The 230686-nt window shown below is 45.1% G+C and carries 216 protein-coding genes, 1 tRNA gene and 3 pseudogenes; 96 read left to right on the top strand and 124 right to left on the bottom strand.

Going from position 1 to position 230686, the window contains the following annotated elements; translation table 11 throughout:
- Positions 1-111 precede the first annotated feature (111 nt).
- Complete coding sequence (tsaE, locus tag QH73_RS12805; protein ID WP_039713469.1) at positions 112-579, top strand: tRNA (adenosine(37)-N6)-threonylcarbamoyltransferase complex ATPase subunit type 1 TsaE; 468 nt, start codon at positions 112-114, stop codon at positions 577-579.
- Positions 563-1204, top strand: coding sequence for a LysE family transporter (locus QH73_RS12800; RefSeq protein ID WP_039713470.1), 642 nt, complete (start codon positions 563-565; stop codon positions 1202-1204). Before tsaE ends, QH73_RS12800 begins: the two co-directional genes overlap by 17 nt.
- Before the next feature lies 1 nt (position 1205).
- Here the strand turns inward: QH73_RS12800 and QH73_RS12795 are convergent, their stop codons facing one another.
- Both QH73_RS12795 and QH73_RS12790 read right to left on the bottom strand, forming a co-directional pair.
- Positions 1206-3527: a sensor domain-containing diguanylate cyclase gene (locus QH73_RS12795; protein WP_052289752.1), complete on the bottom strand. Its 2322-nt coding sequence runs from the start codon at positions 3525-3527 to the stop codon at positions 1206-1208.
- Between the two features lie 495 nt (positions 3528-4022).
- Positions 4023-5351 carry a dihydroorotase gene (locus QH73_RS12790; RefSeq protein ID WP_039713471.1) on the bottom strand — a complete coding sequence of 443 codons (1329 nt, stop codon included), beginning with the start codon at positions 5349-5351 and terminating at the stop codon, positions 4023-4025.
- Positions 5352-5623: 272 nt separating this feature from the next.
- On the opposite strand from QH73_RS12790, the gene lepB (QH73_RS12785) reads away from it, so the two are divergent.
- Positions 5624-6202, top strand: a complete 579-nt coding sequence (gene lepB / locus QH73_RS12785) for a signal peptidase I (RefSeq protein ID WP_039713472.1) — start codon at positions 5624-5626, stop codon at positions 6200-6202.
- A gap of 8 nt (positions 6203-6210) precedes the next feature.
- Here the strand turns inward: lepB (QH73_RS12785) and QH73_RS12780 are convergent, their stop codons facing one another.
- Both QH73_RS12780 and QH73_RS12775 read right to left on the bottom strand, forming a co-directional pair.
- A complete protein-coding gene (locus QH73_RS12780; protein ID WP_374189037.1) occupies positions 6211-7551 on the bottom strand; it encodes a dihydroorotase in 1341 nt (446 codons plus the stop codon).
- A gap of 129 nt (positions 7552-7680) precedes the next feature.
- Positions 7681-9048, bottom strand: coding sequence for a histidine phosphatase family protein (locus QH73_RS12775; protein WP_039713474.1), 1368 nt, complete (start codon positions 9046-9048; stop codon positions 7681-7683).
- 146 nt (positions 9049-9194) lie between these two features.
- Here QH73_RS12775 and QH73_RS12770 point away from each other — a divergent pair, with 146 nt between their 5' ends.
- The 3 genes from QH73_RS12770 (at position 9195) to QH73_RS12760 (ending at position 14352) form a co-directional block, all read left to right on the top strand.
- The gene (locus QH73_RS12770; RefSeq protein ID WP_039714507.1) at positions 9195-10844 is read left to right on the top strand and encodes a type II CAAX endopeptidase family protein; all 1650 of its coding nucleotides are present in this window, start codon (positions 9195-9197) and stop codon (positions 10842-10844) included.
- 281 nt (positions 10845-11125) lie between these two features.
- Positions 11126-13813 (top strand): heavy metal translocating P-type ATPase, encoded by a 2688-nt coding sequence (locus QH73_RS12765; protein WP_039713475.1) that lies wholly within the window; start codon positions 11126-11128, stop codon positions 13811-13813.
- A 116-nt stretch (positions 13814-13929) separates the two neighbouring features.
- Positions 13930-14352, top strand: a complete 423-nt coding sequence (locus QH73_RS12760) for an FHA domain-containing protein (RefSeq protein ID WP_015157263.1) — start codon at positions 13930-13932, stop codon at positions 14350-14352.
- 67 nt (positions 14353-14419) lie between these two features.
- Here QH73_RS12760 and QH73_RS12755 read toward each other — a convergent pair whose 3' ends face one another.
- The 3 genes from QH73_RS12755 to QH73_RS12745 form a co-directional block, all read right to left on the bottom strand.
- Positions 14420-14782, bottom strand: a complete 363-nt coding sequence (locus QH73_RS12755; RefSeq protein ID WP_039713476.1) for a phospholipase D-like domain-containing protein — start codon at positions 14780-14782, stop codon at positions 14420-14422.
- Positions 14783-15094: 312 nt separating this feature from the next.
- Positions 15095-15967, bottom strand: coding sequence for an IS110 family transposase (locus tag QH73_RS12750; RefSeq protein WP_015157265.1), 873 nt, complete (start codon positions 15965-15967; stop codon positions 15095-15097).
- Between the two features lie 339 nt (positions 15968-16306).
- Positions 16307-17107, bottom strand: a complete 801-nt coding sequence (locus tag QH73_RS12745) for a dienelactone hydrolase family protein (RefSeq protein ID WP_039713477.1) — start codon at positions 17105-17107, stop codon at positions 16307-16309.
- 204 nt (positions 17108-17311) lie between these two features.
- Here QH73_RS12745 and QH73_RS12740 point away from each other — a divergent pair, with 204 nt between their 5' ends.
- Positions 17312-18196, top strand: a complete 885-nt coding sequence (locus QH73_RS12740; protein ID WP_015157267.1) for an alpha/beta fold hydrolase — start codon at positions 17312-17314, stop codon at positions 18194-18196.
- 315 nt (positions 18197-18511) lie between these two features.
- Here the strand turns inward: QH73_RS12740 and purF are convergent, their stop codons facing one another.
- The 6 genes from purF to QH73_RS12710 all read right to left on the bottom strand — a co-directional run bounded on the left by purF (position 18512) and on the right by QH73_RS12710 (position 29048).
- Positions 18512-19987 (bottom strand): amidophosphoribosyltransferase, encoded by a 1476-nt coding sequence (purF, locus tag QH73_RS12735; protein ID WP_039714509.1) that lies wholly within the window; start codon positions 19985-19987, stop codon positions 18512-18514.
- A 214-nt stretch (positions 19988-20201) separates the two neighbouring features.
- Complete coding sequence (gene purL / locus QH73_RS12730; protein ID WP_309476487.1) at positions 20202-22616, bottom strand: phosphoribosylformylglycinamidine synthase subunit PurL; 2415 nt, start codon at positions 22614-22616, stop codon at positions 20202-20204.
- Positions 22505-22891 (bottom strand): hypothetical protein, encoded by a 387-nt coding sequence (locus QH73_RS29165; RefSeq protein ID WP_309476477.1) that lies wholly within the window; start codon positions 22889-22891, stop codon positions 22505-22507. The genes purL and QH73_RS29165 overlap by 112 nt, the downstream gene beginning before the upstream one ends.
- A gap of 64 nt (positions 22892-22955) precedes the next feature.
- Positions 22956-25229, bottom strand: a complete 2274-nt coding sequence (locus QH73_RS28790; RefSeq protein ID WP_039713479.1) for a hybrid sensor histidine kinase/response regulator — start codon at positions 25227-25229, stop codon at positions 22956-22958.
- Positions 25226-25705 carry a response regulator gene (locus tag QH73_RS12715; RefSeq protein WP_039713480.1) on the bottom strand — a complete coding sequence of 160 codons (480 nt, stop codon included), beginning with the start codon at positions 25703-25705 and terminating at the stop codon, positions 25226-25228. Before QH73_RS12715 ends, QH73_RS28790 begins: the two co-directional genes overlap by 4 nt.
- 10 nt (positions 25706-25715) lie before the next feature.
- The gene (locus QH73_RS12710) at positions 25716-29048 is read right to left on the bottom strand and encodes a PAS domain-containing sensor histidine kinase (protein WP_052289753.1); all 3333 of its coding nucleotides are present in this window, start codon (positions 29046-29048) and stop codon (positions 25716-25718) included.
- A gap of 198 nt (positions 29049-29246) precedes the next feature.
- Between QH73_RS12710 and QH73_RS28785 the strand changes: the two genes are divergently transcribed.
- A complete protein-coding gene (locus QH73_RS28785; protein WP_286194103.1) occupies positions 29247-29378 on the top strand; it encodes a hypothetical protein in 132 nt (43 codons plus the stop codon).
- Positions 29379-29713: 335 nt separating this feature from the next.
- The gene (cdf31, locus tag QH73_RS12700) at positions 29714-30637 is read left to right on the top strand and encodes a CDF family zinc efflux transporter Cdf31 (RefSeq protein ID WP_039714273.1); all 924 of its coding nucleotides are present in this window, start codon (positions 29714-29716) and stop codon (positions 30635-30637) included.
- Positions 30638-30738: 101 nt separating this feature from the next.
- On the opposite strand, the gene QH73_RS12695 is transcribed toward cdf31, so the two are convergent.
- Positions 30739-31035, bottom strand: a complete 297-nt coding sequence (locus QH73_RS12695; protein ID WP_039714272.1) for a hypothetical protein — start codon at positions 31033-31035, stop codon at positions 30739-30741.
- Between the two features lie 286 nt (positions 31036-31321).
- Here QH73_RS12695 and QH73_RS12690 point away from each other — a divergent pair, with 286 nt between their 5' ends.
- Complete coding sequence (locus tag QH73_RS12690; protein WP_039714271.1) at positions 31322-32212, top strand: helix-turn-helix transcriptional regulator; 891 nt, start codon at positions 31322-31324, stop codon at positions 32210-32212.
- 7 nt (positions 32213-32219) lie between these two features.
- On the opposite strand, the gene QH73_RS12685 is transcribed toward QH73_RS12690, so the two are convergent.
- Complete coding sequence (locus QH73_RS12685; RefSeq protein ID WP_039714270.1) at positions 32220-32798, bottom strand: Uma2 family endonuclease; 579 nt, start codon at positions 32796-32798, stop codon at positions 32220-32222.
- Positions 32799-33040: 242 nt separating this feature from the next.
- Here QH73_RS12685 and QH73_RS12680 point away from each other — a divergent pair, with 242 nt between their 5' ends.
- Positions 33041-34360, top strand: coding sequence for a TonB-dependent receptor plug domain-containing protein (locus QH73_RS12680; protein ID WP_165587688.1), 1320 nt, complete (start codon positions 33041-33043; stop codon positions 34358-34360).
- Positions 34361-34452: 92 nt separating this feature from the next.
- Here QH73_RS12680 and QH73_RS12675 read toward each other — a convergent pair whose 3' ends face one another.
- The gene (locus QH73_RS12675; RefSeq protein ID WP_052289871.1) at positions 34453-35739 is read right to left on the bottom strand and encodes a hypothetical protein; all 1287 of its coding nucleotides are present in this window, start codon (positions 35737-35739) and stop codon (positions 34453-34455) included.
- Between the two features lie 37 nt (positions 35740-35776).
- On the bottom strand, positions 35777-36226 hold the full coding sequence (locus QH73_RS12670) for a hypothetical protein (RefSeq protein WP_039714269.1): 450 nt from the start codon (positions 36224-36226) through the stop codon (positions 35777-35779).
- Positions 36227-36758: 532 nt separating this feature from the next.
- Here QH73_RS12670 and QH73_RS12665 point away from each other — a divergent pair.
- Complete coding sequence (locus QH73_RS12665) at positions 36759-41129, top strand: nSTAND1 domain-containing NTPase (protein ID WP_132866999.1); 4371 nt, start codon at positions 36759-36761, stop codon at positions 41127-41129.
- A gap of 52 nt (positions 41130-41181) precedes the next feature.
- On the opposite strand, the gene mltA is transcribed toward QH73_RS12665, so the two are convergent.
- Together mltA and QH73_RS12655 are read right to left on the bottom strand one after the other, a co-directional pair.
- Entirely contained in the window at positions 41182-42363 is a 1182-nt protein-coding gene (gene mltA, locus QH73_RS12660) for a murein transglycosylase A (protein ID WP_039714267.1), read from the bottom strand.
- 8 nt (positions 42364-42371) lie between these two features.
- The gene (locus QH73_RS12655; protein ID WP_039714266.1) at positions 42372-42623 is read right to left on the bottom strand and encodes a hypothetical protein; all 252 of its coding nucleotides are present in this window, start codon (positions 42621-42623) and stop codon (positions 42372-42374) included.
- 386 nt (positions 42624-43009) lie between these two features.
- Here QH73_RS12655 and QH73_RS12650 point away from each other — a divergent pair, with 386 nt between their 5' ends.
- The gene (locus QH73_RS12650) at positions 43010-43204 is read left to right on the top strand and encodes a hypothetical protein (RefSeq protein WP_132866998.1); all 195 of its coding nucleotides are present in this window, start codon (positions 43010-43012) and stop codon (positions 43202-43204) included.
- A 28-nt stretch (positions 43205-43232) separates the two neighbouring features.
- Here QH73_RS12650 and petA read toward each other — a convergent pair whose 3' ends face one another.
- The 3 genes from petA to QH73_RS12635 form a co-directional block, all read right to left on the bottom strand.
- A complete protein-coding gene (gene petA, locus QH73_RS12645) occupies positions 43233-44234 on the bottom strand; it encodes a cytochrome f (protein WP_015154091.1) in 1002 nt (333 codons plus the stop codon).
- 145 nt (positions 44235-44379) lie between these two features.
- A complete protein-coding gene (gene petC / locus QH73_RS12640; RefSeq protein WP_039714265.1) occupies positions 44380-44919 on the bottom strand; it encodes a cytochrome b6-f complex iron-sulfur subunit in 540 nt (179 codons plus the stop codon).
- 88 nt (positions 44920-45007) lie between these two features.
- Positions 45008-45196 (bottom strand): hypothetical protein, encoded by a 189-nt coding sequence (locus QH73_RS12635; RefSeq protein WP_132866997.1) that lies wholly within the window; start codon positions 45194-45196, stop codon positions 45008-45010.
- 98 nt (positions 45197-45294) lie between these two features.
- Here QH73_RS12635 and QH73_RS12630 point away from each other — a divergent pair, with 98 nt between their 5' ends.
- Positions 45295-45603 (top strand): DUF3067 family protein, encoded by a 309-nt coding sequence (locus tag QH73_RS12630; protein ID WP_015154093.1) that lies wholly within the window; start codon positions 45295-45297, stop codon positions 45601-45603.
- A 250-nt stretch (positions 45604-45853) separates the two neighbouring features.
- Positions 45854-46366: a PPC domain-containing protein gene (locus QH73_RS12625; protein ID WP_039714264.1), complete on the top strand. Its 513-nt coding sequence runs from the start codon at positions 45854-45856 to the stop codon at positions 46364-46366.
- Between the two features lie 80 nt (positions 46367-46446).
- Here QH73_RS12625 and QH73_RS12620 read toward each other — a convergent pair whose 3' ends face one another.
- Positions 46447-47355 carry a YihY/virulence factor BrkB family protein gene (locus tag QH73_RS12620; RefSeq protein ID WP_039714263.1) on the bottom strand — a complete coding sequence of 303 codons (909 nt, stop codon included), beginning with the start codon at positions 47353-47355 and terminating at the stop codon, positions 46447-46449.
- Between the two features lie 192 nt (positions 47356-47547).
- On the bottom strand, positions 47548-48642 hold the full coding sequence (gene thrC / locus QH73_RS12615; protein ID WP_039714262.1) for a threonine synthase: 1095 nt from the start codon (positions 48640-48642) through the stop codon (positions 47548-47550).
- A 241-nt stretch (positions 48643-48883) separates the two neighbouring features.
- Between thrC and QH73_RS12610 the strand changes: the two genes are divergently transcribed.
- Positions 48884-49138: a hypothetical protein gene (locus tag QH73_RS12610; RefSeq protein WP_039714261.1), complete on the top strand. Its 255-nt coding sequence runs from the start codon at positions 48884-48886 to the stop codon at positions 49136-49138.
- Positions 49139-49325: 187 nt separating this feature from the next.
- Positions 49326-50525 (top strand): homocysteine biosynthesis protein, encoded by a 1200-nt coding sequence (locus tag QH73_RS12605; RefSeq protein ID WP_039714260.1) that lies wholly within the window; start codon positions 49326-49328, stop codon positions 50523-50525.
- Positions 50526-50560: 35 nt separating this feature from the next.
- On the opposite strand, the gene QH73_RS12600 is transcribed toward QH73_RS12605, so the two are convergent.
- Positions 50561-51073: a hypothetical protein gene (locus QH73_RS12600; RefSeq protein ID WP_201278129.1), complete on the bottom strand. Its 513-nt coding sequence runs from the start codon at positions 51071-51073 to the stop codon at positions 50561-50563.
- Between the two features lie 264 nt (positions 51074-51337).
- The gene (pdxA, locus tag QH73_RS12595; RefSeq protein WP_236147000.1) at positions 51338-52528 is read right to left on the bottom strand and encodes a 4-hydroxythreonine-4-phosphate dehydrogenase PdxA; all 1191 of its coding nucleotides are present in this window, start codon (positions 52526-52528) and stop codon (positions 51338-51340) included.
- Positions 52529-52711: 183 nt separating this feature from the next.
- Between pdxA and petM the strand changes: the two genes are divergently transcribed.
- The 5 genes from petM (at position 52712) to QH73_RS12570 (ending at position 56437) form a co-directional block, all read left to right on the top strand.
- Positions 52712-52822: a cytochrome b6-f complex subunit PetM gene (gene petM, locus QH73_RS12590; RefSeq protein WP_039714257.1), complete on the top strand. Its 111-nt coding sequence runs from the start codon at positions 52712-52714 to the stop codon at positions 52820-52822.
- 214 nt (positions 52823-53036) lie between these two features.
- Complete coding sequence (locus tag QH73_RS12585) at positions 53037-54017, top strand: SDR family oxidoreductase (RefSeq protein ID WP_015154102.1); 981 nt, start codon at positions 53037-53039, stop codon at positions 54015-54017.
- A 125-nt stretch (positions 54018-54142) separates the two neighbouring features.
- Positions 54143-55060 carry an NAD(+) kinase gene (locus QH73_RS12580; RefSeq protein WP_039714256.1) on the top strand — a complete coding sequence of 306 codons (918 nt, stop codon included), beginning with the start codon at positions 54143-54145 and terminating at the stop codon, positions 55058-55060.
- 73 nt (positions 55061-55133) lie between these two features.
- The gene (gene nblR, locus QH73_RS12575) at positions 55134-55817 is read left to right on the top strand and encodes a response regulator transcription factor NblR (RefSeq protein ID WP_201278127.1); all 684 of its coding nucleotides are present in this window, start codon (positions 55134-55136) and stop codon (positions 55815-55817) included.
- 128 nt (positions 55818-55945) lie between these two features.
- Complete coding sequence (locus QH73_RS12570) at positions 55946-56437, top strand: DUF192 domain-containing protein (RefSeq protein ID WP_039714254.1); 492 nt, start codon at positions 55946-55948, stop codon at positions 56435-56437.
- Between the two features lie 12 nt (positions 56438-56449).
- On the opposite strand, the gene QH73_RS12565 is transcribed toward QH73_RS12570, so the two are convergent.
- On the bottom strand, positions 56450-56593 hold the full coding sequence (locus QH73_RS12565) for a hypothetical protein (RefSeq protein WP_165587677.1): 144 nt from the start codon (positions 56591-56593) through the stop codon (positions 56450-56452).
- 37 nt (positions 56594-56630) lie between these two features.
- The gene (locus QH73_RS12560; protein WP_132866995.1) at positions 56631-57209 is read right to left on the bottom strand and encodes a hypothetical protein; all 579 of its coding nucleotides are present in this window, start codon (positions 57207-57209) and stop codon (positions 56631-56633) included.
- Between the two features lie 366 nt (positions 57210-57575).
- On the opposite strand from QH73_RS12560, the gene QH73_RS12555 reads away from it, so the two are divergent.
- Complete coding sequence (locus QH73_RS12555; RefSeq protein WP_165587687.1) at positions 57576-57770, top strand: hypothetical protein; 195 nt, start codon at positions 57576-57578, stop codon at positions 57768-57770.
- On the opposite strand, the gene QH73_RS12550 is transcribed toward QH73_RS12555, so the two are convergent.
- From QH73_RS12550 to QH73_RS12535, 4 genes are all read right to left on the bottom strand, one after another.
- Positions 57717-58709 (bottom strand): RNA polymerase sigma factor, RpoD/SigA family, encoded by a 993-nt coding sequence (locus QH73_RS12550; RefSeq protein WP_039714253.1) that lies wholly within the window; start codon positions 58707-58709, stop codon positions 57717-57719. The two genes, QH73_RS12555 and QH73_RS12550, sit on opposite strands and share 54 nt — an antisense overlap.
- A gap of 532 nt (positions 58710-59241) precedes the next feature.
- Complete coding sequence (locus QH73_RS12545) at positions 59242-60978, bottom strand: helicase HerA domain-containing protein (RefSeq protein ID WP_039714252.1); 1737 nt, start codon at positions 60976-60978, stop codon at positions 59242-59244.
- Between the two features lie 118 nt (positions 60979-61096).
- The gene (locus QH73_RS12540; protein ID WP_039714251.1) at positions 61097-61888 is read right to left on the bottom strand and encodes a glutathione S-transferase; all 792 of its coding nucleotides are present in this window, start codon (positions 61886-61888) and stop codon (positions 61097-61099) included.
- Between the two features lie 199 nt (positions 61889-62087).
- A complete protein-coding gene (locus tag QH73_RS12535; RefSeq protein ID WP_015154110.1) occupies positions 62088-62369 on the bottom strand; it encodes a GlsB/YeaQ/YmgE family stress response membrane protein in 282 nt (93 codons plus the stop codon).
- A gap of 711 nt (positions 62370-63080) precedes the next feature.
- Between QH73_RS12535 and QH73_RS12530 the strand changes: the two genes are divergently transcribed.
- Together QH73_RS12530 and QH73_RS12525 are read left to right on the top strand one after the other, a co-directional pair.
- Positions 63081-63755 (top strand): fasciclin domain-containing protein, encoded by a 675-nt coding sequence (locus QH73_RS12530; protein WP_039714250.1) that lies wholly within the window; start codon positions 63081-63083, stop codon positions 63753-63755.
- A 250-nt stretch (positions 63756-64005) separates the two neighbouring features.
- Positions 64006-65190, top strand: a complete 1185-nt coding sequence (locus tag QH73_RS12525; RefSeq protein ID WP_201278126.1) for a tetratricopeptide repeat protein — start codon at positions 64006-64008, stop codon at positions 65188-65190.
- Here the strand turns inward: QH73_RS12525 and QH73_RS28780 are convergent.
- Positions 65187-65312, bottom strand: coding sequence for a hypothetical protein (locus tag QH73_RS28780; protein ID WP_286194101.1), 126 nt, complete (start codon positions 65310-65312; stop codon positions 65187-65189). The genes QH73_RS12525 and QH73_RS28780 overlap by 4 nt on opposite strands.
- A gap of 168 nt (positions 65313-65480) precedes the next feature.
- Between QH73_RS28780 and QH73_RS12520 the strand changes: the two genes are divergently transcribed.
- The 3 genes from QH73_RS12520 to QH73_RS12510 are packed head-to-tail and all read left to right on the top strand — an operon-like array spanning position 65481 to position 67017.
- On the top strand, positions 65481-66050 hold the full coding sequence (locus tag QH73_RS12520; RefSeq protein WP_039714249.1) for an HdeD family acid-resistance protein: 570 nt from the start codon (positions 65481-65483) through the stop codon (positions 66048-66050).
- A 48-nt stretch (positions 66051-66098) separates the two neighbouring features.
- Positions 66099-66440, top strand: coding sequence for a sunset domain-containing protein (locus QH73_RS12515; protein ID WP_132866994.1), 342 nt, complete (start codon positions 66099-66101; stop codon positions 66438-66440).
- A gap of 7 nt (positions 66441-66447) precedes the next feature.
- A complete protein-coding gene (locus tag QH73_RS12510) occupies positions 66448-67017 on the top strand; it encodes a hypothetical protein (protein ID WP_039714248.1) in 570 nt (189 codons plus the stop codon).
- 89 nt (positions 67018-67106) lie between these two features.
- On the opposite strand, the gene QH73_RS12505 is transcribed toward QH73_RS12510, so the two are convergent.
- From QH73_RS12505 to pheS, 4 genes are all read right to left on the bottom strand, one after another.
- On the bottom strand, positions 67107-67988 hold the full coding sequence (locus QH73_RS12505; protein ID WP_039714247.1) for a thermonuclease family protein: 882 nt from the start codon (positions 67986-67988) through the stop codon (positions 67107-67109).
- A 137-nt stretch (positions 67989-68125) separates the two neighbouring features.
- Positions 68126-68446, bottom strand: a complete 321-nt coding sequence (locus QH73_RS12500; protein WP_132866993.1) for a hypothetical protein — start codon at positions 68444-68446, stop codon at positions 68126-68128.
- A 63-nt stretch (positions 68447-68509) separates the two neighbouring features.
- Complete coding sequence (locus QH73_RS12495; protein ID WP_132866991.1) at positions 68510-68689, bottom strand: hypothetical protein; 180 nt, start codon at positions 68687-68689, stop codon at positions 68510-68512.
- 208 nt (positions 68690-68897) lie between these two features.
- Entirely contained in the window at positions 68898-69899 is a 1002-nt protein-coding gene (gene pheS, locus QH73_RS12490) for a phenylalanine--tRNA ligase subunit alpha (RefSeq protein ID WP_039714246.1), read from the bottom strand.
- A 150-nt stretch (positions 69900-70049) separates the two neighbouring features.
- Here pheS and surE point away from each other — a divergent pair, with 150 nt between their 5' ends.
- On the top strand, positions 70050-70853 hold the full coding sequence (gene surE / locus QH73_RS12485) for a 5'/3'-nucleotidase SurE (protein ID WP_039714245.1): 804 nt from the start codon (positions 70050-70052) through the stop codon (positions 70851-70853).
- 90 nt (positions 70854-70943) lie between these two features.
- Positions 70944-72047, top strand: coding sequence for a bifunctional riboflavin kinase/FAD synthetase (locus QH73_RS12480; RefSeq protein ID WP_039714244.1), 1104 nt, complete (start codon positions 70944-70946; stop codon positions 72045-72047).
- Positions 72048-72098: 51 nt separating this feature from the next.
- On the opposite strand, the gene QH73_RS12475 is transcribed toward QH73_RS12480, so the two are convergent.
- On the bottom strand, positions 72099-73511 hold the full coding sequence (locus QH73_RS12475; protein WP_039713397.1) for an RNA-guided endonuclease InsQ/TnpB family protein: 1413 nt from the start codon (positions 73509-73511) through the stop codon (positions 72099-72101).
- Between the two features lie 62 nt (positions 73512-73573).
- Here QH73_RS12475 and tnpA point away from each other — a divergent pair, with 62 nt between their 5' ends.
- The 4 genes from tnpA to aroF all read left to right on the top strand — a co-directional run bounded on the left by tnpA (position 73574) and on the right by aroF (position 76223).
- Positions 73574-73972: an IS200/IS605 family transposase gene (gene tnpA, locus QH73_RS12470; protein WP_039713398.1), complete on the top strand. Its 399-nt coding sequence runs from the start codon at positions 73574-73576 to the stop codon at positions 73970-73972.
- A 205-nt stretch (positions 73973-74177) separates the two neighbouring features.
- On the top strand, positions 74178-74447 hold the full coding sequence (gene rpsO / locus QH73_RS12465) for a 30S ribosomal protein S15 (RefSeq protein ID WP_015154123.1): 270 nt from the start codon (positions 74178-74180) through the stop codon (positions 74445-74447).
- Between the two features lie 15 nt (positions 74448-74462).
- Positions 74463-74933: a PAM68 family protein gene (locus tag QH73_RS12460; RefSeq protein WP_039714243.1), complete on the top strand. Its 471-nt coding sequence runs from the start codon at positions 74463-74465 to the stop codon at positions 74931-74933.
- A 231-nt stretch (positions 74934-75164) separates the two neighbouring features.
- Positions 75165-76223 (top strand): 3-deoxy-7-phosphoheptulonate synthase, encoded by a 1059-nt coding sequence (gene aroF / locus QH73_RS12455; RefSeq protein WP_039714242.1) that lies wholly within the window; start codon positions 75165-75167, stop codon positions 76221-76223.
- 41 nt (positions 76224-76264) lie between these two features.
- Here aroF and QH73_RS12450 read toward each other — a convergent pair whose 3' ends face one another.
- Positions 76265-77767 carry an amidase gene (locus tag QH73_RS12450; RefSeq protein WP_039714241.1) on the bottom strand — a complete coding sequence of 501 codons (1503 nt, stop codon included), beginning with the start codon at positions 77765-77767 and terminating at the stop codon, positions 76265-76267.
- 161 nt (positions 77768-77928) lie between these two features.
- On the opposite strand from QH73_RS12450, the gene QH73_RS12445 reads away from it, so the two are divergent.
- On the top strand, positions 77929-78516 hold the full coding sequence (locus QH73_RS12445) for a TetR/AcrR family transcriptional regulator (RefSeq protein ID WP_039714240.1): 588 nt from the start codon (positions 77929-77931) through the stop codon (positions 78514-78516).
- Here the strand turns inward: QH73_RS12445 and QH73_RS12440 are convergent, their stop codons facing one another.
- On the bottom strand, positions 78517-79437 hold the full coding sequence (locus QH73_RS12440) for a metallophosphoesterase family protein (protein WP_039714239.1): 921 nt from the start codon (positions 79435-79437) through the stop codon (positions 78517-78519).
- 184 nt (positions 79438-79621) lie between these two features.
- On the opposite strand from QH73_RS12440, the gene QH73_RS12435 reads away from it, so the two are divergent.
- Both QH73_RS12435 and QH73_RS12430 read left to right on the top strand, forming a co-directional pair.
- Positions 79622-80590 (top strand): hypothetical protein, encoded by a 969-nt coding sequence (locus tag QH73_RS12435; RefSeq protein WP_039714238.1) that lies wholly within the window; start codon positions 79622-79624, stop codon positions 80588-80590.
- Positions 80591-81088: 498 nt separating this feature from the next.
- Positions 81089-81721: a LabA-like NYN domain-containing protein gene (locus QH73_RS12430; protein WP_039714237.1), complete on the top strand. Its 633-nt coding sequence runs from the start codon at positions 81089-81091 to the stop codon at positions 81719-81721.
- Positions 81722-81745: 24 nt separating this feature from the next.
- Here the strand turns inward: QH73_RS12430 and QH73_RS12425 are convergent, their stop codons facing one another.
- From QH73_RS12425 to QH73_RS12410, 4 genes are all read right to left on the bottom strand, one after another.
- Positions 81746-81907, bottom strand: a complete 162-nt coding sequence (locus tag QH73_RS12425; RefSeq protein WP_165587686.1) for a hypothetical protein — start codon at positions 81905-81907, stop codon at positions 81746-81748.
- 128 nt (positions 81908-82035) lie between these two features.
- Positions 82036-82383: a hypothetical protein gene (locus tag QH73_RS12420; protein ID WP_039714236.1), complete on the bottom strand. Its 348-nt coding sequence runs from the start codon at positions 82381-82383 to the stop codon at positions 82036-82038.
- Positions 82384-82933: 550 nt separating this feature from the next.
- A complete protein-coding gene (locus QH73_RS12415; protein WP_039714684.1) occupies positions 82934-83122 on the bottom strand; it encodes a hypothetical protein in 189 nt (62 codons plus the stop codon).
- A gap of 38 nt (positions 83123-83160) precedes the next feature.
- Positions 83161-83415, bottom strand: a complete 255-nt coding sequence (locus QH73_RS12410) for a hypothetical protein (RefSeq protein ID WP_039714235.1) — start codon at positions 83413-83415, stop codon at positions 83161-83163.
- A 212-nt stretch (positions 83416-83627) separates the two neighbouring features.
- On the opposite strand from QH73_RS12410, the gene QH73_RS12405 reads away from it, so the two are divergent.
- Positions 83628-83825, top strand: a complete 198-nt coding sequence (locus QH73_RS12405; protein WP_132866990.1) for a hypothetical protein — start codon at positions 83628-83630, stop codon at positions 83823-83825.
- A gap of 4 nt (positions 83826-83829) precedes the next feature.
- On the opposite strand, the gene QH73_RS12400 is transcribed toward QH73_RS12405, so the two are convergent.
- Positions 83830-84207, bottom strand: coding sequence for a response regulator (locus tag QH73_RS12400; RefSeq protein WP_039714234.1), 378 nt, complete (start codon positions 84205-84207; stop codon positions 83830-83832).
- 71 nt (positions 84208-84278) lie between these two features.
- A complete protein-coding gene (locus QH73_RS12395) occupies positions 84279-86633 on the bottom strand; it encodes a response regulator (protein WP_039714233.1) in 2355 nt (784 codons plus the stop codon).
- Between QH73_RS12395 and QH73_RS12390 the strand changes: the two genes are divergently transcribed.
- Positions 86633-86803, top strand: a complete 171-nt coding sequence (locus tag QH73_RS12390) for a hypothetical protein (protein ID WP_165587685.1) — start codon at positions 86633-86635, stop codon at positions 86801-86803. The two genes, QH73_RS12395 and QH73_RS12390, sit on opposite strands and share 1 nt — an antisense overlap.
- Before the next feature lie 230 nt (positions 86804-87033).
- Here the strand turns inward: QH73_RS12390 and QH73_RS12385 are convergent, their stop codons facing one another.
- From QH73_RS12385 to lepB (QH73_RS12365), 5 genes are all read right to left on the bottom strand, one after another.
- Positions 87034-88344: a D-alanyl-D-alanine carboxypeptidase gene (locus QH73_RS12385; RefSeq protein ID WP_039714232.1), complete on the bottom strand. Its 1311-nt coding sequence runs from the start codon at positions 88342-88344 to the stop codon at positions 87034-87036.
- 452 nt (positions 88345-88796) lie between these two features.
- Entirely contained in the window at positions 88797-90125 is a 1329-nt protein-coding gene (locus QH73_RS12380) for a dihydrolipoamide acetyltransferase family protein (RefSeq protein WP_039714231.1), read from the bottom strand.
- A 153-nt stretch (positions 90126-90278) separates the two neighbouring features.
- Positions 90279-90731, bottom strand: a complete 453-nt coding sequence (locus QH73_RS12375; protein WP_039714230.1) for a YlqD family protein — start codon at positions 90729-90731, stop codon at positions 90279-90281.
- Between the two features lie 45 nt (positions 90732-90776).
- The gene (locus QH73_RS12370; RefSeq protein WP_039714229.1) at positions 90777-92843 is read right to left on the bottom strand and encodes an AMP-dependent synthetase/ligase; all 2067 of its coding nucleotides are present in this window, start codon (positions 92841-92843) and stop codon (positions 90777-90779) included.
- Between the two features lie 311 nt (positions 92844-93154).
- Positions 93155-93733, bottom strand: coding sequence for a signal peptidase I (gene lepB, locus QH73_RS12365; protein ID WP_039714228.1), 579 nt, complete (start codon positions 93731-93733; stop codon positions 93155-93157).
- A gap of 215 nt (positions 93734-93948) precedes the next feature.
- Here lepB (QH73_RS12365) and QH73_RS12360 point away from each other — a divergent pair, with 215 nt between their 5' ends.
- From QH73_RS12360 to dnaB, 5 genes and pseudogenes are all read left to right on the top strand, one after another.
- Complete coding sequence (locus QH73_RS12360; RefSeq protein ID WP_039714227.1) at positions 93949-95340, top strand: malic enzyme-like NAD(P)-binding protein; 1392 nt, start codon at positions 93949-93951, stop codon at positions 95338-95340.
- A gap of 33 nt (positions 95341-95373) precedes the next feature.
- Positions 95374-95520: pseudogene (locus QH73_RS29395) on the top strand (IS982 family transposase); the annotation flags it as partial.
- A gap of 179 nt (positions 95521-95699) precedes the next feature.
- Positions 95700-96761 carry a photosystem II q(b) protein gene (gene psbA, locus QH73_RS12350; RefSeq protein ID WP_015153219.1) on the top strand — a complete coding sequence of 354 codons (1062 nt, stop codon included), beginning with the start codon at positions 95700-95702 and terminating at the stop codon, positions 96759-96761.
- 401 nt (positions 96762-97162) lie between these two features.
- Complete coding sequence (rplI, locus tag QH73_RS12345; protein WP_039714225.1) at positions 97163-97621, top strand: 50S ribosomal protein L9; 459 nt, start codon at positions 97163-97165, stop codon at positions 97619-97621.
- A 186-nt stretch (positions 97622-97807) separates the two neighbouring features.
- Positions 97808-99163 (top strand): replicative DNA helicase, encoded by a 1356-nt coding sequence (dnaB, locus tag QH73_RS12340; protein WP_039714224.1) that lies wholly within the window; start codon positions 97808-97810, stop codon positions 99161-99163.
- Between the two features lie 51 nt (positions 99164-99214).
- On the opposite strand, the gene QH73_RS12335 is transcribed toward dnaB, so the two are convergent.
- Both QH73_RS12335 and QH73_RS12330 read right to left on the bottom strand, forming a co-directional pair.
- Positions 99215-99745 (bottom strand): FKBP-type peptidyl-prolyl cis-trans isomerase, encoded by a 531-nt coding sequence (locus QH73_RS12335; RefSeq protein ID WP_039714223.1) that lies wholly within the window; start codon positions 99743-99745, stop codon positions 99215-99217.
- 159 nt (positions 99746-99904) lie between these two features.
- On the bottom strand, positions 99905-100228 hold the full coding sequence (locus QH73_RS12330) for a phasin family protein (protein ID WP_015155970.1): 324 nt from the start codon (positions 100226-100228) through the stop codon (positions 99905-99907).
- A 214-nt stretch (positions 100229-100442) separates the two neighbouring features.
- Here QH73_RS12330 and QH73_RS12325 point away from each other — a divergent pair, with 214 nt between their 5' ends.
- The 3 genes from QH73_RS12325 to QH73_RS12315 are packed head-to-tail and all read left to right on the top strand — an operon-like array spanning position 100443 to position 102114.
- A complete protein-coding gene (locus tag QH73_RS12325) occupies positions 100443-100751 on the top strand; it encodes a TIGR03792 family protein (RefSeq protein ID WP_039714222.1) in 309 nt (102 codons plus the stop codon).
- A gap of 12 nt (positions 100752-100763) precedes the next feature.
- The gene (locus QH73_RS12320) at positions 100764-101129 is read left to right on the top strand and encodes a hypothetical protein (protein ID WP_039714221.1); all 366 of its coding nucleotides are present in this window, start codon (positions 100764-100766) and stop codon (positions 101127-101129) included.
- Positions 101122-102114 (top strand): threo-3-hydroxy-L-aspartate ammonia-lyase, encoded by a 993-nt coding sequence (locus QH73_RS12315; RefSeq protein ID WP_039714220.1) that lies wholly within the window; start codon positions 101122-101124, stop codon positions 102112-102114. Before QH73_RS12320 ends, QH73_RS12315 begins: the two co-directional genes overlap by 8 nt.
- Before the next feature lie 18 nt (positions 102115-102132).
- Here QH73_RS12315 and QH73_RS12310 read toward each other — a convergent pair whose 3' ends face one another.
- The 9 genes from QH73_RS12310 to QH73_RS12270 form a co-directional block, all read right to left on the bottom strand.
- The gene (locus tag QH73_RS12310; protein WP_039714219.1) at positions 102133-102528 is read right to left on the bottom strand and encodes a type II toxin-antitoxin system VapC family toxin; all 396 of its coding nucleotides are present in this window, start codon (positions 102526-102528) and stop codon (positions 102133-102135) included.
- Entirely contained in the window at positions 102515-102778 is a 264-nt protein-coding gene (locus QH73_RS12305) for an AbrB/MazE/SpoVT family DNA-binding domain-containing protein (RefSeq protein ID WP_039714218.1), read from the bottom strand. The genes QH73_RS12310 and QH73_RS12305 overlap by 14 nt, the downstream gene beginning before the upstream one ends.
- A gap of 136 nt (positions 102779-102914) precedes the next feature.
- On the bottom strand, positions 102915-104888 hold the full coding sequence (gene nblS, locus QH73_RS12300) for a two-component system sensor histidine kinase NblS (protein ID WP_039714217.1): 1974 nt from the start codon (positions 104886-104888) through the stop codon (positions 102915-102917).
- A gap of 167 nt (positions 104889-105055) precedes the next feature.
- Positions 105056-106459, bottom strand: coding sequence for a phosphoribosylamine--glycine ligase (gene purD / locus QH73_RS12295; protein ID WP_039714216.1), 1404 nt, complete (start codon positions 106457-106459; stop codon positions 105056-105058).
- Positions 106460-106673: 214 nt separating this feature from the next.
- Positions 106674-108119 (bottom strand): cryptochrome/photolyase family protein, encoded by a 1446-nt coding sequence (locus QH73_RS12290; protein WP_039714215.1) that lies wholly within the window; start codon positions 108117-108119, stop codon positions 106674-106676.
- 117 nt (positions 108120-108236) lie between these two features.
- Positions 108237-108875 (bottom strand): Uma2 family endonuclease, encoded by a 639-nt coding sequence (locus QH73_RS12285; protein WP_052289867.1) that lies wholly within the window; start codon positions 108873-108875, stop codon positions 108237-108239.
- A gap of 144 nt (positions 108876-109019) precedes the next feature.
- On the bottom strand, positions 109020-110168 hold the full coding sequence (locus QH73_RS12280) for a lipase family protein (protein WP_052289866.1): 1149 nt from the start codon (positions 110166-110168) through the stop codon (positions 109020-109022).
- Positions 110169-110198: 30 nt separating this feature from the next.
- Positions 110199-111257, bottom strand: coding sequence for a lipoprotein N-acyltransferase Lnb domain-containing protein (locus tag QH73_RS12275; RefSeq protein ID WP_236146999.1), 1059 nt, complete (start codon positions 111255-111257; stop codon positions 110199-110201).
- A gap of 362 nt (positions 111258-111619) precedes the next feature.
- Positions 111620-114637 (bottom strand): ABC transporter ATP-binding protein/permease, encoded by a 3018-nt coding sequence (locus tag QH73_RS12270; protein ID WP_039714214.1) that lies wholly within the window; start codon positions 114635-114637, stop codon positions 111620-111622.
- Between the two features lie 735 nt (positions 114638-115372).
- Between QH73_RS12270 and QH73_RS12265 the strand changes: the two genes are divergently transcribed.
- From QH73_RS12265 to QH73_RS12235, 7 genes are all read left to right on the top strand, one after another.
- Positions 115373-116959: a serine/threonine protein kinase gene (locus QH73_RS12265; protein ID WP_052289864.1), complete on the top strand. Its 1587-nt coding sequence runs from the start codon at positions 115373-115375 to the stop codon at positions 116957-116959.
- Entirely contained in the window at positions 116956-117903 is a 948-nt protein-coding gene (locus tag QH73_RS12260; RefSeq protein WP_052289863.1) for a phosphate/phosphite/phosphonate ABC transporter substrate-binding protein, read from the top strand. The genes QH73_RS12265 and QH73_RS12260 overlap by 4 nt, the downstream gene beginning before the upstream one ends.
- 173 nt (positions 117904-118076) lie before the next feature.
- Positions 118077-119666 carry a serine/threonine-protein kinase gene (locus QH73_RS12255; protein WP_052289862.1) on the top strand — a complete coding sequence of 530 codons (1590 nt, stop codon included), beginning with the start codon at positions 118077-118079 and terminating at the stop codon, positions 119664-119666.
- A gap of 333 nt (positions 119667-119999) precedes the next feature.
- Positions 120000-120587 (top strand): COP23 domain-containing protein, encoded by a 588-nt coding sequence (locus QH73_RS12250; protein WP_052289861.1) that lies wholly within the window; start codon positions 120000-120002, stop codon positions 120585-120587.
- A gap of 102 nt (positions 120588-120689) precedes the next feature.
- Complete coding sequence (locus QH73_RS12245; RefSeq protein ID WP_039714213.1) at positions 120690-121550, top strand: S1 family peptidase; 861 nt, start codon at positions 120690-120692, stop codon at positions 121548-121550.
- A gap of 135 nt (positions 121551-121685) precedes the next feature.
- Positions 121686-122822 (top strand): S1 family peptidase, encoded by a 1137-nt coding sequence (locus tag QH73_RS12240; RefSeq protein ID WP_132866987.1) that lies wholly within the window; start codon positions 121686-121688, stop codon positions 122820-122822.
- Between the two features lie 676 nt (positions 122823-123498).
- Entirely contained in the window at positions 123499-125376 is a 1878-nt protein-coding gene (locus QH73_RS12235) for an iron uptake porin (protein ID WP_309476486.1), read from the top strand.
- Between the two features lie 120 nt (positions 125377-125496).
- On the opposite strand, the gene QH73_RS12230 is transcribed toward QH73_RS12235, so the two are convergent.
- Positions 125497-126102 (bottom strand): glutathione S-transferase family protein, encoded by a 606-nt coding sequence (locus QH73_RS12230; RefSeq protein WP_039714211.1) that lies wholly within the window; start codon positions 126100-126102, stop codon positions 125497-125499.
- Between the two features lie 161 nt (positions 126103-126263).
- On the opposite strand from QH73_RS12230, the gene QH73_RS12225 reads away from it, so the two are divergent.
- The gene (locus QH73_RS12225) at positions 126264-126941 is read left to right on the top strand and encodes an SOS response-associated peptidase (protein WP_039714210.1); all 678 of its coding nucleotides are present in this window, start codon (positions 126264-126266) and stop codon (positions 126939-126941) included.
- A gap of 163 nt (positions 126942-127104) precedes the next feature.
- On the opposite strand, the gene QH73_RS12220 is transcribed toward QH73_RS12225, so the two are convergent.
- Both QH73_RS12220 and QH73_RS12215 read right to left on the bottom strand, forming a co-directional pair.
- Positions 127105-127821, bottom strand: a complete 717-nt coding sequence (locus QH73_RS12220; RefSeq protein WP_039714209.1) for a biliverdin-producing heme oxygenase — start codon at positions 127819-127821, stop codon at positions 127105-127107.
- Between the two features lie 75 nt (positions 127822-127896).
- Positions 127897-128076 (bottom strand): hypothetical protein, encoded by a 180-nt coding sequence (locus QH73_RS12215; RefSeq protein ID WP_039714208.1) that lies wholly within the window; start codon positions 128074-128076, stop codon positions 127897-127899.
- On the opposite strand from QH73_RS12215, the gene QH73_RS12210 reads away from it, so the two are divergent.
- Complete coding sequence (locus tag QH73_RS12210; RefSeq protein WP_039714207.1) at positions 128068-128874, top strand: sulfurtransferase; 807 nt, start codon at positions 128068-128070, stop codon at positions 128872-128874. The two genes, QH73_RS12215 and QH73_RS12210, sit on opposite strands and share 9 nt — an antisense overlap.
- 75 nt (positions 128875-128949) lie before the next feature.
- On the opposite strand, the gene QH73_RS12205 is transcribed toward QH73_RS12210, so the two are convergent.
- The gene (locus tag QH73_RS12205; RefSeq protein ID WP_052289859.1) at positions 128950-129822 is read right to left on the bottom strand and encodes a hypothetical protein; all 873 of its coding nucleotides are present in this window, start codon (positions 129820-129822) and stop codon (positions 128950-128952) included.
- Between the two features lie 523 nt (positions 129823-130345).
- Between QH73_RS12205 and QH73_RS12200 the strand changes: the two genes are divergently transcribed.
- The gene (locus QH73_RS12200) at positions 130346-131434 is read left to right on the top strand and encodes a FecR family protein (protein WP_052289858.1); all 1089 of its coding nucleotides are present in this window, start codon (positions 130346-130348) and stop codon (positions 131432-131434) included.
- Positions 131435-131541: 107 nt separating this feature from the next.
- Here the strand turns inward: QH73_RS12200 and QH73_RS12195 are convergent, their stop codons facing one another.
- Entirely contained in the window at positions 131542-133941 is a 2400-nt protein-coding gene (locus QH73_RS12195; RefSeq protein WP_039714206.1) for a serine/threonine-protein kinase, read from the bottom strand.
- A 561-nt stretch (positions 133942-134502) separates the two neighbouring features.
- Between QH73_RS12195 and QH73_RS12190 the strand changes: the two genes are divergently transcribed.
- The 4 genes from QH73_RS12190 to QH73_RS12175 all read left to right on the top strand — a co-directional run bounded on the left by QH73_RS12190 (position 134503) and on the right by QH73_RS12175 (position 139884).
- Positions 134503-135027 carry a LabA-like NYN domain-containing protein gene (locus tag QH73_RS12190; RefSeq protein WP_039714205.1) on the top strand — a complete coding sequence of 175 codons (525 nt, stop codon included), beginning with the start codon at positions 134503-134505 and terminating at the stop codon, positions 135025-135027.
- A gap of 82 nt (positions 135028-135109) precedes the next feature.
- On the top strand, positions 135110-136711 hold the full coding sequence (locus QH73_RS12185) for a 2-isopropylmalate synthase (protein ID WP_039714204.1): 1602 nt from the start codon (positions 135110-135112) through the stop codon (positions 136709-136711).
- A gap of 135 nt (positions 136712-136846) precedes the next feature.
- Positions 136847-139081 carry a glycosyltransferase family protein gene (locus QH73_RS12180; protein WP_132866986.1) on the top strand — a complete coding sequence of 745 codons (2235 nt, stop codon included), beginning with the start codon at positions 136847-136849 and terminating at the stop codon, positions 139079-139081.
- A 2-nt stretch (positions 139082-139083) separates the two neighbouring features.
- Complete coding sequence (locus QH73_RS12175) at positions 139084-139884, top strand: class I SAM-dependent methyltransferase (RefSeq protein WP_039714203.1); 801 nt, start codon at positions 139084-139086, stop codon at positions 139882-139884.
- A gap of 92 nt (positions 139885-139976) precedes the next feature.
- On the opposite strand, the gene QH73_RS12170 is transcribed toward QH73_RS12175, so the two are convergent.
- The 8 genes from QH73_RS12170 to rbp all read right to left on the bottom strand — a co-directional run bounded on the left by QH73_RS12170 (position 139977) and on the right by rbp (position 145709).
- Positions 139977-140558: a DUF924 family protein gene (locus QH73_RS12170; protein ID WP_039714202.1), complete on the bottom strand. Its 582-nt coding sequence runs from the start codon at positions 140556-140558 to the stop codon at positions 139977-139979.
- A gap of 15 nt (positions 140559-140573) precedes the next feature.
- Positions 140574-141107: an SRPBCC family protein gene (locus tag QH73_RS12165; RefSeq protein WP_039714201.1), complete on the bottom strand. Its 534-nt coding sequence runs from the start codon at positions 141105-141107 to the stop codon at positions 140574-140576.
- A gap of 170 nt (positions 141108-141277) precedes the next feature.
- Positions 141278-141634, bottom strand: coding sequence for a four helix bundle protein (locus tag QH73_RS12160; protein WP_039714200.1), 357 nt, complete (start codon positions 141632-141634; stop codon positions 141278-141280).
- A 76-nt stretch (positions 141635-141710) separates the two neighbouring features.
- The gene (locus QH73_RS12155; RefSeq protein ID WP_039714199.1) at positions 141711-142661 is read right to left on the bottom strand and encodes an AAA family ATPase; all 951 of its coding nucleotides are present in this window, start codon (positions 142659-142661) and stop codon (positions 141711-141713) included.
- A gap of 69 nt (positions 142662-142730) precedes the next feature.
- A complete protein-coding gene (locus tag QH73_RS12150; protein WP_132866984.1) occupies positions 142731-143822 on the bottom strand; it encodes a DUF4350 domain-containing protein in 1092 nt (363 codons plus the stop codon).
- Positions 143823-143933: 111 nt separating this feature from the next.
- On the bottom strand, positions 143934-144542 hold the full coding sequence (locus tag QH73_RS12145) for a DUF4129 domain-containing protein (protein ID WP_039714197.1): 609 nt from the start codon (positions 144540-144542) through the stop codon (positions 143934-143936).
- Positions 144543-144609: 67 nt separating this feature from the next.
- The gene (locus tag QH73_RS12140; protein WP_039714196.1) at positions 144610-145098 is read right to left on the bottom strand and encodes a DUF2243 domain-containing protein; all 489 of its coding nucleotides are present in this window, start codon (positions 145096-145098) and stop codon (positions 144610-144612) included.
- Positions 145099-145397: 299 nt separating this feature from the next.
- Complete coding sequence (rbp, locus tag QH73_RS12135) at positions 145398-145709, bottom strand: RNA-binding regulator (protein ID WP_039714672.1); 312 nt, start codon at positions 145707-145709, stop codon at positions 145398-145400.
- A gap of 257 nt (positions 145710-145966) precedes the next feature.
- Here rbp and QH73_RS12130 point away from each other — a divergent pair, with 257 nt between their 5' ends.
- On the top strand, positions 145967-146761 hold the full coding sequence (locus tag QH73_RS12130; protein WP_039714195.1) for an LmeA family phospholipid-binding protein: 795 nt from the start codon (positions 145967-145969) through the stop codon (positions 146759-146761).
- 162 nt (positions 146762-146923) lie between these two features.
- On the opposite strand, the gene QH73_RS12125 is transcribed toward QH73_RS12130, so the two are convergent.
- The 4 genes from QH73_RS12125 to QH73_RS12110 form a co-directional block, all read right to left on the bottom strand.
- Positions 146924-148309, bottom strand: coding sequence for a UDP-glucose dehydrogenase family protein (locus QH73_RS12125; protein WP_039714194.1), 1386 nt, complete (start codon positions 148307-148309; stop codon positions 146924-146926).
- A 117-nt stretch (positions 148310-148426) separates the two neighbouring features.
- Entirely contained in the window at positions 148427-149401 is a 975-nt protein-coding gene (locus QH73_RS12120) for a UDP-glucuronic acid decarboxylase family protein (RefSeq protein ID WP_039714193.1), read from the bottom strand.
- Between the two features lie 426 nt (positions 149402-149827).
- Positions 149828-151948 (bottom strand): cation:proton antiporter domain-containing protein, encoded by a 2121-nt coding sequence (locus QH73_RS12115; protein WP_039714192.1) that lies wholly within the window; start codon positions 151946-151948, stop codon positions 149828-149830.
- 196 nt (positions 151949-152144) lie between these two features.
- Positions 152145-152300, bottom strand: coding sequence for a hypothetical protein (locus QH73_RS12110; protein ID WP_165587682.1), 156 nt, complete (start codon positions 152298-152300; stop codon positions 152145-152147).
- Positions 152301-152762: 462 nt separating this feature from the next.
- Between QH73_RS12110 and QH73_RS12105 the strand changes: the two genes are divergently transcribed.
- Both QH73_RS12105 and QH73_RS12100 read left to right on the top strand, forming a co-directional pair.
- Positions 152763-154211: a general stress protein gene (locus tag QH73_RS12105; RefSeq protein WP_039714191.1), complete on the top strand. Its 1449-nt coding sequence runs from the start codon at positions 152763-152765 to the stop codon at positions 154209-154211.
- 98 nt (positions 154212-154309) lie between these two features.
- Positions 154310-154783, top strand: coding sequence for a BON domain-containing protein (locus tag QH73_RS12100; protein WP_015155925.1), 474 nt, complete (start codon positions 154310-154312; stop codon positions 154781-154783).
- A gap of 78 nt (positions 154784-154861) precedes the next feature.
- Here the strand turns inward: QH73_RS12100 and petL are convergent, their stop codons facing one another.
- Both petL and QH73_RS12090 read right to left on the bottom strand, forming a co-directional pair.
- Positions 154862-154957 carry a cytochrome b6-f complex subunit PetL gene (petL, locus tag QH73_RS12095; RefSeq protein WP_039714190.1) on the bottom strand — a complete coding sequence of 32 codons (96 nt, stop codon included), beginning with the start codon at positions 154955-154957 and terminating at the stop codon, positions 154862-154864.
- An 82-nt stretch (positions 154958-155039) separates the two neighbouring features.
- Positions 155040-155177 (bottom strand): hypothetical protein, encoded by a 138-nt coding sequence (locus tag QH73_RS12090; protein ID WP_165587681.1) that lies wholly within the window; start codon positions 155175-155177, stop codon positions 155040-155042.
- Here QH73_RS12090 and aroB point away from each other — a divergent pair.
- The gene (gene aroB / locus QH73_RS12085) at positions 155172-156287 is read left to right on the top strand and encodes a 3-dehydroquinate synthase (RefSeq protein ID WP_039714189.1); all 1116 of its coding nucleotides are present in this window, start codon (positions 155172-155174) and stop codon (positions 156285-156287) included. The genes QH73_RS12090 and aroB overlap by 6 nt on opposite strands.
- On the opposite strand, the gene QH73_RS12080 is transcribed toward aroB, so the two are convergent.
- Together QH73_RS12080 and QH73_RS12075 are read right to left on the bottom strand one after the other, a co-directional pair.
- Positions 156277-156456, bottom strand: a complete 180-nt coding sequence (locus QH73_RS12080; RefSeq protein ID WP_132866980.1) for a hypothetical protein — start codon at positions 156454-156456, stop codon at positions 156277-156279. The two genes, aroB and QH73_RS12080, sit on opposite strands and share 11 nt — an antisense overlap.
- Positions 156457-156550: 94 nt before the next feature.
- Entirely contained in the window at positions 156551-157372 is an 822-nt protein-coding gene (locus tag QH73_RS12075; protein WP_236146998.1) for a peptidoglycan DD-metalloendopeptidase family protein, read from the bottom strand.
- A 140-nt stretch (positions 157373-157512) separates the two neighbouring features.
- On the opposite strand from QH73_RS12075, the gene QH73_RS12070 reads away from it, so the two are divergent.
- Positions 157513-158715: an HhoA/HhoB/HtrA family serine endopeptidase gene (locus tag QH73_RS12070; protein WP_039714188.1), complete on the top strand. Its 1203-nt coding sequence runs from the start codon at positions 157513-157515 to the stop codon at positions 158713-158715.
- A gap of 11 nt (positions 158716-158726) precedes the next feature.
- On the opposite strand, the gene QH73_RS12065 is transcribed toward QH73_RS12070, so the two are convergent.
- From QH73_RS12065 to QH73_RS12055, 3 genes are all read right to left on the bottom strand, one after another.
- The gene (locus QH73_RS12065) at positions 158727-159068 is read right to left on the bottom strand and encodes a DUF760 domain-containing protein (RefSeq protein WP_015155920.1); all 342 of its coding nucleotides are present in this window, start codon (positions 159066-159068) and stop codon (positions 158727-158729) included.
- A gap of 531 nt (positions 159069-159599) precedes the next feature.
- On the bottom strand, positions 159600-160115 hold the full coding sequence (gene scpB, locus QH73_RS12060) for an SMC-Scp complex subunit ScpB (protein ID WP_039714670.1): 516 nt from the start codon (positions 160113-160115) through the stop codon (positions 159600-159602).
- A 215-nt stretch (positions 160116-160330) separates the two neighbouring features.
- A complete protein-coding gene (locus QH73_RS12055; RefSeq protein WP_039714187.1) occupies positions 160331-161437 on the bottom strand; it encodes a peptidylprolyl isomerase in 1107 nt (368 codons plus the stop codon).
- 425 nt (positions 161438-161862) lie between these two features.
- Between QH73_RS12055 and efp the strand changes: the two genes are divergently transcribed.
- The 3 genes from efp (at position 161863) to QH73_RS12040 (ending at position 163497) form a co-directional block, all read left to right on the top strand.
- Positions 161863-162423 carry an elongation factor P gene (efp, locus tag QH73_RS12050; RefSeq protein ID WP_039714186.1) on the top strand — a complete coding sequence of 187 codons (561 nt, stop codon included), beginning with the start codon at positions 161863-161865 and terminating at the stop codon, positions 162421-162423.
- A gap of 69 nt (positions 162424-162492) precedes the next feature.
- Positions 162493-163062: an acetyl-CoA carboxylase biotin carboxyl carrier protein gene (gene accB, locus QH73_RS12045; protein WP_201278125.1), complete on the top strand. Its 570-nt coding sequence runs from the start codon at positions 162493-162495 to the stop codon at positions 163060-163062.
- 81 nt (positions 163063-163143) lie between these two features.
- Positions 163144-163497, top strand: a complete 354-nt coding sequence (locus QH73_RS12040) for an ArsR/SmtB family transcription factor (protein ID WP_015155914.1) — start codon at positions 163144-163146, stop codon at positions 163495-163497.
- A gap of 87 nt (positions 163498-163584) precedes the next feature.
- Here the strand turns inward: QH73_RS12040 and QH73_RS12035 are convergent, their stop codons facing one another.
- Together QH73_RS12035 and QH73_RS12030 are read right to left on the bottom strand one after the other, a co-directional pair.
- A complete protein-coding gene (locus QH73_RS12035; RefSeq protein ID WP_039714185.1) occupies positions 163585-164211 on the bottom strand; it encodes a GerMN domain-containing protein in 627 nt (208 codons plus the stop codon).
- Positions 164212-164287: 76 nt separating this feature from the next.
- Positions 164288-165106 carry an LmeA family phospholipid-binding protein gene (locus tag QH73_RS12030; RefSeq protein ID WP_039714184.1) on the bottom strand — a complete coding sequence of 273 codons (819 nt, stop codon included), beginning with the start codon at positions 165104-165106 and terminating at the stop codon, positions 164288-164290.
- 570 nt (positions 165107-165676) lie between these two features.
- Between QH73_RS12030 and chlP the strand changes: the two genes are divergently transcribed.
- Entirely contained in the window at positions 165677-166897 is a 1221-nt protein-coding gene (chlP, locus tag QH73_RS12025; protein WP_039714183.1) for a geranylgeranyl reductase, read from the top strand.
- 399 nt (positions 166898-167296) lie between these two features.
- Here chlP and rpaA read toward each other — a convergent pair whose 3' ends face one another.
- Positions 167297-168046, bottom strand: a complete 750-nt coding sequence (rpaA, locus tag QH73_RS12020) for a two component system response regulator RpaA (RefSeq protein ID WP_039714182.1) — start codon at positions 168044-168046, stop codon at positions 167297-167299.
- Positions 168047-168262: 216 nt separating this feature from the next.
- Between rpaA and QH73_RS12015 the strand changes: the two genes are divergently transcribed.
- Complete coding sequence (locus tag QH73_RS12015) at positions 168263-169402, top strand: YheT family hydrolase (protein WP_039714181.1); 1140 nt, start codon at positions 168263-168265, stop codon at positions 169400-169402.
- Positions 169403-169524: 122 nt separating this feature from the next.
- Here the strand turns inward: QH73_RS12015 and QH73_RS12010 are convergent, their stop codons facing one another.
- Entirely contained in the window at positions 169525-171006 is a 1482-nt protein-coding gene (locus QH73_RS12010) for a DNA phosphorothioation system restriction enzyme (RefSeq protein WP_039714180.1), read from the bottom strand.
- A gap of 567 nt (positions 171007-171573) precedes the next feature.
- Here QH73_RS12010 and QH73_RS12005 point away from each other — a divergent pair.
- Positions 171574-172620, top strand: coding sequence for a glycosyltransferase (locus QH73_RS12005; protein WP_039714179.1), 1047 nt, complete (start codon positions 171574-171576; stop codon positions 172618-172620).
- Positions 172621-172786: 166 nt separating this feature from the next.
- On the opposite strand, the gene lexA is transcribed toward QH73_RS12005, so the two are convergent.
- Positions 172787-173398, bottom strand: a complete 612-nt coding sequence (lexA, locus tag QH73_RS12000) for a transcriptional repressor LexA (protein WP_039714178.1) — start codon at positions 173396-173398, stop codon at positions 172787-172789.
- Between the two features lie 202 nt (positions 173399-173600).
- Complete coding sequence (argF, locus tag QH73_RS11995) at positions 173601-174524, bottom strand: ornithine carbamoyltransferase (RefSeq protein WP_039714177.1); 924 nt, start codon at positions 174522-174524, stop codon at positions 173601-173603.
- A gap of 243 nt (positions 174525-174767) precedes the next feature.
- Between argF and QH73_RS11990 the strand changes: the two genes are divergently transcribed.
- A tRNA-Thr gene (locus QH73_RS11990) sits at positions 174768-174839 on the top strand.
- 36 nt (positions 174840-174875) lie between these two features.
- Here QH73_RS11990 and QH73_RS11985 read toward each other — a convergent pair.
- The 4 genes from QH73_RS11985 to QH73_RS27780 all read right to left on the bottom strand — a co-directional run bounded on the left by QH73_RS11985 (position 174876) and on the right by QH73_RS27780 (position 176339).
- A complete protein-coding gene (locus QH73_RS11985) occupies positions 174876-175055 on the bottom strand; it encodes a hypothetical protein (protein WP_132866977.1) in 180 nt (59 codons plus the stop codon).
- 20 nt (positions 175056-175075) lie between these two features.
- Positions 175076-175522 (bottom strand): tetratricopeptide repeat protein, encoded by a 447-nt coding sequence (locus QH73_RS27790; RefSeq protein WP_201278124.1) that lies wholly within the window; start codon positions 175520-175522, stop codon positions 175076-175078.
- A 99-nt stretch (positions 175523-175621) separates the two neighbouring features.
- A complete protein-coding gene (locus tag QH73_RS27785) occupies positions 175622-175903 on the bottom strand; it encodes a tetratricopeptide repeat protein (protein WP_052289854.1) in 282 nt (93 codons plus the stop codon).
- A gap of 67 nt (positions 175904-175970) precedes the next feature.
- Entirely contained in the window at positions 175971-176339 is a 369-nt protein-coding gene (locus QH73_RS27780; RefSeq protein WP_052289853.1) for a protein kinase domain-containing protein, read from the bottom strand.
- Positions 176340-176547: 208 nt separating this feature from the next.
- On the opposite strand from QH73_RS27780, the gene QH73_RS27775 reads away from it, so the two are divergent.
- Together QH73_RS27775 and QH73_RS27770 are read left to right on the top strand one after the other, a co-directional pair.
- Positions 176548-177030 carry a helix-turn-helix domain-containing protein gene (locus QH73_RS27775; RefSeq protein ID WP_201278123.1) on the top strand — a complete coding sequence of 161 codons (483 nt, stop codon included), beginning with the start codon at positions 176548-176550 and terminating at the stop codon, positions 177028-177030.
- Between the two features lie 38 nt (positions 177031-177068).
- On the top strand, positions 177069-177539 hold the full coding sequence (locus QH73_RS27770; RefSeq protein ID WP_201278122.1) for a transposase: 471 nt from the start codon (positions 177069-177071) through the stop codon (positions 177537-177539).
- A 99-nt stretch (positions 177540-177638) separates the two neighbouring features.
- Here the strand turns inward: QH73_RS27770 and QH73_RS27765 are convergent, their stop codons facing one another.
- Positions 177639-178046, bottom strand: coding sequence for a hypothetical protein (locus QH73_RS27765; protein ID WP_039714176.1), 408 nt, complete (start codon positions 178044-178046; stop codon positions 177639-177641).
- Between the two features lie 92 nt (positions 178047-178138).
- Here QH73_RS27765 and QH73_RS11965 point away from each other — a divergent pair, with 92 nt between their 5' ends.
- On the top strand, positions 178139-178402 hold the full coding sequence (locus tag QH73_RS11965) for a hypothetical protein (RefSeq protein WP_165587676.1): 264 nt from the start codon (positions 178139-178141) through the stop codon (positions 178400-178402).
- Here QH73_RS11965 and QH73_RS11960 read toward each other — a convergent pair.
- Positions 178338-178499, bottom strand: a complete 162-nt coding sequence (locus tag QH73_RS11960) for a helix-turn-helix transcriptional regulator (RefSeq protein WP_132867076.1) — start codon at positions 178497-178499, stop codon at positions 178338-178340. The genes QH73_RS11965 and QH73_RS11960 overlap by 65 nt on opposite strands.
- Positions 178465-178593, bottom strand: a complete 129-nt coding sequence (locus QH73_RS28775) for a hypothetical protein (protein ID WP_286194097.1) — start codon at positions 178591-178593, stop codon at positions 178465-178467. The genes QH73_RS11960 and QH73_RS28775 overlap by 35 nt, the downstream gene beginning before the upstream one ends.
- Before the next feature lie 128 nt (positions 178594-178721).
- On the opposite strand from QH73_RS28775, the gene QH73_RS11955 reads away from it, so the two are divergent.
- From QH73_RS11955 to QH73_RS11950, 3 genes are all read left to right on the top strand, one after another.
- The gene (locus QH73_RS11955; RefSeq protein ID WP_052289852.1) at positions 178722-179138 is read left to right on the top strand and encodes a pentapeptide repeat-containing protein; all 417 of its coding nucleotides are present in this window, start codon (positions 178722-178724) and stop codon (positions 179136-179138) included.
- A gap of 333 nt (positions 179139-179471) precedes the next feature.
- The gene (locus QH73_RS28770; RefSeq protein WP_286194096.1) at positions 179472-179600 is read left to right on the top strand and encodes a hypothetical protein; all 129 of its coding nucleotides are present in this window, start codon (positions 179472-179474) and stop codon (positions 179598-179600) included.
- Positions 179601-179849: 249 nt separating this feature from the next.
- Complete coding sequence (locus QH73_RS11950; RefSeq protein ID WP_039714175.1) at positions 179850-180113, top strand: hypothetical protein; 264 nt, start codon at positions 179850-179852, stop codon at positions 180111-180113.
- 134 nt (positions 180114-180247) lie between these two features.
- Here QH73_RS11950 and QH73_RS11945 read toward each other — a convergent pair whose 3' ends face one another.
- Complete coding sequence (locus QH73_RS11945; protein WP_052289851.1) at positions 180248-181540, bottom strand: formylglycine-generating enzyme family protein; 1293 nt, start codon at positions 181538-181540, stop codon at positions 180248-180250.
- A gap of 179 nt (positions 181541-181719) precedes the next feature.
- Positions 181720-183975 carry a heavy metal translocating P-type ATPase gene (locus tag QH73_RS11940; RefSeq protein ID WP_039714174.1) on the bottom strand — a complete coding sequence of 752 codons (2256 nt, stop codon included), beginning with the start codon at positions 183973-183975 and terminating at the stop codon, positions 181720-181722.
- A gap of 657 nt (positions 183976-184632) precedes the next feature.
- Here QH73_RS11940 and QH73_RS11935 point away from each other — a divergent pair.
- The 3 genes from QH73_RS11935 (at position 184633) to QH73_RS11925 (ending at position 187369) form a co-directional block, all read left to right on the top strand.
- Positions 184633-184815: a DUF454 family protein gene (locus QH73_RS11935; protein WP_039714173.1), complete on the top strand. Its 183-nt coding sequence runs from the start codon at positions 184633-184635 to the stop codon at positions 184813-184815.
- A 655-nt stretch (positions 184816-185470) separates the two neighbouring features.
- A complete protein-coding gene (locus QH73_RS11930; RefSeq protein ID WP_015155669.1) occupies positions 185471-185785 on the top strand; it encodes a DUF5132 domain-containing protein in 315 nt (104 codons plus the stop codon).
- Positions 185786-186307: 522 nt separating this feature from the next.
- Positions 186308-187369, top strand: coding sequence for an IS4 family transposase (locus tag QH73_RS11925; RefSeq protein ID WP_039711121.1), 1062 nt, complete (start codon positions 186308-186310; stop codon positions 187367-187369).
- On the opposite strand, the gene QH73_RS11920 is transcribed toward QH73_RS11925, so the two are convergent.
- The 4 genes from QH73_RS11920 to QH73_RS11905 form a co-directional block, all read right to left on the bottom strand.
- Positions 187366-189510, bottom strand: a complete 2145-nt coding sequence (locus tag QH73_RS11920) for a heavy metal translocating P-type ATPase (RefSeq protein WP_052289850.1) — start codon at positions 189508-189510, stop codon at positions 187366-187368. The genes QH73_RS11925 and QH73_RS11920 overlap by 4 nt on opposite strands.
- A gap of 60 nt (positions 189511-189570) precedes the next feature.
- Positions 189571-189984, bottom strand: a complete 414-nt coding sequence (locus tag QH73_RS11915) for a hypothetical protein (protein ID WP_039714172.1) — start codon at positions 189982-189984, stop codon at positions 189571-189573.
- Positions 189984-192734: a heavy metal translocating P-type ATPase gene (locus tag QH73_RS11910; RefSeq protein ID WP_039714171.1), complete on the bottom strand. Its 2751-nt coding sequence runs from the start codon at positions 192732-192734 to the stop codon at positions 189984-189986. Before QH73_RS11910 ends, QH73_RS11915 begins: the two co-directional genes overlap by 1 nt.
- Positions 192735-193512: 778 nt before the next feature.
- Positions 193513-194565, bottom strand: coding sequence for a DUF3102 domain-containing protein (locus QH73_RS11905; protein ID WP_052289849.1), 1053 nt, complete (start codon positions 194563-194565; stop codon positions 193513-193515).
- An 879-nt stretch (positions 194566-195444) separates the two neighbouring features.
- On the opposite strand from QH73_RS11905, the gene QH73_RS11900 reads away from it, so the two are divergent.
- The 6 genes from QH73_RS11900 (at position 195445) to QH73_RS11875 (ending at position 199383) form a co-directional block, all read left to right on the top strand.
- Positions 195445-195621: a hypothetical protein gene (locus QH73_RS11900; RefSeq protein WP_165587680.1), complete on the top strand. Its 177-nt coding sequence runs from the start codon at positions 195445-195447 to the stop codon at positions 195619-195621.
- A gap of 552 nt (positions 195622-196173) precedes the next feature.
- Entirely contained in the window at positions 196174-196509 is a 336-nt protein-coding gene (locus QH73_RS11895; protein WP_039714170.1) for a hypothetical protein, read from the top strand.
- Between the two features lie 150 nt (positions 196510-196659).
- A complete protein-coding gene (locus QH73_RS11890; protein ID WP_132866976.1) occupies positions 196660-196881 on the top strand; it encodes a hypothetical protein in 222 nt (73 codons plus the stop codon).
- Entirely contained in the window at positions 196878-197081 is a 204-nt protein-coding gene (locus tag QH73_RS11885; RefSeq protein ID WP_015155676.1) for a Nif11-like leader peptide family natural product precursor, read from the top strand. The genes QH73_RS11890 and QH73_RS11885 overlap by 4 nt, the downstream gene beginning before the upstream one ends.
- 866 nt (positions 197082-197947) lie before the next feature.
- Positions 197948-199048, top strand: a complete 1101-nt coding sequence (gene cax, locus QH73_RS11880; protein WP_039714169.1) for a calcium/proton exchanger — start codon at positions 197948-197950, stop codon at positions 199046-199048.
- Between the two features lie 101 nt (positions 199049-199149).
- Complete coding sequence (locus tag QH73_RS11875; protein WP_039714168.1) at positions 199150-199383, top strand: hypothetical protein; 234 nt, start codon at positions 199150-199152, stop codon at positions 199381-199383.
- Positions 199384-199586: 203 nt separating this feature from the next.
- Here the strand turns inward: QH73_RS11875 and QH73_RS11870 are convergent, their stop codons facing one another.
- Together QH73_RS11870 and QH73_RS11865 are read right to left on the bottom strand one after the other, a co-directional pair.
- Complete coding sequence (locus QH73_RS11870; protein WP_165587679.1) at positions 199587-199754, bottom strand: hypothetical protein; 168 nt, start codon at positions 199752-199754, stop codon at positions 199587-199589.
- 94 nt (positions 199755-199848) lie between these two features.
- A complete protein-coding gene (locus QH73_RS11865) occupies positions 199849-202710 on the bottom strand; it encodes a cation-translocating P-type ATPase (RefSeq protein WP_039714166.1) in 2862 nt (953 codons plus the stop codon).
- Between the two features lie 553 nt (positions 202711-203263).
- On the opposite strand from QH73_RS11865, the gene QH73_RS11860 reads away from it, so the two are divergent.
- From QH73_RS11860 to QH73_RS11850, 3 genes are all read left to right on the top strand, one after another.
- A complete protein-coding gene (locus QH73_RS11860) occupies positions 203264-203485 on the top strand; it encodes a hypothetical protein (RefSeq protein ID WP_039714165.1) in 222 nt (73 codons plus the stop codon).
- Between the two features lie 478 nt (positions 203486-203963).
- Complete coding sequence (locus QH73_RS11855; RefSeq protein WP_132866975.1) at positions 203964-204110, top strand: DUF454 family protein; 147 nt, start codon at positions 203964-203966, stop codon at positions 204108-204110.
- 213 nt (positions 204111-204323) lie between these two features.
- A complete protein-coding gene (locus QH73_RS11850) occupies positions 204324-205421 on the top strand; it encodes a Get3/ArsA fold putative tail anchor-mediating ATPase NosAFP (RefSeq protein WP_039714164.1) in 1098 nt (365 codons plus the stop codon).
- Between the two features lie 15 nt (positions 205422-205436).
- On the opposite strand, the gene QH73_RS11845 is transcribed toward QH73_RS11850, so the two are convergent.
- The 4 genes from QH73_RS11845 to QH73_RS11830 form a co-directional block, all read right to left on the bottom strand.
- Positions 205437-206885 carry an FAD-binding protein gene (locus tag QH73_RS11845; protein ID WP_039714664.1) on the bottom strand — a complete coding sequence of 483 codons (1449 nt, stop codon included), beginning with the start codon at positions 206883-206885 and terminating at the stop codon, positions 205437-205439.
- A gap of 157 nt (positions 206886-207042) precedes the next feature.
- Positions 207043-207627: a cupredoxin domain-containing protein gene (locus QH73_RS11840; protein ID WP_039714163.1), complete on the bottom strand. Its 585-nt coding sequence runs from the start codon at positions 207625-207627 to the stop codon at positions 207043-207045.
- A gap of 134 nt (positions 207628-207761) precedes the next feature.
- Positions 207762-210065: a heavy metal translocating P-type ATPase gene (locus tag QH73_RS11835; RefSeq protein WP_039714162.1), complete on the bottom strand. Its 2304-nt coding sequence runs from the start codon at positions 210063-210065 to the stop codon at positions 207762-207764.
- A gap of 35 nt (positions 210066-210100) precedes the next feature.
- Positions 210101-210295 carry a heavy-metal-associated domain-containing protein gene (locus QH73_RS11830; RefSeq protein WP_039714161.1) on the bottom strand — a complete coding sequence of 65 codons (195 nt, stop codon included), beginning with the start codon at positions 210293-210295 and terminating at the stop codon, positions 210101-210103.
- Positions 210296-210532: 237 nt separating this feature from the next.
- Between QH73_RS11830 and QH73_RS11825 the strand changes: the two are divergent.
- Positions 210533-210721, top strand: a pseudogene (locus QH73_RS11825) (IS1 family transposase); the annotation flags it as partial.
- Between the two features lie 330 nt (positions 210722-211051).
- On the opposite strand, the gene QH73_RS11820 reads toward QH73_RS11825, so the two are convergent.
- The 5 genes from QH73_RS11820 to QH73_RS11800 form a co-directional block, all read right to left on the bottom strand.
- Complete coding sequence (locus tag QH73_RS11820) at positions 211052-211429, bottom strand: nuclear transport factor 2 family protein (RefSeq protein WP_039714160.1); 378 nt, start codon at positions 211427-211429, stop codon at positions 211052-211054.
- Complete coding sequence (gene clpP / locus QH73_RS11815; protein WP_039714159.1) at positions 211429-212040, bottom strand: ATP-dependent Clp endopeptidase proteolytic subunit ClpP; 612 nt, start codon at positions 212038-212040, stop codon at positions 211429-211431. Before clpP ends, QH73_RS11820 begins: the two co-directional genes overlap by 1 nt.
- 87 nt (positions 212041-212127) lie before the next feature.
- On the bottom strand, positions 212128-212556 hold the full coding sequence (locus tag QH73_RS11810) for an SRPBCC domain-containing protein (protein WP_039714158.1): 429 nt from the start codon (positions 212554-212556) through the stop codon (positions 212128-212130).
- Positions 212549-212878 (bottom strand): ArsR/SmtB family transcription factor, encoded by a 330-nt coding sequence (locus tag QH73_RS11805; protein ID WP_039714157.1) that lies wholly within the window; start codon positions 212876-212878, stop codon positions 212549-212551. Before QH73_RS11805 ends, QH73_RS11810 begins: the two co-directional genes overlap by 8 nt.
- A 32-nt stretch (positions 212879-212910) precedes the next feature.
- Positions 212911-213495, bottom strand: coding sequence for a Crp/Fnr family transcriptional regulator (locus QH73_RS11800; protein WP_039714156.1), 585 nt, complete (start codon positions 213493-213495; stop codon positions 212911-212913).
- Positions 213496-214167: 672 nt separating this feature from the next.
- On the opposite strand from QH73_RS11800, the gene QH73_RS11795 reads away from it, so the two are divergent.
- Together QH73_RS11795 and QH73_RS28160 are read left to right on the top strand one after the other, a co-directional pair.
- The gene (locus QH73_RS11795) at positions 214168-215073 is read left to right on the top strand and encodes a hypothetical protein (protein ID WP_039714155.1); all 906 of its coding nucleotides are present in this window, start codon (positions 214168-214170) and stop codon (positions 215071-215073) included.
- Positions 215074-215311: 238 nt separating this feature from the next.
- A pseudogene (locus tag QH73_RS28160) lies at positions 215312-215618 on the top strand (IS1 family transposase); the annotation flags it as partial.
- 15 nt (positions 215619-215633) lie between these two features.
- On the opposite strand, the gene QH73_RS11790 reads toward QH73_RS28160, so the two are convergent.
- The 4 genes from QH73_RS11790 to QH73_RS11775 form a co-directional block, all read right to left on the bottom strand.
- On the bottom strand, positions 215634-216713 hold the full coding sequence (locus tag QH73_RS11790; protein WP_052289848.1) for a CobW family GTP-binding protein: 1080 nt from the start codon (positions 216711-216713) through the stop codon (positions 215634-215636).
- Between the two features lie 147 nt (positions 216714-216860).
- Entirely contained in the window at positions 216861-217457 is a 597-nt protein-coding gene (locus QH73_RS11785) for a hypothetical protein (RefSeq protein ID WP_039714154.1), read from the bottom strand.
- A gap of 158 nt (positions 217458-217615) precedes the next feature.
- Positions 217616-217894 carry a GIY-YIG nuclease family protein gene (locus QH73_RS11780; RefSeq protein ID WP_132866973.1) on the bottom strand — a complete coding sequence of 93 codons (279 nt, stop codon included), beginning with the start codon at positions 217892-217894 and terminating at the stop codon, positions 217616-217618.
- A gap of 43 nt (positions 217895-217937) precedes the next feature.
- Complete coding sequence (locus QH73_RS11775) at positions 217938-218171, bottom strand: hypothetical protein (protein WP_052289847.1); 234 nt, start codon at positions 218169-218171, stop codon at positions 217938-217940.
- Between the two features lie 262 nt (positions 218172-218433).
- Here QH73_RS11775 and QH73_RS11770 point away from each other — a divergent pair, with 262 nt between their 5' ends.
- Positions 218434-218691 carry a hypothetical protein gene (locus tag QH73_RS11770; RefSeq protein WP_052289133.1) on the top strand — a complete coding sequence of 86 codons (258 nt, stop codon included), beginning with the start codon at positions 218434-218436 and terminating at the stop codon, positions 218689-218691.
- 434 nt (positions 218692-219125) lie between these two features.
- On the opposite strand, the gene QH73_RS11765 is transcribed toward QH73_RS11770, so the two are convergent.
- Positions 219126-219320, bottom strand: coding sequence for a hypothetical protein (locus QH73_RS11765; RefSeq protein ID WP_132866971.1), 195 nt, complete (start codon positions 219318-219320; stop codon positions 219126-219128).
- 470 nt (positions 219321-219790) lie between these two features.
- On the opposite strand from QH73_RS11765, the gene ltrA reads away from it, so the two are divergent.
- The gene (gene ltrA / locus QH73_RS11760; RefSeq protein WP_039710068.1) at positions 219791-221521 is read left to right on the top strand and encodes a group II intron reverse transcriptase/maturase; all 1731 of its coding nucleotides are present in this window, start codon (positions 219791-219793) and stop codon (positions 221519-221521) included.
- A gap of 170 nt (positions 221522-221691) precedes the next feature.
- Here ltrA and QH73_RS11755 read toward each other — a convergent pair whose 3' ends face one another.
- From QH73_RS11755 to QH73_RS11745, 3 genes are read right to left on the bottom strand one after another with little or no spacing between them, the layout of a single operon-like run.
- Positions 221692-225597, bottom strand: coding sequence for an ATP-binding protein (locus QH73_RS11755; RefSeq protein WP_063777306.1), 3906 nt, complete (start codon positions 225595-225597; stop codon positions 221692-221694).
- A 28-nt stretch (positions 225598-225625) separates the two neighbouring features.
- A complete protein-coding gene (locus QH73_RS11750) occupies positions 225626-229648 on the bottom strand; it encodes an ATP-binding protein (protein ID WP_039714152.1) in 4023 nt (1340 codons plus the stop codon).
- Entirely contained in the window at positions 229645-230547 is a 903-nt protein-coding gene (locus QH73_RS11745) for an ATP-binding response regulator (RefSeq protein WP_039714151.1), read from the bottom strand. Before QH73_RS11745 ends, QH73_RS11750 begins: the two co-directional genes overlap by 4 nt.
- Positions 230548-230686 lie beyond the last annotated feature (139 nt).

Here is a 230686-nt window from a genome sequence, read left to right as displayed (position 1 = left end):
CAAAAGTCAGGAGTCAGGAGAAAGAAGTTATGACTAACCAGTAGTAACTGATAACTGATAACTGATAACTGATAACTGATAACTGATAACTGATAACCACTCACTCTAATAATGAGAGAGCCAATTGTACTTCCGTTAACAAATGCAGCAGCAACGCGATCGCTTGGTGTGAATTTAGGGCGCTGTTTGCCTGCTGGTAGTACGATTTTGTTAGAAGGCGATCTCGGTAGTGGGAAAACAACTTTGGTGCAGGGGATTGGTGCGGGTTTGGGTATTACCGAGCCGATCCAGAGTCCTACTTTTACGTTAATTAGTGAGTATTTAGAAGGGCGTATCCCTCTATATCATTTCGATTTGTATCGTTTAGAACCAACAGAAATTACCGGATTACAACCAGAAATTTATTGGGAAGGAATAGAGTTTGCCCCTGGAATTGTTGCAATTGAATGGGCAGAAAAGTTAGATTACAAGCCTTTAGATTATCTCTTGATTCGACTGATGCATCAAGGCGATCGCGATCGCATAGCTGAACTTACATGCATTGGAAATTTTCAATTAGATTATGCCTTTATTACCTGAACTAATTGCCGTAGCTATCTTACAATTTCTAGTGATTATTGTACCTGGAGCAGATTTTGTGGTGATTTGTCGTAACAGTTTAGTTTATTCGCGGCGAACGGGAATTTATTCTGCTCTGGGTTTAACTTTGGGAATTTTGGTTCATGCTAGTTATTCTTTAATTGGGATTGGTTTTATTATCTCGCGATCGATTGTTTTATTTGCTTTAATTAAGTATTTAGGTGCGGCTTATTTAATTTACCTTGGTTATAAGTCACTCATAGCGAAACCAAGACGGCAACTAGAAGAGCAAGCTAGACGCTCGCAGGCTAGTCAAGATCTTAGTAAACTAGCAGCCGTCAGAATGGGTTTTATTAACAATATTCTCAATCCCAAAGTGACTTTATTCTTTTTAAGCTTATTTACTCAAGTCATTAATCCGCTTACACCCATACCGATTCAAATTTGGTACGGTTTGCAGATGGGAATGATGACTTTTGCTTGGTATACATTAGTGGCAGTCGTTATGTCTCACCCCATACTTAAAGGAAAATTGTTTTCCGTGACTCATTATTTAGAAAAGGCAATGGGAGCAGTTTTAATTCTTCTGGGAATAAGAGTTGCTTTATCGGGAGTAGAAAAATAAATTATCGCCGCGACGACTGCTCGACCGGATTGCGATCGCAAATTTCATAACGTCCTTTACCAGTAGTTTTTGCCCGATACATAGTGAGGTCAGCCTTGTGTAACAAATCTTCTGGTCGTTCGTAACCTGTAAGATTAAAGGCAATACCAATACTAGCGCTAGTGTCGATCGTATGTCCGCCGAAGTGAAAAGGTAAATTTAATTCTCGTTGAATGCGCTCGGCAACATGTACGGCATCATTCGTATTTTTAATATTTTCTAGTAAGATAGTAAATTCGTCTCCTCCTAACCTGGCTACTAAGTCGTCTGGGCGCAGACAAGCTTGTAGACGATGTGAAATTGCGATTAATAAGCGATCGCCAATTGCATGTCCGAGAGTATCGTTAACTGATTTAAACCGATCCAAATCAACAAATAAAACAGCTAATAAAGAGTGTTCTTGTTGAGTGCGATCGAGCGCGCTATCTAAACGTTGCATGAATAAAGTACGGTTAGCCAACCCAGTTAAAGGATCGTGCGAAGCTTGATGAATCAACTTTTTCTCGGTGATGTGACATGCGAGAATTTCGGCGCGAAGTTGCTGATTGACTTCTGCTAATTCTCCAGTCCGTTCGCGAATTTTATTTTCTACTTCGTCGTAGGCTGACTGTAAGGCAACTTGCGATCGCTGTCGTTCCCAAGCTGATAATGCTAAAGCAACTAAATTCGCGATCGAAGCTGTAAAGTTTTGTTCTTCAATTAACCAATGGCGTGATGTTTTCTTGTGTCCGTGGCAGACAATACCCACAATCCTACCATTGAGGTAAATTGGTGCGTTGACCATTGCGCCAATTCCAAGTTTTGCCAAAAATCGCTCTGCCATTTTTTTGGTTTTGGGTTCAGTGCGTACATCTGCTGTTGCTAATGCCCGTTCTTGACGCAAGGCTTTAAAGTATGCAGGATAATCTGACGCTTGCCACTCCATCCCTGTTGTATACCCAGCAGTACTGCACTGATATAGAGCCGCACACTGCAATTTTCTGCCCCCAGGACTGTACACCCACACGCTGGCATATTCCACCTCTAGAGTATCGGCTGCTGCTGCCGTAATTTCACGTAAACGAGCGTTGAGGTCGCTATTTTCTGCCGTTTGTCGCTTGGCTAACTCGGTTAAAATTTTGCTGTATTTGTAATAGCGTTCTTCCCTCGCTCGCTGCTGGCATTGAGAATCTGCTAAGGCTTGCAGCATATGGTTGATTGCATCTGCTAGGCTCGATAACTCATCTTTATTTGCCGATCCGTTTTGGGAAACGGTATCTCCCGTGCTGAGGCTGCGAACATCGCTGCTGAGGCTAGAAAGCCTTGAAAAAACTAATCGATCGAGTAGCAGCAGTACGCTCGCGCTTACAACTAAACTAACGACCAGTAGGCATAAAAATAAGTAGCGAATGCTAGCTTGTCCTTGATGGTAGATATTTCTGGGCATTTTAACGCTCACAATGAGAGCAGGTTGCCCGTAAATATCTTCAATCAGAGTGTATCCGGCAATAGTTTGTTCGTTGAGAGGACGCACCAAAACTTGCTGCTGCAATAAAGCAGTTCTTGCTGCTTGGAGATCGGCAGGTAGGCGATCGTCATTAACTGCGTGTAGAGCAAAATCGAGATGAGTGCGTTCGGCTATGCGGGCGATCGCATCGCGGTTGAGATAGCGACCGAGAATTAAGGCTGCTTGACTCGATTTGCGCCGATCTGTTTTACGAATCGGTCTGACAGCAATTAATATTGGGGTACGTTGGAGCAGAATTAATCCGGCGATCGCACGATCTCCCCGCCGCAACAGTCCCTTGCTAGCCAAATGTTGCTGAAGATCGCCATCAACGGGTAAGCATTTTTGACAAGTTGGATCGGAAAATTTTCCGTAAACAACTTCCCCCGATGAATTGACAAAAGCTGCTAAGTTTAGCTGGATGTTAGCGAGACTCCGATCGTCTATAGTATTGTCAATATAGCTTTGATTCGAGTTGTCAAAGAACACGTAAGTTTCGTCCCATTCAGCCCAATCTGTAGCCATCAGATTGACTTGAAAAATTTCTTCATCCAAAGCTTTTTGGACTCGCTCAACCCGAGCGCGAGTCTCCTGTTGCTCTAACTGGATAAAGCTACCAAGTAAAACGGTAGACGAGGTGGTGTAAAGAACTGTAACCAGGCTAACTAGAGTAGTTCCGACAATTGGCAGTATTTTTTGGCGTAGTCTCATGGGTTTGACTTTGCTAACCCTTAAACGCTTTAATAAGGAAGTTTCCAAACCCCATAATTGCAGCACGGCTAAAAGTAAATTCAACACAGCTCTCGCCTTCAATAATTTAAACTTAAAAAAGTAAATCAAAAAAGCGATCGTCTGCTACTAATGAGGATTGTTAACCCGTCGAGGTGAATAACATTCTTAGGAAATCATAAAGCTCTATAGAGCTACCACCGTAAATTTACTGATGTCGGAAACTCTTAACATTCCCTATTTTTAAGTCCTCAGTAGGTTCGCGGTATTATATTATTTGATATGAGTTTTAGAATTTATTAATATTTAGCTATTTAAAGAAATATAGCGATTCTATTTGAGTCATGAACCGATCGTTGTGGTGGTTGACGGTTAACAGTTAACCGTTAACCGTCAACCGTCAACCAGCAATATCCCAGATTCACAAATCATTTAGGCTCGCTATATATCCGTAAATTTGCTGAAGCGGTTATCAGGGAGAGTCGCGGAGAGTCGCGGAGAAAGAAATTTAAAATCTCCACACCCCACACCCTACACCCTTTCTTCACTGATAACTGTCAACAACTACTCGCCAAAACTCAAAGCTTGCCCTCTAACCTGAGTATTTAACTTGCCGCGATCGTAGACGATTTGACCACCGACAATGGTGTAGGCAGACCAACCAGTTAAATTCCAACCTTCAAAGGGACTCCAGCCACATTTCGTCTGTAATTCTTCTCGTCTGACGGGACGGTAGTTATTCAAATCGACGAGGACGAGATCGGCATCATAACCAGGGGCGATCGCCCCTTTATTAGGAATCTTGTAAGCTTTGGCTACAGATGTAGACATCCAATGAGATACCTGGGCAACGGTACAGCGCCCTTGCATTGCCTGTGTCAGCATTAGAGGCAAAGATGTTTCTACCCCTGGCATCCCAGAAGGTGTATTGGGATATTGCTGGGCTTTCTCTTCTAAGGTGTGTGGTGCGTGGTCGGTAGCGATAAAATCGATGACACCATCGAGTAAAGCTTGCCAGAGAACTTCATTGTCGTGAGGCGATCGCAGTGGTGGATTCATCTGCGCCCAAGTTCCAATTGTTTCGTAAGCACTGGTATTGAGTAACAAGTGCTGCGGTGTAACTTCCGCCGTTACCCAACTCGGTTTGTCTTGCCGCAATAACTCAGCTTCTTCAGCTGTAGACATATGGAGAATATGCAAGCGACGTTGGTACTTTTTCGATAGTTTGAGCGCTAATTGCGTAGCTAGAAGCGCGGCTTGATTGTCTTGAATTTGCGAGTGAATTGCCGGATCGTGAATGCCAGCAAATTCTTGTCGTCGTTGATTAATGCGGGCTTGATCTTCGGCATGAACGGCAATTAAGCGATCGCCCCGCGCAAAAATTGCTTCTAAATACGCTTCTCCATCTACCAATAATGCCCCGTGCATCGAACCCATAAAAATCTTGATCCCTGGTGTAGGTTGAGCCGTCAACAAGTCGGGGAGATTTTCAGCAGTTGCACCGATAAAAAAGCCATAATTAACTAAACACTTTTGGGCAGCTCGTTGTAGCTTGTCATCTAGAGTTTGTTGAGTCGTCGTCAGCGGACGAGTGTTAGGCATTTCCAGAAACGAAGTGACTCCACCCTTAGCACAAGCACAGCTAGCGGTGAATAAATCTTCTTTATGTTCTAGTCCTGGTTCGCGAAAGTGGACTTGCGGATCGATCGCCCCTGGTAGCAAAGTTAAACCCGTTGCGTCAATTTCCGTCACGGCTGCGTCGCTGGGAGTAGGAATATTTGGGGCAATTTCAACGATCTGGCGATCGCGCGTCAGAAGATCTCCCAAGAGAAATTCTCCAGAAGGCAACAGAATACGAGCGCGGCGAATGAGTAAGCTAGAAGTAGATGACATATAGAAGTGGTAAGTCGTAAGTCGTAAGTCGGGAGTTGGGGAGAAGAAAGCTTCAGGTGCAGAGGAGCAGGGGAGCAGGGGAGCAGAGGACGAATTAATGACTCACGCACCACTCACTACACCCCACACCCCACACCCCACACCCTTTCTTCACTGATAACTGATAACTGATAATAGAGAGAATACAATTTCTATAGATCCGATTAACAAGCAACATTTTTCACTTTACGTTTTTCTAATCTACTACCCCCTAAACAAAAGATTTAGCATCTATGTCGCGAGTCCAAAATCAAGTGCCAGAGCAGAATTCTCCTCAAGACAACCAAGGATCGTGGATTGGAGAACTAGGCAGAACGATTATCTTGAGTGTAATTTTGGCTTTGGGTATTCGTACCTTTGTGGCTGAAGCCCGCTGGATTCCTTCAGAGTCAATGGTTCCGACACTCCAAAAGTATGACAAGCTGATTGTCGATAAAGTCAGCTATCATTTTGTCGAGCCAGAACGGGGGGATATTGTCGTATTTTCACCTACAGAGACAATTAAAAAAGATAATCCTAACCTGAAAGATGCTTTTATTAAGCGTATTGTTGGACTACCAGGGGATAAAGTAGAGGTCAAAGGGGAGCGAGTCTATATCAACGATCGCCCCTTACAGGAAAAGTATATTGAAGCTCCGCCACAGTACCAGTACGGACCCGTCACCGTACCACCGAATTCTTACCTAGTTTTAGGCGATAACCGCAATAACAGTTATGACAGTCATTTTTGGGGATTTGTCCCTAGAGATAATATCATTGGTCGGGCAATTGTCCGGTTTTGGCCTCTCAACCGAATTGGAGAGTTGAATTAAATTAGAGTCTACAGCCAGATTTTGACAACACGACCGTTGACTTGTTGACCCAGCCAAGGGGTATTGTGAGAGCGAGATTTTAAAGTCTGCTGCGTCACAGTCCAAGTGTGTTGGGGGTCGAAGAGAATCAATTCAGCTGGCGAGTTGGGAGCGATCGCGCCTACATTCTGTTGCAAGCACCCAGCTGGACGGTGACTTAACGCTTGCCACAATTCTAAGGCGGAGAATTCTCCAGTTGCTACAAGATTTTCCCACAGTAGGGGTAAAGCGAGTTCTAAGCCAATTGCCCCAGCAGGTGCTTCCGCAAAGGCAACCGTTTTTTCTTCGTAGGTATAGGGCGTGTGGTCGATCGCGATCGCGTCTATAACTCCCGTCCGCACGCCTTGGCATAGGGCTAAAACATCTTCGGGATTGCCTAAAGGTGGTTCTAACCGTAAAGCAGGATTGTAACTGCTCAAGGCTTTGGTATCGAGCAATAAATGCATCCAAGTCGTGCTAGCGCTAATTGGTAAACCACGTTCTTTTGCTGTTGCGATTAACTCAACGCTACGGGCAGTAGAAACCCGCATCAGATGCACGGGAGTACCAATCGCGGCAATTAACTCTAACAGAGCAGCCAGAGCAGTTGTTTCTGCGCTCGCCGGATTGCCAGGTAAGCCGGATCGCATGGAGTCAACACCCTCTCGCACCACTCCATTGCCAACCAGACCACGGTGACAAGCGTAGAGCGCTACTGGCTTATCTAAAGGTTTGAGATATTCCAACATCCGCCGCAACAGCCCCCAATTTTCAATTGGCTGACCGTCAGCAAAGCCCACAATTCCCGCCGCCCCCAGTTCTGCTAACTCCGTCATTTGCTGTCCCTGGACTCCGGTTGTGAGCGCACCCCAGAAAGAGAGCTGAGGAGAATTTGGAATTCGGAATTCGGAATTCGGAATTAATTGCGAGTTGTGACTTGTGACTTGTGACTTGAATTGCTCCCTCAACTCTCTTCTCCCCCCTGCTTCCTGCTGAATTAGCCTAGACACCACAGCCGAGTTATCCACAGGCGGAATGGTATCGGGTAACAAATTGACGCGCGTGAAGCCGCCAGCAGCAGCCGCAGCTGCAAGAGTTGCCAGCGTCTCCCGTTCTTCAAATCCTGGTTCTCCCGAATGGCTGTAGAGATCTACCAGCCCCGTGCCTAATACCAAGCCTTGACAGTCTTTAACTTGAGTATCAGCCGGATAATCAGTCAATTGCGATCCTATTGCCGCGATCGCACCATCTACAATTAACACGTCACATGCTTGGCGATCGCTCCCCGTCACCGGATCGATAACCCGTACTTGTCGTAGTAATTCACTCATTGTCATTTGTCATTTGTCATACCCTACGGGAAGGGCTTCGCCCTATGTCATTTGTAATAAATCGTGGTTAGTTGTTCTTGGTTTTGACTTTTGACTTTTGACTTTTGACTTTTTCATGACCAACGATCTTTACAACGCCCCAGCTGCTGTCTTATCGAGTACGCCCCCGCCTAAGTGGGTGGTAATATTCATTGCTTGCAACACGGGTAAACCATTTAAGCCTTGAGGATAATCGATGACTGTCACGGCTCCGTTACCTTGGCGGAAGTTCCAAAACTGAGCGGTGGATAAGCCTAAAACATGGCACAGCAAAACTTTGTTTGTGGCATCGTGTGCCACCACTATACCTGTCTGAGGGCGATCTGCTACCGAAGCTAGCATCTTCTGCCAATCAACAACGCTGCGTTCCCAGACTTGCTGTAAATTTTCTCCTTCTGGCATTTGTACCTCACCTGGTACTGTCCGCCACCGTTCTAATTCCCCTGGAAATGTTTGCTCGATTTCTGCTTCTAATTTTCCTTCCCAAAGTCCGTGACCGATTTCTCTGAGTCCGTCGTATAACTTCAGTTGAGTTTCGGGGTGATGCTGCAAAATAATTTCGGCTGTTTCCTTGGGACGCAGCATCGGACTGCTGAAGGCAAAATCGAGTTTTACAGTTTTGAGAAATTCTGCTGCTTTACGGGCTTGTTCTCTGCCATTGTCATTGAGGGGAACGTCAATTTGCCCTTGAAATTTGGTCTGGCGATTCCACTCAGTTTCGCCATGCCGAATCAGTAAGATTCTTTGTCCTTGGTGGTTTGGTCGGAAAGATGGTAAAACATCTCTTCCCAAATGGGCGAGTTGATTCATCGATTCAAGCTGTACGGAACCGCCTTGACCTTGACTTTCAGCAGGTGGGAAGGGGGGTTTAAAATTTAAGACGCTAATTCCACAATTTGACTGTTGAATGGAATGATAGCGGCTGGGAGAAATGCCAATTGCGGTACTGAGGAGGGCGCGGTTAATGCCGTTGTGTCCGACAATCAGGATAGTTTCCCCAGCATGGCGGGAGAGAAGATCTTGCCAAAATTGCCGTGCCTGTTGGTACAGGGCGAGGACGGGAAAATGCTCTTTTGTGCCTTGAGGCGTTTGTAGCTCCATTTTGAATTCGTGAGGAAACTCGTGCCACAAGCGATAATCTGCGGGAAATTTCTCCTTGACTTCATGGACTGTGAGCTTTTCCCATAGGGGTAGGTCAATTTCTAATAACTGTTCTGTAACTGTTAGAGGTGTTGTTGTGGCGAAACAGTTGCGAACGATTTCTGCTGTTTGTCTGGCACGTTGCAGCGGGCTGGAGTAGATAGCGGCAAAGTTGAGATTGTTAAGGGCTGCGCCGACTTTGAGGGCATCTTCACGCCCTCGTTCTGTTAAGACTGAAACATCGCTACGTCCTTGGATGCGACGTTCGGCGTTATAGCTGCTTTGTCCGTGGCGCACGATTACAACACGAGTGGTCATTTAGATAAGAGCTAAGGTTTAGAATTCAAATTTATTGCCAGGGTCATTTTAACTTGCAGCGATCGCCATCGCTAGGGAAAAATTTTTCCCTCTGGCTGTTTCTTGCCATAATGCTCAAGAAGGGCGATCGCATTCTAGAGTGTGGCATGACAATTAAGCGGGTAGTTTTAAGTGCGTTGACGGTTTTAACAGTTTTACTGGCTGGAGCATCTTTATGGCAAAGTTGGCAGCAGCCCCAATTTCAAAGTCGCTTGGAACTCTACGAAACCAATCTGCTCTTGCGTGCTGCCGAGTGGCAACCCCAAGATAGTAGGGGTAAAGATCTGACTAATGCTCGTAAAGCTTTGTTGGGAGATAAGCCTATAGAAACGGCAATCGAGCAATATCAGGAAGCTAAGACTTCAACCCAGAAAAACATTCAGAAAGCTTTAGCACAACTCAAACAAACGCGATCGCTACCTGAATCCGCACCAGCTACTCCTCAGCCTGAATCTGCCACTCCACCAGTGACAGAAACATCTCGTTCTAACCAAGAGAATATCCTACAGCGATCGCTCGACCGACTAGAAAAACTCAACGCCGAACTCACCTTACGCTTGGGAATCCTGAAAGCACAGCAAGGGAAGACGGCGGAGGCGATAAAGACTTGGGAGAGTTTGAAAGGGGGACAAGGAGGACAAGGGGGACAAGGGGGACAAGGGGAGAGTCTTTCACTTACGACACCCCACACCCTACACCCCACACCCCACACCCCAATTATTGAAACAGCTAACGCCCTCATCGGACTGTGGAGCAATCCGGCGCGGTTGTTGCCTGACGCGCAGCAGTTAATTCAAACTAATTTAGATGGATGGTTTCGCGATCGCGCTTTGTTGCGTCTCTACGAACTCCAGCAACGACAGGATGCATTTGCACAACTACAAGCGGCGCAACAAGAAATCGCCGAACAAGCAATTGTCAAGCTAGCGATTATTGGTAGCCTACCCTGGCTTGCAGGCGTGACTGGCTTAGGGTTACTAATTTTTTTGATAGCTCAGAGAGCGAGAAAGGGCAAAGAGTCTATCCTATCTCGAAACGAAGATCTAGTTTGGGTTACGCCTTGGACTGGGGAAATAGTTTGGCAAGTATTTATTGTCGGCTTTTTCCTGATGGGACAAGTGTTAATTCCCCTAACACTTTCGTTCCTTGGTGTCAAGCCCGTAGGCGGACAAATTAGAATTCAGGCTTTCTACGTTTTAGTGAATTACTTATTACTAGCTGCGGGAGGGTTGGGAGTTTTATATCTATCGATTAAATCGTTTTTTCCCTTACCTGAAGGCTGGTTTCGTTTTAACTGGCGAAGTAACTGGATATTATGGGGGGTTGGTGGGTATTGCGTTGCTTTGCCTTTGGTATTGATCGTGTCAATTATCAATCAACAATTGTGGCAAGGGCAAGGAGGTAGCAATCCACTGTTATCGTTAGCTTTGGAAGCAAGAGATAGTGTAGCTTTGAGTATATTCTTTTTCACTGCCGCGATCGCTGCTCCTTTATTTGAAGAATTTTTGTTTCGCGGTTTTCTGTTACCTTCTCTTACCAGATATATCTCTGTTTGGTGGGCAATTATTTTGAGTGCTTTCTTGTTTGCCTTAGCTCACCTCAGTCTTTCAGAAATTTTACCGCTAATGACGTTGGGAATAATTTTAGGGATAGTTTACACGCGATCGCGCAATCTTTTAGCACCGATGTTGTTGCACAGTCTTTGGAATAGCGGGACGTTGTTGAGTCTATATATTTTGGGAAGTGGGGCTACTTGAGAAAGTCAAAAGTTAAAAGTCAAAAGTCAAAACTTTGGGGCAGAGAATATAGGCGATCGCTTTAGCTTGGCAAATACTCAAAATCTAATATTTAGTGCAAGCTGTAAGAGTATTCGTCAGGAAAATTCGGTCAAAATATTATTTAGCTTAGCCCGCAAGTCTGGGAAAAAGCTTTAGCTCTGCTTCAAAACCAGCGGCTGTAGCTGACAAATCTTCTTTACTGGTGGCAATAACGCTAGAGTGGTTACTGAGCCTTTTTTGCAAGTCACTCTAGTTGTCCTATGCAACTCGTCCCAAAAACTGAACCACAGCAAGCAGATACTAGCGCGATCGCTACGCCAAGCGAAAAAATCACTCTGGATGTCCAGGGAATGAAGTGTGCTGGTTGTGTCAAAACTGTAGAGAAACAATTATCTCAACATCCTGGTGTCATTTCTGCTTGCGTAAATTTGGTGACGGAAGTTGCAGTTGTAGAGTGCGAATCTGGTGCAGTTGAACCAGCCGCCTTAGCTGAAAGATTAACGGCGGCGGGATTTGAAACGCAAGCAAGGACGGCGGAAACAGCACAAACAAATGTTGGCGAAGATGTTGAAGCAAAGCATCGCCAAAAAATGCGATCGGCACAGAGACAACTGATCGTAGCATCCATACTGCTCGTTCTCTCCAGTATGGGGCATTTGAGCGAGTTAGGCGGACCAGTCTTACCAATTTTAAGTAATATCTGGTTTCACTGCGGCTTAGCTACAGTCACCCTACTCCTACCAGCACGAGAAATTTTAGTAGATGGCTGGCGAGGATTACGTCACAACGCGCCGAATATGAATACTTTAGTGGGCTTAGGCGCACTAACGGCATATACGGCAAGCCTGGTAGCTTTACTCTTCCCTCAACTGGGTTGGGAGTGCTTCTTTGACGAACCAGTGATGTTACTGGGATTTATCTTACTAGGCAGGACGTTAGAACAACAAGCGAGAGGACGCGCCGCTACTGCATTTAGAAATTTACTGGCGCTACAACCCCAAGTCGCACGGTTAATTCCAAACCCAGAAAAAGTTACGCCCAAGGGACAAAATACGAGTATTGAAATTCCTGCCGATCGCGTCCGTGTTGGAGAATGGTTGCAAGTCTTACCATCGGAAAAAATTCCCGTGGATGGGGAAGTGGTAATAGGACAAACAACCGTAGATGAGTCGATGCTGACGGGGGAATCGATTCCCGTGATGAAACAAATCGGGGACACCGTAGCAGCGGGGACGTTAAATCAGTCAGGTGCGATCGCCATTCGCGCGACTCGTACAGGTAAAGACACCACCCTATCTCAAATTGTGGCATTAGTAGAAGCAGCCCAAACCCGTAAGGCTCCAGTGCAGAAATTAGCCGATACGGTAGCTGGTTATTTTACCTACAGCGTGCTAACAGTTGCAGCTTTAACATTTACCTTTTGGTACTTTTTCGGCACTCATATTTGGTCTAATGTCTTAACTGTGACAGATTGGCATCACGCGCATCACTCGCTACACACTCAACATTTAGCTCATTACTACGCCACGCACCACTCCTGTACGGACGCACAGCCGTGCGCCCCTACCCACTATTCTCCCTTATTGCTCAGTTTAAAACTGGCGATCGCAGTGATGGTTGTTGCCTGTCCCTGTGCCTTGGGACTCGCCACTCCTACAGCAATTTTAGTTGGTACGGGCATGGCAGCCGAGCGGGGGTTATTAATTAAAGGTGGCGATGTCCTCGAACGGGTACACCAATTAGATACGGTAGTATTTGACAAAACTGGAACCTTGACAACTGGTCATCCTGTCGTGACTGATTGTATTGAAGTCGGGAATCGTAGGGGCGGGTTGTTACAGGATCTCCCTGAAACAACCCAGAATTGTGCGGATAAACCCGCCCCTACGGGAGTCGGGAGTCGGGAAGACAAGGACAAGGGAGAAAATCTAGCCACTAGCCACCAGCCACTAGCCACTAGCCACTCACTCCTCACTCCTCACTCCTCACTCCTACAATTAGCAGCGGCGGCGGAAAGCGGATCGATTCATCCCCTAGCGACAGCAATTCAACAGGAAGTCAAGCAACAGGGATTATCGATTCCAGCAGCTAGCGAATTTCATACCGCACCAGGATTGGGAGTATCTGCTGTAGTCGAAGGACGACAGGTACTCCTGGGTAATGAAGACTGGTTGACTCAACAGGGAATAGTCATTGATGAAGCCACACAAGCTCAAGCTCAAACACTTGCAGCCGCAGGTAAAACAACGATCTACATTGCTGTAGCGGGGCAGTTAGCGGGTTTAATTGCGGTGATGGATACCCCTAGACCAGAGGCAAAGAAAACCGTTGAGAGCCTGCAAAAAATGGGGCTAAGAGTCATTATTTTAACTGGAGATAGACAAGAAGTTGCTCAGGCGATCGCCCAACAACTGGGAATCGCGCAAGTCTTTGCTGACATTCGCCCCGACGGCAAAGCAGGAGTGATTCAAGAACTTCAGCAAGGAAGGATAAGGGGACAAGGAGACAACGGAACAATTCAAAATTCAAAATTAATTCCGAATTCCGAATTCCGAATTCCGAATTCTTTCTCAGTAGTCGCAATGGTAGGGGACGGAATCAACGACGCGCCAGCCTTAGCTCAAGCTGATGTGGGGATTGCCTTACAAGCTGGGACAGATGTAGCGATGGAGACGGCTGGGATCGTGCTGATGGGAACAAAATTAACCGATGTCGTGGAAGCAATTCATCTCAGTCGAGCGACATTTAACAAAATTCGACAAAATCTATTTTGGGCATTTGCTTACAATGTTTGCGGAATTCCCATTGCAGCAGGTGTATTACTACCAATATTGGGGTTCGTCCTCAGTCCTGCGGCGGCAGGGGCGCTCATGGCATTTAGTTCTGTTAGTGTCGTGACTAACTCCTTGTTATTACGTCGTTTAAAAAATAGACTCGATCTCAACTAATCGAGGTTAAACTAGGTCAAGAATGATTACTCAAGAGTGTGGTTGAGTAATGGATAACTCAAAAGGTTACATATTCTAGAGAGTCAAAACCTACAATAAATCACAACCCGCTTTCAATGCCTTCACAACCCAATCAGAACCATCTACTAATTATAGAAGACGATCAGGGGCGCAAAGAGTTTGTTTTAGACGGTCCTGTTTATTCTATTGGTAGAGACTCCCGCTGCGATATTCGGCTGTTTTCACAGTTTGTATCTCGCCGCCATGCTACTTTAGTTCGATTGCCACAGGAGGATGGCAGTTCCTTCTATCGAATTGTAGACGGTGATGCTAAGGGCAAGCCGAGTGCTAATGGATTATTAATTAACGGTCGCAAGCTTCAAGTCCACGATCTTCAAGACGAGGACGAAGTTGTGTTTGGTCCGAGGGTACGGGCAATCTACTATCTCCTCAAACGCGATACTATTCCCTCAGCGCCACTGGATGAATATGATGTGACGCTGATTGGACCCAATATGATGCCAGATTTTGACGATTAGATCGGTTTGCGAAACTATAAACTGGATGCAAACTAGTCCAGGAAGGCAGAAAGTAGAAGGCTTCGATCTAAATCGACTCAACCGCAGTTTCTACTAACTGCCATTGACAATTATCTACGATCGCCTGCTTGACTAAATTAAACATTTGGTAGCAGTGATTATCTATTTGAACTGGTAGTTCTTCATTTTTTACAATCAAATTTACCCGTGTTGCTGAGTTGGTAGCGTTAGTTTTATCGATGAGTGCTTCCACCTTGACTAGCTTTGAAAACGAGACTTGACCGAGACGTTCTCGCGCCATCATGTAATCGCTTTCATCGTGTTGAATATCTAAATGGCACGAGTGCAAAACTTGATTCAATAATTGGCGCAAAAACTCTACATCATCTGCAACTGTTGCAACTGTAAACGAACAAGTATAGCGAGCCATAGCAATCACCCCTCACCTGGGTAATGGTCGATACTATAATAGCCAAACCTTTATTCAGTGTCTTTGAAAAATTCTGCACTCACCCCCAGTCAAGTCGCTTCGCTCCAATTCAAAATTCAAAGTTAATTTTGAATGCGTGAATTTTGAATTTTGAATTGGTCAAATGGTGACAAGATGTTGGAACTGAAGGTATTGAGAAATTATTTCAGCAGATATTGTGGATTGCCGATCGACAGCAAGCATCCTCAATAGCAAACTTTGAAGTGAACGCCATTGCTCAGACTATAATCCAAAATCTCAAATCCGAAATTTCTAGATTCTACCTCCATTCAAGAAAGCTGCTAAAGCCTCTTCCCAACTGGGTATGAGTTTGGCAGTTTGCACGGAGTTAGCAGTAGCATGTGTGGATGGTTGTACTTGGTTCGTGCCAGAAGTTGTGATGCGAACGATCCGCTTTTGCACGTATTCAGCAATTTTGTCATTAAAAATGCCAATCTGCCGATCGAGAAAATCAATGTGATTTAGGTGATTGGCAATTAGGAACCGATGGTGCGATCGCACGGGTTGAAAATAGGAATCCTGCGGCTGCTGCTGGCGTAGATCGATCGCAATATCGCTGACATTAGAAGTATTCGTTTCTCCTTCGGCGATCGCTACTAGTAAAGCACGGGCAGAGATATGCATGATATCGCTAACCATAGATACGAGTTTAACATTGGCTGATTCCAAAACTTTGTAAAGGCGATCGACCACATGCAGGCGTTCTTTGACTAAGAAATGACGCTGGCGCATCAAGTCTCGTAAGTCTCTTTGCGGTACGGGGTGAATAAAACTGTTGCGGATCAAACCATGACGTAGCAATTCGGCTAGCCATTCAAAATCCGGCGTATCGGTATTACGCCCTGGCACATCTTTGATCCGCTGGGCATTGACAACTAAAACGCTAAAATTAGCTTCCAGAATGTGATAAACCGTTTTCCAGTCTTCACCAGTAATATCCAATGCGATATGAGTCACGCCATTGCTTCCTAGCCAATCAGATAAAGCTAGTAAGTCCGGCACTTTATTGTTGAAGCTGTGCGTCTGACTTACCCTCTCTCCTTTTGAGTTTGAGGTAATACAGCACGCCAGTACAGCTTTTTTCTGGACATCCAAACCCGCACAGTAAGGGTGTATTACTTCCATATAAATCGGACAGCTAGACTAATTTAGTTAGGCTAGCGGAGCAACAGCATAGTGTGCAACTAGTTAAACTACATACTTGTAGAAAAGGGGGAGTCGGGAGTCGGGAGTCGGGAGTCGGGGGAAGGGAGCTGAGGGGGCTGAGAAGAGAGCTGAGGGGCTGAGGGGGCTGAGAAGAGAGCTGAGGGAGCTGAGGGAGCTGAGAAGGGAGCTGAGGGGGCTGAGGGGGCTGAGGGGGCTGAGGGGGCTGAGGGAGCAAAAAACAACTGTCAACCGTCTTCACGCAGCGTAGCGCCAGCGTTTACCGTCAACTACCAAATACCAACTACCAACTACCAAATATCATTTCAAATATCGTTGAAAGAAATTCATAGTCATTTCCCATGCTTCTTTGGCTGGGGCGGCGGCGTAGCTATCGCGGCGATCGCTTAAAAAGCCATGTCCGGCATTGGGAAAAACGGTGAGGATGTAACGTTTTTTCGCTTGGGAAAGGGCTTCGGTAATGCGGGCGTGTTCGTCGGCGGCGATCATCTCATCATCCGCACCGTAAACTAACATAATAGGGGATCGCATGGCTGGGACTCGATCTAGTAGGGGCTTGCGTCCTATTTTTGCTACACCGATGCCGCTACCATAAAAACTGACTGCTGCTTGAAAGCGATCGGCATGTACGGCATTCGCGAGAAACGTGTATCTGCCTCCCATACAAAAACCTGTCACGCCAATGCGATCGGCAGCTACCTCTTTGCGCTTGGCTAAGAAGTCTAATCCCTGTCCGACTTCAGCCATGACAGTATCGTCGTTTAAAGATTTCAGTTTGGCTACTGCTCCTTGTAAATCTTTATAGTCGAAAACATCGCCATGATAGAAGTCTGGGGCAAGGGCAACATAGCCAGCTTGGGCGAAGCGATCGCAGACATTTTTAATATTCGGGTTTAAGCCAAATGCTTCCATAAAAACCATGATGGCGGGAAAAGTGCCGCTGCCTTGGGGACGAACGTAATATCCCTGTAAATCTTTACCTAAAGTAACCGTTTCGCCTTTGGCTGTAGGTTTGGTTTGAGCATTTCCCGTTCCTGTTTGTACCAGTAGAGGTGTAGTAGCGACACCAGCAGATAAAATCAATAAATCGCGTCTGTTCATGAGGTTCGGCAAATAAAAAATGATTATTGGGATTCAGCTATTCAGCTTAATCCGAGCGTGCATCCCCGTAAACGGTTATTATTTTACGGAAACATTTGCTTCCACTTGACGCGACTCCCCACGATCGACTCTCGACTCTGGCACTTCTAGCAAAAATATGTACGATCTATAAAGACAACCATTCATAAATCTTCATATCCCCTCGTGATTACTCCGCAGCTAGCATCGACGGCATCTATCGAGAAACAGATTTGGCACTGGCAAGGCTATAAGATTCAATATACCGTTATGGGCGAGGGTAATCCCTTGATGCTCGTACATGGCTTCGGTGCTTCGATTGGTCACTGGCGCAAGAATATCCCTGCATTAGCGGCAGGGGGTTATCGAGTTTTTGCGATCGACTTACTCGGTTTTGGTGGTTCTGATAAGCCAGCTTTGAATTACACGATGGAAGTATGGCAAGAACTACTAAAAGATTTTTGGACGGAACACATTCAAAAGCCTACAGTATTTGTCGGTAACTCCATTGGGGCGCTGCTAAGCTTGATGACAGTTGCCAACCATCCAGAAATAGCTGCTGGGGGAATTTTAATTAACTGTGCGGGGGGGTTGTCTCACCGTCCCCACGAACTCAATCCACCTTTACGAGTGGTGATGTCGGCGTTTAATCGCTTGGTGCGTTCTCAAATTACAGGAAAAATCATTTTCAATCGGGTTCGCCAAAAACCCCAGATTCGCCGGACTTTACTTCAGGTTTACCGCAACCGAGAAGCCGTAACAGATGAACTCGTAGATATTTTACATGCGCCTTCCTGTGACCCGGGAGCGCAACAAGTATTTGCTTCTATTTTGGCTGCGCCTCCTGGTCCAACCATTGCAGAACTTTTACCGAATGTCCAGCATCCTCTCTTGGTGATTTGGGGTGCGGACGATCCTTGGACACCAATTACTGGTGCTAAGATTTTTCAACAAGTAAAGGAGAAGGGACACAATGTTGAGATTGTTCCCATTCCTAATGCTGGTCATTGTCCTCACGATGAAGTTCCAGAATTGGTCAACAAACAAATCTTAGAATGGCTTAATAGTTAACAGTTGACAGTTGACAGTTGATAGTTATCAGTGGCTGGTGGCTTGTGGCTAGACTGAAACAAGAATTTGGTTTTCCAAGCCAATTACCAACTACCCCTGACAAAAAACGATTTTTTGATTCAGGATTTGGTAGCAATACGGTTCAGATAAGACGATCCCCCCTAGCCCCCCTTTCTCAAGGGGGGCTAGGGGGGATCTTTGAGGATCTAATACTTTTAACTGAACTGTATTGTGTCATATTCGGAAATTTGACAGTGCATAAAATTGCGAAAAGATAGTAGAAATATTTTGTGAAATATCTCTACTGCCTTTGGATCAAACCGACGATTTTTCTAGCATCAACTTAGAACGCTTCAGGGGTTCGGGTACGGCGACGGGATAATCGCCTGTAAAACAAGCCGAACAGAAACTGTTAGGGTCTTCTCCTGTGGCTAACAGCATTCCTTCCCAACTGAGGTAGGCAAGGGAATCGACTTCAATTTGTTTGGCAATGTCTTCGACTGATTTCGTCGCGGCAATCAACTGGTCTTGATTATCCGTGTCAATACCGTAGAAACAGGGATGGGTTACGGGAGGGGAAGAAATTCGCATATGCACTTCTGTTGCACCCGCCTCGCGTAGTGTCTTGACGAGTTTGCGGCTGGTTGTACCGCGCACGATGGAATCATCGACGATGATGACTCGTTTTCCAGCTAGGACATCTTTGAGGGGATTCAGTTTCATTTTGATGCCTGACTCGCGCATCATTTGGGTTGGTTGGATGAAGGTGCGACCAACATAGCGATTTTTAATCAACCCTTCGGCATAGGGAATCCCAGAGGCTTGAGAAAAGCCAATTGCGGCGGGGATACCAGAATCAGGTACGCCCATGACCATATCTGCTTCTACAAAAGACTCTTTTGCCAGTTGTCTGCCCAACCGCAAGCGATAGGTGTACAAGCTTTCGTTGTGCATGACGCTATCTGGACGGGCAAAGTAAATCATCTCAAAGATGCATAGTTTGCGCTGGGGTTGTTGCGCCCAGTGATAGGAGGCTATGCCTGCCTCAGTAATCCATACCAGTTCGCCTGGTTCTACATCTCGCAGGTATTCTGCACCAATAATATCTAACCCGCAGGTTTCAGAAGCGAGAACGTAGCGATGGGGATTGCTACCCAACGTGCCGATGACAAGCGGACGAATGCCGTTCGAGTCGCGCACTCCCATTAGTCCTGCGGTCGTCCCAACCACTAAACTAAAAGCGCCGTGGCAGCGTTTAAAAGCGGTAATTGCGCCATCTAACCAATCTTTGCCATCGTTAACTGCTTCGGCGATCGCAAAGGCGATCGCTTCTGAGTCTGTCGTCGTATTAAAGTTACACTGCCGCTGAAGTAATTCTTCGCGCAGAGCTTTAGTGTTGACTAAATTGCCGTTATGTGCTAAAGCAAGACTACCCAAGCGAGTTTCGACCACCGCAGGCTGGGCGTTCACCACCCGACTAGAACCAGTAGTAGAGTAACGGGTGTGACCGACTGCCATCCTACCAGGCATTTGTTGCAGAATCGACTCGTTGAAGACTTGGGAAACCAGCCCCATTTCTTTGTGTAGGTGTATTGTCGTGCCGTCAAACGTTGCAATTCCGGCTGACTCCTGCCCTCGGTGTTGTAGGGCGTACAGACCGAAGTAAGTTAGTTTGGCAACGTCCTCTGCGGGTGCGTAAATGCCGAAAACGCCGCAAGCTTCTTCTTGCTTGTCAGAGGGTTCTGAGGGATGAAGCGATCGCACGTCCATACTGTGACTTACATCCTGCATACTTCCTGAAGTGGGCTGGTAGAGATCCATGCTACAGTGTTGCTCCTGAGCGGCGAGTTGACTTTGTGGAATTGACTTAGCAAACGAGATAATCCAAACTAATGAGTTTGGAAACATTAACTAATACTTAAAAAAATGTTAATCAAGATACATACAACAGTATCGTCATAAATTTTGTTAAGAGCAAGATTTTGGTCAATTATTTTTTTGTCACTTAGCTAGGCAGGGTAGCTGAGTCAGATAGCCGCCGTTCTATAGCGTTGAAAAAGCGATCGCGCATCATCTCAATCGTAGCGGTTATAATCATCTGTCTGTCGGTTGTGAAAACCTGCAATTCTTGAGTAGGACTGCCGACACGACCGAGTTTTTGCCAGTTATCTCCGAGTTGCTCTGTTAAATAAGATTCCCATGCTGGTTGATGTTGTGGTGAGACGGAAACCAAAATTCGCGCCCCACCTTCACCAAATAAAATTTCATCCCAGCGTTGCGGTAAATCTTCGGTTAACCCCAGGTTAATTTCAGCACCTAATCCAGTACTGATGCAGGCTTCGGCAAGGGCGACTGTCAACCCACCTTCAGCAACGTCGTGCGCTGAGTTGACCCAACTTTGTTGAATGCCTTCTCGACAGGTAGCTTGAACGCGCCGTTCGAGGTCAAAGTCTACTTGGGGTGGCTTTCCGGCGACTATGCCGTGAATTGTAGCGAGATATTCGGATGCACCAAGTCCGATTTGGGATTTGGGATTTGAAATTTGGAATGCGATCGGCAATCCTAGCAGATAGATCAAATCTCCTTCGGTTTGCCAGCCTTGAGTGCGGGTTTTCGATAAGTTTGGAATTAAGCCCACCATCCCGACAACGGGAGTAGGGTAGATTGGTTGTGGCTTGCCTTCGGAGTCGAAGGTTTCGTTGTACAGGGAGACATTACCACCAGTCACGGGGGTTTGAAATTCTTGGCAGGCTTCTGCTAAACCGCGACAAGCTTCTGCAAGTTGCCAATAACCAATTGGTTTTTCAGGGCTACCAAAATTGAGGTTGTCTGTCACCGCAACTGGTTCCGCCCCCACACAGCTTAAATTACGGGCGGCTTCTGCAACAACTGCCTTTGCACCTTCATAAGGGTCGAGGTAGACGTAGCGAGGGTTGCAATCGACTGTGGCGGCTACGCCTTTGGAGAATTCGGAATTCGGAGTTCGGAATTCGGAATTATTTTTGACTTTTAACTTTTGACTTTTGAATTCTTCTAATGGGCGCAATCTGACAACTGCGGCATCTGCACCACCAGGAAATACGACTGTGTTGTTTTGTACTTGGTGGTCGTACTGACGATAGACCCAACGTTTAGAGGCGATCGTTGGGGTATCGAGTAAAGTTAGCAATATCTGGTTCCAAGTTTGGCTGTGACCTTGAATTTCAATTCCAGAAATGGTACAGGTTGGTAGAGATTCAGCCTTCCACTCCCAAGCTTTACGAGCGTATTCTGGTGGTTCGCTCAATAATTCTCGCTGGTAGAGGGGTGTGTTTTCTGCCAATGCGTTAGCAGGAATTTCAGCAGCTACCTTGCCTTTAAATAAGATTCTGATAATTGGCTCCTCAATTACCGTACCAGCTACGACAGCATGAAGTCCCCAACGATGGAAAATTTCGATTAATTCCTGTTCTCTACCCTTATGGGCGACAAATAACATCCGTTCCTGAGATTCCGAGAGCAGATATTCATAGGGAACCATACCCGTCTCGCGCACGGGAATTTTATCGAGATCGAATTCAATTCCTACCCCGCCTTTAGCTGCCATTTCGGATGTCGAACAGGTAATCCCTGCTGCACCCATATCTTGGGCTGCAACGACAATTCCAGTTTTAAATGCTTCTAAACAAGCTTCAATTAAAGATTTTTCTAAAAACGGATCGCCCACTTGCACGGCGGGACGATCTTGTTCTGACTCTTCGCTCAATTCTGCACTAGCGAAACTCGCCCCTTTCATCCCATCGCGTCCTGTGGTGGAACCAACATATAAAACTGGGTTACCAGTACCAGATGCTCCCGATTTGACGATTTCCGGCGTTTCCATCAATCCTAATGCCATCACATTGACCAAGGGATTACCAGAGTATGCCGGGTCGAAATAGACTTCTCCCCCGACTGTGGGGACTCCCACACAGTTACCGTAATGAGAAATTCCTGCTACCACACCATTGAATAGCTGTCTAGTACGAGCATCATCTAAGGAACCAAAACGCAGAGAGTTAAGCAAGGCAATGGGACGCGCCCCCATCGTAAAAATATCTCTTAGAATGCCTCCGACTCCAGTTGCAGCCCCTTGAAATGGTTCCACGGCTGAGGGGTGATTGTGCGATTCAATTTTAAAAGCCAGTTGCAGCCCATCACCCAAATCGACAACACCTGCATTTTCACCTGGTCCTACCAGGATGCGTTTACCAGTGGTAGGAAACTGTTTTAATAGCGGTCGAGAATTTTTGTAACAGCAATGTTCCGACCACATCACACCAAACATGCCTAACTCTGCTTTATTAGGGTGTCGTCCCAGTCTTTTGACAATTTCTTCGTATTCTTCCGGCTTAATGCCTTCAGCAGCGATTTCTTCAATGGAAAAAGGTGCGGCAGGAATGGCAGACATAAGGACGTTGCGCAAAGAGAACAGAAAATTATTCTATCTCTATATTTGTTGTTGGTTGTTGGTTGATGGTTGACGGTTGATGGTTGACGGTTGACAGTTGACGGTTGATGGTTGATGGTTGACGGTTGATGGTTGACGGTTGATGGTTGATGGTTGATGGTTGACGGTTGACGGTTGACAGTTGACGGTTGACAGTTGACGGTTGACGGTTGATGGTTGACGGTTGACGGTTGACGCTGCGCTACACTACCCCTTCGGGGAAGCAAGCTACGTGAAGACGGTTGACTGATAACTGATAACTGATAACTGATGACTGATAACTGTTAACTGTTAACTGATTAATTGCCCGATCGCCTCTACTAATTTATCGGGAACGACTGGTTTGGCAAGATGAATTTGGAAACCTGCTGTTATGGCGCGATCGCGGTCTTGTTCTCTAGCATATGCTGTGAGGGCGATCGCGGGAATTTGTCCGCCTTGTTCTGGAGGTAATGCCCTAACTTTCTGGATCAATGTATAGCCGTCTGTAGCTGGCATTCCAATATCGCTGACTAGGATATCTGGTAGCGATTTTTCCAGCGCTTCTAGTGCTGCTACTGCCGAATCAACTACGATTAACCGCGCCCCATATTCTTCTAGAGTCAGCACTAAAAATTCTCGCATGTCGCGATCGTCTTCTACGACTAGGACTCGGATGTTATTGAGTCGGGAGTCGGGAATCGGTAGGGGCGGGTTTGAAAACCCGCCCGTACGGGAGTTACGAATTTCGCATTCCGAATTCCGAATTCCGAATTCTGAATTCTCCAGCAGGGGTAACATAACTCTAAATGTCGCTCCCTGTCCGACTCCTAGACTTTCGGCGCAGACTGTTCCCCCATGCAGTTCTACCAAGTGACGTACTATTGCTAAACCCAAACCTAAACCGCCATAACTGCGCGTAATCGACGCATCTGCTTGCCGAAAGTAATCGAATATATGGGGCAGAAATTCGGTACTAATGCCAATTCCGGTGTCTGTGACTGAGATTTGGGCGTAGTTGGTTGACGGTTGACAGTTGATGGTAAACGCTGGCGCTACACTACGTGAAGACGGTTGACAGTTGTTTTTTGCTCCCTCAGCTCCCATTCTTCGAGAAGGGCTTCGCCCTACAGCTCCCTCAGCTCTCTTCTCCCCCCTGCTCCCTGCTCCCTGCTCCCTATTTGATAATTGTAATTCTACTGTTACGCGCCCGCCGGATGGAGTGAATTTGATTGCATTGGAAAGGAGATTCCAAACAATCTGCTGCAACCGACTCGGATCTCCTAAGACTATTGGTAGTTGGTAGTTGGTAGTTGGTAGTTGGTAGTGGCTAGTGGCTGGTGGCTGGTGGCTAGAATTGCTTCCTTGTCCCCCTTGTTCTCCCTGTCTCTCTTCTGGACTCCCGACTCCCTGCTCCCTGCTCCCTGCTCCCTCAAAAACTAATTCGATACACTTAGTTTGAGCTGAGAGACCAACGGTTTCTAAAGCATTGGTAATGACTGTTGCTAAATTGACAGGTTGGGGGTTGAGGGTGAGTTTGCCGCGAATGATGCGCGAGATATCTAACAAATCTTCAATCAAGCGAGTTTGCAATTGGGCGTTGCGTTCGATCGTTTCCAGGGCGCGGTTAAAAATCTCAGGGCTGAATTTACGAGTTCGTAATAATTTCGCCCACCCCAAGATTGCATTGAGGGGCGATCGCAATTCGTGGGAAAGTACGGCTAAAAACTCGTCTTTAACTTGATTTGCCCGTTTGAGTTCCTCGGCTTGCTGTCGCAGTTGAGCTTCTCGCGCTCGTAATGCTTGTTCTGCAAGTTTAGACTGGGTGATGTCGCGGGTGATTGCTAGTAAAGTTTGCACCGTACCGTCTAAATCAAATTCTGGTACGACTCGCGTTTGGTAATAACGAATGCCATTGCCCGATGCGGGAAAATCGTATTCAAAAAAGTCTGCTTGTTGAGTGGCAAATACTTGGCGCAAACTCGATTGCCAAAGCGTACAAATTTCTGCTGATACACCCACTTCAGCATGAGTTTTCCCAACATACATTTCGGGTGGCAAGCCTGTAGCTCGTTCGACTACCGGATTTACATACAGATGACGCAAATCTCGGTCGAATCGAGCAATAATATCGGGAGAATTTTCCACCAATGCCCGAAATTCTTCTTCGCGACGGTTGAGTTCTGCTTCGGCAATTACACGGGCGCGGCGTTCTGCTGCTTCGCGTAGCGATCGCTCTACGGCAGGAATTAGGCGCTTTAAGCGTTGTTTGAGTACGTAGTCAGTTGCACCCCCTTTGAGGGTTTCAATTGCGACTTCTTCGCCCATTGTGGCTGTGACGAAAATGAATGGCACGTCTGGGCAAAGCTGTCGAGCCATAACCAGGGCAGAAATGCCATCAAAACCAGGTAAGGAATAGTCAGACAGAATCAAGTCAAACCCACCCCGTTCGAGTGCCGCTTGAAACTCCGAACGGGTCTTCACTTGAATCGATTCGCACTCAATCTCACTTTCTGCGAGTAACGCAGTAATCAGTTCTGCATCCAGTATGCTGTCTTCTAGAATCAGAAACTTGAGTGACATCATTCTATTCCTTGATTTGGTCGATCGCTACGAGCGTTAGATAGCGAGCCAGGTGGTGGCTCGTTAATAATTGCCCAAAACAGCCCTAAACCTTGAATCGCACCCACAAATTCATGAAAATCAATTGGTTTAACTACATAAGCGTTTGTCCCTAATTCATAACAGCGAGTTAAGTCTCGTTCTTCGCGGGAAGAAGTCAAAATCACTACAGGCACGGTTCTCAGATCTCTATCTGCTTTCAATTGCCCTAGAACTTCTATCCCATCAATTTTAGGTAGTTTTAGATCGAGTAGCACCACAACGGGATTGCCTTCGCGACGCAATCGATACACGCCTCGGCGGTACAAATAATCTAAAGCTTCTTCGCCATCGCGGACAACGACGACTTCGTTACCTAAATGGTTTTCTGCTAGGGCAGTCAGGATTAACTCTACGTCGTTAATGCTGTCCTCCACCAGGAGAATGCGCTTTAATTCCATTGTTCGCTCTCTACTCTCCACCCCTCACTCCCAGTCTTGGTAACGAGAAGAAGAACGTTGCTCCTTTATCTATTTCTCCTTCTGCCCACACTCGCCCACCATGACGGTGTATGATGCGCTGGACATTAGCTAATCCTACTCCCGTACCTTGAAAGTTGGGGTCGCTGTGTAGGCGTTGAAACACTCCAAACAATTTATTTACGTACTGCATATCAAAACCGATACCGTTGTCTCTTACGAAAAATACCACCTCCTGAGACTCTGATAAAATTTGACTCCCAATAGTAATTTCTGTCTGCGAGTTTAACTTAGTATATTTAAGCGCATTTTCAATAAGATTTCGCCATACTAACCGTAACATTGACGGATCGCCCTGGACGCTCAGTAAGGCTTTAATCTGCCAGGAAATTTGGCGTTTCTTAGTTTCTATCTCTAGTTCTTGCAATATTTCCTGCACCAGTAAATTCATATCAATATTGGTGAAGCGCATTTCTATGCGTCCCATTCGAGAGAAGGATAATAAGTCATCGATCAACTTCCCAGCTAATTGAGTCGTTTCCACAATGATATTGAGGTAGCGCTGACTCGTTTCATCTAATGTGGTGTTGGATTTAATTCGCTTTTGCAGTAGATCGACAAATCCAGCAATGTGACGCAACGGAGCGCGGAGATCGTGGGAGACTGAGTAGGAGAAAGATTCTAATTCTTGGTTGGCAGCTTCAAGTTGCGCTGTGCGCTGTCCAACTCTTTCTTCTAAAGTTGCGTTCAGTTTATGCAAAATTTCTGCTTGTTTGCGCAGTTTGTGTTCTAAATGTTTGCGTTGGGTGACATCGTGTCCCACTGCATATAACAGTTTTGATTCAACGTCGGGTACAGAACTCCAAATCAGCCATTTGTAAGAACCATCTTTACACAAAAAACGATTTTCAAAGTTGACAGTAATAATTCCAGTCGAGAGTTTTTCAACTTCAGCGAGAGATTTTTCCCGATCTTCTGGATGAATCAAATCGATGTATGGTGTCTGAAGAATTTCCTTTTGAGTAAAGCCGAGAATGGTTTCAAAAGCAGGATTGATCCGCTTAAAATAGCCATCTAACCCAGCGATACACAGCATGTCTAAGGAAAGTGTAAAAAACCGATCGCGTTCGATTTCAGCATGTTTGCGATCGCTAATATCTAAAATAAATGCGACTGACTGTTCCCGATTTTCCCCCAGCAAGGCGTAACCCAGCATCACAAAAACCCGCGCCCCATCTTTGCGAATATACTCTTTTTCATAGGGCGTACAAGTTCCCTTAGCTCGTGCTTCGGCAATTTTCTCGGCATCCAAGGCTGAATATTCTGGAGGAGATAAATCGTCCCAGCGCACCCTACCCGCCTCTAAATCGGCACGGGTGTAGCCAATAATGTGCAAAAAGGCATCATTGGCATAATTTATTCCTCCATGAATGTCTCCGTATAAAATGCCGATGACATCCGATTCGACAAAAAGTCTTAGCCTAGCTTCACTCTGACGCAAGGCGTTTTCAGTCAACTTGCGATCGCTCACATCAGCTGCCATGCTGATAACCATTCGTCTACCATCTGCCAAACGACCCAAGGGAGCAGAACTAAAATCCCAAGTCCTCTTTTCTCCCTGCTTGGTAGTAATTATGAATTCTCCTTCTTTTAACCTTCTATCTAGGCTGTATAAGCGCTCTATAGCTGCTCTAGCTGTATTTTTCGCTTCTCCATAAGCTTTTTCCGTCCAAGCAGCAATTGTGGGAATTTCATCAGCAGTGTAACCGGATAATTCCGTCCAAGCTTGGCTAATTTGCACGACTTCGCCATCTTCGGCATGGATAACGATCGGAAATGGTGCGTTGATAACAGCACGGCGAAAACGTTCTTCACTCTCGCGTAAAGCAATTTCAGCTTGTTTGCATTCTGTCAAGTCGATAACAAAGCAAGCACTATAGCCATTGTCTCCACCCTCAATTTGAGTAATTCCAAGCAGGATCGGCACGCGAGTCCCGTCTTTACGAATATATTCTTTTTCAAACGGAGAACAAGCACCATATGCTTGAATCTCTGCGACTCTCTGTCGATCTAATGCTTCATACTCTGGTGGTGTCATGCGATTCCAATACAGCTTTCCTGCTGCCAACTCAGTACGGGTGTATCCCATCATGGAGAGAAAAGCATCGTTGGCTTCAAAAATTCGCCCGCTAAAGTCACCAAAGTAGATGCCAATGATGTTTGATTCTACGATCTGTCTGAACTTGGCTTCGCTTTCCTGTAAAGTTGTTGCTGCACGTTGGCGATCGCGATCTATTCGGTTCAAAGATCTGGCATTGTGCCAAATTACACTGATATAGACCGCAATTAACAATATTACTAGCAGGGCGATTGCAAAACCTGGATCGTAAAGTTGCCATCGGTATCCCTGCAAAACCAGCCAACCTAAAATTATTGGAATTGCGATCGCGCTAGGAGTCAGACGACGTGCAACTATGCCCCCATTCAATTCGCTTGTGACAACTGCCATAAAACCGCGATCGGGATATACCAACAACGTACCTGCACCAAGCAAGAGAAAAGTTATTGCCGTGAGCAGACTCATTGATGTGGAGTAGACAATAAACTGATAAAACACTTCTACGCCATAGGCATATCCTATAAGAGCGAGTAAGGCAATTAAAATCACAGCAAGACTTAAAGCTTGAGTCAAGAAAACGCGCTCCCCTCCTGCTCCCCTTAAAAAGGGGGGTGAAAGAGGTGGGCTTGTCTCCCCTGATAAGGGAGATGAAACAGACTGACTTGCCCCCCTGTTTAAAGAGGATGAAAGAGATGGGTTTGTCTCCCCTGGGAAGGAGGATTGATTTGCCCCCCTTGTTAAGGGGGGTTGGGGGGATCGCAACAGCCACAGCACGCCGCCCAACAGGATAAAATTCAAGGCAGTATTATCCGCCATGCGCCCAGGATAAGGATTTGCTGGAGACTTAGGTAGATCTCGAAACAGCAACTCATCAATCCCCAAATTCCAATTAAAGACGTATTGGCATAGAGTAAGCAAACCAATTAAAGCGACAGTAGCAGCACAAATTTTGGCAATTGGGGAGTCGGGAGTCGTTATTCTAGTAGGGGCGCACAGCTGTGCGCCCCTACCATTGCCAATAAACAAAGACACGCCAGCTAAAATAAAAGCCACGGCTGCATTCGCTTTCATCGTGGCTGTGCCTGGAATTACGCTTTTGAAAATAGCAATATCAAATATCCAGCCAATCAAAGTCAGACAGCCAACACCAACCGCGATCGCGCTAGCGACCCTCACCAACAATTGACTGTGACGCAAGTTAGCCATATGTTTCTGTTTCAGGTTGAAAGCGATCGCTTGCTATGCCAAAACAGTGTCACCATTTCTTCTCACTCCAACGCTGACAGAAACACGCTCCCTCTAAAACTTAACTTAAGGGAGACAGCCACCCTGAATAAATCTCTCCCACGATAGATATATTCAGTTATCAGTTATCAGTTATCAGTTATCAGTTATCAGTTATCAGTGACTCCTGACCAGTTAACAATCCACTACACCCCACACCCCACACCCCACACCCCACACCCCACACCCTATCTACTACTAGCCACTAGCCACTCACAAATTACTAACAACGATTACAGCCAATTATCGTAATTGGATTTAATTCACGATTTTGAAAAGCTCTACTTATTAAAGCGGTGCGATCGCCGTTAAATTTAGCCTTAGAATCCAAGCTAAACAATAATCTTTTTCAATAAGACGAACTGATTCTTGTAATAGTATGTAAAACTTGACTTTACCCTAAGAGAATTTAAACCATATGATTCAATTTATGGAATAACAACGTATCGTAGGTTAAAAACAGGTGATTTGAGCTAATAAGTAAAACTAGACAATAGCAGTCTTTTATTATCTAGTAATTTTGTATGCCGCTGTGTCAATTAAGACCACAAAAAACAACTACTTAAGAGCAAGTAAGATGGAATGGTATGGGAAATGATAACCGTATAGCAGTGCGGAAGGTATTGCTCATTACCCTACTGCTGAATTTGAGCGTGACAATACTCAAAGCAATCCTGGCTTGGTGGACTGGTTCTCTCAGCTTGTTTTCGGATGCTTTACATAGCGTGACAGATAGTAGCAACAACATTTTGGGGCTAGTTGCCAATAACCTATCTTCTCCAGAACCGGATCGCGATCATCCTTACGGACATCAAAAATTTGAAGCGATAGGAGCTTTGGGAATCGCGGGTTTTATTAGCATTGCAGGTTTTGAAATTTTACAAACAGCTATAGAGCGAATGCTTAAAGGTACAGAGCTAGTTAAGGTTTCTGCACCAGAATTGTGGTTGTTGCTGATCGTATTGGGCGTGAATATTTTTCTTGCCTATTACGAGGATGGCGAAGGGCAACGATTAGGCAGTCCGATTTTGATTGCTGATGCCAAACATACGATGAGCGATGGGTGGATTACGCTCACGGTATTGACGGGATTAATTGGCGTTTGGCAAGGACAGGAATCGGGTATTCCTTTACTACCGTGGCTTGATGTAATTTTGGCTTTTCCCGTCGCTTTTTTAGTATTTAGCAGTAGCTGGGAAGTTTTGAAAGATAATTTACCTTGGCTAGTCGATGAAATCGCGATCGCACCTGAAGAAATTCACGCGATCGCCATGTCCGTACCAGGAGTCATCAACTGTCACGATATCGCCTCCCGTGGCGTAGTCGGTCGGCAAGTTTTTATTGAAATGCATTTAGTCATCTACTCGTCTGACATTGAAACCGCCCACTACATAGCCGAAGAAGTAGAAGCACGGATGCGAGAACGATACGGATCGGTTAGAGTCGCCATCCGCGTCGAACCACACAATTGTCAATCCGACCAAATCAGCTACGAGTCAGCAACAGACTGATTTACAAGTCGTAAGTCGTAAGTCGGAATTAACTGCTCGGGCGCTCCCCGATCGCTGTTAACTGATAACTGTTAACTGTTAACTGACAACTGACTAACCGCTTACTCCCAAGTCGCAACAGGACGTAGGATCTCAGGAATTTTTTCTTGAGTCGGGGGAAATTCGAGGATAGTTTCTCGCAAACCCAGATAACCCGATTCACTGAAGGATAGTAGCATTCGCGCCAGAGCAAACCAAACTTCTGATTCATATTCCCAATCGCGATCGCGCACCGATCTACCAGCAATGGAACGCAGCGCCCAGAAATAGCTGTTCCGAACCACAGAACCACCTTTTTTATAAGTCGGTACGTCTTCGCGGTGGAGAAATAAAATCGTATCTTCAATTTTTGCTCTCATAGAGTAGGGGATAGGCATTGAGGAGTAGGCATAATACTTTAAAGAAGAAAATTCGATGCTTAAAATACTTCATCCAGTTGATATAAATTAGCAATTACTGTATGGTTTTTGAAGATACATATTGATAATGGTAAGGCGATCGCTAGAAATTGCAAAATGTTTTGCCTGTGTGAGTTGTATGGCAAATATCAGTAGCTCGAAAATTCTATGACCATCACCCTCGCCCAATCAGATATTTGGGAACTATATGAAACTACTGATTTTGTAGAAACAGAACTTTCTGACGATGTTTTACGAAGTGACGGGTAAAGCCCCCCAGTTGTTGGGTAACGGTAGTTTCTGGGAAATCGATTTGTGTGAAGGGATCGGGCTAGGAATCGATACTTGGAAAAAACCCAACGCCTGTAGTATTGCCTGTGAAGAACGGCAGCATGAAGTAGAAATGACTCTATGGATTCCAACTCGCCGTCAGAATAGCCATTACACCTTGTTTGGCAGTGGCATTGCACCAAAGGAAGTCTGGGAATCTCCTGCGAATGAAGAGGGAATATTTCTATCTGTTGGTTTTGAACCCGATCTGCTCAAGCTGCTGTATGGTAATAGCTCCGGCGAGCTACCATCAGAACTACAAATACTAATTAAATCGAACGATTGGCAACAATGTTGGCGCGATCGCCTCATCGCTCCTGTGATGCACGCCATCGTGCGGCAAATTCAAACTTGTCCTTATCAAGGACTGACAAAACAGATCTATCTGCAAGGGAAAGTGCTGGAGCTATTGGCACTTGGGATGGAACCGCTACGACGGGAACGAGCTGCAGTCCGAGAGCGTCTGCTCAAGCGCAGCACGGTAGAGCGGATTTATCAAGCCAGAGATATTCTACGACAAAACTGCGCTAACCCTCCATCTGTTCTCGATTTAGCCCGACAGGTAGGACTAGAGCATATGAAGTTGAAGCGAGGTTTTCGGCAAGTTTTTGGCACAACACCCTTTGCTTACTTGCATACATATCGCTTAGAACAAGCACGATTGTTATTGCAAGAAGGTAAATTAAGCGTGGCAGCAGTAGCTAACGAAGTCGGTTACTCTCATCTGGGGCATTTTGCCAAAGCTTTTCAAGACAAGTTTGGCATTACGCCGACAGAGTGTCGTTTGGGTGAGCGTATGTGTAGTTAAAAAGAAATTATGCTTCACCTGCCTGGAGAATTTGCTTGGCAGATAACTCTAGCAAAGAAAAAGTTTGGGAAACGAGACGTTCATCGCCCTGATAAATTGCTTCTTCATATAACCCATCTACCAAGGTTAGCACCACAACGCGATCGCCTTGGGGATCGACAATCCAATATTCAGTAATACCTCGCGCTGCATATTCCGATCGCTTGTAGCGGTAGTCTCGGTCTTCGTTTTCTTTACCTGGTGATACTACTTCCACTACCAAAGCTGGCGGCGGCATGTCGGGCATAATAATACTACGAGCAGTCCCAGCGAGGGCAGCAGCTAAATCCTCCGTTAGCACCATCAAATCTGGCACTCGCGATGTGGCACGGAAACCACTGACTACAATTTCTGTTCCCCGACGCAGCAATCGTCCTGGAATCAGTTGAGCAAATGCCAACAACAAAAAAATGGCGATCGCATTGTTCAAGTCACTCTCTGACGGCATCTCAACTAGTTCCCCATTCACCAACTCATAACGCTTATCTGTGCCGTCACTGTAGGTCAGATATTCCGCTAATGTGAACTGCCGAGCCGTTGTGGTCATTTCATCGATCTCAAGGATTCGCTTTACGCTCAATTCTAGCGTATGGATAGCAGACTCTAAATTACGTCAAATCAAATAGGTAGCGATCGCCCAACTCCTATAAAACTCCTCCTGTAGGGATCGAAATTGCTCCTCTAGGGATAGACGAACCCCTCCAATTCACCTAGACTATCTTCACTGGAGATAGTTGCCAATATTTCTCTATAAGCTTTGTTTAGTGTGAGTCGATGAGGAGTGTGAAGGTGAGGAACTGGAAAGCGATCGCTTTTTGGGTTAGTTTAGCTGCTGTCGTACCGTTATGGAGCGAACCTGTTTTTGCTCAAGTGAGAACGATTGCAGAATTACCACCTGTGTCTTTGAGTGCTAAAGAGCTTTTGGCTCAAGAGGAAGAAAATAGTACGATCGCTCAAGTAACGGGGGTGAAACTCAATCCCACTGACAAAGGGTTACAAGTCATTCTCGTCACTCCAGAAGGGCAAAAATTGCGATCGTCAATTGCGCCAGAAGGAAACAATTTAGTTATTGAGGTACCAAATGCAGTCTTGGCTCTACCAGATAAACAAGAATTTACGGCAACTAATTCAACCGCAGAGATTGCACAGGTAAAAGTCACACCTTTGAGTGCTAACAGTATTCGAGTAACAATTACTGGAGCAAAACAAGCACCGAATGCCGAGGTAATTCCTAGTAGACAAGATTTGGTGTTGAGTGTCAGCCCTCAAGCAACCGCTCAAACCGAAGAATTAGAAATGGAAGTTGTCGTTACCGCTACCCGCACGGAAGAACGAGTTGAAGATTTACCTCGTACAGTAACAGTAATTGACCGAGCAGAGATTGAAGAACAAGCTAAAGGCACTAACAGTTTGCAGGATATTCTCAACTATACCGTTCCAGGGTACGGCGCACCTGATTATACAGATCGATTTAATGCCAATTTAAGAGGTCGAACTCCGCAGATTTTAGTAGATGGAGTGCCGCTAGGTTCTAATATTTCTAACATCACAGGCTTGACAAGCATCGACCCTAGCACTGTCGAACGAATCGAAGTAGTCAACGGTGCGACGGGAATTTATGGTGCTGGTGGTAGTGGCGGTGTCGTTAATATTATTACCCGCCGACCAGTAGAAGGGTTTGAATCAACAGCTAGATTAGGTGTTTCTGCTGCTTTAGGAAATTTGGAAGGGGATAGCTTTGCCTACGAGTTGGGTTACGGCATTGCTGGCACAGAAGGTATTTTTGACTACAACCTTAATTTGGCAACCCAATTCAACAATCAATTTTACGATCCCCAAGGAGATATTATTCGCCAAGAAAATTCTACTTTTGCAGGATCGGAACGTCTCAATGTTCTCGGTAAGTTGGGAATCGCTTTAGGGGAAGAGCAACGTTTACAATTCTCTGTTAATCACGCTCGCGATCGCAGAGAAATTGATTACATTACCGATCCGATTACTAGAGAAATTCCAGGCAGACAAAAAATTCGGGCATTGAGAGTCAATCAAGATTACGTTGATTCTAGAGAACCTGGAAATCAAAATACTATCGCTAGAGCTAACGGCTAATGGCTAATGGCAATTAACAATATGGCTTTCTACTCTTGCGATCGCATCCGTTCTGTCACGGTTATTTCGCGGACAAGATTCTGAGTTTTCTACTATAAGAGTCGTTTTCTCAACAACCAAAATACAAAACCAACGAGGACACCAATTGCAAGACTGAAACTGAAAGGGTATTCGCAGATGTCAGTTTTACTAAAAATATCCTTGCAATCTTTTACAGGCTCTTTTAGTAAAGATACAGTTGCTACACCAGCACCTACAACAGCGACAATCTCTTGAAAGTTGCGATCGCGTGCGGCTTTTTCGACTTCTATATGACTGCGGATAGCGTTAATTGTATCTTTTAAAAGTTGCAAGCCGAGTTGCATATTTTCGATATCTTTATTAATTTGCAGTAAGTATTTTCGATTGGCTAGATTAATAAAATCTTCAAATAAATCTAATTGATTATCTTTACCTACCTTTTCTTTAATAAAAGTCAAGCGAGTTTGATAGTCAGATAAATTAATTTCAATGACTTGTTTTTGAAAAGAAAGTTTTAGTAAGTCAACAGTATACTGTTGAAGAATATCGTTAATATTATTTACAATTTTTCGAGAAGTGGTAAAATTTTGCTTATTGTGCCAATAGTTATCTCTATCAATGATTTTTCGATTCTCTTCAATCTTTTTATAATGATGAATCAAAGATTCTTTGACTAGACGACTTTGCCAATAAGCCCAGATAATTTTATTTCGATAACAAAATAATCCCATCCAATCTGTATAAAAGTTTGCAGCTTTTTCGCCACTCTCTTGATTAGGATAAATAGCAATTACAATATGGCGATCGCTACTTTCATTTTGAGCCAGATTCCGCGGTCGCCAAAATTCAAAAATACTGCCACCTAGAAAAGTACCTTTACCTTTTTGTTGCAAATTCTTATCGTTAAACAAAGCGTGATAACAATCTTGGGCAATATCTTCAGGATTTTGAAATGAATCTTCTGGTAGAAAACCAGAAAGTATCCAGGTTTGTCCAATTATTGCTAGTTCTCGATTTAGTTGGCTTTCAATTTCAGTTTTGAGAAGTTTAAAACATTCAGATGGTTGAGGATCGGTTTGATTTTTAACAGAACAATCAATTTGCAAGCCATAAGTATCGTTCAATCTGACAGGATAGTAGTATCCTTCTAAATCATCGTTTGGCTTGAAGTCAATTTGAGCGGGTTTTGTAAGTTCTTTATACTCAGTTTCACCATCACATTCCTCGATTTGAGTACCATCTGGTAGTTGAGACAAAAAGTTTTCTTGATTCTTGTCTATTTCTTCCTGAGTTGCGTTAAGAGGACTTTTTAAGGCATATAGAAATAGATCGAGAGTGGGATAGATTAGGTTGCTCATAAGCTGGTCAGAATCTAAAATTGTTTAATTGGATAGCTCAAAGTAAAAATTCCTTTACTTTCTCCAAAAAAGTTGCTTTTTTAACTGTTTCCTCTGGGGTTTCAGAACTGCCAACAACGATGACAACATTATTGAGTTGGTTTTCGTAGCCGCTAGCTTCGGATTTGGGTTTATAGCCTTTAGTCATAACAGAATCGCGAACAATTAGCTTGTTAGTTTCAGCTTCGGTAGGAAGTAAGTCTTGCGGAATTTCTTCTAAATTCTCCAAGCGAGTCTTATAAAATTGATATAAACGATTTAATTCACAATTAGCAGCAATCATCTCTAATAGAAGTTTTTTAGTATAGTTTTTCCAAGCTTTCGGTTGAGTGTTTAATTGCTTGGCAACTTCCTTGAGTTGCTGTTTTTCTAGTTCGTTTAGGGAACTTTTTAAGTCTTGGAACGCTAGGAGAAAAGCCATCATAGTGTTGTCAATTTTTATATTCATAAGTTTCGACCTCAAAATTACTACTGCTTAGTATAAACGTAGAAAAGCTACGCGATTACCGAAGCCAGCTTGTTAAGAAATCTTAAGAAAGTTGATCAAAGCATTTTGTAGCTTTGGTATTGTATATTTTTTAACTATGGAAGTTGTTTTTGAGTCAGCAAGATGCCTACTCCACAATTGGGTAAGTGGGATTAAAATTTTTACTTGTTACTAACATTTTTACTAAGCTCAGTATTTACACGTTGTGCTAAAGTTAATAATATACTCGATTTTAAGTTCTTGATTTAACACAACTAGAATGAAGATAAAAAATCAAGAAATGAAAGGGGGTAAAATACCACTTTCTTGCATAAATTAAAGTAAAAAATTATACGATTTACGCTTGTGACAGACTTTAATATTTTTAATCTAAAATTGTAGTATTTATAGATAGCTTTTCCGTAAAAATGAAAGCAGATGCTGAAGAATAACTATAACCTGTGGATTGCCCGCAGTTTAATCTAAAAATCCTAAGCGTTATTACGGTAGGAAAATGGCATTAGAATGGGCAGCTCAAGTCATTGGGATTAAAGACTATCCAAATTACACTACTCTATCGCCTCTAACAGCAACAGCAGAGGATGCAGAAAAAATTGCTCAACAATTAGAACAATACGGTTATAGTACTTTTCGCGTTCAGCGTTTACCAGGAACCTCGAATCAGAAGGGAGAGAGTAAAATCGATCCTCAAGGGATGGTAAACATGAAAGAGTTGCGAGAAGCGATCGTCAATCTTTTCAATCCTCCTCAGCCAAATCCAATTCCAGAAACAGCATTATTCTTCTTTTCAGGACATGGGTGGTATCAAACTATTAATGGAAAGAAAGAAGTTTTTTTAGCTACTAGTGATGCATTACCTGAAAGAAACATCTATGGTATATCCTTAAGTTGGTTGGGAAAGCAATTGCAAAAAAGCCAAGTTAAGCGAGTCATTGTTTGGCTGGATTGCTGCTATAGTGGTGAATTGCTCGGATATATTCCCACAGACAAAGATTACTGTTTAATTACTGCCACTCGTTCCTATGAAACTGGAGTGGAAATTCCTCACGAACAGGGATTGTTGACACAAGCGTTACTTGAAGGATTAAATCCCCAAAACGATCCAGATGGGATTGTAAATAGCCACAAATTAGCAGATTCTATCGAAAAGCGAATGGCGCAAACAAGCCAGCGTCCCTTAATTGCTAATTCTCAACGAGCAATTTTGCTAACGACTAGATTACCTAAAAAAAGCTTTCAGGATAAATGTCCTTATCGTTCTCTGTCGTATTTTAGCGAGAATAAAGAAGATGCAGAGGTGTTTTACGGACGGGAAGCATTGACAAAGCAGTTAATTCAAAAGGTAGGAAATAAACAGCGCTTAATCACTGTATTAGGAGCTTCTGGTAGTGGAAAATCATCTTTACTCCGGGCTGGATTACTCTATGGACTGAAGCTAGGACAGGAAATTCCAGGGAGCGATCGCTGGATATATATTACTCCCTTTACCCCTAAAGAAACTCCTCTTAAAAATTTACTGGCTGCTTTTTCGCGCTCGTTTCCCGACCTTTCTTTGTCTCGAAATGCAACGGTAAATATTTTTCATCAGACGGTGGAGAAGTTAAAAGTACTAAATACACCTACCGTCTTGATTATCGATCAATTTGAAGAATGCTTTACCATGTGCAATGAAAGCAAGCAGAAAGAATTCTTTAAATATTTGAGAGAATTAATTGATAGTGTAGATACAATTTGTATTTTAATGGGGATGCGATCGGATTTTCGGGCAAGACTGCGAGAATATCCCCAAGTAGCTGAAAAGCTCGATAAACATTTCATTGTCGAACATTTGAACTCCCAGGAAATTGAAGCAGCTATTACTAAACCTGCCGATTTGGTAGGAGTAGGCATAGAAGGAGAGTTAAAACGCAAACTGATTGACGATGTTGAGGATTACCCTGGAAGTTTGCCCCTGCTGCAATATACCCTGACAGAATTATGGCGCGAGTCGAGACAGCAAGGAGAAAAGTTTCTTTATCTAAAAACTTATGAGGGTTTAGGTGGAATTGAGGGAACGTTACAAAAACGTGCAGATGAAATCTACAACAGTCTTTTAGCTGAAGAAAAAACTGTGGCGCGGCGAATTTTTCTAGAATTGACTCAGATGGGAGAAACGACGGATACGCGGCGGCGCGTGCGTTTACACGAGATGGCTAATTCCCATCATTCCCTCGAACTGCTGCAACAAGTTAGCGAGAAGTTAGCCGATAAAGATGCACGGTTAATTACAAAAACGGATGATGATGAATCCCATGATGTGATTTTAGATGTTGTCCATGAAGCTTTGCTCCGCCACTGGACGCAGTTAAATGAGTGGAAAAGAGAATATCAAAACGCGATCGCGATCGAACGCAGAATTGAAGCCTCTGCACAGGAATGGCAGGAGAACGATCGCAAACCTGAATATTTGCTTCAAGAAACAAGATTAGGTTTAGCAGAGGAGTATTTAATCAGGTACGGCAGTTTGGGGATGTTGGATGGGATAGCAGAGGAGTATATTGAGGAAAGTCAAAAACTACGCGATCGCCTACATCAACAAGAGAAAGAAAGCAGACGGCGAGAATTAGAAACAGCACGACAACTAGCACAATTCCAAAAAGAGGCACGTCAACAAGCAGAAGAACGTGCAGAAGAACAAGCTAAGACCAATAAAAAGCTTCGGAGTAGGGCAGTTGGTTTGGGAGTTGTATCTGTATTAGCTGTAGTTGCCGCAGGAAGTAGTATGGTTTTTTGGCAGAATGCTAAGAGGCAGGCAACCAATGCCGAATTAGGTGAAAAAGTTACCACAATAGATAATTTACTAGCGACAAAGCCTGTAGAGCGATTAGTTCTCGCCATTCAAGCTACTGGTCAAAGTTTATCAGAGCTGAACAGAGTAACGGCTGCCGTTGAATCTAGTTTATTGCAAGTTGTCCAAACCGACATCAGAGAACGAAATCGGTTAAGTTCGGGTTGGGCTACTGCTATTAGTCCCGATGGCGCGACAATTGTTACAGGTAGCTCAGACGGGAATTTACAATTATGGGATCGTAAAGGACAAGCGATCGGCAAACCTTTTGTCGGACATACAGATTCTGTCCAGTCGGTCGCTTTTAGTCCCGATGGCAAGTCGATTGTCAGTGGTAGTAGGGACAGCAGCGTGCGCTTATGGGATCTGCAAGGACAAGCGATCGGCAAACCGTTTGAAGGACATACGGGTTTTGTCTACTCAGTTGCTTTTAGTCCCGACGGCAAGTCGATTGTCAGTGGTAGTGGTGACAGCAGCGTGCGCTTATGGGATCTGCAAGGACAAGCGATCGGCAAACCGTTTGAAGGGCATAAGGGTTTTGTCTACTCAGTCGGCTTTAGTCCCGATGGTAAATCTATTGTTAGTGGCAGTGGTGACAGCAGCGTGCGCTTATGGGATCTGCAAGGACAACCAATTGGCGAACCGTTTGTCGGACATAGAAATTTTGTCCAGTCAGTCGGCTTTAGTCCCGATGGTAAATCTATTGTTAGTGGCAGTGGTGACAACACCCTGCGCTTGTGGAATTTGCAAGGACAACCAATTGGCGAACCGTTTGTCGGACATACAAATTATGTTTTGTCAGTTGCCTTTAGTCCCGATGGCAAGTCGATTGTCAGTGGTAGTGACGACAACAGCGTACGCTTATGGGATTTACAAGGACAACCAATTGGCGAACCGCTTGTCGGGCATACACAGCGTGTCTACTCAGTTGCCTTTAGCCCCGATGGCAAGTCGATTGTCAGTGGCAGCGACGACAACAGCGTGCGCTTGTGGGATCTGCAAGGACAAGCGATCGGCAAATCTTTTGTCGCACATACCAATTCTGTCTGGTCAGTTGCCTTTAGTCCTGATGGCAGGCACATTGCTAGTGGTAGTGGTGACAATAGCGTGCGCTTGTGGAATTTGCAAGGACAAGCGATCGGCAAACCGTTTGTCGGACACACAAATTCTGTCTGGTCAGTTGCCTTTAGTCCTGATGGCAGGCACATTGCTAGTGGTAGTAATGACAACACCCTACGTTTGTGGAATTTGCAAGGAAAACCCATCGGCAAACCGTTTGTCGGACATACAAATTATGTTAATTCAGTCACTTTCAGTCCCGATGGCAAGTTGATTGTCAGTGGTAGTGGTGACAACACCCTACGTTTGTGGAATTTACAAGGAAAAGCGATTGGCAAACCGTTTGTCGGACATACAAATTATGTTTTGTCAGTCGCCTTTAGTCCTGACGGCAAGTTTATTGTCAGTGGTAGTGATGACAACAGCGTGCGTTTATGGGATCTGCAAGGAAGACCGCTCGGTAAACCGTTTATCGGACATACAAATTCTGTCTGGTCAGTCGCCTTTAGTCCCAATGGCAAGTTGATTGTCAGTGGCAGCGATGACAACAGCGTGCGCTTGTGGAATTTGCAAGGGCAGCCGATTGGTAAACCATTGGTAGGACATACGGATTCTGTTTTCTCAGTTGCCTTTAGTCCCGATGGCAAGTCGATTGTCAGTGGTAGTCGGGACAACACCTTGCGGTTGTGGGATTTGCAAGGGCAACTCATGAGCATTCTTCAAGGACATGAGAATACAATATTCTCAGTCGCCTTCAGTCCCAATGGTAGGTACATTGTCAGTGGTAGTCAGGACAACACTTTGCGGTTGTGGGATCGAGAGCTTAAGGTCGAACAGTTGCTTAAAATAGCATGTAACCAACTGCGCGAACATCCCGTACTCGTTAAAGATAAAGGCGCTGGCGATACTTGTCTGAGATGGGGTGGCTGGAACGATCGCGAGAAAAAAGAATTTCAGGTGCGGCACGATCGGGCTTAGGGAGCGATCGCTCGAAGATCCATAAAACCACGATCGCCCTACCTCTTCTCTCTTACTGTTTCAGCAACAAATAGTAGAGGTTTCCCCGACTACCCGTCACCCCAGCGCGATCGCCTGCATGTTGCCCCGTACCCATGAAATAATCTACCCTACCTGCTCCCTTGATGGCGCTACCAGTGTCCTGATCTAATACGTAGCGGCTAACGTTTCGATACTCTAACTGACCGAAATTACTGGCGAAGGGCAATGCGGTTTGCATCAATGCTAATGCACCAGGAGGCATCAGAGATTTATCCGTCGCGATCGAACGTTCTGCTGTTACTGGTACTCCCAAACTACCAGTTGCAGGTGCGCCATGAGTTTCGCGAAAGAACACGAAACCGCGCACGCGGGGGATATAGTTACTCAGTTCCTCTGGATGCCTGCGGAAATAATCGATCATTACGGGTAAGGTTAAACCGCTTAAAGGCAATTTGCCGTCTTTTGCAAGTTCCTTGCCCAAACTGACATAGGGATGGGCTGTTTTGCCAGCGTAACCGAGAGTTATCATCTTGCCATCTGGAAGCAGCAAACGGGCAGATCCTTGAATTTGGACTAGGAGTGCTTCTAGGCGATCGCGCAACCAGACAATTTCTAGCCCTCGCAACCGATTTTTCGATCCTGACAAGCCATCTTTACCTTCTAATTGCCACCGAGTTAAACGTTGGAATTTATCAAAATTAGGAGGTAAACGATAAAGGGGATAGCGGAATTCTGCGGTGGGAACGCGACTAGCTAAATATATCGGTTCGTAATATGCCGTAAATAAGACTTCTCCCCTGCCATTGCGCCCAGAAGATTGATAGAAATCAAATTCGCGCCTGACTGCGGCTTGTAGTTCGGCGGGAGTACGAGATTTCACGACTAATTGCCGAAAGCGCACTAAACTGCGCCAAACGCGATCGCGGGTAATCCCTTTAATTGGATACTTACGATATGCCCTCGCCGCTGCTGGCGATTGAATATACTTCAAACTATGGTCGATCGATCGTAGTAGCGATCGCCAGTCTCCTGCTTGCCCGTTTTCACCCCAGATTTGCTCGTCTAATCCCAACAGTTCCGGCTGACAGCATTCGACATTTTTTTGCTGTGTCACGCTCAACAAACGCGGTACTGCACGGGCGACGGGTGACACGCTAGTAGTAAGAATTGCAACCCCCACACCAAGGGCAATTGAAGCTATCTTCTTTCTCATGCCTCTGACTAAAATCTTTCTACACTAGAACTAAACATCGGTTCTACTCGAATTGCCAAGATGCGCGATGGGCGCACCACCATGTACTCACCCTGAATGTTTTTAATCGGGACGCTGATAAAGTCATTAGAAGAGGCTTTCGGTGACAGCTCGTTACCAAACCACTTCTGGAAATCTTGCACGTCTGTAAACCGAATTTCTTCTCGGTGTCCGCCTTCCATTAAAATGTGTACCGCATATTCGCTTGGATTTCTAGGCATACTGTTTCAAAATTCTCAAACTCATCCTGTCAATTGTCAACTACTTTTCACCAAAATGAGAATAGTAGCGCATTATAAGTTTTGAGTGGAGTGAAAATATTTATATGACAAATATTTAACTTTTATTAAAGTTCCAAAACTTTAATCGTTCGATGAATTAGTTATAGCAGGGAGCAGGGAGCAGAGGAAAAAAACTTGGCTAATCTTGCTTGTAAACAATTAAAATGTCCTAATCTATCCGCTCTCTGCTATAAATTCAATAGATTTTGTTCTAACGGTATTAAAGTTTAATTTCTGGTGCTACTAAATCTAAGCGTTCTCTTTTTTGTGAGCTATTTTGCAAAAAATTATAGTTTTCGAGCTTGCTTAGTGCAGTTCTCGATTGGATGAAATACAGAATCTGTAGGGGCGCACAGCTGTGCGCCCCTACAAATGTATTGCGATTGTATTGCGATCGACTGAGAACTACTATAGTGCAGCGATCGCAATCTGTATGTCTGTTGCCACAAAAAAAGACAGACATGATGCCTGTCTTATCAGTTATAGAAAACAAGCAAAATGCTTGTCCTACACAAAAGTAATTCCGGTTCTGCCGGATGATACCTTGACTTAGAAATTCATTTCAGCTGCTTGAACTTTTTCTACCTGCTTTTTCTTCAGTACTAGTAGAACTTGACACAACATAATTGCTGCCAAGAATGCCAACAACCACTGTACTCTGGTAGAACTTTGTAGCACGATTTCTCCGTCATCTTGACCGAAGCCACCTACATTGGGGTTATCGGTCAAAGCATCACCAGCTGCAACTGTTTGTCCTTCAGAGACGATAAAAGCAGGTCCAGCCGGAACGGTGTCAACTTTTGTCTCTCCAGATTCAGTCTGGATGCTAACTTCGTATTTAGCATTACCAAATTCATCTTCCACTTTGGCAATTTTGGAAATCGTGCCAGCAGCAGAAGCAGTATAAGCGGCGTTATTGCTCTTTTCGCCAGTGGGGTAGACTTGACCGCGCCCTCTGTTACCACCGACGTGAACGGGGTATTTCCCAAAATGAACGCTCTTGTCTTTAGCTGGGTCGGGCGAAAGGACTGGGAAGACAATTTCTTGATATTGTTCGCCAGGGAGGGGTCCGACGATGACCACATTTTCTTGGTCTTCGCTGTAGGGTTGGAAATAAAGATCGCCAACTTTCTCCTTCATTTCCTCAGAGATGCGTTCGGGGGGAGCAATTTTGAAGCCTTCTGGTAACATCAAAACCGCACCAACCTGAAGTCCACCTTTGGAGCCATCGGCAACAACTTGTTGAACGTTAGTGTCGTAGGGAATTTTTACGACTGCTTCAAACACGCTATCGGGCAATACCGATTGCGGTATTTCTACTTCTGTTGGTTTTGCCGCTAGGTGGCAGTTAGCACAGACAATACGTCCGGTTGCTTCTCTAGGGCTTTCAGGATAAGATTGCTGCGCCCAGAAAGGATAGGCAGCAGCCGCTTGTGGCAGGGCAAAATCGCTAGAGAAGAAAAAGGCTACTGTAGCGATCGCCACCAGCACCATCTTGGCGATCGCTCTAGCACTGCAAGACCATCTTGCTCGGATCGAAACTCTTTTCATCGGCAGACAACTAATTAAAACTAGGAGTAAGGGGTAAAGGGAAAAGTCAAAAGTCAAAAGTCAAAAGTCAAAATTTCCCAACTCCCGACTCCCGACTCCCGACTCCCTAATCATCAAAACTCATACGCTACAAATCGCGGCAGATCTAAGCCCACCAAGGATCTTCCCCAGTGCGAAAATCGGTTTCCGTCCAAGGCGTTAACACGACTTTGTCATCTTGGACTGCGGTGTGAACCAGTGCCAGCGATAGGGGGGCGGGACCGCGCACGACTTTACCCGTATTATCGTATTGGGAGCCGTGACAAGGACACTTAAACTTGTTTTCTGCTGTGTTCCAAGGCACGACACAGCCTAAGTGGGTACACACGGCATTTAAGCCATATTCACCGACCGCGCCTTTGCTTTCTACGATCAAGTAAGTGGGGTCGCCCTTCAGTCCTTGAACCAACGAGCGATCGCCTGGATTACGGTTGGCAGTGAACTGACTCACGCTCACGTCATTACCGAGTTCGTCTTTTGCCGTTACACCTCCACCTGCACCACCAGCAGCAGGCGGAATAAAGTACTTGACTACTGGGTACAATGCTCCTAGCGCCGTACCTGTGATTGTCCCAAAAGTCAATAAGTTCATGAATTGCCGTCGCCCCATTCCTGGGACATCCATTGATTCAGAAATCTGAGCCATAACTTTTCTTTTGCGCTTTTACCTTTGTTTACAACCCTCTTCACAGTGACCAGCGACCAGCGACCAGTTATCAGTTTTTAGGTTTTTCTCAGTGGGAGTCAGATTTTTCCACAATCCTAAGCGTAGTACGTTTGAGGCAAATTCTAAATTCCCCTCTGAAACTTTTGGCGATCGATCGCTGTAAAACTAGTAACTGTTCCGAAGACTGCCCTGTCATCCACAAACATGATAGAATTCCTCTGCCAAGGATGTTGCCAGCCTTGATGAGAGTAAACATTACATTTCTTTATATTGGTATCATACCTGAGTAACGTAGCTTTACCCTGTAACGAAATGTGAAGGCGACAGCAGTATGGGCAATACATTTTAAGACTTATGACTGGAGAAGATTTACGCCAGCTGTTGCTGAACAAGTGGGGGCGCTCTTATGACGTGCAGTTGCGCCGTACTCAGGGCAAGATTTTTCTACAGGTGATGTGGAAATATCTCGAACAAGCCTCGTTTCCCTTGTCGGAAGCAGAGTACAAAGCCCATTTAGACTCGATCGCTAGTTACTTAAACGAGTTTGGCGGGGTGGGACAGGTACGGACATATATCACTCAAACTCGCGATCGTCCTCGATTGGGTAAAGCTGTCAGCATCCCGCTCGATCTAGGCGAACGGGCTTCCGAGTGGCTTTTGTAACTAGGGGTGTGGGGTGTGGGGTGTAGGGTGTAGGGTGTGGGGTGTGGGGTGTAGGGTGTAGGGTGTGGGGTGTGGGGTGTAGTGGATTGTTAACTGCTCACTGATAACTGATAACTGGTCACTGATAACTGATAACTGGTCACTGATAACTGGTCACTGATAACTGGTCACTGATAACTGACTCTTCACAAGATTCTAGAGGGCAACTATAATAGTCGGGTTTAGCTGTTCTGCTGGAATCTGGCGCTGCATGATCCTAAAGGCTGTCGTAGTTAGAGTAAGCCAAGTATTTATCCCTGCTACCTGTGTGGCGATCGCAATGGGAATGAGCGCCGTTGTTGCCCAATGCAGCCAATGCAAGCTTTATAATCCTATTACTTTGCCTGCCAGTAATCAGATCGATGATACTCTATCGGAAAAAGATATTCCCACGGGTCAGGGAGGATTTGCCCGCGATTACGTGATGGAATTTAAAGAGGGTGAAAGTGTGGCGATCGATCTTGCCTCTGAGAGTTTTGACGCAATCTTGACGCTACTTGCCGAAGATGGTTCTACAGTGGCAGAAAATGATGATGGTCCTGATGGCAGTAACAATGCTCTATTGTTTACACGAATTGCTAAAACAGGAAGATATATCGTTCGCGTGCGAGCATTTGGGGAAACTGGGGTTGGTAACTTTCGTCTCAAAGTGACGCGGCTGCAACCAGTATCGTCCGAGCGTAGCAATCCACTTATACCAAAGTTACGTCAATTTCTGAAGTAACAGTTATCAGTTGTCAGTTATCAGTTATCAGTTATCAGTTATTAGAAATTGGTGGTACTGTTAAAATTTAATTCTAAAATTTAATTCTGAACTGAAGCCGATCGTTTAGCAACCTGGGAACGCGATCGCATTTGTTCTCCTACTGTGACGTTCAGCTGATCTCCTACTAATAATACTAAACCGCTCATGTAGAGCCAAAGCATTAAAACAATGACTGCTCCAATTGCGCCGTAAGCTTGGTTGTAATTCCCAAAATTAGCTACGTAAAGTCGGAAACCAGCAGAAACTAATGCCCAAGAAACAGCAGCTAATACGGCTCCTGGCATTAGTGGCATTCCAGGGTTCCAAATGCTCGGTCCATAACGGTAGACAAAACCAAAAGCAGCCGCGACGATCGCTAGGGCAATGGGCCAGCTTAAAAGCTGCCAAATAATTAATAAGAACCACAGCCGATTTTGACTTTTCAATACAAAAAAATCTAACAGCCAGTCGCTAATAAATACTAAAAAAGAAGCTACAACTAATAGTAAAATTGTCCCAATTGTCAATCCTAAAGAAACGAGTTTTGCTTTCCAAAATGGACGCATTTGTTTTGGGGGAATTTCATGAATGCGATCGAGTGCAGTCATTGCTGCACTTAAAGCTCCAGAAGCAGCCCAAATTGCTACGATAAAACTAATCGAAAATAAACCCGTATTTCTCGTTTGAGTAATTTGTTTGGAGAAATCTCGAATTAGTACCATCGCCTCATCTGGTGCGACTTGACTCAATTGACTTGCTAATTCCTTAAAGGTAGATTGGAAGGATTCTTCAAATAAGCCGATCGCGGTAATGACAGCAAGAATTGCCGGAAACAAAGACAGCATCGCATTATAAGCAATTTCTGATGAAAGTCCAAACAGACGACGTTGCCCAACGCGAGCCACTGTTTTTGTCAAAGTCTTCCAGTTGAGATAGCGGAAGAAGCGGAAAAAACGAGTTGATAGCATTTAATGTAGTCGTGGCAGCTACGATTCATTCCACCATCTGCCAAAACTGATAGATCCGTCTAGCGACGGAAGATAGATTTACTATTGGTCAATGGTAGTTGACGGTTGACGGTTGACGGTTGACAGTAAACGCGCTCGCGACACCACGTGAAGACAGTTAGCTGATAACTGATAACTGATAGCTGATAACTGTTAAAATCCCATCACTTTTGCTACCGATTCCAGCGTCGGCTCAATTCCTTGCTTAAAGCTGTTTTGACTGTGGTTGATGGCTGTGTCTGGATCTTTCAAACCGTTTCCGGTTAAAACGCAAACTACGGTTGCACCGCTGGGAACTCGATCTTTTACCTTGAACAGTCCAGCCACAGATGCAGCACTGGCGGGTTCGCAGAAAATGCCTTCTTCGGAGGCAAGAAAACGGTATGCGTCTAAGATTTCGGCATCGCTGACAGCATTAAATTCTCCCGCACTAGCTGTTTGTACCGCGATCGCTTTTTGCCAGCTGGCGGGGTTGCCAATGCGTATTGCTGTCGCAATTGTCTCGGGGTGAGTTACGGCTTGTCCCGTGACTAAAGGAGCAGCGCCAGTTGCTTGAAATCCCATCATTTTAGGCAAGCGATCGCACTTTCCTAAACTGTGATATTGACAAAATCCCATCCAATATGCTGTTATATTTCCTGCGTTGCCTACGGGAATGCACAACCAGTCGGGGGCGTTGCCTAAGTTGTCAACAATCTCAAATGCTGCAGTTTTCTGCCCTTCTAAACGATAGGGATTGACTGAATTCACCAAATTCACTGGATAAGTCTCTGCCATCTCGCGCACAATTTCTAAGGCGCGATCGAAGTTACCTTTGATTGCTAGTATTTCTGCTCCATACAGCAAAGCTTGTGCGAGTTTTCCTAGAGCAACGTAGCCATCAGGAATTAAGACGAAAGCTCGCATTCCGCCACGCCGCGCATAAGCCGCCGCTGCTGCTGAGGTATTGCCCGTACTAGCACAAATAACAGCTTTGGCTCCGGCTTCTTTTGCCTTGGAGATTGCCATCGTCATGCCTCGGTCTTTGAAGCTACCCGTTGGGTTTAAACCATCATACTTAACGAGTACGCGCACCTGTCTGCCAATCTGAGCCGCGATCGCAGGGGCGGGAATTAAGGGGGTGTTCCCCTCTAACAAAGTTACAACTGGAGTCTGGTCAGTAACAGGCAAATATTGCCGATATGTTTCTATCAGTCCAGACCAATTTTGGCAATTTGATGATGTATTAGCAGACAGGCTTAGAGTCACGGGTTCGGAATGCAACAGATTTGGAATGCAAGGATGGTAGTTTTTATAACCAAAAAGCTATCCTGCACGAGGCAGAGGTAAAGCTTCTTATCTCTAGTCTACCCTGACGGTAGCTGCTTCACATCATCAACTTCCAATTGCCAGTTCTAAAACCGCCACAGTTTAATTTTGTGGTCGCCCCCAGATCGGTATAGAATATTGAAATCGGTGTGAGTAGGCAAATATAACTACTGAGTTTCAGATGTCAACCAGTCCATCAAGTGTAACCCGCGCTCAAGCAACAATTGGCTCTTATCAGGCTGCGATCGAAAGCTCGGATGCATCGGCTCACAGCACACAAGCTAGAGAGATAAAAAAACCACCTTACCAGCAAGAGCGGCTGGTCGAGTTTCTCCAGCTCAAGGCAGAAATCGAGTCGCTGTTGGAACATTTACAAAGTATGAAGCAGCAGAACTCGGAATTGTCAGAAGAGTTAGCAGTCACAGAACGCCTATAGTTTCAAACTTGTAGTTTCAAACTTGTAGTTTCAAACCTGTAGTTTCAAGATTGCTTATTTGCCATTTGGCGAACGGACGAGGAATCGCTATTTCTCGTCGCTTTGGTATATGCGTGCTTTTTTCAGCGTGCTGCTAGGGTAATTACTGTTCACTGGTCACTGGTCACTGGTCACTGGTCACTGTCACATGCGATCGCTTGCTGAAATTAACGATAAAATTAGCCGCAAACATGCTGTTGTCTTAACGGTAGAAGAATTAAAAGCACGGGTGGTAGAGGTAGGCATTACCCAAACAGCCAAAGAAGTTGATGTCGTCACCACTGGCACGTTTGAGCCAATGGAGTCTTCGGGAGCAATAATTAACCTGGGGCATACCGATCCACCAATTAAAATTCGGCGCTGCTGGTTGGATGGCGTACCAGCCTACTCTGGTTTCGGTGCGGTGGATTTGTATTTAGGTGCAACGCAGGCAGTTGAAGCCGCCGATGGAGAAGAAAATCGTCTGAGTGTCAGTGAAACTAAAACGCAGATAGTTAAAGGTGGCGGACACGTTATTGCTGACTTAATTGCTGGTAAAACAGTCCAGTTACGCGCTGTAGGACAGGTAACGGACTGCTACCCCAGAGCTAACTTTGAAACAACAATTAGCCGCGAGACAATCAATCAGTTTTATTTATTCAATCCCCGCAATCTCTATCAAAACTTTATCGTTGGAGTCAATGGTGGCGATCGCCCCTTGTTTACCTATCTCGGTCCTTTGCAACCTCGCTTAGGCAATGCGGTTTATTCCAACCCTGGCGCTATTTCCCCTTTATTCAACGACCCAGACTTGCAATTAATTGGCATCGGTACGCGCATATTTTTAGGTGGCGGTATTGGTTACATCGCCTGGGAAGGAACGCAGCATTTTCCCCTACAAAAACGCTTACCGAATCAAACCCCCATCGGTCCCGCCGCCACTTTAGCTCTGATTGGCGATGCCAAGCAAATGAATCCTCAGTGGGTACGTGGTTGTTATTTCAAAAGCTACGGTCCTTCTTTGATGTTGGGTGTGGGCGTACCCTTACCAGTTTTAACTGAGACAGTCGTTGCTAACTGTGCCGTGCAAGATAGAGATCTGGTTGCACCGATTGTAGACTTTTCCATTCCCCGCCGCGTGCGTCCGACGTTTGGGCTAGTTAGCTACGCTCAACTCAAATCTGGACGGATGGCGATCGATGGTAAGTCTGTCAGAGTTGCTCCCTTGGCAAGCATAGCCTTATCGCGGCAAGTTGCCAGGGAGTTGAAACAATGGATTGAGGCTGGAACATTTACCCTCACAGAACCAGTTGCACCGATTCCGAAAGAGCGTTCCTTCCTCCCCCAAGATCGGTGGACGGAGTTTTAGTAAGAATATTTAGCGAATCGCCAAATTTCAAAATGTTATGCCGCTAGTACAAAATCGACATCATTTGTACCACTGGCTTCCGACTGTCCCGATTTAATTTGTTTGCCATTGACTTCAATCGCAAAAGGCGTGTTCGCTAATTCGAGATTGTAGTCTGTTTTCTCAGGCGTATATCCGACGCTGGCAATCATATCGCGACCTTGACCCGTGTAGATAAAAGCCAGCATTTGATTTTTTTGCTGTTTGTTATCGTAAGCCCAAATCACCATGTATTGTTTACCCTGATAATCAAATACTTTTGGCGGACGATTAGGCGTGTAACGACCAGGAGTGCCAAAACTTTTATCGAGGAATGCTTGAACCGAACTAGGTTCTACAGTCGCGTAAGCCACTTCCTCAGCCGAGGTTGCCTCAGCATCGCCTTGACTGTCATCCACGACTTCTTCTTGACCGCGATTCTTGAAATAGTCAACAGCTACTTTAGTGCCAATTGCGCCAACAGCAGCGACTCCAGCGCCGATTAGTAGGTTACGAAGTTGATTGCTCATGATTTCTTTGATAATCTACTGCGATCGCGATAAATACTATCAGACTGTTGGTAGATTACAAAACCGTGGCATCTATCTTGGGATGTATCTTACTTACTGGTAATTGGTTGATGGTTGATGGTTGACAGTTGACTGTTGACTGTTGACGGTAAACGCGCTCGCTACACTCTGTGAAGACGGTAAATTCTTTGCTACATTGCGTTAAAACTTTTGACTGATAGCTTTGTACAGAAATTACATGTAATGTTTGTACACTGATAACTGTTAACTGATAACTGTTAACTGACTTCTATGGTGGACTAATTCCGTAGCGAGTTGAATCGCGGCTTTCATGCTAGTTGAGTCGGCAATACCTTTGCCTGCGATATCAAAAGCCGTGCCATGATCGGGTGAAGTGCGGATGAAGGGAAGACCGATGGAAGTATTAACAGCGCGATCGAACGCCATCAATTTGACTGGAATTAACCCTTGGTCGTGATAAAGTGCCAAGTACGCATCAGCAGGATGGTAGTTGGTAGTTGATAGTTGGTAGTTGGTAGTTGGTAGTTGCTCCTCTGCTCCTCTGCTCCTCTTCCCCCCAGCTCCCTGCTCCCAGCTCGTCCCTGCTCCCTTCCCATACCACGCCATCCCTGGCTTAACCCACATAGTATCGGGTGGTAGCAAGCCTTCTAATTGAAGATTGGGGCGATTTTGACGTTCTGTTTCCAGCCAAGAATTTAGCCAGTCCACTTCTTCTCGTCCTAGTTGTCCCTGTTCGCCACTGTGAGGGTTTAAACCCGCGATCGCAATTCTTGGTTGTTCTACGCCAAAGTCCTGTTGCAGGCATTTCACTAGCAGATCGAGCTTGTGAGTCAACAATTGTGGTGTGAGTGTCTCTGAGACTTGGCGCAAGGGGATGTGGGTGGTTGCCAAAAGAGCGCGTAGCGTCCAGCCAGTATGAGGCGATCGCGCTACGAATAGCATCCCAAATCGTTCGACTCCAGCTTTTTCGGCAAGTAATTCGGTTTGTCCTGGATAATCGTATCCTGCGGCTTTCCATGCTGATTTGGCAATTGGTGCTGTCACGATCCCGTGAAAATCTCCTACCACAGTTCGGGCGATCGCAGTTTCTAAATAAGCAAAACTCATCGCTCCGCTAGCCGCATTACCCGTACCCTGCTTGACTGCGCCTACCATTTCCCTCACAACTTCCACCTCAAGAATTTCTAATTCATCTGGGTGGATATAACTATTTAACGGACAATAGGAACTTTGACGCAATCGCTCGTAAGTATCTAGCAGAACTTGCTTGTTACCAACTACCGTAACTTGACAAGCTGCCCCTAATTGTTGGTCTGCCAAGGCTTTCAAAATTACCTCCGCACCAATTCCCGCCGGATCTCCCATCGATATTGCAATTCGGGGGCGATCGCTCGTTTTGTAAGTTGTCGTTGAGGTATCCATACTAGTGGTCATTGGTCATTGGTCATTGGTCATTGGTTATTGGTTGGCAGTTTTTGCTCCCCTGCTCCCTGATAACTGATAACTGATAACTGATAACTGATGACTGTCAAAGGCGATCGCAAAATTGTTTTAAAATACTTTACACTAGGCTCACTTTCATCTTGAGCAAGCTACACGATTAGGAGAACTGCCACCATGAGCGAAATGTTTACTGCTGCTATCTTATCCTTCAGCTTGATTTTTGTAGGAATCATTCTGGGTTATCTCCTACTCAAGATCCAAGGAGACGAAGAAGAAGCCCTGTAAGAGGGAGCAGAGGAGCAGAGGGGCAGGGGGGCAGAGGAACAACAACTGTCTTCACGGAGTGTAGCGTAGCGTATACCGTCAACTGTCAACTACCAACTACCGATCGCCACTCCCCACTTCTTTTCACGGCTCACTAATTTTCGTAACCTTTCTTAATAAACCGATTTTTGTTACCATTCTTTTAATAAAGCTTAAGAATCGTTACTAATCCCTCATGAATATCTTGATTGTCGGTGCTACTGGCACCTTGGGAAGACAGGTAGCTCGTCGTGCTCTCGATGAGGGGTATAAGGTGCGCTGTCTCGTCCGCAGTCAAAAAAAAGCTACCTTTTTAAAAGAATGGGGTGCTGAACTTGTCTCTGGCAGCCTCAGTCAACCGGACACTCTACCAGCCGCTCTGGAAGGAATGGATGTGGTGATTGACGCTGCTACAGCAAGAGCAACAGATAGCTTGAGTATCAAGCAAGTAGACTGGGATGGTAAGGTAGCGCTGATTCAGGCAGCAAAAGCTGCTGGTGTCGATCGCTACATTTTCTTCTCTATTTTAGAAGCAGAGAAATATCCCCAAGTGCCTTTGATGGAAATCAAGCGCTGTACGGAGCTATTTTTGAGTGAAGCGGGAATGAATTATACTATCCTGCGGCTTTGTGGCTTCATGCAAGGCTTGATCGGTCAGTACGCAATTCCGATTTTAGAGGGACAAGCAATTTGGGTGACGGGTGAATCTTCTCCCGTTGCCTACATGGACACCCAAGACATTGCCAAATTTGCCGTTCGCGCTCTCTCCGTACCAGCAACAGAAAAACAAACTTTTCCTGTAGTTGGTTCTCGCGCCTGGAGTGCAGAGGAAATAACGAGTTTGTGCGAGCGATTGACTGGAAAACCAGCAAAAGTGTCTCGTTTGCCAGTCAACTTTTTGCGCACGATGCGGCACGTCACGCGGTTCTTCCAATGGGGATGGAATGTTGCAGATCGTTTAGCATTTGCTGAAGTACTCGCAACTGGCGTACCTCTGACAGCTCCTATGGATGAAGTCTATCAGACCTTTGGGTTAGACCCCCAGGAGACGACAACTTTAGAAAGCTACTTGCAAGAATACTTCGGACGGATGCTGAAAAAACTCAAGGAATTGGAATACGAAAAAAACAAAACTAAGAAAAAAACAGCCAAAATCCCCGTTAAAAAGAGCAACTAGTACCAACTGGTCATGACTTATCTGTTTTTCGTTCGTTGCTCGTTAGTGCCAAGCAAATGACGAATGACAAATGACAAAAAAATGTGCAACGATCTAGCTAAAGTGCTGCAACCTTGACTACAAACGTGCCGAAAGCAGGCATTATCTATAACGACGTTAAACCCATAGCACAGCGGGTTGCTATTGAGTTGAGTGACAAACTCACCGCTGCTGGATGGGATGTTTGTATGACAACTGGCGTGGGAGGAATGTTAGGGTATTCTAATCCCGAAAGTCCTGTCTGTCACACCCCTATTGAAGGACTGACACCACCTGGTTTTGATTCTGAGATGAAGTTGGCGTTCGTGCTGGGTGGAGATGGTACAGTGCTTGCAGCGGCGCGCTTGGTCGCTCCGAGTGGTATTCCCATACTGTCACTCAACACGGGTCACATGGGCTTTTTAACTGAGGCTTACTTGAACCAATTGCCCCAAGCGTTGGAAAAAGTCTTAGCAGGCGAATACGAGGTTGAAGAACGAGCCATGCTAATGGTAAAAGTCTTGCGTGGCGAAGACGTTTTGTGGGAAGCCCTATGCTTAAACGAAATGGTGTTACACCGAGAACCGTTGACGTGTATGTGCCATTTTGAAATTGCTGTAGGTCGTCATGCACCAGTAGATATCGCAGCTGATGGAGTGATCGTTTCTACGCCAACTGGTTCGACCGCCTATTCCCTGAGTGCTGGAGGTCCAGTTGTCACCCCAGGAGTACCAGTACTGCAACTCGTACCCATTTGCCCCCATTCTCTTGCTTCACGAGCATTAGTGTTTCCCGATAGCGAACCCGTAACAGTCTATCCGGCTGGCGCGACGCGGTTAGTTATGGTGGTAGATGGTAATGGCGGCTGCTATGTCTTTCCAGAGGACAAAGTATACTTGGAACGATCGCCTTACTCGGCTAAGTTCATTCGCCTGCAACCACCGGAGTTTTTCCGCATCTTACGAGAAAAATTAGGTTGGGGTCTGCCTCACATTGCTAAACCAACTTCGGTAGAATTACCTTAAATGCTTGATGGTTAATAGTTGATGGTCAATTGTTGACTACTATTAACTATCAACTATTAACCAATGACAAATTATGATCGATCACCGCCCCTGTGTATTAGCGATCGTCCCAGATGAAAGTTTGGCGGCGCAGTTAAATTTGGATCTGCGGGAATCTGGCTATGAACCAGTTGTAGTTCACGATGCTGCAACGGGAATCGATCGCAGCCGCGATCGCCAACCAGATTTAATCGCGATCGATCGAATGCTGGGGGTAGAATCGGGATTGACAGTCTGTACTAGTTTGAGACGAATGGGTACGCACGTACCAATACTAGTCTTGATGGCGCGAGATACAGTTGACGATCGCGTTGCTTGTTTGGAAGCAGGAGCAGATGATTACTTTCTCAAACCCTACCGCACGGAAGATTTTTTACGGCTCGTTCGGCTCTATTTGCATCCCGATCCGGCTGGTACAGAACAGTTAAGATTTGGAGATTTAGTTTTGGATCTGGCAACTCGTCGCGCCTTGCGCCACGGACGTGCTATTGATTTAACCATGAAAGAGTTTGAACTGCTCAAGTATCTCATCGAACATCCTAGAGAAATCTTAACGCGCGAGCAAATTCTGGAAAATGTTTGGGGTTATGATTTTATGGGCGAATCTAACGTGATTGAAGTTTACATTCGCTACTTGCGTCTCAAGCTCGAAGATGAAGGACAAAAACGCTTAATTCAAACCGTGCGCGGTGTTGGATACGTGTTGCGAGAAGCTTAGTGAGGAGTGAGGGAAGGGACAAGGGAGACAAGGGGGACAAGGGGAACAAGGGGGACAAGGGAGCAGTCTAGTCGCATCACCAGTCACTCGTCACTGATAACTGACAACTGATAACTGATAACTGATATATGAGTCAATGGCTGGGAATAGTAGTAAGTTTTCTGTTGCTAGGATGTACGCCGATAATCGCCACAGAACCAACACACGTAGTTCAAGCGCCAGCAAAAGAGGTGAGAGGGCAAAACCTACCAATTTCAGCTTATGCGACGATCGCGGGGCAGAGGTTTGAGTTAGAAGTTGCGAAAACACCACAGCAGCAGCAAACCGGATTAATGTATCGTACGAGTTTGGCAGATAATCGAGGTATGTTGTTTGTCTTTGAGTCGCCGCAACCAACTCGATTTTGGATGAAGAATACTCTGATTGCCCTCGATATGATTTTTCTGCGGGAAGGGCGAGTCATGGCAATTGAGGCTGACGTTCCTCCATGTAAAACGACGACTTGTCCGACCTACGGCACTGATACGGAGATTGACAAAGTTCTCGAACTCCGCAGTGGAATGACGGCTCAAATTGGCTTGAAAGTCGGCGATCGCGTTGAAATTCAGTATATCAATTGAGCATAACTCAAACTATGCCAACGCTGGTTTTGCTGTTAAGAGCAACCACAGACAAGCTAGAACTAAAATAAGAATTCCAGTAACTAAGCGCAAAAGCAGTTTTGCAGCTATTTTTGTGTTAGGCGATCGCATGGCAAAATCCAGTTGTTCAAACACATTCGGGCTTAAATATAAATTCAATTCAGTAGCGAATTCATTGTTGATAATTGTGCTGGCAAGCAGTAAGAATGCGGCGATCGTTGTCACTAATATTTGCTAATTGATAATAGTTTTGCAACCCTACTGCATAGGGAGATGATATTTGAGTGTAATCATCTTCTATTTGTGAATTACCTACCGCAGCTACTTGTGCCGCATCAGCTTCAGAGTTAGCATCTGCGGCAACTGTTACAGATAGTCGATCTGATTTTAGAGAACCTTCAAAACAGCTAAACTCTGACTGTGGTAAATAAAATGCTCCAGTCACTTTACCCTGTCGCATTTCAAAGATCATATACTCTTGTCCGAGCTGATTTGTTCGGGGTGATTGACCGTATAAATATATTCCGTCTGCTGTTGGTAGCATTCCTTTTGGATTGACGACGCTATCTTTTTTAGCAATTTTAACCGGAGTGAATGTCACTCTTGAAGCGAGAGAATCGAGCTGGCGATCGCTACTGGTAGCTGCTGTAGGATCGAGCGCTATAAATGTTACCAAAGCAGATAGGACAAATTTTAGCTGCCCGAGTTTATGATTGAAGCGATCGCAAATATAACAAATAGAATTCTTCACTGTGCCTCCTTTGAGGGGCTTCTATATATAATATTGGCAGCAGCTATTAAAGAAAATATAGATAATTACTGACCGTCACTGGTTCTTTCAAAGGTCTGAAATTTCTCTCCTGCTAGGTATAACTAGCAACCAAGAAAATTCACTTCAAAACTTTTGCCAGTATGAGTTTGACTTACGTTTCTACTTTCTTCATGCGACAAAAATGCCTCCTGAATCTGGGAGGCGTTCTTGCTATAGAGCGAATATTTGTTTGTAAAGTAAAGATCCTACAAGCACGTACAACCTTTACATTGAATAAATACTGTTGACTAAACTAGCGCCACCTAAATAGATTGTAATCTAAATTACAATCAAAAGCACTAGTATGTGGAGACGGAGATAGGGGCGGGTTTAGTCAATCAATCGACCACAAAACCGTTAATTTTTGCTCAAACCCCGCCCGTACAAAAGTCAAAAGTCAGCAAGCTAAAAATTTCCAGAGGCGCAGTGTATCGCGCCTCCACTAAATTAGCTGGCGATGTATTCTTGCACGTTGGCGCGACGACGACGCAGGTGCGCTAAAGCTTGATGTTCGAGTTGTCTAACTCGTTCGCGGGAGAGATTGAGTCTTTCTCCAACTTTAGCTAAAGAAAGTTCATTGCCATCCTGCAAGCCAAAGCGTAGATTCAAGACTTCTCGCTGTTGTGGAGTTAACTCTGACAGCAGGGTATCCAAGTCTTGACGCAAAGATTCCTGAGCCATGTAGTTTTCCGGCGATATGCCGTCATCTTCCAGTAAGTCTTGCAACTCTGTATCCTGGTTGTCGCCGACGCGGACATCCAATGAAACTGGTTGACGGGCAAGGTTAAGATACTCCCGAATCTGGGCTGGTTCCAACTCCAGTGCTTCGGCAATCTCAACCGCATTTGGGCTGCGTCCTAAGCTTTGCGCTAGTTCGCGCTGCACTTTCTTAATCTTGTTAAGTTTTTCGGTGATGTGGATGGGTAAACGAATCGTCCGTGCTTGCTGGGCAATGGCGCGAGTAATCGCTTGACGAATCCACCAGTAGGCGTAAGTGGAGAACTTGTAACCGCGAATGGGGTCGAATTTTTCGACTCCGCGTTCCAGTCCCATTGTTCCTTCTTGGATCAAATCCAAGAATTCCATGTTACGCTTTTGGTACTTTTTGGCGATCGCAACAACTAACCGCAGGTTAGCTTCAATCATCTTTTGCTTCGCCCGTTGTCCCTTACGGATGAGGTCGTTGAGTTCGGCTTCTGACATGTTGACTTTAGCCGTCCATTCTTCCATATTTGGTTCGCGGCTTAGCTTCTTGACTAAAGCTTCCTTAGCATCCAGCAGCGCCATCATTTGCTGTACCTGTTTGCCGTAGACAATCTCTTGTTCCCTAGTCAATAATGGCACGCGCCCAATCTCTCGCAGATAGGTACGCACCATATCAGCCGTGAATCTGGTATTGTTATTTTCGGTGGTGGTTGTGGTGGTGTTTTCGGTGGGCATTTGTGCGTTGTCTACTCCGTAAACAAAACGAATGCTTAATGGCTGGACGGCTGCAAGAAGTAATCAGTTATCCCTACTTGGAGGTTATCCGAGTAAATTGGGATTAACATCTGACGGAAGATGTAGAGACGTGGATTGATTTTAGAAAGTTTCTCCTACCGCCGAGATCGATCGGTTCAGAATTGATAAGTGGTTAGCAAACCCTTAGTCTCTATCTGGGCTTGGCTCCGTTTGCCTATCTCTGCCAATAACTTAAAGTCAGTATGAGTTTACTCTTACTCTCATCTTAGAATAGATCCCAGCTTACGTAAAGCCTTATTTGGGGCTTACACTAGAACCATTCCGACAATCTCGCGCAGTGTTTTGCTTATCCACTTCGACCAAAAGCATTTTTATTGGGTATGTTATATATCATGACATCACTCCCCCTGCCGCAGGTTCCGGATATCCGAACTGCAACAGATGAAGTTTTGGTGTAGATTCCGAATAGATTTATTTCTTGTGAAGGCATTGCTGGCAACGCCTCTACCAATTAAAAACCTAAATCGGCTTTGGCGAGTTCGGCGGCGGCGAAAACCTCATCATCAGGCTTTTCTTCCCAAGCAACATCGCCAATTTCTGTATAAAATTTCTCGTCATAGGGACGGGTACGAACCACAACTGGCATGGGTACGGCGTGACCGATAATCAGAGCTTGTTGCTTGGAGTCAAGTTTAGCCAAAACAGATCGCAAGCTTTGCCCTCCAGAAACCCCCGTGAAGATGGCATCGATGTCTTTTTCGTCGTTGAGTAAAGCCGTGATCCGCGTACCGATCTGAGACATTACCTCATTATCAATTCCAGAGGGGCGCTGGTCAACCACTAACAGCGTAACGAAGTACTTACGCATCTCTCTGGCGATAATCCCAAAAATAGTTTGGCGGACGGTGGCAGAATCGAGAAAGCGGTGTGCCTCTTCAATTGTAATTACTAATTGCCGGGGGCGATCGCCAGGATTTTTGGTCTGCAAAAATTTCTCGGCTTGATGGACGTAATGCTGGTGAATCCGGCGCGAGATCAAATTTGTTGCCAGCATGTACGACAGCATATTCGATTGCGAACCAAACTCAATCACAACATGCTTGCCAGCCGTTAAGGAATCTAAAATTTGCTTAATATAATTTTGCGGACAAACGGGGCGCATGTATTTCATGTCTTCTAGACGGTTCAGCTTGCGCTGTAACGCCATAATTGACGATTTGTTACCCCGCTTTTCTTCACAAAAAAACTGAATTTCTTCATTGGTCATGCTTAAGAGTTGACTAATCCAAGCATTACCAAACTCATTACGTAAAATAATTGCATTTTCCAAGCTAGCTTCAGACAGATTTAACTCATCCCGCACCAGCATTAAATCTTCAACTTCAATTTGGTCGTAACTGAGGTAAAGTTCCTGCGCATCCCGCACGCCTCGCCGCCTAGTGGATGCGGGGTCGAGGGTATAGATTTGTACCTGTCCTGGGAATAGCTGTCTCAAGCCTTTAACAGTGCTGAATTGCTTGCCTTCGCGCACTGCTTCCCAACCGTATTCCGAGTGCATATCGAAGATTAAGTTGACTGCTGCTTGCTTGCGAATGATGCCACACAACAGCAGACGGGTGAGAAACGATTTCCCAGTTCCAGACTTACCGAATACACCGTTGCTTCGCTCTACAAAGCGGTCTAAATCGATGCAAATCGGGACATCCATATCCAACGGTTGACCGATGGCAAAATTGCGGCGGTGAGGGTCATCTTCCCAACCAAATACAGCGCGGAAATCTCGTTCGCTAGCATCGTACACCTGGCTGAAGTGGCGGGGAATTGTTTTGACTGGCATCAGTTCGATACTGCTGCTACTTTGCGGCTGATAAGATGCCAATCCATTTTGCCCGTTCGAGTCGTTTTTTTTGCTTTGTACAGACATGCCGTTGGTTGTCTCGGCATACTCTTCGGGAGTAAACATCAGCATGGGAGCAAGTTCGATCGTCCCATAGGTCCCGCTACCAGCTAACACTTCCCGCAAAAAATCATCGTCTGGATGGGGGGGATTGGCAACAATTCTGTTGCTAGAAGTACCGAGGGATACATCTGTCAGCATACAGAAAAAACGCGATCGCGCCCCTTCAACAACTAGAAATTTTCCCACCCGCATATCTTCCACCGAGACATCTGGATGGAGTCTGACTTCTAAGCCTTGACTGAGAGAACCTTGGATAACGGAACCCAAGGGTGGTTGCGCCGAATTCATAGTATTAATGACGGCAAAATTTGCAATTTCCCTTGGCTTATCTTATGTCGAATTTTCGATCGTGGCTACAAAATAATTTGTTGATAGTTTTTTGCCTAGCAAAAAACCATCAACAAAGCTAATCAATACTGATAGAAGTCGGTGCTGAGGGTGCAGTATTGTAGCTGAAGGTGGATTTGCGGTATTGAGCGTAGAGGCGATCGCGCCAGGTGAAAAATGGTTCGTATATAATGCTGTCAGCCAATCCTGGAATACCTTTTCCTTTTATGGCTGGCGGAAGGTCGAGGTAAGGTCCATCAGGAAATTTAATCAGCATGGACAAGCCTGCAACGGCTAAATCGGCTAAGCAAGGTTCGTCACCCAGTAAGTAGGGACGTTCTACTAACAACAAACATAGTGCTTCTAGGTCTTGTTTCAAGTCGGTCGTGGCAGATTTAACGCTATCAGGACCAGAACCCACGCCAATTCCTAAAACTTTCAGCACTTCGCTGGGGATGAACTCGACTAAACTTTTGACAATATCGGGAGTCGTCTCTGGTAGGAGAGATTTACGGAAGCTTTGGTCTTGGCTAATCGCACCAAATAGAGCTTGACGACTTTTGATCCCAATGGATGAATCTGCCCATTCTTCCATTATCAGGCATAATGCTCGTTGAACTGGATCGCTAGGGAATAGGGGTCTATCTGGATATTGGCGATCGAGATACTTAGCAATTTCGGTAGAATCTGCTACAAACGTACTGCCATCTTTCAGTACGGGAACTTGCCGTTGTCCCGACATGCGGAATAGTTCTACCTGTCCTATACCCGGTGCGATTTCAATTTTACGGTACTCTAATCCTTTGTAATCTAGAATTAAACGCACCTTTTCTGAGTACTGCGATAGCTCGAATTGATACAGTTCTATCATTTGCCCGCTCCTTGAGACAGTTATCAGTTATCAGTTGTCAGTTATCAGTGACTCGTAACTCGTGGCTAGAGCAAAACTATGAATCTAGTCACCAGCCACTAACCACTCACTACTTAATAACAAAATAATCCTTCCCCAGCAGAGATTTTGGGGAAGGAAAGTATAGGTATTTCAAAACTCACAACTTCTTATCGAGTTTTTACGCTGTTCGACGAGTTACCAAGCCCCAGATGAACAGTAAGATAATCGCACCGAGAACGGCAAAAATAATGCTAGGTATGGTTAGTGCGCCGACTCCAGCCGCCGCAGCGCCCGCGCTACCTGGGAAGATGACAGAACCTAGCCAGCCTCCTACTAATGCACCTAAAATTCCGAGAATAATTGTTGCTAGGATACCACCGCCTTGATGGCCAGGATAGATGGCTTTAGCGATCGCTCCCGCTATTAGTCCTAAAACAATCCAAGCAATGATGTTCCACATATCATTAACTCCTGTTTCTAATCATCCATCATTTATTCAAGTGCAATCTATCACTTTCAAACTTGTAATTCCCTCTACCTCAGGTAATAACCTAAAGAAATATGAACGCAACGATTAATCTATATAAACTTTTGAGTCTGCTAATATCTCTACTTTTAAGAAATTTAAATGCAATCTGTCAAGTGTAGTCAAGAAAAATGAAACGAAACACATTAGATTTTAATATTTTGAAATTCTTCCTTGGGGATAATAGTATGCCTTTTGAGATAGTCCTATGTATTCCAACTATTTTCAACTAGAAACGGGTAGCGATCGCGAGTAGCAAACAGATGAGATCGATGTTTTTTATGTCATAAATCGAGTCAATCTAGCTTTATATAAGTGTCACTCATGAATGAACGCAATTGAACGAACGCAATGCCAGCTCGAATATCTTTTTTCCACTTTTTATTAGGGTTAAACTAGCGAGCTGACTCAAAATGTCGGTTAATAGCGAAGTCTCTAGAACGAGCTATCCTGAGAACTCCCTCCTTACCTATAGCCTTTCGTGAAGAGACTGTTTGTGCAGTTTGTCAAAAAGATCGGAGAATGTTATAAAACTTAAGATTCTCGGAACACGACAAAGAAACGATAGTCTAACAATTCTTGGAGCAATAGAGGAACGCAACAGTGAAAAAAATTCCAAGTCACAATATTAGTCACAATAGCTTAATGTGCAATAGGATGCTCAAGCGACTAGCGAGCCTGATAGGGGTTGTAGGAGCCAGTATCCTCATCGGACTTCCTGTGGAAGCGCAACAGCCAAGTGGAGGAGCAACTAATCCCAGACCTAGTATTTTCAACGAACCCCCTTACAACCGTCGTACTGGTACGCCACCCACAACACCGACTACACCACCATCGGAAACTCAGCCACCAGAAACAGCGCCTAGTCCTGTGACTCCTGCACCAGGAGCAACTGAGCCTTCAACGGAGAACGTAGTGGCTCTAGCCGCCGCTAATGACTCCTTCAAAACCTTGACAGCTGCTCTCAAGGCGGCAGGTTTGACAGAAACTCTTTCTGGACAGGGACCATTCACTGTGTTTGCGCCGACAGATGCAGCTTTTGCTCAATTACCTCAAGATGCCTTGCAAGAGTTGTTGAAACCTGAAAATAAAGATATTCTGGTCAAAATCTTGACCTACCACGTAGTACCAGGTAATGTCACATCTAGCGACTTAAAATCTGGGGAAGTTAAGACAGTAGAAGGCGGTGCTGTGAACGTACAAGCCGATCCTAGCAAGGGTGTGTCTGTGAACGATGCTAGTGTAGTCCAACCCGATATTAAAGCGAGTAATGGTGTCATCCACGCGATTGATAAAGTGATGCTACCTCCTGACTTGTAGGAAGTCAAAAGTTAAAAGTTAAAAGTCAAAATGGGAAAGCATTAAACGGATGGCTTCTAGTTGCTCTTTTCTTTTGAGTCAAACGAGCAACAACTGATAGGATAATCTTGTAATTCCGTTCAATTTCAATTTGAACGGATTTTTATTACCATTTATTACTTATGGCGATCGCACTTAATTTTTAGGCAATCTCTTTTTAAGAAAATTGCGACTGTAGATAAATGCAATAAATAAAAATGACAAATGACAAATGACTACTAGCCTTTGTATTATTGTCAAAAATGAAGAAATAGCGCTACCTCGGTGTCTCAATAGTGTTAAAGATGTTGTAGAGGAAATAGTTGTTTTAGATACTGGATCTAGCGATCGCACGGTGGAAGTAGCTCGGCAATCTGGGGCAAAAATATATCATTTTAACTGGTGTAATGATTTTAGTGCAGCGCGAAATGAGGCACTTAAGTACGTGACTGGTGATTGGGTTTTAGTACTCGATGCAGATGAGATTTTAGTACCTGAAATTATACCGGATTTACAACAGGTAATGAAGGGCGATCGCTTCCTAGTAGTTAATTTACTACGGCAAGAAGTTGGTGCGGTACAATCACCCTATTCTTTAGTCTCGCGTTTGTTTCGTCGCCATCAAGATATCTATTTTGCGCGTCCCTATCACGCCATGATTGATGATAGCGTTACGGAAATTCTTCGTCGCGAACCCCACTGGCAAATTGCTAACTTAGATAAGGTTGCTATCTTGCACTATGGATATCAACAACAGCAAATTGCACAAAAAGATAAGTTTGTCCAAGCTGAGAAGATCATGTCAGGCTTTTTGGCTAGTCATCCTGACGATCCTTATGTTTGTAGTAAGTTGGGTGCTTTGTACGTACAAACAGGCAAAGTTGTGCCAGGAATTGAATTATTAGAACGAGGATTGGAATCTGCGGCAAACAATGAGGAAATTTTGTACGAACTACACTATCATTTAGGACTTGCTTATAGTTACAATCGCCAAATAACGCAAGCAATTACATCGTATCAAACAGCAGCTCAGTTAAATGTATCCTCTTTTTTAAAAATTGGTGCTTATAATAATTTAGGGAATTTATGGCAAAAAATAGGAAATTTACAGCAAGCTAAGTCTAATTATTTGAAAATCTTACAAATCGACCCTAATTTTGCTTTAGGTTACTACAATTTAGGTATTACTTTAAAGGCAATGGGACAATTTGTAGAAGCGATCGCAGCTTACGAACGCGCAATTCAACTCAATCCCGAATATGCCCAAGCTTATCAGAATTTGGGAGTCGTATTGCTGAAACTAGGGCGAGTTAGAGAAAGTTTAGCAGCATTTCAACAGGCGATCGCACTTTACGAATCGAGCAATCCTGCTGTGGCAAGGCAATTGTCCCAAAACTTACAGGAAATGGGATTTTAGTCAATAGTGAGTCGTGGTAAGAGAAGAAGTCGTAAGTCGGGAGTGGCTAGTGGCTGGTGGCTAGTAGTAGATAGGGTGTGGGGTGTGGGGTGTAAGTGGATTGTTAACTGGTCAGGAGTCACTGGTCACTGATAACTGGTCAGGAGTCACTGATAACTGCTCCCTGCTCCCTGACAACTGATAACTGTCAACTGATAACTGATAACTGATAACTCTACCCTAAGATCCTACCCAAGCACTGAAGAAATTATCTAGCGTGATGATATTGTTTCCAGTACGGAAAAATTGAGATGACAACAGATATTTCTTCTAACAGTAGCAAAGGTATCGATCGCTCTCTGCTCGTCGGCATACTACTCACTATTTTCGGAGTTATTGCGATCGCTTTACCTGCTGTCTCAACCATATTTTTTGAGACTTGGGTAGCACTGATTTTAATTAGCTCTGGAGCTGCTAAGCTATTTTATGCGTTTCAAACTCGCAACGATGGGGGTTTTGCTTGGAAGCTCGTATTGAGCATTCTGTACATTGCTACAGGCATCATGCTGTTTGTTTATCCCTTAACAGGTGTATTAACGCTGACTTTGCTGCTGGGTAGTTTTCTGCTTGCGGAAGGTGTTTTTGAAACAATTCTGGCTTTCCGTTTGCGTCCGCAACAGAATTGGACTTGGGTACTCGGTGACGGTATTATCACCTTAATCTTAGGTGGGATGATTTGGTTTCAGTATCCCTTCAATGCACCGTGGATAATTGGTACTTTAGTTGGTGCTAGCATTTTGTTTACAGGAATTTCGCGGGTAATGCTTTCGTTAAGCGGACGTTCGAGTTTAGACAAAACTAACCAACCAACTTCAGCATAAACTGTTGCATTTTCAATAGTGTCGTCTGCACTACAAAAGCTGAGGCTGATGAAACTTTTAATTTCTTTTCGCAGAGCAGCTGCTACCTCGATCCTTATTGCAGCTGCAATTCTTTCTGGCTGTAGTCGCCAATCTGGTGAGTTAACGAATAATACCCAAAGCTCACCAAATAATACGAATACTGCACCTACATCTACTCCATCAGCTCGAAAGGATACAACACAACAAACAAGTTGTGCTGATGGTAATCCAATCAAAGGTATTGATAGCAAAAGATTAGGAAAAATTGCTCTCACTCCCCAATCTCCCGTATACAATAAGGTCGAGCCGTTAAGATGTTTTCCTAACATATCAGCAGCACAAGCAGCAGGTTATACAGTTCCCAAATAGATGACATATGCTAAACAGTTTGGAACTGCGCTGGTTTATTTCAGGAGAGTTACCTTCAGAGGTTTCCTCTTGGTTTGAGCATGATAAATTAGGCGGACAATTGCAAGCACCAGAAGCAAGGGAAGACGTGTATCTCTACGTTCCTGAATGCGAATATATGGGAATAAAATTGCGACAGGGACGTTTGGAAATTAAGTGGCGACAAGCAGAATTAGAGATTTTGCGGTTTGAACGGGTAGAGGGTAAGTTAGAAAAATGGGGCAAATGGTTGTGTGAAGATCCAACCACTGAAAGTTTTCAACCAAAGCATGTATTGAGCCAAAAATCTTGGGTGAGAATCGGTAAAGTGCGATCGCAACGTTTGTATGACGGTTGTGCCTTAGAACTCACTCAGTTAACTATCCAAAATAATGCCTGGTGGAGTCTGGCTTTAGAAACCTTTGGTACAGAGCTACAGAAAATGGATAAACTACAAAGTATATTTGAATTGATAAATACAACTTACATTGGATCGCAGTTAAAAGTCCAAAACTCTTATGCTTATCCTAAGTGGATAGAAATAGCAATGACGCATTAGATAAATAAAGTTAAAAGTCAAAAGTTAAAAGTCAAAATTAAGGAGTTAGAAGAATGCTAGTACGATCTCTTCCACTCACTCCTCACTTCTCACGTTTTTTCTACAAAAGTAATATCTAATAAATCTTCTTGAAACGCGATCTGACTGTTATATTGTTCGATTAGGCTACTAAGAGAAACTTGAGTCCGATCGCGAATAATGACGGCATCATTTTCATTGCGCGATCGCTGGAGAGAAACACCTTCTAGCCAATCGGCAAGATTACCGCTATAACCGTCAGCGACAGCTTTAAGATAATCAGTGCAGCGTCGAAATAGCTTTGGTAAAATCAATTGGCCGTTGGGAGGAGTAATAGAATCGAAGTCTACTAATCTGAAAATACTAGTACTATCTGCTGCCCATACTCCTAAATCTTTTTCCCGCGCTGCTAAAGCTGCTTCCCGCAGAACTTGACGATGCGATCGCGGTGTAGAAGTATAAACAGTATAATAAGCTTTGCCCTCAGCCATCATTAGAAAGTTAAGAGTTTGGCGCAAAAGTTCTGGTTCAACTTGCGTCCAGTTTCCATTCTCTAGCTGTGTGGCATTCTTGCCGATTAGTGCATAAGAGATAGGTCGTCCGTTGACATCAGCAGCCTGAGTTAAAATAACTCCAGAAATCGTATCGGGATCGGCAGATTGGACGCGATCGCCTTGAAATTTGATTTTGGCAAAACCCATCTTTTTTAGGAGAAAATCGCGAGTTTCGTCCCCTAGAGGTTGGGCATATCTGCCATAATGTACTTCTGGAGCATCTATACCTTCAAATCGCAATTGAACGCTGCGATCGCGAGAAGGTTTAATTCGGTAATTGCGCTGGAGTTCTTGATATAAATCTAGATCGTCAGCAATAAAGCGTACAGAATCTCCATCTGGTTCTTTGTCTGCTATGACAAATTTACCTTCGATCGTGAGGTAAAAAGGTGATGCCATGCAAACTTATCCTCCATATGAATACTGCTAGCCGATTAATGTCTCAGACTAGCAGCAATAGATTATGAAGAGATTATCAATAGTTTGTCTTTGATAAGTCTGTTGAGTTGTGCCAGATACAGAATTCTCTTTTCTACTTATTTAGAGGTATCTGGAAACTCGCCCATCCACAGCATTGCCTCAGAATTACTAGCATCTTTAGCAACAGCAGGACGAACTTTTTCGTACAGTTCGGGATGCTTTTCTGCCAATTGGGTTTCATTCAAATTTGCATCTAACACCGTGCCATCTTGGGAAAAAACGGAGTAGTTTAATCCATGGGAACCAGAAATAATTTTGACGGTGCGATCGCGCAATTCTAGCTGGGTAATTATTTGCCGATTCTCTGCCCGTGCTGTAGTAGAAAGCACGCTAATGATGAGGAGAGCTAGAGTTATAAATGAGACTGGGCGCATCATTTCGTCTCCAAAAGAAAACTTTGTAAGGCTCTGCCTACAAAAATAGCATAGTACCGAAACGAGTTAGGAAGCCGAACAGTTGAGGCGATCTCTATCCGAACCTTCAAATAACTTCAAGAAGACGTTGTTAGCTGCTAGTTGTACGTAAAGCCTACCTAAACGAACAGCATATCGCCTCTGCCAAAAACTTGCTCGTTCGCGGTTGAATTGTCCGTCCTTCACTGTATTCTCGATAACTATCATAAGTATTTTGCGTGCGAAATTTTTCGTCCCTTATAAACAGTCAGCAACTGTTTTGTGTTGTTGCTCAACTTAAATTCTAAGTATGACACCTCTGATAAGTCTTCCTACTACGGTTACAGTTTTGGAAACAGAGTGTGTCATTCGTCACTAGCTACTCGTCATTCGCTGAGTCACAAATGACCGAAGACCGATGACCAATGACATTCATTTAAAACTGTCGCAAAAACCGCAGATCGCTACTGTAAAAGCGACGAATATCATCGATTTGGTGGAGTACCATTGCCAACCGTTCCACACCCATACCAGCGGCAAAACCCGTGTAGACTTCTGGGTCGTAGCCTACAGCTTTCAACACGTTCGGATCGATCGCGCCGCAACCCATAACTTCCAACCAGCGCCCTTTCCACTGCACGTCTACTTCAGCTGAAGGTTCGGTGAAAGGGAAATAACTAGCACGGAAGCGGATCGGCACCTCACCAAACATTTCTTGTAAAAATATTTGGATCGTACCTTTGAGGTCGGTGAAAGTAATACCCTCATCTACCGCGAAAAATTCTATCTGATGGAAAACTGCGGCATGGGTAGCATCTACAGTATCTCGCCGATAGCAGCGACCTGGAACTACAATTCGCACGGGCGGCTCGTTGTCTTCCATATAATGAATTTGCCCGTTTGATGTATGAGTCCGCAGCAAATTGCCATCAGGGAGATATAGCGTATCCTGCATATCCCGTGCTGGATGGTCGGGTAAGAAATTGAGTGCCTCGAAGTTGTAATAATCCGTTTCGATTTCCGGTCCCGTTGCTACGGTGTAACCCAGACCGACAAAAATATCAATAATCCTGTCAGTAGTACTGTTGAGGGGATGGGCGTGACCGAGGGGACGAAAAACCCCGGGCATAGTCACATCTATAGTTTCAGATTCTAATTTCGCCTGGAGTCGCTCTGCTTGAAGCTTAGTACGTCGATCGTCTAAACCTGCTTGTACCGCTTCTTTAACGGTGTTGGCGATCGCGCCAAATTGCGGGCGTTCTTCAGCTGAGAGCTGACCCATTTGCCGCATAATTGCAGACAACTGACCTTTTTTGCCCAAGTACGCTACTCTAAGTTCTTCCAATCGCTCCAGGCAATCGGCATCAGCGATCGCAGTTTGTGCTTCCTGTCGTAGCGTTTCTAGTTGCGTTACTAAGTTACTAGGCTGGTCGGTCATGCTCTTTTAGCTGCTAACAATAATAAAATGTCTAACTGCGTCTATCCTATCAGTGTAAAACAGTTATCAGTTATCAGTTATCAGTGGTTAGTGAATATGCAAAAATCCTAGCCACTAGCCACCAGCCACTAGCCACTCCCTACCCTCCCAATGAAACTACTGATCAGCAATGATGATGGTATTTACGCTCTTGGTGTCCGCACCCTTGCCAATACTTTAGCTGAGGCGGGACACGATGTATTTGTCGTCTGCCCCGATCGCGAGCGATCGGCAACTGGACACGGTTTGACCCTGCATCAGCCGATCCGCGCCGAACTGATTGAATCGATTTTTCATCCCAAAATTAAAGCCTGGGCGTGTTCTGGCACTCCTTCTGACTGTGTGAAGTTGGCTTTGTGGGCTTTACTCGACACCCCCCCCGATTTGGTTCTGTCTGGCATCAATCAAGGGGCGAATCTAGGGACTGATATTTTGTATTCCGGTACGGTTTCCGCCGCAATGGAAGGGATCATCGAGCGCATTCCTAGTATTGCTTTTAGCCTGACTAGTTTTATCCATCAAGATTTTCAAGTCGCAGCTAACTTTGCTCGGTCTTTGGTTGCCCAGTTGGAACGGGAGCCGCTATCACAACTGATGTTACTCAACGTTAACGTTCCTCCCGTGCCGCAAGCAGACATTACTGGAGTCACGTTCACTCGTCAGGGCATACGACGATATGTAGATGTCTTTGAAAAACGAGTCGATCCCCGCGGCAAAACTTATTACTGGTTGGCAGGGGAACTATTAGAAGAAGTGGAACCAGAACCGGATCTGCATTTGCCTCAACACATTCCTACCGACGTGGATGCGATTCGCCAAAATTACATCACCGTCACGCCGTTGCAATATAACCTGACTTGTGCGTCAGGTTTACAACAATTAAGTCAGCGGCAAATAAATTTTCCTCCTGGGTAGCGATCGCGCTCGATCGACCAAGAACACAAGAATAATTCACACCAGGCAAATAGTTTGTGCCAAAGTGTAGTTTGTGTCAAAATGTAAAGCGTGTGGATAACTGAATCTACTACTAACGCTCTAACTCCAACTGCTGTTGCCCTGGGAAATTTTGACGGCTTGCATCGCGGGCATCAGCAAGTAATTCAGCCTGTCGTAAGTTTTGGTAGGGAGCAGGGAGCAGGGAGCAGGGAGCAGGGAGAAGTAAACAATTTCACTCACCACTCAACAGTAGTGACGTTTAATCCTCACCCGCAGGAGTTTTTTAGCGGACAGTCTCGCCAACTGCTGACACCACTACCAGAGAAAGTCAAGCAGTTATCCAGTTGGGGGATCGAGCAGTTGGTATTGCTACCTTTTAATCGAGAGTTAGCAGCTTTGAGTCCTGAAGATTTTGTCGAGCAAATATTAGTACAACAACTGCAAGCGAAAACAATTAGCATCGGACAAGATTTTCGCTTTGGCAAGCAGCGGAGCGGTACGGCAACAGATTTACAGGCGATCGCGGCTCGATTTGGTATTCCCGTGGCGATTTTGCCAAACTACAATTGTGAAGGCGAGAGGATTAGCAGTTCTGCGATTCGACAAGCATTAACTGAAGGCAATGTCAAACGCGCCGAGTTGTTATTAGCTCGTCCTTATACTCTTCAAGGTAAGGTCGTCAAAGGACAGCAATTAGGAAGAACCATTGGCTTTCCCACAGCTAATATTCAGTTACCCGAAAATAAGTTTTTACCCCGCCTTGGTGTTTATGCCGTCAGAGTGCTGATAGAAGACGAGAGAGTTGATGGGCAAGGAAGACAGAGACAAGGGGGATATGGGAGTGCTGAGGAAGCTGAGGGAGCAACTCAAAATTCAAAATTGAAAATTAATTCCGAATTCCGAATTCCGAATTCCGAATTCGGAATTGCTGTTGGAGTGATGAATCTTGGCTATCGTCCTACTGTTAACGGAATTGGGCTAACGGTAGAAGTACATTTGTTTGATTGGTCGGGCGATCTTTATGGTAAAGCGATCGCCGTTCAATTAGAAGAATTTATCCGACCGGAAAAAAAGTTTGCTTCCCTGGATGAACTGAAAGCACAAATTGCAGTTGATTCCGCCAAGGCAAGAATTCTGCTAACACCAAAATACACCACTGATAATAGTCATTAGATAATGTTGACGGCTCCCCACGAATAGAATTCGGGGGATTCCGAAGGGTAGTTACCCACTCTTCCTCCACTCAAAAATAGACAATTGCTCGTATTTTTGAGGGTTCCTGGACTCAGCAACCAACGTCGCTGATTTCCCCTGTCTTGCAACAGGCTTCTCAGGCGTAACTTTCTGGGGGACTCCCAGTAGTGGCAGCGATATGCCAAGTTCTTTCAATCCGCGTTGCCGGATTACGACAGCGGCATCAATATCTGCATCGGCTATATGACCGCAAGACTCGCACAAAAACTTCTCTTGGTCGCGGTTTGTGGGGCTTTTGTAGCCGCAGCAACTACATTCCTGACTGGTGTGCCTGGGATGAATCGAATGAATCAAAACACCTGACTTCGCAGCCACGACAATTGTTTTTTGTTTCAACTCACCCCAAGCCGCATCTCCGATAACTCGATTCAAACCTCGCTTCGCAGCCTGACCGTTATGTAGGTAGCGTCCGGTTTCGGGATCTACCTTGGGCTTGCAGCGTGCCATCATTCGCTTGATATTGAGATCCTCGAAGATGATGAGATCGGTGGTACGGGTTAGTTTGTGTGCTACTTTCCACTGATAATCCGTGCGTCGCCGCTCTATTTTTTGTTCAAGACAAGCTAGTTTTTTATATGCTTTACGACGGTTCTTAGACCCTTTTCTCTTGCGAGATGCGCGTCTATGTAATATTCGCCGTCGCCTTGAGCTAGATTTCAGGAAGCCTGGGTTGGGAATAATTTCGCCCGTGTCGATAGAAGCTAGTTTGGCTATACCAACATCCACACCAATTGCACTTTTTACAGCTAGTGGTGTTGGGGTGGTTGGGACAGAATTATCCTGCAATCGAACGCTAATATACCAGCCATCAGCCTTAGAGCGGACTGTTACAGTCTTGACGGTAAAGCCGTCTGGAAACGGGCGGGACTGGAAAAACCGACACCAACCAATCCCAGGCAGACGAACGCGATTACCTTGAAAGCGCACGTCTCCAGGAGGATAGCTAAACGAGCGAAATTTACTTCGTCGCTTGGGTTTGGGGTAGCCCGCCTCTCCTCGAAAGAACCGTTGAAAGGCATCGTCTACCCGCCGCAGCATTTGCTGGAGAACGTGGTGCTGAATCTGCCCGTACCAGGGGCGCTCTCGCTTAAGGTTGGGTAAATCGGCATCTTGTTGTGCCAACGCGCTTCGCTTCTTGCCCGATGCTGTCCAAGGAGAGCCGTATAGTGCATTTTTCGAGACAGAGCAAGTTAGAGGACAGCACTCAGATGAAGTTGCTAGATCGCAGTAATTGCCTAGCACCGGACTTTTGGCTTGCTCATACGCTTGGGCTCTTTCACGAATCCGAAAGTTGTATTGCAGTCTTAACATCTCTACGTGCTTCTCCATCACAGCCGATTGACTGGGAGACGGGTTGAGCTTGTAGATATATCCGACTAACATAGTTACTATACACTTAAGCTAAAGTTAGTATACAGCTATGACTTAAATAACACAAATAAAAATTGAAACATCAATTCAAATCCAACAAAAACGTTGTCTACTCCTGTAAGTACCACATCGTCTGGTGTCCCAAATACAGACGCTCAGTACTCAAGTCGGGTGTGGATATTCGACTCAAAGAAATCTTGCAACAGATAGCCCAAGAAATTCAAGTAGATATTTTAGAGATGGAGATTATGCCCGACCACGTACACTTGCTAGTCGAGGTAGACCCGCAGTTCGGGGTACACAAAGCGATTAAACGTTTTAAGGGCGCATCGTCTCGTTATTTAAGACAAGAGTTTCCACACTTGAAAAGCAGACTTCCTACTCTTTGGAGTAACTCGTACTTTATCTCTACTGTTGGTGGAGCGCCTTTAGAAGTAATTAAGCAGTATATTCAGTTTCAGAAAGAAGTTTGACGGCGATTAAAATCGCCTGCGCCCTTATCCCCATAGCTAGAAGACTAGGGGCTTGCGGGCGCGTCTTTCCGGTCAGAGGCACTCTTGCTTTCTTACAAGAGATAACTGGTCACTGATAACTGGTCACTGATAACTGGTCACTGGTCACTGTAAAAGCCTGTGGTACAATGAAAAATCGCGGCATTTTATGACTAAAGAGTAAATCATGGCACTGACACAACAGCGCAAGCAAGAGCTTATTTCCGAATATCAAGTTCACGATACCGATACGGGATCGACTGAAGTGCAAATAGCAATGCTAACAGAGCGGATTAGCCGTCTCAGCGAGCATCTACGCAGCAATCAGAAAGACCACTCTTCGCGACGGGGTTTGTTAAAATTAATCGGACAGCGCAAGCGGCTGTTAAGCTTCTTGCAAAGTGAAGACAAACAAAAATATCAGAATTTATTAGCTCGTCTCGGTATCCGAGGTTAGAAAGGGTTGGAAACTATGGCAGCTGAAGAACCGCAAAAGCAAAGCGATCGCCTCCCGTTTGAACCTGCTAGGAAGCGCCAAAAACCTCCCAAAGCACAAGCCTCTGCGACTCAAGAAACCAAAGCACAACCGAACCGCAAGTTAACGAAGCGGGAAAAGGAAGAAATCGCTATTCCTAAAGTTGTTAGCAGTCGGATGGCACGGCGGATGGCGGCGTTTGCTGGGATACCAACATTTTTGGGGGTATCTACCTTTTTTGTCAGCTACATAGTTGTGAGCAACGGCTGGTTGAGATTGCCTCCCATAGCCGTGTTGATGGTAAGCATGGGATGTTTTGGCTTAGGCGTGTTAGGAATTACCTACGGTATTCTCTCTGCTTCTTGGGATGAAGATAGAATCGGAGGCATCTGGGGCGGACAAGAGTTCCAGACTAACTGGGGGCGTATGGTAGAAGCTTGGCGGGCAAATCGGCAAAAGAATGTTTAACTAAAACGTCAGCCACCAACTTTTAATACTTAACCTAACTTGAACGAGGCGAGTGGGTGAAAAGGAGACGAACAGGGCTTTTGCATGGCGATCGCACAATCCTTAACTTTTCATCCCTTCGTTATATAAAAATTTCAACTGAGTGTTTATTTAGCAAGCAGCGAGTCGTGAGTAGTTGATAATAACTGGTCACTGATAACTGATAACAGATAACTGAATAAGGAATTTAGCATGATTATTGTGATGAAAGTTGGTTCGCCACAAGAAGAGATCGATCGCATTAGTGAAGAAATGTGCGGTCGAGGGTTAACGCCTGAGAGGATTGTGGGGAAACATAAAGTTGTCATCGGATTAGTCGGCGAAACAGCCGCACTCGATCCGTTGCAACTGCAAGAAATTAGTCCTTGGATCGAACAAGTTTTGCGAGTAGAACAACCATTCAAACGTGCGAGTTTAGAGTTTCGTCACGGACAACCTACAGACGTAGCGATCGAAACGCCCGACGGAGCAGTTCACATCGGTCAAAATCATCCAGTGGTGACAATTGCGGGTCCCTGCTCGGTCGAAAATGAAGAAATGATCGTGGCTACGGCGCAGTACGTCAAAGCGTCAGGAGCTAAACTGTTGCGCGGTGGAGCGTACAAACCTCGGACATCTCCTTATGCTTTCCAAGGACATGGTGAAAGTGCTTTAGGCTTGTTAGCTGCTGCACGGGAAGCTACGGGCTTGGGCATCATTACTGAAGTGATGGACGCGGAAGATTTGGACAAGATTGTAGAAGTCGCCGATGTCATCCAAGTGGGGGCGCGGAATATGCAAAATTTCTCGCTGTTGAAAAAAGTGGGAGCGCAACCCAAACCAGTTTTCTTAAAACGAGGGATGTCAGCCACAATTGAAGAATGGTTGATGGCAGCTGAATATATCATGGCTGCGGGTAATCCCAACGTGATTTTATGCGAACGGGGTATTCGTACCTTCGATCGCCAGTATGCGCGAAATACCCTAGATTTATCGGTGATTCCCGTGTTGCGATCGCTGACTCACCTACCAATTGCGATCGATCCCAGCCACGGCACGGGAAGGGCAGAATACGTACCATCAATGGCAATGGCGGCGATCGCGGCGGGTGCAGATTCGCTGATGATAGAAGTCCATCCAAACCCTGCTAAAGCCCTATCTGATGGACCCCAATCCCTCACACCACAAAGATTCGATCGCTTAATGCAGGAACTCAGCGTTATTGGCAGAGCAGTAGGGCGCTGGCAGCAACCAGTTGTTGCTTTGACATAACTTAGGGCAGGCAACGCCCATCCCCAAAATTCGTAAGCTAATCAAGTAGGGTGGGCTTTATTTACCCAATCGTTGCGCGGATGTTGAAAGTTACCCACAACTCGATCGATTTCCCGAGCGATCGCTAATAATTCTATTTCTCGCCAACGCTGACCCACAATTTGCATTCCAATTGGCAATCCATCCGGTGTAGAGCCAACTGGAATTACCACAACTGGATGACCTGTAAAAGCAAAGGGAATTGTATAAGCACCCGAAGCCATCAGATAAGGTACTTTTCTACCATCAATTTCAATTGCCGTACCTGTTGGACAATGCTTAAATGCAGGTGTCATCGCTACAGGACAAAGCCACGCATCCCACGGTTCGAGTTCTGCATCCATTTGAGCGATAAAGCGATCGCGTTGAGTTAATGCGGCAAAATAGCCTTTCATGTTGGGATTCAATGCGGTTGAAAATCCAATTTTAGGCACGTTACTTATTTTACGTAATGCGCGGTCGCCTTGAGTTGCTTCGCCTAACATCAAAGTCAGCGAGTCACGGACATAATCAAAGTCAAATGGTTGCGAAATGGGTGAAGTGTAAGCAGAAATTGTCAGGTAGACTTGCCAAGCTGAGATAAAATCAAATTTTGGTATCCATTGGTCAATTTGCGTTCCGGCATTTGATAACTTGTGGGCAACTGCTTGCATTGCAGATTTAATCGATTGAGCCACCGGATACGGATTGACTTCGTCTGTCCAAGCAATTTTTACATGTTGTAGGCTCTTGCAGCTGGGACTATCTAGAGGAACGGGTGGAACTTCTGGTTGGCGCGGATCGGCTCCCGCAATGAGCGAAAAGCATAATTGTAAATCTTCAATGGAACGAGCGATCGGACCTGCTACCAACATTTGCCGAATACAACGAGACATGCCTGGAACTTCGGGAATGTGACCCGCTGTAGATACTCGCCGATCTGTAGGCTTAAGTCCATACACGCCGCAGAAATGAGCAGGTTGTCGAATTGAGCCTGCAATGTCGCTACCAATATCTAGCGGTGAAAGTCCCGCCGCGATTGCTGCCGCACTGCCTCCAGAACTGCCACCAGGCGTATAATTTAAGTTCCAAGGATTATTAACCCGTGCAAACAGATCGTTTGTACTCTGGAAATTACCTGCCAGTTTAGCTGGATTTGTTTTAGCCATGACGATCGCCCCAGCTGCACGCAATCGCGCCACTACCGTTGCATCTGTTTTGGGAATGTAATCTTTTAGAGGTTTGTATCCAGCAGTAGTCAGGAGTCCGGCTGTTTCAAACGCATCTTTAATCGTGACGGGGACACCGTGGAGAATGCCCCAATTTTCTCCTCGCGCTAGGGCTTCATCTGCTTCTTCAGCGCGTTCGCGGGCGCGTTCTGCATCCAGCTTGCAAATAGCATTGAGTTGAGGATTGTACTTGACGATTCGAGCTAAATATGCATCTAAGACTTCCACAGCCGAGACAGTGCGATCGCGAATCATCTGAGCTAGCTGGTAGGCAGGAGTAAAGACAAGATCGTTCATATGTTTGTAGGAGATTGAATTTTAGTTACGTGCATGGCATTCATAGGGGCGCACAGCTGTGCGCCCCTACAGTCTGCATATTTCATTCCTTTGACAGTACAAGTAGATAAAATTAATTATATTAACTTTTAGTTAATTGTATTAACTAATTAAATATTTCTATGGGTCGTCCGACAAAAGAAAATTCTCTAACGCAACAAGATGTGATTAATGCTGCGATCGCTTGCCTCGATCGCGAGGGAGAATCAGCTCTAGGTGTAAATCGAGTGGCGAGGGAATTAGGGATTAAACCGCCAGCTATCTACAAGCACTTAGATGGCAATCCAGCCCTCAAACGAGCAGTAGCACTAGCACTTTGGCAAGATTTTTTTGCGTTTTGTCAGCCAAGAAGTACAGGACTGAGTGATTCCAAGGAGTTACTGAAAGCTGGGGGACGAGCAACCCGTGACTATGCGCGATCGCACCCAGCTCGTTATAAAGTGATGATGCAATTTCAGTTGCAACCGTCCGATCCTGATGCGGCTGCAATTATTCAGGAAACTCTAAAATTCTTTCGCAGAATACTAGATCCTTATGAATTCACAAACGATCGGCTCGTAGATGCAATGCGAATGGTTAATGCCGCAGTTAATGGTTTTATTGCCTTAGAACAAGGGAAAATGCTAACTCTAGAGCGATCGACAGATGCTAGTTTTGAAGTTATGCTTGAGGCGCTCGTTGTGGCGATCGAGCATATTCGACAGCTTTAACTAAGCCGATCGCAATTTAATACTACCTTTGTCGAAAACTCGGTTATCTGTACCGATCGCACTTATCTCTATTCTGTCGGCATACACTTCATAAGTGGCAAAACTCAGTTTACTGGCAGAAAGCGCCGTCCACTCGGAACGATTTACAGGACGAGTTCCTCCACCAGCACCAGTAATCATATATGTCGTACCATTAATCGGGCGCGATCGCTCGTAGTTATGATCGTGTCCGTTAATATAGAGTTGCACGCCATACTTCTGAAATAGTGGCGTAAATTGTTTAATAAAAGATTGACTATTGCCGTAATGACCGGAAGAATAAACTGGATGATGTCCAAAGACAATTTTCCAAGGAGCATCGCTGCGACTGAGTTCTTTTTCTAACCAAGCCAGTTGAGTATCCCAATCGGCATTACTATTAGTATCGAGAGCGAAAAACTGTACCGGATCGCGGCGAAAAGTGTAGAATCGCCCTTGCATATTAAAGCCAGGATAGCGCACTTGAGGATCGCCGTTAGCAGTGCGAATGTCGTGATTGCCAAGACAAGCGTAGAATTTTACCCCTTGTTTGAGTAGGGGTTGATAGGGACGCTCGAATACAGCTTGAATTTTTTCGATCTCGCCATTGTTGTAAATATTATCTCCCGCCAAAATTGCTACATTAAACTTGTTTTGACGGTGATAGGCAGTCATTGCCTCAGCTACAGCATATTGTCCGCGATCGCCCGTTCCCGTATCTGCCACCGAGATAAATCGCAACAAAGGTTTTGTAGATGGCTTAGGTTTTAAATCGTCAGCACCAGAAGCAATTGCCGATTTCTCCTGTGTCGGAGATTCACGTCCGTGGATTTTGTTCCACAGCGCCACACCAAAAAAGCTCAATGTACTCAGGAATAGAAATTGACGGCGTTTGAAACTCATAAGTTATGTGGTAATGGGTAATTGGTGAGTGGCTGGTAGCTAGTGGCTAGTGGCTAGAATCTTTATCCAGCCACTAGCCACTAGACACTGATAACTGATAACTGATAACTGATAAGCTAGGTGCAGCACCCGCTAAGAATTTAACTCATCTTCGATTGTTTCGCTGCTTGGGAGGAAGAAATTTATGTCACAGGAACCGTCTAATTCCCAAAAGTTACCTTCCCCTGAACGTAAGCCAAAAGCAAATTCCTTTCAGACAGCGGTAAAAACACAAACAATTAAACTGCTGCGTGGCACGATCGCAATTATAGAAGGAGCGATCGCGCAACTAGAAGCAGAACCCACAACCACGACTGAAGCAAGTTGGTGGGAATCTCTACAAGACGGCTGGGATTCAGTTTTGGGAAAAATTCGCTCTGTGTTACCAGCAAATCTTTCAGGTAAGCTGTCTAACTCTGCTTTGACCGGAATTATGGCAGGAATTGCAGTCATTTTGGTGCTGACAACCTCAAATCTATTTTCAGGTAAACCTACAGAGATTGCAGTAGCTCCTTCTCCTCTGCCAGAACCACCAGCAGTAACAACAACTCCTGCTCCCGCACCAGAAGTCCCAGCAGCAACAACAACTCTTGATTCTGAACGAGAAATACCAATCGCGACAACGCCTTCTTCCACACCGGAATCACCAACAGTTAAAACTCCTTCCCTTACAAATGAACCCTCTTCCACAGTGGAAGTGGAACCAAAAATAGCTATTCCTAGTGAGTTAACTGCACCCCAGCCAGTAAAGGGTGACACACCTCCTGAGTCAGCACCTACCCTAATCGCACAACTGACACCGGAAGAGATTTTAGTCGCCACAATTCAAAAACAAGTTGAAGAAATTAGCGATCGCGTTGCGGATGGACTAGTACAGTCTATTCAACCCAATTTTGGGGGTAGCAATTTGGTAGTCACGCTTGGCGATGATTGGTACGATCTCCCGTCTTCCGAGCAAGACAAATTAGCAGCTCAAATGCTAGAAAGATCCAAAGAACTCGATTTCAGTCGCTTAGAGGCGATCGATCCCAAAGGAAATATAATCGCTCGTAGTCCAGTGGTCGGCAAGGATATGATAATTTTCCGACGACAAGATTTAAGTAGCAATCTTTAAAAGGCGATCTGCTCCCTGCTCCCTTTGAAAACAAACTCAGCCTTGATTCTTAAGAAAAATTAAGTCACTTTAATTTATGAATAAAGAAATAAAGAAATTGTTTTATTTATAGGAATGTTCGGTTTTTTATCCTTAACTGTTAATTTTGTATCACTTGTAGCGATCGATTATGTATCGTATGTAGCAATTCGTTCTGAATTATATGTACCTAATAGCTAAGAGTGTTAAATGATAATGGATTAAGCCTGCTAATTGTTAAAGTTCCAGATTAGATTTAAAATCTGTAAATTTTACCAGACAGTTACGCTCTTACATTTGTGTTTATATATTATGACCGTGCTAACCAAGTCAGATTAACTTGTTACAATTTAATCCAAATTAGCAACGCCTGTACTGGATAGCTGGTTCGGTACGGGTAATTTTAGTATAAGTAAGTTATTACATTTTCACTTTGCTATCGTTCTAGTCAAACTCAATCTCCGAAATTCTGAGGTATCAATGACTTTTTATCAAGAGATCGCACAAAATGAAGTTCTCGATCGCAGCAAAATCTTTACAAGACAGATGAAGAAAGAGAGCAACCCCTACGAGGAGGTTAATACGCACCCTAACGGTGAGCTATTAGATACCTTCAGTCGGGGTCGAGTCGCGATTTTTATCGATGGCTCTAGCCTCTTCTATGCTGCTTTACAACTAGGAATTGAAATAGACTATACTAAACTGCTGTGCCTGTTAACAGCAGAAGCCCCTCTCTTACGTGCTTTCTTCTACACGGGTGTCGATCCGATCAACGATAAACAACAAGGTTTCTTACTTTGGATGCGTCGCAATGGTTATCGCGTCATTAGTAAAGACTTAATTCAGTTTCCTGACGGTTCTAAAAAAGCAAAGTTAGATGTAGAAATAGCCGTTGATATGATGACCCTAGCTGGCTGTTATAATACAGCCGTTTTAGTTAGTGGAAATGGAGATCTTGCCTATGCAGTTGATGCAGTTTCTTATCAAGGTGTACGTGTAGAGGTCGTCAGTCTTCGGTCTATGACTAGTGATAGTCTGATCAATGTTGCCGATCTCTACATCGATTTAGCTGGGATTAAAGAGCAGATTCAAAAAATATTTCCTTCTGAGTAAAGTTAAACTCGGGTGAGATGACGATTAGACTTTGAGTGTCACTAATTCTCGATTTCGTCTTGCGAGAACCTCGGTAACTAAGGTTGGCATTTCTTGATAGCAAGCGGGGCAAAACCAATAAATGCCTTTAGCACTGATATGCCGTAGTAATGTTTGAGAACAACAAGGACAAGTTGGTGTAGACATGGCTGATGCTTGGGTTGGAGGTGTACGAACTGAGGAAAAATAGAAGCAAGATTGAGTCTATTTATGCAGATTTATCGGAGGTATATCATCACAATTCCAAATTCAAAATTTAGAATTCAGAACTCGATCTAACCAAACCAGTGGGAAGGTGCTAATCCAGATTCTGTTTCTGAGGGAATATGATGAACGATCCATTCCCAATATTGCTGTAATATCTCTTGTATTCCTTGCTTTGCTAAGTTTTCGATCTGCAATTTTCGGTAAGAACTACAATCTCCGAAAGTAGTGCAATTTTCTCCTTCTTCTAAAACTGTATAGGAGTTAGCAACTCTGCTTAAAATATAAGCAATCAATTTTTGGCGTAAGTCTGGAATTGCAAAAGCTTTTTGATAGGGGTAGTGGGGATAATCCTCTAACGCAGTTTCAATTTGTTCTACCACCATTGGTAATGTTACATTCACGACTGCTTTAGTCATTTTTTATACCTCAATCTATCAATCTCTAAAATCTGCATAAATCGTCGTAGTTTTAATCTAAGTGATAAATATGAGGAACTTGTGAGAAAATAAAAATTTTTTAAAGCTTATAGTTAAGTTTGTTAACAAAAACATGAACTGATGTAAACTAGTTTTCCTATTGTGGTAGCGCAATTAACTCTAGCTGAGCGATGGCAAATAATCACAACCATTCTGCTTCAACTCGACCATTGGTCAAGAGATTCTCTATCCAAAGATAGATTGACACAATATAATGAAAACCGCACGTATGTCTGTTATTTTGCATACAAAAACCTAGATTCGTTAGGCGATCGCATCAGTTATCGTAGGGGCGGGTTTAGCAAAAAATTGATAGTTGACAGCAATAATCTTCACGCAAAACCCGCCCGTACAGTAGTCAGAAACCGCAGGGGCGGGTTTAGTAAAGTCTCGATGGTTAGTGACAATAATCTTCCTGCAAAACCCGTCTGTACAAGGGTTAGTTTTATAGTCTTAACCCCCTAATTTCTAACCTTTAATATCTCTGCATTTACCATGCTTTGGGACGGTGTTTTTTATCGTTAATATCACCTTCAAAAGGCTGAACTCCTGTATTTGGATACTGGTCGTCGTTCGGAGCAAAAATTCGCTTAACCGCAGCTCCTAAATAAGTTACCAGTTGTGCTAAAGCATTCCAGACAAACTGTACGACTTGCCGTGATGTTCTACTAAGCGACATATTTTTTCCTCCTAATTCAACTAACATTCACTAGCAAGCTATTGCGCTTGAACAGATGGGTCTGTTTGGGTGGGTAGACCTACCTCAGCGGCAGAACGGCTTAACATAGACTCCTGGAGGTGTTCTTCTTGTTGCCTTTGTCCGGTCATGAGTTCTCTGGCTGTTTGTTGAATTTCCGACTCGCCAGACTCGGCTAACTCTGCTTCTGTACGCTGCAACATAGACTGCTGTAAATTTTCCTCATGCTGGCGCTGCTGCGTCATTGCCTCTCTTGCTTCTTCTCGCGTACTCATAGGCACGTCTCCAAAATGAGTTGTTGGTTGTTAGTTTTTGCTTGGTAGTTGTTGGGTCTTGCTGAAATATCTATAAATTGTGAAAAATTGCGAATGAGTTTGTTAAATCTGTTCTTACAGGATGGGTGCTGGCAAGTAGAATTCGGTTTCTCGTGTCTGAGGGTAACCGATCTGCTTCTATTGTTAGAATAAGCTGACAATTTGAGGAACTTGTGAGGAAACAGTTATCAGTTGTCGTAGGGGCGGGTTTAGTCAGCAGATTCACGGCTTTAGCTATCATCTTCGTTCCAAACCCGCCCGTACAGTTATCAGTGGTCAGTTATCAGTTATCAGTTATCAGTTATCAGTTATCAGTGGTCAGTTATCAGTTATCAGTTATTAGCGATCGAGGAGTAGTGGCGAATTGGTAAGAGCTTAATTCCAGCCTAAAGTAGTCGCGACTTGAGAGGCTAGCTGAAGAGGGTCGAAGGGTTTGGCGATCGCATCTTTCATACCTAACTGAGCGTAGCGGCGGCGATCGGCTGGTTGTACCTTGGCAGTTAAGAAAATTACGGGAATATGTTTTGTTGCTTGGTTTGCCTGCAACTCTTTATAAGTTGTTAATCCATCCATCTCAGGCATCATGACATCAAGGAGGATAGCATCGGGTTGTTCGGCTGCGGCTTTGATCAAACACTCGCTACCAGAACTAGCCGTGCTAACTTGCCAACCCGCTACCATCTCCAAACAAATTTGGGCAACCTCTTGGATATATGGTTCGTTGTCAACTACTAATATGCGTTTGGCTGTCATTGGTCATTGGTGAGTGGCTGGTGGCTGGTAGCTGGTGGCTAATGGCTAGGCTCTTTTCTAGTCACTAGCCACTAATCACTAGCCACTGATAACTGGTCGCTGCTCCCTGTCTCCTTAAATGCAACCACACGCCCGCGCCCGTTTTTCTTGGCACGATAAAGGGCTTTATCTGCTGCGCGATACAAACTTTCTAGATCTGCACCGTGTTGTGGGTAATGGACGATTCCAACACTAAAGGTGATGGGTATGTTGCATTGAGGGTGTGTAGACTGCTGTTGCTGCCAACCGATCGAGATGTCTGTCAATCGCTGTACTCCATCTTGGCTAGTCATGCCGTACAAACCGCAGACGAATTCTTCACCACCCCAACGAGCTACTATATCTTCTCGACGCAACGAATGCAGTAACCACTGTCCCAACTGACGTAACACCGTATCGCCCACTGCATGACCGCAGGTATCGTTGACTAGCTTGAAGCGATCGATATCTAAAACTGCCAAACAGAAGGGTTGATGATGGCGCTTTGCTAGATTTAGCAGGCGTTCCAAGTCTTGAGTAGATTTATGGCGATTGGCAACTCCCGTCAGCGAGTCAATTTCTGCTAAGTTACGCAAAAGTTCGATCCGGTCGAGCCGATTCATAATTCGGTTTACGAGTTCCGGTCCTACAATCGGCTTGCTGACAAAATCATCCGCCCCAACTGCAAATACTTGATTTACCGTATTGGCATCGCTGTAGGCAGTCAGAAATAAAATTGGCAATCCGCACCAGTGCGAATCTTGGCGCACGATCTGACACAACTCCAAGCCGCTGAGATGGGGCATATTAATATCTAAAATGAGTAAATCTGGGGCTGAGGCTTCTAAAGTTTCCCAAAAACGGCGGGGATCTTCGATACAAATCGTCCTCAAGCCCCACGGTTCCAGCAGGCTGCGTAGGGTAGCAAGGATCTGGGGGTCGTCATCCACTACCATCACCTTAGCTGCTGTCGCTTCCTTGGGTAGCAATTGGGTGACTGCCTGTAAAACTTTGGCTGGCGGTACGGGCTTGGGTAAAAAGGCGTGTCCGCCACAACGGGCGACTTCTAGTCGCGTCATCAAATTATCTTGATTGCTATGGACGAGAACGGGCAAGGAGGGATAGCGATGTTTGAGTTCGACTAGGAGTGCTAAGCTGTCTGCTGTATTGCCATCAAGATCGAGCAATACGACTTGGGGTGGCGATAAAGCGATCGCTTTCCTAGCTGTTTCTAGTTGAGTGGCTATTTCTGCTTGAATGCCCCACACTCCTGCTTCTGCGATCAATGGCTCTGCTAAATGGCGATCGCTATTGAAGATTAATAATTGCGGCAACTCTTGTTTAACTGTGACAGGTGTTGTCAGTTCGGGAGGAGTTAGTTCTATCGAGCGGCGTAAAGCCGCTACAAGTTCTCGCAAATGCTTTGTTTCTGTTTGACTCATCGACTTTTTGGCTCGCAAACTACGTTCGATTTTCCGTGCCAGTTGCGAACCTGCAGCAAAACCAAAAGTACCTAAAGAACCTGCTAAAGTGTGAGCAGCTTGTTCTGCATGATGACGTTGCTCTACTGTCAGTTGAGCGGGCAAAATTTGAGTGGTAGCTTGTTCTAATAGCGTTACTTGCTCGTTTACCCTCCCCTGAAATCGCTCCCATACTCCTGCTAGAGCTGTAAGAGTTTGTTGTCGCGTCTGCTCGCTTGGCTCTTCAGATGATGGTAGTGTGAGTTTATTGACCGATGGCAACTTGAGACGATAGCCGATCCCGTAGACGGTTTCAATTAAATCTGCGGGTGCGCCAACCGCTTTTAATTTCTGCCGCAGTCCTTTAATTTGCGTCCTTACGGCTTCTTCCCCTGGAGTTTTATCAAACGACCAAACACGATCCAAGATGGCGCTGCAACTGAAAACCCGGCGATTGTTCCGTAAAAACAGTTCTAGCAAGGCGTACTCTTTGGGAGTCAATTGTAGCGATCGCCCGCTATAAGTCACTTCGCAGCTGCTCGGATCGAGTCGTAGCTCTCCCCACTCTAATACTGGGGAAACACTCGTATTTCCACGCCGCAATAAAGCTCGCACGCGGGCAAATAATTCTTCTTGATCGAAGGGTTTGACAAGATAATCATCTGCACCAGCATCTAACCCGATTGCCTTATCATGACTGCTATCTCGTCCGGTCAGCAACAAAATTGGCATTTTGTAACCCTGCGATCGCACGCGACGGCAAAGCTCAATTCCGTCCAACTTTGGCAGCATGACATCTAACAGGATCAGGTCATATTCGTAAGCTTGAACTAGTTCCCACCCTGATTCGCCATCGGCTGCTATTTCTACAGCATAATTTTGCTCGGATAGCACCAGATCTAGGGCATTAGCGATAAACTCGTCATCCTCTACGACTAAAATGCGCATTGTCTAGCGATCGGTTGTCAGTTATCAGTTATCAGTTATCAGTGGTGCGTGGTGTGTGGTGCGTGAATTGTCTTGCTCCCCCAGCTTCCTCAGCTCTCTTACCTCTCACCTGTACTCAAGCCGATCCTAAAGCAGAATTACATAAAATTAAGGTTTGTTTGCAAATTTAAAACAATATCAAGCTGAATTGGTTACAAAAGTTGATTGTTGAATTGGTCATTGGTCATTTGTTGTTGGTTGACAGTTGTTGGTTGACAGTTGACGGTTGACAGTTGACGGTTGACAGTAATTATTCTTCCTTGTCTCCCTTGTCTCCCTTATCTCCTTCAGCTCTCCCAGTTTCCCCAGCTCTCTTCTGTTCCCTGTTAACTGATAACTGACAACTGATAACTGATAACTGTTATCCCTTGTACAGAATCTCATTTCGACTTGCTGCACCCAGGGGAGTAGGGGTAGCGCCGATCGCGTGGGGAGCGATCGCGGTAGGAATGACGGGGGAGGCGTGCCATTTATGGAGGAGATTTTGTAGGAATTTGTCTTGTCCTGCGCGCAGGCTTTCAAGCTGCCATCCTCTATTGATAATGACAAACCAAACTAAACCGCGATCGCGGGTGGGCAAAACTCCTGCTAAGGCGCTGACTTCGTTCAAGGTTCCGGTTTTGACGACAGCACCCGCAGGAATGTGGCGTAGCTCTAGCGTACCTCGGCGATCGCGTCCCGACACGGGGAACAAGTCGGCAACGCTCAGCTTATAGGGAAGTAATTCTCGTTGTACTGCCATAAACATCGCACAAGCTGCCCTGGGAGAAATCTGATTTTCCATCCCTAGTCCAGAAGTATTACCCAGCAAAATTTCTGAGTCTGGCACTCCTGTGGTTGTTGCAGCGATTTGGCGCACGCTTGGCGCTCCACCTAACATTTGTCCTAGCATTTGCGCCATTTCGTTATTACTGTAAACATTCATTTCCTTCAGAATTTCTGCCAAAGATAAAGAATGATGACGTAGTAATAAGATTTGCTTGGGATTGGCGATCGCCGCGACTTGTACGGTTCCGGCGATCGCAACACGCGGTTTTGGCGTACCTGGGGATAAGGTGGAGTATTGCATTTTAGCAGCAGCTTTCCAGGTAGAGGCATCCAGTCCTTGTTTGAGCAGTTCTCCAGCCTTGAGGGGATCGGCTTGATAGTTCATGGCAAAGTTACCAGTCACTACCAAATTGCCCCTAACGCGAGAAATTCCCAATCGATTCAGACTGTTACCCAAGGCGATTGCTTCTTCCCAAACAAAAAGCGGATCTCCTCCGCCTGTAACGATTAAATCTCCCTCTAAAACTCCTTTTTGAATTGGTCCTGTGGCACTAATCAGCGTTTGGAAGCGGTGATTTGGTCGCCAAGTTTTTAAAGCAGCTAGGGATGTAGCTATTTTTGTCAGCGAGGCAGCCGGTAAGGGAACTCGACCGTTATTTTCACTCAGTAGTAATGGTCCCGACTGTATCCAAATTCCCTGCTCGGGGCTGGCTATTCCTTTGGTTTTCAACCCTTGTAAATACTGCTGCAAGGTTGTCGTCGCCAAGCCATCCGGTGCTGAGTTCAGCACTAGTGCCGGAGCAGTTTGTAGCGCTAATAATTCCCATGCTGCTGATGCTTCAGGGTGTATCCCTGCTACACCTAGCCAAAAACCAACCAACCCCGAGCTAATCAGATCTAACATATCAGTTATCGGTTATCAGTTATCAGTGTACAGACGTTACATGTAACGTCTGTACAAAGTTGTTGTAGGGGCGGGTTTAGCCAGCAGATTCAAAGCTTTAGCCATAATCGTCGTTTCATCCCCGCCCGTACAGGAGTCAGTTATCAGTTATCCGTAATGCGTGATGTGTAGGTTTTAGGGTTTAGGATTTTATTGCAAATTGCCAATTGTGACTTGATTTTGTTCCCTACTTCTTGGTTCACCTTCACTATTTTGAATAATGAATGCCAGATTGTCTCTACTTTGGAGTGGCTGGCGATCGGTAAATAATGTTAAGAGTTTGGGCGAATAGAATTCGCTGCTATACAGACAAAACCCGCCTGCGCGGGTTAAATCTGCGTTTTCCGTGAGTCTAGCGCAGGCAGACTTAGTTTGTGTAGTCGCGACTTACAGTCGCAAGAGTGCGAGATCTACTACATGGTCAAAGACTGGGCGTTCGTTTCAATTAACTTCGCCAAATCTTGCAAGAACGCTGCTGCATGAGCGCCGTAAATAATCCGGTGGTCGCTGGTCATATTGACCTGCATTTGCTGGCGCACGCCCAACATTCCATCAGATGTAGCCACAACCTGGGGACGCGACGCACCGATCGCCAAAATTGCTCCTTGTCCTGGGGGTAAAATGGCATCGAAACGGTCTACGCCAAACATCCCTAAATTTGACAGTGTAAACGTGCCGCTGTTGTATTCTTCTGGTTGCAACTGCTTGGCTCTCGCCCGGTCTACTAAAGACTTCCAATTGCGGGATAGGGAATAGATATCTAATTGGTCAGCGTTTTGCAGCACTGGAGTAATTAAACCACCGTCATCCATTGCTACAGCCACAGCAATATTAATGTTGGGGTGATAGACAATTCCCTGTTCTGAGTAACTAGCATTCACCAAGGGGTGCTTTTGTAGTGTCACCGCTACAGCTTTAGCTAACAAAGCTGTCATTGTTACGCCCTTGGACTTAATTTGCTTGTAAAGCTTATCTAGTGCATCGGTAGTAATGGTATAACCCACCCGAAAATCGGGTGCTTGCAGACTAGCAACCATATTCCGTACCACAGCATTTTGTAGTGTAGTGAGGGGCTGCACGGAGCCAGCAACGGTACTGACAGGGGCAGGGGTTGCAGCTGGTTGAGGCGTAGGGGCTGTACTGGGAATCGTCACTTGAGGTTGTGCCGGAACTGATGGGGCTGTACCCTTGCCAGCAAAAGCTTCTACATCCTCAGCTACAATCCGACCGTGAGGACCGCTACCTTTAAGAGTATTCAGATCGATCTTCAAATCTTTCGCTAGCTTGCGGGCGCGGGGTGAAGCGATAACTCGCCCATCAGTACGACTTGCACCATTTTGGGATTCAGCTTGAGACTCAGTTGCAACTGCACTGACAGGAGTTGGCGTAGGGGTTGTATTTCCTACATCAGCCGTTTGTCCTGGGGAGGTTGTAGCAGCGGGTGCTGAAGTTGTTTGATTCCCCGACTGCGCTTGTTGTTGCGCGATCGCAATTTCTGCTTCTGTTTCGGCAATTAAGGCAATTGTGGCTCCTACAGGGGCAGCTTCTCCGGCTGGGACGAGGATGGTAGCAAAATATCCTTCGTAAAAGGATTCCACATCCATGTCTGCCTTATCGGACTCAACCACTAGGACTGTTTCGCCTTTTTCTACCTTGTCACCAGGCGATTTGACCCAAGAGACAATTTTGCCTTCGGTCATTGTAGAACTGAGAGCGGGCATGAAAACTTCGTGTAGAGTCATGGAGTGGTTTCCCAACAAGCGCGATCGACTAGATTTTAAAAATAAACCAGAAGGTTATTTTACCCTTAGTGAGATGGTAATTGGTAATTGCTAATTGCTAATTGCTAATCGTTCATTGTTCAAGAGCCATTAGCCATTAGCCATTAGCTATGCTTAAATTTCACCGCGAATTTCTTCTACAATTCCATCACGCAACAGAATTTCAACTTGGAGTTTGGCGATCAGGTTGTCCCCTGGCTGGACGCTAAAAATGCCTTCCAATTGAAATTGGCTGACTTCTTGATTCATTTCTAGCAGTTGTACTTGCTGGAGATTCTGTAAACTCTGGTTTTTCTGCTCCAACAGTTCGCTTTTCTTCTCGTTGACTTGCAGTTGAATGCTCTCGATCTGCTGGCGAGTTTCGGGACCTGGAGGCTGTATGCTTTGTTTTTGGATCTCGGCGATCGCCCGTTGTCCTTGTCTTTCTAATTGTTGCAATTGCTGGTCAACGGCGTTAATTTGTGCTTGTAGCTGCTGCTGGACTTCATCTTTCCAGCGAGGAGTCACAACTGCTTTGACGTTGATCGGGCGCTTTAACAACATCTGTTGAGGGTTTGCGGCATCCATAGTTGATGATTGGTATTGGTTACATAGTTTGCGGTAATCTTGAGATTACCTAAACATCCCGTCAATCATATCGTGATAGCGCTCCATGACAACGGGTCGGCGAATTTTTAAGGTTTGGGTTAACATTCCATTTTCAATTGAAAATGGCTCTAAAATCAGCCGATATGTACTGATGCGATCGTCGGGACGATACCCAGGACGGTCTTGCACTTCTCGCGTTAACTCTTGGCGGAATAAGTTTTGGATGGCTGGGTGGTTGAGATCGATTGTCGGTAGGGAAGGGTTACCAAACCCGCCTGTACGGGAGTCGGAAGAGTGGTTAGTGGCTGGTGACTGGTGGCTAGAATTGCCTCCTTGTCTCCCTTGTCCTCCTTGTCCCCCTTGTCCTGCTTCTGGTAGAGTCAATTGAAGATTTTGGGAGACTGCCCACTGCTGCAATGCTTCTAGATTGGGGACAATTAAGGCTCCGAGCGATCGCTGGTCTTGTCCGACTAGCATAATTTGGTCGATGTAAGGGCTGCGCAGACAGGCATCTTCGATTGGCTGCGGTTCGATATTTTCACCGTTAGACAAGACAATCGTATCTTTTGCTCTACCTGTTAATACAATGTCATTTGCTGGCGTAACTAGACCTAAATCGCCAGTATCGAACCAACCTTCAGGATCGATCGCTTTGGCTGTCGCCTCTGGGTTTTTGTAATAACCCTGCATCACTTGGGGTCCTCGGATCAAGACCAAGCCGCGCTGCATCGGTGATAGAGTTTGGCGAGTTTCAGGATCGACGATTTTGGCTTCCGTGCCTGCCATTGGCAACCCAGAGGAACCGCGTAGATTGCGCCAAGGACGACGAACGTGGGTCACGGGAGAGGTTTCGGTTAAACCGTATCCTACTAAAATTTCGACACCAACAATTTCAAAAAAGTTTTCGAGGTGCATGGCAAGGGAACCACCACCGCTAATCACCTGCCTAATTCGTCCTCCCGTTGCTTCTCGTACCTGTTTGTAGACTAAACGATCTGCAAGATTGTGAATTGGTGCTAAAACTGCGGTTTGAATCCCAGCTTGCAGGCGTTGCCAGGGAGAAGGATAGAGGTTATCTAATGCTAAACCTCGAACAATTCGCCGTGCTTTGATATAACGTTGGCTGATATTTAATAGGGAATAAATCAGACGTTGTTTTTTAACGGGTTGGTCGCGGAACTGTTTTTGTACCCCTTCATAAATCGATTCCCACAACCGAGGAACGCCGACCATGAGGCGAGGTTTGAATGCTTTTAAGTCTGCTTTGACGTGACGAATATTCGTGTATATCTGCGTACAACCTTGAGAAAGGAGGAAATATTCGACACTCCGCTCGTAACAGTGCCAGACAGGTAAGATACTGAGAATGCGATCGCCAATTTCTGGTTGTACGACTGCGCCAAATGACGTAACTTGATGCAGCAAATTCCCGTGAGACAGCATTACACCCTTGGGTTTACCTGTCGTCCCAGAAGTGTACATCAGGGTGGCAAGGGTATCCCGATTCTGCGCCACTGGTTGGAGTGGTTGGTTTTCTCCCACCGCCATCAGTTGGGAGAAATTCATGATTTTGAGCGAGTCGCTTTCGTCTAAGATTTCGTCTGACAGCAACACCACCAACTGAATTGGAAGTCTGTCTAAGCCATCGCGCACTTTACTTAAAATCTTGCGGTCTTCTATTACCAGTGTTGTAGTACCGCTATGTTCCAAGATGTATAGTAATTCTTGTTTTTCCGCTTGGGAGCTGCGCACGACATCTACTCCCCCAGCCGTTAATATTCCCTGGTCGGCAATCATCCAGCGCGGACTATTATCAGCGACTAGCCCCACCCGATCGCCTGCTGTTACCCCTAGCGCTTGCAACCCTGCGGCAAATATTTGAATGTGTTGGTACAACTGACTGTAGGTGAAAATTGTCTCTGGTTGGACGTGGGGATCGTGCAGCGCCACGGTATCGCCAAATTTTTTGACAGCGATCGCCCAAATTTCTGGTAACGACTGCACGCTGGAATAATCGACCGTGCGTTTTAAATTCGAGCGTTCTCGCTCGGTTAAGTTGAAATAGAAGTTAGAGGGGCGGTTGTGCGACATAACTCATGCGACAAAACTCAATCGCTGGTAAAGTTCGTTGGCAGTCCTGTATACATACAACTTACCTTGCGATAGATGCATTTGAGCTATTAAGTTAGGACACAAATTCAGTTGTCAGTTATCAGGGAGCAGGGAGCAGGGAGCAGGGAGCAGGGAGAAGAGAGAGTCGCGGAGCGATCGGGAGCTGAGGAAGCTGAGGAGGATGGGGGAGATAAAATAACTAACTGGTAACAGGTCACTGGTAACAGGTCACTGGTCACTGTCACCCTACACCCCACACCCCACACCCCACACCCCACACCCTATTCATCTCAAGAGCGATTGCGAGTAAAAATACCAATGCGATCGAAGGGATAGAAACGGACGATCGCCTTCCCGATGATGCGATCGCGTTTGACGAAGCCCCATTCGTGTCCGTCGCAGCTGTTGTTGCGATTGTCTCCCAGTACCAAATAAGAGTTTGGTGGAATAACTCGCACCGGGCGCTCGTAGTCTGGCTTGCTGGCAATATAGCTTTCTGCTAGAGGGCGATCGTTGATATAGACTTGTCCCGCTGTCACTGCCACTCGTTCCCCCGGGAGTCCTACGATTCGCTTAATAAACGAGTCGTGCGAGTTAGACGGCAAGCCACAAGCAGAGATTGCAGCTGGGGGTGGTTGAAATACTACAATGTCGCCTCTTTGGGGTGCTTGAAAGCGGTAGCTGAGTTTATCTACCATCAAGCGATCGTCAACTTCTAGTGTCGGTTCCATCGAACCAGAAGGAATAAAAAAAGACTGGGCGACACCAGCACGAATTCCAAAGGCTAAAAACAAGCTCAGACCTACAGTTTTCAGTCCCTCTATCCACACATTTTCTGGCTTTGGTTGCTGGGGATTCCGCTTAGGCATTGGTAAATGCAGGTGAAATGCAAGTTATAAGTACAATAACTGGTTAGCTATGACTGACGTTGTAGCTTTGAGTTCCCGATTTCAGTTATCAGTGACCAGTTGTCAGTTGTCAGTTGTCAGTGAAGAGTAATGTGTGGTGCAGTGCATATTTTGACTTTTGACTTTTGACTTCTCCCAAGTCTTCCTTGTCTCCCTTGCCTCCTTGTCTCCTCATTATGGTTAACCCGACTCCGAATTCTATTTTTAGTTTGACACTGCGCTTGCAGATTCCCAATCGCGTTGGGATGTTGGCTAGCGTAACTCAAGCGATCGCCTCTTGTGGTGGAACTCTCGGTCAAATCGATTTGGTGGAACGCACGCGATCGCAGGCAATTCGCGATCTGACTGTAGATGCTTCTAGCACGGAACAGGCTGAGGCGATCGTGCAGGCAGTAGGGGCATTACCAGAAATCGAAGTGATTAATGTCTACGATCGCACTTTTAATTTACATCGGGGTGGCAAAATCTCCGTTAACAGCAGAATTTCGCTCAAAAGTCAAGACGATCTGGCAATGGCATATACGCCAGGAGTGGGGCGAGTTTGTTTAGCGATCGCCCGCGATCCAGAACAAGTGTACAGCCTAACGATTAAACAAAACACTGTAGCGATCGTCACTGATGGGAGTGCAGTTTTAGAATTGGGAAATCTGGGGGCGGCGGGGGCATTACCTGTCATGGAAGGCAAAGCCACGATCTTTAAAGAATTTGCTGGAATTAATGCTTTTCCAATTTGTTTGGCGACTCAGGATACAGAAGCAATTATCGCTACTGTGAAAAAAATTGTCCCCGTATTTGGCGGCGTAGACTTGGAAGATATTGCTGCCCCGCACTGCTTTGAGATCGAACAACGGCTGCGGCAAGAATTAGATATTCCCGTGTTTCACGGCGATCGGCAGGGGACAGCGATTGCGACGCTGGCGGCGCTGGCTAATGCTTTAAAGTTGGTTAATAAGTCACTAGCGGAAGTGAGAATCGTTATTAATGGTGCAGGGGCGGCGGGAGTCGCGATCGCGCGTCTTTTGAAAAATGCTGGTGCTGTCCATATTTTGCTGTGCGATTCTAAAGGTATTCTTTCCACCCAGCGTCAAGATTTAACTGCTCAAAAGCAAGAATTTGCCGTCAGTCAAATGGGAACTTTGGCAGGTGCTTTAGTCGGTACTGATGTATTTATCGGTGTTAGCGCCCCAGGTATATTAACGCGAGATATGGTGCGATCGATGGCAAAAAATCCAATTGTGATGGCAATGGCAAATCCCATCCCTGAAATACAGCCAGAACTCGTGGCTGATGATGTTGCAGTCATGGCAACGGGACGCAGCGACTACCCAAATCAGATCGATAGTATTTTGGCATTTCCTGGGATATTTCGTGGCGCTTTAGACTGTCGTGCCACGACAATAACTACCATGATGTGTTTAGAAGCAGCACAGGCGATCGCCTCTTTGGTAACACCCACGGAACTCAACCGCGAACATATTATTCCCTCTATATTTGACGCTAGAGTTGTTCCTACTGTAGCTGCGGCTGTGCAACGCGCTGCCCGTCAGGAGGGAATTGCACGGTGTTAAGGTTTGTATTTCGCTTGGCGAGAACGGGAATTATATATGTCGGCGTTTCCCAATCTAGTTAGTTACACTCGTTTTATGGAGTGAATGCCCTGGTCATTGATGCTTTTGTGCAGCTTTTTGCATACCCGTCGTGGGGAAGTGACTGGCATTAGTTTCATTGATTCGACTCCGATTGAAGTGTAATAAGGTTTCAGCCGTTTTTTCTTTTACCGAAATCAGTAGGTTATAAGAAAAACCTATTACTGTCATAGGATAAGTTAATCTTCATAATCTTTACAAAACTCCATGAAGTTTCTTATAGTGTTAACAACAGGGAAAACAAACCCTGATTTGCATAACCAAACGCAATATATAGAACCATGACAACCACATTACAAAGACGCGAAAGCGCTTCCTTGTGGGAACAGTTTTGTAACTGGGTAGCCAGCACGGAAAACCGCCTGTACATTGGCTGGTTCGGCGTGTTGATGATCCCCACCTTACTAGCTGCGACCACCTGCTTCATCGTCGCTTTCATCGCCGCACCACCGGTAGACATCGACGGGATTCGCGAACCAGTAGCAGGTTCTTTGATCTACGGCAACAACATCATCTCTGGTGCAGTTGTGCCATCTTCCAACGCCATCGGCTTGCACTTCTACCCAATTTGGGAAGCAGCATCATTAGACGAATGGCTGTACAACGGTGGACCTTACCAATTGGTAATTTTCCACTTCTTGATTGGCGTATTCTGCTACATGGGACGTGAATGGGAACTGTCCTACCGTCTAGGAATGCGTCCTTGGATCTGCGTAGCATACTCGGCACCAGTCGCAGCAGCAACCGCAGTCTTCTTGATTTACCCAATCGGACAAGGTTCATTCTCTGATGGGATGCCCTTGGGCATTTCGGGAACATTCAACTTCATGTTAGTGTTCCAAGCCGAGCATAACATCCTGATGCACCCCTTCCACCAACTCGGTGTAGCTGGTGTATTCGGTGGAGCGCTATTCAGCGCCATGCACGGTTCCTTGGTCACTTCCTCCTTGGTACGTGAAACCACCGAAACCGAATCTCAGAACTACGGTTACAAATTCGGACAAGAAGAAGAAACCTACAACATCGTAGCGGCACACGGTTACTTTGGTCGCTTAATCTTCCAATACGCCTCCTTCAACAACAGCCGTGCATTGCACTTCTTCTTAGCAGCATGGCCTGTGATCGGCATCTGGTTCACCTCCTTGGGCATCAGCACGATGGCGTTCAACCTCAACGGCTTCAACTTCAACCAGTCAGTCGTTGACTCTCAAGGACATGCGATTGGTACATGGGCAGACATCCTCAACCGCGCTAACCTGGGTATGGAAGTGATGCACGAGCGCAACGCTCACAACTTCCCCTTAGACTTAGCTGCAGTGGAAGCTCCTTCCCTCAATGGCTAGTTCGTTCTTCTGAATCATCAGCGCCTCCCATAATGGGGGGCGCTTTTTGCTTTCTCTAAGTCTGATAAGGGCGGGTTTACAGAGATTTTTAAGTTGAGCAATAAATATGGTTGGCGAACCCACCCTTACTTGCATTTATCTCTAAAATCCAACTAGAATAGTAAGTCTTGCCCTAGCTCCATTAAAGATGAGTCTGGAGACGGTAGCAAAGGTAAGAGCCTTTTCATACCGTCGGTCGCGGCTCAAGGCTAAAAGCCTGTTGGTACAGGTACTCTACCCCCTCTTATCTTTCTCTGGTGGAAAGATGATAGGGGGTAGTCCGGTGCAAAGGATAGATTTGGTATCCTATCGTCAGTAGTAACCGCGATCGCAGAAAAATATTTAAGTATACAGGACAGCTCATGGCGAAACGAGTGCAATTAGTTTTAACGCAAGACATACTTAAGCTAGGTAAAAATGGCGACCTAGTTGATGTAGCCCCTGGCTACGCTCGCAATTATTTGCTGCCTAAAAAAATGGCAGTACCAGTTACACCTGGAGTTTTAAAGCAAGTCGAACGTCGTCGAGAAGTTGAACGGCAACGGCAATTAGAATTAAAGCAGCAAGCACAAGAATTGAAAGCGGCTTTAGAAAAAGTTGGCAGTTTCACCATTGCCAAGCAAGTAGGCGAGAAAGAAGCAATCTTTGGTACGGTGACAGACCGCGAATTAGCTACCTTAATTCAGCAAGCGATCGGTCAAGAAGTGGATCGTCGTGGTATTACCTTACCTGACATTAGTAAACTCGGTACTTACAAAGCTGAGGTGAAGTTACATCAAGAAGTGACAGCAACGGTAGAAGTGAAGGTTGTAGCAGAATAATGGGTAGTTGGTAGTTGGTAGTTGGTAGTTGGGCATTGTTAATATTTGTGTTTAATTGTTAATTGCTTTTAACCTCGGATCGGCAATGTTTTCTCTTACCCCTTACCCCCTATCCCTTACCCCTTGTTAAAAGATCGGGTAAAAGTAGAGAGAGCCTCTTGAACTTTTGCCTGTTATTTTTTATATATGTATAATAATCAACAAAAATTTGTCAGTGATGGTGTCGATCGCCTGCCACCTCAAAATGTTGAGGCAGAAGAAGCGATCCTGGGTGGTATTCTACTCGATCCTGAAGCAATTGGCAGAGTGAGCGATCGCCTAATTGCAGATGCCTTTTATATTGATGCCCATAAAGAAATTTATCGCGCCGCGCTGCAACTCCACTCGCAGGGTAAACCTACAGATTTACTATGTGTAGTTGGTTGGTTGAGCGATCGCGAACTCCTCAGTAAAATTGGTGGCAAAAGTAAATTAGTCCAGTTGGTAGACCGGACTGTTTCGGCAATTAATATCGATGCTTTAGCTGGCTTGGTGATGGATAAATACTTGCGCCGTCAGCTAATTACATCGGGAAATGAAATCGTACAACTAGGATTTGAGACAGATAAAGAGCTAGCAACTGTCCTCGACCAAGCAGAACAAAAGATTTTTGGCGTGACTCAAGAACGCCCGCAGCAGAAATTAGTTTCAATTTCTGATACTTTAATCTATACCTTTCAAGATATTGAGAGTCATAACCAAGGCATTGCCCAGCCTGGGCTATCGTGTAACTATTACGATCTCGATGCGATGACGGGCGGTTTCCAGCGTTCCGACTTGATTATTATCGCTGGTCGTCCGGCAATGGGAAAGACCAGCTTTGCTCTGGGTTTAGCGCATAATATTGCGAGACTGCACAAGTTTCCTGTCGCAGTATTTAGTTTGGAAATGTCAAAAGAGCAGCTAGTACAGCGCTTGTTGTCCAGCGAAGCGGGAATTGAGAGTCAGAGGTTGCGGACGGGAAGAATTGCTCAGAACGAGTGGGAATTATTATCTCACGCGATCGGCGAACTGTCAGATTTACCGATATATATCGACGATACGCCGAATATTACTGTGATGGAAATGCGCAGTCAAGCTCGTCGCTTGCAAGCAGAAAGAGGTAAAGAATTAGGCTTAATACTAATCGATTATTTGCAATTAATGGAAGGTAGCGGCGATAATCGCGTCCAAGAATTATCAAAAATCACGCGATCGCTCAAAGGTTTAGCGAGAGAACTTAACGTACCAATTATTGCCCTTTCTCAGCTCAGCCGTAGTGTAGAAGCCCGGAATAGCAAACGCCCGATGATGTCTGATTTGAGAGAATCGGGTTCGATCGAACAAGACGCGGATATCGTGATTATGCTTTACCGCGATTCTTATTACAACCCCGACTCTCCCGATCGCAACATTGCCGAAGTCATCATAGCCAAACACCGCAATGGGCCCACCGGAACAGTTAAACTACTATTCGATCCGAACTTGACTAAATTTGTGAATTTAGCCAAACAAAACTATTAACGGTTGACAGTTGACAGTTGACGGTTAACTGTCAACTGTCAGCTAACAAGATTAATTAATCTTCAATAACTCTACGTCAAAAATCAGCGTAGCGTTGGGAGGAATAACACCACCCGCACCGCGAGCGCCGTAACCCAATTCTGGGGGAAGAACAATCTGGCGACGTTCGCCTACTTTCATCGTGCTGAGTGCTTCGTCCCAGCCTTTAATTACCTGTCCCGCACCAACTTTAAACGAAAAAGGCTGACCGCGATCGCGAGAACTATCGAACTTAGAACCATCTTCTAAAGTCCCCGTATAGTGAACTACGACGGTTTGACCTTTTTTCGGCGTTTCTCCGCTTCCCTCTTGGAGGACGGTGTATTTCAATCCAGAATCAGTTGTAATTGCTTTATCGTCAGACATTGGTTTTACTTTGGTTGGCGTAGATGGATTTTGTGCTATCTCAGCAACAAGCGTGCTAGATGCTCGAACAGATTCGGGTTCAGCCAAAGCATTATCCTTCGCTCCTCCGACCTGAGCCAACACCAGAAACACCACGCAGGCTAGCACAACACCTACGCTGATGAGAATTTCTTTCAAAGTTGACCCTCCTTCAGCTATGCAAGTGCGTCACTACTATATCTTGTAATGGGGTAGTTGGTAATTGGTAATTGGTAGTTGGTAGTTGCTAGTTGTTAGGGGTTAGTTCTCATTCCTAACCCCTAACCCCTAATCCCTAATCCCTAACCCCTCGTTCTATTATCGCCACATCTTATTTTCCAAATCGCGGATTTGACGCTCTAGGCGATCGATCCGTCCCCGCAATTCGTCCATTTCGGATTGACGGGGTACGCCAAGATCCTGCATGACATTGCGGATCTGCCGTTGCAACTGCGCCTCAAAAGTTGTGGGATCGATCTTGAGCTGCTGCATCATGTTGTCTACAAACACTTTGGCTTGGTCAGAATTCATTTTGCCATCCTTGACCAATTCATCGCTGACTTCCCGCAACTTCTCAGCTACGAGGGAAGTCGTACCAACACCGAGCATTAATAGTTGTTTAATCCAGTTGTTATTATCCATCCTGCTATCCGGTTAGTTAAAGGAATTTATCAACAAGTTGTAGGGGCGGGTTTACCAAGAGACTTTGTGACTTACAGAGATTTCGGGTGAACCCGCCCGTACAGAAATAGCGCTGCGATCGAGCTATGCTAAAAACATGTCACCCCAACTCCTCCTGTTATATTCTGGCAAATTTGGCGATCGCCATCCTTTCGAGCAATAGAGAAAAAAGCGCGTGGTTATTGAGTTTCTCAAGTTTAAAGTCACTCCTGAATTAAGGGAGAAATTTATCCAAAAAGATGCAGAAATTTGGACGACAGCAATATCTCGCTATCCTGGGTTTCTGAGTAAAGAGGTTTGGATCGACCCTAATGTACCAACGGAGGTTGTGATGATTATTCGTTGGGCAACGCGAGAACAATGGAAATCTATCCCTACTGAGCAACTCGACAAGATTGATGCTAAATTTGCCCAGCAGATGGGGAAAACCTACGAGTTGATTCAGTCATCCGAATATCAAGTCCGCAAGTTTCCTCTGTCGTAATTGCTTTGTACCATGCCTACCTGTCCCCGTTGTCATCAAGCAGTTGACTCTCAGGTAGTCAACTGTCCTTATTGCCGCACGCCGCTCAAAGCATTCGGTCATCCAGGCATTCCGTTACACCGTGCTACGGGTGACGAACCTTTGTGTGAAACCTGCGCTTACCATTTAGATGATAGCTGCACGTATCCCCAGCGTCCATATGCGACAGAGTGTACGCTTTACCAAAACATCGAGCAAAAACGACTGGAGGAGGAGCAAAGACAAAAAAGTAAAAGTCCTGCTATTGTGTTGCAAAATTGGCTGAAGCGCAATCAATCTTTGCTGTTAATTCTAGGGCTGTTGTTAGTCTGTTTCCTCATTGCTTTGAGTCATGTCTAAAACAGAAGCTACGATCGCCAATATTGTCACTTTTGCAGATATTGAGGCAGCACATCAACGTTTAGCAGGTGTTGCTAACAAAACTCCTGTAATGACTTCCAGAACGGTAAATCAACTGACGCAAAGACAGGTATTTTTTAAGTGCGAAAATTTTCAACGGATGGGAGCGTTTAAATTTCGGGGGGCTTACAATGCTTTATCACAGCTCTCAGAACAGCAAAAACAGCAGGGCGTACTGACATTTTCTTCAGGAAATCACGCTCAGGCGATCGCGCTTTCGGGTAAGTTACTCAATATTCCCACTACAATTGTCATGCCCAACGATGCGCCAGCCGTAAAGTTAGCTGCTACGCAGGGTTATGGTGCAGAGGTACTGTTGTACGATCGCGCCGAAATGACTAGGGAAGAGTTAGCAGCCGAACTGTGTCAGGAACGCCAACTCACTTTTATTCACCCTTACGACCGTCCTCAAGTTATCGCCGGACAGGGTACAACTGGTAAAGAATTAATTGAGGAAGTGGGAGAATTAGATTTACTCCTAGTTTGTTGCGGTGGTGGAGGTTTGTTATCGGGATGCGCGATCGCAACTAAAACGCTTTCGCCGCAGTGTAAAGTTGTTGGTGTAGAGCCGGAAAGAGCAGATGATGCCACGCGATCGTTTCATACCAAAACCCTGCATACGGTTCGCAACCCCGATACAATTGCTGACGGCGCTCGTACTCCTTCTTTAGGAAAAATTACTTTCCCCTTGGTATTGAAATATGTAGACGACATGGCGACGGTATCGGAAGATGCAATTAAACGCACCATGTACTTTTTGTGGGAAAGAATGAAAATTGTCGTCGAACCCACAGGAGTATTAGCTGCTGCTGCTTTGTTGGAAGGTGTTGTTACCGCACCAGGGGCGAGAGTTGGAGTAATTATTAGTGGTGGTAATGTGGATTTACAGCAGGCGGGAGCTATCTTTTCTTTTTTAGACAAATAGCTATTGTCAACGTAATACTTAGTCAGGTTGCTTGACCTCACATTGCGTTGAGAAATTTTTTGCTCGTTTCAGAAACTTTTCGTCAAACGGATAGATGGCTGAGCAATTATAACTTTGAGCTAGGTGAAATGCATCAGCAAAGTCTAAGCCGTTTTCGTGCCATTGCAAAACTTGTACGATCGCATTTGCATTTGTGAGATAAACATTCGGTAAACCGAAGAGATCTCTGAATGCTTGACAGATTTCATCAGGTTGAAATTGGTAGGCAAAACGCAATACCCATTCGGTTTCAAGAATAACAGTATCTGGAATAAAAATATTTTGTGTCTGAAATAGCTCAAAACTTTTCCTATATTGCTGTTCGTCATCTTGCGTAAGAAGCCGGAAAATGATATTCGTGTCAACTGAAACCACGCCACTGCTCCGCTACACCTTGACAAATTGCATCTTCCATTTCATGTAGACTTTTAGGCTTACCTTGATATTTCAAACATCCTGCAACATTCTGCAATGTTGTTTCTGGGAAAGGCTTTTTAGGTTTAAGCAAAATGCCGTCACCCGTATCAATTACAATCAGTTCTTGTCCTGCTTCCCAACCATGAATATTGCGCAACACTTTTGGGATGATAACTTGACCTTCACTTGACAAACGGGTTGTTTCCATTGAACGCACAAACTATGATAAGAAATTTGTAAAAATTATAGCATGAGCTAAAATTGAAGTTCTGGCGAGAATGAATGAGTAATGATTATAAGAGAAGCAAACCTAAATGACGTACAAGCGATCGCATTCACCACTATTAAACTACATGAGCGTTAGTATCAACTGTAGTTTCATCTGGAATTTCTACTTCTGGTATGCCAATAGTCTTACTAATATGTTCTTGAAATATTGCTAGATCGAACCAGAAAGTTGTCCCGACACCAACTTCACTAACTAAATTAATGTTGGCATGATGCTTGTCCATAATATTTTTCACAATAGAAAGTCCTAATCCAGTTCCTTCTAAAGTGTGTACGCGGTTTTCCACGCGGAAAAATCGATCGAAAATAGCTGCTTGATCCTCTGGATCGATACCAATTCCCGTATCTGAGATTTCAATTCTCACCTGGGGAGATACAATGCGATCGCCGCTTGCAGGCTCCATTTTATACGCACGAATTGCTACTTTTCCACCTTGCTGAGTAAATTTAAGTGCGTTCCCAACTAAGTTAGTAAATACTTGAAGCAATAAGTCGTAATGTCCGAAAACTTGTGGTAGTTCGGGTTCGATTTCTTGAATTAATTCAATTCCTTTATCTTTTGCATTCAACTGATAATTTCGCAAAGTTTGTTCGATTGCTTGCCCCAATTCTACCCCTTCAAAATGATAGATCCGACAAGAAGATTCTAAACGAGATAAGTCTAAGACATCGTTAACCAAACGAGTAAGGCGATCGGTTTCGTTATTTGCAGTTGCTAAAAATTCCCGCTGTTCTTCGGTGCTGAGGTTTTCACCGTAGTCGTGCAAGGTTTCAATATAAGTCTTGATATTAAACAAAGGCGTGCGTAATTCGTGCGAAACGTTGCTGATAAATTGGCTTTTCGCCTCATTCAGTTCAACTTCGCGAGTAATGTCTTGCACTGTCATAGCAATTCCCTTAATACTTTCTCGATGTTGGTCGAGAACGGTAGTCAGAAGAATCCGAATCGTACGCATAGTTGGCTGAGAAAGCGGAATTCTAAATTCTGCACTTTCGCTTTCTCCCCTTGCTATTTTGTATAGAGGGCGATTTAATTCTGCTTGCACTGAGATTGGTAGATGATTTAAGACGCTATCTCCGATAACCTCTCCATTTTCCCAACCAAAAATTCGTCGAGCGGTGGGGTTGACTAAAATTACTTGCATATTGGTGTCCAGCAGGATAGCACCATCAGCAATAGTAGAAACTAAAGTTTCTAATTTAGCTTTCTCGGCAGTTAGTTCTTCGATATTTTGTTCTTCATAACGCTCTAAACGTTCTGCCATTTCATTAAAACTGAAAATCAATTCCTTGAGTTCTCCTCCCAAAGGCAAATCGATCCGCTGTTGAAAATTGCCAGCAGCAATGTTTTTCACACCCGTCAATAACTCTTTAATTGGTTTGGTAATCATGAGAGTGTTAAAGACAGCACCCAAAATGACCATCACCCAAATTGACACGAAAACAGCAATTGTTACATCGCGGGTGAGATTGGAAGAGGTGACAACTGTAGGATTTGGGTTGATTCCAATTGCTAATACTCCCAAATATTTACCTTCATGGTTGAGCGGGACGAAAACATCGGTGACTTCCCCATCAGGCGTTCGGTGTTGTCGCACCATCGGCAATTCAGAATTAGCGGCGTAATCTTCTGGTAGCTGAATCCGGCGCTCAATTGTCAGTGAAGTTTGTACGGCTGGTTCCCAAAAAGGAATTCCAAAAAAGATTTTTCCTGCTTCGTCGGCATAGAGCATGTAGCGCACGCTAGAAGTGCTGCTGTAGAAGCGTTGAGAAAACTGAGCGACTTCGGTGTAATTATTCTCCGCTACCAGAGGGGCAACGTTAGAAGCAAGTAACAACCCCAAGTCACGTCCGAAGCGGGTTTCATTTACCCTTGCATCTACTTGAATCGTGTTAACTGCCCAAAAAGTGAAACCACTGACAATTAACGAAACCACCAGCGTCGCAGCAGCCATCAACTTAGTTGGCAGAGTTAACTCAAACCACCAACGGGCGATCGCTTCTCGGATTGTTTTTAACGGCGCTAACATTTGAATAAAAATTGGTATCTTATTAAGTCCTTTGTTCTAAGGTAAAGTTTTTCGAGTTAAAAGACAAAGTGGTCACTTGTCATTTGTCATTTGTCATTGGTGAGTGACTGGTGGAACCAGTGATTAGTGGCTGGACTCTTTGCTAGTCACTAGCCACTCTTCACTAGTCACTGAATTCGGTGTCCGATGTCGCGGCGATAGTAGATGCCGTCAAAATGGATTTGGGCGATCGCATCATAAGCAAGGGCGATCGCTCGTTCAAAATTCTCTCCTACCCCAGTTACGCCTAAAACTCTCCCGCCATCTGTCACTATAGTTGTGGGGTGTGGGGTGTAGGGTGTAGGGTGTGGAGATTGTAAATTTCTTTTTCCCTCAGCTCCCTCAGCTCTCTTCTCTCCCTTGTCCCCCTTGTCCCCTTGTCCCCCTGCTCCCTGCTCCCTGCTCCCTGCTCCCTGCTTCAGCTTAGTTCCCGCATGAAATACACAACCCCCCGAAGCCTCGGCTGATTCTATTCCTATGATGACTTGACCTTTTTCATATGCACCTGGGTAGCCTTTGGCGGCGGCGACGACACAGGCGGCGGCTCCCGGCTTCCAGGCGATGAGAGGCAATTCACCTAGCTTTTGCTGACAACAAGCCACGAGTAACTCTTCTAGGGGGGTTTCCAGCAACGGTAAAATAGCTTGGGTTTCAGGATCGCCAAAGCGACAGTTGAATTCTAGAACTTTGAATTCCCCTGTAGGAGCAATCATCAAACCTGCATATAATACGCCCCGATAATCGATGCCTCTAGAGCGTAAAGTGGCGATCGCAGGCTGTAGTACCTCTCGTTCGATCCTTGCCATCAATTCTGGTGTAACCAGGGGGGCAGGGGCATATACTCCCATTCCACCTGTATTCTCGCCTGTATCCCCTTCTCCGATGCGTTTGTGGTCTTGGGCTGGTAGTAGGGGACGAATCGTTATCCCGTCTGTCAATGCCAATACAGAGGCTTCTTGTCCGATTAAGCATTCTTCAATGACAACGAACTTACCCGCATCGCCAAATTGCCCCGCGAAAATTGCTTCTAGTGCTTGATGTGCCTGTGCGACTGTTTCGGCTACGATTACACCTTTGCCTGCGGCTAATCCGTCAGCTTTGACAACTATGGGCGCTCCTTGTGCGGTGACATAATCTTTAGCAGCAGATTCCTGAGTAAATACAGCAGCCTTGGCAGTGGGAATACCTGCTTCCTGCATCAAAGCTTTTGCCCAGGCTTTACTTGCTTCAATTTGCGCCCCAGCTTTGGTAGGACCAAATACCATCACTCCTTGAGCTTGGAGATAATCTGTAATTCCCATAGCCAGAGGAACTTCTGGACCCACTACCACCAAGTCTATTCCCTGTTCTCGGACTGCTTGACCGATCCGTTCAAAATCATCTACAGGGTAGGGCAAATTCTGACAGCGTGACAGCGTTGCCGTTCCCCCATTACCAGGGGTACAAAATACCTGTTCTACTTGAGGCGATCGCAATAACGACCAAGCGATCGCGTGTTCTCTGCCCCCATTACCTACGACTAAAACTTTCATCAGTTGTCAGTTATCAGTTATCAGTTATCAACTATACAGAGATTCTGTATTTATTAACAAAGGTTGTAACTACTGAAAACTATTGTTGCCATAATTATCTCTCAACCATAACAAATTATTACTGCATTCTTAATCTAAAAACATTAACTGCTTGCTTAGCATTTTCTACAGTTACGCTGTTTTGAAGCATCTATAAACCGATAACTGTTAACTGTTAACTGTTAACTGAATCTCCTCTTTGCTGTTGATAAATCAATTTAAACTGTCGCTGTTGAATTTTATGATCCACGATTGGATCGGGATAGTCTACGGCAGCGCGATCGCGTTTAGAAATATTTCCACTTAATAATTCTTCTGTGTCAAAAGAGCGCAATTCTAGCAGCCACTCGCGAATATATTCTCCTTCAGGATCGAATTTTTGAGCTTGACTAGCGGGGTTAAAAATCCTAATTGGTTTGGGGTCCATGCCACTCGAAGCACTCCACTGCCAACCACCGTTATTCGCAGAAAGATCGCCGTCAATTAGTCTTTGATAAAAATATTTTTCTCCCAATCGAGGATCGATGAGTAAGTCTTTGGTGAGGAAATTCGCCACGATCATGCGACAACGATTATGCATCCAACCAATATTATTCATCTGTCGCATTGCTGCATCGACAATTGGATAACCCGTTCTACCTTCACACCAAGCTTGAAAATATTCTTCGTTATTTTCGTAAGGAAAATTCTTAAATTGTTGTCGATATGCGCCTTGTTCGAGTTCGGGGAAGTGATACATGGCGTGTTGATAAAATTCTCGCCATGCAAGTTCCTGCTGCCAAGCGCGAATACTCGTCTGTGCTTCATCGCTACGAGTGTTTTCCATTACCTCAACTGTAGCAGCCCAAACTGTACGAATGCCGATCGCACCAAATTTTAACGCTGCACTTAATTGAGATGTCCCATCGTTAGCAGGAAAATTTCGCTGTTCTTTATACTCTTCGATCGCTCTATGGCAAAATTGTTCTAATCTTTCTTGTGCTGCTGCTTCTCCAGGTTCGATAACTAAACCATTCTCCCACTTAAACCCTAAATCTTTCGCAGTAGGTAACGCGATCGCGCCTGCTTGTTTTGCGGTTTGTAATTCCTGTTCTGACAACCCTTCTACGTCTTTAAGGGTATCTGCGGGTGCAGCTTTGGGTTTGCTACTCCAATTACGCCAAAAGGGGGTAAATACGGTGTAGGGTTGGTTGGAACCTGTAAAAATATCGTCTGGGGAATGTAAAATCTGATCCCAATTTTCTTCTAGAACTTGGATGCCTTTTTCTTTTAAGCTTTCTATGACAGTGCGATCGCGTACCTGAGAATATGGTTCTACATCCCAGTTCCAGAATACAGCTTTTGCGCTCAGGGCAGTAGCCAGCGCTGGAATGGCTTCACGCGGTTCGCCTTGCAAAATTAACAACTGGCTGCCAATTTGGGCATAGCGCTGCTGTAGTTGCTGCAAACAGCCTATCATGTACGTTACCCGCACGGGAGCGACATCATCGCGTTCTAAAATATTGGGGTCAAGGCAGAATACTCCTACGACCTTTTGACTTCGTTGCCTTGCCGCAGCTAGTCCAGTGTTGTCAGAAATCCGCAAATCGCGACGATGCCAGAAGAGGATGAGGTCAGACATTCACACTTATAACTTAGTTCACTCGTACTAGCATAAAGCTTCCAACCTGCGATCGCATCAACCTGCCGAATATTTTTGGCTTTTTTTGACTTTTAACTTTTGACTTTTGACTTTTGATTAAATCCCTTCTCCAAAGGCAATTATTTCAGCTACAGTTAAATTCAAGTCTGGAAAAAATTGAGATTTAAGGCGATCGCTACTTGTAAAACTTTCAAAGCGATATTCTTTTTCTGTCAAAATGCTGTCAGAATTTACCAGTTGTCCCACAGAAATTGTCGGTTGCAAGATTTTTGGATTTATTCTACCTGGATATCTATCGAGATGAAATAGCGGATCGATAATCCATAGTTCCTGCACGCCAAAAGCAGCATACCAAAGGGGTTTATTTCTATAGTCGTCTTCCCAGTTGGTGCTAACAATTTCAATTGCGATGCTAGGCGGTTCTCTCAGTACTGCTTCTACCTGAGTTTGCCGATTCCAATCTTCGCGTTTGATGACGATTAAGTCAGGCTTGCGAGTATCTTTCCTACCTAGTACGAGTACTGGTTGCGGATGAATTAGTAGTCCTAGATTTGCTCTTTTACTCTCCGATTTCAATACAAACCATAATTCACTCCGCAAGTTTTCATGTTTTCCAAAAGCTTCAGCCATTGGTACTATAACGCCATTGATGAGTTCGTATGTTTTTCCTTCTGGTAGTTCGATTTCGAGAAATTCATCGACAGTATAAGTTTTTATTTGAATAGTAGTAACCATAGGGCAAGTTTCCACAAGGTTTACTTTATTGTAATACTAACGAAGCTCTATCATTTCTACTTGAGTAATGAGACAGGTAATTGTAAATTATTTATAATGCGAGCGCATTTAACAAATAACTAATGACTGATGACAAATGACCATCTAGCGATCGCTACTTCTAGTTAAATTAGCACCTTGAGTTCTCCGATAATATTCATAAAAGTATCGATAGCTGTATACATGAATATTTGACTGAGCAGCAATGACTTTTTGCATGACATTGAAATAATTAGCTCTTGATTCTGGAGAAGAAGACGCTTGGTACTGTTTTAACAGTATCTCTCTTTCTTTCATTAATTCTCTGTATTCTACAGGAGCTGTAGCTTTTATAGGTTTTCCTATGGGAATATAACTGAGAGTATCGTAAATTGGTCGCATTAATCCTGGTTTTTCATAGCTGAGAAAATCTCCTTCTGTCTCGACTCTAGTTATTCTTGAAACTAGGGTTGGATATCGTTGCTGAAAGTTTTGCTGCGTAAATGCTGGCGTACCAAAAACTATGACTCTCATATTTGAGGGTAAAACTCCTGCATCTGCTAGCATGGCAGCATAGAGAATTGCAGTCCCACCCAAGCTATGTCCGGTAATTAATACTTCAACATCGGTATTAGGTTGTTTTTGCCTGAGTAAAATTTCAGAGATTAATTCTTTTGATTTTTCATCAGCAAAAACTGAACCAGCATAGTTTTTAAATCCTTCATGAATCAAAATTGCTGCATTTTTATACATATTAACTGGTAGTCCAGCTACGTTTGCAGCCAAATCATTGGGATCTTCTAAGCCTACATAGGTTCCTTTAAATGCAATGATGTAGCCAACTTTTTTTCTTCCTAACTCTTGCTTTTGTAACTGCCGAATTAAAATTGCATATCCGCCAAAAACCCTATCTTTTCTAACAACAAAGAAATCAGAAAGCTTTAATCTTTTATTGACAACATTAATATTTTTAGCGTCATATAACCGAGCGATTTGGTTAACAATCTTAGTACGCTGAGTCGGATCTTGTTTTCTTTCAGTATCAAACAACTGATAAATTAAATCTGTGGTCAGATGAGCGGCTTTACCAATATCTGCACAGACTATAGAGCGTTGAAAACACAACTGTTCAAATTGAACAGATCTAACATTAGAAATAAGACTTGCTATGCGATCGGGAGATTGAGCATTTAGTGGTTGAGAAATACCGAGCAATCCCCAACATAATGCAATTCTTGTTAAGAAAAGATTCGTATTATTTGTTAAAGATTTCATAGCTGCATATTTTTAAATAAAGTTATAAAATTAACGTTTTCGGCTGCTAAATTCAGTTGCAAACTCTGCTTCTAAATTTGGCATTTTACGAGGATCTACAAGTCCGCGCCGAACAATTGCATCTAAAGGAGGTGTTGGCAATTGAACTTTTGGCATCTTTTGAATTTGCTCTGTTAATAACTGATTCAAAGTTTCGGGAGTCAGATTTCGATTCAATAAAGCTTCATTGAGTTCTGGACCTGTGGGTATACCGAGAAAATATTCTTGTTTTTCTTGTGGCGTTCTGGGTTGATAACCAATAGTGCGATCGATCGCTCGCAAAGATTCTGTCGTACAATTCCGTTTGAGAGTATCGTACATGAGGTTAGTGCGATCGCGATCGCCTTGCATAATGACATTCAATAATAATTGTTGCTTCTGCTGCGGAGTTAATGCTAGCCTAATCTGCTCGATGCGATCGGTAAATGGATATTTAACAGCATCTTGAATTCTATCTTCTAAGCCAACTATTTCATGGGCTACAGCATAAAAATCAACTAACCCTGAAACGGGGTCCCATACTCCCGACCGTACCCAGATAGCATTAGCAGAATAGATAAAATCCCGCATCCGAATTGCTTTTTGTCTCTTATTAGTTGCAGACTGCGGAATTAAAATCGCTTCGCTACCAGGTTTGAGACGAAAGCGCATCTGTCCGTGAGCGCTGTAAGCACTGCGTAAAACATTAAAATATTGAATTTGAAAAATGGCATCTTCTACAGCATTTTTGGGAATCTGAGCTATCCAGTACTTACCCTTGTGCTTGAAGTTAGCAACCAGCATCGTTCCTGGCGCGGGTTTATATAGCGCCGCCTCCGCCGGGGAAAGCATTCTTACAGAGCGTTGTTCGCAGCTCAAACATTGACCTTTAAACGGTCCTTTTGGCATTCTCACTCTAGGATCGAAAGGATCTTTAGAGTCGCAGATACAACTCTTAGCTGTATTATTTGAAGATGTTTGGGGAGCAGCTGATTGAGCTTTAACGACTGGCACAGCAGCAAAAAATGATAGTGCTGATAATGCTACTATTGTTAATGTTTGTTTTCTCAAATTTCCGAGCATAGTTTTTAAAGGGAGATTTTTGATTTTAAATAAACTATTTGTAGAAGTGCATAGATATGCGCTCTGAAGATTTATCTCTATACTGATTTTCCGAGATCGAATTCTGATTTTTACGGAATAACAAAAGGAATGAGTTGACTGGAAATCTCTGTTGCCAAATTTAATCTTCGTAAACTGATGCTTTTCGATCAATTTTTTTAATCAGGGTGAGTTTGTAGAAATCTTCAAATAAAAATGAAAATTTTGGGTAAAACTACCCTGACAAACTTTTGAATCTTGACTTTTGTACGAGCGGATTTACCAGAAATCTGGATAGTAATCTAAAAATGCGAGATAAATCCGCCCCTACATTAAACAATGTCTTTACGTTTTTGCACTCCGCATAGAATGCCAAACATGGCAACCATAAGCACCCCCAACATTGACCAGTGCCAAGCCAAATTGACTTTGAACGAACTACCGTAGTCTTTTTTGAAGCGTTCGATCAATCCTTCTCCACTCTTAATCGCACCCTCAAATTTACCTTTCCACTCGCTATAATCCTTTTGCCAGGTATCGACATCTTTTTTGTACTTATCTACTTTCTTTTCATAGTCGTCGAGTTTTCTAGGATCTGAAGGAGCTTTCCCAGGATCTTTAGGTTTGACTGGTTCTGGTTTATCTACTACCGGATCGTATTTTGCCATCAGCCCAGGAAACTCGCAGTTTTTAAACATTTTCGCACCCAAACACTGACTGCGTTTTTTCTGTTCAGGAGACTGTTTTTCGCGATCTTTGTCTGATAGTTTCCAGTAGGCATCGTCAGCAATATCGCGTCCCATACCCGTGATGGTAACTAACGACTCAAACGACCATTTTGTAATCGTGAGACGGTTAATTAATTGTCCTGGAGGTCCAAAAGTTTCTACAGGTAACATCCCCCCACCAAAGGTAATTTGCGGTACGAGGAAAATAATTGTGAGTAGAGGTGCGACGTTTTGGTTGGGCGAAATTGCCGACACTAATAGCCCCATCACCATTCCTGCTAAGGTAGCAAGGAAGAAGGTAATGTACATATTAACTAGCTCGTCTGTACCACCAGGTAGCTCGATCGCCAGCCATTTAAATAACAAGAAGATTGCCGCTTGATAGAGAGCTAAAATCACCCCAATCCAAACTTTAGACATAATGTAGGGCAAAATTTTCAGCCCGATCATGCGTTCGCGGCGATAGATCTCTTGTTCTTTAACAATCTCGCGCATGGTTGCCAAGCTACCCACAATCACCGCAATTAAAGCGGCAGAAAATAGCATGGTGACAACCTGTCCCGCATTACCTTCTTTGAAGTCGAACACGTTGCGCTGCCAGGTGACAAAATCGAGTAAACCGAGAATTGGCGCGATCGCACCCATCAAAAACAAGCCAGCGCGATCGCGCATTAAAATTGCTAAGTTGCGATGCGACAGGATGATAAACTGCTGCCATGCCGAGACTTGCTTAATTGTGCTACCTGGCTTCTGTTTAGCGCGGTGGCTTCTGTGTCCCATTTGCGGCATCTGTAGCTGTTGCTGGCGCTCTAATACGTACTTGTGATAGTGACGCGAGTTTCTAAAGCGTTGCTGCCACTCTTCAGGGGATAATTCGTGTTCTACCTTGCCATAGATCTGATCGAATTCCTCCACCCCAAAATAGTCAATTGCTTCTGCTGGGGGACCAAAATAGGCGACTCGACCCCCTTTTGCCAAAAATACCACGCGATCGCAGAGCGTCACGTTCTTCGTGGCATGGGTAATCAGTAAGATCGTCCGTCCCTGATCTGACAACTTGCGCAGCAACTTCATGATCTGAAGTTCCGTACCGGGGTCAAGACCGGATGTCGCTTCGTCAAGGAAAAATAAGCTGGGTTTGGTAATTAGCTCGACTCCAATCGATACCCGCTTGCGCTGTCCGCCGCTCAATGCTTTTACAGGTACGTCCTGACGTTGCAGCAATTCTAAATCTGTCAAAACTTCTTGTACCCGCTTTTGACGTTCGCCAGGAGTCGTATCTGAAGGCATCCGCAACTGAGCGGCGAAATCGAGCGCTTGCTTGACCGTCAGTTCTTTATGGATGATGTCATCTTGGGGAACGTAACCGAGTTCGGTACGGTAGGCATTGAAGTTTTTGTATAAGTCTTCCCCATTTACTAGCACCATCCCACTTGTAGCAGGACGAAAACCGTTGAGTGCGTCGAGTAAGGTCGATTTACCACCACCGCTGACTCCGGCAATCACGATAAATTCTCGCGGCAAGATTGACAGCGAAATGTCATCGAGTAAGGTCGTGCCTTTACCGACAACCTTCGTTAAGTTGACGGCATCCAGACGCAGATTACCTTCTTCGTTGAAGCTTACTAAAGTTTCATCAACGTTGAAGACGAAGCGAGTCGGACCGATGCGAATCGTATCTTCAGGTCTGAGCGACTGCGAACCGCTGACCCGCTTGCCGTTGACAAAAGTACCGTTACTGGAATTGAGATCGGCGATCGCAAACGTCCCATCTTGACGCGAAATTCTGGCATGATAGCGCGATACAGTTGGATGGTCGATCGCAATATCGTTTTGCTCGTCGCGCCCAATCGTTAAATTATTGCGGTTGCTCAGATTCAGTTGATGCGTAATACTCGGTACTTGGTCGGTGGCAGTTGTCTGGAAAGTTAGAGTAATTCCAGAACCAATCGCGATCGCATCGCCATCCATTAACCGCCGTTCGCTAATGCGTTGCCCTTGATATAACAACCCATTTCTGCTACCTAGATCGACTATTACGTAGCTGCCTTGACGCTCGACCAATTCGGCGTGCCGTGACGAAATTTGGGGAAAATTAATCGGGACATCGCAACTAGGATCGCGACCGATAATCATCTGGTTTTTGACAATCGGAATATCTTGCGTTCCCGCTGGAGTCGTCACCCGCAGTATGGGTGTCACGATCTGAGTCTGAATTGCTTGAGGTGGTGCAGCAAAATTCGTGGCTTCAAAACCAACAGTTGTCCCTATCCCCGTCATCTGGGTTGCAGTTGCACCTGTAGTGGCTTCCTCAACACTACAAAAGCGCAACTCGCACCCCCCGATTCTAATCGTGTCTCCATCTTTGAGTTGCCTTGGTTGACTGGGAGCCAACCTAGCATTATTGACAAAAGTGCCAGTACTACTTCCTAAATCTGTTAGTAAGTATCCACTCATGCCTTGGGGCGCAAGCTGAGCGTGATAGCGCGAAACATTACTTTCGCTCAAAACTAAATTATTATCTCCCGCTCGACCAATTCGCACCACATCACCGTTGAGGGGAAACTCTTGCTTACTACCGTCACGTCTACCAATTTCTAGACGTGCAGAAGACTGAATCATAATATTTTTATTTTTTTAATTATGCTTGTAGTTCGAGCTTGTAGATTGAATATTTTCTCTGAGATTGAAGTATATTACCGAAAATTCGGGTTTTCTCCAATTTCATTAAAATTTTATACTCTCAGCTAACTCGATATATGCACGTTCTGCACATATTGTTACAACATCTGTTACAAGATCTTGTAGCAGTGCTGAGCGGCAACGTATGATAGTATCTACCATTACAATTAAATAGTATTTAAAGAGAAATAAAGATTTTCAGGCTAGGCTAAAAGCTAGTGTTTGGCGATCGCGCTACCAAAAACATCAAAGATTCAGCTTAGTCAAGGGTGCTAGACCAGCAAGGGAAAAAAACTAGATAGGAGAATAATCTCGTCAATCGGCGGGTGGTGGGGTCGTGGGTTGCCACAAAAAATCTACATATATTTAGGAGATTTGCTCGGGGCAGCGTATTTCGGCGATCGCGTCTGGAAATATATCTCGATCTATACTTTATCTTATACAAATATTAGGAGCTTTAACCCCGCATATCTAAAGGGCGAAATGCAACTCTTTTCTTCTGCCCTCTACCCTCTGCCTTCCTCAAAAAATTTTAGCAGTAAAAGTTCATATTAGGCTTTAATGGTGATGAAAGAAATATATTTTTAGCAGGCTTAGTTGCATCTAGCTTGGAAGTCATCGCCTATACTGTTGGCAAACAGTTATTTTCATACCAGTTTTAATGCGCTCTGCTCCATGAACTCGCCATTACAAAAAGACAACTGGCTCGGTCGCTGCGTTGGAGAACGCCAGCGCTACAGACTAGAACAACATCTAGGCGCGGGCGGAATGGGAGATGTCTTCATCGCCAGGGACGTACCGATTGGCAAACTAGTCGCTTTAAAGATCCTCAAAGGATCGCTAGCAGAATCAGCCGATCTGAGAAAGCGGTTCGAGCGAGAAGTGACTCTCTGCGCTGCGCTCAAAAGCGATCACATCGTGAATATTAGCGACTATGGCGTTACCGATGAGGGGTATCCCTTCTACGTCATGGAGTACCTGCAAGGACAGAGCTTAGGACAACTCCTGCGTCAGCAGCAACAGCTAGGCATCGAACGCAGTCTGTCGATCGCGATTCAGGTATGTCAAGGATTGCGGTTGGCGCATCAAGGCGTACACCTATGGCAAAATGGAGCAACCGCCAGCAAGCAGATCAAAGTCGTCCATCGCGATCTCAAGCCAGATAATATTTTTCTCGTTCCTACTGCATTGGGAGAACTCGTCAAAATTCTCGATTTTGGGATTGCTAAAATTTGTAACGATACGAATGAATTTACTAATCTGACAAACGTTTTTATAGGGACTTTCCACTATGCAGCTCCCGAACAGTTTGAGCTAGGGACAGAAGTAGACGAACGTGCCGATATTTACAGCCTTGGCGTAATTCTCTACGAAATGCTGACTGGAACCGACCCATTTGGGTTTAATTTCCGTCGCAATAGCAATACGATTAGCGGGATGTCATGGGTATTCGCTCATGCTTCTAAGCCCCCAATCCAGTTGCGATCGCAGTCTCGGTGCGATCATTTTTCGCTACAACTCGAAGCCGTCGTCATGCGGTGCTTGCAGAAATCGCCCCGCGATCGCTTTAGTTCTGTAGACGAGTTAAGTCGTGCCTTGCAAGCTGCTGTAGCGGTCGATCTGGCGAATAACACAATTGTCCCAGGTTTAGGTGCAGCAACGACAATTGCTACGTCCCCTCCTCCCGCATCCCCATCCGAACTAACGACTACTCAGCTACCCGATCCAACTTTTCCACCTGACTTTACTCAACGTCTGTCTGCGCCCCGAGTCCCGTTAGAAGCTACCGACGTATCCCTGTCAGCCCAACACCGATCGCTGGTTAAGCTGTTTACAGAATTTGCTGGACCGATTGCGACTACTGTGTTTCGACAAGTAGCAGCTCAATCATACAGCGTCGAGCAGTTGGTAGAAAACCTCTCGGTTTACCTGCCTGCCAAGCAACAAGCAGAATTCGAGCGTCAGGCAAAAGCGATCGGAACTGAGTCAACAGCTAAATCTCAAACCTACAACACCAACGGCAATAAATTTTCTCACAATCAATTATCAAATAATTTAGCCCAGTCAGCACTCGATACTAATTTTATTCAACGGTGCGAAAAAACTTTAATCGATCTGATTGGACCGATCGCGCCAATTCTCATTCAAAAAGTTCTAAAATCTGGAACGCAAATCTCCGAGTTGGAATTAGTCAATCGATTAGCTAATGAAATCCCCGATCCTCAAAAAGCCGCCGATTTTTGCCGTCGTCTCTTAAAATGAGCGAAGCTTCTAAAAAGAATATATTAATTCCGAATTCCGAATTCCGAATTCCGAATTCCGAATTCTCCCGCCGTTCGTTACTTTTACAATTATTTCTACTTACAGCATGTGGGGTGCGATCGCTATCGAGCAAGCGCCAAGGTTTAGTTCTCGGTGTAGTCAGTTACAACGCTGGGGAACAAACCATCAATCGTTATGCCAAATTTACTCGATATTTAAGTGAAAAAATTGGAGTTATCGTACAGCTAGAACCTGCTTTTAACGAAAATAAAGCTCTAGAACGAATTCGGAATCATGCTTGGTCTCTAGCTTTTGCCGAGCCTGGATTAGCTGCGATCGCGATCGACAAACACCAATACACCCCGATACTTTCCCTTCAGGGAATTGCTAATTTACGCTCTATTCTAGTCGTGCGCAAAGATAATCCAATCGTTGAGTTAAAAGAATTACAAAATCAACCGCTTGCCCTCGGACAACCAGGTTCGGCTACCGGATATTTCTTCCCGATTTACAATCTCTACGGTCTAACTCTAGCAGAAATTATGCTTGCACCTACACCTAAAACAGTTTTGGAATGGGTTGCTACAGGGAAAGCTACGGCAGGCGCTCTTTCTAAAGAAGAATTCTACCTACACAGTTCGTATTTCAGCCCCACCGAGTTTCGCATTCTCTACACCGATCCGCACGAAGTCCCACCTGGCGTGGTTTTGGTTGCACCTAACGTAGACAAAAGCTTGCGTCAGCAAATTTACCAAATCATGAATGGAGTCCCCTCGATTTTGGCGCAAGAAGCAGGATACATCCCCAACAGTTCAGCGCCAGACTACGGTTACATGATTTCAGTCGTTAAGCGCGTCAGAGCAATTTTTCCCGACGAATACGAACATGGTGCAACGCCTCTACAACTCAAACCCGCTCGGCTGTTGGATAATATTTCGATTTAGAGTGAGTGGCTAGTGGTTAGTGACTGGTGACTAGTGACAAGAATTGAGTCCAGCCACCAGCCACTGATAACTGATAACTGGTCAAGCAATAATAGTAGTATCATAGTCTCGTTCGCGATCGCACGCCAAAAAAGGCAACAAGTCCAGAAACAGCAACACATAGAGAAAGCTCCATGACATTTCCTGCTCAGCCAGAAACCTGGATTGGTCGGAGTATTGGCGATCGCCAACGCTATCGCTTGGAGAGGCGCTTGGGTTCAGGCGGAATGGGCGATGTGTTTCTGGCAATGGATACCTTATTGGGACAACACGTAGCATTGAAGCTACTGAAAGAAAAATTGGCAGCGTCAAAGTCTTTGAGAAAGCGGTTCGAGCGGGAAGTTGCTATTTGTGCGGCGCTAAAAAGCGACCATATCGTGAATGTGAGCGATTATGGCGTTACGGATGAAGGGCATCCTTTTTATGTCATGGAGTATCTGCGCGGGGATAGCTTGAAACAGCTGCTGAAGCAACAGCAACGGCTACCCGTCGAGCGAACGATTAAAATTGTGACTCAGGCGTGTGAAGGATTGCGTCTAGCTCACTCAGGCATCGATCTCTGGTGGAGTGGAGCGACAGCCAGCGAACACGTCAAGGTAGTTCACCGCGATCTCAAACCAGACAATATATTTGTCGTGCCTACAGCACTGGGAGAACTGGTGAAGATTCTGGATTTTGGGATTGCCAAAATCCGCGATGAATCGATCGATCGCACGAATTTAACTTATGGATTTATCGGTACGTTTCGCTATGCTGCTCCAGAACAGTTGCGGGCTGCTAACACTATAGACGCAAGAGCAGATATTTACAGTTTGGGTGTCATCCTCTACGAACTCCTCAGCGGCACAGATCCGTTTGGTTTTGGCGCTCAAGCCTATTCGATAACGGGGATGGGTTGGGCAATGGCACACAAGACAAAACCACCGATCCCCATCAGGTTACAGCCCGGTTGCGAAAATTTATCGCCGCAACTAGAAGCAGCTGTCATGCAGTGCTTGCAAAAATCACCCAGCGATCGCTTTGCCTCAGTAGAGCAATTAAAGCAAGTATTAAAGGCTACTATTACCCATAAGCCTGAAGAGGCGATCGATAATTCTCTTCATTCATCTCCATCTGCACCCACGCACCCACAACCATCTGTTCCAGTCACACCTGAGGCAGCGACGACCAAAGCCTACATACCACCACCGCCAACAAAAACAGAAGCCATTCCGCCGACATCGCTGCCAAATACCTTGTCGCCTCCAAATCGGCAAGAAGTTCGGGCAAGCGCTCAGTTCTCTGCCCCACAGCACAGTAATCCAGCTCACTCTAGCACGGATGATTCAATCCTCATACCTCCACCAGCGCGTCAACGCCGCTTATCCACCTCTACTTTGTTTTTTGTCGGTGCGGCTATTGGGGTTGGCATTGTGGCACTGGGAGCAGTAGTTTATTCATACATTCAGTTTCGTCTGACAGCTCAAGTTATCGATGAAATTCAAACTTTAAAACATCAGGCACGCTACGAAGCGTGTGCGAGTAGAGCCGAAACAGTTACCCGCGATTCAACAGTTTACGCTGAAGCGCAAGCGATATTAAATGAGTGTCATTTAGAACATGCCAAGCAACTCGCAGGAAGTAGTAATTTTGCTGAAGCGATCGCTATTGCCAAACAAATTCCTCAAGACAGTCCTCTCTACTCTCAAGCTCAAATCCTGATTCAAGACTGGTCGGAGATTTGACAGTTATCAGTTATCAGTGAAGAGTGGTAGTTGGTAGTTGGTAGTTATTCCCCCTTGTCCCCAGCTTCCAACTTTTGACTTTTGACTTTTAATTTTTGACTTCCTTAGTACGTACATGAAGTGTTTTCATAAGTATATTACGTATATAAAATAGCTGTTGAAGTATAATTTTATATTTTTTTTTCAAAATTTGACCGAAATCGTAGCATATTTGTTTGTAGATCGCGGTATAGTTCAAATACGCTAGTCTCGTCAAGCAGACTTGTCAAGTTCAGGGTACTTGAGCTGACTGTTAATGTAATAGAAATTTTAACTGCCCTTGAGGTACGAGCGATGATAGGCAATCACACAACTAAAAATTTAAAAAAATTCACTAAATATTTAGCAACAGCGATCGCAGTTGTAAGCGGGATCGGTATAGGTAGCGATTTCGTCCGAGCCGAAGCAGTCGCTAGTGCTGGTGGTGCGACAACTTTTCATTGCATAGCTTCAGGTCAGGGCTATGCAACGATCGCCAAACGCGGCGAACGGATCACAGCACCAGTCATTACCTGGAACAGCAATGAATTTGGGACGCAATACACGCCACACGAGCGTTGTAAAATAGTCAGCGATCGCTTGACTGAAGTTGTAGCAGCCAAAGGCGGAAAGCTGAGAAACTTGCAACTGACATACGGACGAGTTAACAGCAAACCAGTCATTTGCTACGTTGGCAGTCGAAACGAAATCTGCAACCGGAAAAATATTCTGATGACATTGCGCACATCAGATCGAGGCAAAGAGCGCCAAATTCTCGAACAATTGGTGACTTTCAGCTTGAAAGGGACGGGTACGGCAGTCCAACAAAGCGCGCCTCAATATTATGCACCTTTTGGAGAAGAAATCGAGCAGTATTTTCAGCGGAATAAGGTAGCGGAATAAGGTAAATGTATGAGTAGTCGAGATTGAGAGCGATCGCCAACTCGAACCTCGTAATTTACGAATGACAGTCGATCGAGCGATTGGAATTGGGATGCAGCGAAAGTGAAATTATCATTAGCCACTATTGTCTTATTTAACCTTGGACTGCTGGCGATCGCTGCGATCTTATGGTTAACGCCATCAAAACCGAATACAAAATCTGATGCTAGTACTGAAAAAATTGCGACTACAACACCTGTAGATCGAGTAGAAAGTTCGGCAATAGCAGAAGTTGCTCAACAAGTGACAGTCAGAGTATTGACAAAAACAAGTATGGGTTCTGGGGCGATCGTACAACGTCAGGCTCAGACATACACCGTTCTCACCTGCGACCATGTAGTAGCAGGTAGTCAGGACGGTGAATATACCATTCTTACTGCTGATGGCGCGACTCATCCAGCCCGCCGTCAGGTGATGCAGACTTTAACAGGTGTCGATCTCGCTTTACTACAATTTGATAGCCCTAAATCCTATCGTGTTGCTGTCTTAGGAAATTCCTTAGCTTTAACAAAAGGCGATCGCGTCTATGCATCTGGTTTTCCCAATTATCAATTCCTGAATAAAAGTCGTGTTGAAGAAACACGTAACTGGGGAATGAAAGCATTTCGGCTGACAACGGGAACTGTTGCTTTACTCTTAGAGCGAACTTTACCAGAAGGATACAGTTTAGGTTACACCAACGAAGTCGAACAAGGGATGAGTGGTGGACCTGTTTTAAATCAAAAAGGAGAACTGATTGGGATCAACGGTCGCTTGAAATATCCACTTCAAGGGATTGATGTATTTACATTTGCCGATGGTACAAAGCCATCGATAGAACTATTCAACCAAATGGAAGCGCTGAGCTGGGCGATTCCAATCGCCGCTTTTCAGCATCAAGTTGAAAAAAACTTGGCTCAACCTCAATCGCAAAATGAAATTTAGTTGTCAGTTGTCAGTGAAGATCGGTAATAGGTAATAGGTAGTTGTTGGTTGTTGATTGACAGTTAATTGGTCGCTGGTCACTGCTTCTCTGCTCTCTTCTCCGACTTTTAACTTTTAACTTTTGACTTTTGACTTTTGACTTTAATTATGAATGGCTGGAAAAAATTTTTTCAAACTCGAAATTTAAAATCGACGATTTTTATCGCTGGAGTTATTACTGCTGCGACGATCGCTTTTACGGGCAAGATGACAGGACTCACGGTACAAGCAGATGCGATCGCCCAGCAAACTCAGCCTGGTACTGATTCCAAAACGTTGAACCAGACTGAAATTGATGCGATCGCCTCGCAAACAACAGTGGTCATCGGTCAAGACCTGCAAAAAGGTGATGTTGAAGCTCGACGCGAGTTTAACCCTGGGTCTGGAGTGATTATTGCTAAGCGTGGCAACATTTACTACGTAGCAACTAACCTACACGTCGTTCGCGGTCGAGGCGGTTTTTACGGAGTACGTACCTTTGATGGCGCAGTTTATCCCGTAGACGACGAAAGTACGCGATCGAATATCGTGCCAATGGGGAAAGAACAGGGCGAGAGTGGTGAAACTATTCAAGGGCTTGATGTCGCGATCGTCCAATTTAAGAGTGACAAGAACTATCCTTTAGCAAACCTACCAGGTAGCCCCAACCAAGGCGAACGAGCCTTTGTCTCTGGCTGGCCCGATCCGGGAAATGAAACGGCGCGACGGCAAAGGTTATTTGCTCCTGGCGAAGTCATTAGAGTTACCCCTCGCACTGCGGATGGAGGTTACAGCATTCAATACAGTTGTGAAACGCAACGGGGAATGAGTGGTGGTCCTGTTTTTAACGATCGCGGCGAGCTAGTCGGGATTCACGGACGGGCGGGTGAAGCAACTAGCGTTTCTGTACCAGGGACTTTAGTGGCTTCCCTGATGGGAGGAAATCCCATAGCTCAAACTGCGATTCAGAGCAAATTCAATCTGGGAATTCGAGTTTCCGACCTTACCGAAGAAGCGAAAAAAATTCAACCGCTTGCTGGCGTGTTTCCCTACATCAAATTTGAGCCGCCTCCCGTGCAGCCTGCGGTTGTCAGCCGGGGAATGCCAGAAAAAAGACCGCGATCGGCAGACACGATCGATGATATTTACAAGACCTTCAGCCGTGACTTCAAGCACGCCGCTGTTAGGGATTGCCCCTCAGCAGGTAGTCGTACAGTCTTGCTCGGTACGAGTGAAGAACGCTGTCCCGAGTAAGAAAATACTTTTCTACTTTTCTCAAGTAGGAGAGTTCCAGAGGCTCAAAATCTTTATTTCGGGAGCGTAATTTTCGTAGTTAAAGCTATAGTTTTTTAGCGATCGCTATCTATATCTAATAATGAAATAATATGGCGATCGGCTTAAAAAAAAGCTAATCTTTGCCAACTCATTTCAAAACACATCATCTGTAGGGTGGGCATTGCCCACCTTGCCCTAATTTGTTTTTCTCAAAAAATATTACAAATAAAAATTAAGATTTTTTGTTAATTGGATTGTATTTATCGCGATCGTGTCATTCTAGCTTTTAAGAAATAAAATTTTATCTGCTTAGGGTCCGCACCGAGTTTCAACAGAAGTTCAATCGAGCTTCTGTAAGTTTTCTATGCAAAATTAAACGCCTTGAATTGTGGATAAGAGGGAAGTAACTGTGAGGATCAAATCTACTTTTTCCATATTTTCCATCTTGCTATTGACAACACCTATAGCTGTTTCTGCTCTGTTATTTAAAACAGCCGCAGTACAGGCAGGCGAGACGGATATAGCCAGAACTCAGCCAACTCAAACAACACCTCAATCGTTAAAAAAGTCTGAAACAAACCGAACCAGTGCGGCTACTCTAGCACCTCTAGCACCAGCAACACCGGATACAGAGTTCAACTATACAGCTCAACAAATTCAAAACACATCTTCGACGCTGGCACAAGTCACATCCGTATCTCAACTATCAGACGTACAACCTACTGATTGGGCATTTCAGGCTTTGCAATCTCTGGTAGAACGTTATGGAGTCATTGCAGGTTATCCTGACGGTACTTTTCGAGGCAATCGTGCCATGACGCGCTACGAGTTTGCCGCAGGCTTGAATGCAGCTATGGATCGGATTAACGAACTGATTACTGCTGGTTCGGCAGATGTCGTTAGCAAAGAAGATTTGGAAACCCTAAATCGCCTGCAATCGGAATTTAGCAGTGAATTAGCAACTTTGCGGGGGCGAGTTGACGCTTTAGAAGCACAAACAGCCGAGTTAGAAGCCAATCAGTTTTCCACGACTACCGTTCTAGGCGGAGAAGTTATCTTTGGTGTTGCCAGTGCCTTTGGCGGCGATCCCCCTGGAGGATGTAGGGTTTTGCCAGACAACACCGGACCTTTTTTTGACCAATTAGTGCCTCAGTTAAACTTAAGAGATCGCAATTCAGCTCCAGAAGTTGATTGTTTAAACCGAGACGATGCAGATAAAAATACTGTTCTCGCCCACTTGGTTCGATTAGGGTTAGAAACATCATTTACAGGTAAAGATCGCCTGCGGACATACCTAGTTACAGGCAACTTTGATGGTGGTGGCTTCACCAATGCAGAGTCTCTCAATACTTACATGGCGCGGTTATCTTACCAAGCAGGTTTAAACAATAATGTTGTTTTAGACTTATTAGAATATCGATTTCCTGCCTTTAACGATCGCGTTGTCTTTAGCGTCATTCCTTTTGGTTTTAGTTTAAGTAACGTTCTTTCAGCCAATTCAGCTTACTTTGACACTGGTAGGGGTTCAATTTCTCGCTTTGGCGAGGCTAGTCCAATTTTCAAAATTGGTGGCGTATTAGATGCAGGAGCAGGTTTTGACTGGTTATTTGCCAAAAATGCACGGCTACAAGTAGCTTATGGTACTGGAGGAAGTAACAATCCAGACAGTGGAGTTTTTGGAGCAGACCGCAGTGCGCTAGGCGTGCAATTGTTAGCAACACCAACTAACAACTTGATTACTGGCTTAACTTATGTGAATGCCTACACTAGCGATGGAACTTTAGGTACGTATACAGGTAGCGTCAATGCAGAAACCAATGGTTTATGGTCTGGTTCATCCGTTCCTTCACCAATCGACCAAGCAAATGACTCTGGGTTTGATCCATGCTGCCGTTATTTTATTGGAGACTTAGCTGCCAAAACCAATGCTATTGGCGCAACGTTGCAATGGCGTATCTCTCCAAAGCTAACATTCGGGGCATGGGGGGGATATATGTTTACTAATTTCTTAGAACGCCTTCCTGACTTTTCTGAAACTAGTAGAGACGCGAATGGAATTCTCAACGGAATTGGAGCCTCTGCCGGTAAGAAACCCTTTGCCAATTCAGCTACCTATCTCTTTTCTCTTGGTCTATCCGATCCTTTTGGTAGAGAAGGAGATTTATTTGCCTTCCTTTTTGGTATGCCACCAAAATTGGTAGATGCGGGACCCGAAACACGCGGTACACCCGTACCTTTTTTTGAAACTTCTCGTAGAGGCGAGCCGGAAGTTCCTGTAACCGACAATAACACTAACTTAGATACAGCTGGAATTGGACCAGATCAAGCCCGTCAAGAAACTCCAGATACGCTACCAAGGAGAGTAGGAGTGAAAGATGAAGCAACTTCACTGCACTTTGAAGTATTCTACCGTTTCCGAGTCAGTGACAATCTATTCATTACTCCAGGTGTGGTTCTCGTGACTAACCCAGGTCATATTGAAGATAACAACGATATTTGGTTAGCAACTGTCCGCACAACTTTCCGCTTCTAAATCTAGCTAGCGGACTGTATAAACTGTAAGGGCGGGTTTTGCCAAAGTCTCGGTTTGACCGTCGTATTCTTCAATCAAACCCGCCCCTACAATAATATGGAAATTAAAATAAATTTTATATCACGATCGCGTAATTGGAATATAATTCGGTTGAGCTTTGACTCGCTCTATCCATGCTTGAATCGCCGGAAAACCAGATAGATCGAAACCTCCTTCATCGGCGACGTGAGTATAGGCAAATAAGCCAATATCAGCAATAGAATAGCGATCGCCTACAAAAAATTTCCGCTCGGTTAAATGTTTTTCCATCACTGCAAGCGCAGCATAACCAGCTTGACGTTTCTGTTCTATCGCTTCCCGATATTCATCTGCTTTACCAAGTTCAGTAATCCAAAATCTAGGAGTAGCGATATTAGGTTCGTGGCTGTATTGCTCAAAAAATAGCCATTGTAAAACTCGGGCGCGGAGTAATTTATCGGCAGGCAAAAATTCAGTATCTTCGCTAAAATAGAAGAGAATAGCATTCGATTCTGCTAAAAATTCTCCTGATTCCAACTGTAAAACTGGGATGCGTCCATTAGCATTTTTCGTGAGAAATCCAGGAGTACGACTTTCACCTTTAAGAATATTAATTTCGACTCGCTCAAAGGGAATACCAAGCTGAGTCAACAAAAGCCGAACTTTATAACCATTTCCCGAAGGTAAAAAATCATACAACCTGAGCATGACTTTCGTTGGGTAGAAGACGTAATGATTATAAAGAAGTTAAAAGTTAAAAGTCAAAATCAGTTATCAGTTGTCAGGGAGCGAACGAGCAGTTAATTCCGACTTACGACTTACGACTTACGACTTACCAACTACCTATTACCCATTACCAAAGTAATTTTATGTGTGGTAGATTTACCCTCAGCCAACCAGCAGAAGCGATCGCTTCTACCTTTCAGCTTTCCTCAATTCCCGAATTAACTCCACGATATAACATCGCACCGACTCAACCAGTCCCAACAATCTTATCAGAGGGCGATCGCCGTCAATTTCAAATGTTACGTTGGGGTTTAATTCCCTCTTGGGCAAAAGATGCATCAATGGGTGCAAAACTGATTAATGCCAGAGCCGAAACCGTTGCTGAAAAACCCGCTTTCCGTTCTGCATTTCGTCGCCGCCGCTGTCTAGTTGTTGCTGATGGCTTTTACGAATGGCGATCGCAAAAAGGTAAGAAACAACCCTTCTATTTTCGCTTACAAGATGGGCAACCCTTTGCTTTTGCAGGTTTATGGGAAACTTGGCAAGCACCAGACGGCGAGAAAATTGATTCTTGCACTCTTCTGACGACAACAGCTAATTCTCTTTTGCGATCGGTTCACGACCGGATGCCTGTTATTCTCAAACCAGAAGATTATAACCAGTGGCTCGATCCTCAAACTCAAGAACCAGAACAGCTAGAACCACTGCTACAACCATACTCCTCAGAAGCAATGGTTGCTTATCCCGTCAGTACCAAAGTCAATAATCCAACCAACGAATCACCAGAGTGTAGCGAACAGTTATCAGCGACCAGTGACTAGCCACTAGCCACTAGCCACTAGCCACTCACTCTCAAAGCAGACAATCCTGAAGACACGATGATACATCTATCACCTCATCCCCAGGATTGTAACTTGCATTCTGTCATCGATCGCTCGTCATTCATCTAGGTTCAACTAATGACCAATGACCAATGACCAATAACTAATTGCTAGTTGCTAGTTCGGTATTACCGCGATTACGACGGCGAGTTAAGCTATTGAATAACATAACACCGATCGCTTTGATCAAATTACCTTCCAATTCGTTAAACATCTTCATGTTCATGCCAAAAGCAGCATTAGCTTCTTCAACGATGCGATCTGCTTTAGCTTCATCAATTGGTAATTCGTCTAGTCTTTGCCGATAGGTGTTTTTAAATTGCTTTTCATCAGAAATTTCAGCAAATTCATAGAAAGCAGTGCCTTGTCCATCAGCAAGATTCATCGCCCTTTGAGCAATACCTTTGAGAATTTGTCCGCCAGAAAGATCGCCCAAATAGCGAGTATAAAGGTGTGAAATTAGTAGTTCTGGGGCAGTATTAGAGACTTCCCTTATTCGCTGCACGTAAGCTTCTCCAGCCGGAGAGAGACTAATTTGCTCGCGCCATTGGTTGCCGTAATAATACTTCAGGTCTTGCTCCAAGCTACGCTGGCGATTCAATTCCTTGAAGTACATATTTGATAAGATTGAATGCTGTTGATGCCGCTCCATTTCTTCTTCCATCGCCGAGTAGACGAAATAGAGATTGGCAACCAGCTTGCGGTAAGAAGTTGGCTCTACTACTCCTTTTAAAAAACACTTGACAAAACCAACATTTTCTGCCATGGTGTGGGCTTTTTTCGTCCCTTCACGGAGTTTTGTTGCTAAATTACTGCTCATGCTAAATTTCTCAACTTTTATAGTCAACTACTACCAACAAAGTTTGCGAGTGTATTTAGTATTCCACCTAAATCGTTACAGTAGAACGATTTGATGAGAAAATTTATTAAAAATTCTAAAGAAGGGGTGAGGAGCGAGGGAAGGAGTGGCTAGTGGCTGGTGGCTGGTGGCTAGTAGAACCAGAATTGCTTCCTTGTCCTCCTTGTCCCCCAAGTCCTCCTTATCCTCACTACGGGAGAAATCTAGATGAATCACAGCGTCACTGCCGCATGGCTTTACGAACATTTAGCAGATCCGCAAGTGGCGATCGCGGATTGTCGTTTTTCCCTTGCCGATCCGCAACTCGGACGACAACAGTACCAATCGAATCACATTCCTGGTGCTTACTACCTAGATTTAAATCAAGATCTTTCCAGTCCAGTCGGTCAGCATGGAGGGAGGCATCCTTTACCAAACTTAACAGAGTTGGCAGTAAAACTGTCGGCGATGGGCATAACTTCCCAAACGAGAGTTGTTGCTTACGATGATTCCCGATTGGCTTTTGCGGCGCGGCTGTGGTGGCTGCTACGCTATTTGGGACACGAACGAGTTGCCGTGTTAGATGGAGGGTTTCAAGGTTGGCTAGCGGCTGGTTATCCGGTTACAGCCGATCTGCCTATAGCAAAAGCGGGTGAGTTTATCCCCATAATACAATTAGGGCAAGTTGTGGATATAGAAGCGGTAAAAGCACGCAAGGACTTGCCTGGAGTAGCATTAGTTGATGCGCGAGAAGGCGATCGCTATCGTGGCGAACGAGAACCGATAGATCCAGTTGCGGGTCATATCCCAGGTGCAGTTAATTATCCCTGGCAAGAGGTGACAGACGATCGCGGCTACCTCAAACCCATATCAGAACAACAGCAACGCTGGCAAGACTTAGAGTCATCATCAGAAATTATTGTCTACTGTGGTTCTGGCGTGACTGCTTGCGTCGATTTACTCGCACTAGAATTAGCAGGAATTTCTACAGGTAAACTTTATGCAGGCAGTTGGAGCGATTGGATTAGCCATTAATCAGTTATCAGTTATCAGTTGTCAGTTGTCAGTTGCTAACTTACGACTTACGACTTACGACTTACGACTTAATCTCTACCAATTCCCGATATCAAATGTATAATTCACGCTAAAAAATGAATTATCAAAACTAATATTTGGATCGGAGGAATTGCCGAAACTCACGCCACTTTGAAGGCTAATTTGGCTTCCACGCGATACGGCATAAATCACGCTACCGAGAATTAGGTGGTAGGTATCGTCGCGATCGCGTTGCGTGAAATTCGATAAAGCTAGTAAATATTCTAAACTAAGCTGGAGGCGAGGGCTGATATAGTAAGCTAGCTCGGTAGATAAAGAATTGATCGCGCGACTGCGGGTGTCTGGTTCGGCAAATCCTAGACGAAATTCATAGGTTGAATTTAACCACAATTTATTCGTTATTTTATCTTGGCGCTGGAGAGCTAAACGTAGGGCGTGTTCTTTCAAAAAGCGATCGCCTGTCTTGGCATCAAATAAATATTGATTGTTCCAGCCAATTTCACCAAACATCTGTGGTGTCAGTTTTTGGCGTAAAGCTGCCCTTAGTCTTAATTTGTTGTAATCAGCTTGGTCGTGTTCGCTATATCGAACCAAACCGCCATCAATTGCCGTGAATAAACTTGTTTTCGCTCCTAGTTTGGGCGCGATCGCAAAAGTTAAGTTGGTAGAAAATAATCCGTCATCAATTGCATCAACTGCTGAAAAAATATTACTACCTTGGAAATAGCCAACCTGCCCTAGTAAATGTGCGATGGGTTCGTAAGGAGGAGACTGTAATTTTTGCTCTTGTAAACGTAAAACGCCTAGTTCTGGATCGCCTATTTGTTCGTTTTTGACTGAAGCGCGATCGCTTGATGTCGTCGCTGGCGATGCTTTTTCACTCTCTAGAGGGGCAGCAATTATTGGATTTGAAGAAAAAAAAAGCAAATAGCGCTACTTGCCATGCTGAAAATGAAGTTAGCTAGTACTGGGTGCTTAAAATCGCAGCTACGTGGGTAGACCCCGCTGACACTAGTTTTTGAGTTCCCGTAGGCAAATTTCATTTGTGACAGTGTGAATTCACTCCGCCTGGGCTGTTTAGCTGTAAATTTAAGTTTGAACACGGTAGAGACAAAAATTAATAATGCAAATAATTGCGATCGCAAAAATTTATCTAGCTCTCAGTTAATCCTTAAGTACCTAGATCGCAAATCAAGATTAGTTGAAAAAAACATCAATCTATAACCGCAAAATTACGGGATTCATGAAATTAATTTAAACTTTCAACTCAGAAGAAATACTCAACTGAAATTCGTCCGTCAAACTATAGCAGCGATCGCTCGGTGGAAAACTAACAGTTACCCGTATAAATCCTGTTTTTATTTGCCTGCAATTTGGGCATTCTAAATAATTGAAGTCCTTTGACACTTAACTGTTAACCATTAGCTATTAACTACCAACTCCTAATTACATGTCTCACCGATTCATTCTTTTCGTCTCAATTGTGCTGTGGGGTGCGATCGCACTACCAAAAGCAGCCCAAGCGGATACAGTTTTAACACGCGCTGAAATTAAAAGCTTACGTAATCTCGTACAATTAATGCCTCAAAGCCAAACTACTCGTCCAGCAAAGGTGGCTGATGGAATAGTTCCAGGGGATGCATTATCTACGGGTCGAGAGGCACTGGCAGAGCTACGTTTTAATGATGGCTCATTAGCAAGAATTGGCGAGCAAGCACTATTCCGATTTTCTGCTCAAAACCGAAATTTGAAACTATCAAATGGTACTGCATTACTGCTGATTCCTCCTGGTCGAGGTACGACAGAAGTATGGACACCAAACGCAACAGCAGCAATTCGCGGTTCTGCATTGTTTATTCGTCATGTTGCCGATAGCAAGACTACCGTATTTGGTGCATTAACAAATAGCCAGATTGAAGTAGTTAATCAAAAAAAATCTCAGCGACAGGTATTAAAAGCAGGTCAATTAGCAGTTGTTATTAAAGGTAAAATCACAGCGCTTTACAACTTCGATTTAAAAACATTTTATGAATCCAGCGACTTAGTAAGTGGATTGAATCTCAATAAAAAAAACGCGACTGCCACTGATATAGAACTCGCTCAAGTACAGGCTGAAACGATTGCTGCTGTTGCCGCGCAGTCACCGCTAACGGGTGAAGAAATTATTATTAATCCTAGCTTTATCCGTAGTTCAGAATCACCGTCGTCACCTTTACACCAAAATAGTAACAACTCACTGATTAATACTTCTGATTCGACTACAGAATTTATTGACAACGGCGCAGTCATTCTCGATCGCTTTGAAATTTCACCTGACAATTCTGAATCTTCTTCAGATCGTGATTCAATGCCGATAGGCGATCGCGATGACTCTACCAAAGATGAAGATCGTCATCCCGATAAAGATAATAACGGGATCGGGGATGGTAATGGTGGTGGCAGAGATCGTCATCCCGATAAAGATAATAATGGGATCGGGGATGGGAACGGCGGTGGTAGAATTAATAACCCTGACAAGAACGATAAATCCCGAAAATAAATCTCAAATATCAAAGAGATAATTGACGATTGACGGGTAAATCACGCAATCTGTAGGGGCGCACAGCTGTGCGCCCCTACAAATGTCACGCACGTAATTGAAAAGTGCTATGAATCAACTTCTTCTACAGCTCCTACTGTATTAGATGATGCCACTTGCCAAAATGCCGTACTTGCTTCTAAATCTTCTGAGTCAACTTCTGTGGGTATGGCAACAGCTAGTAAGTCATCGCGATCGCCAAAGTTATTATTGTCAGTATTCTCTATACCAGTTAAATTTTGTAGAGCAACTAGAGCTTCTGAGGCAGATTGATAGCGCTGCGTATAATCATACCGCACCATTTTACCGATAAAAGTTGCTAACTCCTGGCTCACCTCAGCTTTGTCTAACCAAAGCACTTCACCCGTTTGCGGGTCGAGTTGAAGTTCGTGAGGTGCAAATCCCGTTAAGGCTTTAATTAACAACATGCCAACTGCATAAATATCGCTGCTGTAGAAAGCACGACCTGTGGTTTGTTCGGCAGGAGCATAACCTAGAGTACCAATACTCACTGTCAGGTTAGTTTGCCCGTTATTTGCTAGCATTTGATTGCTAACTTGCTTGACAGCACCAAAATCAATGATGACGAGTTTGCCATCGGAGTGCCGTCGCATGATGTTGCTGGGCTTGATATCGCGGTGAATTGTCTTGCACCTGTGGACGAATGCCAGGATTGGTAGTAAATCTTGCAGAATTGCGATCGCGGCGATTTCGCTCACAGGCTTGCCAGGTTTGAGTTCCCAACTGAGGGGATGTCCGTTAATCAACTCTTGGACTAAAAAGAATTCTTCACCTTCTTCAAAATAGGCAAGCAACTGGGGAATTCGGTCGTGTTTACCTAAAATTTCTAAGGTTTCTGCTTCAAGTTGAAACAACCTGCTAGCCATTTGTAAATGCTGGGGATGATTGCTAGCAGGTTTCATTCGCTTCACGACACAAAGAGGTCTACCAGGACGTTGTAAATCTTCTGCAATGTAAGTTTCACTAAATCCACCCGAAGCTAAAACTTTAGTAATTTGGTAGCGTCCGCTGAGAATTTTTCCGGCTGTGACTAATTCGTGTGGCAGTAATTTTTGGATCTCGTCTTGTTGGTTGTTTGCCTCTGGAGACTCTAAAACAGTGGTATTTTCTGTGGCGGTAGGTTTAAATTGGATTGTCCTGCGGCGATCGCTCATCGTTCCGATCGTCCAGTAAGAACCACCACACAACATAATTGCTAGCATCGGCACGGCAGTGGGTAAGATCGAGTACTGATATGTGAAGACAGCGTAACTGATACCACCCCAGGCGATCGCAATGCCGATCGTCCATCCCAGTTGGGATCTGAGGCGCTGAGCTTTTGCTAGCAAAATTGTCGTTCCAGCGCCTAATAGCAACACCAACAACCCCTGGAAAAAAGGATTGGGAATTGCCAAGGCGATCGCTCTTTGCTGTAACCGCGTGGCGATCGCATTGGCTTGAATTTCTACCCCTGGCATTGGTTTAGGATAGAACCAACTGTAGGAAAAAGGTGTTTTGTGAAAGTCTTGCAGCGAAGCAGCTGTTGCTCCAACAATCACAATCTTGTTCTGAAAATAACGCCCCTGTTGCAAGTACGTGTTCCAATTATCGGCATCGAGAACATGCCAAAAAGGGATATATTCAAACGTCCCCGCAGGTCCATAGAAATAAATGCGATCGCCCGTAGTGGAAGTAGGGGCGCACAGCTGTGCGCCCCTACAATTACCAATTGAAGATGCCACCGCTTGCTCAAAAGAGGGCATTTCTACCCCCATAGCTGCATAATTATCGAATTGCTGCCGATCTTTTGTTGCCAAACTTAAAGGAAATTCGCTAGAAAATCTGTGAATTTTACCATCTAACTCTAGGGGGAAATTGACAAAACCAACCGACATTGGCTTCGTCCACAAGAAACGAATCGGTTTGGTTAGTTGAATGATACTACCTTGGCGCAACTGCGATTGCTCGTACTCTGCTGCTAAAGTAACTCTGCCAGCGTAACGTTGTAACACTCTCCTAAATTCGCGATCGTCTGCACTTCCATAACTGCTGGGGGATGCAAAGACTATGTCTAAAGCAACAGCACGCGCTCCTGCTATCATTAATCGATCGATCGCTTGAGCGTAAGCAAGTCGTTGCCAGGGCCAAGCTTGCAAGGGCTTGAGAGCGGCATATTGTTCAGGGTTGGTTTGATAGTATTGTTGAGGAATCGATAAAGATTGCTCGTCAATTGTCAGGATAACAATATCCTCTGGTGGTACAACAGCGCCCCGAATTTCAAAAAATAGCGTCTGGGTTTGGTACTCAATCATTTGTACTAATGTCCCATTAGTGGCTGTAGCTACTGCCGCAGCCACTCCCCAAAATCCAGCTAAGAGCTGCTCCCAGCGGAAATATCGTAAAAACTGATTCTTCTGAAGCAGCGATGGTATCTTTTGTACATCGGACAGTGTACGATCTTGTCCCATATAGTTATGTCAGACTGGGAGTTAGAGGATAGAGACAGTTAACAAGAAGCTTCCAACAAGGGAACTTTCAAGTTGTGACTAGTTACCATACACTAGACCACACAACCCAGCTCTACCGATCTCGCCCTGGTTTCTTTTTTGACTGTCTGACCCTATTAGTTAGAGTTCCCGATCTAGGGAGAAAACCCGTCTCATCCAATTGAAATTTATGAGAATTTTACGCGCAATGTGGCAATTTCTGCGATCGCCAGCTGTCTATAGTGACAACTACGTTCGGTCTGAACTGTGGAAACTACCAACCAACTGATAAAATGAACTGCGAATTTAGTTAATTTAAAGGTAGATGTTAAAAATGGGTGTTGCGCTTAAGCTAACCTGGTAAGGGTTTAGCAAGCATGGTTTAACTTCCGAGACGAGATTCTCACTAAAACTTAGGCAGGATAAATGTAAAATCGATTGAGATCCATAACATACAATTCCTAAAATGATGCATAAAAAATTGTTATAATTGAGAATTCGACGTTAAATAGTTTTTGGAAAATTTTTAGGTATTAAGTTTCTATGCCTTGTTCTATGATGAACCGTCTGTCTATATTTGTAGACGGGAACAATATGTTCTACGCACAACAGAAAAATGGTTGGTTTTTCGACCCGAGAAGGGTGCTGGAGTACTTTAGGAAAGAACAACCAGATACAGTACTAATTAACGCCTTTTGGTACACTGGATTGAAAGATCCTCAAGATCAAAGGGGTTTTCGGGATGCACTCATTAGTTTGGGATACACCGTTCGCACTAAAATTTTAAAAGAGTACTACGACGATACCTCGGGTCGCTATTCGCAAAAAGCGAACTTAGATATAGAAATTGTAGTAGATATGTTTAATACAGTAGATCAGTACGATCGCGTAGTTTTATTTAGTGGTGATGGAGATTTTGAGAGAGCTATAGAATTATTAAGGTCAAAAAATACTCATATTACAGTTGTATCTACAGAAGGAATGATTGCCAGAGAGTTACGGAATGCTACCGATCGCTACATCGATCTAAATGATATTAGAGAATCCATTGAAAAAGCTGATTATTAATATAGGTGGTGCGTGCTACGCGAGTGCGTGTTTTTTATACGATTACTAATAGCTAAAACAGGGATAAGTGTCTGGAAAATCTATGGACAATCAATTGGGTACAGAGCGGGTCATCATTTTCGATACTACGTTGCGGGATGGCGAACAGTGTCCTGGGGCAACGCTAAACGTCGATGAAAAATTAGCGATCGCCCGTCAACTAGCTCGCTTGGGAGTAGATGTGATTGAGGCAGGCTTTGCCTTTGCTAGTCCTGGCGATTTTGAAGCAGTGACAAGAGTTGCTAAAGAAGTCGGGACGATTGACGGACCGATTGTTTGTAGTTTGGCAAGGGCAATCAAAGCTGACATTAAAGCCGCAGCCGAAGCCTTAAAGCCAGCGGCTAAAGGCAGAATTCATACATTTATTTCCACATCAGATATTCACTTAGAATATCAGTTAAAAAAATCGAAAGCCGAAGTCTTAGCGATCGCTGAAGAAATGGTGGCTTATGCTAAGTCTTTCATGGACGATGTGGAATTCTCAACTATGGATGCTACCCGCACCGATCCAGAATACTTGTATCAAGTTTTGGAACGGGCGATCGCGGCTGGGGCAACGACTATCAATATCCCCGATACTGTCGGGTACACGACTCCTAGCGAATTTGGAGCATTAATTAGAGGCATCAAAGAAAACGTTCCCAACATCGACCGCGCTATTATTTCCGTTCACGGTCATAATGACATCGGTTTAGCCGTTGCTAACTTTCTCGAAGCCGTGAAGAATGGGGCAAGACAGCTAGAATGCGCAATCAACGGTATTGGCGAACGGGCTGGAAATACAGCACTAGAAGAAGTCGTGATGGCGCTGCACGTCCGCAGGCAATACTTTAACCCCTTTTTAGGTCGTCCGGCAGAATCAGAAGCACCGCTAACTCATATCGATACGCGGGAGATTTATCGCACTTCTCGCCTAGTTTCCAACCTGACAGGAATGCTAGTACAGCCGAATAAGGCAATCGTTGGCGCAAATGCTTTCGCTCACGAATCCGGCATTCACCAAGATGGTATTCTCAAAAATAAGCTCACCTATGAGATCATGGATGCTGAGTCGATTGGTTTGACCAACAACCAAATCGTTTTAGGCAAACATTCTGGTCGCCATGCTTTTAGTTCGCGCTTGCAGGAATTGGGCTTTAACCTTTCAGAAACAGAATTAAACAAAGCTTTCTTGCGATTTAAAGACTTAGCGGATAAGAAAAAAGATATTTCCGACTGGGATTTGGAGGCGATTGTCAACGACGAGATCAAGACGACTCCAGAAGTCTTTCATCTAGAATTAGTCCAAGTGTCGTGTGGCGATTGCACTCGTCCGACGGCAACTGTTACCTTACGGACTCAAGATGGTGAAGAACTAACCGATGCAGCGATCGGGACGGGACCCGTAGATGCTATATATAAGGCGATCAATCGGGTGGTAAACGTCCCCAATCAGTTGATCGAATTTTCCGTCCAGTCCGTAACGGCGGGAATTGATGCAATCGGGGAAGTCACGATCCGACTGCGCTACGAAGATAAAGTCTATTCCGGTCATGCAGCCAATACAGACATTATCGTTGCTTCTGCCCAGGCATACGTCAACGCCCTGAATCGGCTTTATGCAGCATTGCAGCATCAACAGCAGCGCGATCGCTCGTTAGCATAGTTTTAGATCCCCCCAACCCCCCTTCACAAGGGGGCAGCACGATCCCCCCAACCCCCCTTCACAAGGGGGGCTAATCATAAGTAGGGTGGGCAACGCCCACCTTTACTGTATGTTGAAGATTGCGTTCGATAAAATATGCCCACTGCCCGACTTAGACATTCAGTCAATTGGCATTCAGTCAATTTGAGTTTGTTTGCCTTGTTAGTACTGCTAACCGCGATCGCCACGATACTATATACATCTAGCGAACGTAACTTTCACTGGTGGATTGATTGGTACTATAAAACTACTGAGGTTGCTAATGCTTTTAGTCAATCTCCCATTGCCGGAATTAGCAACATTTTGCAATCGTTGGGGACGGAACGGAACAAAATTTATACTCTGCCATTAGTACCGTTTCTCCTCTTATTTGGCGAGTCGCGCTTAGTCTATCAAATTGGCTTAGCACTAGTTTATTTACTCCCTTTTTGTCTAGTAATGGGAGGTGTGGGAACGCAATTGATTTGCGCCAATCCTACAGCCGTTTTTTGGTCAACTGCTTTCTTAAGCTTATTAATTCCCGTCAATTGGATGCCAACTTTTCTTGGTGTTCCAGATACAGGGGGTGCTGTATTAATTGGGTTAGCGACTTGGATTTACTTGCAAGACATGAGGCTCAAACGCTGGCGGCGCGTGCTAGCAATTGGCGTACTATTAGGAGCGGCAATTCTTTTACGCCGTCATTTTGCTTACGGGGCGATCGCTTTTCTAGCAGCTATGTCTCTACAAGCATTAATTTCTTTCTCTACTACTAAACAAGTAAAACCACAACTAGCTTGGCAAAAATTACGGCGAACAGCGGTAAAAATTAGTTTAATTGCGATTATTTGTTTTCTCACGCTGGCGGCGATCGCTTGGCAGTTTACGTATAATGCGATCGCGACAGATTATCGGGGATTGTACGCTTCTTGGAGTTTTCCAGTTAATACAATTGTCTGGCTTTACGCTGCCTATTTTGGTTGGGCAGTGCTAATATTTGCCGCGAGCGGATTTTTAGCTGGAATTTTGACTCGAACTCTATTTCTACCTGCCTTCAGTTTTATCTGGTTGTTTGGTATTGTTTCGGCAGTAGAATGGTTGATTATTTTACGCTATGCCAATGTATTTTATTGCCTCCATCTAACTCCAATTGTGGTATTAGGATTAGCTACTGGTGTGTGGACTGCTTACTTAAAACTTAAAGCTACATTCCGCCATATCGTTTTAGGTATAGTTATTTGTTACCTCATAAGTAACTTAGCAATTGGACTAACTTCCATTGGCAATTTCCAGCATCCTCTGCGTTCTCTGTGGGCATTGAATATTCCTCCTTTAGTCCGTACAGATTACGATGAAGTAATTCGATTAGGAGCTTATTTACGTCAAATTGCTACTAACAAAAAACCTGTTTATATTGTTGGTTTTCAACGGTTGCAGTTAAATAGCGGCATGGTGCGGGCAGTCGAACGTACAGTATATAAACAAAAAGATCGAGATAACTTACTATTGTTGGGTGCGCCTCAAGTTGATTCTCAAGATTTTTATCCAGTAGAAAGACTTTTACAAGCAGAGTATGTCGTTATTCCTCACCCATTACCAAATTTTGAGAGTGACTTTACCAAAGTTCCAGCCGCAGGGGAATGGCTACCTTTAAAAGAACACGATGTTGTCACAGTTGTATCGGATGCTTTTCGGCAAAATTGGGCAATTGCGAAAGATTTTCAGCTTTTACCCGTACAATTTCGCTTAGCCGATGGTGCTATTGTAAATATTCATCGGCGTTTGCGTCCTACTTCTGTAGAAACAGCAATCCAAACCCTTGCCACCATGCAAGAGAGAATTGGGAAACGTCCTGGGGGACAACTGGATTGGATGAGTTTGAGTCATTTATGGCAAGATAATAAAATTGTTAGAAATATTACTCGTACCTATAGATTATTAATGTATTCCGTTGAGGGAGTCGGAAAACAGCCAGTATCGTTCTTGTATGTGGGAACTTTATCTACTCCTACTCAAGTCATGGGTAAAGTAAATTTGTATGGAAATACCTGTAAAGGTGCTACCCTTAACTTAGAAATGCGCGATCGCCAAGGTAAGATCGTTAGCGCGATCGCATTGCCATCCATAACCAGTAAATCTCGTAAATTTCAAGTATCGTTGGCTAGTCAAAGACCAGACCCAGCTTACTTATTATTAAATGTTCAAACTAGCGATCGAAACAATCTAATAAAAAGTTGTATTGTAGAGATTGACTCTTTGAAAGTATCTCCACTTCCAACTCTCAACCCCCTTGTACGGGCGCACAGCAGTACGCCCCTACCGACTCCCGATTCCCGACTCCCGACTTCCTAATTATGCGAAATGAAAGACTAGAACGAGAAAAACAGTTTCACGATGCCTGGGCTGCGGCAATTGATATTGAGGGAATTCGGGTATCAGACTATTTTGAAGCTTGCACGGCTCCAGAAAATCGGTTTATTCTCAGACAAATGGGAGATGTGCGTGGAAAAAAAATCTTAGATTTAGGTTGTGGTGCAGGAGAAAACAGCGTCTATTTTGCCATGAAAGGGGCGCTATGTACGGCAGCTGATTATTCTCCTGGCATGGTAGAAGTTGCCTTAGATTTAGCAGCTAAAAATGGTGTAAAAATCGAGGGACGAACGATGGATGCATCTGCTTTAGATTGTCCCGATAATTCTTTTGATTTTGTTTACGCTGCCAATTTACTACACCACCTTCCCGATCCGCGCGCTGCCATACTAGAAATGCACCGCGTCCTCAAACCAGGTGGGAAAGCTTGTTTTTGGGAACCGTTAAAACACAATCCGATTATCAACGTCTACCGTCAAATTGCGACTAAAGTTCGCACGGAAGATGAAATGCCGCTTGATATCAACACGATTGATTTTGTTAAACAGAATTTTTCTCGGACTAATTACGATACTTTTTGGATCGCTACGCTTTGGATATTCTTACAATTTTATTTAATTGAAAAAGTCGATCCTAATAAAGAGCGTTATTGGAAAAAAATAATTATTGAACATCAGCGATTAGCGCCAACATATTGGCGCCTAGAGAAATGGGATAAGCTGCTGAAAAAAATTCCTGGGATGAAGAGATTTGCTTGGAATTTGGCAGTTGTGGCAACAAAATAATCAGTTAACAGTTAACAGTTATCAGTTGTCAGTTATCAGCTATCAACTAATAACTACTAATTACCAAAGACTAGCCACTAGCCACTAGCCACTTAAAAAGACGAACCTGGCTGTTGCAAAAACTCTTCTTCTTCTGGGGTAGAGACTCGCTCTAAAATTTTGTTGCGGTGGGGAAAGCGTCCAAATCTTAAAATGACTTCGCGGTGACGTAAGGCATAGGTAATTGCATCAGCACTATCAGGATCGTCGCTCAACTGCTGAAATAGGGCTACAGAACGATTTTGATCCTCTAGGTTTTCGCTGTGTTCAAAAGGACAGTAAATAAACCAGCGTTGTACGGGTAATAATTCGCGATCGTAGCCTTGGGCTATGGCATACTCGGCGGTGGATAGGGCTTGCCAGTCAGTGGCGAAAGCTTGAGGCTTACCGCGAAACATATTGCGAGGAAACTGATCGAGAAGTAAGATTAAAGCCAGACAGCTGAGGGGAGAACTTTTCCAGTTGTCTAAATTCCCTGCTGCGGCTTGCTCGTAATCGCTCAGGAAGCGGGCTTCCACTTCTCGATCGAATTCAGGCTTTTTGATGAACCAAATCTGTCTTGGTTTTCCATAACTAGCCTGTTCGGGAGAACCAAACCAAAAATCTAAAATTCTTTTTGCCTGTTCTGATGACATGGCTGACAAACAACTCTATTGATTCTTACAAATCGCTTGCCTCATTTTCCGCATATTTTCTGGTAATTCAAATTGCATCGCTTGTTGAATAAAAATCGATGGAATTGGAACGTTGGGCGTAGCTTGTACGGCGTAAGTAAGTAAAGTGCCGATTCCACAATCTTGCAGGTTTAAATCTGCTGTAAAGTCGGTGAAAGTACCTTTTTCCATGCGAAACTGAATTCGCTGCTGTACTTCCTCAAACACGTTTAAATAAATTTCAACTTGGGCAGTGAAAATGAGAAAGGCTTTGCGGGCAACTTGGTATAAGCGCTTCACCTCACCTCGCTGCAAAACTTCGCTCTGGATCACGTCGGGGAAATATTGTACCCAACGAGGATAATCGGTGAGCTGCTGCCAAACTTGCGATCGCTGCATCGGTAGGTACATACACGCTGTCACAGCCCCGCCCCATGCTGAATGAGGGCGCGTTTGAACTAAAATTTCCCCACGCATCAAGGCTGTTTGCTCTGTCTGACCGATCGTCGTACCTATATACATTGCTGTCATACTAACTTCGTTATTCCTCACACTCATGCAGTTGCGATCGCAAGCAGTATACTGCCTACTCTACCTATAGTTTTGTTAAGAGATGGTGAACATACTATAAAGGTTCCCCAAATTTTGTCAAAAACGATCCTTCTTGGGAGAATTCGGAATTCGAAATTCGGAATTCGGAATTATTTCTGTTTTAGTTTTCGGGTGGATGCGACAAGAATACCGACAATTTCTGATGCTTCTGTTAGTAAAGGTTGAAATTTGTTGAGTTTAACCATGCCAGATTCAATGAGAATTTCTAACCAGTATTCTGTTTCACGGGCTTCTTTGAGCGCGATTTCTAACTTGCTTAAAAAATCTTTGTCTGATTGTGCGGATTGTGCTTCACGGACATTTGCACCAACACTAGTACCACTCCTAAGTAGCTGCCTAGATAAAGTTCTACATACTCCTGGCTTGTCGTCTAAAAAACTACAAGCTTTAATCACTCTAATTGCAAATTTCTTTGTCCTTTCAGTAATAGGAGTATAATTAGCCATGTTCGTACCTAAGTATTTGCATAATTTTATACTATGTACTTAGATATAGCTTGAATTCTGAATTCCGAATTCTAAATTATCTTGGAACAGAAACTTGATTTAATAAATTAGTAATTAGTGTTTCAATTTGAATTCCATCGAGTAAACTTTCGGGTTTGAGGATGAGACGGTGACGCAGCAGAGGTGGGGCTACAGCTTTGACATCATCAGGGGTGACGTAACCTCGTCCGGCAAGCCATGCGGCGGCTTGACTGGTTTGCAGCCAAGCTACGGCACAACGAGGGGAAGCACCCAAAGTTAAATCGGGATGTTGGCGCGATCGCTGTACCAGGGCAAGCAGATAGTCTAGAATTGGCTCTGCTACTTGTACCGATTTGACTTCCTGACGCGCCTGTAAAACCAACTGTACGTTAGCAACGGGTTCGATTTGAGCAATGTCTAGTCGTCGAGATTGAAAACCCTTTTGGCTGTTGAGCAGCATTTGCTTTTCATGCTGGCGATCGGGATAATCTACCGTTAATTTGAATAAAAATCTGTCTAGTTGGGCTTCTGGTAAAGGATAAGTTCCCTCACATTCCAAAGGATTTTGCGTGGCGATCGCCCAAAATAATTCTGGTAGCGGCAAGCTTTCACCATCCAAAGTCACTTGCTGTTCTGCCATAGCTTCTAATAAAGCGGCTTGCGTTTTGGGTGGCGTGCGGTTTATTTCATCTGCTAACAAAACTTCAGTAAATACGGGTCCCTTTTTCAGCGTAAAACTGCGACTGTTAAGGTCGAGAATATTCGTACCTGTGATATCGGCAGGTAAGACATCTGGTGTCAGCTGCACGCGGCGAAATTCTGCTTGGATGAGTTGCGCCATCACTTTCACCAGCAGAGTTTTTCCCGTACCTGGTACGCCCTCTAAAATGACGTGTCCCCCCGCCAGCATTGCCACTAATAATTGTTGTACTAATTGAGCTTGACCGACAACAACTTGGTTGAGGGCTTCACTGAGGCGATTTAATTCAGCGCGGAGTTCGGGCATGAGAAGGGGTAAGTAGGGATTAGAGTAGGGGCGCACAGGTGTGCGCCCCTACTGAAAGAAACGTGATAACTAATCAGGTTTAACATAACTGCGGATGGTGCGCCATTGTTTTAACCAATTTAATAGGTCTTTGTCACTGAGGCGGCGCTTTTGCCCGTGCAGCCGCAGCAGTTGTTCGAGTTCGGTAGGCGATCGCCCCGTTTGCTGTACCCATGCTTGAATCAGTTCTTGCCGTTCTAAGGGAATTTGTCCGAGTCCCAAGGCTTGCTGGAGTTGTTTTTGCTCGGCGTTACCAACTGTATCTATGACAAAATCGCTGGCTTGGGCTTTTTGCAGCACTCCTGCTAAAGCTTCAATATAAGCAGTGCTATTATCTGCGATCGCTGTCGTGAGAGTGACTGGTTGCCCGAAACGACGATTGCTAGCCAGAATCAACACAAATAGCGCGATCGCGGCTTGAAATAGGGCAGCAGCTAAGGGTCTTTGTGCTAAATAAGATAGGAAATCTCTTTCACCCGCTCGTTCTCTTACCTCTTTATCTCGGTAGCCGTGAATGTATTCGTCTACCCAGATCGTTCGATTGGCTTGAGTTACGAGTTGAGCTAAGTATTTATAGTTATTGGGATAATCTTGGTAGGCATTTGCTGCCAAAGAAGGGGTGACACAGAATATAACTTGTCCTTCACCAATCTTTTCTTGCCATACAACTGCCCCATAGCGATCGCCCAATAGCGATCGCTGTTGCTGGTTTATCCTTGCTCTGCGCTGCGTATCAATTTTGATATTAATTAACTCATCGTTTTGTTGCTTGGTGCTAAAGTCAGCTGGTGTTACTGGCTGGCGTACGCCCAAAATTATCAACGTGTTGCCTCGTTCTACCCACTGCTTTTCTGTGCCATTCAAACCGGAATTTGATTGGCTGAGAACGCGCAGCAATGTTATTTGATTTTGTTTGCTTAACTCGCTGGATGGCTTTTGCCAGCGCTGGACAGGCGTGCCTCGGTTTTGCATGTATGCATACCAAGCTCCATATCCATCGGGGCTGCGGCTATAGGAAGAGCCAAGACGTGAAGGATTATTGGGCGCAGTAACTAGGCTGAGAAATACGATCGCCGCGATCGCGATTGCCCCTAGCCACCATCGACGATGTAGATTTTTCACGCTTCACCTACCGTAAAAAGAATTCGCAGCTATACAAACTCAATCAACCCAGGCGGACGTTTGTGTAGTGCCATTCTAGTCTGTGCGCCCAATTGAATTTGTGCAATAGATCTATGCTGAGATCTGTTCTTGTCTAGCAATCTCTCGATATGCCTGCCGACATCGTTCAAATGTTTCTGATAAAACCTCACCGTCACTAAAGCATAATTGCTCGTGGGTGGTAATTAGCGTCCGATAAGACTGAAACTGGGGTAGTTGTTGAACTAATTGCAAGTATTCTCGATCTGTGCGACTGGGTTGATGGCGAGCGATCGCTCGTTCGTGCAACAGTTGTAACGTTGCCATATACAAACAGCGACAAGCTTCGCGATAGTTACCTCGATCGAAATAAGTTTGCGATCGCTTTAGCCAAGCTTCGACTGGCACTTCACTCGTTCTAGAAGTTGTCTTTCTACCAACAGCGCGCCTAGTTTTCAATTCCATCAAATAAGGCTCTAACCGTCGCCACACATACCAAGCCAACCACAGCAGTAAAGCAATTGCGGCTAACCAGGCGATCGCTTTTAATCCCTCCACTAACCATGAAGGAATTCCCTCTGGCAACTGGGGAATATTTTTATTCAGCCTCATAGTCTGAAGTTCGAGCCATTCCCCTACCTGTTGCTGTAGCTGAGATAGCTGCCAACCTATGCTGTTTTTTTCAAATTCACTGTTTGCCATTGGTCATTGGTCATTGGTCATTGGTCGTTTGTGAGTAGTGAGTAACTTTTTACTTACGACTTACGACTTACGACTTACTAATTACTTTTTCTTCAGACTTTATCAGTATCCATCCCGCGATCGCTAAGATAGCCCCTAGAACGAGAAAACCGATATCCCAGATTAACTCATTAGTCCCTGGTTTGACATGGTGAATGCCGAGAATTTGATGGTCGATTAATCCCTCAAAGAAGTCGAATAATCCTACGCCTAGCAACAAAGCACCAAAGAAAGTTTTGCCCGACCAAAACACGTTTTTTTGTTCGCCTGCCCGCCAGAGTAAAAATATTCCTAGTAAAGTTAGTATCCACGTAGCAGCATCGAAAAATCCATCCCACACCATGTTGGCTTTCATTTCTGCAACAGTGACAGTCGGTCGAACGCTGCTGAGCATGTGGTGCCATTGCAAGATTTGATGGAGCAATATACCATCAAATAGTCCGCCAGTTCCCAACCCAAGAATAATTCCAGATGCAATTAAAGGGTTGCGCTGCGTGCGAAGTTGTTTTGCTTCCATTTTCAGTCCTCTGCGACAGTTCATTTCACGATGGCAGTCCACCGCGTGAATTTCTTCTGTCTGACGGTAATGATAGACTGGCGATCGCAAACTAATACAAAAAACCAATACAAAAGGCTGAAGGAAAGATATTTTTTCCTTCAGCCTCTTAAATGCGAACTGATTTGCGTATCTTGTCTTGACTCAAAAGAATACATACTAGAAGTCTAAGCGGCGAGTGGGCGTTGCCTACCCTACTATACTTCTTATGCTTTTGCCCTTAACTTCTGACTTCTGACTTCTGACTTCCGACTTCTTACCTAGTAGCTTCTAGAAGATTCGCGGCGGTTATAGCTACCTCTGCTGTTGCCAGTTCTACTACCACCTTCCTCGCGTGGCTTGGCTTTATTTACTTTCAGCACTCGTCCCATCCATCTAGCGCCATCTAGCTCTGAAATAGCGGCTTCTTCTGCGTCTTCTGTTTCCATTTCAACAAAACCAAAACCACGCGGACGACCGCTTTCTCGGTCTATAGGTAGCTGTACTCGTTTTACAGTGCCGTAATCGGCAAATACCTTAGTCAAATCTTCTTGGGTAACGTCGTATGACAAGTTACCTACGTATATGGACATTGCAGCTCTCTCCTGAGTCCGATCGTTGTCGAGATGACCGTTCGGAGGAGCATCTGAATTAGCAAACACAAACACAACTGCCGAATGTACTCTCAATTTTACGATAGCATAAAATCGCTGTAACTTAGACTAGCAGGGGGAATGATTAGTTTACTAACCACAAATGATTAGTATTACCTATGGTGCAAACCTTGCTAGCTCGTTCACATTTTGTTACAAAAAGAGAGTATGGATAACTTCTACAATCGCGTAAACTTATGTTTGGCGGATTAACTGGTTTTACTAATCCTAGTGGCACTGATTGGGGCGAGCAAATGCTCAATACTGTTGCCAGCAAGACGATTCGTCACTTATTTACACAAAGTGAGTCAGTAGAAGTTGCCGTTCGTTGTTACCCTTCCAGCAAACTCTTACAAGGTAGCATTGATAGCTTCAAGATGAGCGGTCGCGGTCTGTTGATCAGACGAGAATTTTGGGCAGAGGAGATGTCGTTTGAGACGGATGCTGTAGCGATCGATTTCAGCTCTGTTCTGGGTGGTAAACTTGCCCTCAAACAACCGACTCAAGCCGTAGCTCAAGTTACGCTATCAGAAGCAGGAATTAACAAAGCGTTTGAAGCAGAACTGGTGAAAAAACGCCTGCTCAATTTGAATTTACCTAGTTTGACTGAATTGTCTGGTGGTAAGCCAGTCTCGTTTCAGGAAGTTCGGGTAGAGTTATTACCGGAGAATGAAATTAAAATCTGGGCTAAGGCAGACTTATCACGAGAGGAATTAGTACCAGTTAGTCTGACAGCAACTTTGGGTATTGAACGACGGCGACGAGTACAATTCCAAAACCCTAGATTTGAAGTAGAGACGCTACCAGAATCTCAACGAGAGACTTCCCTGGCTTTAGCACAAGCTTTGGCAGAAATTCTGAATAATATGGTCGATCTCGATCGCTTTGATTTAGATGGCGTTACTATGCGACTCAACCGCTTAGAAACTAAAGGCAAGCTGTTAGTTTTTAGCGGTTATGCTCAAATCGAGCGCGTACCTGGAAAAGGATAAGATAAAGTTGTAAATCGTAAGTCGTAAGCAAGATACTACTAGCTTCTCGCCAATTGCTATGAAGCAATAAAAAGTATATAGATCGTGCGATCGACGAACTTGAAGGAAGTTCGATTTTAAAAGTAGAGACGTTGCATGAAACGTCTCTACTTTTATGTTGTCCTATCTGCCTACGCCAACGTAGTAGAATCCAGCTTGTTGTAGGGCTTCGCGATCGAGGTAGTTACGACCGTCAATCATGACGGGGTTAGTCATCAACGATGCCATCTTGTTGTAGTCGAGATTGCGGAACTGCTGCCAATCGGTGACGAGAACGAGAGCATCGCAGCCATCAGCAAGACGTTCGGGATCGGTTTCTACCAAAACGCCTGTTAGCCCGTGACGCATCCCAGATTGGGCAACAATAGGATCGTAGGCTTTTACTTTGGCTCCTAAGCGGTTGAGATGCTCGATTAAGTTGAGAGCAGGAGCATCGCGCATATCATCGGTATCGGGTTTAAACGTCAGTCCCAACAGTCCGACTGTTTTCCCTTTGAGGATCTTGAGTACCTGCTGGAGTTTTTCTACGGCAATTAAACGCTGGCGTTGGTTGACACTGACGGCAGCTTTAAGCAGGTGAGTATCGTAGCCATAGTCATCAGCAGTATGAATCAGCGCCGAGACATCTTTGGGAAAGCAGGAACCACCCCAACCAATGCCTGCTTGCAAGAACTTATTACCAATGCGGGAGTCTAAACCGATACCTTTAGCAACTTGGGTCACATCTGCACCGACGCGATCGCAAATATTGGCAACTTCGTTAATAAAACTAATCTTAGTGGCTAAAAATGCATTTGCCGCATACTTAATCATTTCTGCCGAACTAATATCAGTGGCGAGAACTGGTACGGGGGGCAAAGACTTGTCTTCGGCGTACTGGCGCTCGATAATTGGAGCGTACAGCTCTTGCATCATGGCGATCGCTTTGGAGCTGCTACCACCCAAGACAATGCGATCGGGGTTAAACGTATCGTATACGGCGCAACCTTCACGTAAAAACTCAGGATTGCTAACCACATCAAACGCAGGGACGCTTTCCAAAGTCGTGACTTCGCCACCACCAGCGCCTACTAATACTTTCTGGCGTTCGACAATGCCATCGAGAACGATCATTCGTACCCAGTCACCAGAACCGATTGGCACGGTAGACTTGTTGACGATGACTTTATAGCCACCATCCAAATGAGCGCCAATGCTGCGGGCTACAGCCTCAACATAGCGAGTATCGCTTTCTCCAGTTGGTAGCGGTGGAGTGCCGACGGCAATAAATAAGATTTCTCCATGTGCTACGCCGCCACCGATGTCTGTGGTAAACTCTAACGTCCCTGCCTGCATTGCTCCAGCCATGATCTCGGACAGCCCTGGTTCAAAAATTGGCGACTGTCCGGCTTTCATGAGCTTGACTTTCTCTTCATTGTTGTCCACGCAGATTACGTGGTGTCCGATGTGAGCTAAGCAAGCGCCCGTAACTAAACCGACATAGCCTGTACCAATTACGCAAACACGCATATACTTTTGTCCTCAACGGTGTATAGATGATAGAAGTTTAAGATGTGAGCTTGAGTATGGAGTACGAACGATGCAGATATATGCGATCGCCCATTCTCCTAGCTAGACAAATAGTTACTAGGAATTACTCACAATTCCCGCCTCGCTGTAAGTTGTTGGCTGGGGTTGCTGCAAGCGCTGCCGAAAATCTTCTACTGTCAGTTTTAATCCTTCTGATAGAGGCAAAGTTGGTTCCCAGCCTAGCCAGGTTTTAGCGCGGGTAATATCTGGGCGGCGACGGCGCGGATCGTCTTGCGGAAGGGGCGCAAATTTAATTTCTGCTTGAGGGTTTACCAGATTGCGAACTGCTTCAGCTAGTTCTAGAATGGTATACTCGTCTGGATTACCTAGATTGACAGGACCAATTTGGTCTCCATTCATCAATCGCATTAATCCTTCTACCAAGTCAGACACGTAACAAAAACTGCGAGTTTGAGAACCATCACCATACACCGTCATCGGCAGATTCTTCAAAGCTTGTACGACTAGGTTACTCACAACTCGTCCATCGTTTTCTAACATGCGGGGACCGTAGGTATTAAAGATCCGCGCCACGCGAATATCGACATCGTTTTGTCGATGGTAATCAAAGGCGAGAGTTTCAGCAATGCGCTTGCCTTCGTCATAACAAGAGCGAATGCCAATTGGATTGACGTTACCGCGATACTCTTCGGTTTGCGGGTGGATTTCTGGATCGCCATAAACTTCTGATGTAGAAGCTAGCAGAAATCTTGCTTTGACTCGCTTTGCCAGTCCCAGCATATTCAACGTTCCCATCACATTAGTTTTGACGGTTTTGACTGGGTTGAATTGGTAGTGAACGGGAGACGCAGGACAAGCTAGGTGATAAACTTGGTCTACTTCTAGGCGAATTGGTTCGGTGATGTCGTGACGGATTAATTCAAAATAGGGATGATCCATCCATTTCAAGATGTTACGCTTGTGTCCGGTGTAGAAGTTGTCTAAGCAGATAACTTCGTGTCCCTGTGCCATTAATCGGTCGATCAGGTGAGAACCTATAAATCCAGCGCCGCCAGTGACCAAAATTCTCATAGATTTTCTTGTTAGTTACAGCAGTCTTAACTAGACTCGTTAAGTATTATTACCAGAGCCGTGTTTTTGTGGCAAACGCTCTGTGATGCGATCGCGCATCCAGAGGTTTGATTGGCAGTGCCGAACGAGAAAGTCAAGCATACCAACACACATGCTTAGTTGATTATTCCCTAAGTTAAACGAAAACTAACGATCGCTAGTTACAAAAACCATGATAGTAGGACAAAATTCACGAAATCTAAAAATAATCTTTATAAAATTCGTTGTATTTATGTGCTAAAAGTTACCAGTTGTCAGGTATCAGTTATCAGTTATCAGTTGTCAGTTATCAGCGATCGGCGACCAATGACTTGTCATGCTCCCTCAGCTTTCGCTCGCTGTCTTCTTCCCCTCATTTCTCGCTCCTCGCCCCTCGCTCCTCGCTCCTCACTCCTCACTCCTCACTCCTGCCTGCAAAGCTGGTTGCGGTTCGCCTAGCATGATCAAAGAACAAGCGATCGCTCCGATCAACTGGGTTGTAGTGTCGGCGATTGTTAAACCGCCAGCACTCGTTCGTCGCCTAGTGGAACGTATGACGACGAGATCGCATTCCTTGGCTACTTCTAGAATTGCTTGAGTGACGTTAGGGTGAGGCTTAACGCGAATTTCTGGGTGGTCTGGTAAAGCTAGCTTATCAACCAACAGAGAGAGTTGCGATTGTATCCAAGCGACTCTGCCTGGAGTTGTATTGCGATCGCAGACGTGTAGCAGAACGATATGCGCTGCATTTGCTGCGGCTAACAAACTGACAAATCTCAAGACGCTGACTGCTTGCGGTGTAATATTCTCTACTGGAACTAGGATTTGTACAAATTCTTTGGGCGATTTGAGTAAGCGGCTAACAGCTACCGGACAGTGAGCTGCCCATAAAACGCTATCGATGACATTACCAAATAAGCGGGCGCGTAAACCAGTGCGTTGTCCCCAGCCCATGACAATTAAACTAGCGTGTTGCTCTTTAGCAGCGCGACTAATCCCTTGAGCGATCGCATCGTCAATCCTTAATAAAGGTTCTGCTTCTACTCCTAGTTCGCGGCTTAAGTTGGTGGCATTTTCTAGTAGAGCATCACCGCGTTTAAAGGCTACTTCTAATTGGGGTGCATCCATATGAGCGGTAGCTTTGGCGATCGCTAGAGGAAGGATTCTACCCTGAGCTTGGCGAGCGAGTAAAGCTGCCATTTCAATTAAGTATCGCTCTGTCTTCGGGTTATAAACGGGAACCAAGACACCAAATGGATGTGTTGTCGTTTCGCCTGTACTCCAATAAGGCGATACTGGCTCTGGTTCTAATTCTTGGGTAGCATCGATCAAAGTGGGGGCTACCCGACTCGTTACCAGTGGTCCTAGAGTTGCAGTTACGAGTAACAGTACGATGACGCTGTTTAACACCTCTTTGGTCAACAATCCTGCTTCGTAACCTACTAATGTAGCTGCTAGAGTTGCTCCTACTTGTGGTACTGATAGAGACCACATGGTCAGCATTTCATTCCACTTGTAGCGATAAATCAGTTTGGCAAAATATGCTGCTAAAAACTTACTAACGATCAGACCAGTGACAATAGCTAAAGTTAGCGTGATGGAGTTAATGCTGGCAATGAAAGCGGGAATATCAATCAGCAATCCAAGGCTGACAAAGAAAATTGGAATAAACAAGACACTGCCGACAAACAGCACTTTTTCTTTGACTGGTCCTTCTCCAACAGCATCGTTCACCGCCAAGCCAGCCAGGAAAGCGCCGACAATCTTTTCTACCCCAATTAATTGAGCGCCTACTGCTGCGAGAAATACGGCTAATAAGACAAATAAAAACTGATTGCCCTGATCGTCGCCCGAACGCTTGAAAAATTCTTTACCTGCGCGATCGAATCCAAACAAAACTACGACTGAATAAATGACCAAAGAGCCAATTAAAGTGGCTAGTCGGGTAGCAGAAAAATCACCCTGATGAATAGCTACACAAACGGCTAGTACTAACAACGCGCCAATATCGGTGAAGATAGTCGCCCCAATCGTGACGGTGACAGCTTCATTTTTCACGACTCCCAAGCGGCTGACGATCGGATATGCCAGTAAGGTGTGAGAAGCAAATAGGGAACCAATGAGGATAGAAGCGTTCCATTTACCAGGAAAGAACAATAGCCCTACTGCCGTGCCTACAATCAAGGGAACTAAGAAAGTAAAACTACCAAAAGTTAGGGAGCGATTCCGTGTTTGTCGAAATTGCTCCATGTCAATTTCCAAGCCTGCCACAAACATCAGATAAACTAGCCCGATCTCTGGCAGCAAATCCATTGGTGGCGCTCCTCGCTCCAGTAAGCGTAACCCTTGGGGACCTAGCACTACCCCTGCTGCCAGCAATCCGACTAATCCTGGCACTTTCAAGAAGCGCTCGAATAGCAGCGGCACGAATAAGATAACTAGCAGCAGGATTAAAAACGGAACTATTGGTTCTTTGGTAATGCTTTCAGAGGCTGGTGCAGCAGCAAATAAGTGTAGTAGCCGTTCCATGTGTACCATGTCTGTTCGAGCGGGCAGCGATCGCGCCAGATTAAGAAAATAAATAACAGGGTGGTAGACCCTACCCTGCTCGCGAGTGAAAATTCACTATGAAGATAATAGAATTTTCCTATAAAAAAGACCTATCTGAAGGGGGATTCATCTAAATTGAATTATTAACTCATGACGATCGGTTATTTGTTGTTGGTTAATGCTTGATGGCTGTCGGTCGCAGTTCGAGCGCAGAAGCATTGTATGACGATAGAGCTAACAATTGCAATTGCTCGATCGGTTTGCGGCGCGATCGGTAAGAATTTATTGGCGAAAAAGAAGTTATGTTAACCCGATCGTTTTGCTGGAACAATCTCGATCTTTTATTGTCAACCTGTAAAGTTCCTCTTGAAGCGACAAACTATTTTTGTAGTTCAGATACTAAATATAGTTTTGCAAAAATCCAAACGAGTTAGGGTACTATCCATTTTCTAAACGATTTTTGAGAAAGGTAGGTATGAAAAGTTGTATCAGGAAAATCAAAAGATGAAAAGTTCAACTTGGCTTGGTTCAGTAAAAATCTGTTTTAGCTAAAGAAAGAATTCAGGGCGAATTAATGATAGTAAACAACAAATTTAGGATTAATTAGCCCCATCTTAAGTTATATAGATTGACGAAAATATAACCTCCCTATTGGTAGAGTCATGTTTCCAACTTCGGACTGAGGAAAATCAAAGTTCTGTAAGTAAAAAATATAAACAACAGCACAAACAACCAAACAAAAATTTGTATTTGTGCCAGTGTTGTCGATACCGAACAAAAGGGGGGTAAAAAAATGGCAGTAGGTCAACACAAGCGAGCTGTCGGTGTGTTTGCCAATCGCCACGATGCGGAAACTGCGATCGGGGAGTTGAAAAGTGCGGGATTTCCCATGCACAAGGTCACGATTATTGCCCAAGATGCAGACCGCAAAGCCGATGTTGCTGGCGTAAACGTTCAAGATAAAAACCAAGCTGGCAACAAAGCCGATGAAGGTGCAACCGCCGGAGCGCTCACGGGTGGAACTTTGGGAGGTATAACTGGTTTACTTGTGGGTCTAGGCGCTTTGGCAATCCCTGGAGTTGGTCCAATTATGGTAGCTGGGGAGTTGGCTACAGTTTTGACAACTACAGTAGCAGGTGGTGCGATCGGTGCGGCTGCGGGTGGTCTTGTTGGTGCTTTAATCGGTTTGGGAATTCCAGAAGAACGCGCTCAAGTTTATAGCGATCGCGTCGATCGAGGCGACTATCTCGTAATTGTCAAAGGCTCCGATGAAGAAATTGCCAGAGCTGAAGCAATTCTCAACCATCGTGGCATTGAGGAATACGGCGTGTACGATGCTCGCGATGTCGATACAACGCCCTCCGCTACGCCTATGGGGAGCAGTTATACAGACACAACTGCCGACTATACTCCTGCCGCTACAGGAATGCCAGTGGGTTACACTGCTGGTTATATGCCAGGGATGACTCCAACCGCAGATTATGCACCTGGAACTGTCGCACCCGGAACTGTCACGCCTGCGGCAGATAGATCTCTGTATCGGAGAAAGCGAGCTGTAGGTGCATTTACCAGCCGCCACGATGCGGAAACCGCACTAAATCAATTGCGGGAATCTGGTTTCCCGATGGATAACGTGAATGTGGTATCCAAGAATGCAGACCGTATCGATAATATTGCTGGTGCAGATGTAAAGAAGAACGTTGGCAATAAAGCTGACGAGGGTGCAGCCGCCGGAGCGTTAACTGGTGGTGCTATTGGGGGAATTGGCGGTCTTTTAGTTGGTTTAGGTGCTTTAGCGATCCCTGGAATTGGTCCAGTTATGCTTGCGGGTGCAACAGCAACAACCATAGCTACCGCACTTTCAGGTGGTGCTATTGGTGCAGCAGCAGGAGGTCTTGCGGGTGCGTTGGTTGGTTTAGGCATTCCTGAAGAACGCGCCAAAGTTTACAACGATCGACTCTCCCAAGGAGATTATCTAATTTTCGTAGACGGTACGGAAGACGAAATTCGTCGAGCTGAGTCCGTTCTGCATCATCGTGGAATTCAAGAATGGGGAATCTACGATGCACCCGATGCCGATACTCCTCGCCGGAGTGAATATGCTGCCACAGACACGCGCGACACCGTTCGTGGAGGTGATGTCATTGAATCCGAGGCTCGTCGCACTAATTACGATTCAGGTGTAGTCGATCCTAACGACCCCAAAGTCATTATCGTTGACAAACGCGACTCGACTTTATAAGCGTGGTGGTTAACAGTTGACGGCTGAATGTTAACCGTTAACTGTTAACCGTTACTCAATAAAATTGTTTGAACTACTTTCCATTGAGAGACTGAGAAATGAAAAGATTATTTCCATTATTACTAGGTGGCTTTATTGCCCTTGGTGCATTTGGGTGTGAAGCGGGTGTAGAAAAAACCAGTACCGAAGCTCCTAATTCAGCTAACCAAACTGGTGAGGTGGCTGACACTGAAACTGCTAAGCAGAATCAAGAGGATGCCACGGATGAAATTCGTAGAAAGCAGTTAGACGCTGATATTAGAGCTAGAGAGCAGCGCAATAACGCTACTGGGGGAGATGCTCAACGAGCTGACGCAGATTTAGAAAGCGAAGTTCGCAGCAAGTTGGAAGCAAATTTACCTGCAAGTCAATTAGCGGTTGAAGCTGAAGACGGAGCCGTGAAAGTTTCAGGTACAGTACCGACTCAAGAGCAACTCGATCGCATTGAGCCATTGGCGAGGGAGATTAAAGGGGTACAGCAAGTGAGCGTGAATGCTCAAGTTGCCCCAGCACAGCAAAAACCAGAAAGCTAATAGTTCCAACATACAAAGCGATCGCCTCTTTACTCAAGATAGTAAAGAGGCGATCGCTTTATGGATATGGATTTAGATTTAGATGATCTTGGCAGCCCGCAGACCGAATAATAAACCCACAGCCAAAGCGAAGAATGCACCTAAAAAGCCGATGTAAGCAATAACTCCCAACATTTCTGTAATTTTCCCAAAAATAACTAAAACTATTGAAACATTTATTGAGATAGAATACAGCCTACAGTCGATCGGTCATTGGTCATTGGTCATTGGTAATGGGTGGTTGACGGTTAACGGTTGACAGTTGACTGATAACTGAATAACTGACAACTGACAACTGATAACTGATAACTGATAACTGACAACTGATAACTGATAACTGATAACTGAAATGCATGTAATTGACGTAAATATACCTCAGCAGGCTTATAAAATCGCGATCGCAGCTCTAGGATTAGAGCGTCTAGGTGAGTGGATGGGTGAACTCAACCTGGGGAAAAAGGTGTTGCTGGTTTCTAACCCAGCGATTTTTAAACAATATGGGGAAAGGGCGATCGCTTCTTTGCAAGCGGCTGATTTTGATGCCACTAGCTGTATCCTCCCAGCTGGAGAACAATACAAAACTCTCACCTCAGTTCAAAAAATCTACAATGCAGCTCTAGAAAAGCGCTTAGAACGGTCTTCCACCTTGGTAGCTTTGGGTGGTGGTGTGATTGGCGATATGACGGGTTTTGCCGCTGCTACGTGGCTGAGAGGGGTTAATTTCGTTCAAGTTCCTACTTCTCTGCTAGCAATGGTAGATGCAGCCATTGGCGGGAAAACTGGTGTGAATCATCCCCAAGGCAAAAATTTGATTGGGGCATTTCATCAACCGCGATTGGTTCTCATCGATCCGCAAGTCCTGCAAACTCTCCCTGCGAGAGAATTTCGGGCAGGAATGGCAGAGGTCATCAAATATGGTGTCATTTGGGATGCAGAGTTATTTGCCCAGATGGAACAAAGCAAGCACTTAGATCGAATGCGCTATTTGGGTGCAGATTTACTCCAAAATATTCTTAACCGTTCTTGTCAAGCAAAAGCTGATGTGGTGAGCAAGGACGAAAAAGAAGCAGGACTACGGGCAATTCTTAATTACGGTCATACAATCGGTCATGCTGTAGAAAGTTTGACTGGTTATCGTGTCGTCAATCACGGCGAAGCCGTAGCGATTGGAATGGTAGCCGCCGCTCAAATAGCTGTCGCGCTAGGAATGTTTTCCTCAGAAGATGCTAGCCGTCAAGATGCATTGATTCAGAAGGCTGGTTTGCCTACACAGTTACCAGTAGGGATAGATATTGAAGCAATTATAGATGCATTGCAAACTGACAAAAAAGTAAAAGATGGAAAAGTAAGATTTATTTTACCGACTCAAATTGGTGCGGTTGAGATTACCGATAAAGTATCGGCAGATATTATTCGCCAGGTATTGCAGAAGATGATAATGGAAAAGTCAAAAGTTAAAAGTTAAAAACGATCGCACGGCTACCAAAAACGAGTAGTAAGCGATCGCCTACCACTTGTCGCAGTCTACCAAGATAGCGGTCTGTCCACTTACACATAAAAACGTATTGGTTAGGTTCTAGGAAGTACCAAACTTGCTGGTCGGAATGCTTCTTAAATATTTCTGAGATTACCACAGAATTAAAAATAAAGCGATCGCCTTCACCTGCAAAATTATTGAGTTTGTTGTCGTTTTAACTTTTAACTTTTAACGTTTGACTTTTGACTTACTTAACGTTTTGCTACTTTTAAATACGCTGTCGGATCTTCTGCAACCCATCCCAAATCGGAAGCGTAGCGAATTTCAAAATGCAAGTGGGATTGAGTCGATGTTGGTGAACCTGTATTACCTACCGTTCCTAAAATTTGCCCCAATTTAACAGTTTGACCAGCTTTGACAGCGATCTTTTGCAGTTGGGCGTAGCGGCTTTGTTTACCCTCTTGGTGGTTAATAACGACTAAATTGCCATAAGCTCCTTGTTCGCCAGCAAACGCTACCGTTCCCGCGCCTACTGCCCTCACAGGGGTTCCAATGGCGGCTTCTAAGTCTAAACCACTGTGAAAGAAAACTTTCCCCGTACTAGCATTCAACTGCCAGCCATAAGCCAAAGCTACTGTTGCTGCTTTTGGCAAAGGATACCCTGCGAGAATTCCTTTGGCAGTATTAGTAGGCGGCTGAGGCGACCAATTTACGCCAGGAACGAAAACCTCTCTAGCAACTGGTTGACAGCCGTTGGCTTCAAACAAGACATCAGAACGAACTTGATACCTTTCGGCTAGCTGCTGCCATGTTTCTCCTGGCGTGGCATTGACTTTGATGCCGTTGTAGGGAGGAATGACTATCTTACTGCCAACGGGCAACTTCCCATTTGGCAGATTACGACTTTGCAAAATGGGATTCATTCCGATCAAAGTAGCTGGAATAAGATTGTATTGTCGAGCTATGCTGTCTAAAGTATCGCCTGGTTTGACTGAATGGCGAATTAGGCGAGATAGAGCAGCTGGGGGACAAGTTGTCGTCTGAGTAGTGCCGTTCGGATTGGCTTGAGCCATTATTGGAATAACACATTCTAAAAGTGTTGCTAGTAGGAGTAGCCTCCAGCACGAAATCTTAAGGTGGAAGGCGTGTAAGGCTATTGCTCGATCGCACTTAGTAATTAGCATCTACGTTTCTGGCTATAGGCGCAAAATTTATGGGTTTGTCGTTAAAAACACTGGCTTTCTCTTCTACTTTACTTGTCTTGGGTGGCGGTGCTGGTTTTTGGGGCAGTCGCTATGTCGATTTTCACTTCTCCCCCCAGCCAAAAACTATAGCTGTTGCCGTACCACCAAGTGGTTCAGGAGGACAAACGCCTTCTGTGGGAGGATTAGCAGTAGCAGGCGATCGCAATTTTATTGCTACTGCCGTCCAGCAAGTGGGACCAGCTGTCGTGAGAATTAATGCCACCCGTAAAGTTGCCAATCAATTACCCGAAGCCTTCAACAATCCTCTATTCCGCCGCTTTTTTGGCGGACAAAAACCGATTCCTGATGAAAGAATCGAACGCGGGACTGGTTCTGGATTTATTCTCAGTCCTGATGGTCGGCTGTTGACTAATGCTCATGTCGTCTCTGAGGCAAGAACGGTTCAAGTCACGTTGAAAGACGGTCGCACATTTGAGGGCAAAGTTGTCGGTGTCGATCCGGTGACGGATGTTGCTGTTGTCAAAATTAACGCTCGTAATTTGCCGCGAGTCAAGCTCGGTAACTCAAAAAATTTAATTCCCGGGCAGTGGGCGATCGCGATCGGCAATCCTTTAGGCTTGGATAACACCGTCACAATTGGAATTATCAGCGCTACCGACCGCACGAGCGCTCAAGTTGGCGTACCGGATAAGCGCGTTACATTTATTCAAACTGATGCGGCAATCAATCCTGGTAATTCTGGCGGACCCTTATTAAATACTGAAGGGGAGATCGTGGGTGTCAACACGGCAATTCGTACCGATGCTCAAGGACTCGGTTTTGCCATTCCCATTGAAACTGCTGCCCGCGTTGCCAATCAGTTATTTAGCAAAGGACGCATTAGCCATCCTTTTTTGGGCATTCAAATGATCGATTTAACCCCCGCATCGAAAACTGAAATCGCTCAGGAAACCGATTTAAAGGTCGAAATCGATTTTGGCGTACTCATCGTGCGCGCGATCGCTAAATCTCCGGCGGCGCAAGCTGGACTACGGGCGGGAGACGTGATTCAAAAAATCAACGGCAAGACGGTAGCTAAATCGTTGCAAGTCCAAGAACAGGTGGAATCGACGACCTTGGGAACAACTTTGACACTAGAAGTCAATCGCCAGGGTGTCATTCAGACTTTTCATGTCAAACCAGGTGCTTATCCCGCAGACGAACTCAGTTAGGCTTGTAGCGCTTAATCTCCACCATTAGACTCTTGAGGCGAGGTCGCGGCATCAGCTAAATTTTCTAGTTGCATTCTTTGTTCCATTTGCCGCAGAAAATAGCCTGTCATCATGGCTGATGCTAAAATTCCTGCTAGATTCTCGCGATCGGTCACGATTTTCACGTTGAATTGCTCTGAAGGTAACATTCCTACCAGCCCTTGGACGTTTTGGGAGATGATTTGTTGAATGTCTGGGCTGACAGACTTAGCAACGCGGGCTAGAATTTCCGGCGATTGCTGTTGGAGATATTTCAACAACGAGTTAGCTTGCGTTTCTTCGCGATCGCTCAAAAAGTCAGGATTAAAGGTCATAAGCAGTGTTTTGTCGCTGTAGTATCGAATCTATGGGATTTGGAGATTTTTCTATACTAAAAATTAATAACTAAGTGCTAATATTTAGCTATTGTAGCTTTGACGCTAGGGCAACTCATTTTCTTTACCTGCGTTGGAAATGTGGTTGACTTTACCGCTCGGTCAAATTTCCCTGGTTGGGTGAGAGCTAGAATCATTCTTGGTACGTCAACTAACCCCGATATAATATATCCAACACTCGCTCTTTGGTGTTTTCTCAGCTAGAGCTGAACCTGTTGCAGGCAAACCTTGCGGGCTAAAATATTAATTTTTTTTACTGATTTATTAAATAAATTGTATCAGATGTTTTGAGGATCGAATAGAGAGTGTACGTCCTCAGAGTAGAGCAAGATAGTAAAAAACTGGTGAAAATCGGCAAAATACTATTAGCGATCGCAGAATTGAGCTGTTTTACCTGGAAAGAGCTAGAAAAAAGAGATATTTGCCGTAGTCCTTATGTTTGCTCAACGAGATAACTGGCTTTCAACCCCCTCAGCTATCTTCCAGATCGTCACCCAGCTCTAGCTGCTGATACTTAGATTGCTTGTGTTCCTGCCCTAGAAGTTGCGGTAGTTGCTCGATTTGGAAGTATTGATGAAATTTCTCGGTTAATTGGAGCAGGGAGGAGCGAGAATCTGACTGGCGGCGTTTGCGGACGAATCCTTGTTCTACCAATTCTTGAACGTGTTGGTAAGCACTAGAGCCGCGCAGCTCGACAAGTTGATTTTGAGCAATTGGACTGTGAAGGGCGATCGCTGCTAACGTGCGTAAAGCCCCCACTCCGAGTTCGAGAGGAATTAACCTGTGTACCAAGTCCTGAAAACCAGAGCGCAGTTGCAGACTGTAGCCTGTAGGTGTTTCGACGACCTCTAAGGCGCTGTCGCGACGGGCGTAGTCTTCAATCAGTTCGATCAGTCCTTCTTCAGCGGTAGGGCGATCGCACTGGGCGTATTCGGCAATTTCTGCGACTGATAGCGGCTTGCCTTTTAAGTAAAGAATTGCTTCGATTTGAGTGGATAATGAATGGGGTGTAGGGTGTGGGGTGTGGGGCGAGAGGCGAGAGGCGCGTGGTTTTTCTCCCTCAGCTTCCCCAGCTCCCTCAGCTCCCTCAGCTCCCTCAGCCCTCTTTTCCACTGGTTCATCTAAGGGCGGGTTTAGCTGAATTTTTTGTTTGTCTTTAGGCATATCTGTTAAACCCGCCCCTACAAATTTCTACTCCCTAGTTATGCTACTTGGGGTTGAACTAATTTGTCTGCACCCTGAATGACTTTAGCTGATTCGATTTTGTCACCTGCTTTCAGCTTTTCTAGGACTTCTTTACCCTCGGTAACGTAACCAAATACGGAGTAGCGCCCGTCTAGTAAGTTACGTCCGGCTGGAGTTAGTTCTGGCTCAAACAAAAAGAAGAAAAATTGAGAAGAACCACCATCAGGTTCAAATTCCGGTCTTGCCATTGCAACTGCACCGTAGGCAGAAAAGGGCAATACTGGTTCGTCAGTGTAACGCCCGGCTTGCTCTAATGTTACGCCGTATGTAGGTTCCGCATCGCCTTTGACCAGAATTTCTAAAGGAACGGCGCGGTACTTACCCGTGTTGGGGTCGATAAATCCTTGGTCTTTTCCAGGGGGATCGCCTGTTTGCAAAACGTAGGAATCTTCAGCACGAATGAATTCTAATCCGTTGTAGAAGCCCCGTTGAACGAGATCGACAAAATTACCTGCGGTGACGGGGGCGCTGTAGCCGTCTACAACCACAGTAATGTCACCTTTATTGGTTTTAAATGCGATCGTTGCCCGTCCTTTGAGTTGAGGCAAGTTAGAGTATTGAGCGGGGACTTCATAGGGAAATTCTTTGACCATCAACTCTTCTAACTCGCTAACTAAATTGAGTATGTTAGCGCGTTCGACCCAGATATTTTCTTTATCTTTCTTATCTGTTGCTTCTTGAAGTTTGGGAATGCCATCTTTAATTTGAGCAATTATCTTTTCTGCTTGAGGCTGGCGTTCTGCGGGAACGCTACTCAGAATTTTTTCAGGATTAGAGATTGCCCTAGAAGCGCCTTTGAGGTCGTTAGCGATCGCACCCCAACGGCGGTTGGCTCGCAGTTGATTGGCAATATCTTCTAAACTTGCTTGCAGTTGCCTGACAGGTTGGTTGTCAATTGGCAGGGCATAACGCAACAAAGCTTTACCATCAGTAATGGCATTTCCTGCTGGGAGTGCGGCGTAGGAAGTAGGAGTCCAGGCTGCTACACTCAAACTCCAGCAAAAGGCAATCATGCTGATTGCGATCGAAATATTTTTTAGCCAGCGTTGGCAAAATGTTGTCATGATCTAGCTCTGATAAGGGGTATGCTGCGAGGAATGTTTGCTCTCCATCGCCGCAGTGCGATGGTAGGGCGCGGATACGCGCAACGCGATCTTCGCGCATGACTGAACGCATAACCTAGCGCGCATAACTTAGTGAGACCCGATCGTCATTTTGCCATAGTAAGGGGCGAGGAGCGAGGAGTGAGGAGTGAGGGGAAGAAGAGATTTGGGGGAGTTGGGGAAGATGGGGGAGATGGGGAGAAAATTCTCCCTTGTGCACTCCCACACTTCACACACTTCACACACTTCACGCACTACGCATACTCGCGCACCACGCACCACTCTTTCCCTCGCTCCTCACTCCTCACTCCTCGCTCCTACCCCTTACCGAAAGGAGGTAAAATAGATTGCCGATTGTCCTGCATGATGAGTGAGTCTATTGTTCCATGATTTCTAGTAATGACTTTCGACCAGGCGTAAGTATTGTCCTAGATGGATCTGTTTGGCGGGTGGTGGAATTCCTTCATGTAAAGCCAGGGAAAGGCTCGGCTTTTGTGCGGACAAAGTTAAAAAACGTCCAGTCTGGTAGCGTAGTGGAACGAACCTTCCGTGCTGGTGAAACTGTTCCCCAAGCCACTCTAGAAAAGAGTACGATGCAACATACCTATAAAGACGGCGATGATTTCGTCTTTATGGAGATGGAAACCTACGAGGAAGCGCGATTGACGGCAGCACAAATTGGCGATCGCGTCAAGTATCTCAAAGATGGCATGGAAGTGAATGTCGTCCGCTGGGACGAGCAGGTGCTGGAAGTAGAATTGCCTAATTCCGTCGTGCTAGAAGTCGTTCAAACCGATCCTGGCGTGCGCGGTGACACGGCTACGGGTGGTACTAAGCCTGCTGTTGTCGAGACTGGCGCTACTATTATGGTTCCTTTATTTATTTCTCAAGGGGAACGCATTCGGATCGATACCCGTAACGATACTTATCTCGGTCGGGGAGAATGATTGCTTTTAGGAGTCATTTGTCATTTGTCATTGGTCATGAGTGGAATGACAACAAATGACTGATGACTGATGACTGATGACATTGAAGAGGGATTTGCTGTGTCACTGGATTTAAATGAAATACGTCAACTATTGTTGGCGTTAGATCGAACTGAAATTGAGGAACTCACCCTAAAAACTCAGGAATTTGAACTGACAGTACGTAAGGGTACGGGTATTCAAAGTACCGCACCTGCATCCGCTGTAGCAGGAGAAAGCAGTAACCTAACGGCAACGGAATTACACTTCGACTCTGCTAAAATGCCTGCTGGCACAGATTCAGTTTCTCGCCGAGTTGATTCTACTGCCATCAATTCCGCTACAGTCTCGATGGCTACGTCAGCGCCGATAGAACAAAAGTTTGCGGAAATTCCTTCTCCTATGGTAGGAACTTTTTATCGCGCTCCTGCCCCAGGCGAACCATCATTTGTAGAAGTTGGCGATCGCGTTAGATCCGGTCAAACTGTCTGTATTATCGAGGCTATGAAGCTGATGAACGAGATTGAAGCCGAAATATCTGGACAAGTTATGGAAATTTTGGTGCAAAATGGCGAACCAGTGGAATACGGACAGCCACTGATGCGCATAAACCCCGATTAATGGTTAACTACTTTAATTACCAGTTAACTATTTGGCATCACTGCCAACTATCTTGCGACATCTTTCTACGGGTCAGTTCTAATGAAATTAACCAAGCCTGTACCTCCAGAGGTTATGCAACAAGTAGCAGAGTATTTCAGCTTGTTAAGCGAACCAATGCGCCTACGGCTGCTCAGCCTGTTACGCGATGGTGAAAAGTGCGTTCAAGAATTGGTGGATGCAACTCAAACTAGCCAAGCCAACGTTTCCAAACATTTAAAAATCATGTGGCAGGCAGGCATTCTCAGTCGCCGTAGTGAAGGCACTTCCGCCTACTACCGCGTTGAGGATGACATGATCTTCCAATTATGGAATCTTGTCTGTCATCGACTTGCTACCCGAGTCGAACATCAAGCCCGCCAATTTCGGGTACTCAATGGAAATGGAAAACGTTGAGGGGTTGGCTACGCTACAGTTTAATGCTAGCGATCGAGCAATCGAGCGATCGCTGCTAATTTCTTAATTCCGATCGAATGTAGCAGGTTAAAGTGTAAAGTTTTCTCCTAAACTTTGGCGCGTCAGCGGTTGCTCTAACTCTAAGCCTTCGCCGCCCAAAACCTCAAGTGGTTCTCCTTCCACCTCAATCCAAACTTTGGCATTTGGATCGAGACTTGTGGCTGTGTAAATCACCTGTGCCACTCGCCCTGTCATCGCAGTACTACCACCGCCAGCGGTGAAATCTTCGGATAAATTGACGTGAATTCCATCTTTCTCCACCTTTAGCTCCCGCAGTGTTGTTCCTTGGGGAATGGTAGTACTGACAGATCCATCTTTTGGACCAGAGAGTAAGTTATCAAAAGCAGTTTTCAGAGCAGCCGTAGGCTGTTTTTTAATGTCAGCCGTTGTGGTGGCTGTAGTTGCAATTAGCTGCTGTCTTACTCCACTTCCCTTGAGCCAAAAGACTTCTACCTGTTGTTGTGCGACTGGTGGAGTTTGCGGCTTTGGCGCTTCTTGAATCCCGCTAATGGGTGGCGCAATTGGTCGAGTTGGTTTTTGGTTCGATTGCCAGTGCCACCAAGCTGCGCCGCCTCCTGCTGTCACTGCTACTGCCGCAATTCCTGCAACTAAGCCGCTAACTGGAATTCGGCGATTTTGTTGTTGTTTAACCATAGGGATAGTTCTCCTTGGGTGGACGCGAGATCGGTGAGATGAGGAGGCAAATTAGCAAATTATATATTAGCTGAGTCTATAACTTAGAATTCTGCAATGAAGGATTCTGCAACAAAGTGGAAGACGGATCGACGCGCACAAAAGTTACTAGATCTAATTTTTGGGCAGCTACTTTCAATTGTAAGATTCTCACTTGCAGTCCGTAAACTTCCAGGCGACGGAAATCGAGTTCCTGGCTGAGATTCGTGGCGATTTCGTTGACGATATTCTGAGCGACTGCTTCCCGATCGACTATAACTTTTGGTTGAACGAGTTGAATTTGTCGCCCCCCTTTTACCACCAATCCTGACTCAGCGACAATTGCCAGTGGTTCGTCGTCATCCTCTGTGGCTAGTTGGACTTGAAAGCGCAGGCGATTGTTGGCTAGTAGTTCTAGTCGTGGATTGACAAACTTATAGTTAGAGCTAGATTCAGAGCGATCGCCCCCCAATTCTGGAATCACAAATTCTTGGATTTGCGCAATCAAGACGGGTAAGGCTTGGTTGAGATCTGATTGCTCCAGCAGCAAATGCACTCCTGCATGGAGCGATCGCCGTAATTTGAGCTTTTGCTTTCCGAGACTGCGCGGATCGACATCAACTGGATCGGTTTCTAGTTCTAAAGCAGCAATACGGATATTCTGCTGCTTTAGTCTTAAGCCTCGCCCAGCCAAGCGTACCTTTTCCACCTTTCCGTGTATAAGTTGGTAACTAGGGGCATTGTCTACTCGCACTTCTAGCTGCTCTGCGTGCTGTAATTGAGAGCGAACAGCATTTTCTGCCGTTCGATCTACAACTAACCCGGCTGGAGTCACTAGACCAAGTATGCCAGACAGAAGAATCGTAAAAAATTCCATTATGCGTTCATTTCAAGGCATTTAGGCTATTTTTAGACTTTGATATTCAGTTTCAGACTCAAACTATACTAAGTTTTTGTATCTGTTTAAATTCTTAAGTTTAGCTTAATCAGCTTCTGACTTCTCCCCATTTTCGTTCTGGAGATGATTAGTGCCGTGTAATTTAATTGTCAGCCTCCTGCGTAGAAATGCTTGCAGGAAAAATTAAGCGATCGCTTGCTTGTAATTGAGTTGAAAAATCGTAGTTTTGAACACAAACTGTACTAAATAAAAATTCTTACTCTTGGTAGATTTTCTAAGTTAAATTTATTTTCACAGCGATTTTCATTCGACTGCAATACGTTAGTAGGGGCGCACAGCTGTGCGCCCCTACAGTTCGTGTATCTCATCCAATTGAAAACGGCTGTAATACCCGACATACACAAAGGCAGCTCAAAAGACATTAAATATATTTACAAAAAATTTTAAGCTCTGTTGCAAAATTGCCCGATCTGCTGCCACCGTCGCTAAATCGGGCGAAAGACCGTGATACGATGCATTTTTAGCGATTTGAAGTTTGGGAGAAAAACTTTGACTCTACGGGTTGCTGTCGTTGGTTCGGGTCCAGCAGGTTCATCCGCCGCAGAAGTCCTAGCCAAAGCTGGCATCGAGACTTACCTAATTGAACGCAAGCTGGATAATGCCAAGCCTTGTGGCGGTGCGATTCCTCTATGCATGGTGAGCGAGTTTGACCTCCCACCAGAAATTATTGACCGTCAGGTACGACGGATGAAGATGATTTCCCCCTCTAACCGCGAGGTGGATATCAATTTGGTTAATGAAGACGAATATATTGGTATGTGTCGCCGCGAAGTGCTGGATGGATTCCTGCGCAACCGGGCGGCGCAGTTGGGCGCAACTTTAATTAATGCTACAGTTCATAAACTTGATTTTCCCACAAATAGTAAAGAACCCTATACCATCCACTATGTAGACCACTCAGAAGGTGGGACGCAAGGAGTTGCTAAAACTCTGAAAGTGGATTTGGTGATTGGTGCGGATGGGGCAAATTCTCGGATTGCTAAAGAAATGGACGCAGGAGATTACAACTTCGCGATCGCATTTCAAGAGCGCATCCGTTTGCCTCAAGATAAAATGGCGTATTACCAGGATATGGCAGAAATGTACGTTGGTAACGACGTTTCTACCGATTTCTACGCTTGGGTATTCCCCAAATACGATCACGTAGCCGTAGGTACGGGGACGATGCAGGTCAACAAAGCCAGCATCAAGCAGCTACAAGCTGGTATTCGCGCTCGTGCGGCGAGAAAGTTGGCTGGGGGTCAAATCATTAAAGTTGAGGCGCACCCCATCCCCGAACATCCCCGTCCCCGTCGCGTTGTGGGCAGAATTGCTCTAATTGGCGATGCTGCTGGTTACGTGACGAAATCTTCTGGTGAGGGAATTTACTTCGCGGCTAAATCTGGGCGGATGTGTGCCGAAACGATTGTGGAGTTTTCCCAAGCTGGTAGCCGCATTCCTACAGAAGATGACCTCAAGGTTTATCTCAAGCGTTGGGATCGGAAGTACGGCATGACGTACAAGGTGCTAGACATTTTGCAATCAGTATTCTATCGTTCTGATGCAACCCGCGAGGCATTCGTGGAAATGTGCGCTGATTTGGACGTGCAGAAGCTCACGTTCGATAGCTACCTCTACAAAACAGTGGTTCCAGCGAATCCAATTACTCAGTTGAAGATTACTGCTAAAACGATCGGTAGTCTGATCCGCGGTAATGCTTTAGCTCCATAGTTTCATCGAGCGGTTTTTAATTTGTAGGGGCGTACAGCTGTACGCCCCTACATTTGTTGTGTCTCTTTTGCTATGTTGCCAACTTTTTTGTTATCTGCTCGCTCGTTGTTTCTGGCGCAATTGTTTTTACCGTAGCCTATATGGATTAAAAACACAGCTCTGTTTGCGTGAAGGCAAAAAATATTTTGTGGAGGATTGCTTTTTTTTCTTTGTTTAGCTATTATTATTTTAGTTAATTCTCAAAATCTGTTTGTTCTTAAAATTTTGAATTAGATTTATATGATTAAAAATATAATATCAGAAAAATGGACAAATGCAGATGAAATCAACTGCATTTTCTCCTGACAACTAGAGCAAACAATTAAAGTTAACTCTAGCTATTTTTGTAAAAATATTGACTTATTCGTGACTGCTACCGTGACCTACAGCTACTTCCTCTAGTTGCTCTACGCTCGGTAGTTCCAAACAGTAGCCTGCACCATAAACAGTTTTGATATAACGAGGATGGCGAGGATCTGGTTCTAGCTTGGTTCGTAAGTGACGAATGTGGACGCGAATAGTTTCAATGTCATCGTCAGGATCGTAGCCCCAGACTTCTTTGAGAATGTCGCTAGGCGAAACAGTCTGCCCGTGACGCTGAAGCAAGCAGTGGAGTAACTCAAATTCTAGGTGAGTCAATTTGACAGTTTCAGTAAACCAGATAGCTTCAAAACGCTCTGGAACCAGAGTTAGAGGACCGTAGTTGAGGATCTCGCTATGCTTAGCTGCTTGAGGGATGCGATCGGTGCGCCGGAGTAAGGCACGGACGCGAGCCAGCATTTCTTCAACTTCAAACGGTTTTGTCAAATAGTCGTCTGCACCTGCATTGAAACCTTCAACCTTATCTTGGGTTTGGCTTAGGGCTGTGAGCATGAGTACGGGAATTTCAGCCGTCCGTTCGTCGCGCCGCAAACGCTGGCAAACTGTAAAGCCGTCTACTCTAGGTAGCATCAGATCGAGCATAATTAAGTCTGGCTGCAACTGGAGTGCGAGAGCCTGTCCTTTGATTCCGTCTTCTGCTTGACTGACATCGTAGCCAGCCATCTCTAAGTTCACGGCAACCAATTCGGAGATTGCTGGATCGTCATCAATTACAAGTATTCGTGCCATTATTATTAAATCAGATTAACAAATGTTAATGAACAATAAGAACCTTGGGCAGATACAAAGATTGCTGTACTGATTATACGGATGATTCTAAAGATTAGCTATCGCTCATGTGGTGAATGTTGTAACAAAGTGATGAAAATTGAATGCGATCGCCGAGTTTGAGAGGCAAGAGGCGAGAGTTCGCTGGCAACTGACAACTGACAACTGATAACTGAAATGCATCGAGAACAATTGAATTCCGACTTTACGCCGCCTTGGTGGTTGCGCAACGGCTTAGCCATGACGGTTTACACTGCGCTTTGGGCAAGCAAAGACTGGGAAAAAACGACTAGCCACCCAGAGCCAGATTATGAAGCAGTTATTTTTCACGGTGCTGGAGAAGTACCAATCTTTGGTTGGGTAGCAATTCCCGAAAATCCCAAAGCCACGATCGTTGGGACTTATGGTATTACAGGTACTTTGGAAAATCAGTGGTTTTTAAGACTTTTAGGACGCAAAGCTTTTGCTCAAGGCTATGCTGTAGTTCTATTTGACTGGCGGGGGCACGGGAAAACAGCTCAGTTATCGCCAACTTTAACTTCTGATGGGTTATACGAAGGAGAAGATTTTGTTTGCATCGCCGCTCAAGCAAAAGCAATGGGTTGTCCCGCACCATTTTGGTTTACAGGCTTTTCCCTCGGCGGGCAATTGGCTTTGTGGGGAGTGAAGGCGGCACAAAATGAATTCGGAATTCTGAATTCGGAATTCGGAAGTCGAGAAGACAAGAAGCAATTTCAATCCAAAATCCAAAATCTAAAATCTAAAATTTCCCTGGCTCCTAATGAAATTGGGGGAGCAGCAGTGATTTGTCCGAGTTTGGATTCAAATCGATCGCTATCTTATTTGGTAAAGCACCCATTGGGGAGAAAGTTGGAACAAACGATCGCCAAGCAGTTGAAAAAATTGGCATGGCAGATCTACGAAGCACACCCAGGCGCGATCGATCCTGCTGCGATAGAAAAAGCTAATAGTATTTGGGGTTTTGATAACGAATTGGTAATTGAGAAACTGGGGTTTCCTTCGGTAGAGGCTTATTACGAGGCAAGTAGCGGTTTGCATATACTGCCGCAGTTACAAAAACCGACGCTGATTATTTATGCTGCTAACGATCCGATGTTCGATCCGGCAATCGTGCCAGACTTGCAAGCAGCGTGCGATCGCAATCCTCAGCTCGATCTACTATTAACTCGCTACGGCGGACATGTCAACTACATGAGCGATCGCGCCTGTCAGCAGCGTTTTGCCGATCCCGATCCTTGGTGGGCGTGGAATCGAGTTTTGGAGTGGATTGACAGTCAGTTATCAGTTGACAGTTAACAGTTATCAGTAAAGAAAGGGTGTGGGGTGTGGGGTGTAGGGTGTGGGGACAAGTCGTAAGTCGTAAGTGAGAATTAACTGGTCACTGGTCACTGGTCACTGATAACTGCTCCCTGCTCCCATCAAACATCGAGCAAGCCGTATTTTTTCTGCAAATCGAGCAATTTCATTCTGGCTTCTCCAGCATTGTCGGCTAAATCGGCAAATTCGATAAATCGGCGTAATTCTTTGCGCAGAAGATTGCGTTCGACTTCCCATGTATCGCGATCTAATTCTGGGGGCAAAACGATCGCGTCGAATAATGTAGCGCGTTCTTTACCTGGATGAGGGCGTAAAATTCTGCCGCGTCGTTGTACGAATTGGCGCGGATTACTGCTACTAGCCAGAATGACAGCGGTTTGGATGGCAGGAATATCGACACCTTCATCTAAACAACGAATTGCTACTAAACCTTGCAATTCTCCTGTTTCAAATTGACGGCGCAACTTTGTCCGTTCTGCTAAAGGGGTATCGGCGGTGTAAGTGTTGACGCGATAACCGAGTTCCACTCCTAACATTCTGACGACGGCTGCAATCTGGCGATCGCTTGCCGAGATACGCTCATCTTCAGTCGTTCCATCGCCGCAATAAAATAGGGTGTGGGATGTATCGCGACGGTTTCGCATTAACTGACGTAAAGCATCAATCTTATTAGCTGCTGCGCCAACTAATCTAGCTCTCTGCATCAATAATGGCGTAACATCGCTTTCTGCACCGTTTTCTTGGGATGCGATCGCCCAACCAATTCTCGTCGTCAGTTTTGCATAGGCTTGCGCTTCGGTAGCAGTCAGATCTACCAAAATCGGATAGTAAAGATAGCGGACTAATGCCCCTTGTTGAATGGCATCAGCTAAAGTGAGTTCTGGTTGTAGGACTGTGCCAAAGTAGTCAAGAATAAATTCCGTGCCTTGCTCGTCGAAGTATCTTTCTGGTGTAGCAGATAAACCCAGGCGCAGTCCAATTTGGCGGGGTAGACTTTGTTCTAAACGAGGCGCACCAAGGTTATGTGCCTCATCGCCAATTATTAGGGTTTTTTCTGGGAAATATTTCAATTGAGATTGAAAGCCTTCGCCAATTAGAGTTGAGTTGGTCGCGATGACAGTAACAAAGGGCTGACTGCCAGCGCGGACGTTATATAGTCCTGTAGATAGCTGACTTTGCCACTGCCGAAGACTTTCAAAGGCTAAAATCGGCTGCAAACCAAATTTTTCGGCTTCTGTCGCCCATTGGGTGACGAGATGGCGATACGGACAGACAACGATTAAGGCTTGCAAGCCAATTCTTTGATAGAGTTCGCAGGCGATCGCTAAAGCTGTAATTGTTTTACCGCTACCCGTTGCCATTTTCAACGTTCCCCTACCGCGATTGGCAAACCAATTAGTCATGGCTTGGCGCTGATAAGATCGCAACTGTAGCGATCGGGGTATTCTCGGACATCCCGGTATCGGTAAGGATTTTGGTGTCGTTTGGGGTTGGTACTTGCCTCGTTCTTCCTTGGCAACAAATAATTTTAACTGCGATCGGGCATCAAGCGGGTATTTGACTGAACTCTGCGTAAGATACATTGACTTTAAATCCCATCTGAAGCAATACGCTTGAAGAACAGAAGCATGACTGGCTCTAATGTCATAATTTATACCTTTATGGTAGTATAGTTTTCTATCTACAAAAAAGTTTGTCACAAATAACTCAAAATGAATCTACCAGGATCGATATTGGTAGCCACTATCATTTGAGCCTAAGTTTAGTTAGTTCATAGCTGCTCAAAGCCTATGCTTAAAATCAGAGTTCGACGTGCTATTTTTTTTCCTCGGATTCTAGTATAATTTGCCATATCAAATTTCAAGATCAACCGTAAAAATTTCATGTGACTTCAAAGCAGAGATCGATAAAATCTATACGAGTTCTGGTTGCATACTGGTAGCGATCGCTGCTACAGATTTTGTATGCAATTAGTCAGGTTCAATTTCAATACAGGTTATCAAAAATAAGAAAAATACAAGCGGTCGAATAAAATTGTGTTTGATTTGAAGAGAGTTAAAGCTTAAATTTAGCTTTCCAAGTAAACTTTGTAAATTCTATTTTTTCTAGTGGTGGGCTTCATCCGAAGCAGAGTCAGTTTAAAAATAAAGATGCTCAGCAACAACACAGATTATAGTTTAACCGAAGTCAAGAAAAGCTCAAATGCCATCGATCCACTTCCTCCAGATGTAGCAAGACCGATGTGGTCTGTGATGATTCCGATATATAACCGCACAACATATCTAGAGCAAGCGATCGCCAGTGTTATAGAGCAGACGCGAGAATATGCAGCAGAGCGAATTCAAATTGAACTAATTGATAATTGTTCTACTAACCCTGAGATTGAATTTCTAATTCAGCAATTAGCTAAACAGCACAGAATTTCTGTTTACAGACAGCCTCAGACCGTCAGCATGGTTGAAAATCTCAACACTTGCATTCGTCGCGCTCGCGGTCAGTTAATTCATATTCTGCACGATGACGATATTGTTTTACCAGGATTTTATCAGTCTTTAGAAGCAGCATTTACCCAAGAACCAAGTATAGGTGCGGCGTATTGTCGGCACGCACACATTGACGAGAACGATCGCCAGCAAAATTATTTATCTTCATTAGAAAGAAGTACCTCTGGTATAATTCCTAACTTTCTCAAACGCATTGCAGTATACTCGCTTGTCGATCCACCAGCGATGGTGGTTAAGCGCAGTGTTTACGAACACTTGGGTGGCTTTCGTCCAGAATTGTATGGTGCTTGCGACCACGAAATGTGGCGGAGAATTGCCGCACACTACCCTATTTGGTTCGAGCCACAAGTACTAGCTTGTTTTCGCGTCCACTCTAGGTCTCAGACTTCTGCCTTTGTGAGAACGGGAAAAAACATTGTCAATATGCGTCAGAGTATTGAAACTACCCGCTCGTATTTACCAAAATCCACAGCCGAGCGCATAGCAAAACGAGCGATGGAAGAATGCGCCTTATATGCTTTAAGAAATGCTTTCAGAGTCCTTAGTAGAGGCGATCTAACCGCTACAAAAGCTCAAATTCGAGAAGCTCTCAAGTGTAGTTGCTCCTTAAAAGTCATAGCGGCACTATTCCTAGTGCCTTTCTTAGCTGTAGCTAGTAGCTTGAAGCGATGTTTAGAGCGGCATAGGGAGTAGGGAGAGTGGCTAGTGGCTAGTGACCAGTGACTAGTGAAGAAAGGGTGTGGGGTGTGGGGTGACAGTAACCAGTGACTCCTGACCAGTGACCAGTTAGTTATTCGATCTCCCCCATCTTCCTCAGCTCCCTCAGCTCCCTCAGCTCTTTTCCCCTGCTCCCTGCTCCCTAGTTATAGCCGCGCCACACGCCTAAGAGAACGCCTTGCAGTTGGACTTGCTTGGCGGCGATCTCTATCGGCTTGTATTTAGGATTAGCGGGTTTGAGCGTCACGCGATCGCCACGAAGATAAAAGCGTTTTAAGGTCGTACCGTGTCCGTCTACCCTAGCTGCAACGATCGTGCCATTTTTTACCTGTTCTGGACTGGCAACTGGACGCATGATTGCGAGATCGCCTTCGGTAATTAAATCTTCAATCATGCTGTCACCAATCACCCGCAACGCAAAAGTTGCAGGTGGTAAAAATAGCTTTTCAAAATCTAGGTGTTCGACAGCATCGGTAAATGGTTCGACCAAACCGCCAGCTGCGATCGCACCCAGAACTGGGATACTCTGTTGGGGAGAATGGGATTGTAAAATGCGGATCGTCCGTGCTTTACCTTCCGTCCATTCAATGTATCCTTTGGCGCGTAAATGTTCCAATCGACTTTGCACGGGTGCAGGCGATTTCAAATTCATCGCTTGCATCATCTGGCGAATTGAAGGTGAATGCTGGTATTGCCGCACGTATTCTGCTAACCAGTCATATAGTTCTTGTTGAGCTACCGTTAGGGGTTCCATAGTTTAGTGTGTTTCAATCGCGATATAGACCTCTTAGAACAGTCGTACTACAAAATTGCCCCTAATGGCAAAAAAAAGTTTTTAGAAGAAGTCAAAAGTCAAAAATTAGGAGTTAGGGATTCTAAGAGTCAGAAGAATTCAAGCCAAAATTCGCGCACCTCAAATCTAATTTCTCCCTTGTCTCCCCCCTCTCCCTTGTCTCCTAGTCCCCAATTCCCAACAAACTAGCTAGTAAAGCTTTTTGAGCGTGCATTCGATTTTCAGCTTGATCCCAGACTTTGGAGTGGGAACCTTCTATGACATCGGTAGTTATTTCTTCGCCGCGATGGGCTGGGAGACAGTGTAAAACGATCGCCTCTGGATCGGCAAGACTTAACAATTGTTCGTTGGCTTGGTAGGGTTGAAAGATTGGAATGCGGGAATCAGCTTCTGATTCTTGTCCCATGCTTGCCCAGACATCGGTATAAATGACGTGCGATCCTTTAGCTGCTGCTTCTGGATCTTCGGTGACAATAATTTCAGTTTCTGGTAAGGCGATCGCTTTAGCTTGCTCGACAATTTCTGTTAAAGGTTTAAAATCAGCGGGAGTGGCAATTTTGACATTCATACCCACCAAGGCACAGCCTAGCAGCAAAGAATGGGCGACATTGTTACCATCACCTACATAAGTCAAAGTTAGTCCCTTCAACTTGCCAAAACATTCTTCTACTGTCAGCAAATCTGCCAGTATTTGACAAGGATGTTCGCGATCGGTCAGAGCGTTAATCACAGGAATTTTGGCATAATGGGCGAAAGTTTCCAGCTGTTGCTGCTCAAAAGTCCGAATCGATAGAATATCCAAATATCGATCTAAAACTCGTGCTGTATCTTCTACAGGTTCGCCACGGCTCACTTGGGTTGTGGTGGTGTTAAGATCGATTACCTGTCCTCCCAATTGATACATTGCTACAGTAAAGCTGACGCGAGTGCGGGTGGAAGCTTTGTAAAATAGCAGTCCTAAAACTTTATTGCACTGAGGCTTTAGCTGTCCTGATTTTAACTGCGCTGCCAGTTGTAGCAATGCTGTCACTTCCTCTGAAGTTAAATCGGCAAGACTTAGTAAATCTCTTCCCTTCAACTCTGCCATGCTGCCTGTGATAAATAAAGAACGGTGAGTAAGAAGCTGTCATAAACGAAAATTGACACAGCCTGCCTCATTTCGATTTTTCGCTGTGTCAAAAAAGTACTGATTCTTTAGAAAGTAGCAGATTTTTGACAGATAGAACAGTCAGTTCTTCAGTTGGCGGGGATTAAAAACTCGACATAAGCTCTACATAGGCTTTCACAGTCTTGCTAAATGTCGAGCAAGTTTGCTAACATAATCAATTGTGCTGGTGTAGCTCAGTGGTAGAGCAGCTGATTTGTAATCAGCCGGTCGCAGGTTCAAATCCCGTCACCAGCTTTTTTTCTGCTCCTTGCTAGAAAAGTATTTTAGCCCCTAGTGAGCGCGCTCGTCAGAGTTAGGGGCGCACATAGGCTTGTGACGCGCTCTCAACATGCTGCCAGTTAAACTTGGTATGGTAGTAACTGACCAGTCGCCATAGTTGTATTCTTCTTTTGGGGATGCGATCGCACTCAAGCGCCCTTGCGGCAAGGAACTAGTAGGGACAAGGTACACACTGATGAGCTACATTCTAACTAAAGCTCAACTCCAACCGCGTGAAAGGCTTGTTTAACAGCCTGTGCTAAATCGTATTTTTGCTGCTGTGAATATAGTTCGACTGCTTGACGATAAGCCGATCGCATTTCACGAAAGTTTGTAACATTGCCATCCCGATCCTTAATGTTGAGTAAAACCCAACCTAAATTATGTTGTGCCTCTGCATATTCTGGTTTTAACTGAATTACCTTTTCTAAGCATGAGCGTGCTTGCGACCATTGGCTCTGTTGTCCCAAGAGTGTGCCTAGACGAAATAAAGTAAAGGGATCGTTGGGCAATCTTTGGCAGCAAGCTTCATAGACTTCGATCGCTTTTTGAATATTTTGCAGGTGTTCGTAAGCAATTCCTAAATTCAACAATACCCAGCTAGGTGTTTGTGCCTGACATTTTGCTTGTTGAAAATTTGGTATGGCATCAGCCCACAAACCAAGAGATGCTTGCTTCCAACCTTTGAAACCCCAAACAAACGAACTGTTAGTTACTTGAGTTATAAACTCTTGAATGCACCTGTCTACATCATGAGCCTACTTAGAAGTGACTGCTCTATCTAATGCAATCGTTAGGCAAGGATATACCCAATTTTGTAGTTCCTGAAACTGATGAGTGTGAGTTTGTTTAGACTTAGCGATCGCAAGCCTAGCAGCGCGAATTGCTGGTTTCCATTGCTGTTGATTTATAGCAATCCATGCTTGTAGTCCTAAAGCAAAAGTAGAAGTATTATCGAGTTGAAGTGCTTTTGATACAGCAGTCTCAGCTTGTTGCCACTTACCCAATTTGCCAAATGCCCAAGCTAAGTTGGCTTGCATCCAAGATTCATTTGGCGCTAGATTAACTGCCTGCTGTAACTGATTGACTGCTTCTAACCAATTTGACTTACGGCAATTGACAAGCCCTAGAACTCCTCAGTATTGGTAAATTGCGATCGTTAATCAGAATATTATCGGGTTTAATATCTCTATGCAAAATTTGGTTAGCATGAATAACTTGCAGAGCTTCAGCAATCTGAATAAAGTAACGCTTAACACGATCTTCTTGAAGAAAACCTTGTTCTTTAAGAATTTTTGCCAAAGTTTTACCTTCAACAAAAGCCATAATCATGTATGCAGTATTGTTTTCTTCAAAAGATTCATAGACTTCGACAATACTGGGATGGTTACATTTTTTGATTCGCTCTGCTTCATGCCTCACTTCTTGAAGCTGTTTTTGCCATTCTTGAGGCGTGATACTAGAAGACCAAATCACACTTTTTCTCTGTCTGCTAGCTTTTTCAGGTCAGTTTTCTTTAATAGAAATACATTTAGAATGAGTTATGTCAAATCCTTTATAAGTAATGGCGAAACCACCTTCACCGATTTTTTCTTCTATAGCGAGTCTAAGCCAATCGTGAACAGAAGTTAGAGATAAACAGGTAAAATGAAAATGTTGATATCAAAACCTGTTAAAAACTTACATGAAGCTAAACCATCTATCCAAAGAGCAACAAATTCAGCTTTTAAAAGATTTCATTAAAAGTCATCCAGATGAAAAAGAGATGGGGAGAGCTTTAGCTGTTAAACTAGCTATAGAAGGCTATAAATATCGACAGATAAGCAAAATTTTAGAAGTTTCTGGAGGATTTATTACTAAATGGAATCAAGCTTTTAAGTCAGGAGGATTGACCGCTTTAAAGTCTTCCTATCAAGGAGGAAAAGGTTATTTAACTCAAATTGAAAGACAAGCGGTAATTGACTGGTTAATCGAGCAAAAAGCTTGGGATATTTCAGATTTAGAAATTCATCTAATTGAACAGTATGATGTAGTTTTCCAATCCCGACAGAGTTATTATCAAATCTTGAAAGAAGCGCGAATAACTTGGCAAAAAGGAGAACAAACTCATCCGCGTCAAGATCCAGAAGCCATCTCAAAAAAAACCGAGAAATTGCGGAGTTACTAGAGAAGCATCGAACCCAGATTCAATCTGGAGAGCTAGTTGTGTATATTATAGATGAATGCCATCTTCTTTGGAACGATCTAGTCGGCTATATTTGGAATTTGATAAAAAATCCTCAAAAAATTCCTATTCTCAATCCCAAAGAACGACAAACTTATTATGGCGCGTTAGAATTCACTCAAGAGTTTATTCTGGTTTCTGAATCAACAGCTAATGGAGAATTAACAGTAGAATTTGTCAAAAAATTAATAGCGAAACATCCCAGCTCTAGAATTTTATTGATTTGGGATGGAGCTAGTTATCATCGAGGGCAAGTAATGAGAGATTTTCTCGCTGAACAAAATGAAGGAGTTTCTCCTGAAAATTGGAAAATTACCTGGATTCGATTTGCTCCTTATGCACCTCAAGAAAATCCAGTTGAAGCTATTTGGTTACAACTGAAAACTCTGCTCAGAAGATTTTATCGTTTTGGGAAAAGTTTTAAGAGCGTTAAACGTCTGTTTCAGCTCTAAGTATTTGCGGTCGGAGTACTCCGCCGCAAAACTTAGCTTTTTGTTGGCTTAAAACTCTTTAATCTTCTGATTTTAAAAACTACGATGCTTTATCACGATTCACTTAGACTCGCTATAAAAGCGACTATCTTCTGTGCTGCTTAAAAAGTTGATGGTTTTAGTTACAGGCTCGTAAAGGTTGGTAGAAGCACAAGGAATTTGACCGCCAAGAAAATCGAGATAGTTGCCAAGTTTGAAATCACTAGCAGGGAAAAACTTATCTAGATTTTCTCTATTAACTGGATAGCCACTATAATTAACACCAGAATCGCCAAAGGGTACAATTGCTATTTGCGTATTGGGACTTCGCTCTGCTATGGCTGAAGATTCTTTCAGCACTAATAGTGCAACTCCTATATCTAACGCTCTTCCATCACTCTTCAAAACTTGGGCGCTCCAATTTCTTAACCCATATAAGTTTCCTACTTCTTTATACTTAATCCCAGGAACTTTAGTGACGTTTGCCAAAAATGATTTCTTGAATATGACGTTTCTCTTAGTCTGTCTGAAACTTCTACAGGTCGAACTCTCTGAAATGAGCGCTTTGGAGTTTCAGAAGGGTGACACTCGTAGGTGATGCCACGATAGATGAATTTCATCTTTCATCTTCTTGGTTCTATCTATTTGAAGCGTACTCAGTTCTAATGCTTGGCTGCTTTGGTGATTCTTGCAATGACTTGAAAGTGACAACGAATCCAGATAAAATTCATCGTCGATCGCAAACGTGTGTGGCAACTACGGCGGCGTGGACGTGCAGATTTAGCCGTGCGTCCAAAGGAAGTGGAATGATTCAGCTTTCGGTATCATTCCAGTTAGCTGCTTAAAGTATTGTGTTAGATGGCTTTGACTGGAAAACACCAATTGTAAAGCAATCGTGGCGGCTAAGTCAGTGGTTGTCAGCAGTAGCTTCGCTTGTTCCATCCGCTGTTGAATGAGCGGCGAAATGCACTTGAGAAATTCCAAGAAAATCAAGTGCGATCGCGTCCGCCGCCATCTGTTGAAGGACTTGCGGCATAATGACTAAATCGAGCAGTTAGTATGCTTCACGCTGCTTTCCACTTGAGTTATAACTTAGACGTTGCAACTTAGACGTTGTAACTTAGACTTAAAGAGCGTAAAACTCCCTCAGGTTAAGGCAATAAAATGGCAGATCCGGTGCAACTTGCTCTACTAACTCAAGGAATAGCAGTTTGGAATGATTGGCGCAAAAAGAATGGGGGAGTTGTGCCAAATCTGAGTCGAGCTACATTAATCCGAGCTTATCTGTGCGCTGTTAATTTAAGTAAAGCCAATCTCTGTGCTACAAACTTGACTTGGGCTAACCTCAATATTGCCGATTTAACTGATGCCGATCTCAGTGGTGCTAATCTCACTAATGCATATCTGATTGGCGCAAACTTGACGGGAGCTAGTTTGAGTGGAGCCGAGCTCACCGGAGCCGATCTGAGTGAAGCCGATTTAAGCGGTGCTAATCTTCACGCCGCGATCGCGAATCGTACTAACTTTTCCCAAGCTAAGTTTTTTAAAACAACTATGCCTGATGGCTCGATCCGTGGATAGATTTTACTACCATAGTCTTTGGCTTACCTCATTAGATAGAAAACAGCTTTCGCTCCTAAATGCTAAACATATAAGTATATTCAATTACTTCAATAAGCCCCGATCGCCTTCGTGTGAATCTGTATTTTTCCTAAAGATTTACTGTCAAAAATTAAGCGTTCGAGCGGTTGAAAAAGATCGAAAATCAAAGCTGCTATGGCTTTGCATCTGTGAAAAAAATAGCTAAAGCTAGTACTTAAGTATCCATTTTGGCAGAAATATTAACTTATGTATATGATCAAAATCTATTTACGCGATTAACAAACAAAATTTGAAGCATAGGAAGTGTGAGATATGGAAACTCTAGCTATTTGTATCGGTTTGGGGATTATGGCGATCGCAATTACCGTAGCTGTGTTGTGGACAGTTGAGAAGCGATCGGCGCTGAACCAACTCAAACTCAGACAACCCAAGCGTTGCTAAAATATCAGACTGAACTCTTTTGAAAAGAACTCGCGATCGCAATTTCACATGCATTGCGATCGAAACTGCGTGCTTTTCTACGAGAATGGTGTAGTATTAATTATGCGATCTAAAGCCTATTTTGGTTGTTAAATAGCTGGCTGGAAAAAGCCGTCGTGTATTTTTAATATCGAAATATACTGACAAAAGCATCGATCGCCTTTAAAGACAGATAAAACAGAATTAAAATCTAGTTTGAGACTAACCGATATGAGTTCTGACGACCTCAATAAATCTCTTGCAGAATCAACTAGAGCATTGGCAAAAGCTTTTATCGTTTGGGGTTTAGACAGCATGGATCGAGTGCAGGAGTTTAGCCACCAAGCCCAAGAATACATGCAAGAGTTGGTGACTGAAGCTAAAAAAGAGCAGACTGCTGGCAAGACTAACAAAAGTAGCGACGAGGAGCCTCATTACAAACAGGCAGAAGCACCAGCCGAGGCAGGGAGCAGGGAGCAGGGGAAAGAGAGCTGAGGAAGCTGAAGGAGCTGAGGAAGCAAAACAATTCACGCATTCACGCATTCACGCATTCAGAATTCTTACACCCCACACCCTTTCTTCACTAGCCACTAGCCACTAGCCACTAGCCACTCACTACACCCTGCTCCCTAAACAAAAGAACAGGCGATGCGAAAACCGATACCGCTACCACCATTATCTGCTCGATCCCAGTGGCGCTGTGCTGCACGGCAGAGCTTCGGAATACAGTACCAAGCACCGCCTCGCAACACTCTGTGGCTGTCGTCTCCACCAGAATCCCAAATGCCACCATCGGTAGGAGCGCCTTTATAGTTGGAGTGCCAAGGATCGGCGCACCATTCCCAGACATTACCGTGCAAATCGTATAACCCAAAGGCATTCGCTACCCCAAAGCTACCTACAGGAGTTGTCTGCTGTCGATAAGTTCCTCGGATTCCAGAGCGGTAAGTATAGTTGCCGTCGTAGTTAGCAACATTAGAAACAATTGTATCGCCAAAGTGAAATGGCTTTGTTGCCTGTGCTTTAGAGATTTCTCGATCTTCAGTGTATTTAAACGCTGCCTGACTCAGATCGAATTTAGTCGAGGCGATCGCCCGACAAGCATACTCCCACTCGGCTTCGCTGGGTAACCGATACTCGCGCCCAGTTTTGCGGCTGAGTCTGGCACAAAATTCAACTGCCTCGTACCAAGTGACTTGTTCTACGGGTAAATCTTCGCCTTTAAAATGAGCAGGATCGGGATTGAGCGATCGCTCGACTTTAGGTAAAGCCGCGACTGCTTGCCACTGAGCTTGAGTGACTGGATATTTTCCCAGCCAAAAAGATTTGACCGTAACTTGGTGCTGCGATCCTTCGTTGGCTTCCCGTCCCTCTTCATGCGGCGGCGAACCCATCCAAAATGTACCAGATGAGATCGAAACAATTTCTAATTCGATTCCATCGCCCAAGTCTTCGCTCCACGATTGGGCATAGCTGGTACGACGGTCAATTTGCTTGCCGCGATCGTCTAAGGTTAGGACTGAGAATGAAAATTCCGCTCTGCTAGTAGGTACGCTCTCCAATAGCGTTGATGGTACACGCTCTAACTCTACTTGTAGTTGCGATCGCTCTCGATCGACTTGAGACAATTTACTTTGCAAGCGCGATCGCTCCAGGAGCGATTGTTCTAGCTGAAACTGAAGATGAGATTCTTTTTGTCTAGCTTGTTTGACTTGCAGTTGCAACTGATGCATTTGTTCTTTTTGCAACTTAGTTGCCATCCACTGTTTCCGCGCCCACTCTAGTTTGACTTTCTCTTGCTCGATCCAATCTGGCAGTAAGCTAACTAAAAATGGGTAAGGCTTGAGTTGCCAATGGCAGACAGGGCAAATTTCAATCTCGCCTTCAATGTATTCCGTCTGGCAAACAGGACATTTAGCCATAGGAGGGGCTAGGGGCTAGGGGCTGGGGGCTAGGGTTTTTATGAAACAAGGGAGACAAGGGGGACAAGGAAGTAGGGGGAGCAACCACCAACCGCCAACTACCAACTACCCATTACCACTGATAACTGATAACTGATAACTGATAACTAGTCACTGGTCACTGATAACCGATCGCTGATTCAGATAGTTGCCATCACAGGTGAGAAATCTGGAATGTCATTGCTCTTGTTGGAGTTAGAAAACTTAACGGTGGAGATTTTGGCGATCGGATCGTCTTCCGCATCGAATAGCGGGCGCAAAGCATTCAACTCGGCAATGAGGGCAGAACCGTTGCTGATAATGACTGAAAGAACTGGGTTTAAGGCGAAGAAAATACCTGCAAGTACAACTCCAATGTTGGGAATGGCAACTAAAGCTGTATTTTGGTAGACGATATCCATTGACCTTTTGGCAATTTCAATCGCTTTTGTCAGTCCTCGCAAGTCGTCGTCTAGCAGCAACACATCGGCTGTTTCCCGGGCAATGTCACTTCCAGAGGCAATCGAAATCGAAACATCGGCATAGGCAAGCGCCGCAGCATCGTTAATGCCTTCGCCTACAAATGCTACCGTGCATCCATTATCGCGCAGTTGGCGAACGATCTCAACTTTTTGGAGGGGCGAACAGGAACTATAGGTATTGTCAGGCTCTATGCCTAATTTTTCAGCGACTTCATTCGCAACGCGCTGCCGATCGCCGCTGAGTGTATAAATATCTAAACGTTGAGCCTTGAGAGCGGCAACGGCGCTATGGCTTTCTGGACGCACGGGATCGGTGTACAAAATTGCCCCCAGCAGTTCGCTATCTTGCGCCACGTAGACGAGGGAGTGGTTGCCGGACGTGATATCAGGATATTGAGCGTGAAATGCATTCAACTCAATGCCCTCTTGTCGCATCAGGCGATCGCTACCGACTAGCACTCTTTTTCCGACAATTTGGGCAACAATACCTAAGCCAATTTGATAATCCCAAACTTCGCACTTCTGTCGTTCGATGCCGTTAGCTTCGGCGTAGCGGACGATCGCATCGGCAACGGGATGGGTGTTGGTTTGCTCGGCGGAAGCGGCGACTGTCAGGACTCGATCTGCATCAATGCGATCGCTAGCGGTACGAATTGCCACGACAGCCGGATTGCCTTGCGTCAGCGTTCCCGTTTTATCAAATACGATGGTATCGACCCGCGCTAGCATTTCCAATGCCCTGCCGCTACGAATGTATACGCCATTGCGTGCTGCGTAGGAGAGTGCAGAAATTACTGTGGTGGGAACGGAAAGCCGAATACCTTGGCTGAAATCGAGGTGTAGGGGAGCGACTGCCCTAGAGAAGTCTCGCGTCACGGCAAAAATCAAGGCACTCAAGCCCAAGGTAGGTAATACGGCAGCATTGGCAAGTTTTGAGGCGTAATCTTCTACACGAGTATCGTGGACGGGAGCGGCTTGCATTAACTGGAATGCAACACCAATGCGGGTACTATCACCAACCCGTTTGACCAGAACGCAAAGCTTTCCTTCTACTAATAAAGTAGAGGCATGTACCACCTGCCCTTCACAGCGGGAAACTAAGGTAGATTCTCCAGTAAGTTTGTGTTCGTCGATTAAAGCTTTACCCCGCAGGATGCGACCGCTAACAGGAATTATGCTACCTGGGTAGACAACAACGCGATCGCCTATTCGTACTTCTTTGAGCGGAACTCGCCGTTCTTCTCCGTCCTGTTCTACCAAGGCATATTCACCCAAGCTATTCACTAAATCTAATGCTTGCCGATCTGAGGCACTGGCGGTGACATCGCGTAATAACTCGCCAGATTCAATCATGCTGACCATCAAAGCTGGAGCCACAAAATCGCCTTTGGCAGTATAAAGACTAATCCACAGCGCATCGAGCAGGTCGGCATCTAAGCGCTTTTCTTTTACCGTAGTATCGAACACTCGCGTCATAAACGGTAAAGCTGCGGCAACCACTGCGCCGCCTACCAAGATTGCCGGAATTGGCATTGCTAGTTGATTGGCAAGTAAAGATAGAGACAACCCCAACATCGGCAAACCCAGGCGTTCTACCCAATCGATTTCGGGTCTTTGGTCGAGTTGTTCGGGTGCTGTCGCTACAGGTAGTTCGATAACGTAAGCCTGTTGAATGGCAGTGCCAATTTTCTCTTTTAATTGTGTGGGAGCAATGGCACAAACATCATATTCCAGCACGAGCGAACCAACCAGACAGTTAATTCGGACGTAAATTGCAAACTCGAAAGTATCAAATAACCATTTCAGTTTACTAGCATACTCTGAGTCATCGATTAACCGAGGAACGCGGATGCGCCAGCGACCCTCAATTGTGTGGATGACTTCATATTCTAGCGATCGCTCTTCTATGGATTCAGGCTGGATTGCTTGCAGCATATTATTTTCGCCTTATTAAACATCCACAACTTTTTTATTTGATTATTAAGGGGATTTTTACAAAAATGCAGGAATTAAGCAAGAACCGCAAGAAGGATAAACTCTTCTTGACAGTTACGATTGATTCCTGCATAAAGTCAAAGTTCATTGGACGGGCTATGTGCCGTTTTTCAGCTTTTGAGCTGAGATGAACTATCCATGTGCTTTCTACTATTAGCACAAGTTCAGGTCACAAAGTGTTCGTATATTCCTAACTCTATGATTAGGAAACCGGATAATCAGTTATCAGTTATCAGTTATCAGTTGTCAGTTGTCAGCAATCGCCACAACCAGAAAATAAAAACTATAAGAAACTATGACTTTACTAGCTGAATATTCTGATAAAAAATGCTCAAATATTACAATCCTTATTTAGAGAATTAATCAAAAAAAGCGGGCGATCGCTCGCCATAGCTCTTTCTTTGACTAGGGTGGAGGGTAAATACAGCAGATTAGAATTCAGGTAAAGCGTCTCATTTCTCACCTAATGTTACATTCCTCTTGGTAGATGTTCGCTTCGATTTATTCAATTTATACTGAAAACTGTTCTGCGCATTCAATAGTTTTAGAAAGTTGAAGTTGTTGAAAAGTTGAAACTAAGAACAGGAGAGAAAAAATATGCTAAAAACACTTAAGAACGTTGCTTTACTAGTTGCAGGGACGATTAGCTTGGTGGTTGGGATTGTAGGAGTTCTTCTTCCTATATTACCAGGAACTCCTTTTTTGATTTTAGCTTTCTTCTGCTTCGCGACTCTGCTTGAGTCAATTCTTGAGTCAATGTTTATTGCAGCTTGGTTTTGAAAGTTGCGATTAAGCATAATAGCAATATTGAAAAGTTGCTCAATCGCTTTATCTCATCGATCTGATTAGAGGTAATTACTTAGAATTACCGCGATCGCATCCAGTTATCGATTTAGTGTTCTCCATGTGGGTAAATAACATTTTTGTAATTCTAGGAGATTTTAAAGCTTTAAAATCTCCTAGAACCCTCACCCCATCCAAATAAGACTTAATTTAATTTTAAAATATAAATAAAAAGCAATTTAGGAAAAATTGTATCAGATATTATGAGATTTTGCTAGTAGTAAAACTAGTATTTTAATAGCGAAACAGATTACATTTATTTATACTATTGCTCTTTTAAGATTTCTAAATTTACGCTCTTATTTCTAGTAGATATTGTATTCTACAATAAAGCGATACCACTAAAGGTATATGCCGAAGTAACGAGAAAATGTATCTGTGTTTGCTAATTGTCAACCTTGTTACTTCACCCTGTCGTGGCTGACATTTCGCGTAACCATTATTTCTGGTAGTTAATAGTTATTAGTCTGCTACATAGCGTGCGATGTGAAGCAAACAGAGGCTAATTCATACAGTCAAATTAGCTGTCGGCTACATCTATAGTAGTTACGCGATACCTAACCGTTCAGTAATTTTTGGAGGATAAATAAAGATGCTCGAACTAGAGACTTTGTTACTAGGTCTTGAGCCAATTACAGCATTAACTATTGGTGCTGGTGCATTAATTTTAGTTCCGGCGATCGGCGCAATTAATTCAATGACGGGTAACTCTCTTTCGGACTCGGCAAGAGGTGCTGCTAAAAATGGCTTAGTTTTTGCCCTTGACTCATTCGATAAGGGACAACGTTTGATTGCCGAAGCTGGCGAATCCTTCCAAGATTTAGTTGCTGAAGCTAAATCAGAAAGAACTAAACCGACTAATGGCGCTCCAGAAGCTCCCCGTGAGGTATCAATCGTATCTCAATAAGCTCTGAGCTTTGGATGTTTTTATTTGGTGTATGAGGAGTAATTTCATAGTGGATGAGGAGTGTTACCGTAACACGCTATAAACCGGGAAGGTAACAGCCTTCCCCTCTCGCTCTTAAAAAACCCTCTCAACACTCGCTTTTAGGTTTCTACCTGGGCGAGTTTTTTCAGTTATCAGTTATCAGTTATCAGTTGTCGTAGGGGCGGGTTTAGCCAGCAGATTCACGGGCTTTAGCCATCATCTTGGTTCCAAACCCGCCCGTACAGTTATCAGTTATCAGTCATCAGTGAGTCAGGTGAGAGGTAAGAGGTGAGAGGGGTCAGTTAATAGCGCTTTGCTAGAGCGCTTTGCTTGATGCAAGCTGCACCATTGCTGCTGAGGTGCGTGCCATTGTCAACAGTAGGTACTGTTGACGCATTCAGAGCTAAATTACTAGCTGCTGGCCTTAGTACAGGACAAAACCTTGAAAACTAGAGAAGAAAAGGGTTTCATGGAAATTGCGAATTTTCTCGATGAAACCCTATGGATCAGGTTACGCTACTACGGCAAACTTTACAGCCCCATTTGGCATGGCATGGAGCCCGCTTAAGCTTTCTAGCCATGTTCCTCATAGCTTTGTTTCGCGTTAAAACTGTCAATTTGGCTGAATTAGCTACAGGATTTGTGGGACAAGCGCAAACCGACTCAAATTACAAACGGCTCCAACGCTTCTTCCGCAACTTTGAACTCAACTACTATGAGATAGCTAAAGTGATTGTGGGAATAATGAGCATCCCTGAACCTTGGGTGTTAAGCTTGGATCGGACTCAGTGGCAGTTTGGACAAACCACATTCAACATTCTGACTTTGGGCATCGTTCATCAAGGGATGGCATTTCCCGTGCTATGGTGGATGCTCGACAAGAAAGGGAACTCCAACACCAACGAGCGCATTGAGCTGATGGAGGAAGTAACTGCTCTGTTTCCAGACCGTGAAATCGCCTATCTCACTGCTGACCGGGAGTTTCTCGGACATGAGTGGTTTGGCTATCTGCTCAAACATCCTACCCTTCCCTTTCGGATTCGTATTCGCGCCAGTGATTGCTTGAGCAATGGACGACAAAGCTTGAAGGCAAGCGTTGTCTTTGCACACCTCAAACTCCAACAGACTCAGGTACTGCCCAAACGCCGTCGCTTGTGGGGCTATTGGTTGTACGTGGCTGCCCTACGGCTGGAGGATAACGAGCTATTGGTCGTAGTCACTCCCAATTCAGCCGCAACCGCGATCGCTGATTACGCAGCGCGGTGGGGCATTGAAACCCTATTTGGCACATTCAAAACGCGGGGCTTTTGTCTAGAATCAACCCATTTCACTGATTCAGAACGCTTGAGCAAACTCCTAGCTCTATTGACACTAGCCTTATGCTGGGCATTCCTTACAGGGCAGTGGTTGCATCAAATCAAACCGCTCAAAATCAAAAAGCACGGACGTAAAGCTAAGAGCCTGTTTCGCTACGGCTTCGACCACTTGCGGGCAATTGTCCTAAACTTGGAGCAAAAAAACGCTGAATTTCTCAATGTTTTACAATTTTTGTCCTGTACTTAGGCTGCTGGCAGTCTTTTTTGCGTGGAAAAAGTTTTTGGTGGTAACAGGGGGCGCGTACTGTTGAAGAATTCGGCGAGGAAGGCAGTAAAGTTGTTGGTGACGACATTGACGATTGGGTTGAGACCGAAGAAGATCCCGCCAGTGACTACGGCGAGATTAGGAACGATGACGATCGCAGCATTTTGATAAACAATTTCCATCGCTCTTTTGGCTAGAGCGATCGCTTCTACTATCCCAGCTAAATCGTTATCTAACAGCACGACATCTGCGGTTTCCACTTCAATGTCGTCGCCAGATGCAAAAGAGATTGAGACATCGGCAAAAGATAGCGCCGCCGCTTCGTTAATTCCATCCCCGACAAAAGCCACCGTCTTACCGTGGTGGCACAGTGCTTGTACTAACTCGGCTTTGTTCTGGCTAGTCGCATGGGCGTGAACGCAATTAGGAGTCATACCCAGTTGCGTTGCAACAGCGTTGGCAACTTTGGGATTGTCTTCTGTCACCACATAAATCTCAATTTGCAATTGTTGCAAAGTTGCAATTATGTCTGCACTTTCTGGGCGTAAAAAGTCGGTATAGAAGATCGCTCCTATAACTTGCCCGTTTTTAGCCACGTAAATGTAGGAGTCAGTACTAGCATCAATTTCAGGCTGAAGGCAGCTGACATCGACATGGTGTTGTTGCAATAAGCGATCGCCTCCAACTAGGATTTCTTGCCCGTCGATCTGACAAGCAATTCCCATGCCTGCAAAGTAATCCCATGTTTCGCATTCCAATAACTGAATTCCCTGAGTTTCAGCAGCATAGACGATCGCAGTTGCTACGGGATGATTGAGAGACGCTTCAGCGGTGGCGGCAAGTGTTAAGACGTCCACAGGAGAGATACTTGGATCTGTGGTATGGATGGCTACAACTACATTGCCTTGGGTCAGAGTTCCAGTGCGATCGAAAACTATAGTATCAACTTGAGCCAGCAACTCTAAAACGCGACCGCTACGAATATACACGCCATGACGTGCCGCAGCCGTCAGAGCGCCCAGAAAAGCTGTGGGCATGGCAATTTGAATCCCGCTACCAAAGTCGAGTTGGAAGGGCGTAATTGCCGGACCATACGTCCCAGTCAAGGCAAAAATAGATGCACCTAAAAAGATAGTCGGTACGACAGCACTTTTGGCAAATTCTGCCTGCTGCGTACCGATCTGGGTGTCGTATACGGGTTCTGCTTGCAACAATTGAAAAGCTAATCCGACACGGGTATTGTAACCAGTGCGCTTGGCTTGGATGCAGAGTTTACCTTCTAACAATCGGCTAGAAGCACAAACATCTTCGCCTTCTGTAGCAACAACTGGCTGCGGATCGCCAGTTAAGTGCCGTTCGTCAATTAGTGCCATTCCCTGCAAGATTTGCCCGTCTACAGGAACGACATCACCAGAATAGACAATGACGCGATCGCCTACGACTAACTCTTGAAAAGCAATTTGCCTTTCTTGCCCATCTCGTTCGACCCAAACAAGCTGTTGGGAGCCATTCAACAACTGTTGGAATTGTCGTTCTTTTTCCTCTCCACTCATACCGCGCAGAGTCCGCCGCACGCCTACCAAAGCTGTCTTCAGTGACGGAGCGACAAACTGCCCGTTGAGGGTGTGAAATGTCATCCACAGGGAGTCTAGCAGATCGACATTGGGCTGGCGATTGACAACTAAGCTCTCGGTTGCCCGACTAAACCAAGGTACGGCAGCACTTGCGATCGCCGCGCCAATAATTAGAGGCGGAATTTCCAGTGGAGCAGCTACCAAGGCAAGTCCGAGGGCGATCGCTGGCAGTCCTAGTTGTTCCCATTCATTGACCTGCGGTCGGTCTAGTGGTTTTGTCTCTGGCAGAACTAGATCGGTACTACCATCTGCATTACCGAATCGTTGAATGCGATCGAGTAGTTCTGCTTCGGCGATCGTTTCGGAAACTAAATGAGTTTCGTAAGTTACGATCAGCGATCGCGCCGCCAGATTGATCCGAATGCTGGTGACAAAATTCAGCGACTCTAACAACCAATTCAGCTTGTCGGCATACTCTGAATTGTCGGCGATCGAAGGGACGCGAATCCGCAAGCGCCCCTCCGTGCTGTGAATAACTTGGCAATCCATCTTTAACGAGGGGATGAGGTCTGTAGAGACGTTGCGTGCAACGTCTCTACAGACATTAAACTACGTTGGTTGTGGAACAACACGACTAGCAAGTTTAGCAATAACATGACTGTTCCACCATTCCATTGCCTTTGCTTGCGGGTTGTCGCTGTCGTGCCAGCCACAATGTTCGACATGGATCGACTCGGGTTCGGCAGCGTGCGCTCTTTCGAGTTTTTCCGCCGTCACTGCGATCGCGGGTACATAACCAATGTGGGTGAATGAGTAAATATAATACTCGCCATTTTGATTTTTGTAGGCGGCGTGGTACTCATTCAGCGTATGGTGCGAGTCATGCTTGGCATCGGCATCTGCTAGGTTGCGTCCGTCCCATGCCTCGGCAATTAACTCATCGTAAGCCAGAGCGCGATCGTAGGCAGCATATACGTTAGAGTCGAACTTGGGCTTTTCTCCCAATTGAATTTGTTCAAACATTAGCGCACTCCTGCTGCAACTAGCCGTTCTTGCTGGACGTTGGAATTGTCGAATTCAACCGTGTAGAAGTATCTTGAACCTGGTTCGTAGAGCCATGCCACTCCCTCTGGGTCTTTAGTCATGCTCCATTCAACGAAATCAGCTCTCGATCTGCGGTAGGTAAGGGTTTGGGGAGACATTCCCAATCGTCTTGCTAAGTCACTCTGCTTTAAATGACCTACAGGTGATGACATGTTCGCCTTTTCTAGCTCGATCGCTGTTTCTACTGCGGGATGCTTGCCGTTACCATTGCCATTTGTATAGTGTCCGTTGCCATTACCGTTGGCATAATGTCCGTTACCATTGGTTTCGGGCGCGATCGCTACATTAACTTCTTCAGCAAGCTGCGGTTCTGGCTCGACAACTGGAGTTGTAATAACTTCTTCAGCAAGCTGCGGTTTCGGCTCGACAACTGGAGTTTCACTAACTGCTGGAACGGGTTTTTCTGATGGTACGGTAATCGCTTCTTGAGGTACTACCTTGGCTCCGGTGAGTGCCGGAATTTCCATTCCTGGTCCCATTAACGGACGCAGACCGTTGAGTTCGGCGAGGATAGCCGTACCGTTGTTGATGACGACAGCGAGTAGTGGATCGAGGGCGAAGAAGATACCTGAAACCAACGCGCCGAGGTTGGGAACGGCAACGATCGCCGTGTTTTGCCAAATGATATCCATTGCCTGCCTTGCCGCTTTAATCGCCATTAGCAAGCCGCGTAAATCGTCTTCCATTAACACGACATCAGCGGTTTCTCTGGCAATATCCGTTGCACCAGCAAACGAGATCGAAACGTCAGCATAAGCAAGTGCGGCTGAGTCGTTAATTCCGTCACCACAGAAAGCAACTGTCTTACCGCTGTCATGCAGGGACTTCACAACTTCGACTTTGCGCTCTGGGAATGCTTCAGCATAGATGTTGTCGGGATTCATGCCCAAGTTACCAGCAACGGCTTTCGCGACTCGCGATACGTCACCGCTAAGCATGTAAGCAGTAATACCCATGCGCTTCAGTTCGGCGATGACTTCCCGACTTTCTTCGCGAGCTGGATCGCTGTAGCGGACTACGCCGATGAGTTTGCCGTCGCCTGCAATGTAAACTAGAGATTGTCCGCCGGATTTAGCATCGGGATACCTGCGATCGTATTCATCCAGAGAAACGTTCTCTTGGTTCATGAAGCGCGGACTGCCGACAATTATCTGCATTCCGTCGATTTTGGCTGCTGCACCCAGACCGACTTTGTATTCCCACTCTTCGCATTCTTTCAGCGCTATGCCTTTATCTTTAGCGTTATGGACGATTGCCTCGGCGATTGGGTGCGTCAATCCTTGTTCGGCGGTTGCAGCCAAGCACAAAACATCATCTTTAGTAAAGCGATCGTCCATGATATCGATGTCGTTGACACCAGCATGACCGACAGTTAAGGTTCCCGTCTTATCGAAGACAACTGTATCGATGCGGGAAAGAATTTCAATCGCTCGACCGCTGCGGATCAAGACACCGTTGCGAGCTGTGTATGTCAGAACAGATAAGATTGTCGTCGGGACTGAGACGCGGATGCCCGTACCGAAGTCTAGAGTTAACAGAGCGACGGCACGATTCAAATCGCCACTCATCAGACCGACACCAGCGCCAATTGCCAGTGTGGGAAGAACGGCTTGGTTGGCTACCATTGCCGCATAGTTTTCAACTCTGGTATCGTGTACTGGTGCGGCTTGCATCAGGTTGACAATCACGCCTGCACGGGTGTTGTTACCGACGCGCTCGGCATCAATTGTTAATGTCCCGTCAACTAATAAGGTGGAAGCAAACACTTCTTCACCTTCGCGTCTGGTAACGGGGACTGATTCACCTGTTAATTTACATTGGTCGATAATGCCTGTACCGCTGATGATACTGCCATCAACGGGAATTTGGTCGCCGGGATAAACGACAACGCGATCGCCTACTATTACCTCAGCTGTAGGAATTTCTACCACCTCACCGTTACGGATGACAAAGGCAGTCTTATTTAAGCAATCTAGTAAGTCGAGGTTAGCTCTTTCGCTACCGCGTGCTGTCAAGTCTCGGATCGCCTCACCACCTTCGACCAAACCGAGCATGAATGATGGTGCAAAGTAGTGACCTTGCAAAGTATGCAAGCTCAGTGCCAAACCATCAAGGAAGTCGATGGTCAGTTGTCTGTCTTGTTGGATTGCCTCCCATGCTCGTTTAAAGACAGGGATAGCACCGACAAATACTACGCCAGCAATAACAAACCCTGGAATTGGTAAGCCTATCATTGCGCCTACAGAGAGTGCTAAACCAGCCGCAGGAAAAGCTAACCGTTCTACAAAGTCTACTTCGTTACTCGCTTTTTCCTCCTCTGTTTTTGGTGTCCATCCTAGTGGAATTTCTACTTGCGGCGCTGTTTGAATTGCACTGAATAGCCTTTCTTGAACGATCGCGATCGCTTTGGCACTAGCTTCGTAGTCATACTCTACAATCAACGAGCGAGAGGCTGGGTTGAGCTGAATATTACTGACAAAATCTAGCCCGTCAACTAAGTAATGCAGCTTGCCAACGTATTCTGGATCGTCTGCCAGTCTGGGGATGCGAATCCGAAAACGTCCCTCAGTCCAGTGAACAACTTGGTAATGGATGTTTTCGATCTGAATCGTTGGTTCAACCGCAGCAACCGTAGGAGTCAAATCATTAGTAACGCTTGTAGCAATCATGACAAACAGTTATCTCCAAAGTGGCTGACAAAACACAAAAATTTAGTTAGTCCAAACCCTGGCTAATACCTTGCATTTAGCCTGCAATACTGAGTTTGCTGCGGCTTGCTCATGAATGGGGCGGTAAAATCCGCAATTCACTACGACTGCCCGCATACCAAACCACACAATTGTGAGGCATGACTTGCTAGATATAAGCTGTATGGGTAATTTTTAGACCTTGTAGATGTCAAGCTGAAACCTCTACTAACTGAGGTATTCGCAGTTGATAACAACTGGATGCTGCCCCGATCCGTCAGCTCACCAGGACGAATAGAAAATATGGGCGATCGACAAAAATCAGACATTGACCTCGCGTTATAGTTCAGCTTTACAGTGCTACAGCGAGTGCATTTAGAGTTCTTCTAAAGCTTACTATGAAATTTCCAGAATAAACAGAAAACTTTTGTAAACCACAATTAAATCGATTGATTCGACTCTCAAGCCTGCATTAGTTATTGGTTTGATACCGCGTTTGAAAAAGTTATAGCTTTAATTTGATTAGCTTTTAGGCGATCGCATTGCTGAGAGTTCAGCGGAATTTGTTTGGCGATCGCCCTCACTCACGCCACAGAATTTCTGAGAATCTTCTCGTTTCTCAGATGCGTTATGTTAAGTAAAGCTAAAAATATCCTGAAATTTCGCCATTTTTAATGCTTTTTTGTAACTTTTGCTTCACGTAACGTTAGCTAATTTAACTTCTATCTCCTGAATACTGACTTCTAACTTCTGACTTCTTTCACAAACTCACTTCTTTCACTTTTGTCTCACCTTTCTTCCAGCCTTTCTTCCAGTAAGAAACGATCTCATGTACTTGCTGGCGATCTGGCTCTACCAAGATTCCTCGCCGTTCAAATCGATTCAAAACATCTAAGATTTTAGGAAAAGGCAAATAACAAATTGCTACCGTCTCTCCCACTTCCGTATAGAGATCGAGCAATGCTTCTAAAGTGTTTTCCAGTAGTTCGGAATTCTTTCCTTTAGGTAAATATCGCGTGGCAATGATCCGCGTATCTGCGGGAATATCTGTCTGCCAATTGGGAACTGGCGGAAAAGCAAGCAGAAGTTTTAGCTTTTCTGGCAGCCGTTGACGGAGTGCAGGAGAATTTGGCTCGTCGCAATATAAAATGTGATCTTTGGCTAAGTGCCAGCAAACTTCTGGCTGGCTATGGCTAGTTGAACTTTTCCGACTTGCCGCATTTAGGGATAGACGCTCTACAGTGTTAGGCTTTGTTTCAATGATGTCTACTTGTTGTGAGGATAATAGCAGTGATTGCGGCAAACGTGCCTGATGACTGCTTGGATCGGTTTCGCTAATTGTGGATTGAGCTTCTAACTTTGGCTTTGCCGAAGAAACCTTATATTTTTTTTTGAGTGCTTTCGCTTTCGAGTAGGTAATGCTTTCCCCGGATGCAGCTAGGGCGATCGCTTCTTCTATGGCTTGTTTTGAAGTTGACGGTGCTGCTAACTCGTACATTGCCGACGGAGCAAATTTATCAATTTGATAGATTTGGCTGCCAAAGCGATCGGCAACTTGCATGAATCTCGCCGCAGTTGGATAGCTCCAATGAAATTCTGCCTCAATCCAATCAATGAAGCGTCCGTGCTTTAGTTTGTCTTTTACCGCATTAAGCTTCTGCCCGATTTCAATAATATCTTGGGCAGTCCGTTTTACTAGAGCTTGGATTTCTCCCGTTTGCTGCTGTACGAACTGAGAGATTTCTACTTCTAGCTCTGTATAATTAAACTCTTTTCGAGTCGTGTCGATCGCTGAGACTGGCATTCTATTCATTGTGTTAAGACCTGATTCTAATATAGTTTTGCCAGATATTTATCTCTTTTACTTTAAGGAAAGTTTTGTTACCTCTACCTTTGGACAGGCGTATGTTACTTCCCATCACGACCATTATATTCATAATAGGCATAGTTGCAATTTCGCAATTAAGAACTCTAACTAAACGGCTTTGAATCGCTGAGTGGGGACTATTCTTGCTAGATTGCAGCGACTTCGCCAAGTCAGGCGATCGCCCGAGTAGAGATACAGACAAAAAAGCCTACTTACAGTGTGGGAGAGAAACATAAAGTTTTAGAAATTTTATTGCTAATTGTTTTGTTCAGCCAACACTTCGGGAAGAAAACGTACTAGGTCTCACTCTATCGTTACTATAAGAGTTGCTTTGACTAGTCAAGTTTGCTTTTAAGACTTTATTTAGATTTTAGTATAAATCGCTGACTTAAATTTTATGCATTTATTTTACTAATATATTCGATCGCAAGCAGTGATAACTTAGGTGGCTTAGAGGATATATTTTGGATGAGAGCGAGCTTGTGGCGCTTACTTCTAGAGGCTTGGAGAATTTTACGCTAGGCAGCTACATATATAAAATTCAATCCACATAATCAAAAAAAACAACAGATTTTAGTGTGTCAATATCTCTCAAATCGGCAAATTTATTCGATAATTAAATAATTGTCTGATAAAGCGGGCTTACATGTTAATTATAAAAAACTCAATCATAAGCAGAACAAAATTAAAAACAATAATTTAGCTTTAACTCATTCATTAGCTTTGCCAAACTACTAGTTTATGGAGTTAGCATCTCTGACTTTAGTTGGATTACTCGTTAAACAAATCAATTTATAAACTAAATAAAAAAGGAGGCAAAGTCACATGGAAGCAGTAATGTTTAAGATTTATACTAGACCAGATAAGTTTAGTGAATTGGTAGAAGTTTTAAAAGATCGCGGACTAAAAGTTGTTGTTAGCTATAGAGCCGATCGCTCGGAAGAGTACGACGAAATCCTCGTTTATCAAGGCTTAGACGAGATCGAGCTGCAAAATGAATAGAGCGAGAAACACGAGTAAGCTATGCGTAATCTGGAGCTGAAGAACGGAGTACATTGTCCACATTTAAAGTTATTGAACAGTTCAAATATTTGAATTGCTTTTGAATTTTCTCGATCGCTCAAGTGCAATATTTACTTTTCAATAACATATTTTTAAGATAAATTAAATTAAACCAAGAATTATTGCTAAAACGTGAACTCAGGTAAAATTAACTTTTTTAAAAAACTTTGAAATCGTTCAATTAGATTTGTATTATTCCTGCTATCATCAAAATTAAGTTTTAAAAGCTATGTAGGGTGACAGAGTTTGATTGAGTGCAAATGCATTTTGTTCTTGTCGCCCAATTTCAGGTATAACGACTATCTTCCGCACTCAGAGCGATTAGCAGCTATCGGTTATTAGTTTTCTGCTATCGGTCATCGATCTAGGCAAATAGCAGATAACAAGTAACAAATAAAATAGCTTTGGCGCGATCGCTTCCCACGATATGCATGATGTAGTCGTTACATCCAGTACGAGTTGCAATTGTTCTTTTTTGGAAACTGAATCAATATGCTTGAACTAGAAGCTTTATTGCTAGGACTGGAACCGTTAACAGCAGCAGGAATTGGTTTGGGAGCATTAGCCCTAGCGCCCGTAGTGGGTGTCGTAGGTTCTGCTATGGGAGGATCTAATTCAGCTGTAGGTAATTCTTTGTCAGAGTCATCCAAATCTTTAGCGAAAACGGGTATGGTCTGGATGTTAGATGCTTATGACAAGGCTCAAAATACCGTCGCTGAAGCATCAGAATCTTTCCAGGACTTGGTGGCGGAAGCCAGAACTGACTTGAAAAAGAGTAAAGCCAAGCCCGAACAGAGTTCAATTCCGCATCAAGTGGAAATCGGCTAAGAAAAGACTGGGAGACAATGGAATTCGGAATTCGGAATTCCGAATTCCAAATTTGTAATGACTCTCTGCTTGTCTAAGGGCGGGTTTTAACTCAAGATTTCCGCTTGGAGGTGAATGTGGTTGCTAAACCTGCTGCTGTAAGGGTGGGTTTTGACTCAAGATTTTCGCTTGGAGGTGAATGTGGTTGCTAAACCTGCTTGTGTAAGGGTGGGTTTTGACTCAAGATTTCCGCTGAGAACGGTGAATGTGGTTGCTAAACCTGCTTGTGTAAGGGTGGGTTTTGACTCAAGATTTCCGCTGAGAACGGTGAATATGCTTGCTAAACCCGCCCCTACCACTCTTAATTCACAATCGATGACCAATGACCAATGACAAAACAAATAGAACAGTTTCATCAACTGGTATTGCAAGACTCGTCGCTCAAAGAAAAACTGAAACAGTCAGGCGATCGCGAAAGTTTTTTAAATCTAGCAGTGGAACTAGGCAAACAGAACGGCTATAGCTTCACTTACAGCGAAGTCAAAGCATACATATCTCAAAATCTGCTGGCGATCGCTCAGCAGTTCTTATAAATGCTAGAGGCTGAGGGATCGAATTTTTGCCAATCCCTCAGTTTATACTCCGAATATATTTAAAGGTTGCGACTTTGTAAATTACATAACTTGCGAATTGCATAAATTGCAAGCAAGTTATGTTTAGAATTTCTCACTTTATATAGTTAAAAAATTGACATCTGAAAATTTGAAAATCTATCAATCTTGACCTCACACTGTTTTACATAAGTTTAGATATTTCAGATAGTTTGCTCTCAGATAAAGCTTGTCCTGAAAACTTTTAGGGGATTTGCTGCATTGGCGCAAAGTCTAGTAGAGTCAAAGTTAGCAGCTTTTTTACCTGTATCTATAAGAAGGAGAATTATTTTTCTTTATCTGTACTTAACAAAAATTTTAGATTTTTCTAACGAGTTTATTGTACATTTAAAGTCAAGTGCATTTAGAGTTTCAAAGCTGCATCATTACCTTCGGGTCGATCGCAGATTCTTAATTCATTCAAATATCCAATATCCCAATCAAGTGTCGCTCTAGTTGACGGTACTGAACAGCAATGGCAGTGCCATACTGTCTCGATTGAAAAACCTGTTCTACAAGCTAGGAGATGAATTATGGAGATGACTGTTGCACAACATCAGTCTCTCGTTTAGGTGTGTGGTAATTGAAAACGGCTGTAGATAGGTTTACTAAGAATTAGTAACTCACCCTTACATGGAACGAGGTTGGGCTGGGTGTCGCTTGAAAAGCAGCCAAGCAATCTCCGCAGGATAGGTATGTGAGATTGCCCCATCCCCTCCAAAGCACAACAGACTTTTGGAGCCGGAATAATGTCAATATCAACAAAACCAGAAAGACCCACTGCGGGGAAAGTGGTGTCGCGCCGAACGATGTCGCGCAAGGATGCGTTTTTGTTACGTATGCTTGTGTTCGTCCCTTTGGCGCTGCTGTTTAGGCAACTTGGTTTACCACCATTAGTTGTTTTTGCTACAGCAGGCTTAGCAATTATTCCTTTAGCAGCATGGATTGCTAACTTTACAGAGGCGATCGCTAACAAAATTGGTTCGTTTCTGGGTGGTCTACTCAACGTCACCTTTGGTAACGTCACTGAAATAGTCGTCTCAATCGTTGCCCTGCAAGCAGGTATGGTTGAGGTGGTCAAAGCGAGTTTAGTTGGCTCGATTATTGCCAACCTTTTATTAGGTCTAGGATTCGCATTTATCTTAGACGGCTTGAGCTTCAAAAGGCTAGATTTTCAGCACAACATCAAGCGAACGACTGTAGCGCGGATCAATTCTGGTTCGCTCAATCTGGCAGTTGTATTTATCTTGATGCCCGTAGCGCTCAAGTTTACGACGAGTTCTAGCCATCAACTCGCCAATGCTAATCATTTTTCTCTAGTAGCATCTGTACTGCTATTAGGCTTTTACGCCATGATGCTATTTTTCTCGATGAAAACTCATAGATATATGTATGAGTTAGAGGAAGATGCCGAACCTGAGAGCTATGGTAGCGAAGCTACAGGACAAAAATACGATCTGTGGATACATGTTGGTTTGCTCTTAGGTTTTACAGTCGCGCTGTTATTTGTTTCTGAAGTCCTGGTTGATAGTTTGCAAGAAGCTGTCTCTAGTCTCGGTCTGACTAGTCTATTTACAGGTGTCATGCTACTGCCGATCTTCGGTTCAGCAGTAGAAATTATTACCTGTGGAATGTGTGCCGCGAAGCAAAAAATCGATCTGTCTATTTCCATCGCCCTCGGTTCTAGCTTGCAGATCGCCATGTTTGTAGCTCCAGCGTTAGTCTTGTTGGGACAAGCAATGGGGCAACCGATGAATTTAGCCTTTGATACATTTGCAGTTTTAGCAGTTGGTGTAGCTGTACTGATGACAAACTCAGTTAGCACAGATGGTAAGTCTAATTGGCTAGAGGGCGTATTGTTGCTGATGACCTACACAATGCTATTAACGGCTTTTTACCTACATGACTGAATCAGTTGTCAGTTATCAGTTATCAGTTGTCAGCGAGCAATTAATTCAGAATTCTCCCTTGTCTTTCCTACTCCCTACTCCCTAATTAAACAGAGGTAATCATGATCGAACATCCAGACTTTTTTAACGTACGTAAGACCGCGATCGCTCTTGCAGTTGGTCCCTTGGCTTTTCTACTGTTACTGCTTGGAATTGACTTTTCCTCGCATCAGTGGCAAGTTTGGCAAGCAGAGCGTTCGTGTGTCAAAGTTGCCAGTGTTGCTGGAGTAGTGCCATCCAACGCAAATGAGAACAATTGTTCGCCTAACCAGGCTCAGTACACGAGTCAAAAATAACAAGATACACGCTCTGTAGGGGCGCACACACGCTCTGTAGGGGCGCACACACGCTCTGTAGGGGCGCACAGCTGTGCGCCCCTACTTACCCTGAATCGAAAACTGTGAACCATCAGTAGAGACGCACAATTTTGCGTCTCTATTTCGTGTCTCGCACAAAATTCCCTCCCTGGGAGCGGGAGGGAATAAAGACGATCGCGGTTTTAAGAATAAGCTCTGTGGCTGCTCAGTAAAGCGATAAGCTGAGATACAGCCTCTCGCATCCATTCAACCAGAGTCACGGCGATCGCCTCTCGCAACCATTCCGCGATCGCGGCGATCGCTAATTCCGCAATCCAGACCGCGAGCGCTTCAACCAAAGTTTCAGTCACAAATGAGATTAACCAAGTCATAAGCAGAAGTAAGGGTAAGGAAGAAGGGCAACGGTCAACCGTTAACGGTTAACTGTTAACCGTTAACCGTCAACTAACTATGCTGCCGAGATCTTTGCCAACGGATGAATAGCTTCTCTAGCTCAATCCAAACAAATACCAAGGAACTGAAGCCGAAACAAATCAGCAGTTCTATGGGTGGGATGTAATGGGTGCTGAAGAAACTACGCAGCGGTGGAACATAGATTAGCAGTAGTTGTAAAAGAGTGGTCAAGACGACTGAAATCAGAATATAGGGATTAGAGAACGGATCGACTTGAATCGCTAAACGAGTGTTAGAACGAATCGCGATCGCATGTCCCATTTGCGCTAGACACAGGGTAGTAAATACCATTGTTTTCCAGCGGTCTGCGTCCAATCCACCGCCCTGAACTGCCTGAGAATGGTGATAAGCCCAGACCATTAGTAGAATCGTCACGATGGCGAGGATAATCCCGATCCGAATCATGTACGAACCCAGTCCTCGCGCAAAGATGTTTTCTTTGGGATTTTTGGGCGGTTGTTGCATGACAATTGGTCTACCTGGTTCGACAGCCAGAGCTAGCGCCGGAATTCCATCTGTCACTAAATTCATCCAGAGAATTTGCAACGGTGAAAGCGGTACTCCTCCCAAACCTAGTAATGGTGCTGAAGCAATAGTTAAAACCTCTCCTAAGTTACTACCTAGAATGTATCTAATAAAGCGACGGATGTTGATGTAAACAACTCGTCCTTCTTCTGTCGCCGAGACGATTGTGGAAAAGTTGTCGTCTAACAACACCATATCGCTAGCTTCTTTACTGACATCCGTACCTGTAATGCCCATTGCTACGCCAATATCTGCCTGTTTGAGGGCGGGAGCATCGTTGACTCCATCCCCTGTCATGGCAACAATTTGGTTTTGGTGTTGTAGCGCTTGGACGATCTGTAATTTATGCTCTGGCGAGACGCGGGCGTAGACGCTGACGCGATCGACGTGTGCCTCAAGTTCTGGCATACTCAATTTTTCCAGCTCTCGCCCTGTCAGTACTAAATCTCCTGGGTGAGCAATCCCTAGATCCTCAGCTACCGCTTGAGCAGTCAGTTGGTGATCGCCCGTAATCATCACGGGACGGATACCAGCAGTGCGGCACTTAGCCACGGCTTCGCGGACTTCGGGACGGGGTGCATCTAACATTCCCACTAAGCCCAACCAAGTTAAATCGTTTTCTGAGGTTTCTTCCGAACCCTCTGGGGGAATACTTGCAATGGCTTTGTAGGCAAAGCCTAGAACTCGTAACCCCTTACTGGCATACTGGTTGTTCCGGTCGAGGATGTTTAACCGTAACTCGTTTGTCAGTGGTTCAATGCGATCGCCCGTTTGAATATGAGTGCAACGCTCTAAAGTCAGTTCGGGCGAACCTTTGGTGAACATTAAGTAAGGGGTAAGGGGTAAGGGGTAAGGGGTAAGGGATAACCCGTGTCCGTTATGCTGTTCTTGTCCCGTTACCATCACGCTCATGCGCTTGCGTTCTGAGGAGAACGGAAACTCTGCGACTCGGGGAAACCAGCTCGATTGTTGGTCTTTTTCTAGCCCTGCTTTACCAGCTAAAGACAACAGCGCTCCTTCGGTCGGATCTCCAAGGATCGTCCACTCGCCTTTATCTCTTTGTAATATGGCATCGTTGCAAAGTACGCAAGCTAAGAGTAAGGCTTGCAGTTCCGGTTGGTCTTGCGCTGAGACGACTCTATCTTGGTGGCGAAACTCGCCAATCGGGTCGTATCCTTCGCCCGTAACTCGCAGAGAGTTGCTAGCTGTTGCAACTGCCTGGACGACCATTTTATTTTGAGTCAGCGTCCCTGTTTTATCAGAGCAAATTGTGGTGACGCTACCCAGGGTTTCTACAGCTGGCAGTTTGCGAATTAGAGCATTGCGCTTCACCATCCGCTGAGTTCCCAACGCCAGGGTAACGGTGATCACGGCAGGTAGCCCTTCGGGAACGACAGCAACCGCCATACTGAGCGAGACTTTCACGAGGTTCTCGAAATTACTCATGGTTGGCGTGTGGAGCATTCCTAATCCCACCACCAACAGTACTAGAATCATCGCCCCCGTGACTAGGGTATTGCCTAGCTGCGCCATCCGTTTTTGTAACGGCGTGGGTTCGGCTTCTACCGATTGCAGTGCTGTAGCAATTTTCCCTAGTTCAGTCTTCATTCCCGTCCCCGTGACGAGGACTGTTCCTCGCCCTTGGACGACCTCCGTACCTTCGTAAACCATATTGACGCGATCGCCTAATACGGTATCATCTGGTAGCTGGAGTGTAGCTTGTTTGTTGACGGCGTGAGCCTCCCCTGTCAAGGCGGCTTCCCGAATTTGCAGATTTGCAACTTCTAACAGGCGACCGTCAGCGGAAACTTTCACCCCCGCTTCCAGTAACATCACGTCCCCTGGAACCAATTCTTTAGAATCGACTTCCACGGTTTTGCCGTCACGCAGAACTCGCACTTTGGGCGAAGATAAGCCCTTTAAGGCTGCTAAAGCCTTTTCTGCGCGACTTTCTTGGATATAGCCTAGTAATCCGTTCAGAACGACCACTACGCCAATCGCGATCGCGTCTTTAAACGGTATTTCTCCTGGTTGTTTTGTACCGAACACATCTAAAATTGCTGAAATGACGGCAACTGCTATCAACATCAGCAACATGATGTTTTTGAATTGGTCTAGGAGGATTTCCCAACCACTACGTCCTCCTGTTTCTTGTAATTCGTTGAAACCGTAGCGTTGTAGTCTTTCTTTAACTTCAGCGGAAGTTAAGCCGGAGGTGCGATCGCTCTGGAGAACATCTGTGGCTCTCTCAGCTTCCAGAGTATGCCAAGCGTAAGACTCTCCGGCAGGCTTAGCCACTGCTAAGTCTGTGCCAGTGCTTGAAGACATTATTTTACTTCTCAAAAACTCAGGAATGCTCTTACAACCTATATCATTTAACTATATGCCTTGCATACCCTTAGCATGGTTAAGTAGTGTGAACTTGGATCGACAAGAGTGAGTCGTGAGTCGTGAAGGATTCTCATCTAATGACTCACTACGTCCCTTGGGTGCTTGGTTGCATCGCCATAGGAACAAACTTATCAATTTGATAGATTTGCCATTCGATAAATTTGCAACTTCGCACAAATGCAAAGTTGCGATCTAACGACACGAGTTTAGAAACTAGAAAAAAACTATTCTTACGGCTTCCCACTACTCACTGTAAAAAGTTACATTGATTACTATAAGTTAATGTAACGTTAGGTAAAACTGAACATTTAAACCTTTTATGTTTTATTCGTAATACTTTACGATGAAAGATAACCTTTAATGCTTAGGAGATGGTATTTTTATATGCAAACCATTAGTTTAAATTAATCGCTGACGCAGGTACGTATACACATTAGATTTGGCTCGATTTCAGCGCTTGGCAAAAATTATAATCTGATTGAGAAGAGCTGTGGGAAAAAAAGACGATCGGAACTACGTGCAAATCAGAGGTCATGTGCGAAAAGATGTAGCACGCCGCTTTAAGCAGTTTTGTTTAGATCGGGAAGTAGACTATAGTGAAGGACTAGAAACAATTCTTAGTGCCTTTTTTACGACGGATACGCACATAACTAGCGGCGATCTCGATCGCCAAAATAATTCAACTCACCTTCCTTGTTACGAACAGCATTAATTACTGTCATTTGTCATGTGTCATTTGTGAAAGACCAATCTCGTTATTGGTCATTTGCCATGTGAGACAAGCTAATGACAGTCTTATGAGTATTTTATGACTCTAATGAGGGATCGAAATACGAATTATTCTGTCTTTGATTTTCTGTTCTTTTCAGAAAAGAAGGCTGATATAGCGAGCCTAAATGATTTGTGAATCTGGAATATTGCTGGTTGACGGTTGACGGTTAACTGTCAACTGTTAACCGTCAACCACCACAACGATCGGTTCATGACTCAAATAGAATCGCCATAGTAGACATCGCTTGCTAAACGCAAACTTTATAGAGCAAACTCAAGCAAGATAATGATAAGAAGAGTAAAGATTATTGCTATCTTTTGCAATTTTGATGCACAGTAGTAACTATCGCATGGTAGTGTAAAAACTACAAGACTGAAGATTACTAGACTGAAATTATCAAGTTATCGCTCAAGTTAATATGCTCAAGCAAATCAAGAACGCAGCTTTAATTACTGCGGGTACAATCTGCGTGGGTATAGGTGTCATTGGTGTTTTATTACCTTTGATTCCTGGTACTCCCTTCTTATTAGTAGCAGCAGCTTGTTTCGGTGCGATCGAACAGTAAGTTGAGTCAGTTATTAGTTATCGGTTATTAGTTATCTCTTACCTTAATTGTGTAGGGGAGGGTTGAACTAAGTTACTTATTTGCTGTGAAGTTTTCGCGCGACGCACTCTTACGACTCCCTCATTTCGTAAGGGCGACTTCAATCATCTGCACCTAGCAAATCTTTGGTAAGCTCGCCCTTACGATTCCCTAATTAGCAATGGGATTGATTCAATGAGCAGAATAATTACATTTCTGGGCGATGGATCTAGAGAACGGACGATACTAGCAATTGCTACTGCGAAGTGGTTTGCCCGACAAGGTAAAAGAGTTTTATTGGCTACCTATGTTAATCCGAGTACGGAGCTACTTTTAGAAACTTCTTTAAGTACGCATCCTCAAAGCGTTGAGAGCCATTTGCAAGTCGTACAGTTACAAACAACTGTACTGTTAGAACAGGCTTGGGATGAAGTCAAAAAACTTGTTTCTACCTATTTACCAGATTCTTTTTCCGAACAAATCTATCCCGCCGAATTAATTATACTACCTGGATTTGATAGTTTTTTAACTTTTAATGCCCTACGACAATACTATCAAAGTGGTAGCTATGATGTCATTATTTATAGCGGTCGGGAAAATTTAGAGATACTGCGTATGCTAGGGATTCCTAGTGCTTTGGATTGGTATTTTCGGCGCTTTCACCAAATATTTGCAGATATAGATATTAGTGAGATTGCTAATTCAATTGGTGGTCCATTGGCTGCGGCAATTCTTAACGCTAATATCGATCGCCAGAAAATGCAAGAAGGACTGGCTCAAATTCAGCATTGGATCGAGCAAGGAGTTGCAGTAGCTAACGATGCAAGTCAGTTAACAGCTTATCTCGTGACTAACGATACACCAGAAGCGATCGCCGATACTCGCTGGTGGTGGGGTAGCGCCCAACAAATTAACCTCACCGTCAGCGGGGTTTTAGCTTATCAAGAGCGCGATTTAAGTAGAGAAGCCATACAGTCGGCTTTTGCTCCATTAACTGTGCATCATATCTCTAGTTTGCAGGAGCGGAATTGGGAGACAATTCTTGAAGCATTACCAGATTTTAATGCTAGTATTTCCGTGACACCACCACTCAAAATCGGCCTCATTCAGCGCCAAGTCTGCGTTTTTTTACCAGGATTTCATAAAAAACAAGTTAAGTTAACGCAGTCTGGTACAGAAATTGTCGTTGAAGCTGGCGACCAAAGGCGACAGATTGTCTTACCACCAGAGTTGAAAGGAAAATCTGTACAATCTGGTAAATTTGAGGAACCGTATTTAGTAATTTCTTTTTAAACGCGATTCGTCATGCTAGAAAATCCCCTGACCAGGTGTAAGTAAATTGTCGGGGTCGTAGCGGCGCTTGGCACTGACTAGTTTACCCCATACCGGATAAAAGTGCTGTCTCCAGTCGGCTTGAGAAAATGGAACGGCATCAATCGGGTAGCGATATCCACCACGATCGCGGTTGCGCTCGAAAACCGCGCGATTGTCAGCTAACATAGATGCGATCGCGCTAGCATCGGGTGGTGCAGTGCGTAGAATCGCAAATAGGAACACGACCTCCTCATTGGGAACCCGAAACAGCGGTAACGTCAAGCGGTTTGTCGGCACGGGATACAGCAGCACCGGACCCTGACCCGTATCTGCTAAAGTCAAGTCAGAAACGATTTCGCCTACAAAGCTATTGACTGCGGTTCCCGGGACGAATAAATCTAACCAAGGATGTGGGTAAAACCACACACCGCTCTCCTTTAAAAAAGCAACTGTTGGAGCCAACCGATTGGCAAAATCAAAGTAAGACTTGTCTTCAATCTGCTCCGTACCTTGGCTGTAGCTTAACCCTGTCAGCAAACTGGTGTTGTCTGGCTGATTTGGTGGAGTATAAAAGTTAGCTGCTTCCAACATATAGCGCCATCCACCACTCGCATCGGCTACGACTTGACCTTCTACGTAGTCAAATCGTTTTTGGGCAATTAGCAAGCGTTGGTCGCGTGTCAAAGCTGCCAGATCGTTGTAAAACAAGAGAAACACGCGGGCATTTTGGGCAGACGGAATCAGGCGAACTGTTGCCCTGACGATAATGCCACATTGACCCAACCCTGCTAGCACTGCTTCAAACAAATCGCGATTTTGGGAGCGAGAACAAGTTTCTAGGTTGCCCGCACCCGTGACGACTTGAAGGGATAAGACGTTATCTACTTGCACGCCGTAACGATGACTCCTACCACCGATCCCGCCAACTGCTAAAGTACCACCTACGGATAACTCAAGATAATCTGTCAAGACGGGGGGTGTTAGTTGTTGCTCCAGCGATGCCAGCAGCAGTTGGCTCCACAACACACCTGCATCCACTTCCGCCTGCTCTGCATTAATATTATGAATCGTATCGAGCGAACTGGTGTCAATAACTATTCCCGCCTCTATGAGCGGTTGACCGTATGTAGAGTGTGCTTGACCGCGTGCGGCAACTTTCAGCTTGTGGGTACGAGCAAACCGGACGATCCTCACGATATCTTCCATCGAACCTGGTTTGAGTACGGCAGCTGGGTAGCGACGCACCAGATGACCGAAATCATCAGCGGCAGCATTGCGGGTGACGGAATCGGTGTAAAGTATGCCGTCCAGGGGTGGCAGAGATTCAAAATCAGATGCAGCACTGGCGGATGTGACCCACGATCGCATGGTAGGATTGAATCCAATAATCATCGCACTGGCGATCGCGCCTTGCAAAATTTGACGGCGTGAAGCATTCTTCATCAAGCATCCCCTGACTAGCGGTTGATAGGCTAAAATTCTTTTGCCCAACAAGAAGATCTTCAAACTTAAATGATAGTATTTCTCACTGAAAGCAATAAAATTTGTGTCGGGCTAATCGGAGTGGCATCGCCTGATGAGTTCGAGCCGTTCAAAGCAGTTATTTGACAGTAGTAGATGGGGCAACAGGCGTTAAGCTGGCAACAGGAGTAGAATCGGCAGGTTGAACTTCGACAACTCCTCGAAACATATTCATGCCACAGGTGAAAGTATAAGTCCCTGGTTTGTCGGGTGTGAACTCGATGGGTGTGACTTGGTTGAGGGGGAGATTCTGGGCGACATGAAAGTCGGGAAATCGGATTTCTTCAAGACAACTGCTAGGATCTTTACGGTGGAAGTTGAGTCGGACTCTTTGACCTACATTGACCACAACTCGACTGGGTTCGTACCCACCATCAACAGCAATTTCAATTTCCTGAACACCCTGACTTGTCTTGGCTTTTTGTGACTTAGGCTTGCTGAGGAGAAACCACCACAGCTCTAGTCCAATTAATCCCAAACCACCAACTGTCACTGCACCTTTCAACCATAACGGTTGTTCGATACGGCGAAACTGACTCTCCTGCTCTGTTTCAGAGCGTTGCATCCCTTCATGAGACATTTGTGCCACTGCTTGACCCGAAGCAATGCCTAATACTAATCCCATACTCGCGATACCACCTACGATCGCAGTTTTGCTTACCATTGAAAACCTCTCGCTCTTGAATTGTCATTGGTCATTTGTCATTTGTCATTTGTGAAAGCACAATTAGCAAGTCACAGACAGATGGACGGTATTTTCACAATTGGTTTAGACACGCTATTGATATTTAGTTATATTTAGCGCGCAGTTTTCGGATGGAAGTTACGCAGACGCAGGGCATTTGTCACCACCGAAACAGAACTAAATGCCATTGCCGCACCTGCGATAATCGGACTGAGCAACCAACCAAAGAAAGGAAAGAGAAGACCTGCGGCGATTGGAATACCCGCCACGTTATAGATGAAAGCAAAAAACAGATTTTGTCTGATATTGCGAATCGTGGCACGCGAGAGTTGAATTGCGGTGACGATGCCTTGCAAGTCACCAGAAATCAATGTAATATCGCTAGCGGCGATCGCCACATCCGTTCCCGTACCGATGGCGATTCCCACATCTGCCTGCGCCAAGGCTGGTGCGTCGTTAATTCCATCGCCAACCATTGCAACAATTTTGGGAGTCGGGAAATTTTGAATTTTGAATTTTGAATTTTTCCCCTGCTTTTCTAATTGCAGAGACTTAACAACCTCAGCTTTTTGGTCGGGACGAACTTCTGCCATGACTCGTTTAATCCCAACTTCACGGGCAATAACTTCTGCCGTGCGGCGGTTGTCACCAGTCAGCATTACCACTTCTAATCCCATTCGTTGCATCGTGCGGATTGCTTGAGTCGAAGATGGTTTGACGGCATCGGAAATTCCCATAATTCCTTGGACTGTGCGATCGATCGCTATCCAAATAACTGTTTTACCGAGATACTCCAATCGATCCCACTGTTGCTGTAATTGGCTGGTATTGATGCCCAGTTCGTTCATCCAGTGCTGCGTACCAATTTGGATTAATCGGTCAGATACATATCCTTGCACGCCACTACCTGCAACTGCTTCAAACTCTCGTACTTCCGTCGGTTCCACACCCTGCGATCGGGCATATTGTACTACTGCTTCAGCTAAGGGATGCTCGGAATTGCGCTCGACGGATGCCGCTAGACGCAAAAGATTTAGCTCGTTGCTATGTGCCGTTCCGTTAACCGTGACAAAATCGGTGACAGTTGGCTTGCCTTGCGTAATCGTACCCGTTTTATCAAGCACGATCGCTTGCAGTTTGTGTGCCAGTTCCAGGCTTTCTGCACCTTTAATTAAAATACCGTTTTCCGCACCTTTACCCGTTCCGACCATGATTGAGGTTGGTGTAGCTAAACCCAAGGCACAGGGACAGGCGATAATCAACACTCCAACAGTGGTAATCAGCGCCATCGTCAGGTTGCCCATGATGTTAAACCAGATGACAAAAGTAGCGATTGCGATCGCGATGACCGCAGGTACAAACCATCCCGTCACTTGGTCTGCCAACCGTTGAATCGGTGCTTTAGAACCCTGAGCTTGCTGTACGAGCTTGACAATTTGCGCTAAAAATGTATCTTTGCCAACTCGTGTTGCCCGAAATTTAAAGCTACCAGTTTTATTGATCGTCGCCCCAATTGCTTCATCTCCAGGTTGCTTTTTCACAGGCAGGCTTTCACCCGTCACCATGGACTCATCAATCGTGGAGGAGCCATCAACGATCTCTCCATCCACAGGAATCTTTTCTCCAGGACGAACCAGGATGATATCGCCCACAACGACTTCGGCAATCGGCACATCTACCTCGCGATCGCCACGAATGACACGCGCTGTTTTTGCCTGCAAGCCGATCAGTTTGCGAATTGCTTCTGAGGTTTGTCCCTTAGCGCGATTCTCTAGCAGTCTTCCCAACAAGATTAAGGTGATGATGACAGCGGCGGCTTCGTAGTAAACGTCTGGGTTCAAACCCTGAGCCAGAAACCACTCAGGAAAGAAAGTAGGAAACAGGGAATATAAGTAAGCCGCACCCGTACCGATCGCCACTAGGGTATCCATCGTGGCTGTATGGCGCTTGAAAGCTTTCCAGGCATTAACATAGAAGGATGCACCACACCAGAACTGCACTGGAGCCGTGAGTATCAGTTGTAGCCAGGGATTGTGCAGCCACATGGGGATGAAGGGGATAGATAACCCCGTCATAGCAGGCAACGACCCAATAACCAGCACTGCACTAATAATACCGCTAGTCCAAACCTTACGAGTCAAGTCGCGATTTTCTACCTGCCGCGCCCGACGTTCGGCATCGTCATCTGCTGCCAACACGTCTTCTTGCATCGGCTGAGCGGCATACCCGGCTGCGTCAACCGCATTTTGCAGTGTCGCCACATCTGTTTTACGAGGATCGTAAGTGACTGTGGCTTGTTCTGCACCAAAGTTAACGCTGGCATGACTCACTCCAGGAACAGAGCGAATTGCGGCTTCAATGTTGTTAGCACAAGAGGCACAACTCATGCCTTTTAGTTTCAGCGTGATGTTATCCATATGGCAATTACTTTTTATTGATAACCAATTGCGGCTTAAGCCACAGGATAGCCTACAGCAGCGATCGCGTTTTCAATTTCTGCTACCGATCGTTGCGTCTCGATACTGACCATTTTTGTTTTCGGATCGGCTTCTACTTTTGCCGTTGCATCAACCTTCTTCACTGCTTGAGTTACAGCATCGACACAAGCAGCGCAAGCGAGTTTGGGAACTTTGAGCTGGATTAACATTTGCTCAACTCCATAACGTGACTAAATCTATTGTGGATTCTCTAGTTAACTAGAGAGTCAAGGGGGGAGAAAAAATTTCGGCGTTGCATAATATGAGGTATGAATTGAGGTAAGTATCAACTCATATCAGTGTCTTTCTTTACTGCGGCACTCACCACCTCACCATAAAGCGACATTTTTAAAAAGCTATCCTTTAAGCCACCCCGCACCAAATGAGTAACTCCTGCCTTTCATCAGCTTTTAGATGCGTCAAAGCATAAAATTGGCAAGAAAGGCACACAAAAAGTCGAAAACAAACACTTAAATCTTCGGACGCAGATTAAACGCTTAGCTCGTAAAACAATTTGCTTTTCCAAAACAATTTTTATGCACGATCTTGTAATTGGACTATTCATTAATCGCTACGAGTTTGGCTTGTCAATTTAATGCTTTATCAACATTTTTACAACACCTCCCGTAGGTATTACAGACATCTGGAATTTTTCCCTGGGCGATAGTTTCAAAACCATTCAATTGAAAAGAAGTTTCTTGGCATAATTCATTCCAGCTTGTATCTGTCAGAATTTTTGTCATAGCTTGATGATAATTAGTTTCATCATCAAATAGCCGAAGTCACGGGAATCGCACTGAAGCTGAGTACTCCAGCCAGCCATATCTCCTACTTAAATGAGAAAACTCTTAATTGTGACACAAAATTCACTGTAAGAAAAGTGACCAACAAGGGAGTAGGGAGTAGGAACAGGGAGTAGTAAAGCGCTAGGACACGATACCTGAATGTCCAGCTATAATCTGCCAAGTCCCATCCTGAGACTGCGACCAAACCCTAGTAAACCGAAAAATGCCATTTGTAGGCGTATCATTGTAACTACCCGACAATTGCATTTTTACTGAAACGATCGCCACATCACCTGTTAACAAAATCTGCTGCTCGGAAGCTGACAGTGAGTTGAGTTTGAGAGCGCCAGACTTGTGACCCGCCAGATCTTCCTCTTTTCCTACCAAATGCCCCAAGTGATTTGTAAAAAGTAATCTAGGCGACAGCAATTCATCTAATGCTTTCACATCGGAGTGAAGCATTGCCAGCCTGAGCTTTTCTTCTGCCTCGACGATTTGATGCTCAATGTGATTATCCATTATCTAGCTGCTACCAGTTCGGGATGAATCGGGAGAGTCGGGCGCTCGATCGCCCGATCGATCAAACCATACTCCACCGCCTCAGCCGCCGACATAAAGAAATCTCGGTCGGTGTCTTGCTCAATTTGCTCCAAGGATTTCCCCGTATAGCTAGCCATCCGCTGATTAATTTGCCGTCTGAGGTAGAGGATTTCCTTGGCTTGAATCTCGATATCCACTGCCTGTCCCTGCACCCCACCGGAAGGCTGGTGAATCATAATTCGCGAACTCGGTAAACTGCTGCGCTTGCCTTTAGTACCCGCACCGAGCAAAAACGCGCCCATACTGGCTGCCATGCCATAGCAAATCGTGCAAACATCTGGACGAATATGGTTCATCGTGTCATAAATGCCCAAACCTGCAACCACAGAGCCACCCGGAGAATTGACGTACAAATAAATATCCTTTTGAGGGTCTTCTGCTTCTAAAAACAGCATTTGCGCCACAATTCGGTTAGCTGTATCCGAGTCGATCGCTTCTGCTAGGAAAATAATTCGTTCTCGCAGCAAGCGAGAGTAAATGTCGAAGGCTCTTTCCCCCCGACTCGATTGTTCAATTACGGTAGGAATCATAGTGTGGAGTTCTCCAATGAAGTGGACGGTCGGGTCATGGGACATTTCATCGATCGCCAATTCCCATGACCGATTACTGACATAATTTCAAGCAACTAACGCTAGTACATCTTCGATTTCCAGCAGACGCTTGAGATAGGACAGGCTAGCAGTCCAATTGCGGCTCACGCTCATGTAGCTTTGGATATCAAGGAGATCGTGAATCAGCGTTAACTTCACAGTGCTGCCGTACTGCTCCAGCTCGAAGCGGACGTGATTCGGCACAGATCCCATGATGTTGGACGATCCGAAGGTATAGGAGAGCAGGTATGGCGGCTGAGATTCCAAGACTTCGCCAATGTCTTCAGGTTCGCCATCTTCGTCAATCTGCTGCACGGATGAACCTACCTTCCAGTCAGACTGAAGTTGCCCGCCTTCCCAATACTGCTGGGTGAATTGTTCGCTGACGATCGCTTCCCAAAGTTGTTCGAGCGTGGTAGCAATGTAGGTCACGTAAACGAAGGTGGGTTTATCCATGTTGAGTCTCCTTGGTGTTTCCTTCGAGATTTCGCTTTAACTGACTTAAAGCGTCCAGTTGATGGCGTTCGTATTTACTCAGCCAGCGATCGTAAATCTCCTGAATCGGTACTGGGTTAAGGTAATGCAGTTTTTCTCGCCCGTGCCAGACGATGACAATTAGATTCACTGCCTCTAACAGCGCGAGATGTTTGGTCACGGCTTGCCGCGTCATATCAAGGTGTTCGCACAGTTCGCTTAATGTTTGTCCGTTATGGGTATATAACAGATCGAGCAACTTTCTCCGACTCGGATCGGCAAGGGCTTTAAACACTGCATCCATATTCCAATATTATGCAACTAATTGGTTGCATGTCAAGTCGTTGTCACGACGAGTCGCCGCCGCTGCCGTCGGATTTTTCCCTCTGCTTCTAACTGCTGGAGAACTCTGGTTACTGTCACTCGGCTCGTACCCAACGTTTGAGCCAACTGCTGATGGGTGAGTGGTAGCTCAAGCGTCTGCCCGTTGTCAACTTTGCAACCGAATTTTTGACTCAACCACACGAGTAGCTGCCACAATTTTTGAGATATAGGATTGATATGAATGATGCTCAATAGTTCTTCAGTTTGTTGCTGGTGGTGAACGATCGCATCTGTTAAATGCGCCCACTGATTGCGGTTCCAGCGACTGACTTCTACATTTGTCAAACAGTGGATTTCGTAGGGCTGCACTCGTGATAGTGCATGTCCGACAACATCTCCCACTCCCCAGTACCCCAGACAAACCAACTCGCCCTCTTGACTCCAAGTGATGCTGCGGACAACCCCGGATTCAATTTGCCATAAAACTTCTTTATTTTCTGGTAGGCGATCGCGGCGTTGAAACTGTAATTTAGTTGGGATCGCTGGAGATATCGTTACATCTTTTCGGTTGCGACAAATAGGCTGGACATAGCTCATCACTTTACACCAATAAACCACTAATGCAAGTTACTAGGAATAGGATTCATTTATTCTCAAACAAGGCAAGCAACTTAATTTGCTGACTACAGGCTAAATTCACAACAAAAGCTACTGCAAATTCAGTATTCCAAACCGCGTTTGTTATTAAAAAAAATCTTTCTTAATAGAAAAGAATCGTAACTCCAGAACTTTTCTGAACTTTACTAAATTGACAAATGACGGCACTAACACTGAATTGACAAGATTTTAATTTGACCGGAGTATAGATGTGATGGCACCAGAAATCATACTTAACTCTCTCTGCTAACCTCAGTCAGCCTGAAAAGGAGATAAGGCAGCATGATGCAACAGTCTCAGTTTTTAAGTTGTGGCTCAATAATAAGTTTTTTCTATAACCTGTGTTCTTTCGAGCAAAATTGCGATAGAAAAGCTGTCGGCGGACATTTCTAGTATTAGTGATTTGAGGACAGTTGGGTTGTTAACTATCGGTTTGAATCTTGCTAAAAAAATAAGATTATAAGCTACCACACTCGCGATCGTCATTTATATTACTATGAATTCCAAAGATTTGACTGAGCGTGGAAAACTTCTTTTAATCATCGAAAATCGAAATTTCAAGTGACATCAAAACCAAAGCTCTCTTTGAATTCATGATTTTTTGGAGGATAAATGCAACAAAATTTTTCTAGCAATTCAGAAGAAAAAATTACTCTGCCACTCATTCATACACTTGATAAAACTGAACTGAGTTTCAGTCATGCTTTTTTTCAAACCGCTCAAACTTTATATAGTTATCTACAAGATATTCAGCTTTTAAGTGCCTCAATTTTCAATATGTCTACCGAGCCTTACGCTATAGCTATAGTCAGTTTATTTTCTAAAATGATTCAAAGCTATTACTCTTATGTCCTACTGGAAATACACCGCGAACGTGTTGGCAGTCAAGTTTTAATTGAACATTTATATTCAGCAGCAATTACGCTCGTATATTTATTAGAAAACTCAGAACGTCAGATTTTTGACGAATATGTATCTGGTTCAATTGGTCAAGCTTCTATTTTATTACAGAAAATAGAAGCACAATTACAACCAGTTTCTAATAATTTAGAATTGGCGCTGCTGTGTGAATGGTTGAAGACTTTTATGTCTAAATCCGAACTACTAGCAACCAATTGCCAGCTTCCCAACTTAACAGTAGATTTGTGGAACTTAGAAACATTTGATATGACTAATCAACGTGCAGCATCAATGGGATTAGATTTTCTCAGCAATCCAGCGCGGCAAATGGTACACAAGATTACACCGGGGAGCTGGCTAGACGTTCGGATCAATTACTTCAATGCTATTCGTAGTCGGCAATCAGAGCTAAAGAAAATTGATTTTCAACAGTTACGTGATGCCAGCCATTTATGCTTACACGCAACTAAAGTATTTTTAGAGGAGGTTGATTGTTTCGCTGACAACAAAGCTGAAGTTCAACGAAAACAGCAAAGCTTAAGTAGATTCTTTGAATGGTTTTATCAGGCTCACCAAGTATACAGTTGCCATAATGATGTTTCTCTAGAGCTAAATTAATAATAGCGATCGCAGGCGTTAAATGTTTTAAAGCGGTTTTCAATTGGGTAAAATACACGTCCGTAGGGGCGCACGGCTGTGCGCCCCTACCCGTGTCACGCATACAATCGAAAATTGCTATTAGAAATATAGACAAAGGCTTTCTGCTTGATATCCCCAAGAACCATCTCTCAGTGGGTTGTGCGGGGTGGAAGTGTGGGACTGCTAGACTGAACGAAGTGTAGTTGACTGTGAGCAGTGTAAGGAGTGGGGGACTGATGGCTGGTCAGGATATGAGCGAGTTCTAACGCGCGGAAGTCGACCATTACATTAGTAAAGTTTTGACGCAACGATTGGAGCGTACCAAAGCTATTCTACGACAGCAAACTGGACGGACTGCATCGACGACAGAATAAATTTAGTAAGCTATGGGAGCAGACCGAAGTGACTTTAAAGCTTGTTCTTATGGTCTGCATTCCTATTTGGGAACCACAGCAGCACAGCGGGTCGCCTTAGCTGAGCGACCTTGGACTTGGAGTGACATTGCTACCTATCCACGCTTCTGTAGGGCACAACCAGTTTCAGGCAAGGCAGCAAGTCAGATTGTGCTTGATTTCATCTGCATCGAGATTGCGCCCGATAAAAACAATCTGGTTTTTGGGTGGGGTGCGCCACTCTTCTCCTTGCAAGTCAAAACGGGGGCCGCTCAGTTGAAAAATGTTACGCAAATCGCTATCTGTAAACCAGAGAATGCCTTTGGCGCGAAATACATCCTTAGGTAACTGCTCTTGCAAAAAAGATTCAAATTTTTTGACATCCATTGGGCGATCGCTCTCAAACGATACCGATACAAATCCATCGTTTTCTAAGTGGTGGGAATGGTGATGGTGATGCTCGTGGTGATGGTGTTCGTCGTGATGATGCTCGTGGTGATGATGCTCGTGGTGATGATGCTCGGAATGCTCCTCGCGTGCAGATGTCTCTTCTTCATCCAGCAATTTTCGGTATGCTTCTGGCTGAGTCAACTGGGCATCCAAAATCAGTGGCAATGGCGCTTGACCATATTGAGTATGAAGAATTCTGGCTCCCACTTTTACCGTATTGATATACGCCTCTAAATCCTTCACCTTCTCTGGAGCCGCGAGATCTGTTTTGTTTAGCAAAGTCATATCTGCATAGGTAATCTGTTTCAATGCCGCTTCGCTCTCAAAATGCTCCGGTGTAAATGTCTGGGCATCCACAACAGTTACAATTGAATCCAAGCGAGTTAAATCCCGTAATTCTGTCCCCAAAAACGTCAGGATAATTGGTAATGGATCGGCAACACCTGTAGTTTCAATTACCATGTAGTCTACGCGATCGCTCCGCTCCAGCACTCGGTAAACTGCATCTACCAACCCGTCGTTAATCGTGCAGCAAATACAACCATTACTGAGTTCCACCATGTCTTCATCCATCGATACCAATAATTGGCTATCGATATTGATATCGCCAAACTCGTTGACTAAAACTGCCACCTTCAAATCTTGGCAATTGCTCAAAATGTAGTTCAATAAAGTCGTTTTGCCGCTGCCTAAAAAACCAGTAATGATGGTCACGGGCATTCCCCGTTTGGGAATAACTAAGTGTGTTTCGGTTGGAGAAGCAATCGTGCTAGTCATAATATCTCCTAATTAAGCAACTGCAAATCGGCAAGCTGACACGCCAAAGCCTTTTTCTACGTGAGTTCGACGGTGGGAGATGAGCCAAAAAGAAAAAAGAGACCTATGCTCAAAATACACGGTGATAGGTCTCAATCATCAGCCCTTTCAAGGTGTAGTAGGGGAATTGTTTAGCAATCGAGCAGTCGCCCGATGCGGATGCCGATCCTTAATGCGGGCAGATTGTTTCTTCTTGGGAGAACGAGTGGCTTTGAGCAACTTCGAGAGTTGCACCTTTTGAGCCAGTTGTTGAAGCAACGCTGCGAATTCTGCCAGGGTTAAACTCTGAAACACTTGCCAGTGTGCCGGTGCAATCGCAATCATCATGCCGCCATAGACGGATTGAATCTGATTGACCAGATAGTAGTCCGGTAGACTCGCTTCAATTTTGTCAACGCCATGCACGCTGGCTAAAGCAGCCCGTAGAACTGACAGCAGATTCAGACAGACTAAACTCAAACTCGCAGGCATCGCTTCTGCTTGGTCTTGATAAGACGCTCGCACCGACGGTTGCAGCCCACATACCACGGGCACCATCAACTCGACTAAATCGGAAAAGAGCAACTCTTTGGTGTACTGCACACGGGCGGTGGTCTGGAATAATTCATTCAGCGACTCAGGAGCAAACACCCGTTCCATCAACCCGCGCATCATCACGCTGACTGGGCTTTTTTCCACGAACCGCTCAAACAGGGAACTTAGCATTGGGCTTCCTCGACTCGAAAGAACTCCTCTGCTATTCTTGCATCCCTCCTCTAAGTCACCTTGAAAGGGCTGGTTTGCGAACCTTAACTTACACTTCAGGTCGATGGCAGCAATTCTGGTCAAAAATTAATCGCTATGGTTTTATTCTTACTGAATCTCTACATTAAATTTCGGTCACACTCCTTCGGATTGTTCCTGCGCTTGAGTTCGCGTTCTAAGGCTCTAGTACCATTGCGCCAATAGCGGACGAGATTAAGTTCCCTGCCATACTCGATCGCAGCAGCGCGACAAATTTTAGCCCCACGACCGCTTCTATGCTGCTCCAAACGTTGATGGAGGCTGGTTGACGTGTATCCGAGGTAGTGACGCGCAGAGCCAAATTTTGAGGCTGAATTCCCAATGGATGCACTGAAGCAAATCAAATATATGTAGCTCATAGTGTTCTTCACTCAAATACTCAGGTGAGACATTAGCTGTAAATTAGGCTTCTAACCGCCATTGCTCTTGTAGGGCGGAAATTTGAACTTCTGGTACTAGATCTGTTTGTATGTACTCTTCAGCAAAACCATTCGGTAAATCCAATTGAACTGTATACCACCAACCAGGCTGATATACTTCGTCAATGCGTAAACCTACGACTCGACCTGTTGCCCAATCTTGCGGTTCGCACGTATCTGTTACGGCAACGCGATCGCCAAAAACGTATTGTGGCACTTCAGGTGTGGAGCTTGTGAATGCAATAGTAGTGACGTTCATAGTCTGCACGAGATACAAGAAATTACAAAATCAAGAAAGACGAGCTACGTGTCGTTTATATCTATGCGATTAATGCTAAATCTCTTCGCTTTCTCGACCTATCTATATTATCTATATTACACATTGTTTTATAGGCTGTCAAGACTGATATCGCCAAAACACAGTGTTTTTTAGAAAAAGGCTTATATTAGTAAAGGAAAGGAAAAGACAGGAATTGGGAGTGAATGTGCCTAGAGCAAAACAGCAAAAAAACCCTAACTCTCTTAAGAATCTGATCCACGAAGGCAGACCGAGCAGCAAACAAGTTTATGGGGAACCCAAAGTGCAGCGAACGCTGACGGTGACTGAAACAGGCTGGAAAGGTGCAGTGGCGGCGATTAAAGCAGCTGGATACGGTAGTATTTCTGATTATTTAGAGAAGATTGGTCGCGGACAAGAAATTTTATCTCCTAGATCTCCTAACGACATCACTCCTTAACTTATGTCTAATACCAAAAGCCCTCTCGATTCTGAGAGGGCTTTTGGTTGCATGGGTAGCCGCAGGTGTTATGGCACTCTTCAAAAAAATACATTGTTTTATAGAAAAAACGCTTGACAATCTATAAAACAATGTATAATATAGAATTATAAGCGTAAAGCAACAAAAAAGGCTAGTAAAAAAGGCGGTTCGCATCCGCCTAGCCGTTAAAGAATTTACACCCATTATGATTACACTTTTATCCGCTCCAGAAACTCTTACCGATTTACACGCCGATCGGAAGTGTATCATGGTGCAAAATGGTTTAGGATCTCAAACCCTGCGCGATCCAATGTTTGAAAACTGAAGCAGCATAAGGGCAAGAGCGAATTTACAGATAAATTCGGTGAATGTGATGTAGTCTAAAGCTCTTACTGTGCAAAGATTCTAAAATTTCAGGCTCGAAATAATTTGAGATCTAAAACCAAATCGATTTCGACGCGCGACCTTAAGCGTTGCGTCTTTACTGGGAAGCCGTCTTCCCTCTGGGTTCCTGCCCCATATTCCCCTGTAAAAGGGTCGCTGACCCCGCCTACATCAGCAGTAAGTAATGAAACTGATGGAGCGCAAGGCACAAAAGCCTGAATCATCTTTAACCTCTAAGGGTGGTAAGGCAAGGGAAAGCTGGATAAGGTGAATATTTGTGAATCAACGTAAGTTCCGTTATTGATTAACAGGTGAAAGGAGGTTGTTACACCTGAACCAAAAGGTACGTGAGCAAACTGAAACACTCGAAAGAGTCCCAGAAGAGGTTCGCTGGTTGTCGAAGTAGCGAACAAGCAGGTCTCAAGTCTCACCGGAATATAGTTGGCACCTAAGTCCAAAGCGAATGTAGAGCGCAATGAAAAGGGTAAGCCCGATGGGTTCTCGAAGGATGGTCGAATCTTTGAGTAAGTCAACCGCAAGGGAGACAGAACCACCTAGCGGGTAAAGGAAACGGGAAAAAGCAAATGCTCTTGATAATGCAAAAGATAGAGGTTCAAACTTTGCCTCACACCGAAAGGTGGCAGACTTCCCGTTGGTCTCGAACGATAAGCCAAAGAAAAGGAATTGAACCCTAGTGAAAGATAGATTCAAACTTGAAATCGGAGCTAAGGAACCGCTGACAGATTGGACAGCCATTCAATGGAAGCCAATCAAAAAGCGAGTGAAAAACCTGAGACAGCGGATTTATCGTGCAACACAGAATCATCGGTGGAACCAGGTGAGAAGCCTGACAAAACTGATGCTACGCAGTTACTCTAACCTGCTACAATCCGTGCGAAGAGTCACTCTAGAAAATCACGGCAAGAAAACAGCTGGGATAGATGGTCAAAAGGCATTAACCCCTAGTGACCGAGTGAAATTAGTTCACCAGATGCAGGAATACACGCTGTGGAAAGTCCGCCCAACCAAACGGATATATATTCCAAAAGCTAATGGAAAACAAAGACCACTCGGAATTCCTGTTCTGCAAGATCGCGTCGCACAAGCAATGGTCAAAAATGCGCTTGAACCTAGCTGGGAAGCTCGTTTTGAAGCAAACAGCTACGGCTTTCGCCCCGGCAGAAGCTGTCATGATGCCCTTGTCCAATGTCACAATCGGCTAAGAAAAGGACATGACAGCTGGATTCTGGATGCGGACATCAAGAGTGCGTTTGACAATATCAGTCATGAATCCATTCTCAAAGCTCTTGGGACAATACCAGGCAGAGAGTTGGTCAAACAATGGCTGAAAGCAGGCTATGTAGAATCCGAAATCTTCTATCCAACGTTGAAAGGCACAGCTCAAGGTGGGATTTGCTCCCCGCTTTTAGCGAATATTGCCCTGACTGGATTAGAAGAACTCTTGTCTCGATATCAAAAAGTCAAACCAGCCCCATTCTTTGATAAAAGTCGGGGGAAAGTGAGAAACAGGAATAAAAAATCCAACGCATACGGTTATATTCGTTATGCCGATGATTTTCTAATTACTGCGACGAACAAGAACGATATTGAGACGATTGTTCCCGCGATTCAACGATGGTTATGGGAAAGAGGGTTGGAACTAAACCTAGAAAAGACAAACATCAAAAATATCAATGATGGCGTAAACTTTCTGGGATTCACTATCAGACAATTCAAGGGAAAAACTTTGGAAATGCCTGAAAAAGAGAAAGTTCTCCATAAGTTAAGGGAAATCAGAACTTGGCTGAAAAATCACCAACAAATCAGTCCTGAAATGCTAATTAACTACCTCAATCCAATTATCCGGGGATTCGGAAACTATTACCGCATCGGCAGCAGCAAACGGGTCATGTCTTACTTCGACAAAGAAGTATGGAAGGCACTATGGCGCTGGGCAAAACGAAGACATCCAAATAAAGGTCGACACTGGGTACAGAAGAAATACTTCCGCACTCATCAAAACCGAAAATGGAGATTTTTCGCTAAAGCGCGTGATAGACAAGGAGAACCAACCTTCATTTACTTGCTACAAGCCGCAACGATCCCCATCGAACGGCATGTAAAAGTCGAAGGAACCGCCTCTCTAGATGACCCTAGCTTAAAATCATACTGGCTAAAACGCCTCACTAAACTGGGCAAAGTCCGGTGGGAAAACGGCTCAAAACTCAGAAAAGTGGCAGAAAACCAGAAATGGAAATGCCCAATCTGTGGAGAGCATCTGCTTAACGGTGAGAAACTACACATTCACCATCTCAAAAGCATGAAAGAAGGTGGCACCGACTCAATCGACAACCTCGTGCATTTGCACGTTGCGTGCCATAAACATATCCATGCAGGTGGAGTTTTTGTGAAGCAAGAGGCTTGAGCGGCTTGATATGAAAGTATCACGAGCCGTTCTGAGGGGAGGGAGACAGGGTGACTTGCTCTCTCTTACCCGACACGGAGCATTACGGAATTTGCCCTTCCGGACGCACTCCCACTGCGTTCGCGAACGTGATAAGCCACGGGGAATCTACCCTCGATCGGATTCAAATGTCAGTCGCGCTGAATCAAGTTAACGATCGCCCCGATTAACTCTTCCGGTTCCACAGGTTTGGAGATATGCATTTGAAATCCTGCTGCTAATACCTGCTTTTGGTTCAGCTCACCTGCATAAGCGGTTAGGGCGATAGCCTTCGGCATAGCTTCGCTTACCGCTCCAATTTGCCTGCCTTGCTCTGGTGGAAGCGATCGCATCTGACGAATCAGTTGGTAGCCGTCGAGGTCGGGCATACCAATGTCGCTAATCAAAACATCGTAGTTTGTTTTTGTTAGTGCTTGTAGTGCTTCGGATACTGAAGATGCATCGGTGACAGCAGCACCCTCTTGTTGCAGCACAAAGGAAATCAGTTCAAGCGAATCCAATTCATCATCGACGACAAGAATTCGCAATCCTTCTAATGGGGCGGGTATTGACGTGCGATCGCTCAACTCCAAGGGCTTCATCAACTGCTTCGGAACTGGCTTTTGGATTGGCAGCCTGACTGTAAAGGTTGTGCCTTGTCCCTCACCAAGGCTATCGACGCTAATAGTGCCGCCATGCAGTTCGACGATTTGACGCGCGATCGCCAATCCCAAGCCTAAACCGCCAAATTTGCGCGTTGTCGAACTATCCGCTTGGCGAAAATATTCAAATACGTGAGGTAAAAATTCAGGCTGGATGCCAATTCCCGTATCGCTAACGGCGATCTGAGCGTAGGAGGTGTGGGAAGTGTGGGAGGACAAAGAAGAATTTTCTTCCCCATCTCCCCAAACTCCCCTCTCTCCTTGCTCCAGCCGTACTTCAATCCGTCCGCCAGCCGGAGTGAATTTTATAGCATTGGATAATAAGTTCCACACCACTTGCTGTAATCGTGCGGCATCACCTACAACAAACGGTACTGCTGGGGGCAACTGCGCCTGAATCTGAATCGATTTAGCATTAGCAGCTAGACGCATTGTATCGATCGCGTTGGCGATCGCGCCAGCTAAATCAATTGGGGCTACGTTCAGGGTGAGTTTACCCTGTAAAATACTGGAGACATCCAGCAGATCTTCGATCAGTTGCGCTTGTAATTGAGCGTTACGTTCGATCGCGTCTAAGGCTTGCTGCGTTTTGGTCGCATCGCACCGACCGCTTTTGAGTAGTTTCGTCCAGCCGAGAATTGGATTTAATGGAGTCCGTAGCTCGTGGGATAGGACTGCTAAAAATTCATCTTTAATCCGGTTTGCTGCTTCAGCTTGGGCGCGGGCAGCTCGTTCCGAGGCAAGTAGCTGCTCCCGTTCTACCTCAACTTGTTTCTTTTGAGTGATGTCGAGAACGGTGCCGATGAAGCGCACCGCCTCGCCTGCTGAATTGAAATATGCTTGTCCCTTGGCAGTTATCCAACGCTCTTTCCCGTCCTCAATGCCAAGCGTCCGGTATTCGGTATCGAGCTTTCCATCACTGGCAGGATGAATTGCCCGCTGTACAGCTTGGTGCATCCGATCGCGATCGTCGGGATGTAAACCCGCTAGAAATATCTCATAACTAACCTCAGCATCGGGTGGTAAACCAAACATTGCTTTACATTGTTCGTCCCATGTTAGCGTTCCGGCGATCGGGTTGAAATCCCAAGTCCCTAACTGGGCTGACTCGATCGCCAACCGCAGGCGATCTTCGCTCTCCCGCCGAGCTTGCTGCCGCAGTTGTCCTAATTGCAGGTTTGCTTCTACTCGTGCTAGCAGTTCGCGGGCGGAAAACGGCTTGATTAAATAATCATCGGCTCCCCTTTCCAGTCCTTCCACGCGCGAGTCTTCGCCAGCGCGAGCAGACAGCAAAATCACTGGCACTTCTCGCGTTTGTGAGTCAGCCCGTAATGCTTGCAACAATCCAAAGCCATCTAGTCTCGGCATCATGACATCGCTGATGACGAGAGCGGGGACTTGTCTGCGGACTGCTTCCAAGGCGGTTTTGCCGTCTGCCACTGCTTCGATTGCGTATCTATCGCCTAATAAGTGCCTGATGTAATCCCGCATATCGGCATTGTCATCCACTAGCAGAATTCTTACAGAAGAAGGGGGACTAGGGAGGAGCCAGTCCGTTGCCCTTGTTCCCCCCGTTGAAGGAACTGGCGTTGGGGAGTAGGGAGTAGGGGATTCTTGCCTAGTCCCATCTTGGGGCAGCCAGCGCCATGCCTCTTCTATGTAAGAGGACGCACCGATCGCGGTTGAGGCGATCGTAGAAGTTACATCGATCCGATCGCTGGGCAGGTGGGCTAAACCTGTGGGAATTGCGATCGTAAATGTCGTGCCTCGGTCAACTACACTCTTCACGTCAATCGTGCCGCTATGCAATTGCACTAGTTCTCGCACCAAGGATAATCCAATGCCCGATCCTTCGTAGCTACGTCCGCGACTACCTTCTACGCGGTAAAAGCGCTCGAACAGTCGGGGTAACTCTGTTTCTGGAATGCCAATTCCGGTATCCGATACAAGCAGTTGGACTTGGTTTGACTGCCAGCGCAGCGAAACGGTAATTTCTCCCTCAAATGTAAACTTGAAAGCATTGGAGAGCAAATTTAGCACGATCTTTTCCCACATATCCCGATCGACGTAAACAAGTTCTGGTAGTGGGGGACAGTCGCTCCGCAACTGCATTCCGGCAGCTTCAATCGCCGAGCGAAACACGCTTGCTAGTTCGGTGGTGTAAGTCGATAAGTCGGTTGGTTGGTAGTTGGCTTGAATCCGACCTGCCTCAATGCGGGAAAAGTCCAGCAGGGTATTGACTAGCTTTAGCAGGCGTAAAGAGTTGCGTTGTACGACTTCAATTCGTTGGCGTTGGCGGGGCGGTAGCGGGGAAACAACGTCAGCTAAAGCTTCTCCCGTTGGTCCCAGCATTAGGGTTAGGGGCGTGCGAAATTCGTGCGAAACGTTGCTAAAAAATGTCGTTTTGGCGCGATCGAGTTGAGCTAAAGCTTCGGCTCGTCGCCGTTCCTCCTCGTATGCTCCAGCGTTGCGGACTAAAACCGATACTTGACCAGCCAGCAGCTCGTAGAACGAACGATATCCTTCATCTAGAGCGCGATTGGGGCTAGTGCCGACAACGAGTACGCCTAGCGGGGCAGTTTGTCTAGAGGAGGCAATTGGCATTGCCAGCGCCGATCGCACTGGTTCGTTCCAGGGACCGCCCAGTACAGTTGCATAGGGATCGACTGCTTCAATGAGAATTGTTTTGCCGCTTGCCGCAGCCGCCAGCGACCAGATATCGTTAGATTCTGTCCCTAACTCCACAGAATGCAGGCTTGCTGCTGCTCCCGCACTCAGACCGACAGCCCCATGTAGAGTCAGTGTCTTACCATCACTTTCGCGTAAATAGAGCAGCGCGAAAGGAACGTCCATCGGGTGCATCGCGATCGCCGCGATCGCGTCATGGCAAGTTGACTCAACGCTTTGCGTTTGGTCTACTTTAGCTGCTAAATCCTGTAACAACCGCAGTCGTCGCTCGCCCAAGACTTGTTGTGTCACCTCACTACAAACTGCCAGCATCCCGACAATCTGCCCAGAATCGTCTTCCGCCGGAGCGTGGGAGACGCTGAAGTAGGACTCTTCCCGATAACCGGAGCGTTCTAAGACGAGCAGCAATGCAGGTATCCAACTCGCTACCCCAGATGTCATCACCGCTTCGATTGTCGGACCGAGCGTATCCCACGCTTCTGCTAGGGTAATCCGGATGTCAATGCCGAGTGCTGCTGGATGCTTGTCGCCGATTAGCTGAGAGTAAGCATCGTTGTAAAACTGCGTGAAGTCCGCTCCCCAAGTCAGCACCATTGGGTAGCGCGAGGCAAGTAACGTCTTGACTAGAGACTTGAGGCTGGGCGACCAGCTCTCGATCGCCCCTAATGGAGTTTGCGACCAGTTAAAGGCATTGATTCGAGCCGCCATTTCCCCGCCGCTAAAGATGCCATTGTTGTTAGATGCCACTGTCTCGTCCCTTCATCCTGCCAAATAGTGTAGCAATTGCTCCAATTAACTCGTTGGGTTCGATCGGTTTAGCAAGATGCTGTTGGAATCCTGCTCGTAGTGCCAAGTCGCGATCGTACTCACCAGCATATGCAGTCAGAGCGATCGCCAGAATTTGTCCGCCTTGCTCTGGTGGCAATGCCCTCACCTGTCGCATCAGCATATAGCCGTCCAGATCGGGCATCCCAATGTCGCTGAGAAGCACGTCGGGCTGAGATTGCGTTAATGCTAAAAATCCTTCACCTGCGGTTGTGGCAGTGGTGACGATCGCTCCTGCCTGCTCCAGGACAAACGCCACAAATTCTAGTGAATCCATTTCGTCATCAATTACCAAAACATGCACCCCACTCAAGTTAAGCGACGCTTCAGAAGATGCTCCATCGCGGTTAATAGTAGGTTGGATGGGTATCAAGGGCAGTTTTACGGTGAAAGTGGCTCCCAGTCCTTCACCTGGGCTAGCTGCTTTCACCGTTCCTCCGTGCAGTTCCACCAAATGCCGCACGATCGCCAGCCCTAACCCTAACCCGCCAAACTTGCGCGTTGTCGAACCGTCTGCTTGTCGGAAATAGTCAAACACATAAGGTAGGAAGTCAGGATGAATGCCCTTTCCTGTATCGCTAACGACCAGATGAGCCTTATCGTCAACCTGTTCTAGTCGCACGGTAATCTGCCCACCAGTGGGAGTAAATTTAACGGCATTGGAAAGCAGATTCCATACCACTTGCTGCAAGCGAGTTGCATCGCCCAAAACTTGGAATTTTGGATTTTGCGGAAAGTGGGCGGTGTCGGTTTCCGTCCCGCCCAACTTTCTAAGACGGATTTTAGGTTTTAGATTGCCAAGTTGCTCGTCAGAGTCCGTAGATTTTGGGCTGACACCAACATCGTCCAATCCAAAATCTACAAGCGTAAATCGTAAATCGATCGACTTGGCTTCGGCCGCCAGACGCACGGTTTCAATGGCTGCTTTAACGATCGATCCCAAATCGATTGGGCTGACATTAAGACTGAGTTTGCCTTGTAAAATTCGAGAGACATCGAGTAGGTCTTCAATCAGTTCGGATTGTAATTTAGCGTTGCGTTCAATCGTGGCTAATGCATGGGCGGTTTTGGCTGCGTCTAGATTGCCAGTTTTCAGGAGTTTTGACCAACCGAGAATCGGATTGAGCGGCGATCGCAATTCATGGGACAGGACGGCTAGAAATTCGTCTTTGATCCGGTTGGCTTGCTCGGCTGCTTCGCGTGCCGCTTGTTCTCGTTGCAGCAATTGTTCTCTTTCGGCTTCGGCGGATTTGCGATCGCTAATATCATTAAATAGAATGCCGACTCGTCTCAGTTCTGGCTCTCCGACGCGGAAAGCGTGAACTTCATACCAACGGTGAAATTCTTGGGCATGATTTTCAAATCGGATCGATTCACCTGTCAGAGCGACGTTGCCATAAATTTCAAACCAATAATCTTCATGTTGCGGCGCGATTTCGCGTACTGTTTTGCCCTGCGCTTTTTCTGTGCCTGTCTGCTTGTCGAATGCAGGGTTGACGATCGAAAAACGATAATCGATCGGTCGATTGGCAGCGTCAAAAATCATTTCAATGATGCAAAACCCCTGATCGATGGACTCAAATAAGGTGCGATATTTTTCTTCCGACTCGCGCAAGGCGGCTCCTGCCTCTTGCCGCAATCGTGCCAGCTTTAAACTCGCCTCAACTCGTGCTAGCAGTTCGCGGGCTGAGAAGGGTTTGATTAAATAATCGTCGGCTCCCGCTGCCAGTCCTTCAATGCGAGACTCTTCGCCCGCTCGTGCAGACAGCATGATTATCGGCACTTCCCTAGTTTGTGGATCGGAGCGCAGCGATCGCAGCAAGCCAAATCCATCAAGGTTGGGCATCATCACGTCTGTCAAGATCAAATCTGGAACCTGCTGGCGAACGGCAGACAAAGCGGCTAAACCGTCCGACACCGCTTCCACTTCATATTGCTGACCGAGCAACCGCCTGACGTAATCGCGCATATCCGTGTTGTCATCCGCTAGGAGAATGCGAGCAGGGGAGGTAGGGGACAAGAAGGACAAGGGAGACAAGGAGGATAAGGAAGCATTTTCTCCTACCTCTCCCTTGTCTCCCCTGTCTTCCGGTAGCCAACGCAGGGCTTCTTCCAAATAAGAGTTCGTGCCTAACGCCGTTGAAGCTAAGGTACGACTTGCCCCGATCCGGTCTTGGGGTAAATGAGCCGTTCCTGTAGGGATGGAAATGGTGAAACAGGTACCCGATCCCTCGACGCTGGTTACTTCGATCGCACCCTGATGCAATTTGACCAATTCTTGCACTAGAGAAAGCCCAATGCCCGATCCTTCAATGCTGCGTCCCTGCGCCCCTTTTACCCGATGGAACCGCTCGAACAAGTGCGGCAGTTCGGCGGCGGGAATGCCAATTCCAGTATCTCGCACCGCTAACTGGACGCGGTCGCTCTGCCACTGCAAGTCGAGCGAAATTTCTCCTTTAAATGTAAACTTAAAGGCATTGGATAGCAGATTGAGAACGATCTTTTCCCACATTTCGCGATCGACATACACCGCTTCCGGCAAAGGCGGACAGTTTACGACCAGCCGCAGGTTTGCCCGCTCGATCGCCGAGCGAAATACCGATGCTAGTTCTGCGGTGAATGCGGCTAAATCGGTGGGTTCGTACGTTGCCTCTACCCGCCCAGCTTCGATGCGGGAAAAGTCGAGCAGGGTGTTGACCAACTTTAACAACCGCAATCCATTGCGTTGCACTAACTGTAATTGTTCGCGTTCTTGAGCTGGAATGGTGTCACTTAGAGAAGCGATCGCGTCTTCCAAAGGAGCCAGCATTAAAGTCAGGGGAGTCCGAAATTCGTGGCTGACGTTACTAAAAAAGACTGTTTTGGCGCGGTCGAGTTCGGCAAGTTGTTCGGCTCGTCGCCGCTCTTCTTCGTAGGAGCGAGCATTGGCGATCGCCATGCCAATCTGTCTGGCAACCTGATTGAAGAATTCCAGGTAGTTATCGTCCAGCCTACGGCGCGGGCTAGCGACGGCAACCAGCACTCCGGCTACCTTGCCCTGCCCAGTAGCGGAGATCGGCAATATCATTGCTTCCTGGGGTGGCTCTGACCAAGGGCTGCCAGGAAGTGCCCCAAAACGCATCTCTAGATCGCGAACAATTTGCGATCGCGCAGTTTGGGCAACTGAGGCGATCGACCAGCTATGGGGATCGTCCGCTGCCAGATCGACGACTTCAGGTGCAATAGAGCGATCCAAGTCAACCTCGGTGCTACCGCAAAGGCGAAGGGCTTTTCCGTCCCGATCCATCAGGTAGAGCAGCGCCAACGGAATGTCGGCAGGATCGGAGCGGAGCGTTTGAGCCATCAAAGCACACGTCGACTGTGCCGTCTTTGCGGTTCCAGCCCCAGATGCAACCGCTCGTAGAAGGCGAGCGCGGCGATCGTTTAAAACTCGGTAGGTGGTTTCAGTAACGATGTTAAACACTCCATCAATGCTACCCCCCTCGCCCTGGATCGGGTTAAACGTATACTCGAAGAAGCACTCTTCGGTGTATCCGAATCGGTGCATTGACAAGAGTTCATCTTTATGAAAAGTGCCTTCGCCCGTCGCTAAAACGCTTGCTAATTCGGGTCCAATGTCGTCCCAAATTTCCGACCAGACCTCGCGAGCGGGGCGACCGAGCGCCCAAGGGTGCTTGTCACCAACAATCGGTCGCCAAGCGTCGTTGTAGAGCAGCAAGCAATCCTGCCCCCAGTAAACAGCAATGGGGAAACGCGAGTTGAGGCAAATACTCAACGCCGATCTCAAGCTTTGGGGCAAAGTTTCAACAGAACCGAGCGGCGTTTGCGACCAGTCGAGCGTTAGCGGAGCGACTCCGAAGGAGTTTCGCATCCGCATCGCCATTTCACCCTTGCCCGCAAAAAGCTGTTCAGCCGCCGAACGCTCCTGGGTCATGTGTTTGCCTCCATTTTTCCCCGCCAACGGGCAAGAGTTGTCACAATTTCTGCTGGCTCGACGGGTTTGGCTAAATGGTGTTGAAATCCAGCTTTTAGTGCTAAAGCGCGATCGAATTCTCCGGCATAGGCAGTCAAAGCAATGGCTGGAACTTGACTCGCTGGCAATCGCGCCCGAATTTGTCGCATCAGCATATAGCCGTCCAGATCGGGCATTCCGATATCGCTGACGATTAAATCGGGAACGGACTGCTCAATTGCTTGCAGTGCCTCAATTCCCGATGAAACGCTGGTGACGATCGCACCTGCTTGCTCTAAAACAAACGCGACAAACTCGCGCGAATCGGGTTCATCGTCCACTACTAGAATGCTCACCCCGCTTAAATCCAGCGTTGATTCTGGAAGTTGTTCTGGAGCTGGCATTTTGACAGATTGGGAAGCAAGTGGAAGCCGCACTGTAAATGTCGCTCCTTGCCCTTCACCCAAACTCTCTACGCTTACCGTACCGCCGTGCATTTCGACAATTTGACGGGCGATCGACAATCCCAATCCTAGTCCACCAAACTTGCGGGTCGTCGCTCCATCTTCTTGACGAAAATGCTCAAATACATAGGGCAGAAATTCAGGATTGATGCCTTTGCCCGTATCTCTGACTTGAATTTGTACGTCTGTTTCAACTTGAGATAACTCAATGGCGATTTGCCCTCCAGGTGGCGTGAACTTGACCGCATTGGATAAGAGATTCCAAATAACTTGCTGCAAGCGTCCGGCATCTCCCAAAACCTGCAATTTTGGATTTTGGATATTGAATTTTGGATTGCTTGGTTGTTTATCGGATAGCATAGCTTCTAAGTTTTGCTCGCCATCTTCTAATCCAAAATCCAAAATCGTAAATCGCAAATCGAGTGATTTGGCTTCGGCGGCTAGTCGAACCGTTTCTAAGTATTACAGTTGTAGATAAGCTAAACTAGATCGATAAGTAAATACAGTTTAGCAATGCTCGATACATCCAACGTGTTTTTAACAGGTGTTGCATTAG

It is taken from the genome of Scytonema millei VB511283 (assembly GCF_000817735.3).
Taxonomy (GTDB): Bacteria; Cyanobacteriota; Cyanobacteriia; order Cyanobacteriales; family Chroococcidiopsidaceae; genus Chroococcidiopsis; species Chroococcidiopsis millei_B.
Note: the sequence above shows the minus strand (reverse complement) of the source record. Positions and strands in the feature narration are given on the sequence as shown.

What these genes read in the sequence shown, in the direction of transcription:
- tsaE (WP_039713469.1), top strand. Translation starts at nt 112, where the DNA reads ATGAGAGAGCCAATTGTACTTCCGTTAACAAATGCAGCAGCAACGCGA.
- QH73_RS12800 (WP_039713470.1), top strand. Translation starts at nt 563, where the DNA reads ATGCCTTTATTACCTGAACTAATTGCCGTAGCTATCTTACAATTTCTA.
- QH73_RS12790 (WP_039713471.1), bottom strand. Translation starts at nt 5,351, where the DNA reads ATGTCATCTACTTCTAGCTTACTCATTCGCCGCGCTCGTATTCTGTTG.
- lepB (WP_039713472.1), top strand. Translation starts at nt 5,624, where the DNA reads ATGTCGCGAGTCCAAAATCAAGTGCCAGAGCAGAATTCTCCTCAAGAC.
- QH73_RS12780 (WP_374189037.1), bottom strand. Translation starts at nt 7,551, where the DNA reads ATGAGTGAATTACTACGACAAGTACGGGTTATCGATCCGGTGACGGGG.
- QH73_RS12775 (WP_039713474.1), bottom strand. Translation starts at nt 9,048, where the DNA reads ATGACCACTCGTGTTGTAATCGTGCGCCACGGACAAAGCAGCTATAAC.
- QH73_RS12770 (WP_039714507.1), top strand. Translation starts at nt 9,195, where the DNA reads ATGACAATTAAGCGGGTAGTTTTAAGTGCGTTGACGGTTTTAACAGTT.
- QH73_RS12765 (WP_039713475.1), top strand. Translation starts at nt 11,126, where the DNA reads ATGCAACTCGTCCCAAAAACTGAACCACAGCAAGCAGATACTAGCGCG.
- QH73_RS12760 (WP_015157263.1), top strand. Translation starts at nt 13,930, where the DNA reads ATGCCTTCACAACCCAATCAGAACCATCTACTAATTATAGAAGACGAT.
- QH73_RS12755 (WP_039713476.1), bottom strand. Translation starts at nt 14,782, where the DNA reads ATGGCTCGCTATACTTGTTCGTTTACAGTTGCAACAGTTGCAGATGAT.
- QH73_RS12750 (WP_015157265.1), bottom strand. Translation starts at nt 15,967, where the DNA reads ATGGAAGTAATACACCCTTACTGTGCGGGTTTGGATGTCCAGAAAAAA.
- QH73_RS12745 (WP_039713477.1), bottom strand. Translation starts at nt 17,107, where the DNA reads ATGAACAGACGCGATTTATTGATTTTATCTGCTGGTGTCGCTACTACA.
- purF (WP_039714509.1), bottom strand. Translation starts at nt 19,987, where the DNA reads ATGCAGGATGTAAGTCACAGTATGGACGTGCGATCGCTTCATCCCTCA.
- QH73_RS28790 (WP_039713479.1), bottom strand. Translation starts at nt 25,229, where the DNA reads ATGATGTCACTCAAGTTTCTGATTCTAGAAGACAGCATACTGGATGCA.
- QH73_RS12715 (WP_039713480.1), bottom strand. Translation starts at nt 25,705, where the DNA reads ATGGAATTAAAGCGCATTCTCCTGGTGGAGGACAGCATTAACGACGTA.
- QH73_RS12710 (WP_052289753.1), bottom strand. Translation starts at nt 29,048, where the DNA reads ATGGCTAACTTGCGTCACAGTCAATTGTTGGTGAGGGTCGCTAGCGCG.
- cdf31 (WP_039714273.1), top strand. Translation starts at nt 29,714, where the DNA reads ATGGGAAATGATAACCGTATAGCAGTGCGGAAGGTATTGCTCATTACC.
- QH73_RS12695 (WP_039714272.1), bottom strand. Translation starts at nt 31,035, where the DNA reads ATGAGAGCAAAAATTGAAGATACGATTTTATTTCTCCACCGCGAAGAC.
- QH73_RS12690 (WP_039714271.1), top strand. Translation starts at nt 31,322, where the DNA reads ATGTTTTACGAAGTGACGGGTAAAGCCCCCCAGTTGTTGGGTAACGGT.
- QH73_RS12685 (WP_039714270.1), bottom strand. Translation starts at nt 32,798, where the DNA reads ATGACCACAACGGCTCGGCAGTTCACATTAGCGGAATATCTGACCTAC.
- QH73_RS12675 (WP_052289871.1), bottom strand. Translation starts at nt 35,739, where the DNA reads ATGAGCAACCTAATCTATCCCACTCTCGATCTATTTCTATATGCCTTA.
- QH73_RS12670 (WP_039714269.1), bottom strand. Translation starts at nt 36,226, where the DNA reads ATGAATATAAAAATTGACAACACTATGATGGCTTTTCTCCTAGCGTTC.
- QH73_RS12665 (WP_132866999.1), top strand. Translation starts at nt 36,759, where the DNA reads ATGGCATTAGAATGGGCAGCTCAAGTCATTGGGATTAAAGACTATCCA.
- mltA (WP_039714267.1), bottom strand. Translation starts at nt 42,363, where the DNA reads ATGAGAAAGAAGATAGCTTCAATTGCCCTTGGTGTGGGGGTTGCAATT.
- QH73_RS12655 (WP_039714266.1), bottom strand. Translation starts at nt 42,623, where the DNA reads ATGCCTAGAAATCCAAGCGAATATGCGGTACACATTTTAATGGAAGGC.
- QH73_RS12650 (WP_132866998.1), top strand. Translation starts at nt 43,010, where the DNA reads ATGAAATACAGAATCTGTAGGGGCGCACAGCTGTGCGCCCCTACAAAT.
- petA (WP_015154091.1), bottom strand. Translation starts at nt 44,234, where the DNA reads ATGAAAAGAGTTTCGATCCGAGCAAGATGGTCTTGCAGTGCTAGAGCG.
- petC (WP_039714265.1), bottom strand. Translation starts at nt 44,919, where the DNA reads ATGGCTCAGATTTCTGAATCAATGGATGTCCCAGGAATGGGGCGACGG.
- QH73_RS12635 (WP_132866997.1), bottom strand. Translation starts at nt 45,196, where the DNA reads ATGTTTACTCTCATCAAGGCTGGCAACATCCTTGGCAGAGGAATTCTA.
- QH73_RS12630 (WP_015154093.1), top strand. Translation starts at nt 45,295, where the DNA reads ATGACTGGAGAAGATTTACGCCAGCTGTTGCTGAACAAGTGGGGGCGC.
- QH73_RS12625 (WP_039714264.1), top strand. Translation starts at nt 45,854, where the DNA reads ATGATCCTAAAGGCTGTCGTAGTTAGAGTAAGCCAAGTATTTATCCCT.
- QH73_RS12620 (WP_039714263.1), bottom strand. Translation starts at nt 47,355, where the DNA reads ATGCTATCAACTCGTTTTTTCCGCTTCTTCCGCTATCTCAACTGGAAG.
- QH73_RS12610 (WP_039714261.1), top strand. Translation starts at nt 48,884, where the DNA reads ATGTCAACCAGTCCATCAAGTGTAACCCGCGCTCAAGCAACAATTGGC.
- QH73_RS12605 (WP_039714260.1), top strand. Translation starts at nt 49,326, where the DNA reads ATGCGATCGCTTGCTGAAATTAACGATAAAATTAGCCGCAAACATGCT.
- QH73_RS12600 (WP_201278129.1), bottom strand. Translation starts at nt 51,073, where the DNA reads ATGAGCAATCAACTTCGTAACCTACTAATCGGCGCTGGAGTCGCTGCT.
- pdxA (WP_236147000.1), bottom strand. Translation starts at nt 52,528, where the DNA reads ATGACCACTAGTATGGATACCTCAACGACAACTTACAAAACGAGCGAT.
- petM (WP_039714257.1), top strand. Translation starts at nt 52,712, where the DNA reads ATGAGCGAAATGTTTACTGCTGCTATCTTATCCTTCAGCTTGATTTTT.
- QH73_RS12585 (WP_015154102.1), top strand. Translation starts at nt 53,037, where the DNA reads ATGAATATCTTGATTGTCGGTGCTACTGGCACCTTGGGAAGACAGGTA.
- nblR (WP_201278127.1), top strand. Translation starts at nt 55,134, where the DNA reads ATGATCGATCACCGCCCCTGTGTATTAGCGATCGTCCCAGATGAAAGT.
- QH73_RS12570 (WP_039714254.1), top strand. Translation starts at nt 55,946, where the DNA reads ATGAGTCAATGGCTGGGAATAGTAGTAAGTTTTCTGTTGCTAGGATGT.
- QH73_RS12550 (WP_039714253.1), bottom strand. Translation starts at nt 58,709, where the DNA reads ATGCCCACCGAAAACACCACCACAACCACCACCGAAAATAACAATACC.
- QH73_RS12545 (WP_039714252.1), bottom strand. Translation starts at nt 60,978, where the DNA reads ATGAATTCGGCGCAACCACCCTTGGGTTCCGTTATCCAAGGTTCTCTC.
- QH73_RS12540 (WP_039714251.1), bottom strand. Translation starts at nt 61,888, where the DNA reads ATGATAGAACTGTATCAATTCGAGCTATCGCAGTACTCAGAAAAGGTG.
- QH73_RS12535 (WP_015154110.1), bottom strand. Translation starts at nt 62,369, where the DNA reads ATGTGGAACATCATTGCTTGGATTGTTTTAGGACTAATAGCGGGAGCG.
- QH73_RS12530 (WP_039714250.1), top strand. Translation starts at nt 63,081, where the DNA reads ATGTGCAATAGGATGCTCAAGCGACTAGCGAGCCTGATAGGGGTTGTA.
- QH73_RS12525 (WP_201278126.1), top strand. Translation starts at nt 64,006, where the DNA reads ATGACTACTAGCCTTTGTATTATTGTCAAAAATGAAGAAATAGCGCTA.
- QH73_RS12520 (WP_039714249.1), top strand. Translation starts at nt 65,481, where the DNA reads ATGACAACAGATATTTCTTCTAACAGTAGCAAAGGTATCGATCGCTCT.
- QH73_RS12515 (WP_132866994.1), top strand. Translation starts at nt 66,099, where the DNA reads ATGAAACTTTTAATTTCTTTTCGCAGAGCAGCTGCTACCTCGATCCTT.
- QH73_RS12510 (WP_039714248.1), top strand. Translation starts at nt 66,448, where the DNA reads ATGCTAAACAGTTTGGAACTGCGCTGGTTTATTTCAGGAGAGTTACCT.
- QH73_RS12505 (WP_039714247.1), bottom strand. Translation starts at nt 67,988, where the DNA reads ATGGCATCACCTTTTTACCTCACGATCGAAGGTAAATTTGTCATAGCA.
- QH73_RS12500 (WP_132866993.1), bottom strand. Translation starts at nt 68,446, where the DNA reads ATGATGCGCCCAGTCTCATTTATAACTCTAGCTCTCCTCATCATTAGC.
- QH73_RS12495 (WP_132866991.1), bottom strand. Translation starts at nt 68,689, where the DNA reads ATGATAGTTATCGAGAATACAGTGAAGGACGGACAATTCAACCGCGAA.
- pheS (WP_039714246.1), bottom strand. Translation starts at nt 69,899, where the DNA reads ATGACCGACCAGCCTAGTAACTTAGTAACGCAACTAGAAACGCTACGA.
- surE (WP_039714245.1), top strand. Translation starts at nt 70,050, where the DNA reads ATGAAACTACTGATCAGCAATGATGATGGTATTTACGCTCTTGGTGTC.
- QH73_RS12475 (WP_039713397.1), bottom strand. Translation starts at nt 73,511, where the DNA reads ATGTTAGTCGGATATATCTACAAGCTCAACCCGTCTCCCAGTCAATCG.
- rpsO (WP_015154123.1), top strand. Translation starts at nt 74,178, where the DNA reads ATGGCACTGACACAACAGCGCAAGCAAGAGCTTATTTCCGAATATCAA.
- QH73_RS12460 (WP_039714243.1), top strand. Translation starts at nt 74,463, where the DNA reads ATGGCAGCTGAAGAACCGCAAAAGCAAAGCGATCGCCTCCCGTTTGAA.
- aroF (WP_039714242.1), top strand. Translation starts at nt 75,165, where the DNA reads ATGATTATTGTGATGAAAGTTGGTTCGCCACAAGAAGAGATCGATCGC.
- QH73_RS12450 (WP_039714241.1), bottom strand. Translation starts at nt 77,767, where the DNA reads ATGAACGATCTTGTCTTTACTCCTGCCTACCAGCTAGCTCAGATGATT.
- QH73_RS12445 (WP_039714240.1), top strand. Translation starts at nt 77,929, where the DNA reads ATGGGTCGTCCGACAAAAGAAAATTCTCTAACGCAACAAGATGTGATT.
- QH73_RS12440 (WP_039714239.1), bottom strand. Translation starts at nt 79,437, where the DNA reads ATGAGTTTCAAACGCCGTCAATTTCTATTCCTGAGTACATTGAGCTTT.
- QH73_RS12435 (WP_039714238.1), top strand. Translation starts at nt 79,622, where the DNA reads ATGTCACAGGAACCGTCTAATTCCCAAAAGTTACCTTCCCCTGAACGT.
- QH73_RS12430 (WP_039714237.1), top strand. Translation starts at nt 81,089, where the DNA reads ATGACTTTTTATCAAGAGATCGCACAAAATGAAGTTCTCGATCGCAGC.
- QH73_RS12425 (WP_165587686.1), bottom strand. Translation starts at nt 81,907, where the DNA reads ATGTCTACACCAACTTGTCCTTGTTGTTCTCAAACATTACTACGGCAT.
- QH73_RS12420 (WP_039714236.1), bottom strand. Translation starts at nt 82,383, where the DNA reads ATGACTAAAGCAGTCGTGAATGTAACATTACCAATGGTGGTAGAACAA.
- QH73_RS12415 (WP_039714684.1), bottom strand. Translation starts at nt 83,122, where the DNA reads ATGTCGCTTAGTAGAACATCACGGCAAGTCGTACAGTTTGTCTGGAAT.
- QH73_RS12410 (WP_039714235.1), bottom strand. Translation starts at nt 83,415, where the DNA reads ATGAGTACGCGAGAAGAAGCAAGAGAGGCAATGACGCAGCAGCGCCAG.
- QH73_RS12400 (WP_039714234.1), bottom strand. Translation starts at nt 84,207, where the DNA reads ATGACAGCCAAACGCATATTAGTAGTTGACAACGAACCATATATCCAA.
- QH73_RS12395 (WP_039714233.1), bottom strand. Translation starts at nt 86,633, where the DNA reads ATGCGCATTTTAGTCGTAGAGGATGACGAGTTTATCGCTAATGCCCTA.
- QH73_RS12385 (WP_039714232.1), bottom strand. Translation starts at nt 88,344, where the DNA reads ATGTTAGATCTGATTAGCTCGGGGTTGGTTGGTTTTTGGCTAGGTGTA.
- QH73_RS12380 (WP_039714231.1), bottom strand. Translation starts at nt 90,125, where the DNA reads ATGACTCTACACGAAGTTTTCATGCCCGCTCTCAGTTCTACAATGACC.
- QH73_RS12375 (WP_039714230.1), bottom strand. Translation starts at nt 90,731, where the DNA reads ATGGATGCCGCAAACCCTCAACAGATGTTGTTAAAGCGCCCGATCAAC.
- QH73_RS12370 (WP_039714229.1), bottom strand. Translation starts at nt 92,843, where the DNA reads ATGTCGCACAACCGCCCCTCTAACTTCTATTTCAACTTAACCGAGCGA.
- lepB (WP_039714228.1), bottom strand. Translation starts at nt 93,733, where the DNA reads ATGCCTAAGCGGAATCCCCAGCAACCAAAGCCAGAAAATGTGTGGATA.
- QH73_RS12360 (WP_039714227.1), top strand. Translation starts at nt 93,949, where the DNA reads ATGGTTAACCCGACTCCGAATTCTATTTTTAGTTTGACACTGCGCTTG.
- psbA (WP_015153219.1), top strand. Translation starts at nt 95,700, where the DNA reads ATGACAACCACATTACAAAGACGCGAAAGCGCTTCCTTGTGGGAACAG.
- rplI (WP_039714225.1), top strand. Translation starts at nt 97,163, where the DNA reads ATGGCGAAACGAGTGCAATTAGTTTTAACGCAAGACATACTTAAGCTA.
- dnaB (WP_039714224.1), top strand. Translation starts at nt 97,808, where the DNA reads ATGTATAATAATCAACAAAAATTTGTCAGTGATGGTGTCGATCGCCTG.
- QH73_RS12330 (WP_015155970.1), bottom strand. Translation starts at nt 100,228, where the DNA reads ATGGATAATAACAACTGGATTAAACAACTATTAATGCTCGGTGTTGGT.
- QH73_RS12320 (WP_039714221.1), top strand. Translation starts at nt 100,764, where the DNA reads ATGCCTACCTGTCCCCGTTGTCATCAAGCAGTTGACTCTCAGGTAGTC.
- QH73_RS12315 (WP_039714220.1), top strand. Translation starts at nt 101,122, where the DNA reads ATGTCTAAAACAGAAGCTACGATCGCCAATATTGTCACTTTTGCAGAT.
- QH73_RS12305 (WP_039714218.1), bottom strand. Translation starts at nt 102,778, where the DNA reads ATGGAAACAACCCGTTTGTCAAGTGAAGGTCAAGTTATCATCCCAAAA.
- nblS (WP_039714217.1), bottom strand. Translation starts at nt 104,888, where the DNA reads ATGTTAGCGCCGTTAAAAACAATCCGAGAAGCGATCGCCCGTTGGTGG.
- purD (WP_039714216.1), bottom strand. Translation starts at nt 106,459, where the DNA reads ATGAAAGTTTTAGTCGTAGGTAATGGGGGCAGAGAACACGCGATCGCT.
- QH73_RS12290 (WP_039714215.1), bottom strand. Translation starts at nt 108,119, where the DNA reads ATGTCTGACCTCATCCTCTTCTGGCATCGTCGCGATTTGCGGATTTCT.
- QH73_RS12285 (WP_052289867.1), bottom strand. Translation starts at nt 108,875, where the DNA reads ATGGTTACTACTATTCAAATAAAAACTTATACTGTCGATGAATTTCTC.
- QH73_RS12280 (WP_052289866.1), bottom strand. Translation starts at nt 110,168, where the DNA reads ATGAAATCTTTAACAAATAATACGAATCTTTTCTTAACAAGAATTGCA.
- QH73_RS12270 (WP_039714214.1), bottom strand. Translation starts at nt 114,637, where the DNA reads ATGATTCAGTCTTCTGCACGTCTAGAAATTGGTAGACGTGACGGTAGT.
- QH73_RS12265 (WP_052289864.1), top strand. Translation starts at nt 115,373, where the DNA reads ATGAACTCGCCATTACAAAAAGACAACTGGCTCGGTCGCTGCGTTGGA.
- QH73_RS12260 (WP_052289863.1), top strand. Translation starts at nt 116,956, where the DNA reads ATGAGCGAAGCTTCTAAAAAGAATATATTAATTCCGAATTCCGAATTC.
- QH73_RS12255 (WP_052289862.1), top strand. Translation starts at nt 118,077, where the DNA reads ATGACATTTCCTGCTCAGCCAGAAACCTGGATTGGTCGGAGTATTGGC.
- QH73_RS12250 (WP_052289861.1), top strand. Translation starts at nt 120,000, where the DNA reads ATGATAGGCAATCACACAACTAAAAATTTAAAAAAATTCACTAAATAT.
- QH73_RS12230 (WP_039714211.1), bottom strand. Translation starts at nt 126,102, where the DNA reads ATGCTCAGGTTGTATGATTTTTTACCTTCGGGAAATGGTTATAAAGTT.
- QH73_RS12225 (WP_039714210.1), top strand. Translation starts at nt 126,264, where the DNA reads ATGTGTGGTAGATTTACCCTCAGCCAACCAGCAGAAGCGATCGCTTCT.
- QH73_RS12220 (WP_039714209.1), bottom strand. Translation starts at nt 127,821, where the DNA reads ATGAGCAGTAATTTAGCAACAAAACTCCGTGAAGGGACGAAAAAAGCC.
- QH73_RS12210 (WP_039714207.1), top strand. Translation starts at nt 128,068, where the DNA reads ATGAATCACAGCGTCACTGCCGCATGGCTTTACGAACATTTAGCAGAT.
- QH73_RS12200 (WP_052289858.1), top strand. Translation starts at nt 130,346, where the DNA reads ATGTCTCACCGATTCATTCTTTTCGTCTCAATTGTGCTGTGGGGTGCG.
- QH73_RS12195 (WP_039714206.1), bottom strand. Translation starts at nt 133,941, where the DNA reads ATGGGACAAGATCGTACACTGTCCGATGTACAAAAGATACCATCGCTG.
- QH73_RS12190 (WP_039714205.1), top strand. Translation starts at nt 134,503, where the DNA reads ATGCCTTGTTCTATGATGAACCGTCTGTCTATATTTGTAGACGGGAAC.
- QH73_RS12185 (WP_039714204.1), top strand. Translation starts at nt 135,110, where the DNA reads ATGGACAATCAATTGGGTACAGAGCGGGTCATCATTTTCGATACTACG.
- QH73_RS12180 (WP_132866986.1), top strand. Translation starts at nt 136,847, where the DNA reads ATGCCCACTGCCCGACTTAGACATTCAGTCAATTGGCATTCAGTCAAT.
- QH73_RS12175 (WP_039714203.1), top strand. Translation starts at nt 139,084, where the DNA reads ATGCGAAATGAAAGACTAGAACGAGAAAAACAGTTTCACGATGCCTGG.
- QH73_RS12170 (WP_039714202.1), bottom strand. Translation starts at nt 140,558, where the DNA reads ATGTCATCAGAACAGGCAAAAAGAATTTTAGATTTTTGGTTTGGTTCT.
- QH73_RS12165 (WP_039714201.1), bottom strand. Translation starts at nt 141,107, where the DNA reads ATGACAGCAATGTATATAGGTACGACGATCGGTCAGACAGAGCAAACA.
- QH73_RS12160 (WP_039714200.1), bottom strand. Translation starts at nt 141,634, where the DNA reads ATGGCTAATTATACTCCTATTACTGAAAGGACAAAGAAATTTGCAATT.
- QH73_RS12155 (WP_039714199.1), bottom strand. Translation starts at nt 142,661, where the DNA reads ATGCCCGAACTCCGCGCTGAATTAAATCGCCTCAGTGAAGCCCTCAAC.
- QH73_RS12145 (WP_039714197.1), bottom strand. Translation starts at nt 144,542, where the DNA reads ATGGCAAACAGTGAATTTGAAAAAAACAGCATAGGTTGGCAGCTATCT.
- QH73_RS12140 (WP_039714196.1), bottom strand. Translation starts at nt 145,098, where the DNA reads ATGGAAGCAAAACAACTTCGCACGCAGCGCAACCCTTTAATTGCATCT.
- rbp (WP_039714672.1), bottom strand. Translation starts at nt 145,709, where the DNA reads ATGTCCATATACGTAGGTAACTTGTCATACGACGTTACCCAAGAAGAT.
- QH73_RS12130 (WP_039714195.1), top strand. Translation starts at nt 145,967, where the DNA reads ATGTTTGGCGGATTAACTGGTTTTACTAATCCTAGTGGCACTGATTGG.
- QH73_RS12125 (WP_039714194.1), bottom strand. Translation starts at nt 148,309, where the DNA reads ATGCGTGTTTGCGTAATTGGTACAGGCTATGTCGGTTTAGTTACGGGC.
- QH73_RS12120 (WP_039714193.1), bottom strand. Translation starts at nt 149,401, where the DNA reads ATGAGAATTTTGGTCACTGGCGGCGCTGGATTTATAGGTTCTCACCTG.
- QH73_RS12115 (WP_039714192.1), bottom strand. Translation starts at nt 151,948, where the DNA reads ATGGAACGGCTACTACACTTATTTGCTGCTGCACCAGCCTCTGAAAGC.
- QH73_RS12105 (WP_039714191.1), top strand. Translation starts at nt 152,763, where the DNA reads ATGGCAGTAGGTCAACACAAGCGAGCTGTCGGTGTGTTTGCCAATCGC.
- QH73_RS12100 (WP_015155925.1), top strand. Translation starts at nt 154,310, where the DNA reads ATGAAAAGATTATTTCCATTATTACTAGGTGGCTTTATTGCCCTTGGT.
- petL (WP_039714190.1), bottom strand. Translation starts at nt 154,957, where the DNA reads ATGTTGGGAGTTATTGCTTACATCGGCTTTTTAGGTGCATTCTTCGCT.
- aroB (WP_039714189.1), top strand. Translation starts at nt 155,172, where the DNA reads ATGCATGTAATTGACGTAAATATACCTCAGCAGGCTTATAAAATCGCG.
- QH73_RS12090 (WP_165587681.1), bottom strand. Translation starts at nt 155,177, where the DNA reads ATGCATTTCAGTTATCAGTTATCAGTTATCAGTTGTCAGTTATCAGTT.
- QH73_RS12075 (WP_236146998.1), bottom strand. Translation starts at nt 157,372, where the DNA reads ATGGCTCAAGCCAATCCGAACGGCACTACTCAGACGACAACTTGTCCC.
- QH73_RS12070 (WP_039714188.1), top strand. Translation starts at nt 157,513, where the DNA reads ATGGGTTTGTCGTTAAAAACACTGGCTTTCTCTTCTACTTTACTTGTC.
- QH73_RS12065 (WP_015155920.1), bottom strand. Translation starts at nt 159,068, where the DNA reads ATGACCTTTAATCCTGACTTTTTGAGCGATCGCGAAGAAACGCAAGCT.
- QH73_RS12055 (WP_039714187.1), bottom strand. Translation starts at nt 161,437, where the DNA reads ATGACAACATTTTGCCAACGCTGGCTAAAAAATATTTCGATCGCAATC.
- efp (WP_039714186.1), top strand. Translation starts at nt 161,863, where the DNA reads ATGATTTCTAGTAATGACTTTCGACCAGGCGTAAGTATTGTCCTAGAT.
- accB (WP_201278125.1), top strand. Translation starts at nt 162,493, where the DNA reads ATGACTGATGACATTGAAGAGGGATTTGCTGTGTCACTGGATTTAAAT.
- QH73_RS12040 (WP_015155914.1), top strand. Translation starts at nt 163,144, where the DNA reads ATGAAATTAACCAAGCCTGTACCTCCAGAGGTTATGCAACAAGTAGCA.
- QH73_RS12035 (WP_039714185.1), bottom strand. Translation starts at nt 164,211, where the DNA reads ATGGTTAAACAACAACAAAATCGCCGAATTCCAGTTAGCGGCTTAGTT.
- QH73_RS12030 (WP_039714184.1), bottom strand. Translation starts at nt 165,106, where the DNA reads ATGGAATTTTTTACGATTCTTCTGTCTGGCATACTTGGTCTAGTGACT.
- rpaA (WP_039714182.1), bottom strand. Translation starts at nt 168,046, where the DNA reads ATGGCACGAATACTTGTAATTGATGACGATCCAGCAATCTCCGAATTG.
- QH73_RS12015 (WP_039714181.1), top strand. Translation starts at nt 168,263, where the DNA reads ATGCATCGAGAACAATTGAATTCCGACTTTACGCCGCCTTGGTGGTTG.
- QH73_RS12010 (WP_039714180.1), bottom strand. Translation starts at nt 171,006, where the DNA reads ATGTATCTTACGCAGAGTTCAGTCAAATACCCGCTTGATGCCCGATCG.
- QH73_RS12005 (WP_039714179.1), top strand. Translation starts at nt 171,574, where the DNA reads ATGCTCAGCAACAACACAGATTATAGTTTAACCGAAGTCAAGAAAAGC.
- lexA (WP_039714178.1), bottom strand. Translation starts at nt 173,398, where the DNA reads ATGGAACCCCTAACGGTAGCTCAACAAGAACTATATGACTGGTTAGCA.
- argF (WP_039714177.1), bottom strand. Translation starts at nt 174,524, where the DNA reads ATGGCAGAGTTGAAGGGAAGAGATTTACTAAGTCTTGCCGATTTAACT.
- QH73_RS27785 (WP_052289854.1), bottom strand. Translation starts at nt 175,903, where the DNA reads ATGCAAGCCAACTTAGCTTGGGCATTTGGCAAATTGGGTAAGTGGCAA.
- QH73_RS27775 (WP_201278123.1), top strand. Translation starts at nt 176,548, where the DNA reads ATGAAGCTAAACCATCTATCCAAAGAGCAACAAATTCAGCTTTTAAAA.
- QH73_RS11960 (WP_132867076.1), bottom strand. Translation starts at nt 178,499, where the DNA reads ATGGAACAAGCGAAGCTACTGCTGACAACCACTGACTTAGCCGCCACG.
- QH73_RS28775 (WP_286194097.1), bottom strand. Translation starts at nt 178,593, where the DNA reads ATGCCGCAAGTCCTTCAACAGATGGCGGCGGACGCGATCGCACTTGAT.
- QH73_RS11955 (WP_052289852.1), top strand. Translation starts at nt 178,722, where the DNA reads ATGGCAGATCCGGTGCAACTTGCTCTACTAACTCAAGGAATAGCAGTT.
- QH73_RS28770 (WP_286194096.1), top strand. Translation starts at nt 179,472, where the DNA reads ATGGAAACTCTAGCTATTTGTATCGGTTTGGGGATTATGGCGATCGCA.
- QH73_RS11950 (WP_039714175.1), top strand. Translation starts at nt 179,850, where the DNA reads ATGAGTTCTGACGACCTCAATAAATCTCTTGCAGAATCAACTAGAGCA.
- QH73_RS11945 (WP_052289851.1), bottom strand. Translation starts at nt 181,540, where the DNA reads ATGGCTAAATGTCCTGTTTGCCAGACGGAATACATTGAAGGCGAGATT.
- QH73_RS11940 (WP_039714174.1), bottom strand. Translation starts at nt 183,975, where the DNA reads ATGCTGCAAGCAATCCAGCCTGAATCCATAGAAGAGCGATCGCTAGAA.
- QH73_RS11935 (WP_039714173.1), top strand. Translation starts at nt 184,633, where the DNA reads ATGCTAAAAACACTTAAGAACGTTGCTTTACTAGTTGCAGGGACGATT.
- QH73_RS11930 (WP_015155669.1), top strand. Translation starts at nt 185,471, where the DNA reads ATGCTCGAACTAGAGACTTTGTTACTAGGTCTTGAGCCAATTACAGCA.
- QH73_RS11925 (WP_039711121.1), top strand. Translation starts at nt 186,308, where the DNA reads ATGGATCAGGTTACGCTACTACGGCAAACTTTACAGCCCCATTTGGCA.
- QH73_RS11920 (WP_052289850.1), bottom strand. Translation starts at nt 189,510, where the DNA reads ATGGATTGCCAAGTTATTCACAGCACGGAGGGGCGCTTGCGGATTCGC.
- QH73_RS11915 (WP_039714172.1), bottom strand. Translation starts at nt 189,984, where the DNA reads ATGTTTGAACAAATTCAATTGGGAGAAAAGCCCAAGTTCGACTCTAAC.
- QH73_RS11910 (WP_039714171.1), bottom strand. Translation starts at nt 192,734, where the DNA reads ATGATTGCTACAAGCGTTACTAATGATTTGACTCCTACGGTTGCTGCG.
- QH73_RS11905 (WP_052289849.1), bottom strand. Translation starts at nt 194,565, where the DNA reads ATGAATAGAATGCCAGTCTCAGCGATCGACACGACTCGAAAAGAGTTT.
- QH73_RS11900 (WP_165587680.1), top strand. Translation starts at nt 195,445, where the DNA reads ATGGAAGCAGTAATGTTTAAGATTTATACTAGACCAGATAAGTTTAGT.
- QH73_RS11895 (WP_039714170.1), top strand. Translation starts at nt 196,174, where the DNA reads ATGCTTGAACTAGAAGCTTTATTGCTAGGACTGGAACCGTTAACAGCA.
- QH73_RS11885 (WP_015155676.1), top strand. Translation starts at nt 196,878, where the DNA reads ATGACAAAACAAATAGAACAGTTTCATCAACTGGTATTGCAAGACTCG.
- cax (WP_039714169.1), top strand. Translation starts at nt 197,948, where the DNA reads ATGTCGCGCAAGGATGCGTTTTTGTTACGTATGCTTGTGTTCGTCCCT.
- QH73_RS11875 (WP_039714168.1), top strand. Translation starts at nt 199,150, where the DNA reads ATGATCGAACATCCAGACTTTTTTAACGTACGTAAGACCGCGATCGCT.
- QH73_RS11865 (WP_039714166.1), bottom strand. Translation starts at nt 202,710, where the DNA reads ATGTCTTCAAGCACTGGCACAGACTTAGCAGTGGCTAAGCCTGCCGGA.
- QH73_RS11855 (WP_132866975.1), top strand. Translation starts at nt 203,964, where the DNA reads ATGCTCAAGCAAATCAAGAACGCAGCTTTAATTACTGCGGGTACAATC.
- QH73_RS11850 (WP_039714164.1), top strand. Translation starts at nt 204,324, where the DNA reads ATGAGCAGAATAATTACATTTCTGGGCGATGGATCTAGAGAACGGACG.
- QH73_RS11845 (WP_039714664.1), bottom strand. Translation starts at nt 206,885, where the DNA reads ATGAAGAATGCTTCACGCCGTCAAATTTTGCAAGGCGCGATCGCCAGT.
- QH73_RS11840 (WP_039714163.1), bottom strand. Translation starts at nt 207,627, where the DNA reads ATGGTAAGCAAAACTGCGATCGTAGGTGGTATCGCGAGTATGGGATTA.
- QH73_RS11835 (WP_039714162.1), bottom strand. Translation starts at nt 210,065, where the DNA reads ATGGATAACATCACGCTGAAACTAAAAGGCATGAGTTGTGCCTCTTGT.
- QH73_RS11830 (WP_039714161.1), bottom strand. Translation starts at nt 210,295, where the DNA reads ATGTTAATCCAGCTCAAAGTTCCCAAACTCGCTTGCGCTGCTTGTGTC.
- QH73_RS11820 (WP_039714160.1), bottom strand. Translation starts at nt 211,429, where the DNA reads ATGGATAATCACATTGAGCATCAAATCGTCGAGGCAGAAGAAAAGCTC.
- clpP (WP_039714159.1), bottom strand. Translation starts at nt 212,040, where the DNA reads ATGATTCCTACCGTAATTGAACAATCGAGTCGGGGGGAAAGAGCCTTC.
- QH73_RS11810 (WP_039714158.1), bottom strand. Translation starts at nt 212,556, where the DNA reads ATGGATAAACCCACCTTCGTTTACGTGACCTACATTGCTACCACGCTC.
- QH73_RS11805 (WP_039714157.1), bottom strand. Translation starts at nt 212,878, where the DNA reads ATGGATGCAGTGTTTAAAGCCCTTGCCGATCCGAGTCGGAGAAAGTTG.
- QH73_RS11800 (WP_039714156.1), bottom strand. Translation starts at nt 213,495, where the DNA reads ATGAGCTATGTCCAGCCTATTTGTCGCAACCGAAAAGATGTAACGATA.
- QH73_RS11795 (WP_039714155.1), top strand. Translation starts at nt 214,168, where the DNA reads ATGCAACAAAATTTTTCTAGCAATTCAGAAGAAAAAATTACTCTGCCA.
- QH73_RS11790 (WP_052289848.1), bottom strand. Translation starts at nt 216,713, where the DNA reads ATGACTAGCACGATTGCTTCTCCAACCGAAACACACTTAGTTATTCCC.
- QH73_RS11785 (WP_039714154.1), bottom strand. Translation starts at nt 217,457, where the DNA reads ATGCTAAGTTCCCTGTTTGAGCGGTTCGTGGAAAAAAGCCCAGTCAGC.
- QH73_RS11780 (WP_132866973.1), bottom strand. Translation starts at nt 217,894, where the DNA reads ATGAGCTACATATATTTGATTTGCTTCAGTGCATCCATTGGGAATTCA.
- QH73_RS11765 (WP_132866971.1), bottom strand. Translation starts at nt 219,320, where the DNA reads ATGATTCAGGCTTTTGTGCCTTGCGCTCCATCAGTTTCATTACTTACT.
- QH73_RS11755 (WP_063777306.1), bottom strand. Translation starts at nt 225,597, where the DNA reads ATGGCGGCTCGAATCAATGCCTTTAACTGGTCGCAAACTCCATTAGGG.
- QH73_RS11750 (WP_039714152.1), bottom strand. Translation starts at nt 229,648, where the DNA reads ATGACCCAGGAGCGTTCGGCGGCTGAACAGCTTTTTGCGGGCAAGGGT.